The following is a 184,396-nucleotide window of genomic DNA, read 5'->3' as shown; positions in this document are numbered from 1 at the left end:
CGTGCTCTCGGTCGATGCTTGCATCAGACTCTCCGATGGTTCGAGTGTGGAAACCCAAACCTATCGGAAAGAGCCCGCTCACCGCCCCATGGAATCTACGATGCTGGATGGCGCAGCCGGTGTGACTGGCTGCCGTCACTCCCCCCACACCCGCGCCAGGGTCGCGAGCCAGCAGCCTTCGCAATAGCGCGCGTCCTTGTAGTCGATCCAGTTGTGGGCATAGACGCGGTCAGGCGGAATGCCGTAGCGCGCGCGCAGCAGCTTGACGAGGATCCGCCACGCCGCGACCTGCGCTTCGGTCGGGCCGGTCGTCACGTCGGGGTAATTGCCGGCGAACTCGACCCCGATCGAGTTGTCGCGCACGATTTGGCGATAGGTCGCGCGGTTGTCGATATATTTGTTGTCGTTGCGGTTGGCGCCGTCGCCATGGGTCGGCACCAAATTCTCCGCGACCGCCCAATAGACCGTGCCGTCGGTCTCGACCCATACCGTGACGCCGCGCCGCGTCGGAGCCTTGGCTTGCGCCTGCGCGCCGCCGCGCGCCGAGCCCGCCGGCCCTTCGGTCTGGTGCACGATGATGTTGCGCCAGGGTCTTGCGTCGCGAACGTCGCCCCATGGCGCGAGCCAGACGATCTTTAGACCAGGAATGTCGGGCGTGCCGGAAGCGCGCGCGAGTTTTGCCAGATTGGCGTCCTCAGCAATGGCGGGTACGATCAGACAGAGCGCGGCGAGAACGGCGGCGAACAGGTGAGATATCATCATTCGGATCCAATCACGGACCCTGATCTAGCACGGCTCTACGCGAATTTTGCGCACGGCCTCGCTCCGGCCGACCGGCTCGGGCGAAAGCGGCGGCGCCGGATCGTAGACGGCAAAGTCGTTCTTGCCGTTCTTCTTGGCGGCGTAGAGCGCGTGGTCGGCATTGGCCATCAGGCGGTCGGGGAATGCGCCGATGCCGCGATCCCACTGCGCGACGCCGATCGAGATCGCGATCGGGATCTCGTCGCCGGTGCAGGCCTCGGCATCCTGACGGCAGACCTCGAGCACGCGGCGGGCGATCGCGGCGGCCTCACGCACAGGCGAGGACGGCAGCACGATGCAGAACTCGTCGCCGCCGGTGCGGGCGAGCATGTCGCCGGGCCGAAGGCGCGTCTGCGCCATCAGGGTGAAGTGCTTCAGGCAGGCATCGCCGGCGGCATGGCCGTGGGTATCGTTGATGGTCTTGAAGCCGTCGAGATCGATCACCAGCAGCGAGAACGGCGCACCGCTGCGCTCGGAGCGGGCGCATTCCTCGGTGAGGCGCTGCAAGAGATGCCGGCGGTTGGCGACGCCGGTGAGATCGTCGAGCAGCGCGAGATCGGCAACCTCGCCCCGCAGGCGGTCCATCGCCATCAGCAGAAAGCCGAAATTGAGCGTCATCGACAGAAACAGCAGCCCCAGCACCATGACGGCATGGGCCTGGCCGCCGGCTCGCGCCGACATGTCGTGGCCGAGCAGATTGCCAATCATACGTGCAGCGAGGATCGCCAGGATGGTGAGGATGACGATGCTGGACAGCCGCGCGCCCGGGCTGACGCGGCCCTCCGGCGGCGACAGCAAAAGACCCAGCGCCAGCAGCAGCGGCAGGGCCTGACCGAGCGTGTAGCTCAGCATGCGCAGCTGCATGTGGTCGAAGCCGACCATGAAGACCACGATGCCAGCGAGGCTCAGGCCTCCCGTCGCCGTCATGAGGCGCCATGAGACCGGCCGATCATAGAAGCGCTGAATGCCCATGGCGGCGAGGCAGCTCGCTGCGATCACACCGGCTGCGCCGAGCAGAAGCGGCAAGGGAGAGACGACGAACAGGCGGACCAGCGCCGTCATCGCCCCGATCGCGCCGACGAAGGACGACGCCATCCAGAACCGCGCAGCGGCGAATTGCGGATAGGACCGCGTCACATAGGCCCAGATCACGCCGAGCGCCAGGAAGTTGACGACGAAGACGGTCCAGAGTGTCGGGACGTTCAGCATGACGCGTGCGGCACGCGCAGCGTCGCGCTCCCCGTCCCTGGCAGCCGTCCGTCCATGACCCATCCCCGTTTTCTTGCGGAGAAGATGCGGCCGGTGCGCTTAACGGAGTCTCACCGCGATCTGCCAAACCGCGCCTTTGGTTTTGGATTCATGAACGGCGCGCGGCGGTTGTCGGATCGTTAGGGATATCGGCGGCGATGGCGCGATGCGGATTCGCGGACCAAAATCACCCGAAAATGCATCTGAACTGTGGATAACGCGATGACACCGATGTGACAGCGCGGGGCAGAGACCTGCGAATCTGCTGAGTTTGTCGTCGAGGATGTTGCGAGGCTGGCCCTCCGCCTAGCATCCCTCGTGTCGCGTTCCACCATTAACCCTTAAGAGGATCCTATGGCTAAGAAAGCGAAGAAGGCGGCGAAGAAGAAGGCGAAGAAGGCCAAGAAGGCGAAGAAGAAGTAACGAGGCTTCTTTTTCTTTGCCCGGGTGGAGCCTCGCTCCGCCCGGGCGTCGGGTAAGTGAGTTTTGAGGTGGCGGGCGCAGGGCCCGCTTTTTTATTGGGTGGAAGGCTACCGCTCCGCAAAGGCCAGCTTGGCGCCGAGCGCAGCGAACCCCGCTGCAAAGCTGCGGCGCAGCCAGGCCATGACGGCGGGTCGGGAGATGACGCGCTCGCGCACGGAGGCGGCGCAGAGGCCGTAGACGACGAACACCGCAAAGGTCATCGCCATGAAGGCGCCACTCAATTCCAGCATGCGCGCCAGCACGTGCGCCTCGTCCGCGGCGATGAACTGCGGCAGGAAGGCGAGGAAGAAGATCGACAGTTTTGGATTGAGGATGTTGATCAGGAAGCCGGTGACGATGACGCGGTGGGCCGACCGTTCCCTGATCTCGCCGTCAACCGCCAGCGCCCCGCTCTCGCGCAGCGCCTGCCAGGACATGTAGAGCAGATAGGCGACGCCGCACCATTTCAACGCGGCGAAAGCGAGCGCGCTGGTGTGGAGCACCGCGGCAAGGCCGAGCATCGCAGCACACATGTGCGGCACGATCCCGAGCGTGCAGCCGAAAGCGGCGGCGACGCTGGCGCGCGAGCCGCGGGTGAGCGCCGCAGCCAGCGTATAGAGCACGCCGGTGCCGGGGGAAGCGACGACGATCAGCGAGGTGAGCAGGAAGGACCAGGTCATGGGCAGACCTTAGCAGCCCGCCTCGCGGTGAGAAAGCCGGGGCCGTCCGGGCGCCCTCAAGACAGCTGTGCGATCTCGGCCTCGCGCAGGACGTCGAGGGGCGCCCAGGGTTTGGCCCAGAACTTGGCGCCCGCGGGCAAGGGTTGCATCAGGGGGCGGCCGGAGGTGACGACGATGTCGAGCCTGGGATTGCGGTCCTTGGCGACGTGGGCGAGCTCGACCCCGTTCATGCGGCCGGCAAGCTGGACGTCGGTCAGTAACAGGCAGAGCGCGCCGGCGCTTTTCTCGAGCACAAGCTCGGCGGCCTCGGCGCTCTCGCACTGGATGACCTGGTAGCCACTCTCTTCCAGCAGGAGACTCAGCATCTCCCGCTGCATGACGTCATCTTCAACGATCAGCGCGGTGGCACGAAATGGCTGTGCCTGTCCCATGAGCGTCTCCCAATGCTTGCTTGCGTAACGTATGTTAAGGAGCCAATTCGCCTTGGGTTCGGTTCCATTCTGAAAAAATGTAAATCTTGGTTCCGCGACTGAGGGCTTGACGGGGGACATCATGACTGCGATTCGCGGCGCCGCCGCCATCACGGGAGCCGCCAGCGGCATCGGCCGCGCGCTGGCCATCGCGCTTGCGCAGCGCGGCTGCGATCTCGCGCTGGCCGATCGCGACGAGGCTGGGCTGAAGAGCCTCGCCGCTGAGATCGGAGCAACGCGCAAGGTCAGCCTGCACCGCGTCGACGTCGGCGAAGCCGACGACATCGCGCAGTTCGCGAGCGAGGCGACCGCGGCGCATCCCGCGCTCGGCATCGTCGTCAACAATGCCGGCGTGGCGCTGATGGGCTCGTTCGAGGAGATCGACCAGGCGCAGATGGACTGGCTGTTCGACATCAATTTCTGGGGCGTGGTGCACGGCACGCGCGCCTTCCTGCCGCATCTGCAGACGCTGGCCGAGGCCCATATCGTCAACCTCTCCTCGATCTTCGGCATCATCGCGCCGCCGGGCCAATCGGCCTATGCGGCGGCGAAATTCGCGGTGCGCGGCTTTTCCGAGAGCGTGCGGCATGAGCTCGCGGTGGCGGGCAGTCCCGTCAGACTGTCGGTCGTGCATCCCGGCGGCGTCGCCACCGCGATCGCGCGTAACTCCCGCACCGGCATCGGCGTCACCGACAATGCCCGCCGCGCGCAGTCGATCGAGCGGTTCGAGAACGCGGCGAAGACGGCGCCGAAAGATGCCGCGCTGCGGATCATCAAGGGCATCGAAAAGAACGAGCCGCGCATCCTGATCGGCAACGACGCCCGCTTCATGGACCTCTTGCAGCGCTTCCGCCCGGGGACATATTGGGCGCCGCTGCAACGGAAGCTGGAGCGGATGGCGAAGGGGACGTGAATTAGGAACGCGACAGCGTTGCCACACACACCGCTCTCGTAGGGTGGGCAAAGCGAAGCGTGCCCACGCATGTTTCGCGATCGAGACAGCGCGATCGAGACAGATGGTGGGCACGGCGCAAGGGCGCCTTTGCCCACCCTACGAGTTCTGGAGAGGATGGCGAAGGGGAAGTGAGGCAGGAACGCGATGGCGCGACCTCACACTCGGCTCTCGTAGGGTGGGCAAAGCGGCTTGTCCGCCGTAGCTCGAAGAGCGAAGGCGGAAAGCGTGCCCACGAATGTTTCGCGATCGAGACAGATGGTGGGCACGGCGCAAGGGCGCCTTTGCCCACCCTACGAATTCAACGCGCCCTTCTACTGCCCCGCCAGCCGGTCCGCAAAATAGCCGATCGTCTTGCGGTAGATCACCGCCCTGTTCCACTCGCGCATCGCCTCGAAATTGGCGGTGCCTTCGCCGTAGGGCTGGCCCATCTTGAAGCCGCTGGTGTGCAGCAGGTTCGCGGTCGAGGCGAGCACGTCAGGGACGCTGTGGCGGAGATCGACATGGCCGTCGCCGTCGAAATCGACGCCGTATTTGATGTAGGACGATGGCAGGAACTGGGTCTGGCCGATCTCGCCGGCGAAGGCGCCGATGAGGTCGCGCAGCGGCAGGTCGCCGCGCTGCACGATCTTGAGCGCGGCGAGCAGCTCGCCCTGGAACAGGTCGGTGCGGCGGCAATCATGCGCGAGGGTTGCCAGCGTGCGGACCACCGGCATCTTGCCGATGTCGCCCTTGCCGAAATCGCTCTCCAGCCCCCAGATCGCGACCAGGATATAGCGGGGCACGCCGAACTGCTGCTCGATGCGCGAGAGCAGCGCGGCGTGGCGCTGCAGAAGCGCGCGGCCGCCATTGATGCGGCCCGGTCCGACCCGGGTCGAGACGTATTGCTCGAAGCTCTTGTTGAAGGTGTAGCGCTGGCGCCGGTCGAAGGCGAGCACCGCTGGATCCGGCGCCACGCCGCTGAGCGCCGCGTTGGTCACGCTCGCCGAGACGCCGGCCGCTTGCGCTTCCTGTGCCATGGTGGCGACGAAGCTGTTGAAGTCACCGCCGCAGCGCGCGGCCTGCGCCGCCCCGCCAGTCAGACCAATGACGAACGCGGCGGCGAAAAGCAGTCTCAGCATATGGAGCAATCCCCCAAAAAAATTTGCGCGAAGCAGCGCGCGGATCATGCCCGGGAAAGCAGCGAGCGTCAAAGCGGCAAGCTTGATCCGCATCAAGCTGTCTCGCGGTCCGCTTCCTAGATTGCAGCGGCCAGGAGCCATCTCTCCGTCACGCCAGCGAGCGGCAACCCCGGACATCTGCGCGAGCTGATCTTTGCCGACAGCGCTCCCGGCATTGCACTCGCCTTGTTGCTCGCCTCGTTCCTCATCACGTTCGGCTCGGCCGCGATGGGCAGCGCGATCATGGCGCAGGGACGCAAGCAGGACAGCGGCAACGGCGGCGGGCACCGATCGCGCCTCGCTGCGCAGGAGGTGGTGCAGCGTGGGCGCGCGCATTGAGAGACGCGCGGAACACACTTGGCGCACATCGGATCATGTTATCTGCACGCAGGCGGGAAGAGGTGCAGGCTCGCGCAGCTTCCGGCACAGCACGCGGCACATGCTGCATCGCCGCGGCCGCGAAGATGAACAAAGTCGTTTGGCAATCAAACAATTGCGTCGATGTGGTTCCGCATCCCACATCGCAACCAGCGCATATCTGATGCGCCCGCTGCGACATCAACGCCGCCGCGATTTGTCTTGCCATCGCAGCGCGTCTTCGATAGCCTTCTATTCTAGGTTGTCGCCCCGCCAGCCCCGGGCGACGCTGAAGACCAAAAATAAACGGCGGGCTTCGGCCCGCCGTTTATCGAGGCGAGCATTTGTCGACAGGCGGTTGTTGAGACCGGAGTCTCTGATGCAGCGGGCTCGCGGCCCGGGCCGCGCTGGCCCCGAGAGGCGCAAAGTCATTTGACTATGGCGCTTCTATCGACGACAAGCCGCCATGGCCAAAAAACCCGGGACCAATCCCAAAGGCGAGTTCGCCTTCTTCAACGTCGTCTATGAAGACGATTCCCAACGCTCCAACCGCCGCGTGCCCGCAGAACTCCTGGGCGGCCTCGACGGCGACGAACCCGCCCGCGCCTTCATCATGGAGCAGGACCGCGAGATCGCGGAGAAGTCAGGGCGGCCGGCGCTTGAGATCAAGCGGATCGAGCGGGTGGGGGTGAAGAAGAAGTAGGCCTTCAGCTTCTCCACGTCATTGCGAGCGCAGCGAAGCAATCAGAAATGCCTCCGCGGAAAGACTCTGGATGTTTCGCTGCCCTCGCAATGACGTCAAAACAAAAACGGCGGGCTAACGCCCGCCGTTTTGCTTTGGATCGTTGTCTCCGATCAATTATCCAAGAAGCTCCGCAGCTTCCTCGATCTCGACGGATGCTTCAGCTTCCGCAGCGCCTTCGCTTCGATCTGACGGATACGCTCTCTCGTCACCGAGAACTGCTGGCCCACTTCTTCCAGCGTGTGGTCGGTGTTCATGCCGATGCCGAAGCGCATGCGGAGGACGCGTTCTTCGCGCGGCGTCAGGGACGCCAGCACGCGCGTGGTGGTTTCGCGCAGGTTGGACTGGATCGCGGCGTCGATGGGGAGGATCGCGTTCTTGTCCTCGATGAAATCGCCGAGGTGTGAATCCTCTTCGTCGCCGACCGGCGTCTCCAGCGACAGCGGCTCCTTGGCGATCTTGAGGACTTTTCGCACTTTCTCCAGCGGCATGCCGAGCTTTTCGGCGAGCTCTTCCGGGGTCGGCTCGCGGCCGATCTCGTTGAGCATCTGGCGGCTCGTGCGCACGATCTTGTTGATGGTCTCGATCATGTGCACGGGGATGCGGATGGTGCGGGCCTGGTCCGCGATCGAGCGGGTGATCGCCTGCCGGATCCACCACGTGGCGTAGGTCGAGAACTTGTAGCCGCGGCGGTACTCGAACTTGTCGACCGCCTTCATCAGGCCGATGTTGCCTTCCTGGATCAGGTCGAGGAACTGCAGGCCGCGGTTGGTGTATTTCTTGGCGATCGAGATCACGAGACGGAGGTTGGCTTCCACCATCTCCTTCTTGGCCTGGCGCGCTTCGCGCTCGCCCTTCTGCACGGAGTGCACGATCTTGCGGAACTCGACGATCTCGAGTCCGGTCAGCGCGGCGAGCTGATGCACCTCGTGACGGAGGTCCTTGATGCGGTCCTTCTCGTGATGGACGAAGTTCTTCCAGCCCTTGGCCGAGAGTTTCGAGACGCGGTTGAGCCAGCGCGGGTCGAGCTCCGAGCCGGTGTAGTTGCGCAAAAAGTCCTCGCGCGCGACGCCGTGGCTGTCGGCAAGGCGCATCAGGCGGCCCTCATGCGAGACGAGGCGCTTGTTGATGTCGTAGAGCTGCTCGACGAGACTGTCGATACGCGCCTGGTTGAGGCGCAGCGACTTCACCTCGACGATGATCTCGTCCTTGAGCTTGCGATATTTGCGCTCCTGGTGCGGCGACAGCGAGGGACCATGCGAGGTGCTCTCGAGCTGGTTCTGGATGTCCTGCTCCTGCAGCTTGCGCAGCTTCTTGTAGCTCTCGGCGATCTTGTCGAAGATCTCGACGACCTTCGGCTTGAGCTCGGCCTCGATCGCCGCCAGCGACATCTGGTTCTCGAACTCGTCGTCCTCGTCCATGTCGGCTTCGGCGGCGGATTCGCCCGGATCCTTGGCTTCGCCACCCTGCCCGCCGGTGGCGGGCTGCGCGGCGCGGAACGGAGTCGGCGACGGCGGCGCGGCGGGCGGGGCGACATGCGCGGGGGCGCCGGCTGCCGCGGCCTGGCCACCCTCGGCGGGCGCTTCGCCGTTCTCGCCGGTGGGACCTGATATCATCGCATTGTTCATGCCGGCCTTGGCGTCGGGGCCAGCATAGGTGGCTTCGAGATCGATGATGTCGCGGAGGAAGATCTTGCCTTCGTTGAGCTCGTCGCGCCAGATGATGATGGCCTGGAAGGTCAGCGGGCTTTCGCACAGACCTGCGATCATCGCCTCGCGGCCGGCCTCGATGCGCTTGGCGATCGCGATTTCGCCTTCGCGGGAGAGCAGCTCGACCGTGCCCATCTCGCGCAGATACATCCGCACGGGATCGTCGGTGCGCTCGCCCGGTTCGCTCTTCTTGACCTCGGTGACGGCCTTCTGGGTGACTTCGACCAGCTCGTTGTCGGTCTCGTCCTCGCCGCCCTCGTCCTTCTCTTCCTCGCCTTCGCTATCGTCGGCTTCGGTGACGTTGATGCCCATGTCCGAGAGCATCGACATGATGTCCTCGATCTGTTCGGGCGAGGTCTGGTCGGACGGCAAGACTTCGTTGAGCTGATCGAAGGTCACAAAGCCGCGCTTCTTGGCCTGCTTGATCATCTTCTTCACGGCGGCGTCGGACAGATCGAGCAACGGCGAGGGCGCGTCCTGGGAGTCCTTCTCCGGCGCATCCGCTGCCTTGTCGTCCTTTTCCTTGTCCTTCGCCTGCAGCGTCTTTGCCTTGGTGGCCATCCATTGCTCCTAAACGCGCTTCATGCGAGACGCTTGGCCGCGTCCGCGTGAATTCACATGAACCTGTTGCTCGACGCTCTCGCTTCGGCAGCTCTCGACACGGAAAGGGCGGCGCGCATGTCTCTCGCCACCCCCAACTCTCTCTCGCCGGAATTGCCTAACGCTTCGTCAGCTTTCTTTGTCGCAGCGGATGCAGGTGTAGTGCCAACAGCGATTGCGCGGATTCATTCCTGACGCGTCTGTTCTGCCTGCGGCCGCCTCTGGGCCAAAGTGCTACAAGACCGTTAAGCCTCGATTAACCCTGTTTTTGCCGCCAAACCCAGGATTTGGCGAGTCTTTTAGCGGTACCTAGCCCGGCCGTCCGCATGATTCTTTCATCACATGCTCTTCTGGAACCGGCCCGACAGCTCACCAAAACCCTCGATCAGGGCTTCGGTGCCGTCGACCTCGGCCAGACGCGCCTTGACGTCACGCAGCCACGCCAAATTGGCCTCGCTGGGGTCCTCCCCCAAGGCCAGCTCGGCGTCTTTCAGTTCTCTAAGTAGTGAATGCCATTGCCGATGCAAGGCAACCAGCTGATGCCAGGTGGCGAGAACGTCGTCCCTGGCTGCGCCTTCGCGGGCGCCCCACACCGCCGCGGTGGTGATCCCGCCCTCAACCCTTTGAAGGACTTGCGAAAATCCGCCCTTGTCGAGATCGCTGCGCATCTTCTCGGCGAGCTCGCCGGGGTCCGGGGAATGATGATGGTCGTTGGCGAAGGCGGCGATGATGCCGGCCCTGAGCTTGTGGGCCTCGGGGTGGGCGAGCTCCAGGGCCGCGACCTCCTCGAGATGGTCGTGCAGCAGCCAGGGGTGGTTGATCAGGCTTTGCAGGATCAGGGCCTCCCGGCGGGAGATGGCGCTGCGCTGGCCCTTCATGATCGGGCTGGCCGCCAGCTGGGGGCTCGCCGCCTGGTAGGGCCCCGAAGGTAGCGGGGCGGGGCCGGATGCACCGCGGCGCCCTCCGAATGCTTGGCCTCCGAATCCTTGGCCACCGAATCGATTCGCGCCTGCCCCGCCCCTGGGCTGGAATTGGCGGCCGCCACCACCCTGGCGGAAATTGCCCCGGCCGCCGAAGCCGCCGCGCCCGCCGTCCGGAGCAAAGGCGCGCTGCAGCCGCTCGACGAATTCGTCGCGGTAATAGCGCCGCACCACCTCGTCGCGGATGCCGTTGGTCAGCTCCTTGATGCGCGCTTCCAGCGCGGCGCGACGTTCGGGGGTGGCGAAATTGCCGCCTTCGAGCTCGCGCGACCAGATCATGTCGGCGAGCGGACGGGCCGCTCCGATCACCTCCTCGATCGCGCCGCGCCCCCCCGAGCGCGCGAGATCGTCGGGGTCCTGCCCCTCCGGCAACAGCGCGAAACGAAGACTCTTTCCTGGTGCGAGGAAGGGCAGCGCGAGATCGGCGGCGCGATACGCAGCCTTCTGGCCGGCGCGGTCGCCGTCGAAGCAGAGGATCGGCTCGTCCGCCATCTTCCAGAGCAACGCGAGCTGGCTTTCGGTGAGCGCGGTGCCGAGCGGCGCGACGCTGCCTGCAAAGCCCGCGGTTACCATCGCGATGACGTCGACATACCCCTCGACCACGATCAGCGCGCTGCCGTCATGGGTGGCTTTGCGCGCGGTCTGGTGGTTGTAGAGATTGTCGCCCTTGTGGAAGAGCGGCGTCTCCGGCGAGTTCAGGTACTTTGCCGGAACGTCCTTCTCCAGCGCGCGCCCGCCGAAGGCGATGACGCGGCCGCGCAGATCCGTGATCGGAAACATCACACGGTCGCGGAAGCGGTCGTAAGGCACCGGAATGTCGTCGCCGGCCACCAGCAGCCCGGTCTCGACCATGTCCTCGACGGAAACGCCGAGCTTGCCGAGATGCTCCTTCAGCGCGAAGCGATCGGGCGAGGCATAGCCGAGGCGGAACTGCAATTGCGTCGCCGGCGAGATGGCGCGGTCGGCGAGATAGCCGCGCGCCTTCGCGCCGACGCGCGAGGCCAGCGTCTCCGCGAAATAGGTCGCGGCGAGATCCATGACGTCGTGCAGCGTGCGGCGCCGCTGCTCCTGGCGCGCCGCATCGGGCGTCGACGCCGGCAGCGAAAGGCCGGCCATGCCGGCGAGCCGCTCGACGGCCTCGGCAAATGGCAGGCCGTCGGTCTCCATCACGAAGGAGATGATGTCGCCATGCTTGCCGGAGGAGAAGTCGTGGTAAAAACCCTTCTGGTCGTTGACGTAGAAGGACGGCGTCTTTTCCTGCTGGAACGGCGACAGACCCTTCCACTCCCGCCCCGCCTTCTTCAACTTCACGCGCTTGCCCACGACTTCGGAAACCGAAAGCCGGGCACGAAGCTCGTCGAGGAATTGGGGCGTGAAGCGCATTGAGTTGATTTCTGGGGTGAGTCGGGCATTATGCCAATCGGATAGGCATATAAGGATGGCCGCGGGAAATACGAAGCACGTGGGGCTTCTCCCGGCTATTCACAGGGCGAAAGATTCGACGGAAAGCTTGAACCGCGCCCGGTTCCACGCTTCCATACCCCCATGTTCAGGACCTTTCGAGGCGGCCAGAGTGGCGGCTGGCGGGTGACGTCGATCTCGCCCGTGACAGGCGAGCCCCTGCCCTTCGTACCGGCGCTGTCGGTGACCGACAGCGAGGCTGTCTCGTTGCCGCTGGTGCCCTCGCGCAATGCGTGGCGGCTGGTCGGCGTCGCCAGCAGCTTGCGCTATACCGAAAGGCCTGAGAAGCAGCAGCTCGTGGCCGTGCAGGCCGGGCTCGGCCGGATCGAGGCAACCAGCGCGGCGCTGATCCCGATCCGCAAATCGCAGGCCTGGTGGGAGCTGACGCAGGAAGAGCGGCGCAAGATTTTTGAGGACAGATCGCACCACATCGCAAGCAGCCTTCGTTTCCTGCCCGCCATCGCGCGCCAGCTCTACCACTGCCGCGACCTCGGCGGCCCCTTCGACTTCCTGACCTGGTTCGAATTCGCCCCCGCGCACGCCTCGCTGTTCGAGGAGCTGGTTGCGATGCTGAGGCGGACCGAAGAGTGGAGCTACGTCGAGCGCGAAGTCGACGTGCGCGTGGTGAAGGAGGTGCTGTCGGCTTAGTGCTCCAAGAACCGCCCGGAGTCGATCAGCGGCAGACCGGTGACGGGCCAGTTGTAGACATAAGTCCAGGCCTTCTCGACGGCGCCGTCGGCGCGCGTCACGTCGATCAGCCGGCGCAGATATTCGGTCGGCTCGGGAAAGCCTTCGCCGCAGGCCTCGTACATGTCGAGCTCGCCCAGGAGCTCGCCCGGCACATGCATCCGAAACAGCTCGCCATGGACGATGTCGGAGGCCGTCTCCGACAGTAGCAATCCCGGATAATGCTTCACCAGAACGAGCCGGCCGCGGCAGGTCGCCTCGCCCAGAAAATCCGCATGCCCCGCCAGCAGCCGCGCCATCGGATGGTCGAAGCCGCGCATCAGGGTGCCGTAGACGAAAAGGCGATCGGAGGTCATGCTGTTCTAACGTTGCGATGTCGGTGCAATATCGTTACTCCGTTTACACAAATAATCGTTTCATAGGCAATCAGCATGGACCAGCACACCGCCGAGGCGACCGATCAACTGCTCGGCGAGGAGGACATTCCGCCCGTGCATGAGGTGAATGCGGCGGGACAATCGCCCTTCCTGCTCACTGCGGATCATTACGGGCGGGTGCTGCCGCGCGCGCTCGGCGATCTCGGCGTCGCGGCAAGCGAGATGACGCGGCACATCGCCTGGGACATCGGCATCGCCGGCGTCGCCGAGCGGCTCGCCAAGCTGCTGGATGCGCATCTGATCGCGCAGCGCTATTCGCGGCTCGTGATCGACTGCAACCGCCCGCCCGAAGCAGTAAGCTCGATCCCGGTCATCTCCGAAGCCACCGCGATCCCCGGCAACGAAGGGATTTCGGAGTGGGAGCGCGCGGCGCGGCGGCGCGAGATCTTCGCGCCCTATCATGATCGCATCGATGCCGTGATCAGCCGCCGCCTGCACGAGGAGCGGCCGACGGTGCTGGTGTCGCTGCACAGCTTCACCCCGGTTTATGCCGGCGTCGCGCGGCCCTGGCACATCGGCGCGCTGTATAACCGCGACACCGTGCTGCCGCAGCTGCTGCTCCGGCTCCTGCGCGCCGAAGGCGATCTCGTCGTCGGCGACAACGAGCCCTATGCGGTGAACGACCTCACCGACTGCACCATTCCCGTGCACGGCGAGGCGCGCGGCCTCGTCAACACCGGCATCGAGATCCGGCAGGATCTCATCGCCGACCAGTCCGGCCAGCAGCAATGGGCCGAACGGCTGGCAAGGATTTTTGCGGAGATCGCGGTGGAGCTGAAGGCGGAGCTGTTGGTGTAGGCCTCACTTCGCCCGCGTCAGCGCCAGCCAGATGCCGCCGCCGATCATGAAGCCGCCGGAGATGCGCGACATCATCCGGGTGCGGCGCGCCGAGAAGAATTTTCGCGCGCGCCCGGCGGCGATGGCGTAGAGCGCATCCGTCACCACAGCGGTGACCATGAAGGTGGCGCCCAGCAACGCGACTTGCGGAAAGTGCGGCTGGTTCATGTCCATGAACTGCGGGATGAAGGCGCCGAAAAACACCAGCACTTTCGGGTTCGACAGCAGCACCAGGAATCCTTGCAGGAAGAACCCGCCGCGCGGCGGCGGAGGCGGTGCGTTGACATCGACGCCCTCGACCGGTGTCCAGATCAGCCTGATGCCGAGCCAGACCAGATAGGCGGCGCCGGCAAAGCGCACCCAGTCGAACCAGTAGCCCATGGTCGCCATCAGCGAGGTCAGGCCAACCGCGACGATGCCGATGACGATGGCAAGCCCGGCCTGCGCGCCGGCAACATTGATGAGCGCCGCGCGCGTGCCGTGGCGCAGGCCGTTGGCGATGACGAGAGTGACGATCGGCCCCGGCAGCAGCGCCAGCGCAATGCAGGCGGCGACGAAGGCGAGATAGGCTTGCATGGACATCATGGGCGAGACTCGCTGCGGTTTGGAGGTATTAATGCATGGGACGGGCGGGAACGGAAGCGCGCTTATTCCGTCCCGCGCGCGACAAGGGCAATCGAGACCGAGCGCGCGCCTCGTCCTTCGAGACGACCGCTTCGCGGTCTCCTCAGGATGAGGCTAAGCAGCATCGGTGCTCGTTGAAACGACCGCCGCGCACTCGATCCTCATCCTGAGGGCCCGCCGAAGGCGGGCGTCTCGAAGGATGGCCACGGGCGAAATCTCTCCACATGCGATTGCCCTGGCACCGCGCGCCACATCGTCAATTCTTCGGCAAGCCCGCCGCCGCGCGAGCCGGTCCCGTCAGTTCGAGAATATGCAGACCGGTATTGGCGCGGTCGACGATGTAGATGTAGCCGCGGTCATCCGTCTCGACATTGTTGGTCTGGATCGCGACCTTGCAGCGCTCGCCGCCCTCGATCGGGATGCAGCGCCTGTCGGTGGCGGCCGTGATCGACGGAATGAAGTAGCCGACCTCCTTGGGATGATAGGGATCGCGGATGTCGAGCGCGCGCACGCCGGCATTGAAGAAGGCGATGAAGGCCATCTTCTTGTAATAGACCGGCGCCATGCTCTCGTTCGAGGAATGCGCGCCGAAGCGGCCGCCGCGCTGGCAGAACTGCCCGCTCGCCTCCGGCACGGTGTAGCTGGAGATCACCATCGGCCGTGTCTCGGTGGTGACGTCGGCGAACCACACCATCTGCCTCGCCTCGCTGCATTCATTGAGGATCGCCTCGTTCACGATCATGACGATGTCGCGGGTCTTGCCGTCCTTGTCCTCGGCGAACTCGGCGATGGGCATGTCGAGCATCGGGAACGTGGTGTGAGCGCCGTTGAAGGCGGACATCGGCATGCGCGCAATCTCGGGATAACGCAGATTGTCCGGCGTCGGCTCCTTCGGCCCGTTCAGGAGCTTGTCGCGGTCGACGATCTGCAGGATGCCGCCCTTGTTGGTGCCGTAGCCGAAATAAACGCGGTTGCCGTCGGGCCCGGTCGAGATCGGCCCGTGCAACTCGGTCGGCACCGCACCGGTCGAGCTGGGCTCCTGACCCGGCAGGCCAAAGTCGCGGATCTTCTGCGGACGCGCGGGATCGGAGAGATCATAGACCTGCGTCATGCGCCGCGTGCGCCAGTCCGGCGCGCCGGAGACGAGATAGGCAATGCCGGTGTCGCATTCCCACCAGCTCTTGTGCGTGTCCTTCAGGCCGCCGATGCGCGTGATGAGCACCGGACTGGCGGGGTCGCTGACGTTCCAGATCTCATGCGCCTCGCTGCCGAAAGTGCGCAGCATGTAGACCGCGTTGGGATCACCCTTCGGCAACGCCTTGCCGTCGCAGACCCGCACCATCTGCGCGCCGCCGGATTCGTACTTGCCCTCCTGCCCCGGCAGATGCCGCAGATATTTCGGACGCGCGGGATCGGTGACGTCGACGATCGAGGTTCCGTTCGGCTCGGCCTTGCCCGTCATCGGGTTGACGGGCGCGGGCACGTCGTCGGTGCCGCCGTGATGGCCGATATAGGCGATCCAGCGATTGCCCTGGTGATGGATGGTCGGCTGATAGGCGCTGCGGGCCTGGAGGTCGCTCATACCGACGAGCCTCATGTTGGACGCTTCGGGCGGCGCGCCGATGGTTTGCTTCTGGGCCTCGACCACGGTGCTGCAAGCGAAAAGAACGAGGGCGGCAGCAAGCGACACGCGACGGAACATGAAGGTCCTCCCGGAGCCAATCTGCGTTGGCTGAGCGTCGAAGCTAGCATGGCCGATTGCGCGCGCCAAAGATCCGCCTTGACACGCAACCATTTGGTTGCCTATTATGCTTGCCATGAATGAGGTCTTCAAAGCGCTGGCCGATGCATCACGACGCTCGCTGCTGGACCGGCTTCACGCCAGGAACGGCCAGACGCTGAACGAGCTCTGCGAGGGCCTTGCGATGACGCGGCAGGCCGTGACCAAGCACCTTGCGATTCTGGAGGAGGCCAATCTGGTCACCGCCATCAGGCATGGCCGCGAGAAGCTGCACTACCTCAACCCGGTGCCGATCCATCAGATCGGTGAACGCTGGATCAAGAAATTCGAGCGCGGCAAGCTCGCCGCGCTCGGCGAGTTGAAACGTCAGTTGGAGAAGCGCGATGAGTAAGCCGGAATTCGTCTACGTGACCTATATCGAGACCACGCCGGAAAAGCTGTGGGAGGCGCTGACCGACAGCGAGTTCACGCGCCAGTACTGGTTCGACACCGAAGTCAGGTCCGACTGGAAGGTCGGCTCGCCCCTTGCCCTCGTGATGGGCGGCAAGATCACGGACACCGGCGAGATCCTCGAGGCCGATCGGCCGCGGCGGCTTTCCTACACGTTCAAGCACGAGCTGATGGAGGAGATGCGGAACGAGGCGGCGACGAAAGTCGTCTTCACTTTGGCGCCCTACGGCAATCTCGTAAAGCTGACGGTGACCCACGAAGGCTTCACCACAGGCAGCAAGCTGCTCGACGGCATCTCCAAGGGCTGGCCCGCCATTCTCTCCGGGCTCAAGAGCCTGCTCGAAACCGGCAAGGCGCCGACGATCCCGCCCGCCGCGCTCGACATCGAAGGATTTGCGTGATGAATATCGATCAATTCAAGCCACTGACCATATACACCATCTACATCGCCTCGACGCCGGAGAAGGTGTGGGACGCGCTGACCTCCGCCGACTTCAGCAAGCAGTACTTCTCCGGCTTTGCCGTTGAGATGGAGCCGAAACTCGGCGGCAATTTCATCGTGCGCGCACCTGATGGGTCCGAGCACATCTCGGGCGAAGTGTTCGAGCACGTGCCGCCGAGGAAGCTCACGGTGAGCTGGAACGTCAATTGGCCCGATCTCGTGGAAAAGCTCGGCACCACGCTCGTCACTTACGAGATCGAGCCCGCCGGCGAAGCGGTCCGCCTCACCATGAGCGAACGCCACGACCGCGAGCTCAGCGACGACATCCTTTCCGGAGGCCGCACCGGCTGGCCGGCGATCCTCTCCGGATTGAAGAGCCTGCTAGAGACGGGCAAGGCGCCGCAGATCAAGATGTCCCCGCCAGCGAAGATGCTGGATGCGCTGAAGGCGATGGGGATCAAGACGCCGTAGGCGTTCGGAACTATCGTAGGGTGGGCAAAGGCGCACTTGCGCCGTGCCCACGACCTGTCCGACACAGCAACAGACGCGTGGGCACGCTTGCGCTTTGCCCACCCTACGGCACTGCCGCGCCTTATTTGTCAGGGGCGCAACACCAGCAAAAGCGCCACTGCGAGATTGGCCGCGAACAGACCCGCGTCGATGACGAAGATCCTCAGCATCGGGCCCTTCAGCACCGGCCAGTACGCGACCCCGACCCGTCCGCCGCGCATCAACACCGGAAGATTGTAGACGAACTGGCTGAAATGGCAGGCGGAGAAGAACAGGAACAGCACGATCTGCGCCTCGACCGGCTGGAAGACGGACGGACGCACGGCCAGGAGATACAGCGACAACAGCCCGATCGGCAGATTCATTGCGCCCAGAAACGCAACGCTGGCCGCCAGGGTCGGCGCGATCGGATTGCCGCGCTCTTCCCGCGGCAGCAAGATCTTCAGCGTGTTGCGTTGGGCGATGCTGAACTGAACAAAGGCGCCGACGAACCAGAGCGTGTTGAAGAGCAGAACGATATTCGAAAGGCGCATGGCTATTTTCCGTAACAGGGTCCGCCGCTCATGGCACGGCCCTCCGCTCGCTCGTCGGCGAGGAAAGTGGCAAAGCCGGCATCTCATGTCAACTATATTGACTTGAGATTTGGTCAATTGTGGTCGGCGATCGCCTCCATGACGGCCATCCATGCCGCCGCACCCGACGCGCCGGCGCGATCGAAGGCCTCGCGCAGGACCTTGCGCTCGTGGTCCGAGGCGCGCTGCTCGATGCGGCGCCCGGCTTCCGTCAGGCGCAGCAGCTTGGAGCGATGCTGCTCCGGCGCGCGCTTCGACGCCACGAGCTTGCGTTCCAGCAGCAGGTTGAGCGGCCGGCTGAGAGCTTGCTTGGAAATGCCGAGAACCTCGAGCAACGCGCCGATCGCGATATCGGGCCGCCGCGCCACCACGTAGAGGATACGGTGGTGCGGGCGCGACAGGCCCTGCTTGGCAAGATATGCGTCGGCCTCCAGCGTCATGCCGCGCCAGCCGTAATACATGAGCTCGAGCGCCGCATCGAGATCGTGCAGCTTGGTCAATGAGGCGCGGTGAAGTCCCGCGGCTTGAGACGTCTTTGTCATCGTCGGAAGTCAGCCCCTCGCCCGCAGCTCGCGCCGCAGCACCTTGCCCGTCGCCGTCATCGGCAGCGTCTCGGTGAACTCCACGAAGCGTGGATATTCGTGCGCGGCGAGCTGCACCTTGACGAACTCCTGGATTTCGCGCGCCAGCGCGTCGGTGCCGGCAAAGCCGGGGCGCAGCACGATCCAGGCCTTGATCGATTCGGTGCGGATCGGATCGGGAATACCGACCACCGCGGCCATGGCCACCGAGGGATGCTTCATCAGCGTGTGCTCGATCTCGGATGGACCGACGCGATAGCCGGCGGTGGTGATGACGTCGTCCTCGCGGCTGACATACCAGAAATAGCCGTCCTCGTCCTGCACGCCGAGATCGCCGGTGAGCAGGAACTCGCCGGCATATTTCTTCGCCGTCGCCTCGGGATTGCGCCAATATTCGAGCATGGTGACCGGGCACGGCTGGCGCACGCCGATGATGCCGCGCTGTCCGCGGGGCAATTCCTCGCCCTTGTCGTTGACGATGCGGACGTCGAAGCCCGGCGTCGCCTTGCCCATCGCGCCTGGGCGGATCGGAAACAAATTGGAGTTGCTCCCGATCACGAGATTGCACTCGGTCTGGCCGAACACTTCATGCGCGTCGATGCCGAAGGTCTCGCGCACCCAGCCCAGCAATTCGCCGCCGAGAGACTCGCCGCCCGTAAAAATGCTGCGCAGCTTGACACCCGGATGCTTCACGCCGGCCTGCCGCATCAGCTTCAGCGCGGTCGGCGGCAGGAACACGTTGCGCACGCCGAGGTCGGCCATCATCTGCATCGCCGCCTGCGGCTCGAACTTTCGCGCACGATGGCCGACCAGGGGGATGCCGTGGTACCAGAACGCGAGCAGGCCGTTGATGAGGCCGCCGATCCAGGCCCAGTCCGCCGGCGTCCACATGAGGTCGCCGGGCCTGGGTAAGAAGTTATGACACATCTCGACGTTCGGGAGATGGCCGAGCACCACGCGATGCGCGTGCAGCGCGCCTTTGGGATTTCCTGTCGTGCCCGAGGTATAGATGATCAACGCGGGATCGTCCGCGGAGGTGTCGACGGTCGCGAAGTCCTCGGATGCGGCTTCGATCGCTGACCAGAACGGCTTTGCGCCGGCGTGGACGGCGCTGCTCGTGACATAGATGTCTTGCAAATAGGGCAACCGATCGCGGATCTTCGTGAGTTTCTCCCAGCCCGCCTCATCGGTGACGATGGCCCTCGCTTGCGAATTCGACAGGCGGAATTCCAGCGCGTCCTCGCCGAACAGCGCGAACAGCGGGATCGAAATCAGACCGGAGCGGAACGCTGCCATATGCGCGATCGGCAATTCCAGCGATTGCGACAGGAACACCGCGACACGATCGCCACGCACGAGCCCGTCCGCCTTCAGCGCATTGGCGAAGCGGCGCGACATCTCGGCGACCTCGTCGAAGCAGGTGCGGCTGGTCGCGCCGTTCTCGTCGACATAGATCAGCGCGAGCTGGCCGGTGCCGTCGGCATGGCGATCGCAGCAGGCTTCCGCCATGTTGAAGCGCGCCGGGATGTCCCAGCGGAAATTGCGGACGAGTTCGTCGTAGGTTGCGGCTTCTGTGAGCATGGCTGATCCTACCGCACCGTCGCGAAAAACTTGCGGACATCGCGCACGAACAGCTCCGGCTGCTCGAAGGCGGCGAAATGGCCGCCCTTCTCCATCTCGCTCCAGTGCGTGATGTTGTGGAAGTTCGGCTCCATCCAGCGCCGCACCGGCGTGATGATCTCCTTGGGGAAGGCGGCCACCCCGGTCGGCACTTTGACGACCGGCGTGGTGCGGCGCTTGCCAAAGCTTTCCCAATAGAGCCGCGCCGAGGAGGTCGCCGTCTCCGTCGCCCAATAGAGCATGACGTTGTCGAGCAGCTCGTCCTTGCTGAAGATGTTCTCGGGGTGCCCGTTGCAATCGGTCCAGGCCCAGAATTTTTCCAAAATCCAGGCCGCCTGCCCGCTCGGCGAATCCGTCAGGCCATAGCCGAGCGTCTGCGGCCGGGTCGACTGCTGTTTCGAATAGCCGGTGTCAAGATCGACATAGTGCTTGAGGCCGGCGAGCGCGCGCTTCTCCTGCGCCGTCGGCTCGCCCTCGACCTTCGGTGCCGCGTTGAAGGCGAGCGTGATGTGGATGCCGGCGCAATGCTCGGCATCTTGCGCGCCGAGCGAGCTCGTCACCGCCGATCCCCAGTCGCCGCCTTGCGCGCCGTAACTGATATAGCCGAGCCGGTCCATCAGCTTGGCCCAGGTCGCGGCGATGCGGTCGACGCCCCAGCCGGTCTCTTTGGGTTTGGCCGAGAAGCCGAAGCCCGGGAGCGAGGGACAGACGACATGAAACGCATCCGCGGGATTGCCGCCATGCGCGGCGGGATCGACCAGCGGCGCGATCACCTTCTGGAATTCGACGATCGAGCCGGGCCAGCCATGGGTAATGATCAGCGGCAGTGCGGACGGCTCCTTCGAGCGCACGTGGATGAAGTGGATGTCGAGCCCGTCGATCTCGGTGGTGAACTGCGCGAAGCGATTGAGCTTGTCCTCGCGCGCGCGCCAATCGTATTCGCTCGCCCAGTAGGCGCAGATCTCCCGGATCCATTGCAGCGGCGCGCCCTGGCTCCAGTCGTCAACCAGCTCCGCCTCCGGCCAGCGCGTGCGCGCAAGGCGCGACTTGAGGTCGGTGAGGATGTCGTCGCTGATGGCGATGCGGAACGGTTTGACGGCGCCGGTCATCGGTTGGCTCCCGATTGTTTCTGTCGGGAGAGTAGACTGAATTAGCGCCGTGACAAAAGGTGCCCTTCCTTCCCTGGAGGGGGAGGAGCTAGCCCGACAGTGCCGCCTTCACCAGGCCGCTCGCCTTGCCAAAGTCCATTTGTCCCGCGTACTTCGTCCGCAGCACCGCGATCACCTTGCCCATGTCCTTCATGCCGGCAGCGCCGGTCTCGGCGATCGCGTCCGCGATCGCCTTCTTGACCTCGTCGTCGGCCATCTGCTTCGGCAAGTACGCCGAGATCACGGCGATCTCCTCGCGCTCCTGGGCTGCGAGCTCGGCGCGGCCGCCCTTGTCGTAGAGCTCGACCGCCTCCTGGCGCTGCTTGATCATCTTCTGGAGCACACCGAGCAGGTCGGCGTCCGACAGCGGCGGCTTGCCGCTGCCGCGGGCGTCGATGTCGGCGTTCTTGATGGTCGAGTTGACCATGCGCAGCGTGGACAGCTTGCGCTCGTCCTTGGCCTTCATGGCCTCCTTGACCGCATTGTTGATGTCGTCGCGCAGCATGATCGTGATCCTCTCAATCTGTCGCGCCTGATCTAAGCCGTTCGCGGGCAAGAGGCCATACCGGAGCCGGCACCGGTTCATTGTTTCCTTGCCGGGCGCCAAAATGGCGCAAAATTGCCTGTTCCGACCTAAGTGCCTGAAGTCGCCCTGTCAAATATGCAAAAACGCATGTGAATCGGGCCTCTCCCGCTTTGACGGCGGCGCCTGCGGGGACTATGAAGCGCGCTCATGACACAACATGACAACGATCCCGCCTGGCCGGACCATAAACCGACCGCGCTCCTCGTGCTTGCCGACGGCACGGTGCTCGAAGGCTTTGGTCTCGGCGCCGAAGGCCACGCCGTCGGTGAAGTCTGCTTCAACACCGCGATGACCGGCTATGAGGAAATCCTCACCGATCCCTCCTATGCCGGCCAGCTCATCACCTTCACCTTCCCGCATATCGGCAATGTCGGCACCAACGAGGACGACATCGAGACGGTGAACATGGCGGCAACGCCCGGTGCGCGCGGCGTGATCCTGCGCACCGCGATCACCGATCCCTCGAACTACCGCGCCACCAAGCACCTCGACCAGTGGCTGAAGGCGCGCGGCATCATCGGCCTCTCCGGCATCGACACCCGCGCGCTGACCGCGCTGATCCGCAGCAAGGGCATGCCCAATGCCGTGATCGCGCACGCGAAGGACGGCGAGTTCGACCTGCATGGCCTCAAGGAAGAAGCGCGCGAATGGCCGGGCCTCGAAGGCATGGACCTCGTGCCGATGGTCACCTCTGGCCAGCGCTTCACCTGGGACGAGACGCCCTGGTTGTGGGACAAGGGTTTTGGCCGGCAGGACAAGCCGGAGTTCAACGTCGTCGCCATCGACTACGGCATCAAGCGCAACATTTTGCGCCTGCTCGCCGGCGTCGGCTGCAAGGTGACGGTGGTGCCGGCGACGACCTCGTCCGAGGACATTTTGGCGATGAAGCCGGACGGCGTGTTCCTGTCCAACGGTCCGGGCGATCCAGCCGCGACCGGCAAATATGCCGTGCCTGTGATCCGGGACGTGATCAAGTCGGGCACGCCGACCTTCGGCATCTGTCTCGGACACCAGATGCTTGGGCTCGCCGTCGGCGCCAGAACTAAGAAGATGCATCAGGGCCATCACGGCGCCAATCACCCTGTGAAGGACGAGACCACCGGCAAGGTCGAGATCACCTCAATGAACCACGGCTTCGCCGTGGACGAGACGACGCTGCCGAAGGGCGCGACGCAGACCCACATCTCGCTGTTCGACGGCTCCAATTGCGGCATCCAGCTCGACGGCAAGCCGGTGTTCTCGGTGCAGTACCACCCCGAGGCCTCACCCGGCCCGCGCGACTCGCACTATCTGTTCCAGCGCTTCGCCGACCTGATGCGGCAGAAGAAGAGCGCGTAAGGCGCGCTATCTCCTGCGTGCCCCGGGCGCAGTGCAGCACGCCGCCTTCGCGGCGTGACGCGCTGCTGAACCGGGGCCCATGGCTCGCGGCACTCTGGGTCCCGGCTCGGCGAAGCAGCGTTTCACGCTGCATCGCGTCCGGGACATGAGACCTGTCGAGGAACGCCCCCACACGATTGAATGTTGTCTCGGCATCTTGTGCAGCCGGAGCCCATCATGTCCGTGGTCCGCGACCATGCCGAGCCGCTCGCCATCGTGTTCGAGGATGACGGGCTCGTGCCGAACAACATCCGTCCGTTCCTGGTCTACCAGGGCGCGGTGACGCTCGATCCGAAGCGCCCGGAAGCGACCATCGAAAACCTGTTCGAAGCGAACGGCTGGGGCGGCACGTGGCGTAACGGCGTGTTCGACTATCTGCATTATCACGCGACGGTGCATGAGGTGCTCGGCGTCGCGCGCGGCAGCGCCCGCGTCCGTTTCGGCGGCGATCATGGCCAGGAGTTTCAGATCAAGGCCGGCGACGTCGCGATCCTGCCCGCCGGCACGGGGCATCAATGCATCAAGGCGAGCGATGATTTCTGCGTGATCGGGGCGTATCCGCCGGGCGCGAAGATGGAGATCACGAGGGCGACGCCGGAGAACCATGCCATGGCGCTGAACACGATTCCGCAAGTCGCGCTGCCGCCGGCCGATCCCGTGACGGGGAAGGACGGGGCGATGATGAGGCTGTGGCGGTAGACAAAAGCACGGTGCCGTAGGGTTAGCACTGCGGAGTGCGCGTAGCGCAGACCGCAGGGCGTAACCCACCTCTTCTGTCTCCGCGGATAGACAAGTGGTGGGTTACGCTCTGCGACCGCGCTTCGCGCAGCCGCAGCGCTAACCCACCCTACGCATTCCTTTACGCCTCGTTGCCGCCTTCCTGCCGCGTGGCCTCGAACAGGAACCAGGTGCGGCGCTCGGTCTCGTCGATGAAGTTTTCCAGGATGCTGGCGCTGGCGACATCGCCGGCGTCGTCGCAAACGTCGTGCGCTTTGCGCATCGCCGCTGCGACGTGCTTGTTGTCCTGCATCAGCTCGCGCAGCATCTCGCGCGGCGGGACGTAGTCCTCGTTGTTGTCCTTGATGGTCTGGAGCTTTGCGACCTGGCCGATCGACTTCAGCGTGGTGCCGCCGATCTTGCGGACGCGCTCGGCAAGCTGGTCGGTGGTGGCGAAGATCTGGTCCGACTGCTCGTCGAGCAGCAGATGGTAGTCGCGGAAGTGCCGCCCGCTGATGTGCCAATGGAAGTTCTTGGTCTTCAGATACAGCGCGAAGGCGTCGGCCAGAAGCACGTTGAGCGCCTCCGAGACCTTCCTGGCCCCGTCGGGCGCCAGATCGGTCGGTATATCGAGATCGGGGGAGACCTTGTTGTTGGTTTTGCTCACGGGAGACCTTCCTGTTAGGACGCGGACATTGACGGCGCGCCGTCGCACCCCTAACGCAAGGCGGACAGCGCCGGTTCCGTTAGCGGAACCGTTGGGCCGGGACCCTCGAATACCATGGACGATTGGATCGATTATTACGACTCCACGCATACGATCTATGTCAGCAAGCTGCATCGCGACTTGCACTTCCAGATCATCGCGCGGGACATCATCGGCTACATCTCCTCGCCGGATGCGACGGTGCTGGACTATGCCTGCGGCGAGGCGCTGTCGGCGAGCCAGGTGGCTGCTCGCTGCGGCAAGCTGATCCTGGCCGAGCCTGCGCCCGGCGTGCGTGGCCGGCTGATCGCGCGATTTGCCCCGAACACCAGGATCCGAGTCCGCTCGCTCGACGACGTCCGCAAGATGCAGGACCAGTCGATCGACCTCGTGGTGATGAACTCGGTCGCGCAATACATGGCGCCGGACGAGCTCGATGCCGCGCTGCTCAACATCCACCGTATCCTGAAGCCCTCCGGCAAGCTGGTGCTGGGCGACATCCTCCAGCCCAATGTCGGCATGTTCAGGGACGTCATGGCGCTGCTCGGCTTCGGCCTGCGCCACGGCTTCCTGAAGGACGCGCTGATCGGGCTGATCAGCACCGCGCTGTCGGATTACCGTCAGCTGCGCACACGCATCGGTCTGCAGCGCTACAGCGAGGAGGAGATCACCGCCAAGCTGAGGGCGGCCGGGTTCGCGGTCCAGCGCGCCCACACCAATATCGGCCACAATCGCTGGCGCATGACCTTCATCGCGCGGCCGCCTCTGGTTCGTTAAGCATAACAATTAGCCGTTGTAGCTTGTCGCACTGCAATCGGACATGATCGCCGCGGCCCGGTGGCGGAAGCGTCTACGCGAGGGCGGTGCAACGCTCTACATCCTGGTTCAAATCCAGGCCGGGTCTCCAGCCTTCGCTGGCTCCGCCAGCTTCGGCTCGGCATGCCCTTCCGTAGCGAAGCCAGGCACGCTTCGACTGCCCCCACGAAGCAAAATCTCGCTTCAACCTGCCTCAACCACATCACACGCCGGCAGTAGCTGAAGCCGCTCGGCATCCCTGGCCGCCGATTTGATCACGGCATCGAGCAGGCCGGGAAAGCGCGCATCCAGATCCTCGCGGCGCAGCCGCATGAAGCGGTTGGTGCCCGCCACACGCGTCTGCATCAGGCCGCATTCGCGCAGCTTGGCGAAGTGATAGGCGAGGTTGGACTTGCCGCTGAGCGCGTAGAAGTCGCCGCAGCACAGCTCGCTGCTGACACGTTCCTGCTGCGCGAGCTGGTAGACGATCGCCAATCGGATCGGATCGCTCAGGCAATCCAGCACCATCGGCAGCTCGATCTGCTCGCGGGTCGGATGGAGAGGTGTGCGGCTCATGATCCGGGAATCATAGCGAAGTGGCCGTAATGTTCAATAGTTCTTGAACCAATTGACACCGAGACCGTCGCGTTCGATAGTTCAATAAACGTTGAACATAAGGATTGCTCTCATGAGCGTATTCTGGCTGGCCTTGGCGGCCTTCGCGATCGGCACGGAAGGCTTTGTGATTGCAGGTCTTTTACCGTCGATCGCCTCCGACCTCGCGATCTCGGTCCCCGCCGCCGGCCAATTGGTCACAGCCTACGCTCTCACCTATGCCGTGGGCTCACCGATCCTGGCGGTGACGCTGAACAATATCGACCGTCGCACCGTGCTGGCCCTGGCGTTGACGACCTTCATCGCCGGAAACCTCGCGGCCATGGTGGCCTCCAACTACGCGCTGCTGCTGGCCTCGCGCATGCTGATGGCGCTGGGCTCCGGACTGTGCATGCCGACGGCGCTCGCGGTATCGGTCGCCGTCGCCGCCCCTGAAAGACGCGGCCGCGCGGTGGCGCTGGTCACGTCGGGGCTTACGATTGCGACCGTCATCGGCGTTCCCCTCGGCAATCTCGTCGGCAGCCTGCTCGGCTGGCGCGCAACCTTTGCCATGGTGGCCCTGATCAGCGCCGTTGCGCTCGCGGGCCTCCTGCTCGGCCTGCCCCGCGGACTGCCGCGAAACACAGCTTCGCTCGGCGAACGGCTGGCGGTGGCGCGCCACGGCCATGTCCTGGCCGCGCTTCTGATCACGATTTTATGGGCGCTCGGCGCCTTCACCCTGTTCACCTATTTCGCGGTCCCGTTGCGCGGCCTTGGCTTCGATGCTTCGCAAATCAGCCTTGCCCTGCTGGTGTTCGGCGCCGCCGCCGCGATCGGGAACATGCTCGGCGGCCTTTTGGCCGACAGGCTGGGCACCATCGTCACGGCGGCGCTCGGCCTGACCGGCATGGCCAGCGCGCTTTTCCTGCATTCGCTGGTGCTGAAATTTCTCCCGGGCCAGGCACATTATGCGATCCTGGGCCCGATCTTCCTCTGGGGCATCGCGGGCTGGGCGTTCTATCCGGCCCAGGTCGCCAGCATCATCCGGATCGACCCGCAGGCCTCGATGGTTGCGCTCTCCCTCAATGCCTCGGCCATGTATCTCGGCTTCGCCATCGGCGGCGCCTTGGGCGGCGCCGTGCTTGCAGGTTGGAGCCCGGCAGATCTCGGCTGGGTCGGCGGGTTGAGCATTTCGGCAGCCCTTCTGGTGCATCTTGCCCGCGGCTGGCAGGCCCGGCCAAAACCGGTCAAAATTGCCGGTTGATGGGCGTTTTTCGGGGTTTCGCCGCCCCAAAAACTGGTCTAAGACCCACCCGCGCGCGAGGGAGACCCCCGCGCTCTCGGCTTCAGGGGACGCGCGGCAAGCGCGCCCTTTTTTTGTGCCCAAATTCCACTTCGGCGAGAGTTGATGCCCAAACGTACAGACATCACCACCATCCTGATCATCGGCGCCGGTCCCATCGTGATCGGCCAGGCCTGCGAGTTCGACTATTCGGGCACGCAAGCGGTGAAGACGCTGAAGGAAGAGGGCTATCGCATCGTCCTCGTCAATTCCAATCCGGCCACCATCATGACCGACCCGGAATTGGCCGATGCGACCTATATCGAGCCGATCACGCCCGAGATCGTCGCCAAGATCATCGAGAAGGAACGTCACGTCATTCCCGGCGGCTTCGCGCTGCTGCCGACGATGGGCGGACAGACCGCGCTGAACTGCGCGCTGTCGCTGCGCCGGCAGGGCACGCTGGAGAAGTTCGACGTCGAGATGATCGGCGCCACCGCCGACGCCATCGACAAGGCGGAGGACCGCCAGCTTTTCCGCGAGGCCATGACCAAGATCGGGCTCGAGACGCCGAAGTCGCGGCTCGCCAACGCCTCCGAGCTGAAGAAGTCGTTCCGCGACAAGCACCAGGCTGAACGTGCGAAGCTGTCGGGCGCAGCTCTCGAAGAGCACGACCGGCAGTGGACGCTGGGCGAGAGCGAGCGTCGCAAGCGCTACCAGGAATACGCATTCGGCCAAGCGATGATGGCGCTGTCCGAGATCGGCCTGCCCGCGATCATCCGCCCCTCCTTCACGATGGGCGGTACCGGCGGCGGCATCGCCTACAACAAGGAAGAGTTCCTCGACATCATCGAGCGCGGCCTCGATGCATCTCCGACCAACGAAGTGCTGATCGAAGAATCCGTGCTCGGCTGGAAAGAGTACGAGATGGAGGTGGTGCGCGACAAGAAGGACAATTGCATCATCGTCTGCTCGATCGAGAACCTCGATCCGATGGGCGTGCACACCGGCGATTCCATCACGGTGGCGCCGGCGCTGACGCTGACCGACAAGGAATACCAGATCATGCGCGACGCCTCGCTGGCGGTGCTGCGCGAGATCGGGGTCGAGACCGGCGGCTCCAACGTGCAGTTCGGCGTCAATCCCGAGGACGGCCGCATGGTCGTCATCGAGATGAACCCGCGCGTGTCACGTTCCTCCGCGCTCGCGTCGAAGGCCACCGGCTTTCCGATCGCCAAGGTCGCCGCCAAGCTCGCGGTCGGCTACACGCTCGACGAGATCGCCAACGACATCACCGGCGGCGCCACGCCCGCCTCGTTCGAGCCGACCATCGACTACGTCGTCACCAAGGTGCCGCGCTTCGCCTTCGAGAAATTCCCCGGCGCATCGACCACGCTGACGACGTCGATGAAGTCGGTCGGCGAAGTCATGGCGATCGGTCGCACCTTCCAGGAAAGCCTCCAGAAGGCACTGCGCGGTCTCGAGACCGGCCTCACCGGCCTCGACGAGATCGAGATCGAGGGTCTCGGCCAGCACGACGACAAGAACGCGATCCGCGCCGCGCTCGGCACGCCGACGCCGAACCGGCTGCTCCAGGTCGCCCAGGCCATGCGGCTCGGCTGGTCGAACGACGACATTTTCAACTCCTGCAAGATCGATCCGTGGTTCCTCGGCGAGATGCGCGGCATCGTCGACATGGAGGAGAAGGTTCGCAAGAACGGCCTGCCCGTCAACGCCTTCGGCATGCGCACGCTCAAGGCCATGGGCTTCTCCGACGCGCGCCTCGCGGTGCTCGCCGAGACGACGGAGGCCGAGGTCACCGCAAAGCGCCACGCGCTCGGCGTCCGCCCCGTCTACAAGCGCATCGACACCTGCGCGGCCGAATTCGCCTCGCCCACCGCCTACATGTATTCGACCTATGAGGCGCCGTTTGCGGGCGCGCCGGCGGACGAGAGCGCGCCGTCCGACAAGAAGAAGGTCATCATTCTCGGCGGCGGGCCGAACCGCATCGGCCAGGGCATCGAGTTCGACTATTGCTGCTGTCACGCCTGCTTCGCGCTGCATGACGCCGGCTATGAATCCATCATGGTCAACTGCAACCCGGAGACGGTGTCGACCGACTACGACACCGCCGACCGGCTCTATTTCGAGCCGCTCACCGCCGAGGACGTGCTGGAGATCATCGCCACGGAGCGCCGCAAGGGCACGCTGCATGGCGTGATCGTGCAGTTCGGCGGCCAGACCCCGCTGAAGCTGGCGCGCGCGCTGGAGGCTGCCGAAGTGCCGATCCTCGGCACCTCGCCTGATGCCATCGACCTTGCCGAGGACCGCGACCGCTTCAAGCGCGTGCTCGACAAGCTTCGCCTCAAGCAGCCGAAGAACGGCATCGCCTATTCGGTCGAGCAGGCAAGGCTCGTCTCCGCCGATCTCGGCCTGCCGCTGGTGGTACGTCCGTCCTACGTGCTCGGCGGCCGCGCGATGCAGATCATCCGCGAGGAGAACCAGCTCAACGACTATCTGCTCGGCACGCTGCCGGAGCTGGTGCCGGCCGACGTCAAGGCGCGCTATCCGAACGACAAGACCGGGCAGATCAACACCGTGCTCGGCAAGAACCCGCTGCTGTTCGACCGCTATCTGTCTGATGCCACCGAGATCGACGTCGACTGCCTCTGCGATGGCAAGGACACCTTCATCGTCGGCATCATGGAGCACATCGAGGAAGCCGGCATCCATTCCGGCGACAGCGCCTGCTCGCTGCCGCCGCACTCGCTCGAGCCTGAGATGATCGAGGAGCTGGAGCGGCAGACCCGCGAGCTCGCGCTCGGCCTCGACGTGGTCGGCCTGATGAACGTGCAATACGCCATCAAGGATAGCGAGATCTACGTGCTCGAGGTCAATCCGCGCGCCTCGCGTACCGTGCCCTTCGTTGCCAAGGTGGTCGGCACGCCGGTCGCGAAGATCGCCGCGCGCATCATGGCCGGCGAGAAGCTCGCCGACTTCAAATTGAAGGAGGCGCAGCTCAAGCATGTCGGCGTCAAGGAATCGGTCTTTCCGTTCGCGCGCTTCCCCGGCGTCGACACGGTGCTCGGCCCCGAGATGCGCTCGACCGGCGAGGTCATGGGCATCGACGGCTCGTTTGCGGTGGCGTTTGCCAAGAGCCAGCTCGGCGGGGGCACGCGGGTGCCGCGCAAGGGCACGGTGTTCGTCTCGGTGCGTGAGAGCGACAAGACGCGTATCGCCGAAGCGGTTCGCGAATTGCATTCACTCGGCTTCAAGGTGCTGGCAACCTCGGGCACGCAGCGCTTCCTGACCGATCAGGGCATCCCGACCGAGAAGGTGAACAAGGTGCTGGAGGGCCGGCCGCACATCGTCGACGCCATCACCAATGGCGACGTCCAACTCGTCTTCAACACCACCGAAGGCCCGCAGGCGCTGGCCGACAGCCGTTCGCTGCGGCGCGCGGCCCTCTTGCATAAAGTGCCGTATTACACCACTCTTTCCGGGGCCGTGGCGGCCGCGCAGGGCATCCGCGCCTATCTGGGCGGGGACCTTGAGGTTCGTACCCTGCAGAGCTACTTTTCGGAAACCTGATCGCTAGCGGCAGCAAAGCTTCCGCTAAGTGATTGGCAAGGAAGCCACAATGGCCGGAGGAACTGATCCGGCCAGGTGGTGGTTCTGTTCCGGCGCCAGACCCACATAACATCCCGGCGGGCGCGTGTTCAGCCCCGGGAATACCGACGAATCAAGGTTGCCGCGCCCTCGGTCTTCGGGGGCGCGCAGCTGAAGGACGAGAGAAGAGATGGAAAAGGTTCCGATGACCCAGGCCGGCTTTGTCGCGCTCGGGGAAGAATTGAAGAAGCGCCAGTCGGAAGATCGTCCGCGGATCATCGAGCATATCGCCGAGGCGCGCTCGCACGGAGACCTGTCGGAGAATGCGGAGTATCATGCCGCGAAGGAAGAGCAGTCCCACAATGAAGGCCGCATCGCCGAGCTTGAGGACAAGCTCGCGCGCGCCGACATCATCGATATTTCCAAGCTCTCCGGCGACACCATCAAGTTCGGCGCCACAGTGACCTTGGTCGACGAGGACACCGAAAAGAAGACGGTGTGGCAGATCGTCGGCGAGGTCGAGGCCGACGCCAAGAAGGGCCGCATCTCCATCACCTCGCCGCTCGCGCGCGCGCTGATCGGTAAGAAGAAGGGCTCGACCGTCGAGGTCAATGCACCCGGCGGCGCCAAGGCGTATGAGATCACCAAGGTGGAGTGGCGGTAAGAACTTTCCGGCGCGATGATGTTTAAAAAGGCCGCGCAATGCGCGGCCTTTTTGTTTCGGCATATTGCCTGCGTGAGTGGTCATTGCGAGCGCAGCGACGCAATCCAGAATCCCTCCGCGGAGACACTAGATTGCTTCGTCGCAAGGGCTCCTCGCAATGACGGTGTTGATGCAGGGCCCTCACTCTCATGTCCCCGACGCGCTGCAACGCGTAGCGTTGCTGCGCAGAGCCGGGATCCAGAAGGCAACACGGTGTGCCGTGAGATGGGCCCGGCTCAGCAGCGCATCACTTCGTGCTGCGCCGCGTCCTGGGCACGACAGAGCGAATCTACCGCCGCGCCTTCACATCCAGCGGAACGGCCGCCTCATACTTCGAATTATGCAGCACCAGCGATGTCCGCACATTGCGCACGTGGGGCGCCGCCGTCAGATGCGTGACGAAATCCTGGAAGGTCGCCATGTCAGGGGCGACGCATTTCAGGATGAAATCGACCTCGCCCGACAGCATCCAGCACTCCCGCACCAAGGGCTCGGCACGGACGAACGCCTCGAACGCGCGCAAATCCGCCTCGGCCTGGCTGGACAGGTGCACCGCGGCGAACACGGTGACGTCGAAGCCGAGCTTGCGGGCGTCCAGCAGGCCCCGATAGCCGTGGATGTAGCCCTCCTCCTCCAGCGCCCGAACGCGGCGCAGGCAGGGCGGCGGGGAGATGCCGACACGCTTGGCCAGCTCGACATTCGTGATTCGACCGTCGGCCTGAATCTCGGTGAGAATCTTCAGGTCGATCTCGTCTAGGTTCCGCGACACGTGATTGGAACTCCTGGCCTTTACGGCTGTATTGGTGGGTTTCTCGCAATCCTCATAGCCAGTCCGCAACCTTAGCGCAATTTTATTGCGCGCGCAGCGCAAGGGACTTTTGTTCCCTGTTGGAAAAATCCGCCGACAGGGAATGCAATTCTTGCATGGCTCACCAGAAGGCTTAGATTAGCTCTGATATTTCAGCGCCTCCGCGAGGCCTCCCGGCCCGTTACGCGCCCGCGCTGCAAATCCCCCGTGAAAGGCGTCCATCGAAATGTCCGCTCCTGTTCATGCAAAGGTCGTCATTATCGGCTCCGGCCCCGCCGGTTACACCGCGGCAATCTACGCCGCGCGCGCGATGCTGGAGCCGATCCTGATCCAGGGCATCCAGGCCGGTGGCCAGCTCACCATCACCACCGACGTCGAGAACTATCCGGGCTTCGCCGACGTGATCCAGGGCCCTTGGCTGATGGAGCAGATGGAGAAGCAGGCGGTCCATGTCGGCACCAGGATCGTCTCCGATCTCGTCACCAAGCTGGAGACGGCGCACCGGCCGTTCCGCCTCATCTGCGACTCGGGCGACGTCTATCTCGCCGATACCGTGATCCTCGCCACCGGCGCGCAAGCGCGCTGGCTCGGATTGCCGTCCGAAGTGAAGTTCCAAGGCGGCGGTGTGTCGGCCTGCGCCACCTGCGACGGCTTTTTCTACCGCAACAAGGACGTCGTGGTGGTCGGCGGCGGCAATACTGCGGTCGAGGAAGCGCTGTACCTCACCAACCATGCCTCGCAGGTCACCATCGTGCACCGCCGCGATCACTTCCGCGCCGAGCGCATCCTGCAGGAGCGGCTGTTCAGGCACCCGAAGATCAAGGTGATCTGGGACTCCGCGGTCGACGAGATCTGCGGCACCGAGAACCCGAACAAGGTCACCCATGTCCGCCTGAAGAACGTCAAGACAGGCGCACTGACGGACGTGAAGACCGACGGCATCTTCATCGCCATCGGCCATGCGCCGGCGACCGAGCTCGTGAAAGACCAGATCAAGCTGAAACCCTCGGGCTATGTCGAGGTCGCCCCGAACTCGACCGCCACCTCGATGCCCGGCCTGTTCGCCGCCGGCGACGTCGCCGACGAGACTTATCGCCAGGCCGTGACGGCCGCAGGCCTCGGCTGCATGGCAGCGCTCGAGGCCGAACGTTTCTTGGCCATGCGCGCCAGCGAGCGCGCAGCAGCGGAATAGACATCATGCCTCGAACACGCGACGGATTTACGGATATGGACTGGGACAAGCTGAAGGTGTTTCACGCAGCGGCGGAAGCTGGCAGCTTCACGCATGCGGGCGAGCAGCTCGGCCTGTCGCAATCGGCGGTGTCGCGCCAGGTCTCGGCGCTGGAGCAGGAGCTTTCGGTCTCGCTGTTCCATCGCCATGCCCGCGGCCTGATCCTCACCGAGCAGGGCGATTTGTTGTTCCGCACCGCGCATGACGTGTTCATGCAGCTGCAGGCGGCGCGCGCGAAACTCACCGACAGCCGCGAGCGGCCGAGCGGTGACCTCAAGATCACCACCACGCCCGGTGTCGGCATCAACTGGCTGATCCCCCGGCTCGGCGAGTTCACCGCGCTTTATCCCGAGATCCGCATCTCGCTGATCGTCACCGACGAGGAGCTCGATCTGTCGATGCGCGAGGCGGACGTCGCCATCCGCACCCGCAAGCCGACGCAGCCGGATCTGATCCAGCGCAAGCTGTTCGCGATGGGCTTCCACGCCTATTGCTCACCGGAATACATCAAGCGCTTCGGCACACCGCGCACGCTGGAGGAGCTCGATTCCCACCGCATCATCACGCTCGCCGACGGCAACTTTGCGCCGCATCTGCAGAACCGTAACTGGCTGGTCGAAGCCGGGCGCAACGGCTCGGGTCCGCGCGAAGCCTATTTCAGGGTGAACAACATCCTCGGTCTGGTACGCGCCTGTCAGCAGGGCCTCGGCATCGCCGCGCTGCCCGACTACCTCGTCGAGGAACAGAGCAAACTCGTGCAGCTGTTCGGCGAGTCGGATTCGATCCAGCTCGACACGTATTTTGTCTATCCCGAGGAATTGAAGACGGTGGCACGCGTGCAGGTGTTCCGCGACTTCGTGGTCAGCAAGGCGCAGCGCTGGCCGTCCTGATTTCCGCATGACTGACATGCGGCCTCGGCTGTTGCTGCAGGCCGCTCGTCAAGCCCATACTGTTTGCACGCTGAGCCTTCGCGTTGCGCATTTGTCCCCCTCCTCCAGTGGCGCGGGAGTTCAGTAATCCCTCTTGGAAGGTGATTGTGTCGGCCTCACGTGGCCAATACCTTAAGCCGGGCTCTTTGGGCCCGGCTTTTTTTCGTTCAAATCGACCTTCGCCTTCCGCGTGTATTGACAGTTCCACGCATACCCCGCATCATTTGCCGATGATCACGAAGTCGTGCGCAATCTCGTTCAAGGCCAACGCCTCGAAAAAAGGCCCCCATCCCGGGGCCTCGGATTTTTGCGCGCGCTAGCTAAGCTTCGTCATCGCTGCAAATCCCGAAAACCCCGCCGCCTGGACGGGGTTTTTTCATGTGCCCTCCGTCTCAGGCTTTTTCCCGAGAAGGAGATGGAAACATGACCGGACTTGAAGATCATTTGCACGGGCTGTGGCTGCCGCTGGTGACGCCGTTTCAGGGCGGCGCGCTGGACGAGAAGTCGCTGCGGCGGCTGACGCGGCACTACAGCGCGCAAGGCATCGACGGCTTCATCCTGGGGGCCACCTCCGGTGAAGGCATGACGCTGCGCGGGGCCGAGCTCGAACGTCTCGTTGCCATCGTGCGCGACGAGATGGCGGCCGGCCGCCGCAACCTTCCGGTCTGCCTCGGGCTGTCAGGCGCCGACACCGCGCGGCTGAAGGAACGTCTCGACGAGACCGCGGACTGGCCGATCGACGGTTATCTGATCGCCAGCCCTTATTATGTGCGGCCCTCGCAACGCGGGCTGCTGGCGCATTTCGAGACGCTCGCCGATCACGCCGCCTGGCCGCTCGCGCTCTACAACATTCCCTATCGCACCTCGGTGAACATCACCAACCAGACCATGCTGCGGCTCGCCGAGCACAACAACATCGTGGGCTTGAAGGATTGCGGCGCGAGCCGCGAGCAATCGATCGCGCTGCTGCGCGACCGGCCGAAGGACTTTCGCGTGCTCACCGGCGAGGACGCGAACTATTTCGAGGCGCTCGGTGACGGCGCCGACGGCGGCATCGTGCTGTCCGCCCATGTCGAGACCGCGACGTTTGCGGCCGTGTATGCCGAGATGAAGCGCGGCAACCACGACGCGGCGCTGGCGCGCTGGCAGGAGGTCGCTGGTTTGACGCGGCTGTTGTTCACCGAGCCGAGCCCGGCCCCGGCCAAGTACTGGCTGTGGCGATGCGGCCTCATCGACAGCCCCGAAGTGCGCCTGCCGATGGTGGAGGTCAGCAGCGAGCCGCGGCCACGATCGATCGCGAGATCGAGCGACGGACGAAGGTCGCGGCGTAGCTTTCTTCGCCTCTCCCCGCGTGCGGGGAGAGGCCGGAATTTGCGCACGCAAATTCCGGGTGAGGGGGAGCTTCCGCGAGTCCTGTGGTTAACCGGACCCCAATGCCCTTCGCACCCGCCGCATGGCGCGTCCACGCCTCGTTTACGCTCTGATGCCTATCGTTGTCCTCCAAAGCTTCTCGAAGGGGGAATGACCATGGGGCATCGCACCCGGGCTACGGCCGCGAGCCAGTTCGCGCCGACCGATCTCTTGAAGGGAATTCTCGTCGTATCGTCGTTCGGGTTCTGGGCGGTGATGCTCGGCCTGATGCCGGTGCTGCTGTTTCGGGTCTGGCTCGCCTGAGGCGGCTGTTCGCGCGGATGGTTAAGCGGAGGTCGCAAATGCGCTCAAAATGCGAGCGGGATTGCAAGCCGGAATTTTAAAACATCGCGCGTATCGTTCACGCCCATAAGCGAAGAAATCGCGGGGGCGTTTGTGAATAGTCATAATGAAATGGCGTCGCATTTCGACGCCGGATACGAGAAGCTGTCCACCGAGCAGAGCTTTACCACCGAGGACATTCTCTGGGCCGTCGGCATCTGGTCGGTGATCCTGACGCTGTCGCCGGTCATCGTGTTCTACATGTTGATGGTGGCGTAGCTCATTTCCACCGATCCCGGAAACGCAAAACGCGCGGCTTGTCCGCGCGTTTTTCGTCCGGGGAAATGAATAATGAAAATTAAGCAGCCTGCTTGTGCATTGCGCCGGATGCCGACGCCGTGCCGCGAATAGCCTTCACTGAACGCTCGATCGCGGCCCACAGCCTTGCGATTTCCTGAGCCGCACGGCTCTCGGCCTGGTACTCCCGCGCGCCCTCGCCATGGCTCAGCGCCATCAGGAGATCCGAACGGTTGGTGATCTGGCCGCCCCACACCGGAGCCCGGAATTTGGCCAGCGCTTCGCGGGCGATGGTGACGATCGGGCTTTCGGCTTCGTCGCGTTTGGCCGGCGCACCGTTGAGCACGACCGCGTAGGGCTTACGCGCCGCGCGGCACATCTGGATCGTTTCCTGCACCGCGTTGACGTCGAACACGCCGGGGCGCGCGGGAATCACGACCATCGTCGCGTTGCGGATCGCGTCGTCGACCACGGCCGACAGGTTCGGCGGCGTGTCGATCAACACCCATTCATAGCCGTCGCGCTTGGCAGCGGAGACGATGCCGCTGACGGAGTTCACGGCCGCCTTGATCGGCGGCTCGTTGGTGCCACGCAGCTTGTGCCACAGCGTGAGCGAGCCCTGCGGGTCCGCGTCCACGAGCATGACCTGCTTGCTCGCCTTGATCTGCGCGGCGAGATGTGCGGCTAGGGTACTCTTGCCCGAGCCGCCTTTACGCGATGCAAAAACAATAACGTTCATACCTTCGGCCTCCAGATTGACCCCAGGCCGCGAAAATGAATCACCACGCTGATTCGTGAAAGATAAATTTATCGAGAGTTGCGCTTGGGTCACGAAATAACAAGGCGTGCTGGCTTTTGAGTCACACTGCGATGTGCGAGGCGCGACACGAACTGCAATGAAAACGTGTGTGCGCGAGCGTGTGTGCGTTTTCTGAGCAGTCGTTCGGGATAAAGCGGAATGCAACCTCGCCGCGCAACCCCGCATTCGACTTCTTTTCCGTCGTGCTTGCACGGCGTCTTCGTAAAGCCTCACGCCAGCTGCGCGAACAAAAGGAGTCCGTTACCTCAAGAAGTTTCGCAAAAGGAACGCTGACAGCCCCGCGCTCAGCCGTCGCTGGTCTTTTTCTTCTTGGCCGCAGGCTTGGCGGTCTTCTTCGCGGTTTTGGGCGCGATCTTCGTCGGCTTGCCGGCGCGCATCTCGCCCGGCTCGGGTCCGGGGCGGAAGAACACCCGGCATTGCGGCGAGAGTTGCGCCTTCTTCTTGATCATGCAGGCGGTGATGGCATCGACGTTCGGCACGAACTCGCCGCACAGCCGCATCGCATCCGGCGTGCAGGCCTGCTGCTCCTCCTGGGTGTAGGCGAAGCCGGCGCCGGGCTGAATCAGCACGGCCAGGGCCAGCCCGAGGGTGGCAGCAGCCAAGGATGTCTTGAAGCGAAGCGCCGGCATCGATTCCCCCAAATGTCGAACAGGAGGGAATAGTGGGTGAACGGCGGTTCGTTGGCAACCGAGGGGGATGCGAAAGCCGGACGCTGTGCGGTCTCGGCAACAGGGCGGCCGGCCCGGCACCAGCCCGACGGTCTGCCGTTCCCCCAAGGCGAAGCGGCGTGCAGCCCCCTTCGGCAGCCAGCCAACAAAAACGCGAAAACAACCCCATGCACAGTAGCCAAGCCACGGCAATCCCTCATCGTTTCATTTCTTAGGATTTGGCGAAGTCCGATTTGACACGTCGGGCAAAACAAGGGCATGATGACAGCATCAGGGAATGCGCGTGGGTGGTCGGCCGGGATCCCCGTGTGGTGAGGGATGCATGGCCACGTTGCTGATCGTCGCGCCGGTGTTTGCGCTGATCGCGGCCGGCTATGCCGCGGTGCTGTTTCGCTTCGTCTCGGAGAGCGCGCACAAGGGCATCAGCGAATTCGCCTTCAGCATCGCGATTCCCGCCCTGCTCTTCCGCACCATCGTCGTCTCGGAATTCCCCGACGTCAGCCCTGTCAGGATGTGGGGCGCCTATTATGGCGCGCTCGCCATCATCTGGATCGCCGCGCTGGCGATCTCGGCGCTGCTGCGCGCGCGGCGCGAGGAGCGCCAGGACGGCGTCGTGTTCGCGATTGGCTCGGTCTACGGCAACATCGTGATGCTCGGCATTCCGCTCGTGCTCTCGGCGCTCGGCAATGAGGCCGCAGGACCGATGGCGCTGATCCTGTCGGTGAACACGCCGCTGCTCTGGCTCTGCGGCATCCTGCAAATGGAGCTGGTCAGCCGCAAGCGGACCGGCTCGGCGCTGTCGGTGATCCGGCCCGTGCTGACGGATCTCGCCCGCAACCCGCTGATGCTGGCGATCGGCTTTGGCGTGATCTGGCGCTTCACCGGCCTCGGCCTCACGCCCGTCGTCGACCGCACCATCGAGCTCTTGGCGCAGGCGGGCTCGCCGACGGCGCTGATCGCACTCGGCATCAACCTGTTTCGCTTCGAGGTGAAGGGCGAGAAGCTGAGCATTCTTGTGATGTGTGCGCTCAAACTGCTGGCGATGCCGGCGGCCGCGTTCGTGCTGGCAAAGCTGCTCGACCTGCCGCCGCTGGCGGCCGGCGTGATCGTGCTGTTCGCGGCGATGCCGACCGGGGCCAATTCCTACATCTTCGCGGTGCAGTATCAGCGGCTGGTGAACCCGGTGTCAGGCGCGGTCGCGCTGGGGACGCTGCTCGCGGCGGTGACGTTGCCGGTGGTGGTGTGGGTGGTGGCAGGATCCAGGTAGCTCTGGAGATCCCATGCCATCTGCTCAGCGCCTCCCGAGCGCCTGCCACTCGATAGCCATTTTGGTCTGGCTCAACTCAAGCTGGATACCCGTTGAGATGGTGGACCTGATTGATCACCCCGGGCAAATATTCGGTCTGGTTCAAAACGCCGGTTGGCGAAGGCGCCGGGGTCGTCGAGTTCGGCCCTGACGGAAAACTGAGCGGCGGCGATTCCACGTTTGCCTATGCGGGACATTGGACGCAGGAAGGCGGGCACTTCAAAGCCAGTCTTTCCGCCCGACGCGTGACGCCCGGGCCGCCCGGTGTCTTCGGATTGGATGAGATCGACATCGTCGTGTCGGGCCACTCGGTCGATGGCTCAACCACATCCTGCACGGGTTTTGCAAAACAATCGCCCGGCTTGAAGCTGGAAGCGGAGCTTGTTCGTATCCTGGGCGATCATTGAGACGAGGAATCGCCCTAAGGCGCCCGTTGCACCGCATCGCGATTGGCGTGGGGGCCGCGGCGCGAACGCGTACTTCTGTACCAGCGGCCGGTGAACCCGGTGTCGGGCGCGGTGGCGCTGGAGACGCTGCTGGCGGCTGCTGCCGGTGGTGGTGTGGGTGGTGGCGGGACGAGCCTTGCACCATTGTCCCGAGGATTTTGCCTTTACACGCAAAGGTCGCTAGGCTGCCCTGACACATATTGCAGGGAGGGTGACATGGGACAGCGGGAAGACATGCTCGCATCGATTAGGGCCGCCTACGCCGCGCGCGACGGTGGTGACGCCGAGAGCCTGGTGACTGCTTTTCATCCAGAGGGCGCGTTCACCTTGATGGGCAACAAGAACGCGCTCGAACTCGCGGGAAGCATGCAGGGCCACCCGACCCTGCGCGAAGCTTTCGGTCAATTGATCGCCGGCTTCGGCTTCGAAGGCCGCGAGATCCTGGCCGAGCTGGTCGACGGCGATCGCGTCGCCGTCCACTCCCGCGTCGTCGTGCGACACCACCCGACCGGAAAAACGGTCAGCACCGAGATCCTGGACTTGTTCAGGTTTCAGGACGGCAAGATCGCGGAGTTGATCGAGTTTGCGGATACGGCGCAGATCAAGGCGATGATTTCCTGACGCGGGATGGGGTCGGATTGAAGTGGCATCCCGCTTTAGGTGCAGTTTCGGCGGCAGTGCACCAAATTGATGTCGCCTGACGTCGTGAGGTTTAGTGCACATCACCGTAACGAGCAGCACGTCCTGCGCGTGGATTGTCGTCGGTGCTTGAGGACCGTCGAAATCAAAAAGTTCGATGCAATTAGGTTCTACGGAGAGCGGGCGCTCCGGTAGGATGTCGGCCGGCGTTTGCTAGATCAAACCTGCACTGCCACACGGGACGACACGAGGAGGACAGATGGCCAGATGGAACCGCGCAACCCTAGCGGGTTATCATCGACTTCATCGCATTTCCGGTCTAGGTTGGGGCTTTCTCTCGCGATAGCTAGGTTATTCGCATGAAGCTGTTTGCCACCGATGTTTTCACTCCCAATCAGTTTCCAGAGTACACCTATATTGAGCGGCCCAAAGAGGATCTAGAAGGTAAGTTCCGACGGGCGCTTGCCACGCCCAATGTCATCACATCTTTATCGGGTCCGTCGAAATCGGGGAAAACTGTTCTCGCGAAAAAGATGGTCGGTGCAGAACATCTGATACATGTCTTCGGAGCTGAAATTACGAGTGGAGCGGCTCTTTGGGAGCGCGTTCTGAATTGGATGGATGCCCCTAGCAGCGTCGTAGAACAAACCACGGAAAGCCGCGCAAACAAGTTTGGTAGTGAGGTTAGCGGAAAGGGATCGATCTTTGTTGTCGAGGCTGCCGGAAAGGGAACGGCAGAAACTACAGGCACAAAGTCGAGCACTAGCAGCGCAACGAGATCAGATAACAGCCTCGCCCGAGTTGCCCGAGATATCGCGAACAGTGACTATGTCGTGTTCCTCGATGACTTCCACTACATTCCATCCGAGGTCCAAGAGGACGTGGCAAGGCAGCTTAAGGCCGCAGGAGAGAAAGGGATCAAAATATGCACCGCAACGGTCCCTCACAGGGCCGATAACGTTGTACGCAGCAACCCCGAGCTGAGGGGCCGACTTGCGCAAGTCGATACGACGTTTTGGTCGCCGCAGGAACTGTCGGAGATCGCAAAAGCCGGCTTCGCAAAGCTACAAGTGAGCATTCCGTCGGCCAAGTTGTTGGATATCGCGCGGGAAGCGTGTGGGTCTCCCCAGCTCATGCAGCGAATTTGTCTCGACGTTTGTTTCAACCTAGGGATCGAAAAAGAATTCGACAGCGTCAAGAACTTCGATTTCAGCCCACAGCAATTAAGCATGATCCTGCAGCAATCATCGACGCATTCAGATTTCGGCACGATGGTGGCGAACATGCATCAGGGACCGAAGGAGCGCGGAAGCGAACGCCGTGTTCACGAACTCGTCGACGGCACGACTGGAGACGTCTACCGCGTTATCCTCCTTGCGCTCGCCTTTGATCCACCTGTGATGGAGGTGCCATACAGCAGCTTGATGTCGCGGATCGAAAAGGTCTGCAAGGGAGAAGGCCCCTCAGCGAGCAGCATCGTGCAAGCTTGTCGTCAGATCGCTAAAATTGCGCTTCGCATCGCACCGAAGGAACGGGTCTTAGAGTGGGACGATCAAGAACTAACGGGTACGATGAGCGTGGTCGATCCGTATTTCTTGTTCTACCTGCGGCGATCTCGAAAGCTCGATACCTTGGCGAACAAACACGCCACGTCCTAACGTCAAGCGAGAAATTGCGATATGCCAACGCTTTACGAACTACAGGGGCCACTGTTCGATAAGGCCGTGTCGCGTATGGAGAGCGGCGGCCCGCGCAATGATTATACGGCGAGCGCCGTGTACGCGGCTGAGGGCTACTTTTACGCGGCGTATGCCGCTCCCGGGTGGGTGCCTGAATTTGTTCGGGGACGGGATGGTCCAGCGGTGTTTCGAGACCACAAGGATGCGGAAGCAAGCGCGCGAGAAATGCTCTTCAATCATTTGAACGCAAATCTGGAGAATGGATGGATAGACGGACTCCGCGCGCCCAATTGACTCCCATTCACATATGCAACTGCACGCTACCCAATTCCGCTACCTAAACGGATCGAACGAACCACGACCGTAGCTAACTGGTTGAAATCACTGGTACAGTTGGGTGGGCTCGAACCACCGACCTCCTGTTCCACAGACAGGCGCTCTAACCAACTGAGCTACAACTGCATCCTGGCGAGCCGCCCCAAAGCGGGCCTGAAAAGGCCGGCGACCTGAGGGGGGCTGGACGGGGCGGAAACTAGGTGCAACGGGCGTTTTTGGCAAGGCCGCAATGGTGCGAAAAACCAGCTTAAACCACCCTCAATGCAACGAAATCGGGCGCCATCGCGACGGTAAAGGCTGTCTCTCCCGACTGCTGGGAGTCCCCGGGCGGAGAGAGCCCTCACCCGTCGCCTGACGATGCTTCGCATCGTCCGGACGCCGGCCTCTCCCGCAAGCGGGAGAGGCAAAGAAAAAACCCGGGCCTTTCAGCCCGGGTTTCTGATCGACAACCAGCCGGCCGGATCAGGCGGCGGGCTTGTAGAACTTCGAGGCGCTGGCCTTGATCGGCTCGGCGGTCTCGGCGGCGACGCGCTGGGAGAGCTCGACCAGCTCCTTGGCCTGGGACTGGAAGGTCTCGAGCTGGGTGCGGGTGTGGCCGGTCCACAGCTCCAGCGCTTCGGCCGGCGACTTCAGGCCGAACAGCTGCTGGGCGAAGTCGAGCTGGGCGTTGCTGTTGGCCTTCATGAACTCGACCAGCTTGGCGGTGTACTCGCTCGCGCCCTTGGAGGCCGAGGTGAACACGGCCTCGACGGTGCCGTTGTGGGTCTCGGCCGCGTCCTTGAACTTGGCGTAGCTTTCGCGGGCCTGCGACACGCCCTTTTCGGCGAACGCACGCATCTGCTCGGGAACCTCGAACGGAATGATCGAGGCAGAAAACGGATCAGTCGCACCTGTCATGGTCGTCCCTCACGATAATGAAAAAATGGAGTGAGCCTTCTGGCGCGCCCGCCGGCCAACCGGGCCATTCGATGGCGGGAACGAAGACTGGAAACGCGAAACAAACGATGTGGCTCGCCCAGTCCGAGTATTATGGCGGCCTATCATGTCAACATTGTGCAGCGCAATGCGCCAAGGGGGGCGTCGCGATAATTTAATCTCGGTGAGGGCGAGGTTCCGCGAGTGGGGAACCGGGGGTTGAGGTGGGTCGGGGACGTTTCTTACCCTCCCTGGAGGGGTACCGCGGATGCCGCGCGGCCCTATCCCCTTCGAATCCGTTGGATGAACCGGGCTCCCGCTTGCGGGTTTGGGCACATTAAGGTTATCGCGGCTTAGGGGCGCGCCTGAAGGGCCGGGCCGTGGACCTGCCCGCGGCCGCGGGCGATACTAACCCTTTCTTAAGGCTGTCATTCCCGGCAGCCGCCAGCGTCAAGCGTGAGACACAGCCGGCCTTATGACGAGTTCGGATTTCCAGTTGCGAGGTGTGGGCGATCCCCGGCTGGCCGTGCATGCGACCTCTCAGCTGCCCGCCTGGCTGTGGTCGATCGACGGCGCGCGCGTGCTGTGGGCCAATCCGGTCGGCGCAAAGCTGTTCGGCGCGGCAAATAGTGCTGCGCTCGCGGGCAGGATTTTTGGCCCGGCCGACGGCCATCGCCGCCAGGTCGCCCGGCTCGCCCGGCAGCTGCCGGCGAACGGCTCCATCAGGCTCGAACGTCTGCGCGGTTTCGGCGCCCGGCTCGGCACGCTGATGACCTGCGCCTGCGCCCGGCTCGACTTTGCCGATGGCGGCCGTGGCGTGCTCGTCACCGCGATGGATCCGAGCTTGCGCACCATGCCGCTGGTCGAGCGGCTGCTTCGTCTGGTCGACGGCGCAAAGGTGCCGATGGCGGCGTTCGCGCCCGACGGCCTGTTCGTCGGCGCCAGCGAAGCCGCCCGCGCCCTGCTCGGCTTTCGCGATCTCGGCGAGGCCGGCCTCGACCGCGCGCGCAGCGATGCGCTGCGCGAAGGCCGCGCCGAGACGCCGATCGGCATCGGCCAGATGGTGCTGCAACGGGTCGGCACGGGCGCCGATATCGGCCTGGTCGCGCTGATCGAGCCGGCGGCCGCCGCGCAAGCTGCACCTGCCAAGCCCGTTCCTGCCGAGACCGCAGCCGAGCGTGCACCAAGCGAGGCGCCGCCATCGCACGAGGCGCCGGAAAGCATCGCCTTGTTCGACGTTTTCGCCGAGCCGGTCGAGGCGGCCGCGACCAATGAGACGATCACGGGCGAACCGCCGCAAGCCGCAACGGTTCAGGACGCGGTTGAAGAGATTGTTCGAGAGCCGGCGCATGAGGTGGCCGACCAGGCCGCCGACATCGCGCCAAAGACTCCGGTTGAAAACCCGCCGGCAGCCATTGTGTCGCCGCAGGCTGCGCCGATCACATCAGGCATGGTCGAGCCGCCGTCGGGACATGAGCCGCCCGCACCGCGTCAGCATCCGCTGCGCTTCCTCTGGCAGATGGATGCAGAGGGCCGCTTTGTGCTTCTCTCCGACGAATTCATCCGCCTGATCGGCGCGCGCACCGCCGCAGGCTTCGGCTGCCCCTGGCGCGAGATCGCCGAGCACTTCTCGCTCGATCCTGAGGGGCGCGTCGCACAGGCGCTGGCGCGCCACGACACCTGGGCCGGCATCACCGTGAACTGGCCAACCGACGGCGGCGAAAATCTCCCGGTCGAGCTCGCGGGCCTGCCGGTCTACGATCACGCGCGTAACTTTGCCGGCTTCAAAGGCTTTGGCGTCTGCCGCGATCTCGACGCCCTCAACCGGCTCGATTCGCTCAGGCGTTTCGCGCTGCTGGCCGAGCCGCCGGGGCAGCCGATCGAGCCGCCCGCACCCGAGCCTGAGCCGATCCCTGAATCCGAACTGCCAAAACCCCCAAGCGACGCGACTTCACATCCAACCGAACCGGACCTGCCCGTGGAAACGCCCGTGGAGACTCCCTTGGAAACGCCTCCCAATGTCGTGCCGTTCCGCCCACACGGCGATGTCAGATCACTCAGTGATCAGAGATCGCCGACGCTGACGCCGGTCGAGAACAGCGCGTTCAACGAGCTCGCCCGGCAATTGTCCGAACGGCTCGAGCGCGACCGCGAGACGATCGCGGCAGATAGCGCCGAGCCCACGGCGGAGATCATTGCCGAACCACCGGCGCCGGAGCCCGAGCCGCCGCAAGCTGCGGCCGAATGGCTGACCGAGCCCGCGCCGCCGCCACGCGGCGCCAGCGCGCGCGACCGCACACTGCTCGACCTGTTGCCCACGGGCATCCTGATCTACCGGCTCGACCGCCTGCTCTATGCCAACCCGGCGTTTCTCGCGCGCATGGGCTATGCCAGCCTCCATGCGCTGGAGGATGCCGGCGGGCTGGACGCGCTCTATGTCGAGCCCGGCGTGTCCTCGGCCAGCAGCACCTCGCAAGCCGGCACGCCTGTGACGATCAGCGCGACGGTTGCGAATGGCGAAGCGCCGCTGCCGACCACCGAAGCGCATCTGCACACGATCGACTGGGACGGCGAGAGCGCGCACGCGCTGATCTGCGCGCTGCCGCAGGCGGCCCCTGTCGTCACCGCGCCCGGCATTGCCGAGCCTGTCATCGCCGAGGCGGTCGTCGCCGAGACCATCGTCCCGGAATCCTTCCCTTACGAAATCGAGCCCGCGGCCGGCGAAGCCGAGGCCGAAGATCTCGCCGCGATCCTCGACACCACGGCCGAGGGCATCGTCATGTTCGATGCCGAAGGCAACATCCACGCCTGCAACCGCAGCGCCGAGGCGCTGTTCGGCTATGACGGCGAAGCGCTGCTCGAGCAGAATCTGGTGACGCTGTTCGCGCCCGAGAGCCAGCAGATCGTCGCCGACTATTTCGAAAGCCTGAAGAGCCAGGACATTGCGAGCCTGCTCGACCACGGCCGCGAAGTGCTGGGACGCGAGAAGAAGGGCGGCGTCATTCCGCTCGCGATGATCATGGGCCGCACCCGGCCCGACGGGCCGAACTTCTTCGCCGTGTTCCGCGACCTCTCCCAGAGCAAGAAGGGCGAGAGCGAGCTGACGCAGGCCCGCCGCCTCGTCCACAGTGCGGCCAATGCGAAGGCCGACATGCTGGCGCGGATCAGCCACGAGATCCGCACGCCGCTCAACGCCATCATCGGCTTTGCCGAGGTGATGATCTCCGAACGTTTCGGCACGCTCGGCAACGAGCGCTACGGCGAATACATGAAGGACATCCGCGCCTCCGGCGAGCGCGTCATCGCCATCATCGACGACCTCCTGGAGCTGTCGCGGATCGAGACCGGCAAGCTCGATCTCAACTTCGCCAACCTCAACCTCAACGATCTCGTCGAAGCCTGCGTCACGGTGATGCAGCCGCAGGCCAATCGCGAGCGCATCATCATCCGCACCTCGCTCGCGCATGCGCTGCCGCAGGTCAGCGTGGACGCGCGCGCGATGCGGCAGATCACCATGAATCTGATCTCGAACTCGATCAGGCTGGCCAGCGCCGGCGGCCAGGTCATCGTCTCGACCGCGCTCTCCGACCGCGGCGAGATAGCGCTGCGCATCCGCGACACCGGCCACGGTCTTTCCGAGCGCGAAGTCGCCGCCGCGATGGAGCCGTTCCACACTCCGCCGCCCGGCGACGCCGCGGACAGTACGGCGCTGAACCTGTCGCTGACCAAGGCCCTGGTCGAAGCCAACCGCGCCCGCTTCAACATCAAGAGCGCCGGTCACGGCACGCTGATCGAAGTGGTGTTCGCGCCGGCGCTGGCGGGGGCTTAGCCTCCACCGTCATCGCGCGTTGCGTAGCCCGGGTGAGCGAAGCGACACCCGGGGAAGGTCCCGCATATCGCTCCGCTCATGCGGGCTACGCCGCCTCCGCCATCATTGCGCGCGGCGCCCCCTACTGCGTTGTCTACGCCGCGCGCACGGTCTCCAGGAACCTGCTCACCTCGATCTTCAGCCGGCTGCTGTCGTTCGACAGCGACTGCGCCGCAGAAAGCACCTGCGAGGAGGCCGAGCCGGTCTCGGTCGCGCCCTGGCGCACGCTGGAGATGTTGGCGCTGACCTGGGTAGTGCCGGCGGCGGCGCTCTGGACGTTGCGCGAGATCTCGCTGGTCGCGGCGCCTTGCTCCTCGACCGCGGCGGCGATGGTCGAGGAGATCTCCGACAGCCGTTCGATCGTGCCGCCGATGGACTTGATGGCGCCGACCGAATCCTCCGTCGCAACCTGGATGCTCGAGATCTGCTGACCGATGTCGCCGGTCGCCTTCGCGGTCTGCTCCGCGAGCGCCTTCACTTCCGAGGCCACCACGGCAAAGCCGCGCCCGGCTTCGCCCGCGCGCGCGGCCTCGATGGTGGCGTTCAGCGCCAACAGGTTGGTCTGCCCTGCGATGGCGTTGATCAGCTCGATCACGTCGCCGATGCGCGCGGCCGCCTTCGACAATTCGCTGACGCGATCGTTGGTCTGCCCGGCCTGGCTGACGGCTTCGCCCGCCATGCGCGCGGAGGCCTGCACCTGACGGCTGATCTCGTTGACGGAGGCGGTGAGCTCCTCCGCGGCGGAAGCCACCGACTGCACGTTGGTCGCGGCCTCTTCCGAGGCAGCTTCCACCAGCGTGGCAAGCTCGGTCGACCGGCTGGCGGTGGTGGTCAGGGACGTGGCCGAGGCCTCGAGCTCGTTGGCCGCCGACGACACCGTCTCGACGATCTCGCCGATCGCGCCCTCGAAATCGTCGGCCATCCTGATCATGTCGGCACGGCGGCGCTCGGCGGCGAGCTTGTCCTGCCTGATCTTCTCCTCGGCTTCTTCCTGCGCCTTCCGTTCGGCATTGATCTTGAACGTCTCGACCGCCTGCGCGATCTCGCCGATTTCGTCGGGACGGCCGAGCCCGGGCAGAACGACGGCGAAATTGCCGTTGGCAAGCTCGATCATCGCCGCCCGCATCGCGGACAGCGGCTTGGAGACCGAGCGGCCGATGAACACGCCGAGGCCGAGCACGGCGGATGCAATCAGCGCGATGGCAACGCCGATCCACCATTGAATGCCGTCGCGCTCGACATCGTTGAGCCGGTCGGCTTCGATGCGGATCCGGTCGACCGATTTCGACACCTGCTCGATGACGGGCTCGACGGCGGCGAACGCCTCCGACATTGCCTTCTGCCGGGCGGCGAGCGCTAGCGCGGCGTCCATCCAGGCAGAAAAATCGCGCTGATAGTCGGCAAGCTTCGCGCGCAGCTCCGTCTTCGCAGCATCGGACATATCGGCAGCATCGACGCCGGAGAGGAATTCGCCCGCGCGCTTCTTGATGTCCTCGCCATATCTGGCGTCACGGCGCAGCATGAAATCCTTCTCGTGACGGCGCATCATCAGCATGGTCACGCGAAGCGGCGCATTGTGCAATTGATCGACCCTGGCTTCGATGTCGTGCACGGAGGCGCGCAGGCGCCCCTCGAGGCCGGACTTCTCGTCGAGCCCAAGCCGCTGCTTGGTCTCGACCACGGCGGTGAAATGCGCCTGATAATCCCTGAGCGAGGCATTCATCGCGTCGATCTGGCGCGCCAGATCGGGCTTGCCGAGCGCGGCGATCCTGCCGCGCAGCTTCTCGATGTCGAGGGCAACCTCCCTGCCGATCTCGACCTGCCGCTGCGCCTTGCCGGCGTCATTGCGCAGCAGGAAATCCTTCTCGGCGCGACGTGCCTCGAGCAGCTCGATCGCGATCCTGCTGTTCAGCTCCTGGATCGTGCGCGCGTTCTCGGCGGCGTCGCGATAGACGGCCATCGCGCGCTCGCCATAGAGATGGATGCCGCCGATCAGGACGACACCGGCGACGCCGATCACGCCGATGGCCGTGATCTTGTGAGTGAGACGAAGGGAAAGGAACCGCATCTGAAAACCCAATGGCTGCAAATACGGTTGATGAAGCAATGGTTCAAAGCTTCCGTTAATTTGCGGGCACGTACGAATACGTGTATTTGTCACAATACTCGCCCTTATGCACGATGAGGTGCACAAGCTGGTTCCAAAAAAGAAACACGGCGCTTGCGGCGCCGTGCTTCCTGTCTTGACGCCGCGGGTAGCGGATCGTCTTAGCTGTAGATCTCGAACAGCCCGGCGCCGCCCTGGCCGCCGCCGATGCACATCGTCACCACGCCCCATTTGGCCTTGCGGCGCGCGCCTTCCTGCAGCAGATGGCCGGTGAGACGGGCGCCGGTCATGCCGAAGGGATGGCCGATCGCGATCGAGCCGCCATTGACGTTGTACTTGGCGGGATCGATGCCGAGCTGGTCGCGGCAGTACAGGCACTGGCTGGCGAAGGCTTCGTTGAGCTCCCACAGATCGATGTCGTCGACCTTGAGGCCGGTACGCTTGAGCAGCTTGGGAATCGCGAACACCGGGCCGATCCCCATCTCGTCGGGCTCGCAGCCCGCGGTCGCCCAGGCGACGAAGCGGCCGAGCGGCTTGAGGCCGCGCTTCTCGGCGTCCTTGGCTTCCATCAGCACCACGGCCGCGGCGCCGTCCGAGAGCTGGCTGGCATTGCCGGCGGTGACGAACTTGCCTGGACCTTTCACCGGCTCGAGTTTTGCCAACCCTTCCAGCGTGGTGTCAGGGCGATTGCATTCGTCGCGGTCGACGACGTAGTCGACGATCGACTCCGCCTTGGTCTGCTTGTCGACGACTTTCATCTTGGTCTTCATCGGGACGATCTCGTCCTTGTACTTGCCCGCCTGCTGCGACGCCGCCATGCGGCGCTGCGATTCCAGCGAGAACTCGTCCTGATATTCGCGGCTGAGCTTGTAGCGCTCGGCGACGATGTCGGCGGTGTCGATCATCGCCATGAAGATATCGGGGGCGACCTTGAGCAATTCAGGATCGATCGATTCCTTCGGCGTGCCGCCGCCCGGCATCGAGATGCTCTCGACGCCGCCGGCGACGATGCAATCGGCGCCGTCCGAGCGGATCGAGTTGGCGGCCATCGCGATGGTCTGCAGCCCCGAGGAGCAGAACCGGTTCACCGAGACGCCGGCCGTGGTCTTCGGCAGGCCGGCAAGCAGCGCGGCCTGGCGGCCGATGTTCGGCGCGCCATGGGCGCAATTGCCGAGATAGCAGTCCTCGACATAGTCCTTGTCGACGCCGGCGCGGTCGACCGCGTGATGAATGGCATGGGCCGCGAGCGACATCGGCGGCGTGATGTTGAACCCGCCGCGGCCGGATTTTGCGAGGCCCGTGCGCGCATAGGAAACGATGACGGCTTCACGCATGTATTTCTCCCTTTTCGAACGATCGAACGAAGCGTCCTTGCGCCATTGGTACACAAAGTTGGAAGACTGCGGGAGAAATAAAAACGCCGCCTCCGGTGATGGAGGCGGCGTTGTTCCGCGGGTCGGAATATATGGCGACGGGCGTGATAATATCCGCTTCTGTCGGCTTGCTCCGTCACCTCTCCCCAGCGGGGAGAGGTGAAGATCAGAACGTCAGCGCCTTGGCCTGCTTGACCTGCGGCAGGGCCTGCACCTTGGCGAGCACGTCCGCCGGCACCGCGCCGTCGACCTCGACCAGCGCGATGGCGTCGCCGCCCTGCTCGACGCGGCCGAGATGGAAGGTGGCGATGTTGATCTTGGCGTCGCCCAAGAGGCCGGCGAACTTGCCGATGAAGCCCGGCTTATCCTCATTGGTCACGTAGATCATCGACTTGCCGAACTCGGCGTCGACGCGGATGCCCTTGATGTCGACCAGGCGCGGCTTGCCGTCGTGATAGACGGTGCCGGAGACCGAGCGCTCCTGGCGTTCGGTCGCAACCGTCACCGTGATCAGGCTCTCATAGTCGCTCTGCGCGGCGCGCACGATCTCGTCCACCACCATGCCGCGCTCCTTGGCGACGACGGGCGCGGACACCACATTGACCTCGCCCAGCATCGGCCGCAGCAGGCCCGACAGCACGGCTGACGTGATCGCCTTGATCTTCATCTCGGCAACGTGGCCCTCATAGGTGATCTCGACCTTGAGGATGCCGCTCTCGGTGAGCTGGCCGGCAAACGAGCCGAGCTTCTCGGCGAGCGCGATGAACGGCTTTAGCTTCGGCGCTTCTTCGGCGGTGATCGAGGGGAAATTGACCGCGTTCGAGATCGCGCCGGTGAGCAGGTAGTCCGACATCTGCTCGGCGACCTGGAGCGCGACGTTCTCCTGCGCTTCCGTGGTGGAGGCGCCGAGATGCGGCGTGCAGATCACGTTGGGATGGCCGAACAGCACGTTCTTGGTCGCGGGCTCCTCGACGAAGACGTCGAAGGCGGCGCCGGCGATGTGCTTGGAATTGAGCGCATCGATCACGGCCTGCTCGTCGACGAGACCGCCGCGGGCGCAGTTGATCAGGCGCACGCCCTTCTTCATCTTGGCGATTGCGGCCGCGTCGATGATGTTCTTCGTCTTCTCGGTCAGCGGCGTGTGCAGCGTGATGAAGTCGGCACGCTTGAGCAGATCGTCGAGCTCGACCTTCTCGACGCCGATGTCCTTGGCCCGCTCGGGCGAGAGGAAAGGATCGAACGCGATCACCTTCATGCGCAGGCCCAGTGCGCGGTCGGCGACGATCGAGCCGATATTGCCGCAGCCGACGACGCCCAGCACCTTGCCGGTGATCTCGACGCCCATGAAGCGGTTCTTCTCCCACTTGCCGGCCTGGGTCGAGGCGTCGGCCTGCGGAATCTCGCGGGCGAGCGCCAGCATCAGGGTGACGGCGTGCTCGGCGGTCGTGATCGAATTGCCGAACGGCGTATTCATCACGATGATGCCCTTGGCCGTCGCGGCGGGAATCTCGACATTGTCGACGCCGATGCCGGCGCGGCCGATCACCTTGAGGTTGGTCGCCTTGTCGAGGATCTTTGCGGTCGCCTTGGTCGCGGAGCGGATCGCAAGGCCGTCGTAATTGCCGATGATCTCGGCAAGCTTGTCCTTGTCCTTGCCGAGATTGGGCTGGAAGTCGACCTCGACGCCGCGGTCCTTGAAGATCTGCACGGCGGCGGGCGAGAGCGCGTCGGAAATGAGAACTTTGGGTTTGGTCATGGATGTCTTCCTTCACACCCTCCCTGGAGGGGGAGGGTCGGCGCGGAGCGCCGGGGTGTGGGGTGAAGCTGCAAACTGAAAATTCGAAAGTGCGCCGCGTGGAGAGATCACCCCACCCCGACGCACCTGACGGTGCGTCGACCCTCCCCCTCAAGGGGAGGGTCAGAACATCACGCCGCTTTCGCCAGCGCGGCCTTGGTCTCGGCAAAAGCCCAGTCGATCCACTGCGTCAGCAGCTCGACGTCCCTGGCCTCGACGGTGGCGCCGCACCAGATGCGCAGGCCGGCCGGCGCATCGCGGTAATAGGCGAAGTCGTAGCCGGCGCCTTCCTTCTCGACCAGCGCGACCAGCTTCTTGGAGAAGTCGGCCTGCGCGTCCTCGGACAGCGAGGTGATCGAGGGATCGGTGAACTTGAGGCACACCGAGGTGTTGGAGCGGATCGCGGCATCCTTGGCCAGGAAGTCGATCCACGGCGTCTTCGCCTTCCAGTCGGCGAGCACCTTGGTGTTGGCGTCGGCACGCGCGATCAGCGCCTTCAAGCCGCCGATCGACTTGGCCCAGTTCAGCGCGTCGAGATAATCCTCGACGCAGAGCATCGACGGCGTGTTGATGGTCTCGCCGACGAAGATGCCTTCGTTGATCTTGCCGCCCTTGGTCATGCGGAAGATTTTCGGCAGCGGCCAGGCCGGCTTGTAGGTCTCGAGCCGCTCGACGGCGCGGGGCGACAGGATCAGCATGCCGTGCGCAGCCTCGCCGCCGAGCGCCTTCTGCCAGGAGAAGGTGACGACATCGAGCTTCGCCCAGTCGAGAGCTTGCGCGAATGCGGCCGACGTCGCGTCGCAAATCGTCAGGCCGGCGCGATCCGCCTTGATCCAGTCGGCATTCGGCACGCGCACGCCCGAAGTGGTGCCGTTCCAGGTGAAGACGACGTCGCTCGCGGGATCGACCTTCGAAAGGTCGGGGATTTCACCGTAGCCCGCGTTCAGCTTGGTGACGTCCTTGAGCTTCAATTCCTTGACGATGTCGCTGACCCAGCCCTCACCGAAGGATTCCCAGGCGAGCGTGGTGACGGGGCGTGCACCGAGCAACGACCACAGCGCCATCTCGACCGCGCCGGTATCGGAGGCCGGCACGATGCCGATACGGTAATCGGCGGGGACCTCGAGCACTTCGCGCGTCAGATCGATCGCGAGCTTGAGCTTGGTCTTGCCGACCTTCGCGCGATGCGAACGGCCGAGCGCTGCGTCCTTGAGATTTTGGGCGTTCCAGCCGGGGCGCTTGGCGCAGGGGCCGGAGGAGAAATGCGGCACGTTCGGCCGCGAAGCGGGCTTCGCTACAGTCATAATATCTACCCTTCCAGATAGTCAGCCTCCCGTTGGGGGGAGGTGTCCCGCCGCGGCTGATACGGGAATCGGGAAGGCCAGTCAAGAAACTTCCGGCGTCGCACGGCGGAGTGAAGGCGCCTCCGGCGCGATATCAGGGGATTCCACCGGCGCGAGCGCGTTCAGCAAGTCCGTGGCCTCGCTGATCAATTGCGCCGCCTTGCGGCGGCTGCCGACCTTCAAAATGCATTTGTCATTGGCCTGCACGACATAGTCGTTGCCGACCTTGATCATCGAATAGCTTGCCATGAAATCCCCGAACCGACCGAGCTCGGTGTCTGACGCTGCCGTAGCACCGTTCGTTCCCTCATCAACGTGAACGACCGGCGGGTAGTTTATCGGCCCTTAACACGAAGGAATGCGCGATCTGAATGTGCTGATTGCGCAAGGCTCGCAAGCAGCTGGCTCAAAAGCGGACAGTCATGCCGACGTGACTCGCTGTGAATCCGAGCCGCTTGTAGAAGCGCTGCGCGTCGACGCGCGTCTGATGCGTCAGCAATTCGACCAGATTGCAGCCGCGCGCCTTGGCTTCCGCGATCGCCCACTGCACCAGGCGCTCGCCGATCCCGCGACTGCGGCAATCGGTGGCAACGCGCACGTCTTCGAGCAGGCCGCGCATGCCGCCTTGCGAGCTGATGCCCGAGAGAACGGCGAGTTGCAGGCAGCCAACCACCCTGCCCTCGATCTCAGCCACAACGAGCGTCAGATTCGAATCGCGCTCGACCCGCGCGAATGCGTCGTAATAGACGGCGGGCAACGGATCCTCGACGCGCTCGCGCGCGCGGCCGAGATGATCGTCGGCGAGCATCGCCACGATGGCGGGAACGTCGTCGCGGCGCGCACGGCGAATGGAGACGGATCCAGCGCTCATGGCGAAAACTCCACCTCAGCGCGCCGGCGGAAGGCCGAGAAACGCTTCAACTTCGCCGATCCAGCGGCGGACGGACGCATAGCGGCCGAGGTCGAAGCCGCCTTCATGCGCCACGCGGGTATAGGCAAGCAGCGAGACATCGGCGAGTGAAACTACCTCGCCGGCGAAGAAGCGGCTGGCCGCCAGATGCTGCTCCATGCGGTCGAGCGCCGCATAGCCACGCTTGACCTTGTCAGGATCGAGCTCGGACACATCCTTGCCGAGATAGACGAGGACAAAGCGGCACACCGCGATATAGGGCTCGTGGCTGTACTGTTCCCAGAACAGCCATTCGTCCATCTTGGCCGCAACGAAAGCGTCGCGCGGAACCAGCGCGCTGTCGCGGGCGAGATAGCGGATGATGGCATTGGACTGCGCCAGCGTGCGGCCATCGTCGAAGGCGACGGTGGGCACCTGGCCGGCGCCGTTCATCGCAAGGAATTGCGGCGTGCGCGTCTCGCCCTTGCGCGTGTCGATTTCGATCCAGCGGTAGGGCAATGCGAGATGATCGCAGGCCCATTTCACCTTGAGGCAATTGCCGGAATTGCTGTCGCCGTAGATCTTCATCGCCGCCGCGCCCCGCGTTCAGCGATAGAGCATCAGGACAGCGCAGCCGTGTCAACCGGCTGCAAACGCGGCCCTAGAACTTGTAGCCGGCACCCACGCGGAAATTGTTCAAGTTGACCGAGATGTTCTTGGCGTTCGAGAACCCGACATGCTCCCATTCGCCGCGCAGGATGATACAGTCGAGCAGCGCGTATTCGATGCCGATGCCCCCTGTCCATCCGTAGATGAAGCTGTTCGCGCGCCTCTCGGTCTGCGTCATCGTTCCGGAGCCGATGGTCGTGCGACTCGTGATTCCGGTGTTGGGATCCGTGTAGTCGTCGTATTTCAGATACGACACGGTCGCGAACCTCGATACGTCGGCACGTCCGATTGCAAGACCGCCGAACGCATAAGGCATGAAGTCTCCGCCCGACCATCCAACCCGCCCCCGGAAGGTCACATAGTCCTTGAGCTGCAATGCGGCGCCGCCGCCGAGCGTCGTGTTGTAGGAATAGACGTGATCCGTGGGCGCGGTTTCACCGGGGATCAAGCGCGTCATGGAATCGCTTGCAGTACTCGAGAGATTGTTCACGTAGCTGTAGTTGGCTTCGACGCCCATCACAGCGTCGTAAAACTGCCAATTCCGCCCGACATAGGCACCGAATCCCGTGCTTTGGACGTGATTCTTCGGCAGCAGCGACCATCCTCCAACCGGAGCCTGCAGGATGCTGTCGCGCAGCATGAAGTCCGTCATCGATTTCGGGGCGCGACTGAAATCCATCTCGGTCGTGGCGAAACCGAACTGACCGCCGACGTAGAAGCCGTCCCAGTTGACAGAGGACTTCGACAGACCGTCCGTGAAGCCGCCGCGCAGGATCGGCAGGTCCGGCATGTCGGCCGCGTGCGCGGCAGACACCGTCCCCAACATCGCTGCCGCCAACATCAGCCTACGCATCGCAACGCTCCATCGGACTCGAACTGTTGCGATGATCATCGCCTGTTAACCTTAACCAATGGTTGCGTCGGGCGGCTTCGTCGCAGGCGGGCCATGAAAAATCCGCAAAGCAAAACGGCGCGGGATGATCCCGCGCCGTTAAGAAGTCCTAACCGATCGACGTCGCGATCAGCCCTTGGTGACCAGCGGCGGCGGCATGTAGGCCGGCGGGCTGTTGAGATCCCAGCGCACGCCGAGCTTGATGTCGTGCGAGGTGATGTCCTTGACCTTGATCGTAGACGGCCCGGACTGGCTGTAGTCATAGAAGCGGTAGTTGCCAGGCGCGGCATCGCCAAGGTTCATGTAGCTGTAGGCCAGTTCGACGGTGAAGCCCGGATTGACCTTATAGGCGAGACCGGCGTGAGCGGCCCAGGCGAAATTCCACTTCCCGTTGTCGCCGAAGTAGGTCACGCTGTTCGACAGCGCACCGGCCGTGATCCGGGTGCCGTCGTCGCGGAAGCCGCTGAGCTTGTTGTAGGAGCCACCGACGCCGGCACCGATGAACGGGGTGATGCACCACCAGGTGCCGAGATCGACATAGGCGTTCGCCATGACGACCCACTCGGATTTGCTGCCGCTGTAGTTGTTCGATCCGAAATCGTTAGCGGCGTAGGAGACGTTGTTTGCGCCGTGCAGATTGGCCTTGCCACGGTACTGGCCGATCACGTCGGTGCGGAACCAGTTGTTGAAGCGATAGCCGACACCGAGATCGAACAGCGGCGAGGAGTCGAAGCCAACACCCTCCGTAGTGGTCGGATACGCAATGGCACTGTCGATGCGCTTGGCGCTCTGGTTGGTCATGCCGATATCGCCGCGCAGATACCAGCCGCCGAAATCGGCGGGCGGAGCCGGCGGCGCGTACATCGGAGGGGGCGCCGCGATCGGCATATCGGCGGCGAACGCCATCGACGAGATCAGGGTTGCCGCACCCGCGGCAAGGAGAGACTTAACGCTACGCATTGGCTTCGTCCTTTTGGCCGGTGAGGCAAATACGCAGGCCTCACGTTCTGGAAACTCACGGAGCGGACGATGCCAGCAAATGTTTAAGCGCCACTTAACCCTAATTTTTAAGGTTGATTTTTTCTCTACCTGCACGCGGATGCGGTTGGAGCGTTGCAAAAATGCGGCGGTCGCGCCCCGCAATTGCTAACGATTGATGAAGCCGCAATGCAGCGAAGCCAGATTTGTTAACGCTTGTGCTGGGGCAGTTTGGGCAGGAACACCGCGAGAAGCCCGATCGCCGGCAGCCAGGCGCAGACCTGGTAGACGAACGCGATCGAGGTGTGGTCGGCGAGCTTGCCGAGCACGGCAGCCCCAAGGCCCCCGATGCCGAAGGCGACGCCGAAGAACACGCCGGAGATCATGCCGAATCTGTGCGGCACCAGCTCCTGCGCGAACACGATGATCGACGAGGTCGTCGAGGAGATGATCAGGCCGATGACGACTGACAGCACCGCACTCGTGTAAAGACCCGCATAGGGCAGCGCCAGCGTGAACGGGAGCGCGCCCAGGATCGAAATCCAGATCACGATCTTGCGGCCGAAGCGATCGCCCAGGGGACCGCCCAGAAACGCGCCGACCGCATTCGCGGCGAGGAAGATGAAGAGATAGATCTGCGCTGCCTGGGTCGACACGCCGAAGCGGTCGATCAGGTAGAAGATGTAGTAGCTCGACAGGCTCGAGACGTAGAGCTGCTTGGAGAACAGCAGCGCGACCAGCACGAGCAGCGCAACGGCGACGCGGCGCGAGCTCGGCGCGTCGGGATGGGACTGAACCGCCGCCGTCTTCTTCGCCTTGATCTGCGGCGCATACCAGCGGCCGATGCGCCAGAGGATGAGGATCGCGAGGAACGCGATCGAGGAGAACCAGGCGATGCTGCCCTGCCCGAACGGCACCACGATCAGCGCCGCCAGCACCGGCCCCATCGAGGTGCCGAAACTGCCGCCGAGCTGGAACACCGATTGCGCAAAGCCGTAGCGGCCGCCGGAGGCGAGCCGCGCGATGCGCGCGGACTCCGGATGAAACACCGCCGAGCCGAGACCGACCAGCGCGGCGGCAACGAGGATGACGAGATATTGCTGCGCGGCGCTGAGCAGCAGCAGGCCGAAGAAGGTCGAGGCCATGCCGATCGCGAGCGAATAGGGCTGGGCCTTCTTGTCGGTGTAGTGCCCGACCACCGGCTGCAGCAGCGAGGCGGTGAACTGGAACGCCAGCGTGATCATGCCGATCTGCGCGAAGTCGAGCGCGTAGGTGTCCTTCAGGATCGGATACACCGAGGCGATCAACGACTGCATGGTGTCGTTGAGGAAGTGCGAGACGCTGATGCCGGCAAGCACGACATAAGCCGGCCCTGCCGCGTTGGCAGCGGGTGCCACGTCAGCGACGACGACGGGCTCGGTCAGCGTTTCCTCTGAGACGACGACAGGCTTGTTCAATGCAGCGATCCCGACGCGGCAGATTGCCGCGACCCGATGGTTACGATGCAAGCGGCGATGGAACCACTGCCAATCGCTGATGGCTGGGATGCGCGTGTCTTACCCTCTCCACGAGTCCAGTATCGTAGGGTGAGATCACCTCACCATGAGGGTCGAGATCTCGCCATGAAGAAGGAATCGTAGGGTGGGCAAAGGCGCCCTTGCGCCGTGCCCACCACCTGCCCGATACGGCGACAGACGCGTGGGCACGCTTCGCTTTGCCCACCCTACGATACTGTCCGTGGGGTGACACCACCTCACCCCACTCGTGCTTGAAAGAGCTTACGCCGCCGCCTGGCCGAGCGCCGAGACGATGGTGTCGACGACGTCCTCGACCAGGATGCGGTCCTCGCCCTCGCCCATGACGCGGATCACGGGCTCGGTGCCGGAGGAGCGGATCAGGAGACGGCCGTGGCCGTTGAGCCGCTTCTCGCCGTCGGAGATCGCCGACTTGACGTCGGAATCGTCGAGCGGCTTGCCGCCCTTATGGCGGACGTTCTTGAGGATCTGCGGCAGCGGATCGAAGCGGTGGCAGACCTCCGAGACGGGGCGACGCAGCTTCTGCACCACCGCCAGCACCTGCAATGCGGCAACGAAGCCGTCGCCGGTGGTGGCGTAGTCGGACAGGATGATGTGTCCGGACTGCTCGCCGCCGAGATTGTAGCCGCCGTTCAGCATCTGCTCGAGCACGTAGCGGTCGCCGACCGGCGTGCGGACGAGATCGAGCCCCTGCCCGTTCAGGAAGCGCTCGAGCCCGAGATTGGACATCACGGTGGCGACGATGCCCGGCCGCGACAGCCGGCCGTCTTCCTTCCAGCTCTGCGCGATCACCGCGAGCAACTGATCGCCGTCGACGACATGCCCGCGCTCGTCGACCAGGATGACGCGGTCGGCATCGCCGTCGAGCGCAATGCCGATGTCGGCGCGCATCTCGCGCACCTTCTTCGACAGGGCTTCCGGCGAAGTCGAGCCGCAGTCCTTGTTGATGTTGAAGCCGTCGGGCTCGACGCCGATCGGCACCACGTCGGCGCCCAGCTCCCACAGCGCTTCCGGCACCACCTTGTAGGCGGCGCCGTTGGCGCAATCGATCACGACGCGCAGGCCCTCGAGCGAGAGATCGCGCGGCAAGGTGCGCTTGGCGAATTCGATGTAGCGGTCATGCACGCCGTCGATGCGGCGGGCGCGTCCCAGGCTCGCACTCTGCGCGAGCCGCTTGTCGATGGGCTCGTCGAGCAGCTGCTCGATCTGCCGCTCGACGTCGTCGGAGAGCTTGAAGCCCTGCGGGCCGAACAGCTTGATGCCGTTGTCCTCGAACAGATTGTGCGAGGCGGAGATCATGACGCCGAGATCGGCGCGCATCGACTTGGTCAGCATCGCGACTGCCGGCGTCGGCATCGGTCCGACCAGCAATACGTCCATACCGACCGAGGTGAAGCCCGCGACCATGGCGTATTCGATCATGTAGCCGGACAGGCGGGTGTCCTTGCCGATCACGACCCGGTGGCGGTGGTCGCCGCGCTGAAACGCAAGGCCCGCGGCCTGGCCGACCTTGAGCGCGAGCTCCGGCGTGATCAGTCCGTTGGCGCGGCCCCTAATCCCGTCCGTCCCGAAATATTTGCGGCTCATATCGTCCCCCAAGCAACAACCAGGGACTCCCCTCTACAACCACGGGCTGCCCGAACGGGCCCCGCATCCCTGATTTGCCGAGGTCTTATAGAGCTATCGCGGCTAACTTGGCTTCAAAAAATATGATGAATCATTACGGAACCGGCGCCGCGACCGCCCTGATAACACATTGTTAACATTGTAATTCCGGCGTGACCAGCGAAAAGCGGCGGAACTCGCCTAATCCGAGCGCTTCACGTGGCTGTCGGCGCGGCTCGGCGCCGGCTGGGTGACGTTGACGGGATCGGAGGCCGGGAAGGTCTCCTCCAGTCCCTCTTCCAGCGCCTCCTCGAGATCATGCTTTTCCTTGATCTCTTTCGGCGACGGTCCAGCGTGCGGCCTCGTCATGGCGCTCTCCTGCAAAACGTTCTGCAAACGATTTGGCTGTGCATTCAACCATGCTAGATGACCTCGAAATCTTCCGATGCAAGAGTCAGACGGGCCGGGGAAACGAGCATGAAGCATATTACCTGTATCGACGATCTTCGCGCCCTGCATAAGCGCCGCGTGCCGAAGGCGTTCTTCGACTATTGCGACCGCGGCTCCTATGCCGAGGAAACGCTGCGCGCCAACCGCGAGGACATGCAGGCGATCAAGTTCCGCCAGCGTATCCTGGTCGACGTCTCCAAGCGCGACACCTCGACCACGATCCTCGGCGAGCCCTCGACCATGCCGCTGATCCTCGCGCCGGTCGGCCTGCTCGGCATGCAGCACGGCGACGGCGAGATCCACGCCTGCCGCGCCGCACAGGCCGCCGGCATCCCGTTCACGCAATCGACCATGTCGATCTGCTCGATCGAGGACATCGCGGCCAGTGTCGAAAAGCCGTTCTGGTTCCAGCTCTACGTCATGAAGGACCGCGGCTTCATCAAGGAATTGATCCAGCGCGCGATCGCGGCCAAGTGCAGCGCGCTCGTGCTCACCGTCGACCTCCAGGTGATCGGCCAGCGCCATGCCGACATCAAGAACGGCATGACGGTGCCCCCCGAATGGTCGCTGTCGAAGCTGCTCGATTTCGCCAGCAAGCCGGCCTGGGTCTCCGGCGTGCTGCAGGGCAAGCGCCGCACCTTCGGCAACATCGCCGGCCACGTGAAGAACACCGAGGATCTCAACCGCCTTGCCGAGTGGACGGCCTCGCAGTTCGACACCTCGCTGAGCTGGAAGGACGTCGAGTGGGTCCGCAGCATCTGGCCGGGCAAGCTCATCATCAAGGGCATCCTCGACGTCGAGGATGCCGAGGAAGCCGCCAAGACCGGCGCGCAGGCCCTCGTCGTCTCCAACCATGGCGGCCGTCAGCTCGACGGCGCGCCGTCCTCGATCGAGGTGCTGCCGGAGATCGCGGACGCGGTCGGCGAGAAGATGGAGATCATGTTCGACGGCGGCATCCGCTCCGGCCAGGACGTGATGCGCGCGCTCGCGCTCGGTGCCAAATCCTGCATGATCGGCCGCGCCTATGCCTATGGCTTAGGGGCCGGCGGCCAAGCCGGCGTCGCCAAGGCGATCGACATCATCCAGAAGGAGCTGCTCACCACCATGGGCCTGTGCGGCGTCAACCGGATCGACGAGATCGACGATCATATCATTGCGATGTGAGGCGAAGCGACGGTGCCGTAGGGTGGGTTAGTTCTGCGGATGCGCAAAGCGCAGTCCGCCGAGCGTAACCCACCAACTTCGTCCGCATTTGCGGGAGCATGGTGGGTTACGGCTTCGCCTAATCCACCCTACACGTCCTCCGCCTGGCCCATCACATCGGCGGCGTCAGGCCGTCGCGGCCGACGCTGACGCGGTTGGTCTCGAACGAGCCGTCCGGCAATTGCTTCATGAAGGCGATGACCTTGGCGCCGGCCTTCAACTCGGATTTGTCGCCAGGCACGAAGGTGACCACCGGCGTATTGTCGGCCACGAACACCTTCTTCTCGCCGTCCTTGTACTTGACCAGCAGCGTGTGGCCGTCGTTTCCGACCACGCTCTCGGCGACCGTCGCGTTGGTCATGCTGGAGTTGGGCTTGAGGTCCCAGGGCCGCGAGCCCTCGCCGGTGCCGCGCATGCTCTCCGGAAACACGTGAACCTCAACCGCGTTCTGGCCGCCGTCCGGTCCCGGCACCGTGGTCGCCCCGACGAACGAGCCCGGCTTGATGTCGGCGAGCGAGATCTTTGTAATGCCCGACACGTTCACGTCAGGGGCAAGGTGTAGCTTGACCTCTTCACCGCTGCGCGACTTGACTTGCATGGTGTCACCATTGACGCTTTTGATGGTGCCGCGCACGCGCGTCGGCACCGGCGCCTTCTGGGCGAAGGCGCAGTAAGTCGAGACGGCCACCATCGCGACGGCGATCAGCGGACGTGTGAAAGTTGCACGTTGAACAGACATGACGGTCTCCGGTTATCCCCACGGATGGAGAACTCCGAAAGTGGCGCACTATTCTCTCAAGTCTTTGTGAGATCGGCCTCGACCAATGCGCGCAGCTCGGCCGTGACCTCGGGCCGCCGGCCGAACCACAGCTCGAAGCCGCGCACCGCCTGATGCAAGAGCATGCCGAGCCCGTCGGCGGTCCTCAGGCCACGCGCCGCTGCGGCAGCGAGCAGCGGCGTCACCAGCGGAACATAGACGAGGTCGGCAACGACGGCCGCTTGCGGCAGGCGTGCGACATCGACATCGAGCGACGGCTGGCCGTTCATGCCGAGCGAGGTCGTGTTCACGAGAAGTTTTGCACGCGGCAGCACGTCGTTGATTCCATCCCACGTCACAGGATGCACGTTGGGCCCGAACTGTCTTGCCAGCGCCTCGGCCCGCGCGACCGTGCGATTGGCGAGATGGACGCGCGTGATGCCACGTTCGAGCAGCCCGAACACGACCGCACGCGAGGAACCGCCGGCGCCGAGCACCAGCGCCTCCTCCGCCGCTTCCCAGCCGGGCGCGCTGGCGTCGAGATTGCCGATGAAACCTTCGACGTCGGTATTGGTCGAGCGCAGCTCGCCATCGGCAAACCACAGCGTGTTGGCCGCGCCCACGGCCTCCGCGCGGGCATCGGGCGTCGACAGCGCCAGCACGCCTTCCTTGTGCGGGATGGTGACGTTGGCACCGACGAAGCCGCGCAAGGACAGCCGCAACACGAAATCGCGCAAGTCCTCGGGCGGCACCGCCTCGATGACGTAGCCGCCTTCAATGCCCAGCGTGCGCAGCCAATGATGATGGATCAGCGGCGAGCGCGAATGCGCGGCCGGCCATCCGATCAGACAGGCTGCAGGAGCTTTGGGCGCGGTCATCTTTCCCTCGGGTCGTATTCCCGAGGCGATCCATTTCGCGTCGCGCCCGCTCTGTCAAGCGCGCGGGCGCCACAGCGTCGGTCAGGCCGGCCGGCGCGAGAACGGTGCGCCGTCAGCTCGCGGCAGCCTCCTCGCCCGCGCCGCCCTTGATGTCGGCAATCGCGCGCTCGAGGCTCTGGCGATAGCGTGCGCGCGGCGGCGTCACGCCATGGGTGAGCAGCGCGCGGCGCACTGCGGGCGAAGCCCCCGTGATGAACAGCCTTATGCCCTGGCGGTGCGCCTTGGCGGCGACGCGGCCGAGCACGTTGGCCGCCGTCGAATCCAGGAACGGCACCGCGGCGAAATCGACCACGAAGGCCTTGCGCTTGTCGGCGACCCCGTCGAGCACGCCTCCGATCGCGGAGGCTGCGCCGAAGAAGAATGCGCCGGTGATACGATAGACCAGCACGTCGCGATCGACCGCAAGCGCAGGATCGTAGGGAACGCGATCGCCATTGCCGTCGTCGGGACGATCCCCGGCGACCAGTGGCGAGCGTTCCTCGATGCCCGTCGTCTCCGCCATGCGATGGATGAACAACACCGCGCCGAGCGCGAAGCCGACCAGGATGCCTTCGGTGAGATCGCGGAAGATCGTCAGCAGGAAGGTCGCGAGCAGCACGACGGCATCGCCCCATGACGAGCGCAGGAGTGTGCCGAACTCATGCTTCTCCGCCATGGTCCAGGCCACCACGACCAGCACCGAGGCGAGCGCGGCCAGCGGGATGTAGCTTGCGAGCGGCGCCGCGATCAGCATGAACAGCAGCAGAAAGACCGCATGCAGCATGCCCGCGAGCGGCCCGCGCGCGCCGGCGCGGATGTTGGTCGCCGTGCGCGCGATCAGTCCGGTGACGCAGATGCCGCCGAACAGCGCAGAGCCGATATTGGCGGCGCCTTGCGCTACCAGCTCGCAATTGGAGCGGTGGCGGCGCCCGGTCATGCCGTCGGCGACCACCGCCGACAGCAGCGATTCGATGGCGGCCAGCAGCGCGAACGCGATCGCGTCCGGCAGCACGGCGCTCGCCTTCGCAATCGAGAACGCCGGCAAGGCTGGCGAGGGCAATTCGCGCGGAATGCCGCCGAAGCGCGAGCCGATGGTCTCGACCGGGAGCGACAGCAAGCTACTGGCGATCGCAGCAAACGCGACCGCGATCAGGATGCCGGGCCAGGACGGCCGCCAGCGGCGCAAGGTCGCGATGATGGCGATGCTGACGATGGCGACCGCGGCGGCGGACGGATTGATGGTGTTGAGGCCGCCGGCGAGCGCAACGAGCTTCGGCACGAATTCGCTGGGCTCTTTCCCCGAAAGCGTGATGCCGGAGAGATCGCGGAGCTGGCTGGCGAAGATGATCACGGCGATGCCGGCGGTGAAGCCGACCGTCACCGGATAGGGAATGAACTTGATGTAGGTGCCGACCCGGAGCAGGCCCGCGGCGATCAGGAACAGGCCCGCCATCATGGTGGCGAGAATGACGCCGTCGACGCCGTGGCGCTCCGCGGTCGCCGCGACCAATACGATGAACGCGCCGGCAGGTCCGCCGATCTGGAACCGGCTGCCGCCGAGCAGCGAGGCGATGAAGCCGCCGACGACGGCGGTGTAGAGGCCGCGGTCCGGTGTCACGCCCGAGGCGATCGCGATCGCCATCGACAGCGGCAGCGCGACGATCGCGACGGTGAGACCCGCGAAGATGTCGGCGCGAAAGTCGGCGATGCCGTAGCCTTCACGCCAGACGGTGACGAGCTTTGGCAAATACAGTTCGGCGAAAGTCGGCCGGCGAAGCTGATGCAGTTTGCCTGCTTGATCGCTTGTGATGCTCATCTCAGCAAAATGCTCCGCTGCCCCACGATGCTCCGAAGCATCGTGCGTCCCGTGTTGCCGAGGTGCGACGATGCGCTAGCCCATCTTGATCCCGAGCCCGATCAACGTCCGATCATGCCCCGACGCGGCGCGGCGGCCCGGGCTCCTTCAGGCGAACGCCACGCCCGCCGCTGTCGCTGCGGACCTGCTCGCCGATCAGCTCGACGCCGGCCCGGTCGAACGCCTCGACCACCTTGATCAGGGTCTCGACCACGCCACGCACATTGCCGGTGCTGGCCTCCATCCGCTGGATGGTCGGCAACGAAACGCCGGCGAGCTCGGCCAGGGTTTTCTGGTCAATGCCGAGCAGCGCGCGGGCTGCCCGCATCTGGAACGAGGTGATCACCTTGGCCTCACTTATCAGCAGTTATAAGTGATATCTGAAACATATACAATGATGTAAAATACATCATCGCCAGCCGGACGCAAGGGGCTTGCCCCGTCTGTCTCTTCCGTCATTGCGAGGAGCTCTTGCGACAAAGCAATCCAGGCCGCCTCCGCACAGACAGCCTGGATCGTCCGCCTTCGCCAAGGCTTCGGCGGACCAGTCGTTGCGCTCGCAATGACGCGTGGAGAGAGCGCGGCCCAAATGGAAGTCGCGCGTGAAGACAGCCCCTCACCCCATCCTCTCCCCGTAAGAACGGCGTAAGAACGGGGAGAGGGAGAGAGAGGGCGGTGCCTCCCTTACTGCGCAAGCCAGATCACGCCGCGTGTTGATGCGCGGCGATGATCTGGTCGGCGGCGCGGCCGGTGACTTCAGCCATGTGGTCGAACGTGCGCGTGAAGCTGCCGGCGCCGGCGGTGGCCGAGCGCAGCTCCACGATCAGTTCGCCGATCTCGGCTTCCGGCATCATGGCGCGGACGCAGTCCCAGCCGCTCCAGCCGTCGCGGGTGTCGAAGCCGAGAATCTGGCCGCGCCGTGCCGACAGGATCGCGTTGATCTTGGCGGTCGCATCGGTCGGGCAGACGATCTCGACCACGTGGATCGGCTCCAGCAGCACCGGCTGGCATTGCGGCAGGCCTTCGTTGAGCCCGATCCGCGCCGCCGTTCGGAAGGCGAGGTCGGACGAGTCGACGCTGTGGAAGGAGCCGTCAGTCAGCGTCACCTGCACGTCGGTGACGGGGAAGCCGAGCGGACCGCGCGCCAGGCCGTCGACGACGCCTTCCTCGACCGCCGGGATGTAGTTGCGCGGCACGGCGCCGCCCACCACCTTCTCGGCGAATTTGAAGCCGTCGCCGCGCGGCAGCGGCCTGATGTCGAGCACGACGTCGCCGAACTGGCCGTGGCCGCCGGACTGCTTCTTGTGACGCCCGCGCTGGGTGATCGGCTTGCGGATGGTCTCCTGGTAGCCGATCCCGGGCGGATGCGAGGTGACCTTGACGCCGAAGCGGTCGCGCAGTCGTTCGCCGGCGACGCGCAAATGCATCTCGCCCTGTCCCCACAATACGGTGTCGTGGGTCTGGGCATTCTGCACGACGACCAGCGAGGGATCCTCCTCGTGCAACCGCGCCATGGCCTGGCCGAGCTTCACGTCGTCCTTGCGATCGGTGGCCGCGATCGAGATGGCGAGCACCGGCGGCGTCGGCTCGGCGACGGCCAGCGCAGCCGGCTGGGTCTTGCCGCTCGAGACCGTGTCGCCGGTCCTGACGGGATCGAGCTTGGCGAGCGCCACGGTGTCGCCGGCTTCGGCCGAGGCCCGCTTGGTGTCGTAGGCGCCGTTGACGGCGAGGATGCCGGAGATGCGTCCCGAGCCCCCAGAAGCGGATTGCAGCGTTGCACCGTCGTCGAGATGGCCGGCAAGCAGCCGCGTCAGCGACAGCTTTCCACCATGCTGCGAATGCAGCGTCTTGAAGACATAGCCGAGCGCATCCTTGGTCTCGGGCACGCCGAGACGTTTTGCCGTCTCCGCCACACCCGGCGCCTCGTGACGCAGCGCCTTCATCAGGCGCAGCACGCCGTTCTCACGTGCGGCGGCGCCCAGCAACACCGGGCAGATCAGCCCCTCGCGCAACTCGCGGGCGAGATCGTCGAACACGGCATCGCGCGGCGGCTGGATGTCCTCGAGCAATTGCTCCATCAGCGCATCGTCGTGATCGGCGAGCTTCTCCAGCATCGAGAAGCGGGCTTCCTTCTCGCGATCGAGATTGCCGCCTTCGAGCGCGATCACCTCGGAGGCCTTGTGCTCGCGATAGACGAAGGCGCGTTCCAACGCGAGATCGACGAAGCCCTCGATCAGCTCGTCCTTCCAGATCGGGATCTGGCGCAGCACCAACGGCACGCGGGAGGCGGGCTGCAACATTGCGAGCGTCTCGCGGATGCGCTGGCTCGCGCGGTCGATCTTGTTGAGGAACAGGAAACGCGGAATCTTCAGCTCCTCCAGCTCGCGGAGGATGATCTGAAGCTGCGGCAGCTTCTTCTCGTCGGCCTCGCAGACCACGATCGCCGCATCGACCGCGGGCAGCGCGGCGCGCATGTCGTGGGCGAATTCGACGGAACCGGGACAATCGAGGAAGGTATAGCTGTCGCCCATGAAACTCGTGGTGGCGGCAGTCAGCCCGACGGTCATCTTGTGATGACGGGCCTCTGGAGTGGCGTCGCCGACGGACGTTCCGGCGTCGACGCTGCCGGCGCGCGGGATTGCGCCCGTTCGCGCCAGAATTGCTTCGAGAAGTGTGGTTTTACCGCTTTGGAATGGGCCCACCAGCGCGATGCACCGTGGACCTCGGGGACTTCTGACGTCTTGTCCCATTCGCCGCCTCCTTGGTGTGGAGCTCGGCCCATGATTGGGTCGGCAAACGCAGATGCTCTGCCCGTCCCCGAGATTTGGCAAGCATCAAACGTCGCTGCGGTGCGTCGTCGGTTAGATCAAGTCTTAACGGCCCGGTGTTCCACCTCTTCCCGGCGAGGAGAGGTGAACCCACACCGCCGTCGTCGCGCGATCAACGGCCCGGACGAAGTTCCAGGCTCTCGAGGCCAGCGGCGATGTTGAGGCCGACCTGACCCTGCACGCTGAGTGGCTGCAGCGCGATCGAATTGTTGGAGCCGCCGACCAGCACGTTGCCGCCAAGGCCGACGCCGACCGAGGCGCTGCCCTGCGCGCCCGCGTAGTTGCCGGAGAGGTCGCCGGGGCCGAGCCGGTCGACCGGTGCGAACACGCCCCACGCCAAAGCCGTCTCCTGGGTGATGCCGATGTCGAGACCCACTTTACGGATCGTCGCGACATAGCGATCGTCGGGCAGGCCGTCGGCGCGCAGCACGCAGCCGAGATGGGTCACCGATCCCACGATGAAGCCGACGCTGGCGCCGCCGCGGCATTCGAGCACGCCGACCCGCGCCATCCGCTGCTGCGCGCCGGCAGCAGCGACGGAGACAACGAGGCTGGCGGCGGCGAGCCCGGCGAGGATGAGCGAACGGCGCATGAAATATCTCCGGCGATGATGTGGTGCGAGCAGAGAGCGCCCGATGCGTGGTGCGTATGCGTGGTCTATGCCACAAGAACCTTGCTGGTGCCAGATCGCAGACGGCGACAGGCGTGCAAACAATAAAAAGGCCCGCCGAAGTGAGCCTTTTGCGCAGACACCGTAGGGTGGGCAAAGCGAAGCGTGCCCACCACCTGTCTCGATCATGGAGAGATCGTGGGCACGGCGCAAATGCGCCTTTGCCCACCCTACGATTCTGGTGCCAGATCGCGCGCGGCGACAAGCGTGCCAACAACAAAAAGGCCCGCACGAAGCGGGCCTTTCCAATTTTCACTGTCGCGGCCAGCTCACCGCAGATTGCCGCAGAAGCGCTGGATGCGCTTGCAGGCGTCTTCGAGATCCGAGGTCTTGGTCGCATAGGAGATGCGGAACGCAGGTCCAAGGCCGAAAGCCGAACCCTGCACGACGGCGACGCCTTCGGTCTCCAGGAGCTCGGTGACGAAGTCCTCGTCATTGCCGATCACCTTGCCCGACGGCGCGGTCTTGCCGATCGTGCCGGCGCAGGACGGATAGACGTAGAAGGCGCCCTCGGGACGCGGGCACTCGATGCCCTTGGCCTGGTTGAGCATGGAGACGACGAGGTCGCGCCGCTCCTTGAACACCTTGTTGTTGGCGGGGATGAAGTCCTGCGGACCGTTCAGAGCTTCGACCGCGGCCCATTGCGCGATCGAGGACGGGTTTGAGGTCGACTGCGACTGGATCGTCGACATCGCCTTGATCAGCTGCGCGGGGCCGCCGGCATAGCCGATGCGCCAGCCGGTCATGCAATAGGCCTTCGACACGCCGTTCACGGTGAGCGTGCGCTCGTAGAGCTTCGGCTCGACCTGCGCGACCGTGGTGAACTGGAAGTCGTCATAGACGAGATGCTCGTACATGTCGTCGGTCATCACCCACACGTGGGGATGCTTCACCAGCACGTCGGTGAGCGCCTTCAGCTCCGAACGCGTGTAGGCGGCTCCCGTCGGATTCGACGGCGAGCACAGGATCACCCATTTGGTCTTCGGCGTGATCGCGCGTTCGAGCGCCCCAGCCTGGAGCTTGAAACCGGTCGCGGCGGTGCAGACCACTGGCACCGGCTCGCCGCCGGCGAGCGCCACCATCTCGGGGTAGCTGACCCAGTACGGCGCGGGGATGATCACCTCGTCGCCTGGATTGATGGTGGCCATCAGCGCGTTGTACAGCACCTGCTTGCCGCCGGTGCCGACGATGATCTGGTTCGGCTTGTAGGCGACGCCGTTCTCGCGCTGAAACTTGGCGATGATCGCGTCCTTCAGCTCCGGAATGCCGTCGACCGCGGTGTACTTGGTCTTGCCGGCCTCGATGGCGCGGATCGCCGCCAGCTTGATGTTGGCGGGCGTGTCGAAGTCGGGCTCGCCGGCGCCTAAGCCGATGACGTTGCGGCCCGCCGCTTTGAGCGCGCGTGCTTTGTCCGTGACCGCGATGGTCGCGGACGGCTTCACACGGTCGAGCGCAGCGGCAAGGAAGGACATCGTCATCTCCTGACAAGCGTCGTGAAACCTTTCGTCTCACGACTCCAATTGTGGGAATGCAGCCACCCTAAAACGTGAGCCGCTGCACCGCAAGAAACTTCGGCCCTGTCCCGGAAAAACTTGAGGGTAGGACACGTTTCGAGGCGCAATTTCCCGCAATTTTCCGCAACTTTGCCTCCGGATTTGCTCATATCCGACAAGGCGTGTCCTCGGAGCAATTTTGCGTGGGGCCAAAGCCGAATGAGGAGGCGGATTGGCCGGGACAAAAGCCCGGCCATGACGATGCGGAAGCATGGCGACCTGATTCTCAGTCGTGCAATGATCCTGGCTGCTTCACGGTCTCGTAGGGCCATGCCTCCGCATGCTGACGCAAGCGTGATCTGATTTGCAGCGTCGCGCGAACATGATCTTCCGCGCCATTGCAGTGCGGTAGGGTTTTCGAGTTTTTCTATGGGCTGGCTCTTGCGGCGGATTCGCATCGGCATCATTGTTTAGCCGCGCTGCGGGGCAACGAGCGCCGCGTCTTCCCGTCCTCGGATTCGAACTCCCAGAATGTACAAGCTCTATTCGATGCAACGCTCGGGCAACAGCTACAAGGTCCGCCTTGCACTGGCGCTGCTCAACCTGCCTTACGAGGCGATCGAGGTGGACATTCTGCGCGGCGAGAGCCGCACGCCGGACTTTCTGACCAAGAACCCATCGGGACAGGTGCCGTTGCTCGAGGTCGGCGACGACCGTTATCTCGCCGAGTCCAACGCCATCCTCTGGTACGTCGCCGTCGGCACCCCGCTTGCGCCCGAGAACCGCATCGACCGTGCCGAGGCGCTGCAATGGATGTTCTTCGAGCAGCACGCGCTCGAACCGAACATCGGCGCCGCCTATTTCTGGCTATCGCTGGTCAAGGGCGGCCGCGACCTGCAGACCCATTCGCTGGAAGACTGGATGGAGCGCGGCTATGGCGCGCTCCAGGTGATGGAGAACCACCTCAAGACCAACGCCTATTTCGCCGCGCGCCAGCTCACGGTCGCCGACATCGCGCTGTACGGCTACACCCATTTGGCCGAACGCTGCGACTTTGACCTCGAGGCCTTTCCTGCGATCCGGGGCTGGCTGAAGCGGGTGGAAGCCGCTCCCGGCTTCGTGTCGATGGACTGGCGGCCGGCCGACATCGACGATCCCGCCAGTATCGCGGCCGGCGCATGACGGTGCCCCGCCCCTGCTCTGGGGAATAGCGGGCATAAAGGTAATATTTGCCGCAATCTGGCCATTTTCAGCGCGATAGCCGCCGCAATGTTGCCGGTTGAAACTGGGAAATTGTGGAAAGTCGCGGGTGATTCGCTCGCGTGTTGAGGGATTTAGACAATGATACGGGCGTCCGGCACGGCAGGCTTTCAGGGCCATCCCGCTACCGTCGCGTCTTCCCGACTGACCAGCGCGGTTGCGGCCTCGCTCGCCGTCGCCGCGCTCTCGCTGTGCCTGATCGTCACCCTGACGGTGCTGTCGACCAAGGCGACCATGGCGATGGGCCTGCCGGTCTGATTCCCGTTTCATCCAGGTCCAGCCTTCAAGTCGAAGCATGGCCCGGGCCGACCGGGATCGCAGCGGGACGTCGATGAAATCACCTGTGGTAGTCGTTGCAATCACACTGACTGCGGCCATCCTGGTCGCGGCATCGCTGTTGATTGTCGTCGGCACCCGCAAGGGCCCGGGAACGTCGACGCTGAATGCGCCCGCGCTGCAACAGCCCCTCAAGCACGCGCACCTGGTTTAAAATCATCCGAAAGCCTTACGCTTGCCAGCAAGCGTGCCTTAAGCACACCGCACGAAATGCATCGCACTGGCGCAACGATCAGTCAGAGTTGCGGTCTTATTCGTTCGGGAGGAGCGAGACTGGTCCATGCGGTTCGGATGGCGTGCGATCTCCGGTCCGGTGCTGACGGCAGCAACCCTGCTGCTGGCGATGCTCTTCGATCGCTTTATCCCCACTCCCTCCCCCGCGCCGTTGCTCGTCGGCATCGTGGCGCTTGCCGGCGCATTGTCGGGTCTCGCCTCCGCCATCACCAGCGCAGCCGTCGCGGTGATCGGTGCGGCATTGCTCCTTCTCAACCGCTATGGCATTTCCGGCTCTACGACCGCCGATCTGGTCCAGCTCGGTCTGCTGGCGATCACGGCTGCCGGCACCGCCGGCATCACCGGCCTGATGCGCCAGCGGCTGCTCGGCACGTTCGCGGCTGAGCGCCGAAGCCACGCCACCGCCGCGCGGCTGTCGGCCGCGCTCGACCGGGTCGATATCGGCATCGTGCTGCTCGATGTCGAGACGCGGGCCGAGTTCATCAACCGCGCGTTCCGCGATTACTTTGCGGTGCCGGACGAGATCGCCGACGGCAAGCCGCCCTTCATTGCGCTGATGTATCACAGCCGCGACACCGGCGCGTTCGAGCTGCCCGAGGACGAGCTCGGCACCTTCATCGCGCAGCGCATGGAGATGGTGCGGATCGGCGATGCCACGCCGATCAACATCGCCTTGCGCAACGGCGAGGTGCTGCGCTTCGTCTGCACTGCCCTGCCCGACGGCGGCCGCATGCTGAGCTACACGCCGGTGACCGACCTCGTGCGCCACACCGACGCGCCGGCGCGCGCCGACTACTACCGCTCGCTGCGCGATCCCACGGGCCGCAAGCTGATCCGCTATTTGCGCGTCGCGGAGTGATGCAACGGCGCGATTGATCGGCAGTGCGATCATCACGTATGAAGGACATCACTTCGTCCTGCCCCCAAGATCGCGGAAATCCAGATGTCGCTCACCATTCGCTCCGTCACTCAGCAGGACTACGATCAATGGCTGCCGCTGTGGGACGGCTACAACGCCTTCTACGGCCGCTCCGGCCCGACCGCGCTCGCTCCCGAGATCACGAAGGTAACGTGGCAGCGGTTCTTCGACGCCTATGAGCCGGTGCATGGGCTGGTCGCCGAGAGCGACGGCAAGCTGCTCGGCATGACGAACTATCTGTTTCATCGCAGCACCACCGCGATCGAGCCGTCCTGCTATCTGCAGGACCTGTTCACGCTCGAGGCCGCGCGCGGCAAGGGCGTCGCCTCGGCGCTGATTCACGGCGTTTATGAGCGGGCGAAACTGGCGGGATCGCCACGCGTCTATTGGCAGACGCACGAGACCAATCTCACGGCGCAGCGCCTGTACGACAAGGTCGCCGAGCGCTCCGGCTTCATCGTCTATCGCAAGCTGTTCTGATCGCTGCGCGCACCCTGTGGATAACTCCCGCTGTCACCCGCGCGTAACATAGCACGGCTACGCTGCACCTGCGTCTGATCTGGCCCCCCGTCACCGATCAAGCGCCCCAAAGCGGTCCCCGTCAGTCGCCGCGTCTGACAGGGGCCGCATTTTTTTGTCCGCCTTGCCGGCATGGCAGCAGCGCGGCCAGCGCCTTGCTGGGGCGGCGCACGGTAGTCAGAATGAGTGGCTGCTCATCTCTGACAGGGTCTCCCATGGAAATTCGCCATCTCGGCGCCTCCGGCCTTCGCGTGTCTGCGGTCGGGCTCGGCTGCAACAATTTCGGCCAGCGCACGGATCTGGAGACCTCGCGCAAGGTGATCCATCGCGCACTCGATCTCGGCATCACCCTGTTCGACACCGCCGACATCTATTCGAACATGGGCGGCTCGGAAAATGTGCTCGGCACTGTCCTGAGCGATCGCCGCAAGGACATCGTCCTGGCGACCAAATATTCCAAGCCGATGGCGGAGGACGGCACCAAGCAGGGCGCCTCGCGCCGCTACATCATGGCGGCGGTCGAGGCCAGCCTGAAGCGGCTCAAGACCGATTACATCGATCTCTACCAGCAGCACGACTATGACTCGCTGACGCCGATCGAGGAGAGCCTGCGCGCGCTCGACGATCTCGTCCGGCAGGGTAAGGTGCGCTACATCGGCAATTCCAACTTCCCGGCCTGGCGCATCGCAGAAGCCGAGTTCACCGCGCGCGCGATGAACGTCAGCCGCTTCGTCTCATGCCAGGATGAATACAGCCTCCTGGTGCGCGACATCGAGAAGGATCTGCTGCCGGCGGCAGCGGAATACAAGCTCGGCCTGCTGCCGTTCTTCCCGCTCGCCAGCGGCCTTTTGACCGGCAAGTACCGGAAGGGCGAGGCCGCGCCTGATGATACCCGCTTCGGCAAGGTGCCGCGGCTGCGCGACCGCTACGTCACGCCGCGCAACGAGGACATCGTCGAGAAGCTCCAGGCCTTTGCGAGGGCGCGTGGCCACAGCATGCTCGAGCTCGCCTTCTCCTGGCTCGCCGCGCGACCGCAGGTGTCGAGCGTGATCGCCGGCGCCACGCGCGTCGAGCAGATCGAGGAAAACGTCAAGGCGATCGCCTGGAAGCTCAGCGCGGAGGAGATGGCGGAGATCGACAAGATCACTCTGGGCTGATGTGCGAGGCGCGGCGCTACTTCGCGCCGCGTCCGACCGTCTGCATCACCTCAAAACCTTCGAACTGGGGATGGCCGAGATAGAGCGGCTTGTTGTCGCCGGCCCGGTGATGCGCCGCCCGAAATGCTTCCGACTTGGTCCAGGCCTCGAACGCCGCATGGTTCGCCCAGACCGTGTGCGATGCGTACAGCGTGTGGTCCTCGGCTTCCGGCCCGCGCAGCAGATGGAATTCGACGAAGCCCGGCACCTTGTCGAGATGGGTGTCGCGCGAAAGCCAGACCTGCTCGAAGGCGGCCTCGGAGCCTTTGGCGACGCGGAAGCGGTTCATGGCGATGTACATGGGCGTGGTTCTCCTGGAGTTCAGGCAAATATTTCGTCATTCCGGGACGCGCTACAAGGCGCGGGCCCGGAATCCATCTTTCCACGGAACTAGTCGATGAATGGATGCGCAATTGCGCATCATAGTTCGCGCTCCGCGCGCCCTGGAATGACAGCCTAAGCAACCAGTCCCTTCATCGGCCGTGCTGCCGCACTGTCCGGGAACACCATTTCCGCCAGCACGCGATCGGACAGGCCGAATTGGTCCTGCAGCACGCCCTTGATCACGGAGCGCAGATCGGTCGTGGGCTTGAGGTCGCGGCCTTCATGGAGGCTGGCGAGCTTGAGACCCGGCCAGTCGGAGATGACGCGACCGCCCTTCACGGCGCCGCCGGCGAGCAGCGCGATCGTGCCGGTGCCGTGATCGGTGCCGTCGGTGCCGTTGATGCGCGCGGTGCGGCCGAATTCGGTGGCGACGACGACGACGGTGTCGCGCCAGCGATCGCCCAAGCCGCTTTCGAATTCGGCGAGCGCGCCGTCGAGCCCGCCGAGCAGGAAGGCGAGACGACCGATCGGGCCGCCTTCATTGGCATGGGTGTCCCAGCCGTCGAAAGCGAGTGCGGCAATGCGCGGGCCGTCGTCCGCCGCCATCAGCTTGGCCGCGCCACGCGCCACCTGGCGCATCTGCGCGACGGCATTACCCGGCTTGCGTTTCATGTCGTCGCCGCTCGCGGCCTTGTCGAGCTGCAGGCCTTGCGACAGCGCCATGGCCAACGCGGGATCGCGGTGACGGTAGAGATCGACGAGGCGCATCGCGGTGTCATCGTCAGCCTGGGGCAGCGCGACCGGCGCCCAGCCGACCGTCGGCGCATTGCCGCGCAGCACCAGCGGCGTGGTGGGTCCGACCGCCAGCCCGCTCGATACCCGCTCGCCGCGCGGCAGCGCCTCCAGCGCGCGGTTGAGCCAACCGGATTGGACGCGGCCCGGGCCGGCATGGCCGCTTTCGAGCACGTCCTGACCGTCGAAATGCGAGCGGTCACGATAGGGCGTCGCCACCGCATGGACCACGGCGGCATGCTTGTCGCGGTACATGCGCGCAAATTCCGGCATCGCCGGATGCAGCGCGAAAAAGGAATCGAGCATGATCGCGGGATGGGCGCCCTCCGCGGCGAGCGCGATCGAGCCGTGCAGGCCGGCATAGTCAGGGTCGCCGAGCGGCGCGACGGTCGAAAGCCCGTCGAGCGCGCCGCGCAGGATCACCACGATCAGCCGGGGATCGTGCCCATCGGCTGCGCGCGCGAACTTCGGCAAGTAAGCCCAGGCAGCGAACGAGGCGCCGCCGAGCAGGAGACTGCGGCGCGAGGTGAGGAGCCGGTTCTCGATGCAGTCGGTCATGATCATCTCCTCTGCATTTCCGGCGACATCAAGAGCAGCGCCAGCGCCTGCGGGCGCGACTCTGCGCGCTCGACGGCTTTGCGCGTTTCGATGGAGGCCGCATCGGCCGCCGCAAATTCCAGGAGATCGAGCGGATCGATGTTGTTGCCGAGCCGTGCGCCGATCTGCGCAGCGATATCGAGCCTGAGCTTCATGCCCTCAGGCGCGGCCCAGGCGGCGCTGGTATCCGGGAAACCGTTCGGCCCGGCCGGCGACCATAGCGGCTGGCCCAGCAGGTTGAGGTTGTTCAGATAGGCGCCGGGATCCTCCGGCACGCGCGCCAGCAGCCGGCCGCTCGCGACGAGAAAATCGTAAGGGCTGCGCATCTTGGTCAGCGGCGCTTGCCACGCTTCATCGGAATCGACCAGCACGGTCGCAAGCGCCTTGAGATCGCCCTCGGTCTTGATGAAGACGTCGCGCAAGCGCGCAACCAGCGCCGGCGGCGGATCGTCGGCGACGAAGTGGCGGGCGAATTTGGTGGCGATGAAATTCGCGGTCGAGGGATGCCGCGCGATGTCGGCGAGCGCAGCCTCGCCCTGCGCGAGCCCCGTCGGCTCATAGCTCTTGCCGAGCAGCATGTGCGGACCGGGCTGGTGCGCATTGGTGTTGAACACGAAGGAGCCGGGGGGCCCGAGCTGCCCTTGCCGGCCCGCAAAGGTCCAGCCGGTGATGATGCGCGCGAGCGAGGTGACGTCGTCCTGCGTATAGCCGCCGCCGACGCCGAGCGTATGCAGCTCCATGATCTCGCGCGCGAGATTCTCGTTCAGACCGCGCTTGCGGTTCTGGCCTGCGCGCGAGTCCGGGCCGAGCGATTGCTGGTTGTCGAGGAAGAACAGCATGGCCGGATGCTGCTCGACGGCCCGGAGCATGTCGGCGAAGCGCCCGAGCACGTGCGGCCTGATCGCCTCGCGCTCGAACGCGCCGGCCCAGATCCGCGCCAGTTCGCCCTTGCTCGCGGAGATGCAGAAATGGTTGGACCAGAACACGACGAGACGTTCGGTGAAGCCGCACGCGGCAAGGGTCGCGCGCTGCAACCGCGCCAGCGCCTCGGCGCGGAAGGTCTTTTGAATCACGTTGAGCGGCTGCGGCGCGGGCTTTGCGGCAGGCGCCGCAGCCCCCGGCTGCATGGTCTCGGGCTTCGATGCATTGTCGGCCGGTTTCGTATCGGTCGTCTGGCCGGCGATCTCGGTCGCCGCCATGTTCAGCGAGAGATTGCGGCGGAGGACGGGCTTCGGTTCAGCCGGCGCCGGCGTCTCGGCGGGCGCTGTGGCCTTCGCCGCCTCGCGCGCCTGCTTGACCTGATCCTGATAGGCGAACACGGCCTGGCCGAGTTGCTGCGTCGACTGCAGACCGGGCGCCTCCAGCAGCACGCCGCTCGCACGCGCGAGCTCCGCCTTCACGAAGCCGCGCGGATCGGAGGCTGCGTTGATCAAATCGCCCGAGGCGCCGCCGCGGGCACCGAAGCCAAAACGGTTGAGCGCGACGAGCGCGGCTTGCGAATCGCGGGCCATCGATTTGTCCTTCGCGTGGCGGGAGCCGCTTTCCGAGTCCGCGCGCGACGCCTAATATACCGCAATGAGCGATGAACCCGACATGAAAATCACGGCGAAGCTTCGACGTAAATCATGACAAATCCGCAAGAATCCCCATCGCAGGAACCACGCCGCCTCGCCTGCTCCCGCTGCGGCACCGAGTTCGGCTGCGATCTCTCGGGCAGCTGCTGGTGCGCGGAGGAAACGGCAAAGTTGCCAATGCCGGTCAAGGGCGAGGATTGCCTGTGTCGGGAATGCTTGCGCAAGGCGGCGAAGGCGGCAGTATCGTAGGGTGGGCAAAGCGCGCGTGCCCACCATTTTCATTTGCGTGTGCGGGAAGACGTGGGCACGGCGCTTTGCGCCTTTGCCCACCCTACGAAGTCTACACCGCAAATCCCGGCGACCTTCTCGCCATGCCGTCGAACGCGTCGAGCAGTTTTTCGCGCCAGGCATAGACCGGATCGTCCGCTTCCAGCAGCTTGAACGGGCTCACCACGCGCGCCCATTGGAAACCGCCGAACACGATGTAGTCGGCGTAGTTCGGCGCCTCGCCGCCGAGATAAGACTGCTTCTTCAAGGCCTGCCGCATCACCTCGAGCGACTTGCGGAAGCCGACCACGCCGGTGTCGCGGCTCGCCATGATCTCTTCCAGGCTCTTGCCGCCGAAGCGTGCCTCGCGCGATGTTCGGAAATAGGCGGCATCAACCTCGGCGAGGTTCTTCGGGATGTCGGCGATGATCAGCGGAAAGATGCCGCCGACGATGGCGATGTCGCCCCATGCATTGATCATGCGCGCCATGGCGCGGCCGCCCTCGCCGCCGAACAGCGACGGACGGTCCGGGAAATTGTCCTCGAGATAATTCGCGATCGTCCAGGAATCGACCACCGGCTTGTCGTCATGCAGCAGCACCGGCACCTTCTCGGAGCCGTGCGGCGCAAGCGCGCCCTTCTCGGTGAAGCGCCAGGGCAGCGATTCCGCCGACAATCCCTTGTGCGCCAGCGCCATCCGCGTGCGCCAGCAATACGGGCTGAACGGGCGCGAAGCGTCGGTGCCGACGAGTTCGAACAGCTTGAGTGACATGCAAGGCGACTCCATCGGTTCCGTCATTGCGAGCGACTTGTCCGCCGAAGCTCGAAGCGCGAAGGCGGAAGCGAAGTAATCCAGACTGCCGCCGCGAAAGACATTCTGGATTGCTTCGCTGGCGCTCGCAATGACGATGTGGTGGGATTACCGACCGTTCATCCGCAGCAACCTCTCTCCGTTCTCCGTCACCGCGATGACCAGCCCGAGGCCGGCAATCGTCTCGCGCGCGACATAGCCGCGATCGGCGGCGTCCTCCCAGATGGTAAGGCGCGGGCACGAGGTCTTCCAGGTGGCGATCACCTCGGCATAGGCACGCGGCTCGCGCGCGACCCATTCGACGAAGTCCAGCACCAGCGGATCGGCGGTCTCGCTCATTGCAAACCTCCTTTGTCGAAGGCGGCCAGAACTGGCGTGCGAACCATGAGCCAGCCGCCATAGGCGATGTAGTAGCAGGCAATGGTGGTGATCAGCTTGTTCGACCATGCGATGAATTGCTGGTCGGTCATGGCTTCGAGGATGCGCCGCGCCAGCGTGGTGCCGAGCATCGAGGCTGCAATCGCAACGCCGGCAAGCACGGGATCGAGGCTCGCCGCCTGATCGATGATGCTGCCGAAATAGATCAGCTTGGTGAAATGGCTGACGAGCTGGCACATCGCTTTCGTCGCCACCTTCTCGCGCCGGCCGAAATTGCCGCCGAGGAAGAAGGTGTCGAGCAGCGGGCCGGAGACGCCGGTCATCAGCATCAGGCCCATGCAGATCGTGCCGTAGACCGTGCCCTGCCAGAGCCTATCAGGATCCGGCTTGATGTTCGCCGGCAACAGCCGCGCCATGAACGGCGTGATGCCGAGCAGCAGCAACGCCATCGGCTTGTCCGGCACGTAGCGGGTAAGCGACCACGCCGCGAGCGCGACGGCAGCGCCCACCATGTAGTTCGCGACCGGCCGCCAGCGGATATGCGCCCGCCACAGGAACGCACGCCAGCCGTTCGAGGCCATCTGCGTGATCGCATGCAGCACCATCGCAGTCGGTAGCGGCATCAAGGCCAAGAGCACGCCGATCAGGATCAGCCCGCCCGCCATGCCGAACAGCCCCGACAGGAACGCGGTGGCGACCATCAGCAATCCAAGGGCAGCGATCATGATGGGCGTCACGAACGTCTCCTGTCGGTGTGCGAAGGGGAACGTGCCTCGCTTGCCCCTTCCCCGCAAACTGAGTTATCTTGGCCTGGCATCAGCTTTCCTGAGGGTCGGGCATTTGCGGCGGCTGCTGTTTCTCAACGGCATCAAGGCATTCGAGGCGGCGGCGCGGACCGGCAGCTTTGCTGCGGCCGGGCTCGAGCTGAGCGTGTCGGCGGCCGCCGTCAGCCGCATGGTCCATCTCTTGGAAGAGCGGCTCGGCGTCGCGCTGTTCGAGCGCAAGGCCAATCGCCTGGTGCTGACGCAGGCCGGCCGCGCCTATCAAGGCGGGCTGACGCCGATCTTCGATGCGCTGGCCAGCCTCACCGCGCAGGTGACGGCGCCTGCCAGCGTGCGCGTGCTCACGATCGGCGTCGGCCATACCTTTGCGATGCGCTGGCTGATCCCGCGCCTGTCGGAATTCCGCAACGAGGAGCCCGACATCGAGGTGCGCTTCACCACGGGCGGCGCGGCGGTGCCGTTCGGCGAAGACTGGAGCTGCGGCATCAAGCTCGGCACCGGCGACTGGCCCGGCCTTGTCGCCGAGCCGCTGTTCGCCGGCGACCTCACGCCGGTCTGCGTGCCCCGCCTCGCGAGCGGCCTGAAGCGCCCGGCCGACTTGAAGGGGCCGAGCCTGATCCGCGTTGCGCACTCACCCGAGGACTGGCCGATCTGGCTGAAGGCCGCGGGCATCGCGCGGGTCAACGCGCGCGGCCCGGAGTTCCAGTTCTACGGCCAGGCGCTGCAGGCCGCCGCCGACGGGCTCGGCATCGCCATGGGCATCCGCCCCTATATCGACGACGACCTCGCCGCCGGCCGGCTGGTGGCACCGTTCGACCTCTCGGTGCCCAAGGGCATGCGCTGGTACCTGCTCTATCGCGGCTTCCAGACCGAGCAGCGCGACTTCGCCGCGTTCCGCCGCTGGATCATGCGCGCGGCGGCGGAACCCGCGGCCCGGCCGGTGAAACGGACCGGCCGTGTCGCCGCTCGGAACTGACGCCCGAAGGCAAAAAAGCCGGCCGCTTGTGAACGGCTTCACATCCCAAAATGCGCAAACGTGGTCCCCTGACCCTCCAACAAGACACGTACGGAACACTTTGGGGACTACCATGACGACCCTCTACGACGGCTTTGACATCGAATCTTTCGAGGCTGGCAAAGGCCTCTGGCACGCCCGCATCCGCCGCGCCGATCTCAGCCCCCTCGCCATCGACGGCGTCCTGTTTCCGGCCATGGAAGTCGGTTTCGCCTGGCCCGACCAGAACGCCGCGATCGCCGACGCGAAACACCACATCGACCGCTTCCGCCGGCGGACCGACAGCGACGACGAATAGGCGAGCAGGACGGCAAGCGAACCAGGGACAGCACAAAGGGGGCAACCGGTCATGTCAGTCATCGAAATCGAGGACACTTCGCGACCGAGAATCTACAGCCGCGCCGTGCTGTCCAACTGCCCGGAGTGCAACGGCGATCTCAGCGTGCTCCGCGTGATCGGCGGGCGCGCCGGGTGCGAGTACTGGACCATGCGCTGCACCGATTGCGGTGGCATCCATCTCGACATCCTGAAGCCGTATCAGGCCGGCGAGGACGACGAGGGCCCGCTGCCGGCGGCGTGAGCCTCGAGGCTGCTGCCAACCTGCTGTCAGCAGCCTGCACGGCGACGGGCATTCGCCCTTTATCGCGGGGCGGACTCGTCCCATATTCGCCGCATGGCGAAGAAACCTGCATCCTCCGAAAAATCCGGCAAATCCTCGAAGACCAAGGCTCCGAACTCCAAGGCGCACCGCCCCGACGTGCAGCCGATCGGGCCGGCGCTGGCCGAATTGCTCAATCCTGCGATCAATCGCGGCGATGCCGGGCTTGGATCCGGCACCGGCCTGCAGCCGCCGCCGGACAATTCGCGCGACCGGCGATCCGGCGGCGAGGCCGCGGCGCATCGCGCGCGGGCTTCGACGCCGAAGGTGTTTCCGCAGGATGTAACGCGGCCGGTGCCGCAGCAGCCAGATGCCAGCCACGCCACCGAAGTGACGGGATTGGAAGAGGCACCGCAGGCCAATTACGGAACCGCCGCCACGATCCCGACGCTCGATCCGGAACTGGCGCGTCAGCTCGGATTGCCCACCGAGGAGGACGATGCGGAGGCGCTGGCGCGTCCGCCGCGCAGCAAGATGGAGGCGCTCGGCGTCAAGGCGACCGCCGATGCGCTGGAGTCGCTGATCCGCGAGGGCCGTCCGGAGTTCCGCAAGGACGACGGCTCCACCAAAGTGTGGACGCCGCACCGGCCGCCGCGCCCGGAAAAGTCCGAAGGCGGCGTGCGCTTCGAAATCAAGTCGGAGTATCAGCCCAAGGGTGACCAGCCGACCGCGATCGCGGAACTGGTCGAAGGCGTTCAGCGCAACGACCGCACCCAGGTGCTGCTGGGCGTCACCGGCTCGGGCAAGACCTACACGATGGCGCAGGTGATCGAGAAGACGCAGCGCCCGGCCCTGATCCTGGCGCCGAACAAGACGCTCGCCGCCCAGCTCTATGGCGAGTTCAAGAACTTCTTCCCTGACAACGCGGTCGAGTATTTCGTCTCCTATTACGACTACTACCAGCCGGAAGCCTACGTCCCGCGCACCGACACCTATATCGAGAAGGACTCGTCGATCAACGAGCAGATCGACCGCATGCGCCACTCGGCGACGCGCGCGCTGCTGGAGCGCGACGACGTCATCATCGTCGCCTCGGTGTCCTGCATCTACGGTATCGGCTCGGTCGAGACCTATACCGCGATGACCTTCGCGCTGAAGAAGGGCGAGCGCATCGACCAGCGCCAGCTCATCGCCGACCTCGTCGCGCTGCAGTACAAGCGCACCCAGGCCGATTTCACCCGCGGCACGTTCCGCGTGCGCGGCGACGTCATCGACATCTTCCCGGCGCACTATGAGGACCGCGCCTGGCGTGTGAACCTGTTCGGCGACAGCATCGAGACCATCGAGGAGTTCGATCCGCTCACCGGCCACAAGCAGGACGAGCTCGAATTCATCAAGATGTACGCCAACTCGCACTATGTGACGCCGCGGCCGACGCTGGTGCAGGCGATCAAGTCGATCAAGTTCGAGTTGAAGCAGCGGCTCGACCAGCTCCATAATCAGGGGCGTCTGCTGGAGGCGCAACGGCTGGAGCAACGCACCACTTTCGACCTCGAGATGATGGAGGCGACGGGAAGCTGCGCCGGCATCGAGAACTATTCACGTTATCTCACCGGCCGCCGGCCCGGCGAGCCGCCGCCGACGCTGTTCGAATACGTGCCCGACAACGCGCTGATCTTCGCCGACGAAAGCCACGTCACCATCCCGCAGATCGGCGCCATGTTCCGCGGCGACTTCCGCCGCAAGGCGACGCTGGCCGAATACGGCTTCCGCCTGCCGTCGTGCATGGACAACCGCCCGCTCCGCTTCGAGGAGTGGGACATGATGCGGCCACAGACCGTCGCGGTGTCGGCGACGCCGAGCGGCTGGGAGCTGAACGAGAGCGGCGGCGTGTTCGTCGAGCAGGTCATTCGCCCCACCGGGCTGATCGATCCGCCCGTCGACATCCGCCCCGCCCGCACCCAGGTCGACGATCTCGTCGGCGAGGTGCGCGCCACCGCGCAAGCGGGCTATCGCTCGCTGGTCACGGTTCTCACAAAACGCATGGCGGAGGACCTCACCGAATATCTGCACGAGCAGGGCATCCGCGTCCGCTACATGCACTCCGACATCGACACCATCGAGCGCATCGAGATCATCAGGGATCTCCGTCTCGGCGCCTTCGACGCGCTGGTCGGCATCAACCTCCTGCGCGAGGGTCTCGACATTCCCGAATGCGCGCTGGTGGCGATCCTGGATGCCGACAAGGAAGGCTTCTTGCGCAGCGAGACCTCGCTGATCCAGACCATCGGCCGCGCCGCGCGCAACGTCGACGGCAAGGTGATCCTCTATGCTGACCAGATGACGGGCTCGATGGAGCGCGCCATCGCCGAGACCAACCGCCGCCGCGAAAAGCAGGTCGAGTACAACAATGCCAACGGCATCACGCCGGAGAGCGTGAAGAAGCAGATCGGCGACATCCTCAACTCCGTCTACGAGCGCGACCACGTGCTGGTCGAGGTCGGCGGCCACGACATGACCGACGACGTCATCTCGATCGGCCACAATTTCGAAGCCGTGCTCGCCGATCTCGAGACGCGGATGCGCGAGGCCGCCGGCGATCTGAACTTCGAGGAAGCCGCGCGCCTGCGCGACGAAGTCAAGCGGCTGCGCGCCACCGAGCTCGCAGTGGTCGACGATCCCACGGTCAAACAGCGGGCCGTCGCTGGCAAGGCCGGCGCCTATGCCGGCACCAGGAAGTACGGCGACGCCGCGAATTTGCCGGTCAGCGCGATGAAGAAAAAAACCGTCGGCTCCGCGCTGAAGGCCAGCGGAGGCGGCAGCGGCTCGAAAGTGCACAAGCCGCATCTCGACGAGATGCACGGCCCGGAATCGCTGCCCTACCGCGACAAGCAGACGCTGCCGGCGAAGCCGTTCGGCAGCACCAGCCGGATCATCCAGCCGACGGATTCGAGGCAGTCGGGGCCGGAATTCGGGCCGGCGCCGAAGTCGACGGGCGGGCAGCCAGGACGAAGGGGCGGGTGGAAGAAGAGGTAGCACGCTATCGCTTCATCACTGCCGTTCGTAGGTATGGATTCCGGGCTCCCTTTGCAGCGCCCGGGAATGACGGCGGAGAGACGTCCCCTCACCCCACGCTCGCCGTCACCACCGCCATCACCGACAGCAGCAGCACGATGGTCACGAGCTGGAGCGAGGCGATCGGCTGGGTGCGCCATGCCGTGATCTTGTCGGACAGCGACAGATGGGCCTCGAAGAATTTCGGCTCATAGACGGTCTTGAACAACGCCGGGAAGCTCGGCCCGAGGGTCACGGCTAACAGCGCGTGGGCGAAGGAGGCGATGGCGACGAAGATGGCGACGCCGGGGTCGCCGGAGAGGTCGTGGTTGCCGACGAGCTTGAGCAGGAAGGCGGCGGCGGCGAAGGTCGGGAAGCTCTGCAGGGTCGCGGTCAGCGCCAGACCTTCGAGCGCGTTGTGCAGGCGGGACTTTCTGGCGGTGGCGATGGCAGCCATGGCACGTCTCCCTGATGACTTGGGGATGACGTTAGCCGTGATGCCCGTGGGGTGATGTGAGATGCATCACGCGGCCGTCACCTCGCCCGCAAGCGGAGCGAGGGAGCGCAGTGGCCGGCGCGGTGACAACCCTGCCCGTTCTGGCTTGCCGCTGCTTCTCCTGCTGCCTCCCTTGCGCAGCACGCCAGCCGATAGGCGTGCGGCGTCATCGCAGCGCGCGAGGGCCGCTCGAATTCTTGCTGGCGAACAGATCCGCAACCCGCAATTGCACCCCCACGAACGCGGCATGGCGCTGGCGCGTCATAAGCTGCAAGCACCCTGTGTTTTTGCGGATTGAAGGACCCGCGAGACCCGCGGTAGCGTTTGCAATCCACGGCCGGCGAGGGCGGGAGCAGCATGACGGTTGAATCGCTGAACAAGCAACGCGTGCTGCATCTGCTGGACGCCTTCGCGGGCGGCGATGTCGAGGCCGCGCTGGCGTGCTGCACCGAGGACGTCGACTTCCTCACCCATGCGCCGATCGACGTGCTGCCGCACATGGTGCCGCGCCACGGCAAGGCCGAGCTGCGCGAGTTCTGGCAGACGCTCTGGTCGCGCTATTCGCAAGTCCGCTACAAGGCGCCGCGCATCGTTGCCGAAGGCGAGGAGGTGGCGACCTACATGCACACCTATTTCAGGAAGCGCAGCAACGACCGCATCGTGCAGTTCGACATGGCGGTGTTCTACACCTTCCGCGGCGGACTGGTGGCTGAGATCCGCGAGATCATCGATTCCTACGATCTGGTGCAGCAGGTGCTGGAGCGCGAGATCGGGCCGTCGATCATCGGCGTGCGGGTGGACTGATCCCTTTCTCGGGGAACCCGCATCGAAACCCGCCCGTGGAGCCGGGAAATTACGGGGTTCTATTGTAAATCTCACAAAAGCCGTTCAATGGTGCATTGCGAAAACGTGAATTGCGTTTTGGCCGAAATCTCCTATTTTATTTGCATACAAACGAGTTGAGCCCCGGCACCTGACTGTGCATGGGGTTGTTTTCCGTTTCTTTCGCAAGCCAGCTTCAGGATTGCCCAAAATGACAGAGCATAGCCTCTGGCGTTTCTCGCGCGCGTTGCACCGCGCGATCAACGACCGGCATTTTAGGGATATCGAGGCCCTGATCGACGAAGACGTCGAGTGGGCGCTCTATGGCCCGATCGACATGTTTCCGTTTCTCGGCGCACGCCAGGGCAAGGACGCCGTTCTCGAGGTCATCCGCCAGCTCGCCGACAATTTTAGGGTTCGCCGTTTCGATCGCGAGAGCATCATGCTCGGCGTCGATTCCGCCGCCTCGATGGTGCGCTATTCGCTGACGGCGCTGGATTCCAACAAGCCGATCAGCTTGCGGGTCGCGCAGTTCGCCCAGTTCAGGGCGGGCAAGCTCGTCAGCATGCGCGTCCTGATCGACACGTTCGACCTGGTCGAGCAGGCACTCGGCCGCGCCATTCATCTGCCGAAGATGACCAGCGTCGGCTAACGCTTGATCCGGACCCGAAGGGCCGCGTTAGAGCAAAGTGCGAAGCGGTTTTCCGAAAAGACCATGCGCAAACAACAACCTGAAGCGCGGTGATGATCATCGCGCTTTAGGGGGGACGCCAACGGGCCCCGTCGTTCGGGACCGATGACAATGCCGGCTGCGACGTCCTGGCCTCCAGCCCCGCCGGATGCCGTCGCATCACATGCTCGTCATCGGGCGCGCGCCTTTCGCGCGGCCCGTTGGTTCGCCGCCTTGAAGGCCCCGCCATAATTTCGCAACGATGCATCAGCATTTTCAGCGCGGATTGGCGCATGGTCTTTGCTGAAGGCCGATATATATTATCGGAAGGCATGCGCTGGGGCTTGCGGGCAGGACGATGGAATTCTCGACAGGGTTTGGCTGGACCAGGCTGCCGGTGCTGGCGGCCGCGTTCATTTTGGGCTCGGTGCTGACGGTCTCGGCGCAGATCATTCCACCCTTCTCGCCCACCGCGGCCGCACCTGACGACGAGGCCGAGACGGAGGCCGCGGCAGAAGCCCCCGACGTCAACGACCCCGACGTGCTCAAAGGCATCGACGTCGACAAGCTCGACTGGAGCCAGCTCGCGGTCGACGCCGGCACCGGCATTGACCCCATGGCCGCCAAGAAGCGCGCACAGGCCGCTGCCAAGGACGGCCTGGACTGGTCGTCGAACGCCAATGCAAACGGCTCCTCGGCGGTGACGGTGAAGCAGTCCGTGTTCTCGTTCTGGGATACAAGGATCGGCGCCGACATGACGGTGACGAGCGAGCCGCGAACGATGTCCGAGTTGCTGGCGCAAAAGGCCACCAATGGCGGCAACCTGCCGCAATCCTCCGGCAGCGCCTGGGCGACGGCGACCGCGCCCGGCGCGGGCTCGATCTGGGACAAGACCGCGGTGGAAGCCCGCGTCGATCCCGGCGCCGAGCAGAGCAAGATCGGGGCGTCGCTGATCAAATCGGTGCCGCTGACGGCCGACACCTCGCTGACGCTGCAGAACGGCTACAGCGTCAACCAGCAGGGCACCACGGCAGTCCCCGGCATCGGCGGCCACATCACGCGCAATTACGAAACCGACCAGTCCGCCAAGGTCACCCTCACCGACACCGGCACCAGCATCGTCGCCGGCCAGACGCTGTCGACCACCGACGACAAATGGCTTCGCAAGGTCGGTGCCGAGCAAAAGCTGTTCGACAACGTCACCGTCTCCGGCTCGGTCGGCGAAACCTCGCAAGGCGCCATCAACAGGAGCCTGACGGCGGGCTTCAAGAAGAGCTGGTAGACCGGGTCTCCACTCTTTCCCCCTCATCCTGAGGGCGCTCCGGAGGAGCGCGTCTCGAAGGATCGAGGCCACGCTGCGACGGCCGGGCCTTTCATGGTTCGAGACGCGCGCGCTCCTCACCATGAGGAGCTGGAGGTCCGCTGCGGACACGGCATTCACACTCTCCTAACCATACGCCACGGCAAAACCCCCGAATGGTCCGCCCTTGCCGCATCTCGGCCCATTTGCGGTCAAAATCGGACGCCCTGATAGGCAAGCCTCACAGACGTCGTCGTGCGGGGGACACTCGCGCTGCGCTCAACGCGAACAGGGGAATAACGATGAACGCCATGCGTCCCGAAAAGATCGAATCCACCGAGACCGAGACGGTCGACAACAACCTCGCCGCCGTGACGGAGGTCGAAGCCGGCATCCGCGACTTCGTCCGCAACGATATCGCCTATCTGCGCCGTCCGGCCGCAACCACCGACGCGCCGCCGCTCGACCCGAGCGCGGAAGCCACCGTCAACAACGTCAACTCGCTGATCCAGCGCGTCGCCGGCACCTCGCTCGCCGAGATCGAGAACCTGATCTCGGAGCTCGAGAGCCTGCGCGACCTGCTCCACGCCGAAGGCCAGCGCGTCCAGCGCGAGATCTCCGGCTACGCCCAGCTCAGCCAGGCCGCGATGAAGTCGACCCGCATGATCGCCGACAACGTCGCACAGTGGAAGCGCGCCGCCGACGGCCTGCGCAACAGCTGATCGCGTCACACTGCATCACGAGCCGCCGCGTTCCCGGAAGGGGGCGCGGCGGTTTTGATTCAGGGGGCCGTGCCCCGGACGCGGTGACGCGCCGCAGAGCTGGGGCCCATGGTCAGGATGAATGCGGCGCGCGATGGGTCCCGGCTCTGCGCAGCAGCGCAAGAGCGCTGCAGCGCGTCCGGGACACGAGGGCATGCGTTGAACCCACCGCCCCTGCCCGGCGACCAATGCCAAGCGCCCGTGGCCTGTTCGGCCGGGCCTCGGGGACATTTCACATGGAGAGCATTCGGCCCGACACCACGGACCCGATACCGCTGCGGCCCGCGCCGAATCAAATCGGCACGATCATGCTGCGCTTTGTCGGGCTGCTGGCGGTTGCGATCGCCATCCTGGCGTTCGTCTATAGCCGCTGAGATGCGGCCGGATGTCGGCCGCGAAAATTAACGAAGTCTTACCGGCTCGCGTCGACGGCCGAGGCTTCCAGGGTGTAGGCGCCATCGGCGTAGCCCTTCACCACCATGCCGGCGACCAGCATCACGGCCAGGGTCGCGGTCGCGAAGATAAAACCAACAAACTTGAGTGCGCCGCGATCAGCCATGGTCCTCGTCCCCTGTCTCTGCCAATTCGTTTCAAATAGACAGCGACAGGTTCATATTTAGTTAGCAACTCACTGGTTCCGCCAAACTGCTTCGCGGTAACCATGTTGCGCAGGCTTATGGCAGCCGCCCCAAAACGCGTCCATAGCGCGCGGGCAACACTCGCGCACTCATTTGGACCGTTCATCTTGGAACAGATCTAAGCGCTCTTCACGCGTGTCGGCACGAAGGCGCTGGCCGTGATGGAATAGACGTCCTCGCCGCGTTGATTGGTGCCTGTGGTGCGGGCGGACAGGATGCCCCAGCCGGGGCGCGAGGCGGAGGCGCGCTTGTCGATGACGACGCTGACATAGTCGATCGTGTCGCCGGCGAGCACGGGCCTGATCCAGCGCAGGTCGCGAAAACCCGGCGACGGGCCCCACACCGCAACCTCCTCGCCACGCGAAGCGGCCTCGCGCGCCAGACGCTGGCCGTCGGCGACAAGCAGGCTCATGCAGGCCGAGCCGACATGCCAGCCGGAGGCAGCGAGCCCGCCGAACAGCGAGTTCTTGCCCTCCTCCTCGTCGAGATGGAAACGCTGCGGATCGAACTTGGCGGCGAAATTCTTGATCGACTCCGCGGTGAACGTGTAGGCGCCGATCTCGCGGCGCTGGCCGATCTCGATGTCCTCGAAGAACCGCATCAGAGCGCCCCCTCGCGCCGCTTGATCAGGATCGGCGAGGTCATCTCGGCGAGCGCCTGGCCTGCCGCGTTGCGCGCGGTGCATTTGAACTTGACGATGCCGAGCTCGGGCCGGCTCTTCGAGGCGCGTGCTTCCAGCACATCGACATCGAGTGTGAGGTCGTCACCTGGCCTCAAGGGCGACAGCCAGCGCACCTCGTCCACGCCGGGCGAGCCGAGCGAAGCGGCGCGCGTGATGAAACCGTCGGCCATCATCCGCATCATCAGCGAGCAGAGGTGCCAGCCCGAGCCAGATAGACCGCGCAACATGCTTTTGCTGGCGGCCTCCTCGTCCAGGTGCATGGGCTGCGGATCGAACTCGGCGGCAAAGGCCAAGATCTCGTCGCGGGTGACATGGCGCGGGCCGAATGTGCCGAACCGGCCGGGCGGGAAATCTTCGAAGGTCAGGGTCATCTTGGGAAAGCTTTGCGGGAATGACAGATTGTGGCCGCACTTTGCGGCAATCTCAACCCGTCGGCCCGCATGGCTCGTGCTACATACGGGGTGGCGGCGTTGGTCTGAGTCGGATCGACCGAGGGCCGAGATCCATTTACCAAGGCCCAATGCCCTGGGGAGAGCAATGTTTTCATTCAGCGACCTTTTCCAATGGGACCGCTTCATCACGCCGACGATCATCAAGACCTTCTATTGGCTGGTGATCGCGCTGATCTGCCTGTTCGGTCTCTCCGGCATCTTCTCAGGGCTCGCCGCAATGGCGATCAGCCCGTTCGGCGGCTTCCTGATGCTGCTGTCGTCGATCGCCAGCGTCGTCGTCGGCATCGTGTTCTCGCGCATCGTCGCGGAACTCATCCTGATCGTCTTCCGCATCAACGAGCATCTCGGCGCGATCCGCGACCAGGGCGGCGGGATGCGGTGAGGCTGACGCAGCTGCGGTAGGGTGGGTTAGCCGCAGGCGTAACCCACCAACTTCGTTCAGCAAACGCGGAAGCATGGTGGGTTACGCCTTCGGACTGCGCTTCGCGCAGCCGAAAGCTAACCCACCCTACAGCACCGCGCTTCGCAGCTTACGTATTGAACCTGAAATGCATCACGTCGCCGTCGGCGACGACGTATTCCTTGCCTTCGAGCCGGAGCTTGCCGGCATCGCGCGCGCCGGCTTCGCCGCCAAGCGCCACGTAGTCCTCGAAGGCGATGGTCTCGGCGCGAATAAAACCCTTCTCGAAATCGGTATGGATCACGCCGGCCGCGCCCGGCGCCTTGGTGCCGCGATAGATGGTCCAGGCGCGCGCTTCCTTCGGACCCACGGTGAAATAGGTGATGAGGTCGAGCAGCGTGTAGCCGGCGCGGATCAGGCGATCGAGGCCGGCTTCTTCGAGACCCAGCGTCTCCAGGAAGTCGGCGCGCTCTTCACGTGAGATGGTGGCGATCTCGGATTCGATCTTGGCGGAGATGACGACGGCAACGGCGCCTTCCTTGGCGGCCTGCTCCTGCACCGCCTTGGAGAACGCATTGCCCGTTGCGGCTGAGCTTTCCTCGACGTTGCAGACGTAGAGCACAGGCTTCGACGACAAGAGGCCGAGCATCCCGAAGGCACGCTCCTCCTCGACCTTGCGCTCGACGAGGCGCGCGGGTTTGCCGTCACGCAGCAGCACCAGGGTGCGATTGACGAGGTCGAGCTGCTCCTTGGCGTCTTTGTCATTGCCCTTGGCCTTCTTGGTGAGGTTGTCGACGCGCTTCTCGAGGCTGTCGAGATCGGCGAGCATCAGCTCGGTCTCGATGGTCTCGATGTCGGCGAGCGGGGCGATCTTGCCCTCGACATGGGTGATGTCGGAATCCTCGAAGCAGCGCACCACATGCGCGATGGCGTCGACCTCGCGGATGTTGGCGAGGAACTGGTTGCCGAGGCCTTCACCCTTGGAAGCGCCACGGACGAGACCCGCGATGTCGACAAAGGTCAGCCGGGTCGGGATGATCTGTCCCGACTTGGCGATGGCCGCGAGCTTGTCGAGCCTGGGATCGGGCACGGCGACCTCGCCGACATTCGGCTCGATGGTGCAGAACGGATAGTTCGCGGCCTGCGCCGCGGCCGTCTCGGTCAGCGCATTGAACAAGGTCGACTTGCCGACATTGGGCAATCCGACGATCCCGCATTTGAATCCCATGGTGTCCTCTAACGCAGTGCGTAGGGTGGGTTAGCCCTGCAGATGCCGAAGCGCATCTGCCCGGCGTAACCCACCAGCTTTTGTCGCCGTGGCATGGTAGGTTACGCCTTGCGCCTTCGCTCGTTGAGCTTTGGCGGACGCGGCCGGCTAACCCACCCTAGTCTTTGCCGTTCTCGTCCTTGGTCAAAAATCCCTTCGCCTGCATGGCAAGATGGACCCTGTTGGCGAAGGTCGCGTCCGTGCCCTTGGCGACCAGGCCTGCGTGCTCGGCCACCGCCTCGCACAGCGTCGCCACCCAGTCGTTGTCGGCCTTGGCGAAGTCCGACAGCACGTGGCCGTGCACCATTTCCTTGACGCCGGGATGACCGATGCCGAGCCGCACGCGGCGATAGTCGTTGCCGATATGCGCCGAGATCGAACGCAGACCGTTGTGGCCGGCGATGCCGCCGCCGATCTTCACCCGCACCTTGCCCGGCGGCAGCTCGAGTTCGTCGTGGAACACGGTGACGTCGCCGGGAGCGATCTTGAAGAAGCTTGCGGCTTCCTGCACGGCGCGGCCGGACTCGTTCATATAGGTCGTCGGCTTGAGCAGGATCACGCGCTCCGTGCCGAGCGTGCCTTCCGAGGTCTCGCCCTGAAAACGGCGGCGCCATGGCGCGAAACCATGACGCCGCGCGATCTCGTCGACGGCCATGAAGCCGATATTGTGCCGGTTGCGTGCGTATTTCGCGCCGGGATTGCCGAGCCCAACAAAGAGTCGCATGACGCGGCGCGCCCCTCGCTCGGCGCGCGATCAAAGACCGCGCGCCAGCTTTGAGAGATTACTTCTTCTTGTCGCCGCCGGCGGGAGCCTTGGCAGCCGCGGCAGGTGCAGCAGCACCCGCGGCCGGAGCCGCAGCGCCAGCCGCTGGAGCAGCCGCAGCAGCGCCCGGAGCTGCAGCCGCAGCCGCGGCCTTCTGCTCTTCGGCGTAGCCGGACGGCGGCACGATGGTGACGAGGGTCGCGTCCTCGCGGGTCAGCGCTTTCACGCCGTTCGGCAGCTTGACGTCGGACAGATGCAACGAGTGACCGATTTCGAGCGAGCCGACATCGGCCTCGATGTACTGCGGAATGCTTTCGACACCGCATTCGAGCTCGATCGCGTGGGCGACGATGTTGACGGTGCCGCCGCGCTTCACGCCCGGGGATGTCTCCGACTTCACCACATGCAAGGGCACGCTGATGCGGATGGTGGCGCCTTCGCCGAGCCGCATGAAGTCGACATGGATCGGGAAGTCCTTGACCGGATCGAGGTGATAATCGCGCGGAATCACGCGGTGCTTCTTGCCCTCGAGATCGATGTCGACCAGCGTGGTCAGGAACCGGCCGGCGAGGATGCGCTGGCGCAATTCGCGATCTTCAATCGAGATCGTGACGGGGGGCTGGTTGTTGCCATAGATCACTCCGGGCACTCGCCCGGCGCGACGCTCAGCCCGGGCGGCCCCCTTGCCGCTCTTCGGACGTGCGGTCGCCTTCAATTCCTTGACGGTCGTCGCCATGTCGTTAAGTCCTTGTTTTTGCAAAAGTTAATGGGCCGCAGCGCGGCCCATGGCATAGCTCGCAGCAAGCCTCCAGGGGTGCGGGGGCCACGAACTTGGCGGGCTTTTACCCGGAAGATGCGGAAATGACAAGGAGAATGGGCTGGCGGATGGCACGGGGTAGCCCGGATGGAGCGTAGCGTAATCCGGGGTGTTCCAACGGGCGCGGCTCCCGGATTTCGCCGCGCTACATCCGGGCTACGACCCCGACGTCGTCCCGCCGAGCCTGGCCTCCAGCGCCGCGATGCGTGACTTCAGCGCCTCGTTCTCCTCGCGGGCGAGGCGCGCCATATCCTTGACCGCCTCGAACTCCTCGCGCTTGACCAGATCCATGTCGCGCAGGAATTTTTCGGCCTGGGTGCGCATCACCGTGTCGAACTCGCGCTTGACGCCCTGGGCGGCACCGGCAGCATCGTTCATCAGGCGGCCGATCTCGTCGAAAAACCGGTTGTTGGTCTGGGTCATGTCGGCCTCCGATAAACTCTGCGCGAACTGTCGAAAAGACAATGGCAATCCGATCGAACCGGTTCAAGTGCCGATCGGCGGTATCCTTGTCATGAACCGGTTTCCTTGCAATCGTATTCAACGTCCCGGCATAACAAGAATCAGACGGCGTCCGCTGGTGCTCCTTCGCCGCAATCCCGCTCAGACATAGAAGGCGCGATGCCCTTTCTGCTCATCGACTTTCCCGCCTTCAAGCCGATCGCGCTCGAGATCGGTCCGTTCGCGATCCGCTGGTATGCGCTGGCCTATATCTGCGGCATCGTGTTCGGCTGGCTCTATGCGCGCTCGCTGCTGAAGAAAGAGCGCCTGTGGGGCGGCCCAGCGCCGATGTCGCTGGTGCAGATCGACGACTTCATCCTCTGGGTCACGCTCGGCATCATCCTCGGCGGCCGCACCGGCTACGTGCTGTTCTACAATCTGCCCTTCTTCATCGATCATCCCGCCGCGATCATCAAATTGTGGGAGGGGGGCATGTCCTTCCACGGCGGCTTCCTCGGCTGCGTCGTCGCGGTGATGGCATTTGCCTATCGCAACGGCATCTCGATCCTGTCGCTTGGTGACATCACCACCGCGGTCGCCCCGGTCGGGCTGCTGCTCGGGCGCATCGCCAATTTCATCAACGGCGAATTGTGGGGTCGCGCCACCGATGCCAGCCTGCCCTGGGCGATGATCTTCCCCAACGACCCCACGCAACTGCCGCGTCATCCGAGCCAGCTCTACGAGGCCGGCATGGAGGGCATTTTGCTGTTCACGGTGCTCGCGATCATGATCCGCTTCGGTGCCTTGAGGCGGCCCGGCATGATCCTCGGCGCCTTCATCCTGATCTATGGTCTGACCCGGATCGCCGGCGAGCATTTCCGCGAGCCGGACGCGCAGCTCGGCTTCCTCTGGGGCGGATTAACCATGGGCATGCTGTTGTCGATTCCGATGCTTATTGTGGGCCTCATACTTATTGTATTGGCAGTGCGGCGCGGTGCGCCGAAGCCCATCGAGGCCGTTCGTTAATTCATTGCGAGAAAGTACGCCGTGACCGACCAGCCGCTACTCGACGAGATCAAGGCGCTGATCAAATCCTCAGGCCCGATGCCGGTCTGGCGGTACATGGAACTGTGCCTGATGCATCCGCGCCATGGCTATTACGTCTCGCGCGATCCGCTCGGGCGTGAGGGCGACTTCACCACCGCGCCCGAGGTCAGCCAGATGTTCGGCGAGCTCTTGGGACTATGGACTGCTTCGGTATGGAAGCAGATGGGCTCGCCGCAATTTTTGCGGGTGATCGAGCTCGGCCCCGGCCGCGGCACCATGATGGCGGACGCGCTGCGCGCGCTCCGCGTGCTGCCGCCGCTGTATCAGGCGCTGCATATCCACATGGTCGAGGTCAATCCCGTCCTGCGCGAGCGTCAGAGTACGACGCTGGCGAACGTGCGCAACATCGCCTGGCATGACAGCATCGACGAGGTGCCGGAAGGACCGAGCATCATCCTCGCCAACGAATATTTCGACGTGCTGCCGATCCACCAGATGGTGAGGCTCGAGAACGGCTGGCACGAGCGCGTGATCGAGATCGATCCCAACGGCAAGCTTCAGTTCGGCACCGCGCCCGAGCCGACGCCGCGCTTCGATGTGCTGCTGCCGCCCCTGGTGCGCGCCGCGCCGATCGGCGCCGTGTTCGAATGGCGGCCGGATGGCGAGATCATGAAGCTCGCCACCCGCGTGCGCGACCAGGACGGCGCGGCGCTGATCATCGATTACGGCCACTTGCGCAGCGATGCCGGCGATACCTTCCAGGCGATTGCGCGCCATACCTTCGCCGATCCCTTGAAGGCGCCGGGCCAGGCCGACGTCACCGCCCATGTCGACTTCCAGGCGCTGGCGCGTGCGGCCGAGGATGTCGGCGCGCGCGTGCACGGGCCGGTGACGCAAGGCGACTTCCTCAAGCGCATCGGCATCGACACAAGGGCCGCCGCCCTGATGCAGAAGGCAGCGCCGGAAGTGGCCACCGACATTTCGATCGCCCTCAAGCGGCTGACGGACACGGGGCGCAGCGGCATGGGCTCGATGTTCAAGGTGCTCGGCATCTCCGAGCCGCGGCTGACAGGCATTGCCGGCCTCAGTGATCTCGAACAGGCCGGAGACGCCTCATGACTCTCACCTCGTCGCTGCTGTCGGCGGTGCCCGGCCTGCGCCATGCCTACTTCACCCGCGAGGGCGGCGTCTCCAGCGGCATCTATGCCGCGCTGAACGGCGGGCTCGGCTCCAACGACGATCAGGCCCTCGTCGCCGAGAACCGCCGCCGCATGGCCGAGCATGTCGGCGTCGCGTCGGAACGCTTCCTCAGCCTGCACCAGATCCATTCGCCCGACGTGCTCGTCGCAGACCACCCCTGGCCGAACGGGTCGCGGCCGAAAGGCGATGCGCTGGTGACGAAAACGCCCGGCATCGCGCTCGGCGTCTCCACAGCCGATTGCGGGCCGGTGCTGTTCGTAGACCCCAACGCGCGCGTGATCGGCGGCGCCCACGCTGGCTGGAAGGGCGCGCTGACGGGCGTGCTGGAGGCGACGATCTCGGCGATGGAGACGCTCGGTGCTACGCGCGGCGGCATCATCGCCGCGATCGGCCCCTTGATCCGCCAGGACAGCTACGAGGTCGGCAACGAGTTCGTGGCGCGGTTCATCGAGGCGGATGCGGACAATGCCGTGTTCTTCATCCCGTCGGTGCGCGAGGGACACGCGATGTTCGATCTCGCCGGCTTCATCCGCAAGCGGCTGGAGTCCGCCGGCATCCTGATGATCGACGATCTTGGTTTGGACACCTACGCCGACGAACGCTTCTTCAGCTATCGCCGCTCGGTACATCGCAAGGAGCCGGATTACGGCCGCCACATCCACGCGATCGCGCTGGAGGGGTGAACACACGGGCAACATTAGTGATCGTCATGCCGGGTGTGCGTTGTGTCGTCCCCGCCCTAGACCTTAATCGATTTTAACGATATCGCTGCCCTCCATAATGAGGGATGCGTCATTCATCTTGCGCCGTGCGGGTTCGTGCGTGCTGGCGATCATGTTGCTGGCGGCTGCGACCGCGCTTGGCGGCTGCGCCGGCGGCGGCGGTGCCGCCAACTCCTATGCGATGGCGCCGAGCACCGGCTCGGGAGCAACGGTGGCCTTCGAATCGATCGACGGCCCGCCACCCCAGGTATTCGATCGCATGGTCGGCGTGCTCGACAGCGAATCCAAGCTGCGCAGCCTGTCCGTCGTCTCCCGCGAGGGCTCGGCCGCCTACCGCGTGCGCAGCTACCTCTCGGCCCAAATCGTCCGCGGCAAGACCGTGATCGCCTGGGTCTGGGACGTCTACGACGCCAACCAGCAGCGGGCGCTGCGCCTCTCCGGCGAGGAACCGACCTCGACCAAGGCCGGACGGGATGCATGGGCGGCCGCCGACGATCTGGTGCTGCGGAAGATCGCCCAGGCCGGATTCAGCGGCCTTTCCAACATGATCAACGGAACGCCGGATGCGCCTGGCGCGGCTCCGGCCTTGCGGGGACCGGCGGTGGCGAGCGTCATTCCGGTTACGCCCGCGCCGGACATGCCGGCCTCAGCCCTCGGCTATGCCGAGCAATAACCCCCGCTAAACCACGGCCTCAGGTCGCGGCCAAACCGTTGGCCCGACTCAGGATTTTCGGAGGGAAAACGTAGCATCCCGGGTTGCCATTGCAGCCTCTCGCCTGATATTTCCTCGCCCGTCGTAACCGTGCTGCCAGTGGGATCTGAGATGTTGAACGTCGTATCCAGCAAAGCGCGGGAGGAAGCGTCCATGTCGGCCAAAAACGGCTCCATCAAGCTTGTCGCCGGCAACTCCAATCCGGCCCTCGCCCAGGCGATCGCGCAAGGCCTCGACCTGCCGCTGACCAAAGCGGTGGTGCGGCGCTTCGCCGACATGGAGATCTTCGTCGAGATCCAGGAGAACGTCCGCGGCTCGGATGCCTTCATCATCCAGTCGACCTCGTTTCCGGCCAATGACCATCTGATGGAACTGCTGATCATCACGGACGCGCTGCGCCGCTCCTCGGCGCGCCGCATCACCGCGGTGCTGCCCTATTTCGGCTACGCAAGGCAGGACCGCAAGTCGGGCTCGCGCACGCCGATCTCGGCCAAGCTCGTCGCCAATCTGATCACGCAGGCCGGCGTCGATCGCGTCATGACGCTCGACCTGCATGCCGGCCAGATCCAGGGCTTCTTCGACATCCCGACCGACAACCTCTACGCCGCGCCGCTGATGGTGCGCGACATCAAGGACAAGTTCGATCTGTCCAAGACGATGGTGATCTCGCCCGACGTCGGCGGCGTGGCCCGCGCGCGCGGCCTCGCCAAGCGCATCAACACCCCGCTCGCCATCGTCGACAAGCGCCGCGAACGTGCCGGTGAGTCCGAGGTCATGAACGTGATCGGCGACGTCGCCGGCTACACCTGCATCCTGATCGACGACATCGTGGATTCCGGCGGCACGCTGGTGAACGCGGCCGACGCGCTGATCGCCAAGGGCGCCAAGGACGTCTACGCCTACATCACCCACGGCGTGCTCTCCGGCGGCGCGGCCGCCCGCATCACGAACTCCAGGCTGAAGGAGCTCGTGATCACCGACTCGATCCTGCCGACCGAGGCGGTGACCAAGGCTGCGAACATCCGCACGCTGCCGATCGCCAGCCTGATCTCCGACGCGATCGCGCGCACCGCGGCCGAAGAGTCGGTGTCGAGCCTGTTCGACTGATTTTCGTTTCCGGTCTCGTAGGGTGGGCAAAGGCGCGACGCGCCGTGCCCACCTTTTTTGTTGCACGAGAAGAGGTGGGCACGCTTGCGCTTTGCCCACCCTACTGCAGTCTGCCTACCCCACGATCCCCGCCGCGACCTGGCCGCGCAGGCGCTCCAGGCCGAGCAATGTCTCCGCACAGGCGGCCGCGACCTCGACACCCTTGATGGCAAAATGCTTGCGGAAGAAATCGTAGTGCACCTCGGTCTCGTGGAATTGCTGCGGCGTCAGCACGGCTGAGAACACCGGCACCTCGGTGCGGAGTTGCACGTCCATCAACGCCTTGATCACGGTGTCGGCGACGAATTCGTGGCGGTAGATGCCACCGTCGACGACGAGGCCCGCCGCAACGATCGCGGTGTAGCGCCGGGTCTTGGCGAGGACCTGCGCGTGCAGCGGGATCTCGAACGAGCCCGGCACCTCGAACACGTCGACATGGGTGAGGTGGCGCGCCTCGGCCTCCTTGATGAAGGCGATGCGGGCCTCCTCGACCACGTCGCGATGCCAGCAGGCCTGCACGAAGGCGACCCGCTGCGGCTTTGCGAAGCGCGGGTGCTCGGCCGCGGGTCCTTGCGGAACCGGCGGTTGGATCACTTCGGAGGTTTCGGCTTGGGGATCTTGCAACATCTGATTCATGGCTTTCCTCGGTTTAAGGACCAGAATCAGGGCACACGGAACGACAAACAGCCGCATCTTGCGATGCGTCTGCCACCGACCGTTCTCTTTCATCCGGACTTTGACCGTCGGCTTCGGAGTTGCACCGAATCTGCTGACCCTTCCCTTCGGGATAACCCTCGCGGAAGGCGCTCGCGGGCTTAGGCCTTTCGGCCCTTACCGCCGGTGGGGACTTTCACCCCGCCCTGAGAACATCGGCCGTCCGGGATGAACGGCCTGCCGGGAAATATGCAGCCCTCGCGCAGTCGCGGCAAGCGCGTTCCGCATGGGCAAATCGCATGGTCCCATGCCATCCCCGTGGGAGGGCGCCCGCCGCACGGAATTAACGATTGCCGGCCCTCCCCGGATCCGATTCCGGTTTGTTCTCCTCGATCCGGATTAGGGACTCCCGGCGTTAAGAATTGTGGCGGAGATGAGCTGTGGACGAACGAGTCCTGGCTTGTGGACGGACTCGGGACCCCGTTGCGCAGATTCCGCAAATCACATCACTTGATCCGCGACAGGCCCGCGCTGATCCAAGTGATCGCAAGTGCGACCCTGGGATCGCAAGAGCGACCCTGAGGGGATCGCAACAGCGACCCCAGGGATCGCCGCAGCGACGTTAGGGAGCGCGCGCCGGACCAACCGCGTGCGTATCAAAGACAACAAGAAGGCAAGAGGTCGAGACGGCATGTCCCTGCTCGAAGGCACTATCGATTCCAAAAGCCATCCGCTCGCGGTGGTCGAGGATATCGCTGCCAGCAACAACTGGCCGTTCGAACGCTCCGGCGAAGACGAACTCACGATTGTCTCGAAGGGACAATGGACCGACTACCAGCTCTCGTTCACCTGGATGGGCGAGATCGAGGCGCTGCATCTGGCCTGCGCCTTCGACATGAAGATTCCAGTTGCGCGCCGAGGCGAGGTGCAGCGGCTCGTCGCCGGCGTGAACGAGCAGTTGTGGGTCGGCCATTTCGACCTCTGGACCACCACCGGCATGGTGATGCACCGCCAGGCCCTGGTGCTGCCGGGCGGCCTCACCGCCTCGACCGCACAATGCGAAGCCATGCTCGCCGGCGCCATCCACGCCTGCGAACGCTACTTCCCGGCCTTCCAGTTCGTGGTGTGGGCCGGCAAGACCACGACCGAGGCGATGGACGCGGCGATGTTCGACACGGTCGGAGAGGCGTAAGGCTCTCCTCGTGACGTGAGGGAGCCGCACTCCCTCCCCACGTCGTTCCGGACGAGCGAAGCGAAGATCCGGGAGCCATACCGCGCGATGCCGCTTGTGGCACAACGCTTGTTGCTCTGCCTTCCATCCACTAGAACCGCCTGTGGTTATGGGTCCCTGTGTTCGCAGGGACGACACCTCTGCTTAGGTGATCACAGTGGCAAACAACACCCTCCAAGACATCACCGGCACCATCCTGCTCGCCGGCGCCGGCAAGATGGGCGGCGCGATGCTGACCGGATGGCTGGCCGGCGGGCTCGACCCGCGCCGCGTCGCCGTGATCGATCCGCACATTTCGCCCGAGATCACCGCGCTTGCCGCCAAAGGCATCGCGCTCAATCCGGATGTGAAGGCGACCGGCCCGGTCGAGACGTTGGTCGTCGCGGTGAAGCCGCAGATGTTCCGCGAGGCCGGCGCCAAATTGAAGGCGTTCGTCTCGGACAAGACCTCGGTGGTTTCGATCATGGCGGGAACCACGATCGCCTCGCTTGAAGAGGTCTGCGGCGGCGCCGTGGTGCGCGCGATGCCGAACACGCCGGCCGCGATCGGCCGCGGCATCACCGTTGCGGTCGCGGCAAAGACCGTCAGCACTGCGCAGCGCGCGGTGGCCGATGCGCTGCTGCGCGCCACCGGCTCGGTCGAATGGGTCGACGATGAAAGCCTGATGGACGCGGTGACCGCCGTGTCCGGCTCGGGCCCGGCCTATGTGTTCCTGCTCGCCGAAGAACTCGCCCGCGCCGGCGTCGCGGCCGGACTGCCCGAGGCGCTGGCGATGAAGCTTGCGCGCGAGACCGTCGCCGGCTCCGGCGAGCTGCTGCATCAGTCGGAGCTGCCGGCCGGCACGCTGCGCCAGAACGTCACCTCGCCCGGCGGCACCACCGCCGCCGCGCTCGGCGTACTGATGGGCGAGCCCGGCCTGCGCGAATTGATGATTCGCGCGATCGCGGCAGCGACGAAGCGGTCGCAGGAATTGGCGAAGTAAGACGGTGCAGTAGGGTGGGTTAGCGTAGCGTAATCCACCACGCTTCAGCGATCGCGGAACGAAGTCGGTGGATTACGCCGAGCAGATACGCTTCGCGCATCTGCAGGGCTAATCCACCCTACTTACCCAACCGCTTGCTAAACATCTCGACATTGACGAGCCCGCGCGCGTGGCGGCCTTCGCCGAGCTTGCGTGTGCCCTCGAACGCCTCGACCTCGAAGCGGATGACGCGGCGCTCGACCGCGACCACCTTCGCCGTGGTCCGCACCGTCGCGCCGACGAGGGCGGCTGCGAGATGGCGGATGTCGACCTCGGTGCCGACGGTGACCCAGCCCGGCTGAAGCACGGCGCGGATCGCATCGCCGGAGGTCATCTCCATCTCCAGGATCATCATCGGCGTCGCGTAGACAAAAGGCATGCCAGAGACGAAATGCCCGACCGTGCGCTCCACTGGGACCACCAGCGTGCGCTCGGCGCTCATGCCGATCGTGATGAAGTCGCGTGCGTCCATGGTGCTTGCTCGTCATTCCGGGGCGCGCGAAGCGCGAACCCCGAATCCAGAGATTGTCGATCGAGATTCCCCAATGCGCCGTTGCGCATTGTGGTTCAGCCCCAATGGGCTGCCCTGGAATGACGCTACCGCGTCACTTCTTCGCGGCCGCTGCGCGTTCCACAAACGTCTTGCCGCCCTTCATCTTGTGGCGGAGCGGGGCTTCGTTGATCTGGATGACGACGGCATCGGCGTCGACGCCGAGATTCTTCACCAGCGCCTGGGTGATGTCGCGCATCATGCCGGCCTTCTGCTCGTCGGTGCGGCCTTCGGCCATGCTGATGGTGATCTCAGGCATTGTTCTCTCCCTTGCGGCCGAACACCGGCCATTGACGGCCGCCATCAAACAAGACGTGGCTGCCCGGGACAAGCCCGGGCATGACGGCTTGGCGGAATGGCTATCCCCACTTTACGTCATGGCGCGGATGGAGCTCTTCTTGAATGAGACCAATTCCACGTGACTTTGTGCCTTGCCAGCACGTGTTCAACAGCAGCGGGCAGCTCCTCTTCCGAACAAGTGAGCTGAGCATGAGTCTGTTCGTGCAAATAGTGAGCACGATTACCCCCGCCCACTAGCTCTCCAATATGAGCGCCAAAGATCAAATCTTTAATTAGCACGCGGCGCATAGCTCTTTCGTCAGAGCCTTGAATGACCGCACAGGGAGAATTTCGCTTATCAGCATACTTAAGTTGCGTTCGAATATCCTTCGCGCTTCCAAGATAGAGTTCCGCACGGATACCCTTGTTCCGTAGCGCCGAGACCATACGCTGATACTCATCAACTCGATCTCGGTCCAAAACAGTTACGAGAACAGGTCCATACTCGCGACTCATGTCCAACTTATTCATGAGTTGCAGAGCCGCCTGCAGACGAGACACCCCAATCGAGAAGCCCGTCGCCGGAACGGCCTGTCCGCGAAAACGTGCTATTAGGCCGTCGTATCGCCCGCCGCCTCCAACTGAGCCAAATCTAACCGGCCGACCTTTCTCGTCCTTGGTTTCAAGCAAGAGCTCCACTTCGTAGACCGGACCAGTGTAGTATTCGAGTCCCCTAATTACTGAAGGGTCAATTAATATTCGTTTTGAGCCATAACGGCCTGCTCGGGAAAGGTCGGCGATCGCCTGCAACTCATCCAACGCCTCGCTAATCTTGGAAGAGCTTCCGGCCCAACTTGCGAAGTGTCTAATTGTTGCGCGATTGTTTATCGGGAAGCTTCCAGGTCTGGGATACGAATAAATTTGCCTAACAAGGCGTCCGTAGGGATCCAGCTGAACATCCACATAGCTTGAATCATCCCACTCCCATTCTTGCAATCCTTCCATCTCGAAGGGCGATTGGGGGGTGAGCTGAAACAACATCATAAGATGATCTATTTGTTCTTCGCTCAAATGTGCGCCGTGTGAATAATCGCCGCTCTCGTCCTCACGACCTTTGCCCAAGAGCGCGCGGACGCCCTCTACTCCGAGACGATCATACTTATCTAAAGCGCGAAGAACGTTCAGTCTGCGTGTCGTATTGTGATCACCACTCAGCCCAACTAGGTCCATTAGACCATCTAGCAGTTTGCGGTTGTTGACTTTAACCACATACTGTCCACGCGGAATCCCTAACTCCTCCATAGTGTCTGCGGCCATCATGCACATTTCCGCATCAGCGGCAGGCGAGGCGGAGCCGACTGTATCGGCGTCAAATTGCATAAACTGACGAAAGCGCCCTGGACCTGGCTTCTCATTCCGATAGACGTAGCCCGCGCGGTAGCTGCGATAAGGGAGGACCAAGTTCTCGGTGCCGTAGCGTTCTGCAACATAGCGAGCTAACGGAGCTGTTAGGTCATAGCGCAAAGAAAGCCACTGACCATCCTCGTCCTGAAACGAAAAGACACCTTCGTTGGGACGATCTTGGTCGGGCAAAAACTTGCCTAACGCGTCCGTATATTCAATTGTTGGAGTCTCTACTGGATCGAACCCATAGCGTTCATACACTCGGCGGATTCGTTCCGTCATCTCGCGCGTCGCCGCGATTTCTTCCGATGCTCGATCGGGAAGCCCTTTTGGTAGGCGGGGCTTGAGTTTCTGCGGCTTTTTCGGATTTGCGGACATATGATCTGATCGTGGGTAGGTAAGTCAAAACTGACTTACAAGGCTGGAGGCTATTATGGGTCGAGTTACCAGCCTACGAACGATGCAGCAACAGCACCGATGATCCATTCTAGAGTTTGTATGTCAGAGGGCGCTATAAAATCTCACCGATTTCTCATAGCTTATTTCGCCCTAGAAAGCTGATTGCAGGGAACCGATTGGGCAGGATTGGGGACTCCGATCTGCCCCCGCCCGCGGTTACGGCTGCTCCATCCGCGCCCGGAGCGCGTCGGCGTCGGCTTTGGGCATGGATTTGAGCAGCGGCTTGATGGTTTCGCCGCCGACGATCTTGCCGTTGCGCATGAACATCCAGTCCGAGATGTCGGCTTCGGCGAACTTGACCTCGTCGCCTGCCCGCTTGCCCGGCAGGTCGCGCGGCTCGTTGGCGAACACGCCGGAATAGCTGCCGTTGGGCAGCTTCTTGATTTCGGCGATCCAGATGTGCTCCCCGCCCTTGCGGGTGGAAAAGTGAGCTTTGAGGGAATGCCCGGTCTCCGACGGCTTTGGCGCGTCATAGGAAGCCCAGAAGGTGGGAAGCGAGCCGCGGGCGCGCGCGATCGCGGCATTCATCTCGGGATCGCCGGTGCGAACGTCGACGATCGGCGAGCGATCTTGCGCGACCACCTCGTGCGTGGGGCCGATGATCGGGATGCCGAAGACGGACACGCCGGTGATTGCGGCGAGAACGACCCATTTCATGGGTTGGGAGAGCTTTGCTGCCATGATCGCGATTCCAAGATACTTGTTGTGTCCTGGCTTTGTCGCGTGGTCATAGTGAGGCGTTCATGACTATCGGCTGGCGTTCCCCGGATGCTGCGCAACGCGCTGCGCCTTCGCGGCGTGGTGCGCTGCTGATCCGGGGTCCATCTGCGGAGACATGGGTCCCGGCTCTGCGGCGCACCGCTGAAGAAGCGCTGCGCTGCGTCCGGGACACGAGAGTTGCTAGAACACCTTGCGGATCCAGTTGTGCGGATCGTTGGTGCGACCGTACTGGATGTCGATGAGCTGCTTGCGCAGGCCCATGGCGACGGGGCCGGCGGCGCCGCCCGAGATCTCAAAATCGCCGCTGACCGAGCGCACCTTGCCGATCGGCGAGATCACAGCCGCCGTGCCGCAGGCAAACGCTTCCTTGAGCTTGCCGCTTGCCGCATCCTTGCGCCACTGGTCGAGCGAGTACGGCTCCTCGCGCACCGTCTTGCCGGCATCCTTGGCCAACGCGATGATGGAGTCGCGGGTGATGCCGGGCAGGATGGTGCCGAGCGGCGGTGTCGAGAGCGAGCCGTCGTCGAACACGAAGAACACGTTCATGCCGCCGAGCTCCTCGATGTAGCGGCGCTCGACCGCATCGAGGAACACGACTTGATCGCAGCCATGCTGGATCGCTTCAGCCTGGGCGCGCAGGCTCGCTGCATAATTGCCGCCGCACTTCACCGCGCCGGTGCCGCCGATTGCTGCGCGCGTGTAATTCTCCGACACCCAGATCGAGACCGGCGCAGGCCCGCCCTTGAAGTATGACCCCACCGGCGAGGCGATCACCGCAAAAATGTATTCGGACGACGGCTTGACGCCGAGGAAGGTCTCGCTGGCGATCATGAAGGGGCGCAGGTACAGGCTGCCCTCGCCGCCCGGCATCCAGGCGCGGTCGATGCGCACCACCTGCTCGACCGCTTCGATGAAGACGTCCTCGGGCAGTTGCGCCATCGCCATGCGGTCGGCCGAATCCTTGAAGCGCCGCGCGTTGGCGTCGGGGCGGAACAGGTTCACGCCGCCGTCGTCGCGCTTATAGGCCTTCAGGCCCTCGAAGATCTCCTGCGCGTAGTGCAGCACCGCGCCGGCCGGATCGAGCTGGAAGTTGGCGCGTGCCTCGATCCGCGCTTCATACCAGCCGCCCTTGGCTTGGTTGTAGCGGACGATCGCCATATGATCGGTGAAGACCCGTCCGAAGCCGGGATCCACCAGCTTGGCGACGCGGTCCTTCTCTGGAGTCGGATTGGATGCGGGCTGGATATCGAATGTCATGCTCATGTCCTTGGCTCCCGCTGCCGGTATCGGCGCTTTCTGGCGCCCGCCCGCCCTGTTTTGGGCCGGCTGGCTTCATTAGGTGTCTGGCTGAACCACCGCCAGCCTTGTTACGGCCGGTTTCCCGTGGCCAGCATGTCGCCGAGGACATGCTTTTGCGGAAGGCGGAAGTCCAGTATGTTTTGCCGAAATGCCGCTCGACAATCGCACGGTAGACCTGTTCCGGCCGTCGTCGCCTGTCCGGCTCTTTCCGCCGTCCTGGCTCCGACGCCGCCCCACGCGAAACGATCTAAAATTTCGTGCGGGTCGATCGTTTTGTAACATTGAACCCAAGATACGTCAATATGCCTGACATAAATTTCGCAACTTCCTCTCACGACGCAGCCGAGCCCAAGCCGGCCGCAGACGATGGAGGCAATTTGCGCTGGGATATCATCGAGCTACTGTTCTTCGCCTATCGCGACTTCGTCGGCGATCCCGACCAGGAGCTGGAGGCTTTCGGCTTCGGCCGGGCCCATCACCGGGTCATGCACTTCGTCTACCGCTATCCCGGGCTGAAGGTCGCCGACCTGCTCGACGTCCTGCGCATCACCAAGCAGTCGCTCGGCCGCGTGCTCAAGCAGCTCCTGGACGAAGGCTACATCGTGCAGAAGACGGGCGACAATGACCGCCGCCAGCGCCTGCTCTATGCGACGCCGAAGGGCGAGGCGCTGGTGCAGAAGCTCGCGGGATTGCAGACCACGCGGATCACCAAGGCGCTCGCCGAAATGAGCCCGCAGGATGCCGAGACGGTCAAGCGCTTCCTGCGCGCGATGATCGATCGGGACGATCCGGACAAGGTGCTCGAAACGATCTTCGCTTCCGTCAACAACGCCAAGGAGTGACCGTGCCGCTCGCTGCCACTCTCGCCCGTCCACCGGCACGCCCGGCCGATGACGCGCCGCATCTGCTGCTCGTCGACGACGACCGCCGCATCCGCGATCTGCTCTCGCGCTTCCTCGCCGCAGAGGGTTACCGCGTCACCACCGCCGCAAGCGCCGGCGATGCACGATCGAAATTGCTGGGCCTGCATTTCGACCTCTTGATCCTCGACGTGATGATGCCGGGCGAGACCGGCTTCGATCTCGCCCGTTTCATCCGGACATCCTCCTCGGTGCCGATCGTGATGCTGACGGCGCGGCATGAGGCGGAGGCGCGCATCGAGGGCCTGCAGATCGGCGCCGACGATTACGTGGCGAAACCGTTCGAGCCGCGCGAGCTGGCGCTGCGCATCAACAACATCCTCAAGCGCGCCGCCCCGCCGCCGCAGGCCGCGACGATCGAGAAGATCGCCTTCGGTCCCTACATCTACCATCTCGATCGCGGGGAGCTGCGCCAGGGCGAGGAGGTCATCCACCTCACCGACCGCGAGCGCGAGATGCTGCGCATTCTTTCGGAGACACCGGGCGAGACCGTGCCGCGCAGCGCGCTGACCGGCAATGGCAGCGTCAATGAACGCGCCGTCGACGTGCAGATCAACCGCCTCCGGCGCAAGATCGAGACCGACCCGGCCAATCCGCTGTTCCTCCAGGCGGTACGCGGCATCGGCTACCGGCTGGTGGCCTCGCCATAAATCAAGTGAAGCGCGCCAGATGAGCACGATCGATACCGGCCTGACGCTGCTCCGAAGCGCCGCCGGCCGCGTCTCCGCCGTCAATGGCTGGATGGGCAATGCGTTCAAGGGCTGGATGCCGACCGGCCTTTACGCCCGCGCGCTCCTCATCATGATCGTGCCGATGGTGGTGCTGCAATCGGTCGTCGCCTTCGTGTTCATGGAGCGGCACTGGAACACGGTGACGCGCAGATTGTCCGCCGCGGTGGTGCAGGACATCGCCGCGCTGATCGACGTCTACAAGGGCTATCCGCAGGACAAAGATCGCGACCAGATCCGCCGCATCGCCCAGCAGCGCCTCGGCCTCGTCGTGGATTTCCTTCCCGCCGGCGACATGCCGCCGCCGGGACCGAAGCCGTTCTTCTCGCTGCTCGACCAGACGCTGTCGGTGCAGCTCGGCCGCCAGATCGGGCGCTCGTTCTGGATCGACACGGTCGGCCGCTCCAATCTGGTCGAGATCCGCATCCAGCTCGACGATGCCGTGATGCGCGTGTTCGCACAGCGCAGCGCCGCCTATGCCTCCAACTCGGAGATCTTCCTGTTCTGGATGGTCGGGACGTCGTCGATCCTGCTCATCGTCGCCGTGCTGTTCCTGCGCAACCAGATCAAGCCGATCCTGCGCCTTGCGGACGCCGCAGAGAGCTTCGGCAAGGGCCGCGAGGCGCCGAACTTCAGGCCGCGCGGTGCGCGCGAGGTCCGGCGCGCCTCGGTCGCCTTCCTCGAGATGAAGTCGCGCATCGAGCGCACCATGGAGCAGCGCACAGCGATGCTCGCCGGCGTCAGCCACGATCTGCGCACCATCCTGACCCGCTTCAAGCTCGAGCTGGCGCTGATCGGCGACAGCCCCGAACTGGAGGGGATGCGCAAGGACGTCGACGAGATGTCGATGATGCTGGAGGATTACCTCGCCTTTGCGCGCGGCGATTCCGGTGAGCAGTCGCAGCCGACCGACATGGCGCAGGCGCTCGAGGAGCTGCGCGGCGACGCCGAACGCCACGGTCATGCCGCAACCGTTGCCTTCCACGGCCTGCCCGTGGTGACGGTGAAGCCGGCCTCGTTCAAGCGTTGCCTCGCCAACCTCGTCACCAACGCGGCCCGCTACGGCAAGAGCATCGCCATCACTGGCCAGCGCGATCACCGATATTTGACCGTGACGGTCGACGACGACGGGCCGGGCATTCCCACGCATTTGCGCGAAGAAGTGTTCAAGCCGTTCCTGCGGCTGGACAACGCCCGCAACCAGGATGAAGGCGGCACGGGTCTCGGCCTCGCCATCGCCCGCGACATCGCCCGCTCGCATGGCGGCGATATCACGTTGGGTGACAGCCCAATGGGGGGGCTAAGGGCGAGCGTGAGGATTCCGGTGTAGAAGGTTCTTCCCTTCTCCCCTTGTTGCGGGAGAAGGTGACCGTCCGAGTTGCCGCATTACTTCGGCAGCAGCGCCTTCAGCTTGTCCATGTCGCGCACGTTCATCTTGAAGCCGCCGGGCATCACGATGTCGCCGGGCTTCTGGTCTGGCTTGCAGGCCCCGAGCCATTTGGCTTGCAGTGTCATGGCGGTATCGCGCCCCGTAGTGCCGGCGACGCCGCCCTTTGCGTGCGAGGAGGTCTTCACCGTGTAGGCCGAGTTGAAATCGCCCGTGATCTCGGCATGGGAGGTCGTGTTGACGCCGGCGACGCTGCACTCGGAATCGCTGACATAGCCGGTCGCAGTCTTCTTGATCTCCTGCTTGGCACAAATCTGCTTGGCCATCGGGGAGACGTTGTTGCTCATCTCCTTGTCGACGGTCTCGTCGGTGCAGTGCTGCATGGTCATCTCGGGCACCTGCGAGCCTGATGTGACCAGTTTCATTTCCCAAAGGCCGGCCTTGCGCACCGGCAAATCGTCGGCGCTGGCGCTGCCCGCCCAGAATGCGAGACAGGCTGCCGAGCCGAGCAAAGCGAGTTTGCGCGTCATGGAGGAGGCTCCCGGCTGAGAGATTGCGACGTTTACGACAACGCCTCAGTAGAGCGTGCGGATCGGCTGGTTGGCCGCGCCATAGGGCACCCAGCGGCAGGAGAACGAGATGTAGCCGCCCTCATAGCCCTGCACCGCCAGGAATTTGGCCACCTTGCCGTAGCGCGCGCAGTGATCGACCGCGACCTGACGTGCATCGACCTGGGTGGCCATCGAATAGGCGATGATACCGCCGGTGTCGTTGCCCTTGAACGGCGGCACGTAGTCGGCGCGCGCCGACTGGCTCGCCATCATACCCGAGACAACCAGGCTGGCGAGAAGACCCGCGGCCGCTATGATTCGCATTCCCGTCACTCCAATTGGTTGGCGCCAGTTTACGGTGCCGGGATCGCCGTGAAAAGAACTGAAGCCCCGTCGGCAGTGCCGTTACCGTCAACTCCTGGCGAAGTGTTGCCGCGCTGCACTTGACCTCCCCCGGCCTTCACGGCACCGTTCGCCCTTCGCAAGACCTTAGCTGTCCGGATGACCCATGCGCGCCCCCTCCCCGAAATCGCTCCGCTTTGCCGCTTTGCTCGGCCTCATGTTCGGGGCGCTGTCGCTCGGTGAGGCCAGGGCTGCCAATCCGCTCGAGATGAATTTCTGGCTGAGCGGACCGCGCTATGACGGCGCCGTCGCCGAGTGCGACAGGGCGCTGCCGACGATTGCCACCCAGTTCTGGGAAAAGGAAAGCACGTTCTGGAATTCCTCGCTGAAGATCACCGGCTTCTCCGCCGTTCGCGAGACCGCCTTCCGGCCCTGGCAGTCCGACAACATCCCGCGCCGCTATTGTAGCGCTGACGCCATGCTCACCGACGGCAAGGTGCGCAAGGTGCATTTCTCGCTGATCGAGGATGGCGGCTTCGCCGGCTACGGCAACGGCGTCGAGTGGTGCGTGGTCGGGCTCGACCGCAACTGGGCCTATAATCCAGCCTGCCGCGCCGCCAAGCCCTGATTCGAAGAGCCTGATCGGGCCAATCAGGGCGGCCGGCGACCGCCGCCTGAATTTTGTTCTTGAAATGTTCTTGTCGCCTGCTAGGCTCCCTGCACAGTCTAGTTGAGGGGCGTTGCCATGTTTCATTCCAGATTGCATTCGTTCTCCCGCCTGGTGATCTCGCTGGCCCTTTCCCTGATCGTTGCTGCGGGTCTGGCCTCGTTCGCCGGTGACGCAAGAGCCCAGGACAAGCGGCAGAACGCGCCGGGCGAATTCGACTTCTATGTGCTGTCGCTGTCGTGGTCGCCCTCGTTCTGCGAGGAGGCGGCCGAGCGCGGCGGCCGCTCGCAGATCCAGTGCGGCGGACGGCCTTTCGCCTTCGTGGTGCACGGGCTGTGGCCGCAATATGAGAATGGCTTTCCGGAATATTGCCAGCGTCCCGCGCCGCGGCTGAACCGCAGCATCGTCTCCTCGATGCTCGATTTGATGCCGGCGCCGGGTTTGATCTTCAACGAATGGGACAAGCACGGCACCTGCTCAGGCCTCGAAGGCCGCAGCTATTTCGAGACAATCCGCAAGGCGCGCGCCGCGATCAAGATTCCGGCCGAATATCTCGATCTGTCGCAGGCCAAGACCGTGGCGCCGGCGGAGGTCGAGGAGGCCTTCATCAAGGCCAATCCGGGGCTGAGCAATACCGCCGTCTCGGTCACCTGCAACCGGACCAGGCTGTCCGAGGTCCGCATCTGCCTCAGCAAGCACCTGCAATTCCGCGCCTGCGACGAGATCGAACGCCGAGCCTGCCGCCGCGATCAGGTCACGATGCCGCCGATCAGGGGTGGGTAGGTCCTCCAAACCATAAGGAGGCGCGGTGCCCCCTCACGTGCCCCGGACGCAGCGCAGCGCCACTTTGGCGGTGCGCTGCTGAGCCGGGGCCCATGATTGCGCCCTTTGCTCGAGCCATCACGTGGCGTAGTGCTCTTGCCATGAATTACCGTCACGCCTTCCACGCCGGCAACTTCGCCGATGTCATCAAGCACATCGTGCTGGCGCGCATCATCACCTATCTGCAGGACAAGCCGGGGGCGTTCCGTGTCATCGACACCCATGCCGGGGCCGGCCTCTACGATCTCGACAGCGATGAGGCGCGCCGGAGCGGCGAATGGCTGACCGGCATCGCGCGGCTGATGCAGGCCCGCCTGTCGAACGAGAGCGCAGCGCTGGTCAAGCCCTATCTCGACATCGTCCGCGCCTTCAATCCGAAGGGTGAGCTCAAAGCCTATCCGGGCTCGCCTTTGATCGCGCGCGGCCTGCTCAGGCCTCAGGATCGGCTCGTCGCCTGCGAGCTCGAGCCGAAGGCGCGAAAAGCGCTGATCGGCGTGCTGCGCCGCGACGAACAGGCCCGTGTGGTCGACCTCGACGGCTGGGTGGCGCTGCCGGCCTTCGTGCCGCCCAAGGAGCGACGCGGCCTCGTGCTGATCGATCCACCCTTCGAGGCCAAGGACGAGTTCGAGCGGCTGAGTGAGGCCTTCTCGACGGCTTTCGCGAAATGGCCGACCGGCATCTATGTCATTTGGTATCCCGCCAAGAACCGGCGTGCCACCGACATGCTGGCCGAAACGGTGGCGCGGCTCGCAGCTGCAGCAAAACCGCCGGGAAAATGCCTGCGTCTCGAGTTCAGCGTCGCGCCCCAGCTCGATGGCGGCGCTCTCGCCTCCGCCGGGCTCCTGATCGTCAATCCGCCTTACACGCTGCAGGGCGAACTCAAGACGATCCTCCCCGAGCTGGAAATGCCGCTCGGACAGGGCGGCGCGGCCAGATTCCGATTGGAGGTACCGAGGCCGTAACACTCCGGCATTCTTGGGAAAAAGATGCAGGAGCGGTAGTCAATCTGCAGAGAACCGTATTATGCTGTTTCCGTGACTGGCTTTACGTTCCGCTTCCGCGAATGGTTGCGGCGGAGTGAAGGCCTAAGAAAGATCCGGCCGGACCTTTGAGGTCCGCCCAAGGATGGCCAGCTCTCCCGGGCTCCGTAACGCCCGGTCATGTCGTGACGTGAGTCTGCGTCGCGGCGGAGGAGCAATGAGGGGGAGTTTCCCGATGGCCATGACGGGAACGGTCAAGTTTTTCAACGGCGAACGCGGCTACGGTTTCATCAAGCCTGACGACGGTGGCCGCGACGTCTTCGTGCACATTACTGCTGTGGAGCGGGCCGGACTGAAGGACCTTGCCGAAGGACAGCGCATCACATTTGAAGTCGAACCGGACAAGAAGGGCAAGGGACCGAAAGCGGTCAACCTAGTGATCCTGTCTTAGCCTGGCGAAAAAAATCCCGGCCGCGAGCGGCCGGGAGTTGTTGTCCGGTATTTTCTTCTTCAGCTATCAGAAGCGATAGTTCACGCCGGCGCGCACAACGCTGGCGCTATATCCGTTTGACACGCCCGTAATTGCGAACTGACTGGTCGACAGATCGATGTAGAGATATTCGAGCTTGGCGCTCCAGTTCGGCGTCAGACCGACTTCCGCACCGGCGCCGATGGTCCAGCCGGCGGTGGTGTGCGATTCAGACCAGCCGAAGGTCTGCGCGCGCAGCTCGCCGAAGGCGAGGCCGGCGGTGCCGTAGAACAGCACGTTGTTGAAGGCATAGCCCGCGCGGCCGCGCAGGGTGCCGAACCACGGATTGGAGAACTTCCACGGCGCGAAGGTGTCATCGGCACCGGCGGCCTGGATGTCGCCCTCGACGCCGAACACGAACGGGCCGTTCTGGAAGTTGTAACCGGCCTGCACGCCGCCGACGAAGCCCGACGGCTTTGAGGGATTGTTGTCGACCGAACCCCATTCGTAGCCGATGTTGCCGCCGAGATAGGGGCCGGCCCAGCTATACGCATTCAGCGGCTGGTTGACCGTATAGGGCGCGCGCTGCCCGTAATTGAGATCGGCGGCCTGTGCCGAAGCTGTCCAGCCAGCTGCAACCAACGCGGCTGCGCCCACAACGAGCCTCTTCATCACACACTCCACACGCAACTGCCGTCCCCGCGAATGCCCGCGCCGCCGCGCGAGGCAAACCGCATGGTTACGGAACCACCACTTTTTCGCGTAAGATTTATCGAGAGTTTTAAGTTAAAGGCCTGTTAAGTCGGGTTACCGCGCTGTTAACAGGCTTAAGCAAGTGTTACCGGGAACTGCGTCGCCGCCCTCCTGTGCGTGCCGCAGGGCCGGAACTTCAAATCGGCACCCCCAGCGCCTAAATTCGCTCCATGGTTCACGATTCCACCGACAATCCGGACGACCGCGCGCGCAAACTGCCGCCGGCTGCCGCGAGCGACACGCCTCCGGACCTCGACCCTGCCACCACGGGCGGCGACGACGAGGATGATGCGCGGCTGCCTGATATCCTGGAGGAGAGCGGCGCGGTCGGCGAAGGGCCGCTGGCGAGCGGCCACGAGGCGATCGAACACGCGGTCCGCCTCGCCCCCACCTCGCCCGGCGTCTATCGCATGCTCAATGCCAACGCCGACGTGCTCTACGTCGGCAAAGCCAAGAACGTCAAAAAGCGCCTCTCGAACTATGCGCGCCAGAATGCGCCGCAGCCGGCGCGCATCCTGCGCATGATCGCCGCCACGGTGACCGTGGAAATCGTCTCGACCAATACCGAGACCGAAGCGCTGCTGCTGGAAGCCAACCTCATCAAGCAGCTTCGGCCGCGCTTCAACGTGCAGCTGCGCGACGACAAATCGTTTCCCTATATCCTGATCACCGGCGACCATTGGGCGCCGCAGATCCTGAAACATCGCGGCGCGCAGAGCCGGCCCGGGCGCTATTTCGGTCCGTTCGCCTCCGCCGGCGCGGTCAACCGCACCATCACCGCCCTGCAGCGCGCGTTCCTGATCCGCTCCTGCACCGATTCCTTCTTCGAGAGCCGCACCCGGCCCTGCCTGCTCTACCAGATCCGCCGCTGCGCCGGCCCCTGCACCCGCGAGATCGACTTCGGCGGCTATACGACGCTGGTGCGCGAGGCGAGCGACTTCCTGTCCGGCAAGAGCCATGCGGTCAAGCAGGAGCTTGCCGGCGAGATGGAGAAGGCGGCAGGTGAGCTCGAGTTCGAGCGCGCCGCGCTCTACCGCGATCGCCTCGCCGCGCTGTCAGCGATCCAATCGCAGCAGGGCATCAATCCGCGCACGGTCGAGGAAGCCGACGTGTTCGCCATCCACCAGGAGGGCGGCTTCTTCTGCGTCGAGGTGTTCTTCTTCCGCACCGGCCAGAACTGGGGCAACCGCGCCTATTTTCCGCGCGCGGAAAAGACGTTCACCCCGGAAGAGGTGCTCGGTTCCTTCCTCGCCCAGTTCTACGACGACAAGCCGCCGCCGAAGGTTATCCTGCTCTCGCACGAAATCGAGGAGAGCGAGCTGCTCGCCAATGCGCTCGCGATCAAGGCCGGCCACAAGGTCGAGGTCACCGCGCCCAAGCGCGGCGAGAAGAAGGAACTGGTCATCCACGCGCTGACCAATGCGCGCGAGGCGCTGGGCCGCAAGCTCGCCGATACCGCCACGCAAAGCCGCCTGCTCGACGCGATGGCGGCAACGCTGAGCCTGCCGCATTCGCCCAAGCGCATCGAAGTCTACGACAACAGCCACATCCAGGGCACCAATGCGGTGGGCGCCATGATCGTCGCCGGCCCCGATGGTTTTGTGAAGAACCAGTACCGCAAGTTCAACATCAAGTCGGAAGGGATCACGCCCGGCGACGACTTCGCCATGATGCGCGAGGTGCTGGAGCGGCGCTTCAAACGCCTGATCAATCCGCCCGAGGAAGGTGCGGTCAAGGCGAAGGACGACGATTTCCCGCAATGGCCCGATCTCGTCATCATCGACGGCGGCCGCGGCCAGCTCAACGCCGTCCGTGAGATCTTTGCAAATCTCGGCCTGACCCAGGTGTCGCTGATGTCGGTCGCCAAGGGACCGGACCGTGATGCCGGCCGCGAGACCCTGTTCATGCCGGAACGCGAGGCCATCAAGCTGGAGCCGCGCGACCCCGTGCTCTATTTCATCCAGCGTTTGCGCGACGAGGCCCACCGCTTCGTCATCGGCTCGCACCGCAAGCTGCGCAAGAAGGACATCCGCGAGGCCGGTTTGCAGGAGATTCCCGGCATCGGCCCGTCACGCAAACGTGCCTTGCTGCATCATTTCGGGACCCTGAAGGAGATCGAACGCGCCTCGATCGCCGATCTCGGCAAGGTTCCGGGGGTGAGCGCCGAGAGTGCCCGCAGGATTTTCGAGTATTTCCATCCCCAGCCGGGATGAACTAAAGGGGGCAAAAGAGAGCTAGGGTCATATGCTCGTCGCATCCCGCACCCCATCTGGGGGCGGAACGGTTGACCTTCAGGCCGCAGCGGTATTGGTAGGACGGATGAACATCGCCACGACACGAGGGACGACCAGCCGCGCGATGTCCCTCCCGAACATCCTGACCTATGGCCGGATCGCCGCGATCCCGGTCGTGGTCGGGTGTATCTATGCGCAGTCGATTCTGGATCAGCCGCTGTGGCTGCGCTGGGTGGCGGTGGCCATCTTCATCGGCGCCGCGGTGACCGATTACCTCGACGGCTATTATGCGCGGATCTGGAATCAGCAGTCGGCATTCGGCCGGATGCTCGATCCGATCGCCGACAAGCTGCTGGTCGCCTCCTGTCTGCTGATGCTGGCCGCCGACGGCATCATCCATGGCTGGTCGCTGTGGGCCGCCATTGTGATCCTGTGCCGCGAGATCCTGGTCTCGGGCCTGCGCGAATACCTCGCCGCGCTCCGCGTCAGCGTGCCCGTGACCAAGCTTGCCAAGTGGAAGACCACGGTCCAGCTCGTTGCGATCGGCTTCCTGCTCGCGGGACCTGCCGGCGACGAGGTGGTGCCCGTCGTCTCGATGATCGGCCTCGCGCTGCTGTGGGCCTCGGCGATCCTGACCATCTACACCGGCTACGATTATTTCCGCGCCGGCATCCATCACCTCATCAAGGAGGACGAGGGATGAAGGTGAAGTATTTCGCCTGGGTGCGCGAGCGCGTCGGCAAGGCGGAGGAGACCATCGAGCCGCCCCCGACCGTGCGCACCGTCGCGGAGCTCATCGCCTGGTTGTCCAGCCAAAGCGAGACCTACGCCTACGCGTTCGAGAAGCCGAAGGTGATCCGCGCCGCGATCGACCACGCCCATGTCAAATCGGACGCTGCGATCACCGGCGCGCGCGAAATCGCGTTCTTCCCGCCGATGACCGGCGGCTAGACCATGACGCCCCCTGTCGCCACTTGCCCCGTCACCGTCCGCATTCAGGAGGACGATTTCGATATCGCCCGCGAAATCGCGCTCCTGACCAAGAGCCGCACCGATATCGGCGCCGTCGTGAGCTTCTCCGGCATCTGCCGCGCCGACGAGGACAGCGCCAACATCGCCGCGCTGACGCTCGAGCATTACCCCGGCATGGCCGAAGAAGAGATCAAGCGTCACGTCGACGAGGCGATCTCGCGCTGGCCGCTGAACGGCGTCACGGCCATCCACCGCGTCGGCCGCTTCATGCCGGGCGAGAACATCGTGCTGGTGCTGACCGCATCGCAGCACCGCCAGGCCGCCTTCCAGGCGGCCGAGTTCCTGATGGACTATCTCAAGACCAGCGCGCCGTTCTGGAAGAAAGAAGAGAGCGCCACCGGCACCGGCTGGGTCGAGGCCCAGGCCCGCGACGACGAAGCCGCCGCACGCTGGACCAAATCCTGATGGCAAAACCAACCAAAAAGGCCCTGCGCGGCCGCGCCGCGCCAAAACCTGCCAAGGTCGCCCCGGGCGAACTTCTCACGCTGATCGATTACGTCCGCTATGGGGTGAGCCGCTTTGTCGAAGCCGAGCTCGCCTTTGCCCATGGCACGACCGATCCGGTTGCCGAAGCTGCCTTCCTGGTGAGCGAGGCGCTGCATCTCGATCCCGAACAGTTCGAGATTTTCGCCAACGCGCGCGTCACGGTCGCCGAGGGCAAGACCATCCTCGATCTCATCCATCAGCGCGTCACCACGCGCAAACCGGCCGCCTATCTCGTCAACAAGATCTACATGCGCGGCCTGCCCTTCTATGTCGACGAGCGCGTCATCGTTCCGCGCTCCTTCATCGGCGAGCTGCTGGAGTCGCATTTCGGCGGCGAAGGCGGTGCCGGATCGTTGATCGACGACCCCACCGCGGTCGAGCGCGTGCTCGATCTCTGCACGGGATCGGGATGCCTCGCCATCCTCGCCGCGCATCATTTCCCGAACGCCACTGTTGATGCCGTCGACATCTCCAAGGGCGCGTTCGAGGTCGCCACGCGCAATGTCGGCGAATACGGGCTCGAGGACCGGATCAGCCTGTATCGCGGCGACCTGTTTGCCCCGCTCGGCGATGCGCGCTACGACCTGATCATCACCAATCCGCCCTATGTCGATGCCGAAGGCATGGCCGCGCTGCCGCCGGAATGCCGGGCCGAGCCGAAGCTCGCCTTCGATGGCGGCCGCGACGGTCTCGACGTGGTGCGCCGGATCCTGCTTGAAGCGCCCGATCACCTCACGCCGGACGGCGGGCTGATCTGCGAGATCGGCCGTGGCCGCGAACTCGTCGATGAGGCCTTTCCGGAACTGCCGCTGCTCTGGCTCGACACCGAGGACTCCGAGGGTGAGGTGTTCTGGATCGCAGCCGCCGATCTCGCCTGATTCCTCACGACGGACAGAGCTTCGTCGGAACAAGTCAGATACCGCCACGTTCATCTTCCGACGAATTTTCTCGCTCCCGGAGGATGTCCGCATGCTCGCGCCATCGGGCGAATTGCTGCGCGCCGGCATGGCGCTGAAGCTCAACCACGTCAAACGCGCCGCTCAATCCTATCTGCGTGACCAGACTAGCCAGGCAACCGGCAAGGTGACGTCGTACGCGGTGGCCGGCGGGCTGTTCGCGGTCGCGGGTCTGTTCGTCGTGGCAGCATTCTTCGTCGGACTGATAGCCCTGTACCGCTGGATCGCCATCACCTACGGGCAGTTCTGGGGTTTCGGCGCCGTCGCGGGCGTGCTGCTGGTGCTGGCGGCGGTTTGCGCTGGGGTGGCAATGGCGCAGATGAAGCGCAAAGCCAAGCCGATCGTGCCATTGGCCAGCCGGTTGCGCGTTGCAATCGCGACCCCGCGGATTCCGCGCGGGACGGTCAAGGAGGCCGTTAAAGAGGTCGCGACGACGATTCCGCTCGTGCCGCTCGCGCCGGGCGAGCGTGGCCATGGCAGAAAGGCCCGGCCCATTGGCACCAATCGGTCGGTGCAGCTTGGCCTGATGCTCGCTGCGATTGGACTGGCAGGATACACAGCGGCGCGCCGCAGGCGTCACGGCCATAGATTGGACGCTTGAATGCCGGTGCGGCGCTCCGAACAGATCGATTCCTGGCTGCTGGTGGCGGCAACGGCCGTCTTCGTGCTGACTGCGGAGCGCTACTTTCAGGACGCTGGCCTGGTCCCGTCGGGACCACCCCAAGACCACCGCAAAGGCGAGACGAATTCACCGGAGACGCATCCGGCGGGTGCAGCCGTGGAGCCCGGCCGCGGCCGTCATGCGAAGAGCCCGTTCACGATCCCCTGGGCGGGTTGGAAGGATATTTTCTGGCGCACCTATCAGCGCATCGACGAGGATCGGCTGCTGGCAACCGCCGGCGGCGTCGTATTCTTTGGGCTGCTCGCGGTTTTCCCCGCCGTCACGGCGGTGGTCTCCTCCTACGGCCTGTTCGCAGATCCCGCGACGATCAGCGCCAATCTGCAGACGCTTGCGACCATGCTGCCCGAGGGTTCGTTCCAGATCGTCGAGGACCAGGTCGCGCGCGTGGTGTCGCATGGCAACACGACGCTCGGGGCCACCTTCCTGCTCGGCCTGCTGCTCGCGATCTGGAGCGCCAATGCGGGCGTCAAGGCGATCTTCGATGCCCTCAACGTCGCTTATGAGGAACGCGAGAAGCGCAGCTTCATCAAGCTCAACATGGTGTCGCTGGCCTTCACGGTCGGCGGCATCGTCGCGCTGCTGCTGATGGTGGGAGCCGTCGTCGCCTTCCCGCTCGCGCTCAATCATCTCGGCATGGCGCCCGAAAGCAAGCTGATCGTGGCGCTGGCACGATGGCCACTGCTGTTCCTCATCCTGCTGGTGGCGCTGGCGATCCTGTACCGCTTCGCGCCCAGCCGCGATGCGCCGCGCTGGCAATGGCTGAGCCTCGGGGCGGTGATCGCCGCCATCCTCTGGATCGCCGGCTCGGCGCTGCTGTCCTGGTATCTCTCGGAATTCGCCAATTACAACGCGACCTACGGCTCGCTCGGCGCGGCGATCGGCCTGATGACGTGGATGTGGATGTCGGCGATCGTCATCATGTTCGGCGCCGAGCTGAACTCGGAGATCGAGCGGCAGACGCTGAAGGACACGACCACGGGACAACCCAAGCCGCTCGGCACCCGCGAGGCCGTCTCGGCCGATACGGTCGGCGCCGCCGCGCCATCCTGACTTCACGAGCGTCCAGAACGCGCAGGCCTGAGGCCGCTATCCCCTCGAATCAACAATGATGTTAAGGTCATTCGGCTTGGGGCAGCATGAGGCGTGACGGGATTCGGACGCGGCCCGTGTTTTCCCGGGTGAGGCAGTCAGCTCTTGAGGCGTAACGCGCGGCATGATTCGCATTTCGACGATCTTCATCGCCATCTGCATGGTTCTGGTCGCGGCCTCGCTCGGGCTTGTGCTCTACGCCGTCGCCGGTATCAGCGGAACCGAATCCGCGATCGTGGCGCTGACCGCGCTGACCTTCCTGATCCTCTACAATGCGGTATCGATGCGGCTGCGCGATCGCAGCGACGTCGGCGGCCAGATCGCCGATCTGTCGCGCGGCACCGCCGATCTCGCCCGCCAGGTGGCCGAGTTCGGCCGCCGGTTAGCTGCGATCGAGGGACGCATCGCCTCGTCCAATTCGGTCAACTCCGACCGCATCCAGTCGGTGGTCGGCGAGATCAACGAGCTTGGCGGATTGGTCAGGCAGCTCGCGAGCACCGTGTCGGCCCACGAGGACTTGCTGGCCGGCGCCGCGCCGGCTCCTGCCCCGTCCGCCGGGCCCGAGCCGGAGGCGCCGATCGATCTGGTTGCGCCGTTCGACGAGCGGCCGACTGCCCCTCCCCCGCCACCCGCAGCACCTCCGCCTCCGCTGGCGCAGCCGCGGCCGGCGCCGGCGGTCCAAAGCCAGACCATCACCCCGGTGCAGACGGCCTCCGGACGCAACCAGACTCAACTGCTGGCGACGCTGCGCAACGCCATCGACGAGAACCGCATCGACATCTTCCTCCAGCCGATGGTGACGCTGCCGCAGCGCAAGGTGCGGTTCTACGAGGCGGTGACGCGCCTGCGCGACGAGCGCGACCAGCTGATCGCAGCCGAGGAGTTCATCAGCATCGCGGAGGCGTCCGGGCTGATCGGGCGCATCGACAACATGGTGATGCTGCGCTGTGTGCAGGTGCTGCGGCGCCTGATGGTGCGCAACAAGGACGTTGGCGTGTTCTGCAACGTCGCCGCTTCCACGCTCGGCAATTCCACCACCTTCGCACAATGCCTCGACTTTCTCGAAGCCAACCGGGCGCTGGCGCCCTCGCTGGTGCTGGAGTTCAAGCAATCGACATTCCGCAATCTCGGCCCCGCCGAGACCGAGAATCTCGCGGCGCTCGCCCAGCGCGGCTTCCGTTTCTCGATCGACCATGTCACGGATTTGCGCATCGAGCCGCGCGAGCTGGCCGACCGCGGGGTGCGCTTCATCAAGGTGCCGGCCACGCTGCTGCTCGACCCCAGACAGGCCTCGGCCTCGGACATCCATCCCTCCGACCTCTCCGACCTGCTCGGCCGCTTCGGCATCGACCTGATCGCCGAAAGGATCGAAGGCGAGCGCGCGGTCGTGGACCTGCTCGACTATGACGTGCGGTTCGGCCAGGGGTTCCTGTTCGCGCCGCCCCGGCCATTGCGGCCGGAGGGAGCATCTGCTACCGGCGGGGCCGCGCCGAACCAGGCGCAGGACATTCAGGGATCCAATGGCTCCGCTCCCCCCGGCCAAGGCACGACATCTGGCGCGACATCAGCCGCTCCTCCGGCACAACGCATCACCGGCAACGCGGCGCTGGCGCGCCGCATCTGATCGGCCGCGCGCATCATGACCACGCTGCATTTTGCCGAAAACCTGCGCGAGCTCGTGGGCGGCGTCGATGTCGTGCTCAGCGACATCTGGGGCGTCGTTCACAACGGTCTCGAATCCTTCCCCGAGGCCTGCGAGGCGCTGCACACCTATCGCAGCCGCGGCGGTGCGGTGATCCTGATCACCAACGCACCGCGCCCGGCCGACAGCGTGCAGCGGCAATTGCGCAAGCTCGGCGTCGCCGACGAGACCTACGACGCCATCGTGTCTTCGGGCGACCTGACCCGGCTCTATGTCGCCGAGCATCCCGGCCGCAAGATGTTCTGGCTTGGCCCCGAGCGCGACAACTCGATCTATCGCGGCCTCGATGCGAAGACCGCGCCGCTGGAGGAAGCCGATTACATCGTCTGTACCGGCCTCTATGACGACGAGACCGAGACGGCGGAAGACTATCGCGGCATGATGCTGAAGGCGCGCGAGCGCAAGCTGACGCTGGTCTGCGCCAACCCTGACATCGTGGTGGAACGCGGTGACCGGCTGATCTATTGCGCCGGCGCCATCGCGGAGCTCTATCGCGAGCTCGGCGGCGAGGTGATCTTCTACGGCAAGCCGCACCGGCCGATCTACGAGCGCGCAATGGCGCTCGCAGGTGAGCGCCAGGGCCACCCAATCGACCGGAAGAAAGTGCTGGCGATCGGCGATTCGGTCCGGACCGACCTAACCGGCGCGCGCGAATTCGGCATCGACTGCCTGTTCGTCACCCGCGGCATTCATGCCGAGGAGTTCGAGGGCCTCGACCAGCTCGACCCGGCATCGGTGACGGAATTGTTCGGCCACCCGCCGAAGGCGCTGATGCGCGAATTGAAGTGGTGAGGGCATAGCCGTCATCCCGGGATGGTCCGAAGGACCAGACCCGGGATCTCGAGATTCTCAGGTGCGCAATCGCGCACCATAGTTCGGTGCTAACGCACCGCCCCGGAATGACGCTCCCAACGCAAAAAGCCCGGGACAAGCCCGGGCCTTCCGATTCAGCTGAAAGCCTTAGCGCGCGCCTTACGCGCTCGCCATGTCCGGGAAGACCGCCTCGATCTTGGTCTTCAGCGTCGCCGCATTGAACGGCTTGACGATGTAGTTGTTCACGCCGGCCTTCTTGGCCGCGATCACGTTCTCGGTCTTGGATTCCGCCGTGATCATGATGAAGGGCGTGGTGGCGAGGTTCGGATCCGCGCGCACTTCGCGCAAGAGGTCGTAACCCGTCATCGGCTCCATGTTCCAGTCGGAGATCACGAGCCCGTACTTCTTGCCGCGCATCTTGTTCAGCGCGGCCGAACCGTCGCTGGCATCATCGATGTTCTCGAAGCCAAGCTGCTTCAGCAGATTCCTGATGATACGGATCATGGTGCTGTAGTCATCCACCACCAGAACCGGCATCGACAAATCAACCGCCATCTCGACTCCCCCAACGCATACCCAGGAATATTACGATCGGACCTGCGGGCCGGAGCCCGCCTGTTCCAGATGCAAGGACTAGCATCAAGGCGTTAAACAGCGCGTTAACTGGGGACGCCTCCAGGGGGCTGAAATCGCACCCGATGCCGTCGCCTCCTCCCGCTTGACTTCATCCGGCCGGTCGCGCCACGGTCCCTGCCAGCCCTGCCGCTCCGAGAATTCCCCTGATGGCTCCGCATTTTACCGTAATCCGCGACATCACCCCGGACTCCGCGATTCCGAGGGGCGCCGTGGTCGCCATGGGCAATTTCGACGGCGTTCATCTCGGCCACCGCGCCGTGATCGCGGCCGCGCTGGAAATGGGCCGGGCGCATGGCCGGCCTGCGCTGGCGCTGACCTTCGAGCCGCATCCGCGGCGCTTTTTCAGTCCGAACACCCCGCAATTCCGTCTGACCGACGAGCCGGCCAAGCTGCGGCTTCTGGCCGGCACCGGGCTTGCCGGCGCCGTGGTCATGACCTTCGACAAGGCGCGCGCCGGAACCAGCGCGCAAGATTTCATTCACCATGACCTGATCGAGCGGCTCGGCGTCAGCGGCATCGCGGTCGGCTACGACTTCCATTTCGGCAAAGGTCGCGTCGGCTCGCCGAGCCTCCTCGTGAACGAGGCGCCCCGGCTCGGCATCGAGGTCGACGTGCAGGCGCATGTCGACATCGACGAGCGGCCGGTCTCCTCCAGCGCCATCCGGATCGCGCTCGCCGAGGGCCAGATCGACGATGCCACCACCATGCTGGGCGCCCCCTGGTTCGTCACCGGTGAGGTGATCCATGGCGAGAAGCGCGGCCGCGACCTCGGCTATCCCACCGCCAACATCCGCCTGGATGCCAATTGCGGTCTGAAGCACGGCATCTATGCGGTGCGGGTCGGCCGCGGCGCCGAGCGCCTCGACGGCGTGGCGAGCTTCGGCCGCCGTCCGACCTTTGACAATGGCGCGCCGCTGCTCGAGATCTTCCTGTTCGACTTCAAGGGCGATCTTTATGGGCAGGCGCTGGACTGCGCTTTCGTCGGCTTCATCCGCGAGGAGCTGAAATTCGACAGCCTGGAGGCCCTGATCCGCCAGATGGACGACGATTCCGCCCGCGCCCGCGCCATCCTGGCCGCCGCCCCGGACGCCTTTCCGCGGCTGGGCGTGATCGATTGAGCCCGAACCCCGGCCTCCCCGAACCTTTGCGCTTCCCTTGGCCCCCTGCTATGGAGAGCCCATGTTTGCGCGGCGCATCATAGGGATTAGCGGCCCGGCTTCCGCCTGAGCCCAAGGGCTCGGCGCAAGTCCGGGATTTTGTCGTTTCACCCCCGCGATTCCGCATCGCCATTCGTTCCCGCGCCCTTCCGAGCCAGTCAGCCTCATGTCCGAAAAGCCGCAAAAATCCCAAAAGTCTGAAGCCAAAGACTATTCGAAGACCCTGTTCCTGCCGCAAACCGACTTCCCGATGCGCGCCGGCCTGCCGCAGCGCGAGCCGGAGATCCTCAAGCGCTGGTACGAGATCGGCCTCTACGAGAAGCTGCGCGAGAGCGCGAAGGGCCGCGCCAAATTCGTGCTGCATGACGGCCCGCCCTATGCCAACGGCAACATCCATATCGGCACGGCGCTGAACAAGATCCTCAAGGATCTCGTCACCAAGAGCCAGCAGATGCTCGGCTTCGATTCCAACTACGTGCCGGGCTGGGACTGCCACGGCCTGCCGATCGAATGGAAGGTCGAGGAAGAGCACTATCGCAAGAAGGGCAAGCAGAAGCCCGACTTCCGCGACAGTGCCGCGATGATCGATTTCCGCCGGGAGTGCCGTGCCTACGCCACGCATTGGCTCGGCGTGCAACGCGAAGAGTTCAAGCGCCTCGGCGTCATCGGCGACTGGGATCACCCCTACGCCACCATGAGCTATCCGGCCGAGGCCCAGATCGCACGCGAGCTGATGAAGTTCGCCGCCAACGGCACGCTCTATCGCGGCTCCAAGCCGGTGATGTGGAGCGTGGTCGAGAAGACCGCGCTCGCCGAAGCCGAGGTGGAGTACGAGGACTACACCTCCGATACCGTGTGGGTGAAATTCCCGGTCACCTCTCCCGCGCACGGCGCGCTCGCCGCCGCGAGCGTCGTGATCTGGACCACCACGCCGTGGACGCTGCCCGGCAACCGCGCCATCTCGTTCTCGCCGAAGATCGCCTACGGCCTGTACAAGGTGACGGATGCGCCCGCCGACAACTGGACCAAGACCGGTGATCTCCTCATCCTCGCCGACGCGCTCGCTGAAGAGGTCTTCAAGCAGGCGCGCGTGACCGCTTACGAGAAGGTCCGCGACATCCCCGGCGACACCATGGACGCGATCGAATGCGCCCATCCGCTCAAGGGCCTTGCCGGCGGCTACGACTTCATCGTGCCGCTATTGCCCGGCGATCACGTCACCGACGACACCGGCACCGGCTTCGTGCACACCGCGCCCGGCCATGGCCGCGAGGACTTCGATGCCTGGACGGCGCAGGCGCGCGATCTCGACGCGCGCGGCATCAACACGGCAATCCCCTACACCGTCGACGAGAACGGCGCCTACACCGATCATGCGCCGGGCTTTGCCGGCAAGCGCGTCATCAACGACAAGGGCGAGAAGGGCGACGCCAACGAGGCCGTGATCAAGGCGCTCGTCGAACGAGGCATGCTGCTCGCGCGCGGCCGGCTCAAGCATCAATATCCGCACTCCTGGCGCTCCAAGAAGCCGGTGATCTTCCGCAATACGCCGCAATGGTTTATCGCGATGGACAAGGATGTGGCGCAGGGCGGCAAGGCCAAGAGCGGCGACACGCTGCGCGCCCGCGCGCTGCACGCGATCTCGGTGACGCAATGGGTGCCGCCGTCGGGCGAGAACCGCATCAACGGCATGATCGAAGCTCGCCCGGATTGGGTGATCTCGCGCCAGCGCGCCTGGGGCGTGCCGATCGCCGTGTTCGTGCGCGAGAAAGGCGACGGCTCCGCCGAAATCCTGCAGGACGAAGCGGTCAACACGCGTATCGGCGAGGCTTTCGAGAAGGAAGGCGCCGACGCCTGGTACGCGACAGGCGCGCGCGAGCGCTTCCTCGGGTCCCGCGCGAGCGAGGACTGGCAGAAGGTCGACGACATCCTCGACGTCTGGTTCGATTCCGGTTCGACCCACGCTTTCGTGCTCGAAGACCCCGTGCAGTTTCCCGGGCTCGCCGGCATCAAGCGCAAGGTCGACGGCGGCACCGACACGGTGATGTATCTGGAAGGCTCGGACCAGCATCGCGGCTGGTTCCACTCCTCGCTGCTGGAAAGCTGCGGCACCCGCGGCCGCGCGCCCTACGACGTCGTGCTGACCCACGGCTTCACCCAGGCCGAGGACGGCCGCAAGATGTCGAAGTCGCTCGGCAACACCATCGAGCCGCAGGCCGTCATCAAGGAATCCGGCGCCGACATCCTCCGGCTCTGGGTTGCGTCCTGTGACTACACCGACGACCAGCGCATCGGTCCCGAGATCCTGAAGAACACGGTCGAGACCTATCGCAAGCTTCGCAACACCGTGCGCTGGATGCTCGGCACGCTGCATCATTACAAGCCGGCTGAGGCGGTCGCGCCCGCCGCGATGCCGGAGCTCGAGCGGCTGATGCTGCACGAGCTCGCGGTGCGCGCCGCCGCGGTCGACAAGGCCTATCGGGAGTTCGACTTCAAGACGGTGGTCGCGATCCTGTCCGCGTTCCTGAACAGCGAGCTCTCGGCATTCTATTTCGATATCCGCAAGGACACGCTGTATTGCGATCCGCCGTCCTCGCTGACGCGCAAGGCGGCGCTGACCACGATCGACCTGCTGTGCGCCTCGATCCTGAAATGGCTGGCGCCGATCCTCAGCTTCACTGCGGAAGAAGGCTGGCGGATGTACCGGCCCGAGGCCGAACCGTCGGTGCATCTGACGCTGTTCCAGGCCGATCTCGAAGGCTTGCGCGACGACAGGCTGGCCGCGAAGTGGGAGACGATCCGCGCGGTTCGTCGCGTCGTCACCGGCGCGCTCGAAGTTGAACGCGCCGCCAAGAGGATCGGCTCGTCGCTGGAAGCATCGCCGGTGATCTATGTCGCCGATCGCGACATGCTGGCGACGCTGTTCGACGTCGATCTCGCCGAGATCTGCATCACCTCGAATTACGAGGTCCGTGAGGGCGAGGCGCCGGCTTCGGCGTTCCGTCTCGATGCGGTCCCCGGTGTCGCGGTCGTGGTGGAGAAGGCGGTCGGCACCAAATGCGCCCGCTCCTGGAAGATCTCCCCGATGGTCGGCGAGGACGCTGAATATCCCGACGTCACCCCGCGCGATGCGAAGGCGCTGCGCGAATGGAAGGCGTTGGGGGTGGCGATCTGATCCCCGGCATGACCCCGCTTGGCGCCGGCATCTTCGCGGCCGTGGTCACGCTCGTGGCCGACCAGGCCTCAAAGCTCTGGCTGCTGAACGTGTTCGACCTCGCCCGTCGCGGCGCGGTGAAGGTGACGCCGTTCTTCGACCTGGTGCTGGCCTGGAATATCGGCATCAGCTTCGGCTGGCTCCAGAACGACAGCCAGGCGGCGCAGCTCGCGTTGATGGCGGTCAAGGTCCTCGCCGTGGTTGCGCTGGCGATCTGGATGGCCCGCTCGCACACCCGCCTTGCCACGATTGCGCTTGGTCTGATCATCGGCGGCGCCATCGGCAACAGCATCGACCGCCTGGCCTATGGCGCGGTGGTCGATTTCGCCCTGTTCCACATCGAGATCGGCGGAAATACCTATAATTGGTATGTGTTTAACCTCGCCGACGTGGCCATCGTTGCTGGGGTGGCGGGGCTATTGTATGATTCCTTCCTGGGGGTACCCGCCGCAAAAGCGCCCTGATCCCGGCCGATACGGACCGGCAGGTGGAACCCGGCTTTTGCGAGGGTCAGGCCGCGTTTGAGCGGCAATCTGCCACAATATGGAACAGGTACAGGTATGCGCAGCTCGAAGACCAGCGGTTCGATGGTTCGAGACCCCCAATGGGGGTTCTGGCGGGCGTTGAAATTGTCCGCTGTCGCGCTCGGAATTGGTCTCGTCATGTCAACCGGCGCCGCCCGCGCTGGTGACGACGAGGACGACGACATGACCTTCGAAGAGAAGCTCATCGACAATCTGATGTCCGGCCTCGGCGCCAAGAGCATGGAGAAGCCCGGCATCGAGTACCGCGAGCGTTCGCCGCTGGTCGTGCCGCCCAAGCTCGACCTGCCGCCGCCCGCCGCAGCCGAGGCCGCGGCTGCGCCAAACTGGCCGAAGGACCCCGACGAGAAGCGCCGCAAGGAGGCTGTCGCCGAGCGGAAGAAATCCGGCAACAAGGCAACGGAGTACTGGAAAAATGCCCAGCCGCTGTCGCCCGCCGAGATGAACGCCCACAAGACGGCCGCCGCTGAAAAGACCGGCAATGTTCCGGCCCAACCAGGCACCAACGTGGCCAATCCGACGATGAGCCCTGCCGAACTCGGATATACCGGCGGGCTGTTTAAACTGTTCAAAGGAAACGCGCCCGAGTCGAAGCAGTTTACGTCGGAGCCACCACGCCAATCGCTGGTGGAGCCGCCGCCGGGATATCAAACGCCGTCGTCGAACTACGCCTACGGCTCCGGGCCGGATAATTCGAAACGAACCTATTTCGACGTCCTGTCCGGCAAGGAGAAGGAGCAATAGCGCTCCTGCCCGCCCCAACGTTTCGGCGGGCTCGGAGCTGGCTGCCGGCCCTTTGTGCAGCTTCGGCTGCTGGCGCGCTCCCGAGTTGATAGCGTTCTCTGCTTCGTGACGCGAAGCGTCGGCCGCACGGTGTATCGTGCGGCGTCTCCGAGCCGGACAATCGGACTCGGCCTTTCACCAGGGATCATGATGTCCGCAAAACGATCGGCTGCTTGCCTCCTTGCCGCGCTGCTTTCGGCCACCGTCCTGACAGCCGGCGTGGCCCATGCCCAGACCACGGTCACATCGGCTCCGCCCGCCAGCTTCACGCTCGACAACGGCATGCAGGTCGTGGTGATCCCCGATCACCGCACGCCCGTCGTCACCGAGATGATCTGGTACAAGGTCGGCTCGGCCGACGAGACGCCGGGCAAGTCCGGGCTTGCCCACTTCCTCGAGCACCTGATGTTCAAGGGCACCTCGAAGCATCCGGTCGGTGAATTCTCCCAGACCGTGCTTCGCGTCGGCGGCAACGAGAACGCCTCGACCTCGGTCGACTACACCAATTACTACCAGCGTGTGCCGAAAGAGCAGCTGCCGACCATGATGGAGTTCGAGGCCGACCGCATGACCGGCCTCATCCTCAAGGACGAGAACGTGCTGCCAGAGCGCGACGTCGTGCTCGAAGAGTACAATATGCGCGTCGCCAACAATCCGGACGCGCGGCTGAACGAGCAGATCATGGCTGCGCTCTATCTCAATCATCCCTATGGCCGGCCGGTGATCGGTTGGCATCAGGAGATCGAGAAGCTCGATCGCGAGGATGCGCTCGCCTTCTATCGCCGCTTCTATGCACCGAACAACGCGATCCTGGTGATCGCCGGCGATGTCGAGCCCGCCGACATACGCCCGCTGGTCGAGCGCAATTTCGGCTCGATCCCGGCCCAACCCGCGATCCCGGCGCGGCGCGTCCGCCCGCAGGAGCCGGAGCCGGCCGCCCCCCGCACCGTCACGCTGGCCGACCCGCGCGTCGAGCAGCCGAGCATGCGGCGCTATTATCTCGTGCCCTCGGCGACCACGGCTGCTGCCGGCGAGAGCGCGGCCCTCGACGTGCTCGCGCAGCTGATGGGCAGCGGCAGCAATTCCTATCTCTACCGCGCCCTCGTCGTCGACAAGCCGCTCGCGGTCTCCGCCAACGCCAGTTATTCCAGTATCTCGCTCGACCCGACGCAGTTCGCGATCTCGGCCGCTCCGAAGCCCGGCGTCAGCTTCGCCGAGGTCGAGCAGGCGGTCGACGGCGTCATCGCCAATGTCGCGCAGAACCCGATCCGCGCCGAGGATCTGGAGCGGGTGAAGACCCAGCTCATCGCGGAAGCGATCTACGCCCAGGACAACCAGGCGGTGCTGGCGCGCTGGTATGGCGGCGCGCTGACCACGGGCCTGTCGATCGAGGACATCAGAAGCTGGCCCGACCGCATCCGCGCGGTCACCGCCGAGCAGGTCCGCACTGTTGCGCAGAAATGGCTCGAGAAGAAGCGCTCCGTGACGGGTTACCTGATCAAGGACACTGCGACCACCAAGCGCGAGGAGAAGCGTTCGTGACCTATCCTTTCCTTCGACGCGTTGCATTCTCCTTCGCCACCGGCGCGGCGCTCACGCTCGCCGCGGTCTCGCCCTCGCAGGCCGCCGCAAAGATCCAGCACCTGGTCTCGCCGGGCGGCATCGAGGCCTGGTTCGTGCAGGACGCAACCGTGCCGCTGATCGCGATGGAATATTCCTTCGCCGGCGGCTCGGCGCAGGATCCCAAGGACAAGCCGGGCGTCGCCAATCTGGTCGGCGACCTCCTCGACGAAGGCTCCGGCGATCTCGACTCCAAGACCTTCCATGAGCGGCTCGACCGCCGCGCCATCGAGCTCTCCTTCAGCGCCACCCGCGACACCTTCCGCGGCAGCCTGCGCATGCTGCGCGACAACAAGGACGAGGCCTTCGACCTGTTGCGGGGCGCGCTGACCTCGCCGCATTTCGACACCGCCGATGTCGAGCGCATTCGTTCGCAGGTCATCTCGGGCCTCCGCCGCGAGACCACCAACCCGTCATCGCTGGCGAGCCGCAAATTCCTGGAGGCCGCCTTCGGCGATCACCCCTATAGCCGGCAGAGCAACGGTAACCTCGACAGCGTCCCGACCATCACGGTTCCCGACATGAAGGATTATGTCGGTCGCGTGCTTGCGAAGGATGGGCTGAAGATCGCGGTGGTCGGCGACGTCGATCCGGCGACCCTTGGCAAGCTGCTCGATCACACTTTTGGCGCCCTGCCCGCCAAGGCCAACCTCACGCCGGTTCCCGACATTGAGGCCGCCAAGCCGCCGCAGCGCGCCTTCGTGACCCTCGACGTGCCTCAGACCGTCATCACTTTCGGCGGCCCCGGCGTGAAGCGCAGCGACCCGAACTTCATGGCGGCCTATGTCGTCAATCACATCCTCGGCGGCGGCGGATTGTCCTCGCGGCTCTATCGCGAGGTGCGCGAGAAGCGCGGCCTCGCCTATTCGGTGTTCGAATCGCTGCTCTGGATGGAGCATTCGGCGGTGTTCATCGGCAATACCGGCACCCGCGCCGACCGCGCCGGCGACACCATCGATGCCATCGAAAAGGAGGTGCGCCGCATCGCGGAAGAAGGTCCGACCCAGAAGGAGCTCGACGAGGCCAAGTCCTACCTGAAGGGCTCGCAGATGCTGGCGCTCGACACCTCCTCCAAGCTGGCGCAGGCGCTGCTGCAGTACCAGCAGGACAAGCTGCCGATCGACTATATCGAGAAGCGCAACGCCATCGTCGATGCCGTGACGCTGGACGACGCCAAAGCCGCCGCCAAACGCCTCTGGGGCCAGGGTCTGCTGACCGTCGTCGTCGGCCGCGCCCCGCAGGCCGCGGCGCAGCCGGCCGCGGCTCCGGTGACGAAGTCGAACTAACGTTCCTCTCCCGTTTGCTGAAATGGCCGGGCTCGCCCGGCCATTTGCGTTTCCAGAAGCACCATTGCCGAACGTAGACGTCCGCGATATGTCCGGACATCACGAATGGTGCCATCATGCTGCGGATATCCCGCGATCTCGTCATCGACGAGGACGACATCGAGATCGGCTTTGTCCGCGCCTCCGGCCCGGGCGGGCAGAATGTCAACAAGGTCTCGACCTCGGCCCAGCTGCGATTCGACACGCGCAAGCTGACCCTGCCCGAGGATGCGGCGATTAGGCTCGCCCGCATCGCCGGCCAGCGCATGACCAAGGATGGCGTGATCGTGATTCACGCCCAGCGCTTTCGCACTCAAGAGCGCAATCGACAGGACGCCATCGACCGCTTGGTCGACATCCTGAGCGAAGCCATGATACGGCCGACGCCGCGGCGCGCGACCCGGCCGACCTTTGCCTCCAAGCAGCGCCGGCTCGACGGCAAGAAGCGCCGCAGCGACGTCAAGGCCGGACGCGGCGGTCGCTTCGACGACTAAAGCATGATCCGGAAAAGTGCGCCGCGGTTTTCCGACAAAATCATGCTCAAACAACAACCTAAAGCGCGATGACGATTCATCCTAATCGCATCGCGCTTTAGCAAACGCAGCCGAAAAGACTCCGCCCGCAAAGCGGCCGGAGTCTTGCCGTTCTCCCGACGGGATTAGTAACGCTTGGATGGAGCTGCACCGCCCGTCGCGGAATCGTCGGCCGTTCCCTTGTGCGTAGCGCTGCCCGTGGTGCCCGAGCCTTTGGTGCTCTTGGTCGGCTTCATGCCGGTCTTCTCGCCCGCTGCGCCCGGCTGAGCATTCATCTCCTCATCGCCGCTGCCCATCGTGCTGCCTTGCATGGGTTTGCTCTGCACGGTGCCGCCTGGCTTGGCGGTGGGGGGTGCGCTTTGCGCGAGCGCAGGCCCGGCAATGAGAGCCGACAGAGCGCATGCGATCATCGAGGTCTTCACCAACTTCATCCATTTCTCCTGGATTGTTTCGCGATGGAAGGTCCGATGGTCTCCCGCGCCGCTCGCCTGGCCCGGACCCTGTCATCGCGTAAAGTGCGCGGACGGCGCAACCCTGATGCAACCTGCCTCGTGTGGTGATGGTTTAGGGATTTCGCGGCGGTTTCGCGGAATTGCGTTCCTCATATGCGGCAAACCGCGAGCGCGCGCCGCAATCGCGAGAACGGCCAAGGCCCGGAGGTGCCCACATTTGGTATGTGGGAAGCGCGACCTTCCCCATGCATTTGTTGCGAGGTGGCATTAGACTGGGTTATTCGCCGAGTGAGCCCATGCCCGTCCGCCAACTTCCCGAACAGATCGTTAATCGCATCGCCGCCGGCGAGGTGGTCGAGCGCCCGGCGAGCGTGGTCAAGGAACTGGTCGAGAACGCGATCGACGCCGGCGCCAGCCGGATCGACGTCTTCACCGATGGCGGTGGGCGGCGGCGGATCGGCATTACCGACGACGGCGGCGGCATGACCGCGAAAGATCTCGCGCTTGCGGTCGAGCGTCACGCCACATCCAAGCTCGACGACGAGGATTTGCTTGAGATCCGCACCCTCGGGTTCCGCGGCGAGGCGCTGCCCTCGATCGGCTCGGTGGCGCGACTGTCGATCACCACGCGGCATGCAAGTGAGCCCCATGCCTGGGCGCTGAGTGTCGAGGGGGGCGAGAAATCCGAGATCATGCCGGCGGCACTGGCGCATGGCACGCGGGTCGAGGTCGGCGATCTCTTCTATGCGACGCCGGCACGGCTGAAATTCCTGAAGACCGACCGCACCGAGGCCGAAGCGATCCGCGAGGTGGTGCGGCGCCTTGCGATGGCGCGGCCCGATATCGCCTTCACGCTGGCGGGCGAGGAGCGCGCGCCGGTGACCTGGGCCGCCGCGCTGCCCGGCGCGGCGGGACGCCTGACGCGGCTCGGCGACATCCTGGGGGCAGAATTCCGCAGCCACGCCATCGAGGTCCATGCCGAGCGCGACGGCGTCGTCGTCGCAGGCTATGCCGCAGCGCCGGCGCTGACCAAGGCCAACGCACTCGGGCAATATCTCTTCGTCAATGGCCGCCCGGTGCGCGACAAGCTGATCCTGGGGGCCGTGCGCGCGGCCTATTCCGACTATCTGCCGCGCGACCGCCATCCTGTGCTGGCGCTGTTCGTCACGCTCGATCCGCGCGAGGTCGACGCCAACGTGCATCCGGCCAAGACCGAGGTGCGGTTCCGCAATGCCGGCCTGGTCCGCGCGCTGATCGTGCACGGATTGAAGGAGGCGCTCGCACGCGAGGGCCGCCGCACCGCCGCCAACAGTGGCGAGAGCGCACTGTCCGCGTTCCGCCCCGCGTTCACCCCGCAGCGGCCGGCGAGCTGGGACTGGCGAGCCTCGCCGTCCGCCCCCGTCGGGCCGATGCCGTCATTCGAAGGCGCCGCGGCGCCCGCCTTTGCCGAGCGCGCGCAGGCCGCCTTCGAAGTCGGCGCGCCCAGTGCGGACGTGCGGATCGAGACACAGCCGGTCGCTGACCTCGTCGACCGTCCGCTCGGCGCGGCGCGCACGCAGATCCACGAGACCTACATCGTCTCTCAAACCCGCGACGGGTTGATCATCGTCGACCAGCATGCCGCGCATGAGCGCATTGTCTATGAGCGGCTGAAGGCCTCGCTGGCTGCGAACGGCGTGCAGCGGCAAATCCTCCTCATTCCCGAGATCGTCGAGATGGACGAGGCGACGGTGGAACGCCTTTTGGATCGTAGCGACGAGCTGGCGTCGTTCGGCCTTACCATCGAATCCTTCGGCCCCGGTGCAGTCGCGGTGCGCGAGACGCCGTCGCTGCTCGGCAAGACCAATGCGGGCGGACTCTTACGCGATCTCTCCGAGCACATGGCCGAGTGGGACGAGGCGCTACCGCTCGAACGTCGCCTGATGCACGTCGCCGCCACCATGGCCTGCCACGGCTCGGTGCGCGCCGGCCGCCGCTTGCGGCCCGAGGAGATGAACGCTCTGCTCCGCGAGATGGAAGACACCCCGAACTCCGGCCAGTGCAATCACGGCCGGCCGACCTATGTCGAGCTGAAGCTGAGCGATGTGGAGAAGCTGTTCGGGCGGCGATGAACAGTGCCGTAGGGTGGGCAAAGGCGCAACGCGCCGTGCCCACGATCACTGCATGATAGAGAGAGGTGGTGGGCACGGCGCGAAGAGCGCGCCTTTGCCCACCCTACGATCCCTTCCTCAAGATCACGAACTCCGTGTCGTCGTAGGCCCGCCGCTCCAGCTCTTCGAAACCCTCCGGCGTCACGAACTGCGCGGCCTTCGCCTCCTCCACCACGAGCAGCGCGCCGGGCGTGAGCCAGCCGCCATCGCGCAAGCTCACCAGCGCCTTCTCCGCAAAGCCCTTGCCATAGGGCGGATCGAGGAACACCAGCGAGAACGGCTCGACGGGATGCGCGGGGCCGAGATCGGTCGCATCGCGCCGATAGACCTTGGTGACGCCGCCCAGGCCCAGCGTCTCGACATTGTTGCGCAGCAGCGCCCGCGCTTCCGCGCCGTTGTCGACGAACAGCGTGAACCTCGCCCCCCGCGATGACGCTTCGATACCGAGCGCACCGGTGCCGGCGAAGAGATCGAGCACACGCGCATCCTCGATCGGATCGTCATAGGCATGCACGAGGATGTTGAACACGGACTCGCGCAGGCGGTCCGCCGTGGGGCGGATGTCACGCGAGGACGGCGAGGCGAGATTGCGCCCCTTCAAACGGCCGCCGACGACGCGCAATGCTAGTCCTCCCGCGGCGTCAGATCGCGCTTGCCGTGATAGCCGCGCTTGGGACGGCGCGGCGGGCCGTAGCCGCTCGCCTCTTCCTCGTTGCGCTCGCGCGCCTCCTCGCTCCCCGTGCGCTGCACCAGCACGCGGCGGCCCTTGCGATCGTTGATCACGGCGCGCTTGCTGACGGGCTTCGTCTCGCGCGGCGCATCGTCCTCGCGCGCGGCCGACTTCGCGGGCACGTCGAACTGCGCCCCCGACTTCTCGATCACCTTGTCGCCGAGCTGCTCGCGCAGGACCCGCGAGCGGATCTCCTCGACCTGGCCTTCGGGGACTTCGCCGAGCTGGAACGGGCCATAGGAGACGCGGATCAGCCGGTTCACCTCGAGGCCGAGATGGGCGCAGACATTGCGCACCTCGCGGTTTTTGCCTTCGCGGATCGCGAATACCAGCCAGACATTGGCGCCCTGGTCACGCTCCAGCGTCGCTTCGATCGGACCGTATTTGACGCCCTCGACCTCGATGCCATTCTTGAGCTCGTCGAGCTGAGCCTGGGTGACATCGCCATGGGCGCGAACGCGGTAGCGGCGCAGCCAGCCCGTATCGGGCAGCTCGAGCGTGCGCGCGAGCCCGCCGTCATTGGTGAGCAGCAAGAGGCCTTCGGTGTTGAAATCGAGCCGGCCGACGCTGATCAGGCGCGGCAGGCCTTCCGGCAGATTGTCGAACACGGTCGGACGCCCCTCGGGGTCGTCATGCGTGGTCATCAGCCCGCGCGACTTGTGATAGAGGAACAGCCGAGTGCGCTCGCGCTCCGGCAACGGCTTGCCGTCGACCATGACGACGTCGTTCTTCGTGATGTCCAGCGCGGGCGAATTGATGACGCGACCGTTGACGGTGACGCGGCCCTGCGTGACCATTTCCTCGGCGTCGCGGCGCGAGGCAAGCCCCGCACGCGCCAGCGCCTTGGCGATGCGCTCGCCGGCCTTCTTCGGCTTCGGCGCCTCTTCCCGGCGCGGGCGGCGATCGAAATCACGATCGCGCTCGCGATAGGCGCCGCGGCCGCCGAAGGCGGGACGCTTCTCGAAGATCCTGCTCTCATCCTCGTTGTCGCGGCGCGGACGATCACCGAAACGTCCCTCGCTGCGCGGATGCTCGTGCCAGTCGGAGCGGCCTTCCGACCGCTCGCGCGGACGATCGAATTTCGGCCGGTCACCGCCACGCCCTCCGCGGTCGCCGTCGCCATCACGACGGGGCCGATCGAATTTTGGCCGATCCTCGCGCGGCCGATCGAACTTGGGCCGCTCGCGGAACGGACGATCGCCCGACGCGCGATCGTCGCGCGAACGCGAGAAACGCGGACGATCCTCGCCTTGCCGGTCGTCGCGCTTTTGCCACGGCTTGTCCTCACCGCGATCACGGCCACCGAAATCCTTGCGCGGACCTTTGCCGAAATCCTTGCGCGGCGGCCGATCGCCGCGCGGACCCGCGTCGCGCTTCTGCCACGGCTTGGAATCGCCGCGATCGCCACGGTCGCGATCCGGTCCACCCCGCGAAAACTTCCGCTCGCCGTCGAACGCGCGCTCCGGACGATCGCCGCGCGGCGCGTAGGGGCGCTTGTCACCGAACTTCTTGTCGCCGGAGCGGCCGGCCGGACGCGCATCGTCGCGATCCCGGCTGCGCGGCGGACGGTCGTCACGGCCATAGGACGGGCGATCACCGCGCGGCTTGAATGAACGCTTCTCGCCATCGCGCGGGCCGCGATCGGAAAACGGACGGTCGCCACGCGGCTTGAAGCTGCGCTCGCCGCGATCCTCGCCGCCGCGGTCGTCGCGCTTGAAACGGGGACGGTCGCTGAAGTCGCGGCGCGGCGCATCACCCTCCTCGCGGCGGCGGAACGGACGGCTATCGCGATCGCCACGGGGCGGGCGGCTGTCGCCCTTGCCTTCAAAGCCGCGCTTGGCGAACTTCTTCTCGGGGCCGCGCGCCTTGCCGGACCGGCCCTTGGGCGGTCCCTTGGGCGGGCCTCGCCGGCCGCGGGAATCGTTGTCTTTGTCGCTGTCGCGAGGCATGAATAATCTCACTTAGGGGGTGGCCGGAAAGCATTGTGCGTGCTCGTTCCGAGCCGCATGCTCAGGCAAAATCGGTATCCACTCTTGCTGAAGGCGGAGCTAGTAGCAGGTTTCTGGCGATGATACGAGGCATGAAAGCCCCTTCTTTCATGGATTTGGCACTTGGGGCGGCCGAAAATGCCGGAAAATCGGGCGAAGTTCCGATCGGATGCGTGGTGGTCCGCGATCACGAGGTCATCGCCACCGCCGGCAACCGGACGCTGACCGACCGCGACCCGACGGCCCATGCCGAGATCATCGCGCTGCGCGAGGCGGCGAAAAAGATCGGCAGCGAGCGCCTCGTTGGTTGCGACCTCTACGTGACGCTGGAGCCCTGCACCATGTGTGCGGGCGCCATCTCGTTCGCAAGGGTGAGGCGCCTCTATTACGGCGCCGCCGATCCCAAGGGCGGCGCGGTCGAATCCGGCGTGCGGTTCTTTGCCTCGCCGACCTGCCATCACGCGCCGGATGTCTATTCCGGCGTCGGCGAGAGCGAAGCGGCGCGGCTGCTGCGGGAGTTCTTTCGCGAGCGGCGCTAATCCGCCAGGAAGAACTCGCGCAACGCGCTCGCAGTCACATCCGGATTCTCCTCGGTGAGGAAGTGGCCGGAATCCACGGGCATGCCGACCACGTTGGTCGCCCATTGCTGCCACGTATCGAGCGGCGTCGCGGCGGCTTGCGCTACGCCGGCATTGCCCCACAGCGCCAGCATCGGAATGGTGATCTTCTTGCCGGCTTCGAAATCGGCCTTGTCGAGGTCGTAGTCGAAATAGGCGCCGGCGCGGTAATCCTCGCACATCGCGTGGATGCGGGCGGGATCGCGGAACGGGGCGAGGTAATGCTCGAGCGCGCGCGCGTCGATGGCGTCGAGCGTCTTCGACTTGGTCTGGCTCGCCATCTTGAAGCGCAGGAAGAACTCGCCATTGCTCGAGATCAGCGTCTCCGGCAGCGGATAGGGCTGCGCCAGGAAGGTCCAGTGATAGATCTTCAGCGCGTAGGCGCGGTTCATCCGCTCCCAGTAATTATAGGTCGGCAAAATGTCGAGCACGGCGAGTTTTGATAGCCGCCCCGGATGGTCGAGCGCCAACCGATACGACACCCGACCGCCGCGGTCATGGCCGGCCAGCGCGAAGTGCACGTGGCCGAGGCGCTCCATCACCTCGACCATCGCCTTGGCCATCGCCCGCTTGCTGTAGGGGATGTGCAGCGCATCGCTCGCGGGCATGTCGGACCAGCCGTAGCCCGGCAGATCGGCGATGATCAGCGTGAACTGATCGGCCAGCTGCGGCGCCACCTGGTGCCACATCACATGGGTCTCGGAGAAGCCGTGCAGCAGGAGCAGCGGCGGCCCGTTGCCGCCGACGCGGACAAAGATGCGGCCGAACGAGGTGTCGATCCATTCGGCGGCAAAGCCCGGATAGAGGTCGGCGAGATCGGACATCTTGTTGCATCCTTATGTGGTCAGTCCAAAAGGCCGCCCCGACAAACAAAAAGTCGAAAACAACCCCATGCACAGTAGCGGTATTATCGGCGGGGCGGCTAACCCCAACAACCGATTGCATATTATTCTCGAGCGCCGATGTGGCGGCGCGGTGACACCAAGCCATGCGATTTCGGGCTGGCGCGCCTAGGGGCGCCGTCGGGGACCGCGGGCTCGGGCTTGCGAGCGGTTCGTCAACCCTTGGCCTTCTCCGCCTCCACCGCCTGCCAGCCGATGTCGCGGCGGCAGAAGCCCTCGGGCCAGTTGATGCGGTCGACGGCCTGGTAGGCGCGCGCCTGCGCCTCGGTCACGGTCTTGCCGAGCGCGCAGACATTGAGCACGCGGCCGCCATTGGCGAGGATCGCACCGTCCTTCTCGACCGTGCCGGCGTGGAAGATCTCGACGGTGTCGACCTCTGCGGCCTCCTCCAGCCCGCCGATGCGCGTGCCCTTCTGGTAGTCACCGGGATAGCCCTTCGCCGCCATCACCACGGTGAGTGCGGACTCCGGGTACCAGCGCAGATCGAAATTCTTCAGCTGGCCGTCGCAGGCGGCGAGGAAGGCGGGCACGATGTCCGACATCATGCGCAGCATCAAGACCTGGCACTCGGGATCGCCGAAGCGCACGTTGAACTCGAACAGCTTTGGCCCCTGCGTCGTCAGCATGATCCCGGCATAGAGCACGCCGCGGAACGGCGTGCCGCGCTGCTTCATGCCTGATACCGTCGGCAAGATGATCTTCGCCATGATCGCGTCGTGGACCTGAGGCGTCACCAGCGGCGTCGGCGAATAGGCGCCCATGCCGCCGGTGTTCGGGCCGACGTCGTGGTCGAACACGCGCTTGTGGTCCTGCGCCGAGGCCAAGGGAATGGCGGTCTCGCCGTCGCACAGCGCGAAGAAGCTGATCTCGCGGCCGGGCAAAAATTCCTCGATCACGACCTCAGCGCCGGCCTCGCCGAAGGCGCCCTCGAACATCATGGCGATGGCATCTTCGGCCTCGCGCACGGTCTTGGCGACGACGACGCCCTTGCCGGCGGCGAGCCCGTCAGCCTTCACCACGATCGGCGCGCCCTGGCTGGCGACGTAGGCGCGCGCGTCCTTGGCATTGGTGAATCGCTCATAGGCGCCGGTGGGAATGCCGAACTCGGTGCACAGCGCCTTGGTGAACCCCTTGGAGCTCTCGAGCTGGGCCGGGATTTTGCTCGGGCCGAACGCCTTGATGCCGGCCGCGGTGAGATCATCGACGATGCCGGCCGCCAGCGGCGTCTCCGGGCCGACCACCACGAGCTCGACCTTGTTTGTCTTGCAGAAGTCGATCACCGCGGCATGGTCGGCGATATCCAGCGCCACGCATTCCGCCTCCTTCGCGATGCCGGCATTGCCGGGCGCGCACCAGAATTTGGTCACCAGGGGCGAAGCTGCGATCTTCCACGCCAGGGCATGTTCGCGGCCGCCGGAACCGAGCAGGAGAATGTGCATCGAAGGCTCAGAATGAGGGGTTTTGCTGGGGGCGGAGGTCGCACGAATCGGGGTGGGGCTCAAGGGGGATGAGGCAAACTCCCCCTAAGTGACGCAACGAAACTCTCTTCCCGGCAGCGCGCTCCGCTCAGTCCGGATTTTACTTGGCTGTGCATCCGAGTGCTGATTCAATCCAGCCCTAGATTCGGAAGCGGGAAATGCGATGAAGGCCAGCGAAACACGGCAAGACCTTTTGGTGAGCATCCGCCCGCAGTACGTGGCCAAGATTCTCGACGGGCAAAAAACAGTAGAACTTCGACGGCGCTTTCCTACCGCGGTAAGCGTCGGGACCAAAGTGTACATCTATTCGACCAGCCCGGTTCGTGCAGTCGTGGGATGCGCTCAGATTAAAGAGGTTCAGCGTCTCCCGATTGCCGATATCTGGAAAGAGCACGCTGACGCCGCATGTGTCTCACGCCGAGAATTCTACAACTACTTTACCGGCACAAAGTTTGGCTTCGCCATCCTACTTGGTAGCGTCAAAGCGATGCGCACCCACCTATCCGCGAGCGAGCTTGAGGCTCAATTTGGGATTGTGCCGCCCCAGTCTTATCGATACGTTACAAAGCGATTTAATTCATTGCTAGGCGATGGACCATTTCAAACTACTCATCGACACTCACATAGTAATCGGGCTGGAAGACCCGAAGCCGGTCGAGGCGCGACTCGCTGATATTTCTCGGCTCAGCAATGAACATGGCGTTGGCCTTTTCGTTGAGGGCGCAAACTACGACGACATAGCCCGTGATCGCGATGTGGGACGCCGCAGGGTCACGCTCAGCAAGCTAGACAAGTTTCAAAGACTTGCGCGTTTGCCCAACCAAAGCGATGCAGATTTGGTCGCGCGTTTTGGCCCCATCAATAAAGACAATGACCGTTCGGATGCGCGGCTTCTTGCTGCTGTAGACGCGCGTGCAGTCGATTATCTCATTTCCGAAGATGGAAACCTGCATAAGCGAGCTTCGCGGGTTGGATTGGGCGACCGCGTTCTTACCATTGACGAAGCCCTGCAATGGTTAAAGCAAACTTTCGTTGCAAAGACCGTCGACCTTCCCCATGTCATTGAACGGAAGGCATATGAGCTAGACGAACACGATCCGATCTTTGCAAGCCTGCGAGTGGACTACCCGCTATTTGATGCATGGTTCGATCGTTGCAAGCAGGCTCACCGTGATTGTTGGGTCCTCGAAATTGATTCAGAAATAGCAGGTCTAATCATCCGAAAAAACGAAACTCATCTAGAGGCCCAAACCCAACATCGCGGGCCGAAGATACTCAAGATCTGCACCTTCAAGGTACGTGACGCTTACCTTGGTGAAAAGTTTGGCGAACTGCTATTGAAGCAAGCATTGTGGTTTGCTCAACATAATAATTACGATCTCGTTTACCTCACAGTTTATCCGAAACACACCCTTCTCATCTCGCTGCTCAAATACTACGGATTCTCCGAGACAAAAAGATCGGGAAGCGGCGAGCTCGTGATGGAGAAGCCCATGCTGCGCGGCGATCTGCCTGCGCTCAGCGGAAGTGCGCTCGATTTCGCGCGAGTCAATTATCCGCGCTTCCATGATGGAGCGGCGGTAAGGAAGTTCTATGTGCCAATTCAGCCGGATTATCACCGCAGGCTGTTTCCGGAAATTGCGTTTGGTCGAGAACTTCCGCTCTTTCCGACATCTGACTTCGGTCCCATTCTGGCGCGTGAAAAAGACCGAACACCCGGAAATACCATTCGTAAGGTTTATCTGTGCCACGCGCGCACCAGCATGATTAAGCCGGGCGACATACTGCTTTTCTACATGTCTAAAGATGAAAGGCTGGCGGCGAGCCAATCCATTACGACGCTTGCAATCGCTGAACAGGTAAGAGACATCGATGATCCGGATGAGCTTATAAAGCACACCGCCAAACGCTCGGTATATTCGCCCGAGGAGATGCGCGCGATGAAACCGACGCCCGCATCGCCCGTCAAAGTAATAGACTTCCTTTTGGTTGGTCACACGCAACCCGCTGTCATATTGGCGGACCTTCAACGCCTCGGCGTGCTCGGAAATCATCCGCATCAGTCGATTACGGTACTGTCACAGGATCAATATCGAGCTCTTCGGGGTGAGCTTGACCTCGGTTTCGCGTTTTAGGGCTCCTTTTTGTGCCGAGCTAAGCCCGTAGATGGGTTGAGCCCTTGCGAAACCCATCGCACTTGTTTCGTGATAGGATCGGGTCATGACGGCGTACCGCCGCAACTTCGTTTCCGGGTGGGTGTTTCTTCACCGTCAATCTGGCGAAGCGGAGGCTGGCGTTGCTGACAAATCATGTCGAGGCGTTGCGCGGCGCGTTTCGCGAAACGCACCAGCGCCATCCATTCACAATCGATGCCATCATGGTGCTGCCTGATCACCTTCACACGCGTGCAGGTTCAATTCGGTCAAGCACGGCCTCGTCAACCGAGTACGTGACTGGGCGCCCTCCTCGTTTAATAGTCACGTAAAGCTCGGCAATTACCCGGCTGATTAGGCCGGCGATCAGTCGAATGACGCCGCGATTACGGTGCACGGGGATAAAGAGGCGATGGGTTTCGCAAGGGCTCAACCCATCCTACGAGCTCTGCGTCAACGCGTACGCCCGCTCCTTTGTTCGGCAACGGAAGCCCAAGTTATGAGCGATCAAAACGTGACCTTTAATTTTAGGTAAGGGTAAGCCGCTAGGCCATTCCACTCCTGCGTTTTGACTGTTGAGAACTGTTGAGTGACCTGCACTGCCCCACTGAGCTGAACATTGGCGCTTGCGTACCAGTCCGCTCTTGCCTGACCAAAAAGGATAAGATCGTCGCGGCCGCCTGGCGTATCCGTGAAATGCTTGGCTTGTACAAAACCCGTTGTTGTGACGGTGAATGAAGGTACCGACGTCTGCCACAGCACGCTACCAAGGAGCTTTACACTGGTGTTGCGCTGGTTGGCCGCGTCGGAGAACGTCACGTCGCCGCTCGCAATGAACGTTCCGCCGATGCAGAACGTTTCCTTTCCTTTTGGGCCGCAAGTCGTACCACCAAGGTCTATATTGTTCCGTGCCCAGGCAACCGAGGGCGTGAACAGCTCGACCAAATAGGGCTTAAAGTTCTTCCCATAGACAGTGCTTGAACTCAGCGCATAGCTCATCACATCGGACGTGGTGGTGCCGTCGGTCTCTCCTTTATAGAGATTGAGGACCTGATTGTACTGGGCATTGTTGATGAAGATGTCGACGTCCTTGGCAACAAGTTTTGCGTATCGTTGATCACTAACTCCGGTCTGGACGATGAAATTGTCTAAGGTTCCCACCGGAACATTAACCGTCAACGTCCCCACCGATCCGAGTACCCAATCGCTGACTTTTGCCGGCGTCTTTGTCGCGTTGGTATCGAATAGAGCTTGGGTTGAGGCAGCTGCTGTAACAGTCGTTTGCCGCGGCTTAGGCACTTCCACCGTTTCGGTCACGGCCTTCTTTTTAACGACCTTCTTTGTTTCATAGGGAAGGATGCCGTAGGTCTTGTAGAGAGATTCCTTGTTGGTTTCGTTTATTCCTTGGATCAGCTTGATATCTTTGGCCGCGAGGACGCTCTCAAGCCGCTTCTGCCGCTGGTCGTCGGTTAGTTGCACCTTTTCCGTCGTCGTATAGGTTTGAAGCTTGGTCCGAGTCACAACTTCCGTCTGCGGTAAATCCGGCTTCGTGTCGCGCTGAGGCGTGAGCGTCTCGATACGCACCTGAAGATTTGGATCAACCTGACCCACTGCGGAGCCACTTGAAACCGTAGCGAGTAACACCGCAAAGAAAGAGATATTGGCAATCGACCTCATCACAATCACCCCCGAGTCCGCAATGAACTTACAAAGTGCCTTTTACTCGTTCAGCACCGCGTTGCTCTTGGGGTGCGCTTTGCTCAGCGCAACCGGCGACCACGCTTACGCGCAGACCGTCGACCCCAATCTGGGGGCCCGGATAGAACAAACCGTGCCAAGCGCCAGCGAGCGCCTGCTCAATGAGCTACGTGAAAATCCACCCCGTGCTGCGGCGCCCGCAAAAACGCCCCTGCGCCCCCGCCCGTCACGTCCTCATCACGGCAACACACACGATCGAACCCGCTAAAGCGGGCCACAGCTCAACAGCCCCAAATCATGTTGAGCCGATGGAGAACAGGTTATAAAACCGCGATGCAAGTTCAAGTAGAATCTTTACTCAATGCATTTTTCGGCTTCAGCGGACGGCTTTGGGGTAGACTATCGCATGCGAGGGCGGAGAGAAAGAATTCGTTCTTCCATGGTGGGGTTACGGTCACAGTGCACTAAATTCCAACGCATCAGTTGGCGCGTTTGGCCCATCGTTCACCCGCCCCTGGCCGCAGGGGCGCTGGTGCCAAACACCCCCTTATTCCGGGGCGCGCGTAGCGCGAACCTGGAATCCAGCGAACTGCGGCGTTGGTGGTGGAATGGATTCCGGGCTCGTCGCTTCGCGACGCCCCGGAATGACGAAGAGAGAGGGAGCACCCGATACTATACTGGGGGAGCTACCCCTGCTTGCCCGCGATGATCTCCTGCAACGTCGCCACATGCCGCGCGAACGCGCCGCGGCCGGCGGCGGTCGCGGTGACCGTGGTCTGCGGCTTCTTACCGACGAAGGCTTTCTCGACGGAGACGTAGCCGGCCTTGGCCAGCGTCTCGATATGCGCGCCGAGATTGCCGTCGGTGGCGCCGGTGAGCTTCTTCAGTCGCGCGAACTCCAAACCGGCTGACACGGGCAGCGCGTTCAGGGCCGCCATGATCTTCAGCCGCAGCGGCTGGTGGATGATGTCGTCGAGCCCGGCCATGCGCTAGATCCGCCGCATCCAAAGCCCGCCGAGGATCAGGCCACCGCCGTTCACGAAGGCCATCCACAGCGGGAAGGCCTCGCCGATGTAGAAGAAGCCGAACAGCGTCAATGCGGTGATGCCGAGGCCGATCGCAACGAAGGCGGTGCCGAACCAGAGGCCGGCGAGTGTGTAGAACAGCATGAAATAGATCGGCCAGAACGTTCCCAACTGCCGCGGGCCGAAATGACCGAGAACGTTGGTCACGAGATAACCGAACGCGAAGAACAGGACGAAGATCAGGAACAACCTGATGGCAACGCCGGTGCCAAAGGGGTGATCCGACGGATTCAGCACGCGAAGGGCAACCAGACCGCCGACGCCCAGAAGGTCCACCGCAACCCAGGCATGGACCGCGTAGACCGGCCACAGCCAGGTCACGAGATTGGCTGCGAACACCAACACGCCCCACCAGACTGCCGCGAGGCTTGCGAGCTGATAGAGTTGCGATCGCTTCACGCGCTGGACGATGTCGTCGATATCGGCCAGCGCTGCGGATGCCTCCTTGCTGTCGATCATGACGTCCCTTTCTGTCCCGGAGGCATTGCATAGGACTCGCGGTGGCGGCTGCGCGCACGCCTCGTCCTTCGAGACGACCGCTTCGCGGTCTCCTCAGGATGAGGCTGAGCAGCAAGTTTGCCTGAGGAAACAGCAGCAGCAAACTCGGTCCTCATCCTGAGGGCCCGCCGAAGGCGGGCGTCTCGAAGGATGGCCGCGGGGAAGCCGCTCCCTGCGATTGCCTTGCCGTCAACGGGGCGTATCATGACTGCCCTGCCCCGCGTGTTGCGACGTCTTCGGCGATCGCTGAGATCGCCTTCGGACTTGTGACGATGCCCATGTGGTTGATACCGTCGATGATCTTGACGTCGACCGACGGTTTGATCGCCTGCACGGCTTCCGCATATTTGTCCGAGATCATCATCTCGTCCTCGGCGCCGCCGAAGATGGTGATCGGGCGGGTGGTGGCCGGAAGATCGAGGCGATAGCCGCGGGTTGCGAAATTGCGCATCAGGCGGTCGGAATAGGTCGAGGTGAGGTATTTTGCCGAACTCGCCGGCACCGCGAGGGCGAGCACCGGAAGCTGCGAACAGCAGTCGATGCCGAGCCTGCGCAGAGCCATCAGACCGAAGAAGCGCGGAAGATCCATACTGGCCCAGCCGCCGGCATTCGGCCTGTTGGTGGGTGCATCATAGCCGAGATAGGGCGCGAGCAGCACGGTGCGCACGAACATGTCCTGCATGATCGGCGTGGCGGCGACGCGCAGCGAGAAGCCGGCGCCGGCGGAATGGCCGATCAAGGTGAGCGGCAGGTCCGGCGCACTCTTGCGGACATGGGCGACGAAGTCGATGAGATCATCCTCGAGCTGGCCGACATAGCCGATGTCGCCGCGGGTGCCGGAGCCGCCGTGGCCGCGGATGTCGAGCGCCCAGGTCTCCACCCCGCGCGCGGCGATCGCGTGGGTCAGCGCGTGGTTGACGGTCCCACTGGAGCCGGAGGAGCCGTGGATGAAGATCGCACCCCGGCCTGCCGCCGCGCCGCTGGAGCCATTTCCGTTCCGATGAGATCGGAACGAGGCACCAGATTCTTGTTTTGACGCGTTTTCTTCACGCGAACCGGTTTCCACTTCGCTCGAAAACGCTCTGGCTGCGTAATGGCGATAACCGATCCAGGTGCCGTCGCGCGCCTGGAAGCGCTCGAGCGGGGGCAGCGTCGACCAGTCGATGCCCTTGGCGGAGTCGGACACCGACTTCATTTCCGGCGGCCGCTGCAGCGGGGTTGCGATCATGGCGACCAGGGTCAGCGCCACGCCGCCGACCGCACACAGGGCCCATTTCAGGCCGTTGAAAACGCCGCGCAGCAACCGGATCGCCATGGTTCAACTCCTCAAACTCATCAATCAATAGAGAACTCTATATAGCAGAGTACTCTCCCAAGCAATCCCTGGATTGGCGCCGCGCGGCGAAAATCCTTAACGTCGGGTCTGACCCCAAAATGCCGAATCGTTTGCTGATGCCGCCTGCGGAACAACTTCACAACGCGCCCGAATTCACCGTCTCCGAACTCTCCCAGTCCCTGAAGCGGACCGTGGAGGATACCTATGGCCATGTCCGGGTCCGCGGCGAGATCTCCGGCTTCCGCGGCGCCCACTCCTCCGGCCATTGCTATTTCGCGCTCAAGGACGAGAGCGCCAAGATCGAGGCGGTGATCTGGAAGGGCGTGCACGGCCGCATGCGCTTCAAGCCGCAGGAGGGACTCGAGGTCATCGCCACCGGCAAGCTCACGACCTATCCGGGCTCCTCGAAATACCAGATCGTGATCGAGGCGCTGGAGCCGGCCGGCATCGGCGCGCTGATGGCGCTGATGGAGGAGCGCAAGAAGAAGCTCGCCGCCGAGGGCCTGTTCGACGAGGCGCGCAAGCAGCTGCTGCCGTGGCTGCCGGAGGTGATCGGCGTCGTGACCTCGCCGACCGGCGCCGTAATCCGCGACATCCTGCACCGCCTGGAGGACCGTTTTCCCCGCCGCGTGCTGGTGTGGCCGGTGAAAGTTCAGGGCGAAGGCTCGGCCGAGCAGGTCGCCGCCGCGATCCGCGGCTTCAATGCGCTGCCCGAGGGCGGCAGGATTCCGCGCCCCGACGTGCTGATCGTCGCGCGCGGCGGCGGCTCGCTGGAGGATCTCTGGTCGTTCAACGAGGAGATCGTGGTGCGGGCAGCGGCCGAGAGCATGATCCCGCTGATCTCGGCGGTGGGGCACGAGACCGACATCACGCTGATCGATTTCGTCGCCGACAAGCGCGCACCGACACCGACGGCCGCAGCCGAGATGGCGGTGCCGGTGCGCAGCGAATTGTTCGTCGAGGTCGCCGATCTCGGACGCCGCACCCGCGCCTATTGGCAACGGGCCCAGGAAAGCCGCCGCAGCGAGCTGCGCGCCGCCGCGCGCGCGCTGCCGGGCGCCGGCGATCTGCTGGCGATCCCGCGGCAGCGGCTGGATTCGGCGGGCGCCTCCCTGCCCCGCTGCCTCAAGGCCAACACGCACGCGCATTTCCGCAGGTTCACCGCGGCGAGTTCAAAACTGACGCTGCGGGTGCTGCACGGACAGATCTCGCAGGCCGACCACCGGCTCACGGTGTGCGGCGAACGGCTTGGCCTCTCCGCGCGCTCGCTGCTGCGTCGACGGCGCGACCGTTTTGCCGGGCTCGAGGTTCGCTTGCGTGCCTCGAAGCTCTCCAATGCGCAGGCGCAGCGCAACGCCATTGCCCGCCAGCGCGAGCGCACGCATCGCCTGAGTGAGCGCGCCAGCCGCGCGCTTGTCACGTTGCTGCAGCGGCTAGAGGCCCGCGTCGAGAACAGCGGCAAGCTGCTGTCGGCCTTATCCTATCGCAGCGTGCTCGCGCGCGGCTTTGCGCTGGTGCGGGACGAGGCGGGACATCCGGTGCATGCGGCAGACGCGATCGGCCCGAACGCGCGGCTCGAGATCGAGTTTGCGGATGGACGTGTTGCGGCGACCGCGGACGCGGATCGGCCGCCGCCTGCGGCAAAGCGCACGCCGGCGCCGACAAAGCCAACTGCCGCGGACGCAAAGCCCGCGCCGAAGCGCGTGGCAAAGCCGGTGGATCAGGGCAGCTTGTTCTGAGGCTACGCTCGCAATGACGGAGTTCGCTGAAACGGCGCGTAGCCCGCATGAGCAAAGCGATATGCGGGACCAGTCGCCCCGGATGTCGCTGCGCTCATCCGGGCTACGGCGCCGTCATGCCTACCGGCAGGACAACCCCGCGTCGATCGAGGTCCAGAAGCCGCAATGTTCCGCGCGCTGGGGGGCGCCGGCATGGGCCTCGTAGAGGAAGATCGCGACGGTGAAGACGACCAGTGCGGAGGAGAAGAGAGTGATGCGGTTGCGCATGAGGATTGCGTTGAATCGACATCGTGGTCGAACTAAGGCGCCGTCACGGGCTGAAACTGCGGCCGCGCGCAACCCGTAGATTCATCGTCGGCCATTTTCCGTGCAGGGCGGTGGTCGATGCGGGGCTGTCCGCCCAAATTTGTTCCTCGGGCGGCCCCGCTTTGCGTAGGGCGTGTAGCCCGCATGAGCGCAGCGACATGCGGGACCGGCCCTCCCGGATATCGCTTCGCTCATCCGGGCTACGGGACCTTCATCACCGCGCCAACCACTCCGCAACTTGCTTCTGCGACTGCGCGCGCGCCTCGGCATCCGTGCCGAGATGGCCGCGCTCGGGCGCGGCGGCATCGTTGCTGCCGGCGGCTGCGTGCAGTGGCGTGTTGGCGCGGTCGAAATCGTGATAGGCGCCGGGATAGACCACGATGCGCGCGAGCGCGCTGCGGCCATGCGCGCCCTCGACCATCTGGCGGCAGGCCGGCGGAGACGAGACGTCGTCATCGGCGCCGATCAGCACCAGGGTCGGCACCCGCGTGCTCCAGCCGAGGCCGGCGGAAATCCGGCAGTCCGGATAGAACGCAATCGCCGCGCGGAAATCGGGGCCCGGATCGCGCGCCGCGCTCTGCGGACGCACGGCCCAGAGCAGCGCGCTCGCGCCATTGGCCCAGCCCATCAGGCTGACGCGGTCGCGCGCCACCCAAGGCTGCTTCATCAGCCAGGCGCGCGATGCTGCGACGTCAGTGACGCGCTCACGCCGCGCCTTGACGTGCATGTCCTTGACGCGGCATTGCGGCCCGAGCTCGCGCGAGCCGTAGCTGTCGGGCAAGAGCACGGCATTGCCCGCCCGAAGTAGGCGCTCGGCCCAGTCGCGATAGCGCGGCAGCACGGGACCGGAATGGTCACCGAGCCCGCCGCAACCATGCAGCGCGATCACGGTCGGAAACGGCCCCGCACCTTCAGGCCTGTAGAGCTGCGCATGGAGGACGCCGGACGCCAGCGGAATCTCGACCGGCTGCGGCGCCGGCGCGGCGCGCGCGGTCGACATCAGCAACGTCAGCAGCAGGGCGGTCAGTCGAAGGCGCATCGGACTCTGCCGTAGGAGGGTGCCGGAACCAACGAACTTTCGGCTGAGCATTATCACGCGGAAACGGCGGCAAAACATCACAAACCGGTGGGTTTACCGGGCGGACAAGCCGCCCTATCTATGCTACATCCCGTCCAACACATCGTGCCCTCCAAGATTTTTCGGCGGAGCGGCCTTCCACGGAGACTTTCGACCGTGCTCAACAAGTTCGGCCCCTCGGGCCATGGCGAAGCGCAAGTGCAATATCTCGACGGCGACTTCCGCGTGATCTCGCCGGGGACCTTCGTGCGCTGCGCCATCACCGACACGCGCATTCCGCTCGACGAGCTGAAGTACTGGAGCGTGGATCTGCAGGAGGCCTACGCCACCCCGGCCGCCGTGCTGCAGCGGCATTTTCCCGGCGCGCCGAAACCGCAGCAATCGTGATGCCTCGGCTCTCGTAAATCTCGTAGGGTGGGCAAAGCGAAGCGTGCCCACGTTGATTGCCTCGATTGCGAAGAGACCGTGGGCACGGCGCTTTGCGCCTTTGCCCACCCTACGAGACCTACAAGATCGAGCTCTTGGCATGGTTCGGCTATTGCGGCTCGGTCGCATCGCTGCCCACGCAGGTCTTGATAAAACTCTTCCTGCTTTCCCCGACGATCTTCTGATCAATCGCCTGCTTCAGGCAATCGAGCCGCGCCTGCGCCAGGCAGAGCTGTAGCTGGTCGCGCTTGTCCTGCCCTTTCAGGCTTGCCGTCGTGGCAAGACACGTCACGCGTTTGGTCGCGGGAACCGGCACGGTGGCGGTCGGACTTGCCGTCGGCGCGGGCGATTGTGCCAACACCGGCGCAATCATCAGACACACAAGGCTGGCGGCGACGGCTGCGGACGGCAGTTTCATCGAATTCTCCTGATCGCCGGAGATCGATAGGCGTTTTGCGATGAATGCCGCCTGAATGATGAACCGCGGGAGGTGCCGTAGGGCGGGTTAGCTGGGCAGATGTGCGAAGCGCATCTACTCGGCGTAACCCGCCATTTATCAGCGCATGCGAGACGAAGATGGCGGGTTACGCCCCGCTCCTCCGCTTCGCGCAGTCGCGGAGCTAACCCACCCTACGGAATCACCGCCTGGAAAACCTGCGCTCGCGCGCCCTGTAGAGATGGTCGCTGATCAATTGCCGGAGCTTGACCGGTTCGTCGAACTCGAGCTGGACGGCGAACGGCACGATGCCGTCCGGTAGGCCCTCGCTGCCGCGCAGGCGTGCGAGGTCCTTTTCCGTCGTCACCAGCGTGAGCTGCTCGCGCCGGGCGTCCGCTGCAAGCGTTGCGATCTCCTCGCGCGAGAACATGTGGTGGTCGGCAAAGGGGCGCGTGCGCACGACGTCGACGCCGCTGGCACGAAGGGTGCGGAAGAAGCGCTCGGGATCGCCGATGCCGGCGAAGGCGAGAACCCGCTTGCCGAACAGTTGCGCGAGCGAGGCCGCATCCGGCTTCAACCGCGCGCGCAGCTCCGGCTTGTCGCGCTTGGCAAGCTCTGCCGCAACGTCGTTGGCGGCGCGCCCATCGCCGATCAGCACCAGCGCGTCGGTGCGCGCAAGCTGCGTCTTCAGCGGCGCGCGCAAGGGACCGGCGGGAAACACCTCGCAATTGCCGAGGCCGCGCTCGCTGTCGATCACGATCAGCGAGGCGTCCTTGAAGAGGCGCGGGTTCTGAAAGCCGTCGTCCATCAGGATCATTGTGGCGCCTTGCGACTTCGCCAGCGCGACACCGTTGAGACGGTCACGCGCGACCGCGACCGGGACGTCGCGCGCCATCATCAGCGGCTCGTCGCCGATGTCGGCCGCGGTATGGCGGGTGCGGTCGGCCATGACCGGGCCTTTCAGGCGTCCGCCATAGCCGCGGCTGAGCACCACCGGCGTCTCGCCGAGCTCGCGCAGCAGCTTGGTCAGTGCCAGCACGGTCGGCGTCTTGCCGGCGCCGCCGACATGGTAATTGCCGACACAGATCACGGGAATGCCGGCATCGAGGCCTTGGCGCAGCATGCGCCGTTCGGTGATCGCGCCGTAGAGCAGCCCCAGCGGCTGCAACGCATACGACATGAAGGAGCGAGGCCGGTACCAGAAGGCCGGCTCACGCATTGGCGGCCCCCATCTCGATCCGCAATTGCAGCAGATAGGGCTCGAGCGCGGTCATGGTGCGATCGAGCGCGCCGCCGAGCTGCTCGACCACGCCGGTGCCTGCGCGCTGCATCTTGTCGCGCAGGGCGGGGTCGGCCAGCAACTGGCCGAGCTGCTTGACCAGCGCCTCCTGCGTGTCGGCCTGCCGCGCCCCGCCGCTCGCATCGAGCGCCTCGAACACATCGGCGAAGTTGAAGACGTGCGGGCCATGGACGATGGCGGCACCTAGCTTGATCGCCTCGATCGGGTTCTGCCCGCCATGGCGGATCAGCGATCCGCCCATGAACACGATGGGCGAGAGGCGATAGAACAGGCCGAGCTCACCCATGGTGTCGGCGACATAAATGTCGGTGGTCGCGGTCGGCAGCTCTTCGCGTGAGCGCAACGCGGGCTTCAGGCCGGAGGCCGTGATCTGGCCTGCGATCGACGAGCCGCGATCGGGATGCCGCGGCACGATCACGGTGAGCAGCTGCGGGAAGAAGCCGAGGAGACTGCGATGCGCCGCGACCAGCATCTCGTCCTCGCCCGGATGGGTCGAGGCCGCGACGATGATCGGCCGCCCGCGCGTCACCGCCATCAGCCGTTCGAGCTTGGCGGCATCGGCCGGTGGTGCCGGCACGTCGAGCTTGAGGTTGCCCGTGGTGACGACGTCGCGGCCGCCGAGCGCGGAGAAACGTTCGGCATCAATCTTCGACTGCGCGAGACAAATGTCGAAGCGCGACAGCAGCGCCGAGATGGTGCCGCGCATGCGCCGCCAGCGCGGGAAGGAGCGCGGCGACATCCGCCCGTTGATCAGCACCATCGGCACGCGGCGCACTGCGCCGGCCAGGATCAGGTTCGGCCACAGATCGGATTCGATGAACAGCGCCAGCGACGGCTTCCAATGGTCGAGGAAGCGCGCGACATAGCGCGGCGAGTCGTACGGCACGTATTGATGGATGACGTCGGGCGGAAAGCGCTTTGCGACCACGGCAGCCGAGGTGACGGTGCCCGAGGTAAGCAGGATGCGCAGATTGAGATCGCGCAGGCGCTCGATCAAGGCGGCGGCGGCCAGCACCTCGCCGACACTGGCGCCGTGGATCCAGACCAGCGGGCCATGCGGCCGCACGTCGCGCGACAGGCCCCGCCGCTCGCCGACGCGCGCGGGGTCCTCCTTGCCCTGCTTCAGCCGCCGCTTGATCAACGCGGGCGCGAGCGGCACCAGGCCGGAGGCCAGGCGCCGATACATCCGCAGCGTGATCGGCAGCGCAATGGGCAGCGATTTAGGCATCTTGAAGCCCTGGGCGGCCGAGCTGCGCGTAGGCGCGGCGGGTCGCCTCGTTCAACGTCTCTTCCAGCTCCAGCCGCAGCGCTTCCATCGTGGCCGCGTCGGCATCCGGTGGCACGTGGATTTCCTTGATGCCGACCAATGCGCCCCGCCCGAATGGCAGGTTGATGGTGGTGCGGTCCCAGTTCTTCAGCCGGATGAAGCGGCTGGTCGCCATCGCGAAAGGCATGATCGGCCGCCCCGATTCCCGTGCCAGCATGATGATGCCGAGCCCGGCCACGCGCGCGCGCTTGGGGACATCGGCGGTCAGCGCGACATTACAGCCGTCCTGGAGCGTCCGCACCATTTCCTTGAAGGCGCCGACGCCGCCCTTGCGGTGGAACGCGCTGCCATGATCGCCGGAACCGCGGATCAGACCGATGCCGAGCCGCTCCACCGCGATGGCGTTGAACTCGCCGTCGCGGTGACGGGAGATCAGCACCTTGGCCCGGTAGGAATCCTTGTTCTTGATGAAGGGAGTGAGGAAATGCTGGCCGTGCCAGAAGGCGAAGATCGCCGGGATTTGCGGCTCGACGATGTCATAGACATCGGGCGGATCGAATGTGAACTTGTTGGTCCGCCAGACCAGACGCAGATATTCGGCCGCCAGAACCCCGACGGCACGCTGAAACCAGCTGCTTCGCAGCGTATTGCGAAGCAGTTTTTTCAACGCGCCGGTTCTTGATTGGGGTCGAGCAGCCGGTGGAGATGAACGATGAAATAGCGCATCTGCGCATTGTCGACCGTGCTCTGCGCCTTGGCCCGCCAGGCGGCGTGGGCGGTGGCATAGTTCGGATAGAGGCCGACGATCTCGACGTCGTCGAGGTTCTTGAAGACGTTTTTCTCGAGATCGACGAGCTCGCCGCCGATGACGAGGTGAAGCAGTTGTTGCGGGGCACTATCTGGCATGAGTTCTGTTCCTAAGGGGCTGCCCGGCAAAGCAGTGTTCGAGAAGCACGACGAAAAGCGCCTTAGGCTAAGGGACGGTTTCGAAAATGCGCGACAATGCCCGCATGACGATCGCGCCCCGCTGCCACCAGCACCCCGTGCGCCACTTCCCGGCGGTTATAGAGGATGGGTTCTCCGGAGAGGTCGCTCATCCTACCACCCGCTTCCTGCACGATCAAATCGGCCGCCGCAAGGTCCCAATCGTGGCTGTTGCCCCCCGCAAAAGCCGCATCCAGCGCGCCATGGGCGACCCGGCACAGGCGCAGCGCGAGCGAGCCGATTCGCGGATGCAGCTTGATCTCGCGGCCCGAACTGTCGAGCCGCTCGACCAGCGGTTTCGGGCCGGCGACACGGGAAAAGTCGAGCGCCGATCCAGGCGAAGCCTGCACGGCTGCGCCGTTGAGCGTGGTGCCCTGGCCGCGTGCGGCGAAGAAGAACTCGTCGCTGGCCGGTGCAAACACCGCCGCGAGCACGGGCGCTGCGTCCTCGACCAGCGCGACGCTGACGCACCATTCGTCATGGCCGCCGAGATAGTTGCGCGTGCCGTCGATGGGATCGACGATCCAGGTCAGCCGCCGCGACAGCCGCGCCGCGTCGTCGGCGCTTTCCTCGGAGAGCCAGCCATAATCCGGCGTCGCCGCGCGCAGGCGCGTTTCGAGCAGATCGTTGACGGCGATGTCGGCTTCCGACACCGGCGAGGAGGCGCCCTTGATCCACTTCTTCAGCTCGGTGCGGAACATCGACTGCGCCAGCGCGCCCGCTTCCCGCACCGTATCTCGCAGCAGCGCCGCGTCGCGCATCAGGATGGTTTCGTCAGGAGAGTTCGCGTCAACGTCCGCCAAGCGTCAAACCCTCGATGCGCACCGTCGGCGCATTGATGCCGTAGCGAAACTCGAGATTGTTCGCCGGCTGCATCGACTTGAAGATCTCGAACAGATGGCCGGCGATCGTGACCTCGCTGACGGGATAGGTGATCTCGCCGTTCTCGATCCAGAAGCCGGAGGCGCCGCGGCTGTAATCGCCGGTGACGCCGTTCACGCCGGAGCCGATCAGATCGGTGACGTAGAAACCCTGCTTGATGTCGGAGATCAATTCGGCCGGGCTCGGTGTGCCGGGCTCGAGATGCAGGTTGTAAGGGCCCGGTGACGGCGAGGACGAGACGCCGCGATGGGCGTGACCGGTGGTGGTGAGGCCGAGCTCGCGCGCGGTGGCGCAGTCGAGCAGCCAGGTCGTCAGCACGCCCTCGTCGACCAGCGCGATCTTCTTCACCGCGACGCCCTCGGCGTCGAAGGTCTGCGAGCGCAGGCCGCGCTTGCGCAGGGGATCGTCGATGATGCGGATGTTCTTCGCAAACAGCTGCTGGCCGAGCTTGTCCTTCAAAAAGCTGGTCTTGCGCGCGATCGAGGCGCCATTGATGGCGCCGACGACATGGCCGACCAGGGAGCCGGCAACGCGCGGATCGAACACGACGGGCACCTTGCAGGTCTCGACCTTGCGCGGATTGGAGCGCGCCACGGTGCGCTCACCGGCGGAGCGGCCGACGGCTTCCGGCGACAACAGATCGGCGGCATGCGGCGCCGAGGTGAAGTCGTAATCGCGCTCCATGCCGGTGCCTTCGCCCGAGATGGCAGTGGCCGAGATGCCCTGGCTGGAGCGCAAATAAGAGCCATGGAAGCCGGTCGAGGTGACCAGCACCATGCCGCCCATGCCTGATGAGGCCGAGGCGCCGCCGGACTTGGTCACGCCCTTCACGCCGAGCGCCGCAGCTTCGGCCGCGAGCGCGCGGCGCTCGAGCTCCAAGGTCGCGGGAATATTGGGATCGAGCAGGTCGAGATCGGGGAAATCGCGCGCGAGCAGAGTGACATCGGCGAGGCCGACATATTTGTCGTCGGGCGCCACGCGCGCCATCGCGACCGCGCGTTCGGCGAGCTTGGTGACGGCATCGCCGCTGACGTCGTTGGTGGAGACCACCGCCTGGCGCTGGCCGACCAGCACGCGCAGGCCGACATCGTCGCCCTCGGAGCGCTCGGATTCCTCGACGCGGCCGTCCCGCACCTCGACGCCTTGCGAGACGCCGCGCACCGCGACGGCGTCGGCCGCGTCTGCGCCGGCGCGCCTGGCCGCCTCGACCAGCCGCTGCGCGAGATCGGAGAGCGCGGACTGATCGAACAGGTCGCGATTGGCTTTGGGCGAAAGCGTCGAGCTTGGTGAAGAGTTCACGAACGAAATCCTGTTGGGGCGGGGTTCGGGACCGGAACCCACAGATGTGCCCTAATGGCGCGGACTTCAAGCATTTTCAGCCTGCCAAAAGCTCAGATTCGCTCCTTGCACGCAACGTCTCGTCAATCATGCGCGCCAAGCTCTTGTCAATCATGAGCAGCAGTGAGGATGGGTTAACCAGCCTTTTTAAGCGGTTTCGGAAAGGGGCGCGCTAAGGTCCTCGCATCGACCGGGAACATAATCCTGGCGGGGAGAACTAAAGCCGTGAGGCGTCAAACAGCAACATGCGGGGCCAACCCCGCCGGGTCGAGCCGCTCGCTGCGGCTCGACCCTCTTTCCCTTCCGGTCCGCTTCGATGCGCACGATCCGCGCGCCGACGGTCATGTCCGGCAGATCGAGCTTCATCGCGAACGTGTCGTGCTGCGCCGTGCCGTCCGCGGCATGCAGATGGCGATCAACGTCCGTGTCAGCGACTTCACCGGTGTCGCGCTGCGCGGCAATGACGAGACGCAAGCCCTCGTCCTCGTGCATCGCGATCCCTCGCTCTCCGTGCCGCTGCTGGTCGGCGCCGAGGCCGACGAGCTCACTGAGGCCTGGGCGGTCTGGAGCGAGATCTTCGCGCTGCCGCAACTCGACGAAGGTGCACGCAAGCCCGCAGCCCGCCGCCGCCGCGCCAATGCGATCCGCGCGCGCCGCCCGAAATTCCTGATGCGCCGCCGCGCCGGTATCGCGCGCGAGCTACCGGTTCATCGCGAAGAACGCGAGATCATCGCGAGGGATTAGACGACAATCACAGCTGCCGTAGGGTGGGCAAAGCGCAAGCGTGCCCACCTTTTCTATCAATCAATGAAAGATCGTGGGCACGGCGCAAGTGCGCCTTTGCCCACCCTACGCAGCCCGCTACGCAGCCCGCATCACCGCATCCGCGAGCAATCCGGCAAACAGCAACAGCCCCGCATCCCTGTTCGACTTGAACAGGCGCAGGCACAGCTCGGGATTCTCGATCCTCAGCCGCACGATCTGCGATGCCAGATGCGCGGCGAAGGCGGCGAGCCCGAGCCAGGCCGGCCAGCGCGCATCGCCGGACGCCAGCGCGACGCCGATCAGCATCACCGAGAGACCGTAGAACAGGATCAGCGCCTGGTGCGTATGCGCGCCGAACAGGCGCGCGGTCGACTTGATGCCGATCAGCGCGTCGTCCTCGGCGTCCTGATGCGCATAGATCGTGTCATAGCCGATCACCCAGGAAATCGCGCCGGCATAGAGCACCAGCGCGGTCACGTCGATGCGCCCGAAGGTGACGGCAAATCCCATCAGGGCACCCCACGAGAAGGCCAGCCCGAGCACGATCTGCGGCCACCAGGTGATGCGCTTCATGAAAGGGTAGATCGCGACGATCAAGAGCGAGGCGATGCCGGTCAGGACCGCGAAGCGGTTGAACTGCAGCAACACCACGAGACCGATCAGCGCCTGTGCGATCATGAAGATCAGCGCCTGCTTCGTGGTCACCTGGCCCGACGGCAGCGGCCGCGAGCGGGTGCGCTCGACCTTGTCGTCGAGGTCGCGGTCGGTGATGTCGTTCCAGGTGCAGCCCGCCCCGCGCATCACGAAGGCGCCGATGAAGAACAGCACGATGGTGAGCGGCAGGCCGCGGACGTCATGCGCCATGCCGCTGGCGAGCGCCGCCGACCACCAGCACGGCATCAACAGCAGCCAGGAGCCGATCGGACGATCGAAGCGGGATAGGCGGAGGTAAGGCCGGGCCCATGGCGGCGCGAGCGTATCGACCCAGTTGCCGGTGGAATCGGCAACGCGGGCGGATGTGTCGCTCATCGGGTGAGGACGTTGCCGTTGAGCGTGTCGAAGGTGCTGCCGCCCTTCTTGCCGGCATTGGCCTCAGGCGCCGAGCCTGAACCCAGCACCTCGCTCAGCGACGGGCCGGCCGGACCGCGCGGCTGGTTCTGCATCTGCTGCGCAACGTTGCAAACCTTCGCCTGCATGGCCTCGGTGTTCTTGTGGCCGTCCTTCATCTGCGCGCCGACCTGCGGCGGGATTCCGCACTTCGCGGCATTGGCCTCGATGTACTTGAGCATCTTGGTTTCAGCCTGGCTGAAATTGCGGATCAGCTTGCAGGCCTCGTCCGGCGGCGCATGGCGCTCGCTCGCGGCCTTGATCAGCTTGCCGCGCTTCTCGGCTTCTTCGCGCAGGGGCACGAACGCCTTCATGCAGTCCTCGCCGGGGCCGGCTTGCGTCGGCGGAGCCGCGCCGAAAGCACCAGCGCCACCGATCGGCGCAGCACCGTTCACGGGAAATGACGATTGCGGAGCCGCACCAACCGACGCGGCCGGCGCCGAACCGTTCACCGGCGGAAACGCCGAACTGGTGGGAGCCTGATTGGGCAAGGGGGCCGGGAACGCGCTTTGCGCATAAGCACCGGCGGCACCCATGGTGACCATGGCGGCAGCGATCGGAACCATCAAATGACGGATCATCAAGAAAGTCTCTCCGGCAGGAGCTTACGGGGTCCAGCGTTCTTCACAATTGAAGCGCAACCAGCGTGCTCGCGATTTTACGATTCCCGCCGGCGCTTAACAACCCGCCGAATAGGGCAAGAGCGCGGCGCGCCGACGCACCGGCCTGGCAATATTTACCCCCGAAATGGCGGCTTTCGGTTAATAACGGCGCCAAATTGGACTTTTGACCGATGCCCTCCCACGATTTTCGCGCTCCCCGCCTGTTCGTCGATACCCCCCTGGCCCAGGACGCCAGGGTCGCGCTCGACCGCGACCAGAGCAATTATCTCGGCAACGTGCTGCGGCTTGCCGCGGGGGCCGAAGTTTTGGCGTTCAACGGCCGCGACGGCGAGTGGCAGGCCGCTATTGAAGGCCGCAAGCGGCCGGACGGCCTCGTCATCCTCCAGCAGACCCGGCCGCAGGACCGGCTCGCCGACCTCGCTTACGTCTTCGCCCCGCTCAAGCACGCCCGGCTCGATTACATGGTCCAGAAGGCCATCGAAATGGGCGCCGCCACGCTGCAGCCGGTTCTGACCCGGTTCACCCAGGCCTCCCGGGTCAACACCGAGCGGATGCGCGCCAATGTGATCGAGGCCGCCGAGCAATGCGGCATCTTGAGCATCGCCATGGTCGCCGAACCGGTCACCCTGGAGCGCTTCCTCAGCCAGCGTCCAGCGGACCGCCTGCTGATCTTCTGCGACGAGGCGGCCGAGGTCGAAAACCCGGTTCAGAGCCTGCAGGCCGCGCGGGCGGCCGGACAGGGTATCGACGTCCTGATCGGCCCCGAGGGTGGCTTTGCCGAAGAGGAACGGGCCCTGCTGCTGCGGCAGCCCAAGATCCTTCGTCTGGCCCTGGGCCCCCGGATCATGCGGGCCGACACCGCCGCAGTGGCGGCGCTCGCTCTGGTGCAGGCGGTGCTGGGCGATTGGGGCAAGTCCACGTGATCCCGGCATTGGCCACCCGTTAAGCGATTGATCCTTTGGAGGTCGAAACCGCGCATCGGCCATGCTAAGGGCTGCGGCAATCCTGTCCTTATCCCTTGCCTGCCCGGTTCCACCGGGACGATGGACCCCTGTTATGACCGTGACTGCCACCACAAATGCTGCCGGCTCCGCCGCCTGGGCGGATACGCTGCTGTTGTCGTTCGCGCAGGCCGGTTACGTCAGGGCCGAGCCCGCGATTCTGCAACCGGCCGAGCCGTTCCTGGACCTCTCCGGCGAGGACATCCGCAAGAGCCTGTACCTGACGACGGATCTGTCCGGCGAGGAGCTGTGCCTGCGCCCGGACCTGACCATTCCCGTCGCCCGCGACTATCTCGCCTCCGACCGCGCCGGGCAGCCGGCCGGGTTCAGTTATCTAGGCCCGGTGTTCCGTTACCGCAGCGGCCAGACCAGCGAATTCCTGCAGGCCGGCATCGAATCGTTCGGCCGCCAGGACCGCGCCGCAGCCGACGCCGAGATGCTGGCACTGGCGCTGGAGGCGACCGCGGCGTTCGGCGTCAACGATGTCGAGATCCGCACCGGCGACGTGGCGCTGTTCAACGCCCTGCTCGACGCGCTCGACCTCTATCCGGTCTGGCGCCGCCGCCTGGTCAAGGATTTCAACCGCAAGATCAGCCTGGAGCAGGATCTGGAGCGGCTGGCGGCCGCGACCACCGCTGGCCCCAGCGAATATCAGGGCGTGCTCGCCGCGCTGGCCGGCTCCGACCGCAAGGCGGCGCTCGCCTTCGTCACCGACCTGATGTCGATCGCCGGCACCACCCATGTCGGCGGCCGCACCACCGCCGAGATCGCCGACCGCTTCCTCGAGCAATCGACGCTGAAGGGCGGCGCGTTGCCGCGCGAAGCCATCACCGTGCTCAAGCGCTTCCTGTCGATATCAGGCAATCCCGACGATGCCATCGCCGGTCTGCGCGCGCTCACCAGCGATGCCAGGCTCGACCTTGCCGCGGCCATCGATCAGTTCGAAAGCCGGGTCGGCTTCATGGCGGCGCGCGGCATCGACGTGAAGCAGACGCGGTTCTCGACCGCGTTCGGACGCGGCCTCGATTATTACACCGGCTTCGAATTCGAGCTGCATGACCGGGGCAACGGCGCCGAGCCGCTGGTGGCCGGCGGCCGCTATGACGGGCTGATGACCCAGCTCGGTTCAGCCGAGCCGATCCCGGCGGTTGGCTTCTCGGTCTGGGTGGACGCGCTGACCCGGATCGGCCGCAAGGTGGGAGCGTAAAATCATGAGCGCGCCATTCGTTCTGGCCGTTCCCTCCAAGGGCCGCCTGCAGGAAAACACCGAGGCATTCTTTGCCCGCGCCGGCCTCAAGCTGTCGAAGGCCGGCGGCGCCCGCGACTATCGCGGAACGATCGCGGGGCTCGACAATGTCGAGGTCGCCTATCTCTCCGCAAGCGAGATCGCCGCGCAGCTGTCGCGCGGCTTTGCGCATCTCGGCGTCACCGGCGAGGACCTCGTGCGCGAGACCATCGCGGATGCCGACAAGCGCGTGTCCCTGATCGAAGGGCTCGGCTTCGGCTATGCCGACGTCGTGGTTGCGGTGCCGCAGGCCTGGATCGACGTCCGCACCATGGCCGATCTCGACGACGTCACCACCGGCTTTCGCGAGCAGCATCACATGCGGATGCGGGTCGCGACCAAGTTCGTCAACCTCACCCGCGCGTTCTTCCAGAGCCACGGGATCACCGACTACCGCATCGTCGAAAGCGCCGGCGCAACCGAAGGCGCACCGGCGGCCGGCAGCGCCGAGCTGATCGTCGACATCACCACGACGGGCGCGACGCTCGCCGCCAATGGCTTGCGGGTGCTCGACGACGGCGTGATCCTGCGCAGCCAGGCCAATCTCGTCGCGTCGAAGGAGGCCGACTGGTCGCCGCAGGCGCGGGAGACGGCGCGCGTCATTCTCGATCACATCGCAGCGCGGGCGCGGGCCAACAAGTACCGCGAGGTCCGCACCCGCTTCAGGCAATGCGACGCCGCCCTGCTCGGCGAAGCCCACAGCCGGTACGGCGTCGTGGCCCCGTTCGGCGGACCGACCTCGTCAGGCATGCTGACGTTGCACTGCCCGCCGGGGCAGCTTTATGCGCTGGCAAGCTTCCTGCGCGAGCATGGCGCCGAGACCGTCTCGGTGGTGTCGCTCGACTATGTGTTCGACCGGGAGAACCCGCTATTCGCCAAGCTCGAAACGTTCCTGCGGCGATGAGCCCCAGGTTCGTTCAGCTATTCCGTTCAGCTTTGCGACAGCAAGCGGCAGCTACCATATGCTGTTGAGACGACTTTGAACGCCTCTGGAACCTTGATCGATGACGCTGGGCTCTGACGTATCAGGCATGACGACCACCGCGGCCAGCGCCGCCGCGAAGGGACTGTCGATCGTCGTCCCCGTCTATAACGAGGCGGCGGGCCTCGCCGACCTGCATCAGCGCATCTGCGATCTCGCGAAGACGGTGCGGGAGCGCTATCGGCTGGCTTGCGAGGTCGTCTATGTCGACGACGGCAGCAAGGATGCGACGCTCTCGATCGCACGTTCATTGCCGGCCGACTCACTCGGCGTCCAAGTGGTGTCGCTGTCGCGTAATTTCGGCAAGGAGGCGGCGCTGATGGCCGGCCTCGACCATGCCCGGCTCGGTGCCGTCATGTTCATGGACGGCGACGGCCAGCATCCGCCGGCCCTGATCGAGCAGCTGGTGCGGCACTGGATCGATGACGGCTACGACGTCGTCTACACCGCCAAGGCGCATCGCGACAACGAGACCTTCCTGCGCCGCGTCGCCGTGCACGGCTTCTACGCGCTGATCAATTGGGGCGCGCGCCAGAAGATTCCCGAGGACGCCGGCGACTTCCGCCTGCTCTCGCCGCGCGCGGTCGCCGCCCTCAGGCAATTGCCGGAGCGCAACCGCTTCTTCAAGGGCCTCGCCAGCTGGATCGGCTTCCGCCAGATTCGCGTCGACTACGAGCCTGCGGCGCGGGCCCATGGCGTCACCACCTTCAACGCCGCAAGCCTGCTCGGCCTGTCGATCGAGGGCCTGACCTCGTTTTCGGTTGCCCCCCTGCGCTTTGCGAGCCTGCTCGGCGTCATTCTCGCCGGTGGCGCCTTCCTGTTCGGCCTTTCGATCCTCTGGGAGGTGTTCACGACCGGCAAGCAGGTGCCCGGCTATCCCTCGCTCGTGATCGGCCTGATGACGATCGGCGGCGTGCAGCTCATCATGATCGGCATCGTCGGCGAATATATCGGCAAGATCCTCTCCGAGCTGAAGGCGCGTCCGATCTACTTCGTCGCCGAGCACAGCGAAAAGCACTTCGAGACCGACGAGGCCAAGAGGACCGCGGCCGAATGAGCGCGGCCGCGGCCTTGCGGCGGATCTGGCTCTGCGCCGACGATTACGGCATCAGCCCGGGCGTCAACCGCGCCATCCGCGACCTGATCGAGCGTGGCCGCCTCAACGCCACCTCGGTGATGATGGTGGGACCTGCGATCGCGCGCAGCGAGGTCGAGGCGCTTCAGGCATCAGTCAAGCAAAGCCCGCGCTGCGCGATCGGATTGCATGTGACGCTGTCGGCGCCGTTCCGCCCGCTGACCATGCACTTCCGTCCGCTGGACGGCGACATGTTCATGCCGTTCCCAAAATTGCTGCGCGCCGGATTGATGCGGCGGCTCGATCGTGAATTCTTCCGCAACGAGGTGAAGGCGCAGCTCGCAGCCTTCATGGAAGCTTTCGGGCGTGCCCCTGATTTTGTCGATGGCCACCAGCATGTGCAGCTGTTTCCGCAGGTGCGCGACGGCTTTGTCGATGCGGTCGCCGAAGTCGCGCCAAGCGCCTGGGTCCGCCAGGGCGGCCGCGACCTGCCGCTCAGGCAGCGGTTGGCTTCACCGAAAGCCATGGTGCTCGATATCCTCAGCGCGCAATTCCGCCGCCGCGCCGCCGGTGCCGGTCTCGCCTTCAATCCCGCCTTCGCCGGCGCTTATGACTTCACGCGGGCAGTCGATTTCGGCGCGCTGATGCGGCAATTCCTGGAAGGCTTGCCGGACGGCGGCCTCGTGATGTGCCATCCCGGCTTCGTCGACGACATCCTCGCCGGCCTCGACCCGATGACCGACGTGCGCGAACGCGAGCATGCCTATCTCGCCAGCGATGCCTTCGCGCGCCTGCTCGTGGACAGCAAAGTGACATTGGGATGAAACCGGCGAAAAGCGGGCCAGAGGGCAGCTTGTCGCATACCGAAATTTAATCCGGCCGGCACTGTTGGGGCCACAATGGAACCCTACATCTCCTGCGCGCTTGGTTTTGCGCAAAGGAGATAGATCATGACGCCGCAGGAACGCCAGCTCGTCGACGACCTTTTCGACCGGCTTTCGAAACTGGAAAATGCACCGCGCGATCCCGACGCGATCGCTGCGATCTCCGACGGGCTGCGCAAGGCCCCCGGCGCCGTCTATGCGCTGGTGCAGACCACGCTGTTGCAGGACGAAGCGCTGAAGCGCGCTCATAACCGCATCCAGGAGCTGGAAGCGGCCCAGGCGCCCGAGCAGGCGCAGTCCGGCGGCTTTCTGGATACGATGCGCGACACGCTGTTCGGCGGAGGCCCCTCGCGCGGCTCGGTTCCGAACGTGCCGCCGCGCGACTCGCGGCCGGTGTGGAACAGCGGCCAGGCGATGCAGCAGAGCCAGCCGGGCTACGGCGCACCGCCGCCCTATGGACAGGCTTACGGCCAAGGTCCCGGTCAAGCTCCGGCCCAGGGTTATGGTGCCCCGCCGGTCGGTGGTGGCGGCGGCTCGTTCCTCGGCACGGCGGCCGCGGCCGCGGCCGGCGTCGTCGGCGGCTCGCTGCTGCTGTCCAGCATCCGCGGCATGATGGGTGGATCGCACCAGCAAGGCTTCGGCGACGCCAACGCCCTCGGCGACCGCAGCGCTGGTGGGAGCCCTTGGGGCGGTAGCGATCAGTCCGGCGGCTCGCTGGCGCGCGATGCCGGCGTCGACGACATCGGCTCGAAAGATTCCCGCCAGGGCTTCTTCGACCAGGCGTCGAACGACGATCGCAACAACAACAACGATCAGAACTACGATGACAATCGTAACGACGGCAATATGGACATGGCCGACGACAGCGATTTCGGCGGCGGAGACGATGGCGACAGCGATTACGCGTAAGCCATTCGCCCAGTAGATGCGAAACGGCCGCCTTCAGGCGGCCGTTTTCTTTTGCGTCCGAACTCAAGCGCCTTCTGTACGACAGCACGCAGACAAGCCGCTCGATATAATATGACTATTACGCCGAGAAATAGCACTGAGCTGAACGTTGTCGGACGCGCTTCAGTTCACCATGAAAAACCAAATCGCATCCCGATACGTAGACTCCCGGATTTCCAAATTCGGACATGGGTGTTCAACTGGAAGAACACGTTGCTCATGCCACACACCGACGTGGCTGCATCTCGGGGTCTCGAAAATGAGTCCACTTCAGCACCGCATTACAACCTTGGCCGACGTGACGACGCATCTCATCACCGAATTGTACGAGTTGGAGGGACTGCACGAGCGCGTCAGGAAGGCAGAGCTGTCGGCGCGGCGGTTGAAGCGCTCCGCTCGCGCTCCGCACTCCCATTCATCAACGCGTCGTCGCCGCTCCGCTGCCCCTCGTCGCAGGTCGACGCGGCGCCGTCAGCGAGCATAGACCGTAGCTGGCGTACGCCGGCCGCACGCAACGGCTTCGATGCCGCGCATCGCGAGCCAACGCGGCCCGCCGAGTTGACGGCTCGCATCGATCGCACCACGCCTCACATCACCACGACCTTGGTGCCGACATTGACGCGGCCGTAGAGGTCGATGACGTCCTCGTTGCGCATGCGGATGCAGCCGGAGGAGACGTTGGTACCGATGGTCCAGGGCTCGTTGGAGCCGTGAATGCGGTACAGCGTCGAGCCGAGATACATCGCGCGGGCGCCGAGCGGGTTCTCCGGACCGCCTTCCATGTGCCGGGGCAAATCAGGCCGGCGCGCGAGCATTTCGGCCGGCGGCGTCCAGGCCGGCCATTCGCGCTTGGCCGTGATCGACTTCACGCCGGACCAGGTGAAGCCGGGACGACCGACACCGATGCCGTAGCGCATCGCCCGGCCGTTGCCCTCGACGAGATAGAGGAATTTGTTCGGTGTATCGACCACGATCGTGCCGGCACTTTCCTTGCCGCTATAGTCAACAGATTGCTTTTCGAACCTCGGATCGAACGGACGCTGCCGCGGATCGACCGCGTCCTGCTGGAGCGCGCTCTGCTGATATCCGCCCTGCACCTGCGGCTCCCCCATCGGCGGCAGGCGGCGCTGATCGTAGTAGGCCGGCTGCTGCTGATACACCGGCCGCTCGGGCGCGTAAGCCGGGCCGCGGCCGGGGCCGTCTCCGAACAGGAATTCGATGAAGCCGCCGCCCATGTTCGAATTGGATGCGACGCGCACCGGCGCCGGCGGCACCTGCGGCTGGTAGAGCACCGCGGGCGGATCGTTCGGCACACTATTCTCGAACGCGCTGGCGTCGTTCGCGCCGGCAAAGAAGGTGCAAGCGCTGCCGAGCAGCGCGACAGACATTTTCTTGAACATCGACGTACTCTGTACTGTTTCGTCTAGATCACATGCGCCGTGGAGAGCTGAGGTCCGCGCCCCTCGGGCGTGGTCAATAAAAAGCAAAAGCCGTTTTGTTTGGTAAACGTATCGGGGGTTTGGATTCACCACGTCGTCAAGCGAGGGGCAATTTGGCGATCAGCGTTTATTTTCGATGAACGCGACGCGGCCATGGTTAATCGCTTCTTTGCGCTCCGTCGCGCGACGCCGCGCAACAGTTCCTGCTGTGAACTTCGTGTTAAATCGCTTCTGATTACAAAGACGCGTGAGTGAGGTGGGGGGAGTATCTTGATGGCTGTTCACCGCAAACGTTTTCGCGTCGAGGATATCGCTGGTGGCGAGATGCCGATTTTGGACGTAACCGAAGAGGCAATCCCGATGCATAGCGAGATCATGGCCGAGCTACGTGCGATCCGCGCCCAGATGGCCAAGGGCAGCGTGCCCCTGTCGGGCAGCGCAGCCATGGCGGCGATCGACGCCTCCACCGCCCACGAGCTCTCCGAGGCGCGTACCATGCTCGAAACCTATCGGGCCCAGATCGAGCAGTGCGAGAAGTTGAAGGTCGAGCTCGACCTGATCCACGACGCCATCGACCGCACCAAGCGCGAGATCGCGACGCTGCACGGAAAGAGCTTTGACGGCGGCGAAATGGCCAAGGTCAATGGCGAGCTCGGCGCGGTCGTCGGCGGCACCGAGCAGGCGACCCAGCAGATTCTCGAAGCCGCAGAATCGATCGACCAGGCCGCCAGCGCGATGTCCAAGGTGGACTCGATCGACCAGCAGAAGCGGCTCGCCGACGACATCCAGGAACGCGTCATCTCGATCTTCGAGGCCTGCAACTTCCAGGACCTGACCGGCCAACGTATCAGCAAGGTCATGGGCACGATGAAGTTCATCGAGCAGCACATCAATGCGATGATGGAGATCTGGGGCGGCGTCGACGCGATCAAGTCCCACGTGCCGGCGCAGGTCGATAACCGCACCGAGGAGGAAAAGCTTCTCAACGGTCCGAAGCTCGCCGGCGACGTCGGTCATGCCTCGCAGGACGACATCGACGCGCTGTTCGACTGAGCGCGGATTGCAAAAAAAGCAAAACGCCGGCCTTGAGGCCGGCGTTTTTGTTTGCCCCTCATTGCGAGCATAGCGAAGCAACCCAAAGTGCCTCCGCGGAGACACTCTGGATTGCTTCGTCGCCAGCGCAAAATTGCTTCGCAATTTTGTCGCGGGCTCCTCGCAATGACGAGTTGTTAGGCCGCGACCTCGCCTACGCCCGCGGCGCGCAGCGGACGTAGACCATGTTGCCGTAGCGGGTGGCGGCGTCCTTGTCGATGAAGCGGGTGATCAGGACGCGGCCGTCGAAGGAGATGATTTCGCGGTCCTGCTCGCTGGGGGTCGGGCCCGCCGGTCCGATGTAGTTCTTGCCGCTCGGCGAGCCCTTCAGCCGCAGCTCCTGGGGCGTGGCCTGGTCTGCCAGATGCATGATCACGCCGCCGGAGGAGCCGGCGGTGATCACGTAGGGATTCTTGCACTGGGCCCGCGCGGCGGCCTCGGTGCGGGCGCGGTCGGCCGGGTTCTGGAACGAGGCGAGACCCCAGCGGCCCACGATCTCGTCGGCGCGAATGGTCGCAGGCATTTCCGGGCCGGCGCCGGGCTCGGCTTCGGGCGGCGGCGCGGACGACGTGAGAGACGGCAGGCTGAAGCCGCCGCCGCAAGCGCCCAGCAGCAACGCCAGACAACAGGCGGCCGCCAGATTGGCAACCGTGCGCGCGTGAGCTGAACTGATCATGGCATTCCCCCGAACAAGACCATGGCCGCACCCCTCCCGCAGCCAAGCGCAAAACCGCTGCCGGAGCAATGACGTCCTTTACGCCGGCGCCCCGAACGAGTTTTCAATGCCACCATCCTATATCCGCCTCAACAATCGCTTAACCACCTTTGCTTGACAGGATCGCGGCCAAGCCATATTTCCGGGCCCACTATTAGCACTCGGAAAGCCCGATTGCTAAGCGCGCCGTTCGATCCTCGGGATGGGGGGTGGACGGAAGCGCCGCCCAACCCACTTCCACTACTTCCGAAGCGAGCCTCCAAAGGGAAACGTCATGGCTAAATCCAAATTTCGTCCGCTGCATGACCGTGTCGTGGTCAAACGTATCGACGCCGAGGAAAAGACCAAGGGCGGCATCATCATTCCGGACACCGCCAAGGAAAAGCCGTCCCAGGGCGAAATCGTCGCCGTCGGCCCCGGTGGCCGCGACGAGGCCGGCAAGCTGATCCCGATCGACCTCAAGGTCGGCGACCGCGTGCTGTTCGGCAAGTGGTCGGGCACCGAGGTCAAGATCGACAACGAAGATCTCCTGATCATGAAGGAGTCGGACATCATGGGCGTTCTGGCCTAAGGCCATCCTCCTGAACAGCCGCTGAATGTGATGCCCGGATCGTGCGATCCGGGCATCCATCATTCCGCCGTACAGCACGAAACAAGACACAGCACGAAACACGAGGGATTGCAGACATGGCTGCCAAAGACGTCAAGTTTTCCGGAGACGCGCGCGATCGCATGCTGCGCGGCGTCGATATTCTCGCCAATGCCGTCAAGGTGACGCTCGGCCCGAAGGGCCGCAACGTCGTCATCGAGAAGTCGTTCGGCGCGCCCCGCATCACCAAGGACGGCGTCACCGTCGCCAAGGAGATCGAGCTCGAGGACAAGTTCGAGAACATGGGCGCGCAGATGCTGCGTGAAGTCGCCTCCAAGACCAACGACACCGCCGGCGACGGCACCACCACCGCGACCGTGCTGGCCCAGGCCATCGTGCGCGAAGGCGCCAAGGCGGTTGCCGCCGGCATGAACCCGATGGACCTCAAGCGCGGCATCGACAGCGCGGTGGCGGCCGTCGTCAAGGACATCGAGAAGCGCGCCAAGCCGGTCGCCGCCTCCTCCGAGGTCGCCCAGGTCGGCACCATCTCGGCCAACGGCGATGCCGCCATCGGCAAGATGATCGCCCAGGCGATGCAGAAGGTCGGCAACGAGGGCGTCATCACCGTCGAAGAGAACAAGTCGCTCGACACCGAAGTCGACATCGTCGAGGGCATGAAGTTCGACCGCGGCTATCTCAGCCCCTACTTCGTCACCAACCCCGAGAAGATGACCGCCGAGCTCGAGGACGCCTACATCCTCCTGCACGAGAAAAAGCTCTCGGGCCTGCAGGCCATGCTGCCGGTGCTGGAAGCGGTGGTGCAGTCGGGCAAGCCGCTCGTCATCATCGCGGAGGACGTCGAGGGCGAGGCGCTGGCCACCCTGGTCGTCAACCGTCTGCGCGGCGGCCTCAAGGTTGCCGCCGTCAAGGCGCCGGGCTTCGGCGATCGCCGCAAGGCCATGCTCGAGGATCTCGCGATCCTGACCGGCGGCCAGCTCATCTCCGAAGACCTCGGCATGAAGCTCGAGAACGTCACGGTGAAGATGCTGGGCCGCGCCGGCAAGGTCGTGATCGACAAGGAGAACACCACGATCGTCAAGGGCGCCGGCAAGAAGCCGGAGATCGAGGCCCGCGTCGGCCAGATCAAGGCCCAGATCGAGGAGACCACCTCGGACTACGACCGTGAGAAGCTCCAGGAGCGCCTCGCCAAGCTCGCAGGCGGCGTCGCGGTGATCCGCGTCGGTGGCGCGACCGAGATCGAGGTCAAGGAGAAGAAGGACCGCGTGGAGGACGCGCTCAACGCCACCCGCGCCGCGGTGCAGGAAGGCATCGTCCCCGGCGGCGGCGTCGCGCTGCTCCGCGCCAAGAAGGCCGTGGGCCGCCTCACCAACGCCAATGCCGACGTCCAGGCCGGCATCAACATCGTGCTGAAGGCGCTGGAAGCCCCGATCCGCCAGATCTCCGAGAACGCCGGCGTGGAAGGCTCGATCGTCGTCGGCAAGATCCTGGAGAACAAGTCCGAGACCTTCGGCTTCGACGCCCAGACCGAGGACTATGTCGACATGGTCGAGAAGGGCATCATCGATCCCGCCAAGGTGGTGCGCACGGCGCTCCAGGACGCCTCCTCCGTGGCCGGCCTGCTGGTCACCACCGAGGCCATGGTCGCCGAGATGCCGAAGAAGGAAGCCCCGCCCGCCATGCCCGCCGGCGGCGGCATGGGCGGCTTCTAAGCCGATCCTTTCATTACAATGTTGCGAAGGCCGCCTCCGGGCGGCCTTCTTTTTTGCAGACCCTGCCTTCAGCTTTCCGATTCAACCGACGGCCAAAACCCACTACGGTGGCGCGCCGATTCTTGATCAGGGATTTCCGCGATGCGTGCGCTTCTGGTTTGTCCGACAGTCGTTTTGGCTGCCCTGCTTGCGGTTGCACCCGAATTTGCCTCCGCCCAGATGAAACTGTCACCCAAGGCCACGGCCCCCGGGGGCGTGGAGACGCGCTATTTCACCTCGATCGACGGGTTGATGGACGGCAATGCCGACGTGATCCTCAAGGAGACGCGCCAGGGCAAGACGGTCACGGCGGCGGTGCTCGACGTCTGCTATCCCGTCGCAAAGAATTCCGACCGCAAGGATCGCTTCGTCGTCAATCTCCAGGTCGCCGGCCAGACCCTGACCGGCACCACGCAGAGTATCAGCGAGAAGGCGCCGGTCAGCATCAAGCTGCTGCGCAAGCAGGCCGGCGATAGCTTCGAGTTCCGCGGTCAGATCAGCATCGGCCAGGCGGTGACTGAGGTCACCTCGCCGGACAATTCCGATCTCAGCGAAAAGGAATTCTTGGACAACCAGACCTCCGACGACGGCATCACGCCGCAGCCGAAGGATTTCACCGACGTCTCGCCGGAGGCGATCGCGGTCAAGGTCAAGCTCGATGCGGCGACCGACTTCCTGAAGAGCCTGAAGGGCCAGGACGTCGAGGTGACGCTGGCGAGCCTCACTGTCGGCTGCGATGCGCTGCGCGCAGGCGAGCAGACCATCAACATGTCGGTCGACCCCGAGCGCGCCGGCGCGCTGCTGGCGAAATTCAAGGCGATGCCCGGCGTCACCGCCGCAGGCTGGACCGCCGGCATGACCGAGATGGACCGCACCATCCGCTTCGCCGCGGCCGACTGGCGCGAGGGCGACAAGATCAACCGCAACAAGCTCGCGGCCACTGTTGCGAACGTTCTGAGCCGGACACTCGCGGCAAAGCCCGTGTCACAAAGCTTCAACCCCGCCACCGGCAAGCTGAAGCTGGTGTTCAAGCGGCCAAACCGGGATTTTCCTGCGCTCGAGCTGACCGACACGATCGAGGTCGCAGGGCTGGTCTCGCCCGACAAGCCCGGCACGACCGACAAGCTCATGCTCTGGATCGGCAGCCCCGCGACGACGACCGCCGACGAGAGTAGCGGCGCCAAGCTCAATCTCTCCGACGACGCCTCGGTCGACGAGGAAGGCGAACAGCCCGACGACAACGGTTCGGTCGAGGCGCTCACCAAGGAGCTGAAGGGCCAGCGCTGGGATGCCGACAAGTCGGTGTGGAAGTGACCCGCTGAACGATCGCGCCCCGGACAAGGTGCAGCACGTCAGTGGTGCGCCGCAGAGCCGGCGCTCAGAGGCCACCTGCGAATTTGCCGATGGAAGCTGGGTCCCGGCTCTGCGCGGCAACGCTACGCGTTGCAGCGCGTCCGGGACACCCAGGGAGCGTCAATTCCCTGTCGTCCTGAAGCGCAGCGGCTTGGGGCCGATCAGCGTCAGCACGTCACCCTGGCGTTTCCAGGTCTCGACACTGCTGAGCGCTGCGACGAGTTCGTCGTCGGCCTGCGCTCTTGCCGGCGGACAGGAACGGTCCTGAATCTGGCCGGGGACGAAGATCACGGTGTTGCCGGCGACCGAGAACTGGCCCTTGCCGCCCTTGCACCACAGCTCCAGCACGACCTCGCCATGGTCGCCGATCTCGATGTTCGGAATCCGCTTGGAGCCTGCTTGCGGCAACGCTTCCAGCGTCATCTCGGTGCCGAAGGGAAAACCGTCCTCGGCACACGCGAGCGTGGACATCGCGAGCATTGCAACCGCCGCACCCACTAACTGCTTGAGCGAAACCATGGAGCCTCTCGACCGACCTGATTTGCCGCACCTTCTATAAGATGGCGGCGCCGTTGAGAAGGTTCGCCGACATCAAACGCAAAATCCCCGCGGGGGCGAACCTCGCGGGGATTTGCATCTAACCCTGGCGGCGACTGCTACTTCAGCACAAGCGCCGTGAACGGCCAGACATAGGCCTGCAACGTCACGAGCACGCCGACGAGACAGGCCAGCACGATCGAGTGCCAGAACACGAAGCGCAGGATCGTGCCCTCGTGGCCGTACCAGTTGGTGGCCGTGGAGGCGACCACGATCGACTGCGCGTCGATCATCTTTGCCCATCACGCCGCCGGACGAGTTCGCCGCGAATGCAGCGGTTCCCGTCCGCTCACAAGCTCGCGAAATCCGGGAGCACCCCACCCCGCGCGGTCGAGCCCATGCTAGGGTTGCAAGCTGCGACAAGCCAACGCAAATTGCAGAACCTGCGACTTTAGCCTAAGCGCACCCATTTCCGCCATGGCCTCAAGCCCTTGGCTCCGGGCGGTTGTGCACATCCCCCTAGGAGACCCTGCTCTGTGAAGAACATCAGCGCCACGCTCGCGATCGTCTGGCGAATCGCCGCTCCCTATTTCTGGTCGGAGGACAAATGGGTCGGCCGCGGCCTGCTCGCCGTCGTCGTCGCGATGGAGCTGGTGCTGGTCGCGATCAATGTGCTCCTCAATCAATGGCAGAACCGGTTCTACAGCGCGCTGCAGGCCTACGATCTCCCCGAGTTCGTCAAGGAGGTCTGGATCTTCCTTGGCCTTGCCTTCACCTTCGTCGCACTGGCCGTCTACAAGCTCTATCTGAACCAGTGGCTCCAGATCCGCTGGCGGCAATGGCTGACGCGCCATTATCTCGGCGAATGGCTCGACGGCGCCACGCATTACCGCATGCAGCTCAAGGGCGACGCCGCCGACAATCCGGACCAGCGTGTCACCGAGGACGTCAAGAACTTCGTCGAACAAACGCTGACCATCGGCCTTGGCCTCTTGTCCTCGGTCGTGACGCTGGCCTCGTTCGTCGTCATCCTCTGGGGCCTGTCCTACAAGGCACCCTTGTACATTTACGGCACCGATATCCTCATCCCCGGTTTTCTGGTCTGGTGCGCGCTGGTCTACGCGATTGCAGGTACCGCGTTGACGCACTGGATCGGCGCCCCGCTCATCAATCTCAATTTCGAGCAGCAGCGCTTTGAGGCCGACTTCCGCTTCAACCTGATCCGCGTGCGCGAAAATTCCGAGCAGATCGCCCTTTTGCAGGGTGAGAACGCGGAGCGAGGGCATCTGCTGCGGCGCTTCGGCTTCGTCATCGGCAATTGGTACGAGATCATGAGCCGGACCAAGCGCCTGACCGCCTTCACGGCAAGCTATGGTCAGGCCGCAACGATCTTTCCCTATGTGGTGGTGGCGCCGGCCTACTTCGCCAAGCGCATCCAGCTCGGCGACATGATGCAGACCGGCTCGGCGTTCGGCAGCGTGCAGGACGCGCTGTCCTTCTTCGTCACCGCCTATCGCTCGCTGGCCGAGTGGCGCGCGGTGATTGCCCGCCTCGATGGCTTCGAGATGTCGGTCAGCTCCGCCGCCCGCGGCGCGGCGCAGGAGCCGACCATCGACGTCGCGCCGTCGAACGGCAAGGCCATCGCGCTCGAGCAATTGCTGGTCAGACTGCCGAACGGCGCACCTCTGGTCGCAGCCGATGCCTTCACGATCCAGCCGTCGGAGCGGGTGCTGGTGACCGGCGCGTCCGGCTCCGGCAAATCGACATTGTTCCGGGCCATCGCCGGCATCTGGCCGTTCGGCACCGGCACGATCGCCATTCCCGAGAAGGCGAAGCTGATGATGCTGCCACAGCGGCCGTATTTCCCGATCGGCCCGCTTGGCGACGCCGTCATCTACCCTGCCGGACACGGTTCCATCCCGGCCGAGAAGATTCGGGACGCGCTGATTGCGGTCGGCATGCCGCGCCTGGCCGACCGTCTCGACGAAGACGGACATTGGAACCGGACACTGTCGCTCGGCGAACAGCAACGCCTTGGGCTCGCTCGTGCCCTGCTGCACGTGCCGGACTATCTCTTCCTCGACGAGGCGACGGCCTCGCTGGACGAGCCGTCCGAGGACCGGCTCTATCGGCTGCTGACGGAGAGGCTGCCACAGGCCACCATCGTCTCGATCGGCCACCGCTCGACGCTGGACGCCTTCCATACCCGCAAGGTGTCGTTGGTGGAGGACGGCGAGATCCACGTCCTCGGCAAAACCGGCGAGCCGGCCCGGGCGGAGCCGACCCCGGCGCGCTGAGACGCAACCCACTACCGCATGAAAAGCCATGTGGCGGCGTCCTTGCCGTCCCTGGAACGGTTGCCCGCTCCCTTCGCGCGTCGTCATTGCAAGGAGCTCTTGCAATCCAGACTGCCTCCAGAGATGCACTTCTGGATTGCTTCGCTACGCTCGCAATGACGGCATGTAAGCCCAAAGGTAAAAGGGCGGCAGATCACTCTGCCGCCCTCGCCAAATGACTTGGTGAAGTCGTCTCGGGGAGAAACTTACTTCAGGTTGCTCATCGCCGTCAGGTCGAACGAGAGCTTGGCGACGCCGGCCGCGCTGCACCAGTTGGAGCCGAAGCCGCCGGGGTTGATGGCGGTGAAGCTGCCGTCGAACTTCGCGGTGTGGTCGCTGGTGAAAGCGTTGCAATCGCCCTTCTTCAGGTCGGTGTCGTAGTAGCGCAGATCGAGCGTGAACACCTTGTAGGTGAAGCCGACGCCGACGTTCCAGGTGTTGTAGCTCGGCTCCTTGATGCCGTTCGCGTACACCGGATCGCCTGCGATGCCGTAGAAGATGTCGGAGGTGCCGAGCCACTGGCGGCCGAACTCACCCGACACATACATGCCGACGCCGCTGGCACCGAAGGTCGTGCTCGGCGCGGTCCACTTGGCAGTGATCGAGGCGTAGTTGCCCCAGGCGCCGAGGTTCAGGAAGTTCGGCGAATAGTACTCGTTGAAGCCGACCGTCCACTGGTCGTTGATGGCGATGTTCAGCTTGGCATAGGCTTCGAAGAAGCTCGCGTCCTTCTTGGCGAAGTTGCCGTTGATGGGAAGGCCGATGGCGCCCTGCGAGTAGTCGATGTCGCCACCGCAATTGCCCTGCGCGAGGGTGCCCTGCGAACCGAAGCAGCTTCCACCCGGATAGAGGTAACCCCAGACACCGAAGTCGAAGGCGAACATGCCGAAGGTCGGGCGGATACCGCCGTAGATGTCGACCTCGGCCGCCGCGCGGTTCGGGAACGAGATGCTCGAGGCGGACGTACCGACGTAGAGCTGGAGGTCCTTGTTGACGTTATAGCGCGGCTCGAAATAGGCCGTGACCGACGGCTTGTGGTTCGACTGCGTGATACCGCGGAAGATGTAGTCGCTCATGATGCCCGCGCCGAAGGCGATATCCCAGGGATCGAAGGCCGGCGGCGGCGGGGCCTTCAGCGCTTTGACCCGCATGTCTGCCGCGAAAGCCGAACCCGTCGTCACCATTGCCAGCGCCGTTGCCAACAAAGCCACTTTTTTCATTTCGATCCCCATCACCAGTTCTTACCCAGTCGGATCCCGGAAGCCCCCCGGGGCGAACGACCTGCGTGCAAAATTGCGTTACTGCGACAATCTGGAGTGGGGGGCGCGAACCGTGAAGCAAAAAGCGCGGGCATCTGCCGACTTTTTAGGCGTTTTGACGATTCCACGAAAGGTTGTCAGCCTGTGTGTCTTCTCGATCACATTATTTGCATTCCAAAGTGCACGGAGGGGACCGTGCAAGCACGGGAAGGCGGGGCGCGTGGCAGCCGGGTTACGAATCAGACTGGCGCGGGAAAGGGACGGCTTCCGGCGGTCCTTGTGGCGATGCAAAAAGGCCGCAGCGTCACCGCAGCGGCCTTCCTGTTGTCGAGCGCAGTCGCTGGACAGGACCTAGCTTTGCCCCTCGGCCGGTGCCGCTTCCGCAGAAGACGAAGGCATCGCCCAACTTGTCTCGGCCGCCGGCTCGGGAGCCGGAGTTGCCGCCGGCGCTGACGGCTTCGGCGCGGGAGCTGCCTTCGCCTTCTTCGGTGCCGCTTTCTTCGCGGCCTTCTTCGGTGCAGCCTTCTTGGCCGTGGCCTTCACAGCCTTCTTGGCGGCCTTTTTCGGGGCGGCCTTTTTCGAAGCCTTCTTGGCAGACTTCTTGGCCGATTTTTTCGCAGACTTCTTCGCGGACTTCTTGGCTGCCTTCTTGGCGGATTTCTTCGCCGCTACAGCCTTCTTCGCCTTTTTGGCCTTCTTGCTTTTCTTCTTTTTCGCTTTCGCCATCGTGGTCCTCCTGTTGCCGCCAAACAATGGTCGATCGGGCGACTTCAGCCGTCACCTCCGGACGAAAGCTCAGCCTTTGAAAGCTCAACCTTGCGTATTCAATGCCGGCCGCGACCCGCCCGTAGCCCAATCGAGAAGCTCAATCGTGTGTACGACCGGAACTGACGTGCCACTGGCAATCTGCACCATGCAGCCGATATTGCCCGCGGCAATCATGTCCGGCTTGACGCTCGCGATGTTGGCGACCTTGCGATCGCGCAATCGGCTCGCAAGCTCGGGCTGGAGAATGTTGTAGGTCCCCGCCGAACCGCAACACAAATGGCTCTCCGGTACATCTTTCACCACGAATCCATTCTTGGAAAGCAATTCTTTCGGAAGGCCCGTGATTTTCTGCCCATGCTGCAACGAACATGCTGAGTGATAGGCAACGACGATGTTGTCCTGCCGCGCGGTCGGTTCGAGTCCGAGGCCGGCGACATATTCGGTGATGTCCTTGGCGAGCGCCGACACCTTCGCCGCGTCGGCGGCGAACGCAGCATCCTCGCGCAGGAGATAGCCATAATCCTTGATCACTGTGCCGCAGCCGGACGCGGTCACCAGGATGGCGTCGAGCCCCTCGCCGGCCGCTTCCGCACCCCACGCCGCGATATTGGCCCGGGCCCGCGCCAATGCATCCTGGTCGTTGCCGAGGTGATGGGTCAGGGCGCCGCAGCACTGCTCGTCCCGGACCAGGACAACCTCGATGCCGTGGCGGGTGAGAAGACTGATGGCAGCCTGGTTGATGCGCGGCGCCAGCACTTGCTGCGCGCAGCCTTGCAGCAGCGCGACCCGGCCGCGCTTCTTGCCCAGCGCCGCGAACACGCTGCCGCCGGCGGGGCCCGGCGATGGCAGCCGGTGTGGGGCCAGCGCCAGCATCGCCTTGAGGCGCTGGATCAGGCCCGGCGTGGCCGAGGGACGAGGCGTCGGCAGGAACACGGCAAGCGGGCGGGCCAACCCGGCCAGCCACATGCTCACGCGAAAACGCCGCGGGTCCGGCAGCACGAAGGCCAGCACCTGGCGCAGCAGGCGCTCAGTGAGCGGCCGCTGATAGCGCTGCTCGATCCTGACCCGGGCCTGGTCGACGAGATGCATGTAGTTCACCCCGGAGGGGCAGGTCGTCATGCAGGCCAGGCACGACAGGCAGCGGTCGATATGCTTGACCACCTCGGCCGTCGGTGCCTGGTCTTTCTCCAGCATCTCCTTGATCAGATAGATGCGGCCGCGCGGGCTATCGAGCTCGTCGCCGAGCAGCACATAGGTCGGACAGGTTGCGGTGCAGAAGCCGCAATGGACGCAGGCGCGCAGGATCTTGTCGGCTTCCGCGATATCGGGATCGGCGAGCTGCGCCAGTGAGAATTCGGTCTTCATGGCCCAGCGCCCCGCCTCAAGCGTCCCCGGTTGAGAATGCTCTTTGGATCGAAACCGGCGCGCACCCGCTCGCTCAGTGCAACTATACCCGGTGCTTGCGGGTGGAAGACGTCGACATCCCGCCTGACATCCTCGGCGGCCCGGATCAGCGTGGCATGCCCTCCGGCCGCGTTCGCACGCGCGCGCACGGCCGGGGCATGCGCGTCCGGTCTCGGCGGTAGTGCCGCCCAGATCAGGCCGCCACCCCAATCGTAGATCACATCGCCCCCGGTCTCGCGCGCCAATTGCGCGCCGAGCGTGGCGCCCGAGGCCGGCGGGCAGACGATGCGCCAGACCGGCCAGGCGCCCAGCGCGCCGCCGGCCGCGAACGGGAGCACGTCGCGGATCGTGGCCCACAGCGCCGCGGACGCCACGTCCTCGGCCAGCGTTGTGGTTCCGAACGGCGCCAGCAAGTCGCGCAACGATCCGGCGCGGTGGGCGGCGGAAGCCGTGATGCCCTCGAGCCTCAGCACGGTCAGCGCCTCGCCCTCCCCTCCGAGATCGCCAAGCCCCTCGATCCTGGCCCGGAACGCCGATTTCGGCAGATGCGCCGCACCGGAGACGTCGAAGGGCGAGCCGAGCGCCGCGGTCATGGCCTTGTTGGCGACGGCGTCATCGAGCCCGCGCAGCAGCAGCGTCCGCTCGGCCTCCGGCTTGGGCATCACCTTCAGCGTGACCTCGGTCATGACAGACAGCGTACCCCAGGACCCCGCGAGCAGCTTGCAGAGGTCGTAGCCGGTGACGTTCTTCACCACCTTGCCGCCGGTCTTGAAGCTGTCGCCGAAACCGGAGACGGCATGCGCCCCGAGCAGATGGTCGCGTGCGCCGCCCGCCCTGATCCGGCGCGGACCGGTGAGCCCGGCCGCGACCATGCCGCCGATGGTGCCGAGCGCGGGCGTGCCGAGCAGCGGCGCTGTGTCCATCGGCTCGAAGGCGAATTGCTGGTTCTTGGCATCGATCAGCGACAGCACGTCGTTAAGCGGCGCACCGGCCTGCAGCGTGATGATCAGCTCGTTCGGCTCGTAGGAGGTGACGGCATTGAGTGCGGAGAGGTCGAGCACGGCATTGGTGGCCATGGCATGGCCGATGCCGCGCTTACTGCCATGACCGATGATCTCGATCGGCTGCTCATTGGCAATCGCCGCGCGCACCACCTCTTCGACGTCTTTAGCGTCTCTGACCTTAAGCGTATCCACGACTGAGCCGGTATCGAAGTTTACAACGGAAAGCAAATTTGGCGCATCGCAGTGAAGGCACAGCGACCGACGCTAGAACCGCGGGATGTCCAGGAACGCGAGCTTGCCCGCATGAACGTGCATGCGGCCGAGCTCGGCGCAGCGGTGCAGGGTCGGAAATACCTTTCCGGGATTGAGCAGGCCCTGCGCGTCGAAGGCGCATTTGAGCCGCTGCTGCTGGTTGAGGTCGATCTCGCTGAACATATCAGGCATGAGGTCGCGCTTCTCGATGCCGACGCCGTGCTCGCCGGTGAGCACGCCGCCGAACTCGACGCAGGCGCGCAGGATGTCGGCGCCGAAGGCCTCGGCGCGCTCGATCTCGCCGGGCTTGTTGGCATCGTAGAGGATCAAGGGGTGCAGATTGCCGTCGCCGGCGTGGAACACGTTGGCGCAGCCGAGCTGGTATTTTTCGCCGAGCTCACGGATGCGCGCCAGCGCCTTCGGCAGCGCGCCGCGGGGAATGGTGCCGTCCATGCAGAGATAGTCCGGGGAGATGCGCCCCACCGCCGGAAACGCCGCCTTGCGGCCGGCCCAGAACAGATTGCGCTCGGCCTCCGAGGTCGAGATCTGGCACGTGGTCGAGCCGCAGCCATTGGCGATGGCCTCGACGCGCGTGATCAGCTCGTCGACCTCGATCTTGGGACCGTCGAGTTCGATGATGAGCAGCGCCTCCACATCGAGCGGATAGCCGGCGTGGACGAAGGCCTCCGCGGCGTGGATCGCCGGCTTGTCCATCATCTCCATGCCGCCGGGAATGATGCCGGCTCCGATGATGCGCGCCACGCATTCGCCGGCGGCCTCGACTTGCGCGAATCCGACCATCAGCGCACGCGCCGTCTCCGGCTTTTGCAGGATGCGGACCGTGACCTCGGTGATGACGCCAAGCAGGCCTTCTGAACCGGTGATGACGCCCATGAGGTCATAGCCTGCGTTCTCGGCGGACTTGCCGCCGATGCGCAGGATTTCGCCGCTCATCAGCACGATCTCGCAACCGAGCACGTTGTTGGTGGTCATGCCGTATTTGAGGCAGTGCACGCCGCCGGAATTTTCCGCGACATTGCCGCCGATCGAGCAGGCGATCTGGGAGGACGGATCGGGCGCATAGTAGAAGCCGGCATGGGCGACCGCCTGGCTGATGGCGAGATTGGTGACGCCGGGCTCGGTGACGACGACGCGATTGTCGAAATCGATCTCGCGGATGCGCTTGAACTTGCCGAGCCCGAGCAGCACGCCGTCTTCGAGCGGCAGTGCCCCGCCCGACAGCGATGTGCCGGAGCCGCGCGGCACCACCTTGATGCCTTGCCCGGCACAATATTTCAGGATGAGCGAGACCTGCTCGGTCGTATCGGGCAGCACCACGACCATTGGCGGCTGCCGATAGGCGGTCAGGCCATCGGATTCATAGGCCCGCATCTCGGCAGGCGTATCGATCACGCCCTCGCCGGGCACGATTGCACGCAACGCAGCAACGATTTCCGCGCGCCGCGCGAGCACGGCCTGGTCGCTCGCAGGCATCATAATGGCCATGATTTATCCTTCCGGCTCACGCCGCACGATCGATTTTGTCTCGGCAAATCAATCACGTCCGCGCCTGTTTGGGTAGGCTATCCGAAAGTCGGATCGACGATCTCAAGCGAGTTCGCTCTGGGACAAGTAGGAAACCATGAAACCTGTCATGGTTTGGTGGCTTGTCCAAGCCGAGCAGGCCTGCCAAAACCGGCAGGTCGGGCGATTGCGACCAGGCAAGAGACTGACCAGACCCACCAGGGAAGAGACGAAGAGCACCCGATGACAAAACTGACTTTTGGCGCACTGACGATCCTCACACTGATTGCCACCGCACCCGCCGCGATGGCGCAGGATGTCGCAGCCGGCAAGACATCGTTCAACAAATGCCTGGCCTGCCACGCGATCGGCGAAGGCGCCAAGAACAAGGTCGGTCCCGTGCTCAACGGCCTCAACGGCCGCAAGTCGGGCACGGTTGAGGGCTATAGCTACTCGGACGCGAACAAGAATTCCGGCATCACCTGGGACGAGGCTGTATTCAAGGAATACATCAAGGACCCCAAGGCCAAGATCCCCGGCACCAAGATGGCGTTCGCCGGCATCAAGAACGAGACCGAGATCAACAATCTCTGGGCCTTCATCTCCCAGTACGACAAGGACGGGAAGACCAAGCAGTAAGCGCGCATCAAGCCGCCGCTGCGGCTTCGGTTTCTGATCGAGTCGGAACCGAAGCTGCAGCTTTTTGTTTTGCGCTGCAATGCTCCCGTGCACATCCCCAAGTGCAGTGCCGTAGGGTGGGCAAAGGCGCGCTCTTCGCGCGCCGTGCCCACCAAACGCAAATGTGGAGAGAGATCGTGGGCACGGCGCAAGAGCGCCTTTGCCCACCCTACGATGCCTGAGCTTGTGACACGCAGTTTGACTCACAGACACGCCTTCGCAGCCTCGCGGCTTGAATCACCCGAGCTTTGCTTGGTCGCTCCACCCTCTTGAGCCAAGAGGGCGCAGGGAAGGCCGGGTGCTGACCTCGCACCCGCGGTCCGCTGCGCGAAAATGCGCACGCAGGAAGAACCGCACAGCAGCATACAGGTGGTGCCGATCACTCGGCCTTCCCTGCGCGATGGTCGGACGGCTTATGCCGTGCTCTCCCGGGAGCCGAACTTTCCTTCTGGCCTCCCTCGCCCCGCGAATTGGTGATGCAGTCCGCCCGGTTGGGCTC

General features: G+C 64.6%; 181 protein-coding genes, 2 tRNA genes, 4 pseudogenes and 1 riboswitch. Of the genes and pseudogenes, 93 read left to right on the top strand and 94 right to left on the bottom strand.

From position 1 onward, the window contains the following. Positions 1-135: 135 nt before the first annotated feature. The 4 genes from IVA79_RS26960 to IVA79_RS26945 form a co-directional block, all read right to left on the bottom strand. Positions 136-762, bottom strand: coding sequence for an N-acetylmuramoyl-L-alanine amidase (locus IVA79_RS26960; protein ID WP_247558666.1), 627 nt, complete (start codon positions 760-762; stop codon positions 136-138). Between the two features lie 24 nt (positions 763-786). Further along, on the bottom strand, positions 787-2,010 hold the full coding sequence (locus IVA79_RS26955; RefSeq protein ID WP_247558681.1) for a GGDEF domain-containing protein: 1,224 nt from the start codon (positions 2,008-2,010) through the stop codon (positions 787-789). Between the two features lie 569 nt (positions 2,011-2,579). Continuing rightward, positions 2,580-3,191, bottom strand: coding sequence for a LysE family translocator (locus tag IVA79_RS26950; RefSeq protein ID WP_247558664.1), 612 nt, complete (start codon positions 3,189-3,191; stop codon positions 2,580-2,582). A gap of 56 nt (positions 3,192-3,247) precedes the next feature. Further along, a complete protein-coding gene (locus IVA79_RS26945; RefSeq protein WP_247558662.1) occupies positions 3,248-3,622 on the bottom strand; it encodes a response regulator in 375 nt (124 codons plus the stop codon). 121 nt (positions 3,623-3,743) lie between these two features. On the opposite strand from IVA79_RS26945, the gene IVA79_RS26940 reads away from it, so the two are divergent. Further along, positions 3,744-4,574, top strand: a complete 831-nt coding sequence (locus IVA79_RS26940) for an SDR family oxidoreductase (protein ID WP_247558660.1) — start codon at positions 3,744-3,746, stop codon at positions 4,572-4,574. Positions 4,575-4,927: 353 nt separating this feature from the next. Here the strand turns inward: IVA79_RS26940 and IVA79_RS26935 are convergent, their stop codons facing one another. Then, the gene (locus IVA79_RS26935; protein WP_247558658.1) at positions 4,928-5,734 is read right to left on the bottom strand and encodes a lytic murein transglycosylase; all 807 of its coding nucleotides are present in this window, start codon (positions 5,732-5,734) and stop codon (positions 4,928-4,930) included. Between the two features lie 165 nt (positions 5,735-5,899). Here IVA79_RS26935 and IVA79_RS26930 point away from each other — a divergent pair. Next, positions 5,900-6,112, top strand: a pseudogene (locus IVA79_RS26930) (hypothetical protein); the annotation flags it as partial. Positions 6,113-6,596: 484 nt separating this feature from the next. Then, positions 6,597-6,833, top strand: coding sequence for a hypothetical protein (locus IVA79_RS26925; RefSeq protein WP_128920040.1), 237 nt, complete (start codon positions 6,597-6,599; stop codon positions 6,831-6,833). A gap of 152 nt (positions 6,834-6,985) precedes the next feature. Here the strand turns inward: IVA79_RS26925 and rpoD are convergent, their stop codons facing one another. Further along, a complete protein-coding gene (gene rpoD / locus IVA79_RS26920) occupies positions 6,986-9,142 on the bottom strand; it encodes an RNA polymerase sigma factor RpoD (RefSeq protein ID WP_247558656.1) in 2,157 nt (718 codons plus the stop codon). 377 nt (positions 9,143-9,519) lie between these two features. Continuing rightward, positions 9,520-11,544 (bottom strand): DNA primase, encoded by a 2,025-nt coding sequence (gene dnaG, locus IVA79_RS26915; protein WP_247558654.1) that lies wholly within the window; start codon positions 11,542-11,544, stop codon positions 9,520-9,522. Between the two features lie 162 nt (positions 11,545-11,706). Here dnaG and IVA79_RS26910 point away from each other — a divergent pair, with 162 nt between their 5' ends. Then, positions 11,707-12,270, top strand: coding sequence for a chlorite dismutase family protein (locus IVA79_RS26910; RefSeq protein ID WP_247558652.1), 564 nt, complete (start codon positions 11,707-11,709; stop codon positions 12,268-12,270). On the opposite strand, the gene IVA79_RS26905 is transcribed toward IVA79_RS26910, so the two are convergent. Beyond that, on the bottom strand, positions 12,267-12,665 hold the full coding sequence (locus tag IVA79_RS26905; RefSeq protein WP_247558650.1) for a gamma-glutamylcyclotransferase family protein: 399 nt from the start codon (positions 12,663-12,665) through the stop codon (positions 12,267-12,269). The genes IVA79_RS26910 and IVA79_RS26905 overlap by 4 nt on opposite strands. A 75-nt stretch (positions 12,666-12,740) precedes the next feature. Between IVA79_RS26905 and IVA79_RS26900 the strand changes: the two genes are divergently transcribed. Then, a complete protein-coding gene (locus tag IVA79_RS26900; protein ID WP_247558648.1) occupies positions 12,741-13,544 on the top strand; it encodes an N-formylglutamate amidohydrolase in 804 nt (267 codons plus the stop codon). A 3-nt stretch (positions 13,545-13,547) separates the two neighbouring features. Here IVA79_RS26900 and IVA79_RS26895 read toward each other — a convergent pair whose 3' ends face one another. Together IVA79_RS26895 and IVA79_RS26890 are read right to left on the bottom strand one after the other, a co-directional pair. Further along, positions 13,548-14,168 carry a LysE family translocator gene (locus IVA79_RS26895; protein WP_247558646.1) on the bottom strand — a complete coding sequence of 207 codons (621 nt, stop codon included), beginning with the start codon at positions 14,166-14,168 and terminating at the stop codon, positions 13,548-13,550. A 295-nt stretch (positions 14,169-14,463) separates the two neighbouring features. After that, a complete protein-coding gene (locus IVA79_RS26890) occupies positions 14,464-15,909 on the bottom strand; it encodes a hypothetical protein (protein ID WP_247558644.1) in 1,446 nt (481 codons plus the stop codon). Between the two features lie 115 nt (positions 15,910-16,024). Here IVA79_RS26890 and IVA79_RS26885 point away from each other — a divergent pair, with 115 nt between their 5' ends. From IVA79_RS26885 to IVA79_RS26875, 3 genes are read left to right on the top strand one after another with little or no spacing between them, the layout of a single operon-like run. Next, positions 16,025-16,339: a metalloregulator ArsR/SmtB family transcription factor gene (locus IVA79_RS26885; protein ID WP_247558679.1), complete on the top strand. Its 315-nt coding sequence runs from the start codon at positions 16,025-16,027 to the stop codon at positions 16,337-16,339. Further along, positions 16,332-16,799: an SRPBCC family protein gene (locus IVA79_RS26880; protein WP_247558642.1), complete on the top strand. Its 468-nt coding sequence runs from the start codon at positions 16,332-16,334 to the stop codon at positions 16,797-16,799. The genes IVA79_RS26885 and IVA79_RS26880 overlap by 8 nt, the downstream gene beginning before the upstream one ends. Continuing rightward, the gene (locus tag IVA79_RS26875) at positions 16,799-17,311 is read left to right on the top strand and encodes an SRPBCC family protein (RefSeq protein ID WP_247558639.1); all 513 of its coding nucleotides are present in this window, start codon (positions 16,799-16,801) and stop codon (positions 17,309-17,311) included. Before IVA79_RS26880 ends, IVA79_RS26875 begins: the two co-directional genes overlap by 1 nt. Before the next feature lie 128 nt (positions 17,312-17,439). On the opposite strand, the gene IVA79_RS26870 is transcribed toward IVA79_RS26875, so the two are convergent. From IVA79_RS26870 to IVA79_RS26850, 5 genes are all read right to left on the bottom strand, one after another. Then, positions 17,440-17,883 (bottom strand): hypothetical protein, encoded by a 444-nt coding sequence (locus tag IVA79_RS26870; protein ID WP_247558637.1) that lies wholly within the window; start codon positions 17,881-17,883, stop codon positions 17,440-17,442. Positions 17,884-17,996: 113 nt separating this feature from the next. Then, positions 17,997-18,464 (bottom strand): MarR family transcriptional regulator, encoded by a 468-nt coding sequence (locus tag IVA79_RS26865; RefSeq protein ID WP_247558635.1) that lies wholly within the window; start codon positions 18,462-18,464, stop codon positions 17,997-17,999. Between the two features lie 9 nt (positions 18,465-18,473). Further along, positions 18,474-20,084 carry an acyl-CoA synthetase gene (locus tag IVA79_RS26860; RefSeq protein WP_247558633.1) on the bottom strand — a complete coding sequence of 537 codons (1,611 nt, stop codon included), beginning with the start codon at positions 20,082-20,084 and terminating at the stop codon, positions 18,474-18,476. A gap of 8 nt (positions 20,085-20,092) precedes the next feature. Beyond that, positions 20,093-21,232 carry an epoxide hydrolase family protein gene (locus IVA79_RS26855; RefSeq protein ID WP_247558631.1) on the bottom strand — a complete coding sequence of 380 codons (1,140 nt, stop codon included), beginning with the start codon at positions 21,230-21,232 and terminating at the stop codon, positions 20,093-20,095. An 88-nt stretch (positions 21,233-21,320) separates the two neighbouring features. Beyond that, entirely contained in the window at positions 21,321-21,776 is a 456-nt protein-coding gene (locus IVA79_RS26850) for a GatB/YqeY domain-containing protein (RefSeq protein ID WP_247558629.1), read from the bottom strand. Positions 21,777-22,004: 228 nt separating this feature from the next. Here IVA79_RS26850 and carA point away from each other — a divergent pair, with 228 nt between their 5' ends. Both carA and IVA79_RS26840 read left to right on the top strand, forming a co-directional pair. Continuing rightward, complete coding sequence (gene carA / locus IVA79_RS26845; protein WP_247558626.1) at positions 22,005-23,195, top strand: glutamine-hydrolyzing carbamoyl-phosphate synthase small subunit; 1,191 nt, start codon at positions 22,005-22,007, stop codon at positions 23,193-23,195. Positions 23,196-23,411: 216 nt separating this feature from the next. Beyond that, entirely contained in the window at positions 23,412-23,933 is a 522-nt protein-coding gene (locus IVA79_RS26840; protein WP_247558624.1) for a cupin domain-containing protein, read from the top strand. 160 nt (positions 23,934-24,093) lie between these two features. On the opposite strand, the gene IVA79_RS26835 is transcribed toward IVA79_RS26840, so the two are convergent. Continuing rightward, positions 24,094-24,618 carry a DNA starvation/stationary phase protection protein gene (locus IVA79_RS26835; RefSeq protein WP_247558622.1) on the bottom strand — a complete coding sequence of 175 codons (525 nt, stop codon included), beginning with the start codon at positions 24,616-24,618 and terminating at the stop codon, positions 24,094-24,096. A gap of 114 nt (positions 24,619-24,732) precedes the next feature. On the opposite strand from IVA79_RS26835, the gene IVA79_RS26830 reads away from it, so the two are divergent. After that, on the top strand, positions 24,733-25,434 hold the full coding sequence (locus IVA79_RS26830; protein ID WP_247558620.1) for a class I SAM-dependent methyltransferase: 702 nt from the start codon (positions 24,733-24,735) through the stop codon (positions 25,432-25,434). 54 nt (positions 25,435-25,488) lie between these two features. Then, positions 25,489-25,564, top strand: a tRNA-OTHER gene (locus IVA79_RS26825). Between the two features lie 92 nt (positions 25,565-25,656). Here the strand turns inward: IVA79_RS26825 and IVA79_RS26820 are convergent. Further along, positions 25,657-26,028: a helix-turn-helix transcriptional regulator gene (locus IVA79_RS26820; protein ID WP_247558617.1), complete on the bottom strand. Its 372-nt coding sequence runs from the start codon at positions 26,026-26,028 to the stop codon at positions 25,657-25,659. Positions 26,029-26,140: 112 nt separating this feature from the next. Here IVA79_RS26820 and IVA79_RS26815 point away from each other — a divergent pair, with 112 nt between their 5' ends. The 3 genes from IVA79_RS26815 (at position 26,141) to greA (ending at position 31,601) form a co-directional block, all read left to right on the top strand. Then, positions 26,141-27,310 carry an MFS transporter gene (locus tag IVA79_RS26815; protein WP_247558615.1) on the top strand — a complete coding sequence of 390 codons (1,170 nt, stop codon included), beginning with the start codon at positions 26,141-26,143 and terminating at the stop codon, positions 27,308-27,310. A gap of 144 nt (positions 27,311-27,454) precedes the next feature. Next, positions 27,455-30,919, top strand: coding sequence for a carbamoyl-phosphate synthase large subunit (gene carB / locus IVA79_RS26810; protein ID WP_247558613.1), 3,465 nt, complete (start codon positions 27,455-27,457; stop codon positions 30,917-30,919). 208 nt (positions 30,920-31,127) lie between these two features. Next, positions 31,128-31,601 carry a transcription elongation factor GreA gene (gene greA, locus IVA79_RS26805; RefSeq protein ID WP_018643807.1) on the top strand — a complete coding sequence of 158 codons (474 nt, stop codon included), beginning with the start codon at positions 31,128-31,130 and terminating at the stop codon, positions 31,599-31,601. A gap of 328 nt (positions 31,602-31,929) precedes the next feature. On the opposite strand, the gene IVA79_RS26800 is transcribed toward greA, so the two are convergent. Next, positions 31,930-32,409, bottom strand: a complete 480-nt coding sequence (locus IVA79_RS26800) for an Lrp/AsnC family transcriptional regulator (RefSeq protein ID WP_247558611.1) — start codon at positions 32,407-32,409, stop codon at positions 31,930-31,932. Between the two features lie 265 nt (positions 32,410-32,674). On the opposite strand from IVA79_RS26800, the gene trxB reads away from it, so the two are divergent. The 5 genes and pseudogenes from trxB to IVA79_RS26775 all read left to right on the top strand — a co-directional run bounded on the left by trxB (position 32,675) and on the right by IVA79_RS26775 (position 36,579). Then, positions 32,675-33,640 carry a thioredoxin-disulfide reductase gene (gene trxB / locus IVA79_RS26795; protein WP_247558609.1) on the top strand — a complete coding sequence of 322 codons (966 nt, stop codon included), beginning with the start codon at positions 32,675-32,677 and terminating at the stop codon, positions 33,638-33,640. Between the two features lie 5 nt (positions 33,641-33,645). Continuing rightward, on the top strand, positions 33,646-34,569 hold the full coding sequence (locus IVA79_RS26790; RefSeq protein WP_063197141.1) for a LysR family transcriptional regulator: 924 nt from the start codon (positions 33,646-33,648) through the stop codon (positions 34,567-34,569). 462 nt (positions 34,570-35,031) lie between these two features. Then, positions 35,032-35,939: pseudogene (locus tag IVA79_RS26785) on the top strand (4-hydroxy-tetrahydrodipicolinate synthase). Positions 35,940-36,129: 190 nt separating this feature from the next. After that, the gene (locus IVA79_RS26780; protein WP_247558607.1) at positions 36,130-36,282 is read left to right on the top strand and encodes a hypothetical protein; all 153 of its coding nucleotides are present in this window, start codon (positions 36,130-36,132) and stop codon (positions 36,280-36,282) included. A 132-nt stretch (positions 36,283-36,414) separates the two neighbouring features. Further along, complete coding sequence (locus tag IVA79_RS26775; RefSeq protein WP_247558604.1) at positions 36,415-36,579, top strand: hypothetical protein; 165 nt, start codon at positions 36,415-36,417, stop codon at positions 36,577-36,579. 79 nt (positions 36,580-36,658) lie between these two features. Here IVA79_RS26775 and IVA79_RS26770 read toward each other — a convergent pair whose 3' ends face one another. Further along, entirely contained in the window at positions 36,659-37,336 is a 678-nt protein-coding gene (locus IVA79_RS26770) for a ParA family protein (RefSeq protein WP_200457091.1), read from the bottom strand. Positions 37,337-37,701: 365 nt separating this feature from the next. After that, a complete protein-coding gene (locus tag IVA79_RS26765) occupies positions 37,702-38,046 on the bottom strand; it encodes a hypothetical protein (protein WP_247558602.1) in 345 nt (114 codons plus the stop codon). 361 nt (positions 38,047-38,407) lie between these two features. Here IVA79_RS26765 and IVA79_RS26760 point away from each other — a divergent pair, with 361 nt between their 5' ends. The 4 genes from IVA79_RS26760 to IVA79_RS26740 all read left to right on the top strand — a co-directional run bounded on the left by IVA79_RS26760 (position 38,408) and on the right by IVA79_RS26740 (position 42,134). Further along, entirely contained in the window at positions 38,408-39,352 is a 945-nt protein-coding gene (locus IVA79_RS26760) for an AEC family transporter (protein WP_247558600.1), read from the top strand. Positions 39,353-39,462: 110 nt separating this feature from the next. After that, positions 39,463-39,798: a hypothetical protein gene (locus IVA79_RS26755; RefSeq protein WP_247558598.1), complete on the top strand. Its 336-nt coding sequence runs from the start codon at positions 39,463-39,465 to the stop codon at positions 39,796-39,798. A 99-nt stretch (positions 39,799-39,897) separates the two neighbouring features. Further along, positions 39,898-40,458, top strand: coding sequence for a nuclear transport factor 2 family protein (locus IVA79_RS26750; protein WP_247558595.1), 561 nt, complete (start codon positions 39,898-39,900; stop codon positions 40,456-40,458). Between the two features lie 377 nt (positions 40,459-40,835). After that, positions 40,836-42,134 carry a hypothetical protein gene (locus tag IVA79_RS26740; protein WP_247558592.1) on the top strand — a complete coding sequence of 433 codons (1,299 nt, stop codon included), beginning with the start codon at positions 40,836-40,838 and terminating at the stop codon, positions 42,132-42,134. Positions 42,135-42,540: 406 nt separating this feature from the next. On the opposite strand, the gene IVA79_RS26735 is transcribed toward IVA79_RS26740, so the two are convergent. Beyond that, positions 42,541-42,617, bottom strand: a tRNA-His gene (locus tag IVA79_RS26735). A gap of 336 nt (positions 42,618-42,953) precedes the next feature. Beyond that, the gene (locus tag IVA79_RS26730) at positions 42,954-43,388 is read right to left on the bottom strand and encodes a phasin (RefSeq protein WP_247558590.1); all 435 of its coding nucleotides are present in this window, start codon (positions 43,386-43,388) and stop codon (positions 42,954-42,956) included. Positions 43,389-43,881: 493 nt separating this feature from the next. Here IVA79_RS26730 and IVA79_RS26725 point away from each other — a divergent pair, with 493 nt between their 5' ends. After that, a complete protein-coding gene (locus IVA79_RS26725) occupies positions 43,882-47,235 on the top strand; it encodes a PAS domain-containing protein (RefSeq protein WP_247558588.1) in 3,354 nt (1,117 codons plus the stop codon). A 133-nt stretch (positions 47,236-47,368) separates the two neighbouring features. Here IVA79_RS26725 and IVA79_RS26720 read toward each other — a convergent pair whose 3' ends face one another. The 12 genes from IVA79_RS26720 to IVA79_RS26665 form a co-directional block, all read right to left on the bottom strand. Beyond that, entirely contained in the window at positions 47,369-49,342 is a 1,974-nt protein-coding gene (locus tag IVA79_RS26720; protein WP_247558586.1) for a methyl-accepting chemotaxis protein, read from the bottom strand. Between the two features lie 200 nt (positions 49,343-49,542). Continuing rightward, entirely contained in the window at positions 49,543-50,715 is a 1,173-nt protein-coding gene (locus IVA79_RS26715; RefSeq protein ID WP_247558584.1) for an acetyl-CoA C-acyltransferase, read from the bottom strand. A gap of 205 nt (positions 50,716-50,920) precedes the next feature. After that, positions 50,921-52,510 carry a phosphoglycerate dehydrogenase gene (gene serA, locus IVA79_RS26710; RefSeq protein ID WP_247558581.1) on the bottom strand — a complete coding sequence of 530 codons (1,590 nt, stop codon included), beginning with the start codon at positions 52,508-52,510 and terminating at the stop codon, positions 50,921-50,923. 170 nt (positions 52,511-52,680) lie between these two features. Next, positions 52,681-53,853, bottom strand: coding sequence for a phosphoserine transaminase (locus IVA79_RS26705; RefSeq protein ID WP_247558578.1), 1,173 nt, complete (start codon positions 53,851-53,853; stop codon positions 52,681-52,683). Positions 53,854-53,934: 81 nt separating this feature from the next. Next, positions 53,935-54,141 (bottom strand): hypothetical protein, encoded by a 207-nt coding sequence (locus tag IVA79_RS26700; RefSeq protein ID WP_247558576.1) that lies wholly within the window; start codon positions 54,139-54,141, stop codon positions 53,935-53,937. Between the two features lie 157 nt (positions 54,142-54,298). Then, positions 54,299-54,763 (bottom strand): GNAT family N-acetyltransferase, encoded by a 465-nt coding sequence (locus tag IVA79_RS26695; RefSeq protein WP_247558573.1) that lies wholly within the window; start codon positions 54,761-54,763, stop codon positions 54,299-54,301. A 15-nt stretch (positions 54,764-54,778) separates the two neighbouring features. After that, on the bottom strand, positions 54,779-55,369 hold the full coding sequence (locus IVA79_RS26690; protein ID WP_247558571.1) for a glutathione S-transferase family protein: 591 nt from the start codon (positions 55,367-55,369) through the stop codon (positions 54,779-54,781). A gap of 73 nt (positions 55,370-55,442) precedes the next feature. Further along, positions 55,443-56,303, bottom strand: a complete 861-nt coding sequence (locus IVA79_RS26685) for an outer membrane beta-barrel protein (protein WP_247558569.1) — start codon at positions 56,301-56,303, stop codon at positions 55,443-55,445. A gap of 168 nt (positions 56,304-56,471) precedes the next feature. Continuing rightward, on the bottom strand, positions 56,472-57,302 hold the full coding sequence (locus IVA79_RS26680) for an outer membrane beta-barrel protein (RefSeq protein WP_247558567.1): 831 nt from the start codon (positions 57,300-57,302) through the stop codon (positions 56,472-56,474). A 227-nt stretch (positions 57,303-57,529) separates the two neighbouring features. Then, a complete protein-coding gene (locus tag IVA79_RS26675; RefSeq protein ID WP_247558565.1) occupies positions 57,530-58,777 on the bottom strand; it encodes an MFS transporter in 1,248 nt (415 codons plus the stop codon). A 321-nt stretch (positions 58,778-59,098) separates the two neighbouring features. Next, entirely contained in the window at positions 59,099-60,442 is a 1,344-nt protein-coding gene (glmM, locus tag IVA79_RS26670; RefSeq protein ID WP_247558563.1) for a phosphoglucosamine mutase, read from the bottom strand. A 219-nt stretch (positions 60,443-60,661) separates the two neighbouring features. After that, the gene (locus tag IVA79_RS26665) at positions 60,662-60,829 is read right to left on the bottom strand and encodes a hypothetical protein (protein WP_247558561.1); all 168 of its coding nucleotides are present in this window, start codon (positions 60,827-60,829) and stop codon (positions 60,662-60,664) included. A 108-nt stretch (positions 60,830-60,937) separates the two neighbouring features. On the opposite strand from IVA79_RS26665, the gene IVA79_RS26660 reads away from it, so the two are divergent. After that, a complete protein-coding gene (locus IVA79_RS26660) occupies positions 60,938-62,074 on the top strand; it encodes an alpha-hydroxy acid oxidase (protein WP_247558558.1) in 1,137 nt (378 codons plus the stop codon). A 151-nt stretch (positions 62,075-62,225) separates the two neighbouring features. Here IVA79_RS26660 and IVA79_RS26655 read toward each other — a convergent pair whose 3' ends face one another. From IVA79_RS26655 to IVA79_RS26625, 7 genes are all read right to left on the bottom strand, one after another. Continuing rightward, positions 62,226-62,852 carry a hypothetical protein gene (locus tag IVA79_RS26655; RefSeq protein WP_247558556.1) on the bottom strand — a complete coding sequence of 209 codons (627 nt, stop codon included), beginning with the start codon at positions 62,850-62,852 and terminating at the stop codon, positions 62,226-62,228. A 56-nt stretch (positions 62,853-62,908) separates the two neighbouring features. Next, complete coding sequence (locus IVA79_RS26650) at positions 62,909-63,748, bottom strand: shikimate dehydrogenase (protein ID WP_247558554.1); 840 nt, start codon at positions 63,746-63,748, stop codon at positions 62,909-62,911. A 112-nt stretch (positions 63,749-63,860) separates the two neighbouring features. Next, on the bottom strand, positions 63,861-65,603 hold the full coding sequence (locus IVA79_RS26645; RefSeq protein WP_247558552.1) for a SulP family inorganic anion transporter: 1,743 nt from the start codon (positions 65,601-65,603) through the stop codon (positions 63,861-63,863). Between the two features lie 112 nt (positions 65,604-65,715). Beyond that, positions 65,716-65,988: a helix-turn-helix transcriptional regulator gene (locus tag IVA79_RS26640; RefSeq protein ID WP_026201995.1), complete on the bottom strand. Its 273-nt coding sequence runs from the start codon at positions 65,986-65,988 to the stop codon at positions 65,716-65,718. A 355-nt stretch (positions 65,989-66,343) separates the two neighbouring features. Continuing rightward, a complete protein-coding gene (locus IVA79_RS26635) occupies positions 66,344-68,392 on the bottom strand; it encodes an elongation factor G (RefSeq protein ID WP_247558550.1) in 2,049 nt (682 codons plus the stop codon). Positions 68,393-68,582: 190 nt separating this feature from the next. Further along, positions 68,583-69,062, bottom strand: a complete 480-nt coding sequence (locus IVA79_RS26630) for a DUF992 domain-containing protein (RefSeq protein WP_247558548.1) — start codon at positions 69,060-69,062, stop codon at positions 68,583-68,585. Positions 69,063-69,409: 347 nt separating this feature from the next. Beyond that, on the bottom strand, positions 69,410-70,612 hold the full coding sequence (locus IVA79_RS26625; protein ID WP_247558545.1) for a pyridoxal phosphate-dependent aminotransferase: 1,203 nt from the start codon (positions 70,610-70,612) through the stop codon (positions 69,410-69,412). A 552-nt stretch (positions 70,613-71,164) separates the two neighbouring features. On the opposite strand from IVA79_RS26625, the gene IVA79_RS26620 reads away from it, so the two are divergent. The 6 genes from IVA79_RS26620 (at position 71,165) to IVA79_RS26595 (ending at position 75,058) form a co-directional block, all read left to right on the top strand. Beyond that, positions 71,165-71,815 carry a glutathione S-transferase family protein gene (locus IVA79_RS26620; protein WP_247558543.1) on the top strand — a complete coding sequence of 217 codons (651 nt, stop codon included), beginning with the start codon at positions 71,165-71,167 and terminating at the stop codon, positions 71,813-71,815. A gap of 159 nt (positions 71,816-71,974) precedes the next feature. Next, complete coding sequence (locus tag IVA79_RS26615) at positions 71,975-72,151, top strand: hypothetical protein (protein ID WP_247558541.1); 177 nt, start codon at positions 71,975-71,977, stop codon at positions 72,149-72,151. Positions 72,152-72,188: 37 nt separating this feature from the next. After that, positions 72,189-72,383: a hypothetical protein gene (locus tag IVA79_RS26610; RefSeq protein WP_247558683.1), complete on the top strand. Its 195-nt coding sequence runs from the start codon at positions 72,189-72,191 to the stop codon at positions 72,381-72,383. 126 nt (positions 72,384-72,509) lie between these two features. After that, the gene (locus tag IVA79_RS26605; protein WP_247558539.1) at positions 72,510-73,322 is read left to right on the top strand and encodes a PAS-domain containing protein; all 813 of its coding nucleotides are present in this window, start codon (positions 72,510-72,512) and stop codon (positions 73,320-73,322) included. A gap of 84 nt (positions 73,323-73,406) precedes the next feature. Then, positions 73,407-73,862, top strand: a complete 456-nt coding sequence (locus IVA79_RS26600) for a GNAT family N-acetyltransferase (RefSeq protein ID WP_247558536.1) — start codon at positions 73,407-73,409, stop codon at positions 73,860-73,862. A gap of 254 nt (positions 73,863-74,116) precedes the next feature. Further along, positions 74,117-75,058: an aldo/keto reductase gene (locus IVA79_RS26595; protein ID WP_247558534.1), complete on the top strand. Its 942-nt coding sequence runs from the start codon at positions 74,117-74,119 to the stop codon at positions 75,056-75,058. Positions 75,059-75,074: 16 nt separating this feature from the next. On the opposite strand, the gene IVA79_RS26590 is transcribed toward IVA79_RS26595, so the two are convergent. From IVA79_RS26590 to IVA79_RS26580, 3 genes are all read right to left on the bottom strand, one after another. Then, positions 75,075-75,398, bottom strand: coding sequence for an antibiotic biosynthesis monooxygenase (locus IVA79_RS26590; RefSeq protein WP_247558532.1), 324 nt, complete (start codon positions 75,396-75,398; stop codon positions 75,075-75,077). 155 nt (positions 75,399-75,553) lie between these two features. Then, positions 75,554-76,771: a DUF1501 domain-containing protein gene (locus IVA79_RS26585; RefSeq protein ID WP_247558530.1), complete on the bottom strand. Its 1,218-nt coding sequence runs from the start codon at positions 76,769-76,771 to the stop codon at positions 75,554-75,556. Positions 76,772-76,773: 2 nt separating this feature from the next. Further along, positions 76,774-78,321, bottom strand: a complete 1,548-nt coding sequence (locus IVA79_RS26580) for a DUF1800 family protein (RefSeq protein WP_247558527.1) — start codon at positions 78,319-78,321, stop codon at positions 76,774-76,776. A 114-nt stretch (positions 78,322-78,435) separates the two neighbouring features. On the opposite strand from IVA79_RS26580, the gene IVA79_RS26575 reads away from it, so the two are divergent. After that, a complete protein-coding gene (locus IVA79_RS26575) occupies positions 78,436-78,633 on the top strand; it encodes a cysteine-rich CWC family protein (protein WP_247558524.1) in 198 nt (65 codons plus the stop codon). A gap of 91 nt (positions 78,634-78,724) precedes the next feature. On the opposite strand, the gene IVA79_RS26570 is transcribed toward IVA79_RS26575, so the two are convergent. The 3 genes from IVA79_RS26570 to IVA79_RS26560 form a co-directional block, all read right to left on the bottom strand. Beyond that, entirely contained in the window at positions 78,725-79,423 is a 699-nt protein-coding gene (locus IVA79_RS26570) for a glutathione S-transferase family protein (RefSeq protein WP_247558522.1), read from the bottom strand. Between the two features lie 147 nt (positions 79,424-79,570). Further along, positions 79,571-79,801: a hypothetical protein gene (locus IVA79_RS26565; protein ID WP_247558520.1), complete on the bottom strand. Its 231-nt coding sequence runs from the start codon at positions 79,799-79,801 to the stop codon at positions 79,571-79,573. Beyond that, a complete protein-coding gene (locus IVA79_RS26560) occupies positions 79,798-80,577 on the bottom strand; it encodes a sulfite exporter TauE/SafE family protein (protein WP_247558517.1) in 780 nt (259 codons plus the stop codon). Before IVA79_RS26560 ends, IVA79_RS26565 begins: the two co-directional genes overlap by 4 nt. 103 nt (positions 80,578-80,680) lie before the next feature. Between IVA79_RS26560 and IVA79_RS26555 the strand changes: the two genes are divergently transcribed. From IVA79_RS26555 to uvrB, 4 genes are all read left to right on the top strand, one after another. Further along, positions 80,681-81,598 (top strand): LysR substrate-binding domain-containing protein, encoded by a 918-nt coding sequence (locus tag IVA79_RS26555; protein ID WP_247558677.1) that lies wholly within the window; start codon positions 80,681-80,683, stop codon positions 81,596-81,598. Between the two features lie 112 nt (positions 81,599-81,710). Further along, positions 81,711-81,935, top strand: a complete 225-nt coding sequence (locus IVA79_RS26550) for a hypothetical protein (protein ID WP_028134417.1) — start codon at positions 81,711-81,713, stop codon at positions 81,933-81,935. A gap of 51 nt (positions 81,936-81,986) precedes the next feature. Next, positions 81,987-82,217 (top strand): hypothetical protein, encoded by a 231-nt coding sequence (locus IVA79_RS26545; RefSeq protein ID WP_247558515.1) that lies wholly within the window; start codon positions 81,987-81,989, stop codon positions 82,215-82,217. A gap of 93 nt (positions 82,218-82,310) precedes the next feature. Beyond that, positions 82,311-85,271 carry an excinuclease ABC subunit UvrB gene (uvrB, locus tag IVA79_RS26540; RefSeq protein ID WP_247558512.1) on the top strand — a complete coding sequence of 987 codons (2,961 nt, stop codon included), beginning with the start codon at positions 82,311-82,313 and terminating at the stop codon, positions 85,269-85,271. Between the two features lie 88 nt (positions 85,272-85,359). Here uvrB and IVA79_RS26535 read toward each other — a convergent pair whose 3' ends face one another. Next, positions 85,360-85,746, bottom strand: coding sequence for a hypothetical protein (locus IVA79_RS26535; RefSeq protein WP_247558509.1), 387 nt, complete (start codon positions 85,744-85,746; stop codon positions 85,360-85,362). A gap of 396 nt (positions 85,747-86,142) precedes the next feature. On the opposite strand from IVA79_RS26535, the gene IVA79_RS26530 reads away from it, so the two are divergent. The 5 genes from IVA79_RS26530 (at position 86,143) to IVA79_RS26510 (ending at position 89,712) form a co-directional block, all read left to right on the top strand. After that, a complete protein-coding gene (locus IVA79_RS26530) occupies positions 86,143-86,589 on the top strand; it encodes a nuclear transport factor 2 family protein (RefSeq protein WP_247558506.1) in 447 nt (148 codons plus the stop codon). Positions 86,590-86,818: 229 nt separating this feature from the next. Further along, positions 86,819-87,259 (top strand): nuclear transport factor 2 family protein, encoded by a 441-nt coding sequence (locus IVA79_RS26525; RefSeq protein ID WP_247558502.1) that lies wholly within the window; start codon positions 86,819-86,821, stop codon positions 87,257-87,259. A gap of 376 nt (positions 87,260-87,635) precedes the next feature. Further along, entirely contained in the window at positions 87,636-88,559 is a 924-nt protein-coding gene (locus tag IVA79_RS26520; RefSeq protein ID WP_247558500.1) for a hypothetical protein, read from the top strand. A 320-nt stretch (positions 88,560-88,879) separates the two neighbouring features. Then, positions 88,880-89,299 carry a hypothetical protein gene (locus IVA79_RS26515; RefSeq protein ID WP_247558498.1) on the top strand — a complete coding sequence of 140 codons (420 nt, stop codon included), beginning with the start codon at positions 88,880-88,882 and terminating at the stop codon, positions 89,297-89,299. Positions 89,300-89,574: 275 nt separating this feature from the next. Beyond that, the gene (locus IVA79_RS26510) at positions 89,575-89,712 is read left to right on the top strand and encodes a hypothetical protein (RefSeq protein WP_212080336.1); all 138 of its coding nucleotides are present in this window, start codon (positions 89,575-89,577) and stop codon (positions 89,710-89,712) included. A gap of 38 nt (positions 89,713-89,750) precedes the next feature. On the opposite strand, the gene IVA79_RS26505 is transcribed toward IVA79_RS26510, so the two are convergent. From IVA79_RS26505 to IVA79_RS26495, 3 genes are all read right to left on the bottom strand, one after another. Next, positions 89,751-89,897 (bottom strand): hypothetical protein, encoded by a 147-nt coding sequence (locus tag IVA79_RS26505; protein WP_018318322.1) that lies wholly within the window; start codon positions 89,895-89,897, stop codon positions 89,751-89,753. 197 nt (positions 89,898-90,094) lie between these two features. Continuing rightward, positions 90,095-90,577: a MaoC family dehydratase gene (locus tag IVA79_RS26500; RefSeq protein ID WP_247558495.1), complete on the bottom strand. Its 483-nt coding sequence runs from the start codon at positions 90,575-90,577 to the stop codon at positions 90,095-90,097. After that, a complete protein-coding gene (locus IVA79_RS26495) occupies positions 90,577-91,029 on the bottom strand; it encodes a MaoC family dehydratase (RefSeq protein ID WP_247558493.1) in 453 nt (150 codons plus the stop codon). Before IVA79_RS26495 ends, IVA79_RS26500 begins: the two co-directional genes overlap by 1 nt. A 166-nt stretch (positions 91,030-91,195) precedes the next feature. Between IVA79_RS26495 and IVA79_RS26490 the strand changes: the two genes are divergently transcribed. Beyond that, entirely contained in the window at positions 91,196-91,492 is a 297-nt protein-coding gene (locus IVA79_RS26490) for a DUF4282 domain-containing protein (RefSeq protein ID WP_212080329.1), read from the top strand. 148 nt (positions 91,493-91,640) lie between these two features. On the opposite strand, the gene ychF is transcribed toward IVA79_RS26490, so the two are convergent. The 4 genes from ychF to IVA79_RS26470 all read right to left on the bottom strand — a co-directional run bounded on the left by ychF (position 91,641) and on the right by IVA79_RS26470 (position 94,780). Further along, positions 91,641-92,738 carry a redox-regulated ATPase YchF gene (ychF, locus tag IVA79_RS26485; protein ID WP_247558491.1) on the bottom strand — a complete coding sequence of 366 codons (1,098 nt, stop codon included), beginning with the start codon at positions 92,736-92,738 and terminating at the stop codon, positions 91,641-91,643. A gap of 157 nt (positions 92,739-92,895) precedes the next feature. Next, on the bottom strand, positions 92,896-93,501 hold the full coding sequence (gene pth / locus IVA79_RS26480) for an aminoacyl-tRNA hydrolase (protein ID WP_247558489.1): 606 nt from the start codon (positions 93,499-93,501) through the stop codon (positions 92,896-92,898). Between the two features lie 58 nt (positions 93,502-93,559). Further along, positions 93,560-94,276 carry a 50S ribosomal protein L25/general stress protein Ctc gene (locus IVA79_RS26475; RefSeq protein WP_247558487.1) on the bottom strand — a complete coding sequence of 239 codons (717 nt, stop codon included), beginning with the start codon at positions 94,274-94,276 and terminating at the stop codon, positions 93,560-93,562. Between the two features lie 237 nt (positions 94,277-94,513). After that, positions 94,514-94,780: an accessory factor UbiK family protein gene (locus IVA79_RS26470; protein ID WP_247558485.1), complete on the bottom strand. Its 267-nt coding sequence runs from the start codon at positions 94,778-94,780 to the stop codon at positions 94,514-94,516. A gap of 198 nt (positions 94,781-94,978) precedes the next feature. Between IVA79_RS26470 and lgt the strand changes: the two genes are divergently transcribed. The 5 genes from lgt (at position 94,979) to IVA79_RS26445 (ending at position 99,586) form a co-directional block, all read left to right on the top strand. Next, a complete protein-coding gene (gene lgt, locus IVA79_RS26465; protein WP_247558483.1) occupies positions 94,979-95,824 on the top strand; it encodes a prolipoprotein diacylglyceryl transferase in 846 nt (281 codons plus the stop codon). Positions 95,825-95,845: 21 nt separating this feature from the next. Then, entirely contained in the window at positions 95,846-96,964 is a 1,119-nt protein-coding gene (locus tag IVA79_RS26460; RefSeq protein ID WP_247558480.1) for an SAM-dependent methyltransferase, read from the top strand. After that, positions 96,961-97,728, top strand: a complete 768-nt coding sequence (pgeF, locus tag IVA79_RS26455) for a peptidoglycan editing factor PgeF (RefSeq protein WP_247558478.1) — start codon at positions 96,961-96,963, stop codon at positions 97,726-97,728. Before IVA79_RS26460 ends, pgeF begins: the two co-directional genes overlap by 4 nt. Positions 97,729-97,825: 97 nt before the next feature. After that, on the top strand, positions 97,826-98,440 hold the full coding sequence (locus IVA79_RS26450) for a hypothetical protein (protein ID WP_247558476.1): 615 nt from the start codon (positions 97,826-97,828) through the stop codon (positions 98,438-98,440). A gap of 192 nt (positions 98,441-98,632) precedes the next feature. Further along, positions 98,633-99,586, top strand: a complete 954-nt coding sequence (locus IVA79_RS26445; protein WP_247558474.1) for a ribose-phosphate pyrophosphokinase — start codon at positions 98,633-98,635, stop codon at positions 99,584-99,586. A 114-nt stretch (positions 99,587-99,700) separates the two neighbouring features. On the opposite strand, the gene IVA79_RS26440 is transcribed toward IVA79_RS26445, so the two are convergent. Further along, positions 99,701-100,261: a 6,7-dimethyl-8-ribityllumazine synthase gene (locus tag IVA79_RS26440; RefSeq protein WP_247558472.1), complete on the bottom strand. Its 561-nt coding sequence runs from the start codon at positions 100,259-100,261 to the stop codon at positions 99,701-99,703. 77 nt (positions 100,262-100,338) lie between these two features. Then, a riboswitch (FMN riboswitch) is annotated at positions 100,339-100,497 on the bottom strand. A 473-nt stretch (positions 100,498-100,970) separates the two neighbouring features. Here IVA79_RS26440 and IVA79_RS26435 point away from each other — a divergent pair. Both IVA79_RS26435 and proC read left to right on the top strand, forming a co-directional pair. Beyond that, positions 100,971-101,471, top strand: a complete 501-nt coding sequence (locus IVA79_RS26435) for a YbjN domain-containing protein (protein ID WP_247558470.1) — start codon at positions 100,971-100,973, stop codon at positions 101,469-101,471. A gap of 196 nt (positions 101,472-101,667) precedes the next feature. Further along, a complete protein-coding gene (gene proC, locus IVA79_RS26430) occupies positions 101,668-102,492 on the top strand; it encodes a pyrroline-5-carboxylate reductase (RefSeq protein WP_247558468.1) in 825 nt (274 codons plus the stop codon). 118 nt (positions 102,493-102,610) lie between these two features. On the opposite strand, the gene IVA79_RS26425 is transcribed toward proC, so the two are convergent. The 5 genes from IVA79_RS26425 to IVA79_RS26405 form a co-directional block, all read right to left on the bottom strand. After that, positions 102,611-103,003, bottom strand: coding sequence for a hotdog domain-containing protein (locus IVA79_RS26425; RefSeq protein WP_247558466.1), 393 nt, complete (start codon positions 103,001-103,003; stop codon positions 102,611-102,613). A 133-nt stretch (positions 103,004-103,136) separates the two neighbouring features. Continuing rightward, positions 103,137-103,385, bottom strand: coding sequence for a tautomerase family protein (locus IVA79_RS26420; protein WP_256465659.1), 249 nt, complete (start codon positions 103,383-103,385; stop codon positions 103,137-103,139). A gap of 71 nt (positions 103,386-103,456) precedes the next feature. Then, the gene (hisS, locus tag IVA79_RS26415) at positions 103,457-105,142 is read right to left on the bottom strand and encodes a histidine--tRNA ligase (RefSeq protein WP_247558464.1); all 1,686 of its coding nucleotides are present in this window, start codon (positions 105,140-105,142) and stop codon (positions 103,457-103,459) included. Between the two features lie 237 nt (positions 105,143-105,379). After that, positions 105,380-105,904, bottom strand: a complete 525-nt coding sequence (locus IVA79_RS26410; protein ID WP_247558462.1) for a DUF2314 domain-containing protein — start codon at positions 105,902-105,904, stop codon at positions 105,380-105,382. A 219-nt stretch (positions 105,905-106,123) separates the two neighbouring features. After that, entirely contained in the window at positions 106,124-107,206 is a 1,083-nt protein-coding gene (locus IVA79_RS26405; RefSeq protein ID WP_247558460.1) for a branched-chain amino acid aminotransferase, read from the bottom strand. 413 nt (positions 107,207-107,619) lie between these two features. Here IVA79_RS26405 and IVA79_RS26400 point away from each other — a divergent pair, with 413 nt between their 5' ends. Genes IVA79_RS26400 through IVA79_RS26390 form a run of 3 tightly spaced genes read left to right on the top strand, consistent with a single transcriptional unit; the run spans position 107,620 to position 110,220 of the window. Beyond that, a complete protein-coding gene (locus tag IVA79_RS26400) occupies positions 107,620-108,084 on the top strand; it encodes a MarR family transcriptional regulator (RefSeq protein WP_212080775.1) in 465 nt (154 codons plus the stop codon). Further along, positions 108,081-108,812: a response regulator transcription factor gene (locus IVA79_RS26395; protein ID WP_063197269.1), complete on the top strand. Its 732-nt coding sequence runs from the start codon at positions 108,081-108,083 to the stop codon at positions 108,810-108,812. Before IVA79_RS26400 ends, IVA79_RS26395 begins: the two co-directional genes overlap by 4 nt. A gap of 19 nt (positions 108,813-108,831) precedes the next feature. After that, entirely contained in the window at positions 108,832-110,220 is a 1,389-nt protein-coding gene (locus IVA79_RS26390; RefSeq protein WP_247558455.1) for an ATP-binding protein, read from the top strand. 56 nt (positions 110,221-110,276) lie between these two features. Here the strand turns inward: IVA79_RS26390 and IVA79_RS26385 are convergent, their stop codons facing one another. Together IVA79_RS26385 and IVA79_RS26380 are read right to left on the bottom strand one after the other, a co-directional pair. Next, the gene (locus tag IVA79_RS26385) at positions 110,277-110,807 is read right to left on the bottom strand and encodes a DUF3617 family protein (RefSeq protein WP_247558453.1); all 531 of its coding nucleotides are present in this window, start codon (positions 110,805-110,807) and stop codon (positions 110,277-110,279) included. A 45-nt stretch (positions 110,808-110,852) separates the two neighbouring features. Beyond that, positions 110,853-111,152 carry a hypothetical protein gene (locus IVA79_RS26380; RefSeq protein ID WP_247558451.1) on the bottom strand — a complete coding sequence of 100 codons (300 nt, stop codon included), beginning with the start codon at positions 111,150-111,152 and terminating at the stop codon, positions 110,853-110,855. A gap of 184 nt (positions 111,153-111,336) precedes the next feature. On the opposite strand from IVA79_RS26380, the gene IVA79_RS26375 reads away from it, so the two are divergent. The 4 genes from IVA79_RS26375 to IVA79_RS26360 all read left to right on the top strand — a co-directional run bounded on the left by IVA79_RS26375 (position 111,337) and on the right by IVA79_RS26360 (position 114,090). Continuing rightward, positions 111,337-111,798, top strand: coding sequence for a hypothetical protein (locus IVA79_RS26375; RefSeq protein ID WP_247558449.1), 462 nt, complete (start codon positions 111,337-111,339; stop codon positions 111,796-111,798). A gap of 117 nt (positions 111,799-111,915) precedes the next feature. Beyond that, positions 111,916-112,620 (top strand): ribonuclease T2, encoded by a 705-nt coding sequence (locus IVA79_RS26370; protein WP_247558447.1) that lies wholly within the window; start codon positions 111,916-111,918, stop codon positions 112,618-112,620. 140 nt (positions 112,621-112,760) lie between these two features. Continuing rightward, the gene (gene rlmJ / locus IVA79_RS26365; RefSeq protein ID WP_247558445.1) at positions 112,761-113,621 is read left to right on the top strand and encodes a 23S rRNA (adenine(2030)-N(6))-methyltransferase RlmJ; all 861 of its coding nucleotides are present in this window, start codon (positions 112,761-112,763) and stop codon (positions 113,619-113,621) included. Between the two features lie 253 nt (positions 113,622-113,874). Beyond that, positions 113,875-114,090, top strand: a complete 216-nt coding sequence (locus IVA79_RS26360; protein ID WP_008544396.1) for a cold-shock protein — start codon at positions 113,875-113,877, stop codon at positions 114,088-114,090. Positions 114,091-114,156: 66 nt separating this feature from the next. On the opposite strand, the gene IVA79_RS26355 is transcribed toward IVA79_RS26360, so the two are convergent. Then, complete coding sequence (locus IVA79_RS26355) at positions 114,157-114,780, bottom strand: outer membrane protein (protein ID WP_247558442.1); 624 nt, start codon at positions 114,778-114,780, stop codon at positions 114,157-114,159. Positions 114,781-115,031: 251 nt separating this feature from the next. Here IVA79_RS26355 and uvrC point away from each other — a divergent pair, with 251 nt between their 5' ends. The 9 genes from uvrC to IVA79_RS26310 all read left to right on the top strand — a co-directional run bounded on the left by uvrC (position 115,032) and on the right by IVA79_RS26310 (position 123,834). Continuing rightward, on the top strand, positions 115,032-117,074 hold the full coding sequence (gene uvrC, locus IVA79_RS26350; protein ID WP_247558440.1) for an excinuclease ABC subunit UvrC: 2,043 nt from the start codon (positions 115,032-115,034) through the stop codon (positions 117,072-117,074). Positions 117,075-117,180: 106 nt separating this feature from the next. Then, positions 117,181-117,798, top strand: coding sequence for a CDP-diacylglycerol--glycerol-3-phosphate 3-phosphatidyltransferase (gene pgsA, locus IVA79_RS26345; RefSeq protein ID WP_124160372.1), 618 nt, complete (start codon positions 117,181-117,183; stop codon positions 117,796-117,798). Continuing rightward, positions 117,795-118,046 carry a molybdopterin converting factor subunit 1 gene (gene moaD, locus IVA79_RS26340; protein ID WP_247558437.1) on the top strand — a complete coding sequence of 84 codons (252 nt, stop codon included), beginning with the start codon at positions 117,795-117,797 and terminating at the stop codon, positions 118,044-118,046. Before pgsA ends, moaD begins: the two co-directional genes overlap by 4 nt. Positions 118,047-118,049: 3 nt before the next feature. Beyond that, a complete protein-coding gene (locus tag IVA79_RS26335; RefSeq protein ID WP_247558435.1) occupies positions 118,050-118,532 on the top strand; it encodes a molybdenum cofactor biosynthesis protein MoaE in 483 nt (160 codons plus the stop codon). After that, complete coding sequence (gene prmB / locus IVA79_RS26330; RefSeq protein ID WP_247558433.1) at positions 118,532-119,491, top strand: 50S ribosomal protein L3 N(5)-glutamine methyltransferase; 960 nt, start codon at positions 118,532-118,534, stop codon at positions 119,489-119,491. Before IVA79_RS26335 ends, prmB begins: the two co-directional genes overlap by 1 nt. A 91-nt stretch (positions 119,492-119,582) precedes the next feature. Continuing rightward, on the top strand, positions 119,583-120,170 hold the full coding sequence (locus tag IVA79_RS26325) for a phage holin family protein (RefSeq protein WP_247558430.1): 588 nt from the start codon (positions 119,583-119,585) through the stop codon (positions 120,168-120,170). Next, complete coding sequence (locus tag IVA79_RS26320; protein WP_247558425.1) at positions 120,171-121,301, top strand: YihY/virulence factor BrkB family protein; 1,131 nt, start codon at positions 120,171-120,173, stop codon at positions 121,299-121,301. Between the two features lie 163 nt (positions 121,302-121,464). Beyond that, positions 121,465-122,964, top strand: a complete 1,500-nt coding sequence (locus IVA79_RS26315) for an EAL domain-containing protein (RefSeq protein WP_247558422.1) — start codon at positions 121,465-121,467, stop codon at positions 122,962-122,964. A 15-nt stretch (positions 122,965-122,979) separates the two neighbouring features. After that, positions 122,980-123,834 (top strand): TIGR01459 family HAD-type hydrolase, encoded by an 855-nt coding sequence (locus tag IVA79_RS26310; protein ID WP_247558420.1) that lies wholly within the window; start codon positions 122,980-122,982, stop codon positions 123,832-123,834. Positions 123,835-124,014: 180 nt separating this feature from the next. Here IVA79_RS26310 and IVA79_RS26305 read toward each other — a convergent pair whose 3' ends face one another. Beyond that, on the bottom strand, positions 124,015-124,410 hold the full coding sequence (locus IVA79_RS26305) for a response regulator (RefSeq protein ID WP_008567674.1): 396 nt from the start codon (positions 124,408-124,410) through the stop codon (positions 124,015-124,017). A gap of 227 nt (positions 124,411-124,637) precedes the next feature. Between IVA79_RS26305 and IVA79_RS26300 the strand changes: the two genes are divergently transcribed. The 7 genes from IVA79_RS26300 (at position 124,638) to arfB (ending at position 133,626) form a co-directional block, all read left to right on the top strand. Further along, positions 124,638-125,609, top strand: coding sequence for a bifunctional riboflavin kinase/FAD synthetase (locus IVA79_RS26300; RefSeq protein ID WP_247558418.1), 972 nt, complete (start codon positions 124,638-124,640; stop codon positions 125,607-125,609). 205 nt (positions 125,610-125,814) lie between these two features. Beyond that, positions 125,815-128,823, top strand: coding sequence for an isoleucine--tRNA ligase (gene ileS, locus IVA79_RS26295; protein WP_247558415.1), 3,009 nt, complete (start codon positions 125,815-125,817; stop codon positions 128,821-128,823). An 8-nt stretch (positions 128,824-128,831) separates the two neighbouring features. After that, on the top strand, positions 128,832-129,326 hold the full coding sequence (gene lspA / locus IVA79_RS26290; RefSeq protein ID WP_247558674.1) for a signal peptidase II: 495 nt from the start codon (positions 128,832-128,834) through the stop codon (positions 129,324-129,326). A 96-nt stretch (positions 129,327-129,422) separates the two neighbouring features. After that, positions 129,423-130,148 carry a hypothetical protein gene (locus IVA79_RS26285; RefSeq protein ID WP_247558412.1) on the top strand — a complete coding sequence of 242 codons (726 nt, stop codon included), beginning with the start codon at positions 129,423-129,425 and terminating at the stop codon, positions 130,146-130,148. Positions 130,149-130,337: 189 nt separating this feature from the next. After that, positions 130,338-131,729 carry a pitrilysin family protein gene (locus tag IVA79_RS26280; protein ID WP_247558672.1) on the top strand — a complete coding sequence of 464 codons (1,392 nt, stop codon included), beginning with the start codon at positions 130,338-130,340 and terminating at the stop codon, positions 131,727-131,729. Beyond that, entirely contained in the window at positions 131,726-133,093 is a 1,368-nt protein-coding gene (locus tag IVA79_RS26275) for a pitrilysin family protein (RefSeq protein WP_247558410.1), read from the top strand. Before IVA79_RS26280 ends, IVA79_RS26275 begins: the two co-directional genes overlap by 4 nt. Before the next feature lie 116 nt (positions 133,094-133,209). Beyond that, positions 133,210-133,626, top strand: coding sequence for an alternative ribosome rescue aminoacyl-tRNA hydrolase ArfB (gene arfB / locus IVA79_RS26270; protein ID WP_247558408.1), 417 nt, complete (start codon positions 133,210-133,212; stop codon positions 133,624-133,626). A gap of 164 nt (positions 133,627-133,790) precedes the next feature. Here arfB and IVA79_RS26265 read toward each other — a convergent pair whose 3' ends face one another. Further along, on the bottom strand, positions 133,791-134,096 hold the full coding sequence (locus IVA79_RS26265) for a hypothetical protein (protein ID WP_247558406.1): 306 nt from the start codon (positions 134,094-134,096) through the stop codon (positions 133,791-133,793). Between the two features lie 317 nt (positions 134,097-134,413). Between IVA79_RS26265 and mutL the strand changes: the two genes are divergently transcribed. Beyond that, entirely contained in the window at positions 134,414-136,228 is a 1,815-nt protein-coding gene (gene mutL, locus IVA79_RS26260; protein ID WP_247558402.1) for a DNA mismatch repair endonuclease MutL, read from the top strand. 103 nt (positions 136,229-136,331) lie between these two features. Here mutL and rsmD read toward each other — a convergent pair whose 3' ends face one another. Together rsmD and IVA79_RS26250 are read right to left on the bottom strand one after the other, a co-directional pair. Continuing rightward, a complete protein-coding gene (rsmD, locus tag IVA79_RS26255; protein WP_247558400.1) occupies positions 136,332-136,889 on the bottom strand; it encodes a 16S rRNA (guanine(966)-N(2))-methyltransferase RsmD in 558 nt (185 codons plus the stop codon). A 2-nt stretch (positions 136,890-136,891) separates the two neighbouring features. Beyond that, on the bottom strand, positions 136,892-138,946 hold the full coding sequence (locus tag IVA79_RS26250; protein ID WP_247558398.1) for a pseudouridine synthase: 2,055 nt from the start codon (positions 138,944-138,946) through the stop codon (positions 136,892-136,894). A 119-nt stretch (positions 138,947-139,065) separates the two neighbouring features. Here IVA79_RS26250 and IVA79_RS26245 point away from each other — a divergent pair, with 119 nt between their 5' ends. Next, positions 139,066-139,524: a nucleoside deaminase gene (locus tag IVA79_RS26245; RefSeq protein WP_247558395.1), complete on the top strand. Its 459-nt coding sequence runs from the start codon at positions 139,066-139,068 to the stop codon at positions 139,522-139,524. Here IVA79_RS26245 and IVA79_RS26240 read toward each other — a convergent pair. After that, a complete protein-coding gene (locus tag IVA79_RS26240; RefSeq protein WP_247558393.1) occupies positions 139,521-140,426 on the bottom strand; it encodes an alpha/beta hydrolase in 906 nt (301 codons plus the stop codon). The two genes, IVA79_RS26245 and IVA79_RS26240, sit on opposite strands and share 4 nt — an antisense overlap. Before the next feature lies 1 nt (position 140,427). On the opposite strand from IVA79_RS26240, the gene IVA79_RS26235 reads away from it, so the two are divergent. Beyond that, entirely contained in the window at positions 140,428-140,616 is a 189-nt protein-coding gene (locus IVA79_RS26235) for a hypothetical protein (RefSeq protein ID WP_247558390.1), read from the top strand. A gap of 43 nt (positions 140,617-140,659) precedes the next feature. Here the strand turns inward: IVA79_RS26235 and purD are convergent, their stop codons facing one another. Next, positions 140,660-141,943 carry a phosphoribosylamine--glycine ligase gene (purD, locus tag IVA79_RS26230; protein ID WP_247558388.1) on the bottom strand — a complete coding sequence of 428 codons (1,284 nt, stop codon included), beginning with the start codon at positions 141,941-141,943 and terminating at the stop codon, positions 140,660-140,662. 629 nt (positions 141,944-142,572) lie between these two features. On the opposite strand from purD, the gene IVA79_RS26225 reads away from it, so the two are divergent. Both IVA79_RS26225 and IVA79_RS26220 read left to right on the top strand, forming a co-directional pair. Further along, complete coding sequence (locus tag IVA79_RS26225) at positions 142,573-144,117, top strand: GNAT family N-acetyltransferase (RefSeq protein WP_247558386.1); 1,545 nt, start codon at positions 142,573-142,575, stop codon at positions 144,115-144,117. 85 nt (positions 144,118-144,202) lie between these two features. Then, positions 144,203-144,493: pseudogene (locus IVA79_RS26220) on the top strand (hypothetical protein). Positions 144,494-144,642: 149 nt separating this feature from the next. Here the strand turns inward: IVA79_RS26220 and IVA79_RS26215 are convergent. The 4 genes from IVA79_RS26215 to IVA79_RS26200 form a co-directional block, all read right to left on the bottom strand. Further along, entirely contained in the window at positions 144,643-145,812 is a 1,170-nt protein-coding gene (locus IVA79_RS26215; protein WP_247558383.1) for a hypothetical protein, read from the bottom strand. Positions 145,813-146,519: 707 nt separating this feature from the next. Next, a complete protein-coding gene (locus tag IVA79_RS26210; RefSeq protein ID WP_247558379.1) occupies positions 146,520-146,819 on the bottom strand; it encodes a transcriptional regulator in 300 nt (99 codons plus the stop codon). 3 nt (positions 146,820-146,822) lie between these two features. Continuing rightward, entirely contained in the window at positions 146,823-147,377 is a 555-nt protein-coding gene (locus tag IVA79_RS26205) for a hypothetical protein (protein WP_247558376.1), read from the bottom strand. Between the two features lie 241 nt (positions 147,378-147,618). Beyond that, complete coding sequence (locus tag IVA79_RS26200) at positions 147,619-148,731, bottom strand: alpha/beta fold hydrolase (protein ID WP_247558374.1); 1,113 nt, start codon at positions 148,729-148,731, stop codon at positions 147,619-147,621. Positions 148,732-148,868: 137 nt separating this feature from the next. On the opposite strand from IVA79_RS26200, the gene xseA reads away from it, so the two are divergent. Beyond that, positions 148,869-150,491 (top strand): exodeoxyribonuclease VII large subunit, encoded by a 1,623-nt coding sequence (gene xseA / locus IVA79_RS26195; protein ID WP_247558670.1) that lies wholly within the window; start codon positions 148,869-148,871, stop codon positions 150,489-150,491. 120 nt (positions 150,492-150,611) lie between these two features. Here the strand turns inward: xseA and IVA79_RS26190 are convergent, their stop codons facing one another. Together IVA79_RS26190 and IVA79_RS26185 are read right to left on the bottom strand one after the other, a co-directional pair. Continuing rightward, entirely contained in the window at positions 150,612-150,758 is a 147-nt protein-coding gene (locus IVA79_RS26190) for a hypothetical protein (protein ID WP_247558372.1), read from the bottom strand. Between the two features lie 253 nt (positions 150,759-151,011). After that, complete coding sequence (locus tag IVA79_RS26185; RefSeq protein ID WP_247558370.1) at positions 151,012-151,836, bottom strand: dienelactone hydrolase family protein; 825 nt, start codon at positions 151,834-151,836, stop codon at positions 151,012-151,014. A gap of 195 nt (positions 151,837-152,031) precedes the next feature. Between IVA79_RS26185 and IVA79_RS26180 the strand changes: the two genes are divergently transcribed. Further along, positions 152,032-152,262: a DUF2093 domain-containing protein gene (locus IVA79_RS26180; protein WP_246931492.1), complete on the top strand. Its 231-nt coding sequence runs from the start codon at positions 152,032-152,034 to the stop codon at positions 152,260-152,262. A 148-nt stretch (positions 152,263-152,410) separates the two neighbouring features. Here the strand turns inward: IVA79_RS26180 and IVA79_RS26175 are convergent, their stop codons facing one another. From IVA79_RS26175 to IVA79_RS26145, 7 genes are all read right to left on the bottom strand, one after another. Next, the gene (locus IVA79_RS26175; protein WP_247558368.1) at positions 152,411-152,719 is read right to left on the bottom strand and encodes a hypothetical protein; all 309 of its coding nucleotides are present in this window, start codon (positions 152,717-152,719) and stop codon (positions 152,411-152,413) included. A gap of 220 nt (positions 152,720-152,939) precedes the next feature. Then, positions 152,940-153,956 (bottom strand): tetraacyldisaccharide 4'-kinase, encoded by a 1,017-nt coding sequence (gene lpxK, locus IVA79_RS26170; RefSeq protein WP_247558366.1) that lies wholly within the window; start codon positions 153,954-153,956, stop codon positions 152,940-152,942. Next, positions 153,949-155,265, bottom strand: coding sequence for a 3-deoxy-D-manno-octulosonic acid transferase (locus tag IVA79_RS26165; protein ID WP_247558364.1), 1,317 nt, complete (start codon positions 155,263-155,265; stop codon positions 153,949-153,951). The genes lpxK and IVA79_RS26165 overlap by 8 nt, the downstream gene beginning before the upstream one ends. Further along, positions 155,258-155,971 (bottom strand): lysophospholipid acyltransferase family protein, encoded by a 714-nt coding sequence (locus IVA79_RS26160; RefSeq protein WP_247558362.1) that lies wholly within the window; start codon positions 155,969-155,971, stop codon positions 155,258-155,260. The genes IVA79_RS26165 and IVA79_RS26160 overlap by 8 nt, the downstream gene beginning before the upstream one ends. Beyond that, on the bottom strand, positions 155,968-156,210 hold the full coding sequence (locus IVA79_RS26155; RefSeq protein ID WP_209960453.1) for a DUF4170 domain-containing protein: 243 nt from the start codon (positions 156,208-156,210) through the stop codon (positions 155,968-155,970). The genes IVA79_RS26160 and IVA79_RS26155 overlap by 4 nt, the downstream gene beginning before the upstream one ends. Before the next feature lie 62 nt (positions 156,211-156,272). Then, positions 156,273-157,091 carry a 3'(2'),5'-bisphosphate nucleotidase CysQ gene (locus IVA79_RS26150; RefSeq protein WP_247558360.1) on the bottom strand — a complete coding sequence of 273 codons (819 nt, stop codon included), beginning with the start codon at positions 157,089-157,091 and terminating at the stop codon, positions 156,273-156,275. Continuing rightward, the gene (locus tag IVA79_RS26145) at positions 157,078-158,469 is read right to left on the bottom strand and encodes a TldD/PmbA family protein (RefSeq protein WP_247558358.1); all 1,392 of its coding nucleotides are present in this window, start codon (positions 158,467-158,469) and stop codon (positions 157,078-157,080) included. Before IVA79_RS26145 ends, IVA79_RS26150 begins: the two co-directional genes overlap by 14 nt. A gap of 264 nt (positions 158,470-158,733) precedes the next feature. Here IVA79_RS26145 and IVA79_RS26140 point away from each other — a divergent pair, with 264 nt between their 5' ends. Then, positions 158,734-159,252 carry a DUF6101 family protein gene (locus tag IVA79_RS26140; RefSeq protein WP_247558356.1) on the top strand — a complete coding sequence of 173 codons (519 nt, stop codon included), beginning with the start codon at positions 158,734-158,736 and terminating at the stop codon, positions 159,250-159,252. Between the two features lie 117 nt (positions 159,253-159,369). Here the strand turns inward: IVA79_RS26140 and ubiA are convergent, their stop codons facing one another. After that, on the bottom strand, positions 159,370-160,302 hold the full coding sequence (ubiA, locus tag IVA79_RS26135; protein ID WP_247558354.1) for a 4-hydroxybenzoate octaprenyltransferase: 933 nt from the start codon (positions 160,300-160,302) through the stop codon (positions 159,370-159,372). After that, positions 160,299-160,961 carry a hypothetical protein gene (locus tag IVA79_RS26130; RefSeq protein WP_247558352.1) on the bottom strand — a complete coding sequence of 221 codons (663 nt, stop codon included), beginning with the start codon at positions 160,959-160,961 and terminating at the stop codon, positions 160,299-160,301. Before IVA79_RS26130 ends, ubiA begins: the two co-directional genes overlap by 4 nt. A 212-nt stretch (positions 160,962-161,173) precedes the next feature. Here IVA79_RS26130 and IVA79_RS26125 point away from each other — a divergent pair, with 212 nt between their 5' ends. The 6 genes from IVA79_RS26125 to IVA79_RS26100 all read left to right on the top strand — a co-directional run bounded on the left by IVA79_RS26125 (position 161,174) and on the right by IVA79_RS26100 (position 167,139). Continuing rightward, positions 161,174-161,926: a 16S rRNA (uracil(1498)-N(3))-methyltransferase gene (locus IVA79_RS26125; protein ID WP_247558350.1), complete on the top strand. Its 753-nt coding sequence runs from the start codon at positions 161,174-161,176 to the stop codon at positions 161,924-161,926. Positions 161,927-162,059: 133 nt separating this feature from the next. Further along, positions 162,060-163,211 (top strand): ATP phosphoribosyltransferase regulatory subunit, encoded by a 1,152-nt coding sequence (locus tag IVA79_RS26120; protein WP_247558349.1) that lies wholly within the window; start codon positions 162,060-162,062, stop codon positions 163,209-163,211. 4 nt (positions 163,212-163,215) lie between these two features. Next, on the top strand, positions 163,216-164,193 hold the full coding sequence (gene hisG / locus IVA79_RS26115; protein WP_247558347.1) for an ATP phosphoribosyltransferase: 978 nt from the start codon (positions 163,216-163,218) through the stop codon (positions 164,191-164,193). Between the two features lie 100 nt (positions 164,194-164,293). Further along, complete coding sequence (locus tag IVA79_RS26110; RefSeq protein WP_247558345.1) at positions 164,294-165,328, top strand: glycosyltransferase family 2 protein; 1,035 nt, start codon at positions 164,294-164,296, stop codon at positions 165,326-165,328. Then, positions 165,325-166,170 (top strand): ChbG/HpnK family deacetylase, encoded by an 846-nt coding sequence (locus tag IVA79_RS26105; RefSeq protein WP_247558343.1) that lies wholly within the window; start codon positions 165,325-165,327, stop codon positions 166,168-166,170. Before IVA79_RS26110 ends, IVA79_RS26105 begins: the two co-directional genes overlap by 4 nt. A gap of 126 nt (positions 166,171-166,296) precedes the next feature. After that, positions 166,297-167,139, top strand: a complete 843-nt coding sequence (locus IVA79_RS26100) for a DUF2076 domain-containing protein (RefSeq protein ID WP_247558341.1) — start codon at positions 166,297-166,299, stop codon at positions 167,137-167,139. A 626-nt stretch (positions 167,140-167,765) separates the two neighbouring features. On the opposite strand, the gene IVA79_RS26095 is transcribed toward IVA79_RS26100, so the two are convergent. Continuing rightward, positions 167,766-168,578 (bottom strand): L,D-transpeptidase, encoded by an 813-nt coding sequence (locus IVA79_RS26095; RefSeq protein ID WP_247558339.1) that lies wholly within the window; start codon positions 168,576-168,578, stop codon positions 167,766-167,768. A gap of 312 nt (positions 168,579-168,890) precedes the next feature. Between IVA79_RS26095 and IVA79_RS26090 the strand changes: the two genes are divergently transcribed. Further along, positions 168,891-169,670 carry a protein phosphatase CheZ gene (locus IVA79_RS26090; protein WP_247558337.1) on the top strand — a complete coding sequence of 260 codons (780 nt, stop codon included), beginning with the start codon at positions 168,891-168,893 and terminating at the stop codon, positions 169,668-169,670. Between the two features lie 193 nt (positions 169,671-169,863). Here IVA79_RS26090 and IVA79_RS26085 read toward each other — a convergent pair whose 3' ends face one another. Then, positions 169,864-170,385, bottom strand: coding sequence for a hypothetical protein (locus IVA79_RS26085; RefSeq protein ID WP_247558335.1), 522 nt, complete (start codon positions 170,383-170,385; stop codon positions 169,864-169,866). A gap of 313 nt (positions 170,386-170,698) precedes the next feature. Between IVA79_RS26085 and IVA79_RS26080 the strand changes: the two genes are divergently transcribed. The 3 genes from IVA79_RS26080 to IVA79_RS26070 all read left to right on the top strand — a co-directional run bounded on the left by IVA79_RS26080 (position 170,699) and on the right by IVA79_RS26070 (position 174,096). Beyond that, the gene (locus IVA79_RS26080; RefSeq protein WP_027525027.1) at positions 170,699-170,995 is read left to right on the top strand and encodes a co-chaperone GroES; all 297 of its coding nucleotides are present in this window, start codon (positions 170,699-170,701) and stop codon (positions 170,993-170,995) included. 116 nt (positions 170,996-171,111) lie between these two features. Beyond that, positions 171,112-172,743 (top strand): chaperonin GroEL, encoded by a 1,632-nt coding sequence (groL, locus tag IVA79_RS26075; protein ID WP_247558333.1) that lies wholly within the window; start codon positions 171,112-171,114, stop codon positions 172,741-172,743. A gap of 141 nt (positions 172,744-172,884) precedes the next feature. Further along, complete coding sequence (locus IVA79_RS26070; RefSeq protein ID WP_247558331.1) at positions 172,885-174,096, top strand: hypothetical protein; 1,212 nt, start codon at positions 172,885-172,887, stop codon at positions 174,094-174,096. Between the two features lie 159 nt (positions 174,097-174,255). On the opposite strand, the gene IVA79_RS26065 is transcribed toward IVA79_RS26070, so the two are convergent. Further along, complete coding sequence (locus IVA79_RS26065) at positions 174,256-174,654, bottom strand: META domain-containing protein (RefSeq protein WP_247558329.1); 399 nt, start codon at positions 174,652-174,654, stop codon at positions 174,256-174,258. 137 nt (positions 174,655-174,791) lie between these two features. Next, a pseudogene (locus IVA79_RS26060) lies at positions 174,792-174,999 on the bottom strand (L-lactate permease); the annotation flags it as partial. Positions 175,000-175,208: 209 nt separating this feature from the next. Between IVA79_RS26060 and IVA79_RS26055 the strand changes: the two are divergent. Beyond that, positions 175,209-176,969 carry an ABC transporter ATP-binding protein/permease gene (locus IVA79_RS26055; RefSeq protein ID WP_247558327.1) on the top strand — a complete coding sequence of 587 codons (1,761 nt, stop codon included), beginning with the start codon at positions 175,209-175,211 and terminating at the stop codon, positions 176,967-176,969. 245 nt (positions 176,970-177,214) lie between these two features. Here the strand turns inward: IVA79_RS26055 and IVA79_RS26050 are convergent, their stop codons facing one another. The 5 genes from IVA79_RS26050 to IVA79_RS26030 form a co-directional block, all read right to left on the bottom strand. Continuing rightward, complete coding sequence (locus IVA79_RS26050) at positions 177,215-178,228, bottom strand: TorF family putative porin (protein ID WP_247558325.1); 1,014 nt, start codon at positions 178,226-178,228, stop codon at positions 177,215-177,217. 390 nt (positions 178,229-178,618) lie between these two features. Then, positions 178,619-178,993 carry a histone gene (locus IVA79_RS26045; protein WP_247558668.1) on the bottom strand — a complete coding sequence of 125 codons (375 nt, stop codon included), beginning with the start codon at positions 178,991-178,993 and terminating at the stop codon, positions 178,619-178,621. An 84-nt stretch (positions 178,994-179,077) separates the two neighbouring features. Next, entirely contained in the window at positions 179,078-180,400 is a 1,323-nt protein-coding gene (gene glcF / locus IVA79_RS26040; RefSeq protein ID WP_247558321.1) for a glycolate oxidase subunit GlcF, read from the bottom strand. Further along, positions 180,397-181,635: an FAD-binding protein gene (locus IVA79_RS26035; RefSeq protein WP_247558319.1), complete on the bottom strand. Its 1,239-nt coding sequence runs from the start codon at positions 181,633-181,635 to the stop codon at positions 180,397-180,399. Before IVA79_RS26035 ends, glcF begins: the two co-directional genes overlap by 4 nt. Positions 181,636-181,707: 72 nt before the next feature. Beyond that, positions 181,708-183,201 carry an FAD-linked oxidase C-terminal domain-containing protein gene (locus IVA79_RS26030; RefSeq protein WP_247558317.1) on the bottom strand — a complete coding sequence of 498 codons (1,494 nt, stop codon included), beginning with the start codon at positions 183,199-183,201 and terminating at the stop codon, positions 181,708-181,710. Positions 183,202-183,462: 261 nt separating this feature from the next. Between IVA79_RS26030 and cycA the strand changes: the two genes are divergently transcribed. Continuing rightward, on the top strand, positions 183,463-183,858 hold the full coding sequence (gene cycA / locus IVA79_RS26025; protein WP_247558314.1) for a cytochrome c-550 CycA: 396 nt from the start codon (positions 183,463-183,465) through the stop codon (positions 183,856-183,858). Positions 183,859-184,396 lie beyond the last annotated feature (538 nt).

The organism is Bradyrhizobium sp. 138, from assembly GCF_023074075.1.
Lineage (GTDB): Bacteria > Pseudomonadota > Alphaproteobacteria > Rhizobiales > Xanthobacteraceae > Bradyrhizobium.
This window is presented reverse-complemented; position numbering and strand designations above follow the sequence as displayed.

Coding starts and splice junctions, on each gene's coding strand:
- IVA79_RS26790 (WP_063197141.1), top strand. CDS start 33,646: ATGCCTCGAACACGCGACGGATTTACGGATATGGACTGGGACAAGCTG.
- IVA79_RS26780 (WP_247558607.1), top strand. CDS start 36,130: ATGACCATGGGGCATCGCACCCGGGCTACGGCCGCGAGCCAGTTCGCG.
- IVA79_RS26765 (WP_247558602.1), bottom strand. CDS start 38,046: ATGCCGGCGCTTCGCTTCAAGACATCCTTGGCTGCTGCCACCCTCGGG.
- IVA79_RS26520 (WP_247558500.1), top strand. CDS start 87,636: ATGGAATTCTCGACAGGGTTTGGCTGGACCAGGCTGCCGGTGCTGGCG.
- serA (WP_247558581.1), bottom strand. CDS start 52,510: ATGACCAAACCCAAAGTTCTCATTTCCGACGCGCTCTCGCCCGCCGCC.
- mutL (WP_247558402.1), top strand. CDS start 134,414: ATGCCCGTCCGCCAACTTCCCGAACAGATCGTTAATCGCATCGCCGCC.
- IVA79_RS26300 (WP_247558418.1), top strand. CDS start 124,638: ATGGCTCCGCATTTTACCGTAATCCGCGACATCACCCCGGACTCCGCG.
- glcF (WP_247558321.1), bottom strand. CDS start 180,400: ATGAAGACCGAATTCTCACTGGCGCAGCTCGCCGATCCCGATATCGCG.
- IVA79_RS26730 (WP_247558590.1), bottom strand. CDS start 43,388: ATGACAGGTGCGACTGATCCGTTTTCTGCCTCGATCATTCCGTTCGAG.
- pgsA (WP_124160372.1), top strand. CDS start 117,181: ATGAACATCGCCACGACACGAGGGACGACCAGCCGCGCGATGTCCCTC.
- IVA79_RS26625 (WP_247558545.1), bottom strand. CDS start 70,612: ATGTCCTTCCTTGCCGCTGCGCTCGACCGTGTGAAGCCGTCCGCGACC.
- IVA79_RS26445 (WP_247558474.1), top strand. CDS start 98,633: ATGTCGGCCAAAAACGGCTCCATCAAGCTTGTCGCCGGCAACTCCAAT.
- groL (WP_247558333.1), top strand. CDS start 171,112: ATGGCTGCCAAAGACGTCAAGTTTTCCGGAGACGCGCGCGATCGCATG.
- IVA79_RS26505 (WP_018318322.1), bottom strand. CDS start 89,897: ATGGCTGATCGCGGCGCACTCAAGTTTGTTGGTTTTATCTTCGCGACC.
- IVA79_RS26080 (WP_027525027.1), top strand. CDS start 170,699: ATGGCTAAATCCAAATTTCGTCCGCTGCATGACCGTGTCGTGGTCAAA.
- prmB (WP_247558433.1), top strand. CDS start 118,532: ATGGCAAAACCAACCAAAAAGGCCCTGCGCGGCCGCGCCGCGCCAAAA.
- IVA79_RS26045 (WP_247558668.1), bottom strand. CDS start 178,993: ATGGCGAAAGCGAAAAAGAAGAAAAGCAAGAAGGCCAAAAAGGCGAAG.
- IVA79_RS26650 (WP_247558554.1), bottom strand. CDS start 63,748: ATGACCGCGCCCAAAGCTCCTGCAGCCTGTCTGATCGGATGGCCGGCC.
- IVA79_RS26820 (WP_247558617.1), bottom strand. CDS start 26,028: ATGAGCCGCACACCTCTCCATCCGACCCGCGAGCAGATCGAGCTGCCG.
- lpxK (WP_247558366.1), bottom strand. CDS start 153,956: ATGCGTGAGCCGGCCTTCTGGTACCGGCCTCGCTCCTTCATGTCGTAT.
- IVA79_RS26285 (WP_247558412.1), top strand. CDS start 129,423: ATGCGCAGCTCGAAGACCAGCGGTTCGATGGTTCGAGACCCCCAATGG.
- IVA79_RS26515 (WP_247558498.1), top strand. CDS start 88,880: ATGAACGCCATGCGTCCCGAAAAGATCGAATCCACCGAGACCGAGACG.
- IVA79_RS26250 (WP_247558398.1), bottom strand. CDS start 138,946: ATGCCTCGCGACAGCGACAAAGACAACGATTCCCGCGGCCGGCGAGGC.
- IVA79_RS26580 (WP_247558527.1), bottom strand. CDS start 78,321: ATGGCCCGCGATTCGCAAGCCGCGCTCGTCGCGCTCAACCGTTTTGGC.
- IVA79_RS26280 (WP_247558672.1), top strand. CDS start 130,338: ATGTCCGCAAAACGATCGGCTGCTTGCCTCCTTGCCGCGCTGCTTTCG.
- IVA79_RS26120 (WP_247558349.1), top strand. CDS start 162,060: ATGACCGTGACTGCCACCACAAATGCTGCCGGCTCCGCCGCCTGGGCG.
- IVA79_RS26530 (WP_247558506.1), top strand. CDS start 86,143: ATGACGGTTGAATCGCTGAACAAGCAACGCGTGCTGCATCTGCTGGAC.
- IVA79_RS26175 (WP_247558368.1), bottom strand. CDS start 152,719: ATGAAACTGCCGTCCGCAGCCGTCGCCGCCAGCCTTGTGTGTCTGATG.
- IVA79_RS26265 (WP_247558406.1), bottom strand. CDS start 134,096: ATGAAGTTGGTGAAGACCTCGATGATCGCATGCGCTCTGTCGGCTCTC.
- IVA79_RS26405 (WP_247558460.1), bottom strand. CDS start 107,206: ATGAGCATGACATTCGATATCCAGCCCGCATCCAATCCGACTCCAGAG.
- IVA79_RS26720 (WP_247558586.1), bottom strand. CDS start 49,342: ATGCGGTTCCTTTCCCTTCGTCTCACTCACAAGATCACGGCCATCGGC.
- IVA79_RS26605 (WP_247558539.1), top strand. CDS start 72,510: ATGCGGTTCGGATGGCGTGCGATCTCCGGTCCGGTGCTGACGGCAGCA.
- IVA79_RS26420 (WP_256465659.1), bottom strand. CDS start 103,385: ATGGCGGCCGTCAATGGCCGGTGTTCGGCCGCAAGGGAGAGAACAATG.
- IVA79_RS26570 (WP_247558522.1), bottom strand. CDS start 79,423: ATGTCACTCAAGCTGTTCGAACTCGTCGGCACCGACGCTTCGCGCCCG.
- IVA79_RS26680 (WP_247558567.1), bottom strand. CDS start 57,302: ATGCGTAGCGTTAAGTCTCTCCTTGCCGCGGGTGCGGCAACCCTGATC.
- IVA79_RS26950 (WP_247558664.1), bottom strand. CDS start 3,191: ATGACCTGGTCCTTCCTGCTCACCTCGCTGATCGTCGTCGCTTCCCCC.
- IVA79_RS26490 (WP_212080329.1), top strand. CDS start 91,196: ATGTTTTCATTCAGCGACCTTTTCCAATGGGACCGCTTCATCACGCCG.
- IVA79_RS26595 (WP_247558534.1), top strand. CDS start 74,117: ATGGAAATTCGCCATCTCGGCGCCTCCGGCCTTCGCGTGTCTGCGGTC.
- IVA79_RS26760 (WP_247558600.1), top strand. CDS start 38,408: ATGGCCACGTTGCTGATCGTCGCGCCGGTGTTTGCGCTGATCGCGGCC.
- IVA79_RS26095 (WP_247558339.1), bottom strand. CDS start 168,578: ATGTTCAAGAAAATGTCTGTCGCGCTGCTCGGCAGCGCTTGCACCTTC.
- IVA79_RS26110 (WP_247558345.1), top strand. CDS start 164,294: ATGACGCTGGGCTCTGACGTATCAGGCATGACGACCACCGCGGCCAGC.
- IVA79_RS26575 (WP_247558524.1), top strand. CDS start 78,436: ATGACAAATCCGCAAGAATCCCCATCGCAGGAACCACGCCGCCTCGCC.
- uvrC (WP_247558440.1), top strand. CDS start 115,032: ATGGTTCACGATTCCACCGACAATCCGGACGACCGCGCGCGCAAACTG.
- IVA79_RS26155 (WP_209960453.1), bottom strand. CDS start 156,210: ATGCCAGATAGTGCCCCGCAACAACTGCTTCACCTCGTCATCGGCGGC.
- IVA79_RS26205 (WP_247558376.1), bottom strand. CDS start 147,377: ATGATCGACAGCAAGGAGGCATCCGCAGCGCTGGCCGATATCGACGAC.
- IVA79_RS26695 (WP_247558573.1), bottom strand. CDS start 54,763: ATGAGCGCTGGATCCGTCTCCATTCGCCGTGCGCGCCGCGACGACGTT.
- IVA79_RS26860 (WP_247558633.1), bottom strand. CDS start 20,084: ATGCTCACAGAAGCCGCAACCTACGACGAACTCGTCCGCAATTTCCGC.
- IVA79_RS26185 (WP_247558370.1), bottom strand. CDS start 151,836: ATGCGCCTTCGACTGACCGCCCTGCTGCTGACGTTGCTGATGTCGACC.
- IVA79_RS26600 (WP_247558536.1), top strand. CDS start 73,407: ATGTCGCTCACCATTCGCTCCGTCACTCAGCAGGACTACGATCAATGG.
- IVA79_RS26200 (WP_247558374.1), bottom strand. CDS start 148,731: ATGGCGATCCGGTTGCTGCGCGGCGTTTTCAACGGCCTGAAATGGGCC.
- IVA79_RS26770 (WP_200457091.1), bottom strand. CDS start 37,336: ATGAACGTTATTGTTTTTGCATCGCGTAAAGGCGGCTCGGGCAAGAGT.
- IVA79_RS26050 (WP_247558325.1), bottom strand. CDS start 178,228: ATGAAAAAAGTGGCTTTGTTGGCAACGGCGCTGGCAATGGTGACGACG.
- IVA79_RS26855 (WP_247558631.1), bottom strand. CDS start 21,232: ATGACCGGCGCCGTCAAACCGTTCCGCATCGCCATCAGCGACGACATC.
- IVA79_RS26380 (WP_247558451.1), bottom strand. CDS start 111,152: ATGCGAATCATAGCGGCCGCGGGTCTTCTCGCCAGCCTGGTTGTCTCG.
- glmM (WP_247558563.1), bottom strand. CDS start 60,442: ATGAGCCGCAAATATTTCGGGACGGACGGGATTAGGGGCCGCGCCAAC.
- IVA79_RS26620 (WP_247558543.1), top strand. CDS start 71,165: ATGTACAAGCTCTATTCGATGCAACGCTCGGGCAACAGCTACAAGGTC.
- IVA79_RS26905 (WP_247558650.1), bottom strand. CDS start 12,665: ATGACCTCCGATCGCCTTTTCGTCTACGGCACCCTGATGCGCGGCTTC.
- IVA79_RS26635 (WP_247558550.1), bottom strand. CDS start 68,392: ATGGGACAAGACGTCAGAAGTCCCCGAGGTCCACGGTGCATCGCGCTG.
- IVA79_RS26125 (WP_247558350.1), top strand. CDS start 161,174: ATGCCCTCCCACGATTTTCGCGCTCCCCGCCTGTTCGTCGATACCCCC.
- IVA79_RS26615 (WP_247558541.1), top strand. CDS start 71,975: ATGATACGGGCGTCCGGCACGGCAGGCTTTCAGGGCCATCCCGCTACC.
- IVA79_RS26440 (WP_247558472.1), bottom strand. CDS start 100,261: ATGAATCAGATGTTGCAAGATCCCCAAGCCGAAACCTCCGAAGTGATC.
- lspA (WP_247558674.1), top strand. CDS start 128,832: ATGACCCCGCTTGGCGCCGGCATCTTCGCGGCCGTGGTCACGCTCGTG.
- IVA79_RS26955 (WP_247558681.1), bottom strand. CDS start 2,010: ATGCTGAACGTCCCGACACTCTGGACCGTCTTCGTCGTCAACTTCCTG.
- IVA79_RS26910 (WP_247558652.1), top strand. CDS start 11,707: ATGTTCAGGACCTTTCGAGGCGGCCAGAGTGGCGGCTGGCGGGTGACG.
- purD (WP_247558388.1), bottom strand. CDS start 141,943: ATGCACATTCTCCTGCTCGGTTCCGGCGGCCGCGAACATGCCCTGGCG.
- carA (WP_247558626.1), top strand. CDS start 22,005: ATGACACAACATGACAACGATCCCGCCTGGCCGGACCATAAACCGACC.
- IVA79_RS26840 (WP_247558624.1), top strand. CDS start 23,412: ATGTCCGTGGTCCGCGACCATGCCGAGCCGCTCGCCATCGTGTTCGAG.
- IVA79_RS26875 (WP_247558639.1), top strand. CDS start 16,799: ATGAATATCGATCAATTCAAGCCACTGACCATATACACCATCTACATC.
- IVA79_RS26705 (WP_247558578.1), bottom strand. CDS start 53,853: ATGACTGTAGCGAAGCCCGCTTCGCGGCCGAACGTGCCGCATTTCTCC.
- IVA79_RS26385 (WP_247558453.1), bottom strand. CDS start 110,807: ATGACGCGCAAACTCGCTTTGCTCGGCTCGGCAGCCTGTCTCGCATTC.
- rpoD (WP_247558656.1), bottom strand. CDS start 9,142: ATGGCCACCAAGGCAAAGACGCTGCAGGCGAAGGACAAGGAAAAGGAC.
- IVA79_RS26925 (WP_128920040.1), top strand. CDS start 6,597: ATGGCCAAAAAACCCGGGACCAATCCCAAAGGCGAGTTCGCCTTCTTC.
- pth (WP_247558489.1), bottom strand. CDS start 93,501: ATGCGACTCTTTGTTGGGCTCGGCAATCCCGGCGCGAAATACGCACGC.
- IVA79_RS26630 (WP_247558548.1), bottom strand. CDS start 69,062: ATGCGCCGTTCGCTCATCCTCGCCGGGCTCGCCGCCGCCAGCCTCGTT.
- IVA79_RS26360 (WP_008544396.1), top strand. CDS start 113,875: ATGGCCATGACGGGAACGGTCAAGTTTTTCAACGGCGAACGCGGCTAC.
- IVA79_RS26535 (WP_247558509.1), bottom strand. CDS start 85,746: ATGGCTGCCATCGCCACCGCCAGAAAGTCCCGCCTGCACAACGCGCTC.
- IVA79_RS26865 (WP_247558635.1), bottom strand. CDS start 18,464: ATGACAAAGACGTCTCAAGCCGCGGGACTTCACCGCGCCTCATTGACC.
- ychF (WP_247558491.1), bottom strand. CDS start 92,738: ATGGGATTCAAATGCGGGATCGTCGGATTGCCCAATGTCGGCAAGTCG.
- hisS (WP_247558464.1), bottom strand. CDS start 105,142: ATGTCCGCAAATCCGAAAAAGCCGCAGAAACTCAAGCCCCGCCTACCA.
- IVA79_RS26880 (WP_247558642.1), top strand. CDS start 16,332: ATGAGTAAGCCGGAATTCGTCTACGTGACCTATATCGAGACCACGCCG.
- IVA79_RS26610 (WP_247558683.1), top strand. CDS start 72,189: ATGGCCCGGGCCGACCGGGATCGCAGCGGGACGTCGATGAAATCACCT.
- IVA79_RS26890 (WP_247558644.1), bottom strand. CDS start 15,909: ATGTTCCGTCGCGTGTCGCTTGCTGCCGCCCTCGTTCTTTTCGCTTGC.
- IVA79_RS26565 (WP_247558520.1), bottom strand. CDS start 79,801: ATGAGCGAGACCGCCGATCCGCTGGTGCTGGACTTCGTCGAATGGGTC.
- IVA79_RS26715 (WP_247558584.1), bottom strand. CDS start 50,715: ATGCGTGAAGCCGTCATCGTTTCCTATGCGCGCACGGGCCTCGCAAAA.
- IVA79_RS26815 (WP_247558615.1), top strand. CDS start 26,141: ATGAGCGTATTCTGGCTGGCCTTGGCGGCCTTCGCGATCGGCACGGAA.
- greA (WP_018643807.1), top strand. CDS start 31,128: ATGGAAAAGGTTCCGATGACCCAGGCCGGCTTTGTCGCGCTCGGGGAA.
- IVA79_RS26335 (WP_247558435.1), top strand. CDS start 118,050: ATGACGCCCCCTGTCGCCACTTGCCCCGTCACCGTCCGCATTCAGGAG.
- lgt (WP_247558483.1), top strand. CDS start 94,979: ATGCCCTTTCTGCTCATCGACTTTCCCGCCTTCAAGCCGATCGCGCTC.
- IVA79_RS26370 (WP_247558447.1), top strand. CDS start 111,916: ATGTTTCATTCCAGATTGCATTCGTTCTCCCGCCTGGTGATCTCGCTG.
- IVA79_RS26725 (WP_247558588.1), top strand. CDS start 43,882: ATGACGAGTTCGGATTTCCAGTTGCGAGGTGTGGGCGATCCCCGGCTG.
- IVA79_RS26510 (WP_212080336.1), top strand. CDS start 89,575: ATGGAGAGCATTCGGCCCGACACCACGGACCCGATACCGCTGCGGCCC.
- IVA79_RS26130 (WP_247558352.1), bottom strand. CDS start 160,961: ATGATCCGTCATTTGATGGTTCCGATCGCTGCCGCCATGGTCACCATG.
- ubiA (WP_247558354.1), bottom strand. CDS start 160,302: ATGAGCGACACATCCGCCCGCGTTGCCGATTCCACCGGCAACTGGGTC.
- IVA79_RS26215 (WP_247558383.1), bottom strand. CDS start 145,812: ATGAGGTCGATTGCCAATATCTCTTTCTTTGCGGTGTTACTCGCTACG.
- IVA79_RS26590 (WP_247558532.1), bottom strand. CDS start 75,398: ATGTACATCGCCATGAACCGCTTCCGCGTCGCCAAAGGCTCCGAGGCC.
- IVA79_RS26475 (WP_247558487.1), bottom strand. CDS start 94,276: ATGGCGACGACCGTCAAGGAATTGAAGGCGACCGCACGTCCGAAGAGC.
- IVA79_RS26435 (WP_247558470.1), top strand. CDS start 100,971: ATGTCCCTGCTCGAAGGCACTATCGATTCCAAAAGCCATCCGCTCGCG.
- cycA (WP_247558314.1), top strand. CDS start 183,463: ATGACAAAACTGACTTTTGGCGCACTGACGATCCTCACACTGATTGCC.
- IVA79_RS26240 (WP_247558393.1), bottom strand. CDS start 140,426: ATGTCCGATCTCGCCGACCTCTATCCGGGCTTTGCCGCCGAATGGATC.
- IVA79_RS26245 (WP_247558395.1), top strand. CDS start 139,066: ATGATACGAGGCATGAAAGCCCCTTCTTTCATGGATTTGGCACTTGGG.
- IVA79_RS26310 (WP_247558420.1), top strand. CDS start 122,980: ATGACCACGCTGCATTTTGCCGAAAACCTGCGCGAGCTCGTGGGCGGC.
- IVA79_RS26210 (WP_247558379.1), bottom strand. CDS start 146,819: ATGGCCGGGCTCGACGACATCATCCACCAGCCGCTGCGGCTGAAGATC.
- IVA79_RS26355 (WP_247558442.1), bottom strand. CDS start 114,780: ATGAAGAGGCTCGTTGTGGGCGCAGCCGCGTTGGTTGCAGCTGGCTGG.
- xseA (WP_247558670.1), top strand. CDS start 148,869: ATGCCGCCTGCGGAACAACTTCACAACGCGCCCGAATTCACCGTCTCC.
- IVA79_RS26320 (WP_247558425.1), top strand. CDS start 120,171: ATGCCGGTGCGGCGCTCCGAACAGATCGATTCCTGGCTGCTGGTGGCG.
- IVA79_RS26450 (WP_247558476.1), top strand. CDS start 97,826: ATGAGGGATGCGTCATTCATCTTGCGCCGTGCGGGTTCGTGCGTGCTG.
- IVA79_RS26550 (WP_028134417.1), top strand. CDS start 81,711: ATGACGACCCTCTACGACGGCTTTGACATCGAATCTTTCGAGGCTGGC.
- IVA79_RS26935 (WP_247558658.1), bottom strand. CDS start 5,734: ATGCTGAGACTGCTTTTCGCCGCCGCGTTCGTCATTGGTCTGACTGGC.
- moaD (WP_247558437.1), top strand. CDS start 117,795: ATGAAGGTGAAGTATTTCGCCTGGGTGCGCGAGCGCGTCGGCAAGGCG.
- IVA79_RS26105 (WP_247558343.1), top strand. CDS start 165,325: ATGAGCGCGGCCGCGGCCTTGCGGCGGATCTGGCTCTGCGCCGACGAT.
- IVA79_RS26525 (WP_247558502.1), top strand. CDS start 86,819: ATGACAGAGCATAGCCTCTGGCGTTTCTCGCGCGCGTTGCACCGCGCG.
- IVA79_RS26315 (WP_247558422.1), top strand. CDS start 121,465: ATGATTCGCATTTCGACGATCTTCATCGCCATCTGCATGGTTCTGGTC.
- IVA79_RS26870 (WP_247558637.1), bottom strand. CDS start 17,883: ATGCGCCTTTCGAATATCGTTCTGCTCTTCAACACGCTCTGGTTCGTC.
- IVA79_RS26065 (WP_247558329.1), bottom strand. CDS start 174,654: ATGGTTTCGCTCAAGCAGTTAGTGGGTGCGGCGGTTGCAATGCTCGCG.
- IVA79_RS26225 (WP_247558386.1), top strand. CDS start 142,573: ATGGACCATTTCAAACTACTCATCGACACTCACATAGTAATCGGGCTG.
- IVA79_RS26585 (WP_247558530.1), bottom strand. CDS start 76,771: ATGACCGACTGCATCGAGAACCGGCTCCTCACCTCGCGCCGCAGTCTC.
- IVA79_RS26495 (WP_247558493.1), bottom strand. CDS start 91,029: ATGACCCTGACCTTCGAAGATTTCCCGCCCGGCCGGTTCGGCACATTC.
- trxB (WP_247558609.1), top strand. CDS start 32,675: ATGTCCGCTCCTGTTCATGCAAAGGTCGTCATTATCGGCTCCGGCCCC.
- IVA79_RS26740 (WP_247558592.1), top strand. CDS start 40,836: ATGAAGCTGTTTGCCACCGATGTTTTCACTCCCAATCAGTTTCCAGAG.
- IVA79_RS26885 (WP_247558679.1), top strand. CDS start 16,025: ATGAATGAGGTCTTCAAAGCGCTGGCCGATGCATCACGACGCTCGCTG.
- pgeF (WP_247558478.1), top strand. CDS start 96,961: ATGACTCTCACCTCGTCGCTGCTGTCGGCGGTGCCCGGCCTGCGCCAT.
- IVA79_RS26830 (WP_247558620.1), top strand. CDS start 24,733: ATGGACGATTGGATCGATTATTACGACTCCACGCATACGATCTATGTC.
- IVA79_RS26500 (WP_247558495.1), bottom strand. CDS start 90,577: ATGCGGTTCTTCGAGGACATCGAGATCGGCCAGCGCCGCGAGATCGGC.
- IVA79_RS26690 (WP_247558571.1), bottom strand. CDS start 55,369: ATGAAGATCTACGGCGACAGCAATTCCGGCAATTGCCTCAAGGTGAAA.
- IVA79_RS26850 (WP_247558629.1), bottom strand. CDS start 21,776: ATGCTGCGCGACGACATCAACAATGCGGTCAAGGAGGCCATGAAGGCC.
- dnaG (WP_247558654.1), bottom strand. CDS start 11,544: ATGCGCTTCACGCCCCAATTCCTCGACGAGCTTCGTGCCCGGCTTTCG.
- IVA79_RS26940 (WP_247558660.1), top strand. CDS start 3,744: ATGACTGCGATTCGCGGCGCCGCCGCCATCACGGGAGCCGCCAGCGGC.
- uvrB (WP_247558512.1), top strand. CDS start 82,311: ATGGCGAAGAAACCTGCATCCTCCGAAAAATCCGGCAAATCCTCGAAG.
- IVA79_RS26410 (WP_247558462.1), bottom strand. CDS start 105,904: ATGGCAGCAAAGCTCTCCCAACCCATGAAATGGGTCGTTCTCGCCGCA.
- IVA79_RS26895 (WP_247558646.1), bottom strand. CDS start 14,168: ATGATGTCCATGCAAGCCTATCTCGCCTTCGTCGCCGCCTGCATTGCG.
- ileS (WP_247558415.1), top strand. CDS start 125,815: ATGTCCGAAAAGCCGCAAAAATCCCAAAAGTCTGAAGCCAAAGACTAT.
- IVA79_RS26660 (WP_247558558.1), top strand. CDS start 60,938: ATGAAGCATATTACCTGTATCGACGATCTTCGCGCCCTGCATAAGCGC.
- IVA79_RS26700 (WP_247558576.1), bottom strand. CDS start 54,141: ATGGCAAGCTATTCGATGATCAAGGTCGGCAACGACTATGTCGTGCAG.
- IVA79_RS26305 (WP_008567674.1), bottom strand. CDS start 124,410: ATGGCGGTTGATTTGTCGATGCCGGTTCTGGTGGTGGATGACTACAGC.
- IVA79_RS26165 (WP_247558364.1), bottom strand. CDS start 155,265: ATGCCTAAATCGCTGCCCATTGCGCTGCCGATCACGCTGCGGATGTAT.
- hisG (WP_247558347.1), top strand. CDS start 163,216: ATGAGCGCGCCATTCGTTCTGGCCGTTCCCTCCAAGGGCCGCCTGCAG.
- IVA79_RS26070 (WP_247558331.1), top strand. CDS start 172,885: ATGCGTGCGCTTCTGGTTTGTCCGACAGTCGTTTTGGCTGCCCTGCTT.
- IVA79_RS26685 (WP_247558569.1), bottom strand. CDS start 56,303: ATGCGTAGGCTGATGTTGGCGGCAGCGATGTTGGGGACGGTGTCTGCC.
- IVA79_RS26190 (WP_247558372.1), bottom strand. CDS start 150,758: ATGCGCAACCGCATCACTCTCTTCTCCTCCGCACTGGTCGTCTTCACC.
- IVA79_RS26375 (WP_247558449.1), top strand. CDS start 111,337: ATGCGCGCCCCCTCCCCGAAATCGCTCCGCTTTGCCGCTTTGCTCGGC.
- IVA79_RS26085 (WP_247558335.1), bottom strand. CDS start 170,385: ATGATCAGTTCAGCTCACGCGCGCACGGTTGCCAATCTGGCGGCCGCC.
- IVA79_RS26945 (WP_247558662.1), bottom strand. CDS start 3,622: ATGGGACAGGCACAGCCATTTCGTGCCACCGCGCTGATCGTTGAAGAT.
- arfB (WP_247558408.1), top strand. CDS start 133,210: ATGCTGCGGATATCCCGCGATCTCGTCATCGACGAGGACGACATCGAG.
- IVA79_RS26545 (WP_247558515.1), top strand. CDS start 81,987: ATGTCAGTCATCGAAATCGAGGACACTTCGCGACCGAGAATCTACAGC.
- IVA79_RS26470 (WP_247558485.1), bottom strand. CDS start 94,780: ATGACCCAGACCAACAACCGGTTTTTCGACGAGATCGGCCGCCTGATG.
- IVA79_RS26030 (WP_247558317.1), bottom strand. CDS start 183,201: ATGGCCATTATGATGCCTGCGAGCGACCAGGCCGTGCTCGCGCGGCGC.
- IVA79_RS26655 (WP_247558556.1), bottom strand. CDS start 62,852: ATGTCTGTTCAACGTGCAACTTTCACACGTCCGCTGATCGCCGTCGCG.
- IVA79_RS26645 (WP_247558552.1), bottom strand. CDS start 65,603: ATGAGCATCACAAGCGATCAAGCAGGCAAACTGCATCAGCTTCGCCGG.
- IVA79_RS26390 (WP_247558455.1), top strand. CDS start 108,832: ATGAGCACGATCGATACCGGCCTGACGCTGCTCCGAAGCGCCGCCGGC.
- IVA79_RS26425 (WP_247558466.1), bottom strand. CDS start 103,003: ATGGACGCACGCGACTTCATCACGATCGGCATGAGCGCCGAGCGCACG.
- IVA79_RS26900 (WP_247558648.1), top strand. CDS start 12,741: ATGGACCAGCACACCGCCGAGGCGACCGATCAACTGCTCGGCGAGGAG.
- IVA79_RS26090 (WP_247558337.1), top strand. CDS start 168,891: ATGGCTGTTCACCGCAAACGTTTTCGCGTCGAGGATATCGCTGGTGGC.
- IVA79_RS26325 (WP_247558430.1), top strand. CDS start 119,583: ATGCTCGCGCCATCGGGCGAATTGCTGCGCGCCGGCATGGCGCTGAAG.
- rlmJ (WP_247558445.1), top strand. CDS start 112,761: ATGAATTACCGTCACGCCTTCCACGCCGGCAACTTCGCCGATGTCATC.
- IVA79_RS26100 (WP_247558341.1), top strand. CDS start 166,297: ATGACGCCGCAGGAACGCCAGCTCGTCGACGACCTTTTCGACCGGCTT.
- IVA79_RS26665 (WP_247558561.1), bottom strand. CDS start 60,829: ATGACGAGGCCGCACGCTGGACCGTCGCCGAAAGAGATCAAGGAAAAG.
- carB (WP_247558613.1), top strand. CDS start 27,455: ATGCCCAAACGTACAGACATCACCACCATCCTGATCATCGGCGCCGGT.
- IVA79_RS26960 (WP_247558666.1), bottom strand. CDS start 762: ATGATGATATCTCACCTGTTCGCCGCCGTTCTCGCCGCGCTCTGTCTG.